This window comes from Burkholderia sp. AU33803 (assembly GCF_002223095.1).
Classification (GTDB): Bacteria; Pseudomonadota; Gammaproteobacteria; order Burkholderiales; family Burkholderiaceae; genus Burkholderia.
The window spans coordinates 508,810-735,864 of sequence record NZ_NKFJ01000006.1; the positions used below are offsets into that span (position 1 = coordinate 508,810).

205 protein-coding genes and 3 pseudogenes (2 of these 208 cut by a window edge) are annotated in these 227,055 nt (G+C 68.5%); 113 read left to right on the top strand and 95 right to left on the bottom strand.

What is annotated here, in order from left to right:
- A protein-coding gene (locus CFB41_RS19535) for a M23 family metallopeptidase (protein ID WP_089457577.1) crosses the window boundary here: on the bottom strand, nt 1–741 show its 5' portion. 465 nt of this gene lie to the left of the window's left edge; the window shows 741 of its 1,206 coding nt (coding positions 1–741); its start codon is at nt 739–741; its stop codon lies beyond the left edge, outside the window.
- Nucleotides 742–1,142: 401 nt separating this feature from the next.
- On the opposite strand from CFB41_RS19535, the gene CFB41_RS19540 reads away from it, so the two are divergent.
- Nucleotides 1,143–3,182: an SMI1/KNR4 family protein gene (locus CFB41_RS19540; protein WP_256941092.1), complete on the top strand. Its 2,040-nt coding sequence runs from the start codon at nt 1,143–1,145 to the stop codon at nt 3,180–3,182.
- 124 nt (nt 3,183–3,306) lie between these two features.
- Here the strand turns inward: CFB41_RS19540 and CFB41_RS19545 are convergent, their stop codons facing one another.
- Complete coding sequence (locus CFB41_RS19545; RefSeq protein ID WP_089457579.1) at nt 3,307–3,765, bottom strand: GNAT family N-acetyltransferase; 459 nt, start codon at nt 3,763–3,765, stop codon at nt 3,307–3,309.
- Nucleotides 3,766–3,978: 213 nt separating this feature from the next.
- On the opposite strand from CFB41_RS19545, the gene CFB41_RS19550 reads away from it, so the two are divergent.
- Together CFB41_RS19550 and CFB41_RS19555 are read left to right on the top strand one after the other, a co-directional pair.
- The gene (locus CFB41_RS19550) at nt 3,979–4,353 is read left to right on the top strand and encodes a VOC family protein (RefSeq protein ID WP_089457580.1); all 375 of its coding nucleotides are present in this window, start codon (nt 3,979–3,981) and stop codon (nt 4,351–4,353) included.
- 356 nt (nt 4,354–4,709) lie between these two features.
- Entirely contained in the window at nt 4,710–5,225 is a 516-nt protein-coding gene (locus tag CFB41_RS19555) for a hypothetical protein (protein WP_256941093.1), read from the top strand.
- 86 nt (nt 5,226–5,311) lie between these two features.
- Here CFB41_RS19555 and CFB41_RS19560 read toward each other — a convergent pair whose 3' ends face one another.
- Nucleotides 5,312–6,283: a LysR substrate-binding domain-containing protein gene (locus CFB41_RS19560; RefSeq protein WP_089457582.1), complete on the bottom strand. Its 972-nt coding sequence runs from the start codon at nt 6,281–6,283 to the stop codon at nt 5,312–5,314.
- A gap of 136 nt (nt 6,284–6,419) precedes the next feature.
- Here CFB41_RS19560 and CFB41_RS19565 point away from each other — a divergent pair, with 136 nt between their 5' ends.
- The 4 genes from CFB41_RS19565 (at nt 6,420) to CFB41_RS19580 (ending at nt 11,217) form a co-directional block, all read left to right on the top strand.
- Nucleotides 6,420–8,720, top strand: coding sequence for an NADP-dependent malic enzyme (locus CFB41_RS19565; protein ID WP_089457583.1), 2,301 nt, complete (start codon nt 6,420–6,422; stop codon nt 8,718–8,720).
- A gap of 401 nt (nt 8,721–9,121) precedes the next feature.
- Nucleotides 9,122–10,321: a PLP-dependent aminotransferase family protein gene (locus CFB41_RS19570; RefSeq protein ID WP_089443293.1), complete on the top strand. Its 1,200-nt coding sequence runs from the start codon at nt 9,122–9,124 to the stop codon at nt 10,319–10,321.
- Nucleotides 10,322–10,333: 12 nt separating this feature from the next.
- Nucleotides 10,334–10,525, top strand: coding sequence for a hypothetical protein (locus CFB41_RS19575; RefSeq protein ID WP_089443292.1), 192 nt, complete (start codon nt 10,334–10,336; stop codon nt 10,523–10,525).
- Nucleotides 10,526–10,620: 95 nt separating this feature from the next.
- Nucleotides 10,621–11,217: a pyridoxamine 5'-phosphate oxidase family protein gene (locus tag CFB41_RS19580; RefSeq protein ID WP_089457584.1), complete on the top strand. Its 597-nt coding sequence runs from the start codon at nt 10,621–10,623 to the stop codon at nt 11,215–11,217.
- A 16-nt stretch (nt 11,218–11,233) separates the two neighbouring features.
- Here CFB41_RS19580 and gcvA read toward each other — a convergent pair whose 3' ends face one another.
- Complete coding sequence (gene gcvA, locus CFB41_RS19585; protein ID WP_089457585.1) at nt 11,234–12,127, bottom strand: transcriptional regulator GcvA; 894 nt, start codon at nt 12,125–12,127, stop codon at nt 11,234–11,236.
- A gap of 134 nt (nt 12,128–12,261) precedes the next feature.
- Between gcvA and CFB41_RS19590 the strand changes: the two genes are divergently transcribed.
- Both CFB41_RS19590 and CFB41_RS19595 read left to right on the top strand, forming a co-directional pair.
- Nucleotides 12,262–12,966 (top strand): SDR family oxidoreductase, encoded by a 705-nt coding sequence (locus CFB41_RS19590; protein ID WP_089458926.1) that lies wholly within the window; start codon nt 12,262–12,264, stop codon nt 12,964–12,966.
- 200 nt (nt 12,967–13,166) lie between these two features.
- Entirely contained in the window at nt 13,167–14,453 is a 1,287-nt protein-coding gene (locus tag CFB41_RS19595; RefSeq protein WP_089457586.1) for an epoxide hydrolase family protein, read from the top strand.
- Between the two features lie 186 nt (nt 14,454–14,639).
- Here CFB41_RS19595 and CFB41_RS19600 read toward each other — a convergent pair whose 3' ends face one another.
- Entirely contained in the window at nt 14,640–15,080 is a 441-nt protein-coding gene (locus tag CFB41_RS19600) for an RICIN domain-containing protein (RefSeq protein WP_089443289.1), read from the bottom strand.
- Between the two features lie 201 nt (nt 15,081–15,281).
- On the opposite strand from CFB41_RS19600, the pseudogene CFB41_RS19605 reads away from it, so the two are divergent.
- The 17 genes and pseudogenes from CFB41_RS19605 to CFB41_RS19680 form a co-directional block, all read left to right on the top strand.
- A pseudogene (locus CFB41_RS19605) lies at nt 15,282–15,527 on the top strand (transposase); the annotation flags it as partial.
- Nucleotides 15,528–15,770: 243 nt separating this feature from the next.
- Nucleotides 15,771–16,580, top strand: coding sequence for an enoyl-ACP reductase FabI (gene fabI / locus CFB41_RS19610; protein WP_373558626.1), 810 nt, complete (start codon nt 15,771–15,773; stop codon nt 16,578–16,580).
- Between the two features lie 61 nt (nt 16,581–16,641).
- Nucleotides 16,642–18,990: a DUF3141 domain-containing protein gene (locus CFB41_RS19615; RefSeq protein WP_089457587.1), complete on the top strand. Its 2,349-nt coding sequence runs from the start codon at nt 16,642–16,644 to the stop codon at nt 18,988–18,990.
- A 19-nt stretch (nt 18,991–19,009) separates the two neighbouring features.
- Entirely contained in the window at nt 19,010–19,948 is a 939-nt protein-coding gene (locus CFB41_RS19620; protein ID WP_089457588.1) for a phosphate acetyltransferase, read from the top strand.
- A gap of 4 nt (nt 19,949–19,952) precedes the next feature.
- A complete protein-coding gene (locus CFB41_RS19625; protein WP_089457589.1) occupies nt 19,953–21,131 on the top strand; it encodes an acetate/propionate family kinase in 1,179 nt (392 codons plus the stop codon).
- Nucleotides 21,132–21,159: 28 nt separating this feature from the next.
- Nucleotides 21,160–21,414, top strand: coding sequence for a hypothetical protein (locus CFB41_RS19630; protein WP_089443285.1), 255 nt, complete (start codon nt 21,160–21,162; stop codon nt 21,412–21,414).
- Between the two features lie 268 nt (nt 21,415–21,682).
- Entirely contained in the window at nt 21,683–22,726 is a 1,044-nt protein-coding gene (locus tag CFB41_RS19635) for an alpha/beta fold hydrolase (protein WP_089457590.1), read from the top strand.
- Complete coding sequence (locus CFB41_RS19640) at nt 22,726–23,268, top strand: cytochrome P460 family protein (protein WP_089443283.1); 543 nt, start codon at nt 22,726–22,728, stop codon at nt 23,266–23,268. Before CFB41_RS19635 ends, CFB41_RS19640 begins: the two co-directional genes overlap by 1 nt.
- 37 nt (nt 23,269–23,305) lie before the next feature.
- A complete protein-coding gene (locus CFB41_RS37620) occupies nt 23,306–23,497 on the top strand; it encodes a hypothetical protein (RefSeq protein ID WP_144029955.1) in 192 nt (63 codons plus the stop codon).
- 54 nt (nt 23,498–23,551) lie between these two features.
- The gene (locus CFB41_RS19645) at nt 23,552–23,896 is read left to right on the top strand and encodes a DUF4148 domain-containing protein (RefSeq protein ID WP_089457591.1); all 345 of its coding nucleotides are present in this window, start codon (nt 23,552–23,554) and stop codon (nt 23,894–23,896) included.
- An 84-nt stretch (nt 23,897–23,980) separates the two neighbouring features.
- Nucleotides 23,981–24,772 carry an alpha/beta fold hydrolase gene (locus CFB41_RS19650; RefSeq protein ID WP_089458928.1) on the top strand — a complete coding sequence of 264 codons (792 nt, stop codon included), beginning with the start codon at nt 23,981–23,983 and terminating at the stop codon, nt 24,770–24,772.
- A gap of 75 nt (nt 24,773–24,847) precedes the next feature.
- Nucleotides 24,848–26,248, top strand: coding sequence for an amidase family protein (locus CFB41_RS19655; protein WP_089457592.1), 1,401 nt, complete (start codon nt 24,848–24,850; stop codon nt 26,246–26,248).
- Between the two features lie 422 nt (nt 26,249–26,670).
- On the top strand, nt 26,671–27,141 hold the full coding sequence (locus tag CFB41_RS19660) for a rhodanese-like domain-containing protein (protein WP_089457593.1): 471 nt from the start codon (nt 26,671–26,673) through the stop codon (nt 27,139–27,141).
- Between the two features lie 28 nt (nt 27,142–27,169).
- Nucleotides 27,170–28,108 carry a serine O-acetyltransferase EpsC gene (gene epsC, locus CFB41_RS19665; protein ID WP_089457594.1) on the top strand — a complete coding sequence of 313 codons (939 nt, stop codon included), beginning with the start codon at nt 27,170–27,172 and terminating at the stop codon, nt 28,106–28,108.
- Nucleotides 28,109–28,116: 8 nt separating this feature from the next.
- Nucleotides 28,117–28,338, top strand: a complete 222-nt coding sequence (locus CFB41_RS19670) for a helix-turn-helix domain-containing protein (RefSeq protein ID WP_089457595.1) — start codon at nt 28,117–28,119, stop codon at nt 28,336–28,338.
- A 138-nt stretch (nt 28,339–28,476) separates the two neighbouring features.
- Complete coding sequence (locus CFB41_RS19675; RefSeq protein ID WP_006479760.1) at nt 28,477–29,409, top strand: family 2A encapsulin nanocompartment shell protein; 933 nt, start codon at nt 28,477–28,479, stop codon at nt 29,407–29,409.
- Entirely contained in the window at nt 29,384–31,384 is a 2,001-nt protein-coding gene (locus tag CFB41_RS19680; protein ID WP_089457596.1) for a family 2A encapsulin nanocompartment cargo protein cysteine desulfurase, read from the top strand. The genes CFB41_RS19675 and CFB41_RS19680 overlap by 26 nt, the downstream gene beginning before the upstream one ends.
- Before the next feature lie 60 nt (nt 31,385–31,444).
- Here the strand turns inward: CFB41_RS19680 and CFB41_RS19685 are convergent, their stop codons facing one another.
- From CFB41_RS19685 to CFB41_RS19715, 6 genes are all read right to left on the bottom strand, one after another.
- On the bottom strand, nt 31,445–32,338 hold the full coding sequence (locus tag CFB41_RS19685) for an acetylglutamate kinase (RefSeq protein ID WP_089457597.1): 894 nt from the start codon (nt 32,336–32,338) through the stop codon (nt 31,445–31,447).
- A 59-nt stretch (nt 32,339–32,397) separates the two neighbouring features.
- Nucleotides 32,398–32,919 carry a PTS sugar transporter subunit IIA gene (locus tag CFB41_RS19690; protein ID WP_089457598.1) on the bottom strand — a complete coding sequence of 174 codons (522 nt, stop codon included), beginning with the start codon at nt 32,917–32,919 and terminating at the stop codon, nt 32,398–32,400.
- A 409-nt stretch (nt 32,920–33,328) separates the two neighbouring features.
- Complete coding sequence (locus tag CFB41_RS19700; RefSeq protein WP_039354345.1) at nt 33,329–33,700, bottom strand: DUF6697 family protein; 372 nt, start codon at nt 33,698–33,700, stop codon at nt 33,329–33,331.
- Between the two features lie 540 nt (nt 33,701–34,240).
- Nucleotides 34,241–35,881 carry a chaperonin GroEL gene (gene groL / locus CFB41_RS19705; protein ID WP_039354347.1) on the bottom strand — a complete coding sequence of 547 codons (1,641 nt, stop codon included), beginning with the start codon at nt 35,879–35,881 and terminating at the stop codon, nt 34,241–34,243.
- Nucleotides 35,882–35,893: 12 nt separating this feature from the next.
- Nucleotides 35,894–36,184, bottom strand: coding sequence for a co-chaperone GroES (locus CFB41_RS19710; protein ID WP_011694564.1), 291 nt, complete (start codon nt 36,182–36,184; stop codon nt 35,894–35,896).
- 143 nt (nt 36,185–36,327) lie between these two features.
- Nucleotides 36,328–37,611, bottom strand: a complete 1,284-nt coding sequence (locus CFB41_RS19715) for an alpha/beta fold hydrolase (protein ID WP_089457599.1) — start codon at nt 37,609–37,611, stop codon at nt 36,328–36,330.
- Nucleotides 37,612–38,001: 390 nt separating this feature from the next.
- Between CFB41_RS19715 and CFB41_RS19720 the strand changes: the two genes are divergently transcribed.
- Together CFB41_RS19720 and CFB41_RS19725 are read left to right on the top strand one after the other, a co-directional pair.
- Nucleotides 38,002–38,682, top strand: coding sequence for a class II aldolase/adducin family protein (locus CFB41_RS19720; protein ID WP_071333159.1), 681 nt, complete (start codon nt 38,002–38,004; stop codon nt 38,680–38,682).
- A 120-nt stretch (nt 38,683–38,802) separates the two neighbouring features.
- Nucleotides 38,803–39,939 carry a sigma-54-dependent Fis family transcriptional regulator gene (locus tag CFB41_RS19725; protein WP_089457600.1) on the top strand — a complete coding sequence of 379 codons (1,137 nt, stop codon included), beginning with the start codon at nt 38,803–38,805 and terminating at the stop codon, nt 39,937–39,939.
- Here the strand turns inward: CFB41_RS19725 and CFB41_RS19730 are convergent.
- Genes CFB41_RS19730 through CFB41_RS19745 form a run of 4 tightly spaced genes read right to left on the bottom strand, consistent with a single transcriptional unit; the run spans nt 39,930 to nt 43,764 of the window.
- Nucleotides 39,930–40,718, bottom strand: a complete 789-nt coding sequence (locus CFB41_RS19730; protein ID WP_089457601.1) for an ABC transporter permease — start codon at nt 40,716–40,718, stop codon at nt 39,930–39,932. The genes CFB41_RS19725 and CFB41_RS19730 overlap by 10 nt on opposite strands.
- A 16-nt stretch (nt 40,719–40,734) precedes the next feature.
- Entirely contained in the window at nt 40,735–41,550 is an 816-nt protein-coding gene (locus tag CFB41_RS19735) for an ABC transporter permease (RefSeq protein ID WP_089457602.1), read from the bottom strand.
- A complete protein-coding gene (locus CFB41_RS19740; protein WP_089457603.1) occupies nt 41,550–42,656 on the bottom strand; it encodes a PhnD/SsuA/transferrin family substrate-binding protein in 1,107 nt (368 codons plus the stop codon). Before CFB41_RS19740 ends, CFB41_RS19735 begins: the two co-directional genes overlap by 1 nt.
- A gap of 31 nt (nt 42,657–42,687) precedes the next feature.
- A complete protein-coding gene (locus tag CFB41_RS19745; protein WP_089457604.1) occupies nt 42,688–43,764 on the bottom strand; it encodes an ABC transporter substrate-binding protein in 1,077 nt (358 codons plus the stop codon).
- Between the two features lie 455 nt (nt 43,765–44,219).
- Between CFB41_RS19745 and CFB41_RS19750 the strand changes: the two genes are divergently transcribed.
- The 8 genes from CFB41_RS19750 (at nt 44,220) to CFB41_RS19785 (ending at nt 53,345) form a co-directional block, all read left to right on the top strand.
- Entirely contained in the window at nt 44,220–45,392 is a 1,173-nt protein-coding gene (locus CFB41_RS19750) for an LLM class flavin-dependent oxidoreductase (RefSeq protein WP_089457605.1), read from the top strand.
- A gap of 50 nt (nt 45,393–45,442) precedes the next feature.
- A complete protein-coding gene (locus CFB41_RS19755; protein ID WP_089457606.1) occupies nt 45,443–46,489 on the top strand; it encodes an ABC transporter substrate-binding protein in 1,047 nt (348 codons plus the stop codon).
- Between the two features lie 33 nt (nt 46,490–46,522).
- A complete protein-coding gene (locus CFB41_RS19760; protein WP_089457607.1) occupies nt 46,523–47,326 on the top strand; it encodes an energy transducer TonB in 804 nt (267 codons plus the stop codon).
- Nucleotides 47,327–47,367: 41 nt separating this feature from the next.
- On the top strand, nt 47,368–48,084 hold the full coding sequence (locus tag CFB41_RS19765; protein WP_089428299.1) for a MotA/TolQ/ExbB proton channel family protein: 717 nt from the start codon (nt 47,368–47,370) through the stop codon (nt 48,082–48,084).
- Nucleotides 48,084–48,494 (top strand): biopolymer transporter ExbD, encoded by a 411-nt coding sequence (locus CFB41_RS19770; protein WP_089443264.1) that lies wholly within the window; start codon nt 48,084–48,086, stop codon nt 48,492–48,494. Before CFB41_RS19765 ends, CFB41_RS19770 begins: the two co-directional genes overlap by 1 nt.
- 34 nt (nt 48,495–48,528) lie before the next feature.
- Complete coding sequence (locus CFB41_RS19775; protein WP_089457608.1) at nt 48,529–49,605, top strand: ABC transporter substrate-binding protein; 1,077 nt, start codon at nt 48,529–48,531, stop codon at nt 49,603–49,605.
- Nucleotides 49,602–50,819, top strand: coding sequence for an MFS transporter (locus CFB41_RS19780; RefSeq protein ID WP_089457609.1), 1,218 nt, complete (start codon nt 49,602–49,604; stop codon nt 50,817–50,819). Before CFB41_RS19775 ends, CFB41_RS19780 begins: the two co-directional genes overlap by 4 nt.
- Nucleotides 50,820–51,032: 213 nt before the next feature.
- Entirely contained in the window at nt 51,033–53,345 is a 2,313-nt protein-coding gene (locus tag CFB41_RS19785) for a TonB-dependent receptor (RefSeq protein ID WP_089457610.1), read from the top strand.
- 45 nt (nt 53,346–53,390) lie between these two features.
- Here CFB41_RS19785 and CFB41_RS19790 read toward each other — a convergent pair whose 3' ends face one another.
- The gene (locus CFB41_RS19790) at nt 53,391–54,350 is read right to left on the bottom strand and encodes a LysR substrate-binding domain-containing protein (protein WP_089457611.1); all 960 of its coding nucleotides are present in this window, start codon (nt 54,348–54,350) and stop codon (nt 53,391–53,393) included.
- A 184-nt stretch (nt 54,351–54,534) separates the two neighbouring features.
- Here CFB41_RS19790 and CFB41_RS19795 point away from each other — a divergent pair, with 184 nt between their 5' ends.
- The 3 genes from CFB41_RS19795 to CFB41_RS19805 are packed head-to-tail and all read left to right on the top strand — an operon-like array spanning nt 54,535 to nt 57,738.
- The gene (locus CFB41_RS19795) at nt 54,535–55,656 is read left to right on the top strand and encodes a M20 aminoacylase family protein (protein ID WP_089458929.1); all 1,122 of its coding nucleotides are present in this window, start codon (nt 54,535–54,537) and stop codon (nt 55,654–55,656) included.
- Nucleotides 55,657–55,706: 50 nt separating this feature from the next.
- A complete protein-coding gene (locus CFB41_RS19800) occupies nt 55,707–56,495 on the top strand; it encodes an ABC transporter substrate-binding protein (protein ID WP_089457612.1) in 789 nt (262 codons plus the stop codon).
- A gap of 52 nt (nt 56,496–56,547) precedes the next feature.
- Nucleotides 56,548–57,738, top strand: coding sequence for a porin (locus CFB41_RS19805; RefSeq protein ID WP_089457613.1), 1,191 nt, complete (start codon nt 56,548–56,550; stop codon nt 57,736–57,738).
- Between the two features lie 53 nt (nt 57,739–57,791).
- Here CFB41_RS19805 and CFB41_RS19810 read toward each other — a convergent pair whose 3' ends face one another.
- Nucleotides 57,792–58,811: an NAD(P)-dependent alcohol dehydrogenase gene (locus CFB41_RS19810; RefSeq protein ID WP_089457614.1), complete on the bottom strand. Its 1,020-nt coding sequence runs from the start codon at nt 58,809–58,811 to the stop codon at nt 57,792–57,794.
- 126 nt (nt 58,812–58,937) lie between these two features.
- Here CFB41_RS19810 and CFB41_RS19815 point away from each other — a divergent pair, with 126 nt between their 5' ends.
- The gene (locus CFB41_RS19815) at nt 58,938–59,849 is read left to right on the top strand and encodes a LysR family transcriptional regulator (RefSeq protein ID WP_089457615.1); all 912 of its coding nucleotides are present in this window, start codon (nt 58,938–58,940) and stop codon (nt 59,847–59,849) included.
- A gap of 45 nt (nt 59,850–59,894) precedes the next feature.
- Here the strand turns inward: CFB41_RS19815 and csgH are convergent, their stop codons facing one another.
- The 6 genes from csgH to CFB41_RS19845 form a co-directional block, all read right to left on the bottom strand.
- Entirely contained in the window at nt 59,895–60,215 is a 321-nt protein-coding gene (gene csgH / locus CFB41_RS19820) for a curli-like amyloid fiber formation chaperone CsgH (protein ID WP_089457616.1), read from the bottom strand.
- Between the two features lie 71 nt (nt 60,216–60,286).
- Complete coding sequence (locus tag CFB41_RS19825; protein ID WP_089457617.1) at nt 60,287–61,660, bottom strand: hypothetical protein; 1,374 nt, start codon at nt 61,658–61,660, stop codon at nt 60,287–60,289.
- Nucleotides 61,661–61,791: 131 nt separating this feature from the next.
- The gene (locus CFB41_RS19830; RefSeq protein ID WP_089443254.1) at nt 61,792–62,334 is read right to left on the bottom strand and encodes a hypothetical protein; all 543 of its coding nucleotides are present in this window, start codon (nt 62,332–62,334) and stop codon (nt 61,792–61,794) included.
- Nucleotides 62,335–62,362: 28 nt separating this feature from the next.
- Nucleotides 62,363–63,262, bottom strand: coding sequence for a CsgG/HfaB family protein (locus CFB41_RS19835; protein ID WP_089458930.1), 900 nt, complete (start codon nt 63,260–63,262; stop codon nt 62,363–62,365).
- Between the two features lie 62 nt (nt 63,263–63,324).
- Nucleotides 63,325–63,747 carry a curli assembly protein CsgF gene (locus tag CFB41_RS19840; protein WP_223274286.1) on the bottom strand — a complete coding sequence of 141 codons (423 nt, stop codon included), beginning with the start codon at nt 63,745–63,747 and terminating at the stop codon, nt 63,325–63,327.
- Between the two features lie 45 nt (nt 63,748–63,792).
- Entirely contained in the window at nt 63,793–64,398 is a 606-nt protein-coding gene (locus CFB41_RS19845; protein WP_089457618.1) for a CsgE family curli-type amyloid fiber assembly protein, read from the bottom strand.
- 589 nt (nt 64,399–64,987) lie between these two features.
- Here CFB41_RS19845 and CFB41_RS19850 point away from each other — a divergent pair.
- The 6 genes from CFB41_RS19850 to CFB41_RS19875 all read left to right on the top strand — a co-directional run bounded on the left by CFB41_RS19850 (nt 64,988) and on the right by CFB41_RS19875 (nt 72,122).
- Nucleotides 64,988–66,946, top strand: a complete 1,959-nt coding sequence (locus CFB41_RS19850) for an arylsulfatase (RefSeq protein WP_089457619.1) — start codon at nt 64,988–64,990, stop codon at nt 66,944–66,946.
- A gap of 16 nt (nt 66,947–66,962) precedes the next feature.
- Complete coding sequence (locus CFB41_RS19855) at nt 66,963–68,012, top strand: formylglycine-generating enzyme family protein (protein ID WP_089457620.1); 1,050 nt, start codon at nt 66,963–66,965, stop codon at nt 68,010–68,012.
- Nucleotides 68,009–68,818, top strand: coding sequence for a MetQ/NlpA family lipoprotein (locus CFB41_RS19860; protein ID WP_089457621.1), 810 nt, complete (start codon nt 68,009–68,011; stop codon nt 68,816–68,818). Before CFB41_RS19855 ends, CFB41_RS19860 begins: the two co-directional genes overlap by 4 nt.
- Nucleotides 68,812–69,798, top strand: coding sequence for a YkgJ family cysteine cluster protein (locus CFB41_RS19865; protein ID WP_089457622.1), 987 nt, complete (start codon nt 68,812–68,814; stop codon nt 69,796–69,798). Before CFB41_RS19860 ends, CFB41_RS19865 begins: the two co-directional genes overlap by 7 nt.
- Before the next feature lie 99 nt (nt 69,799–69,897).
- Nucleotides 69,898–70,224: an antibiotic biosynthesis monooxygenase gene (locus CFB41_RS19870; protein WP_089443247.1), complete on the top strand. Its 327-nt coding sequence runs from the start codon at nt 69,898–69,900 to the stop codon at nt 70,222–70,224.
- Nucleotides 70,225–70,421: 197 nt separating this feature from the next.
- On the top strand, nt 70,422–72,122 hold the full coding sequence (locus CFB41_RS19875; RefSeq protein ID WP_089457623.1) for a hypothetical protein: 1,701 nt from the start codon (nt 70,422–70,424) through the stop codon (nt 72,120–72,122).
- Between the two features lie 147 nt (nt 72,123–72,269).
- Here the strand turns inward: CFB41_RS19875 and CFB41_RS19880 are convergent, their stop codons facing one another.
- Entirely contained in the window at nt 72,270–73,202 is a 933-nt protein-coding gene (locus tag CFB41_RS19880; RefSeq protein ID WP_089457624.1) for a LysR family transcriptional regulator, read from the bottom strand.
- A gap of 204 nt (nt 73,203–73,406) precedes the next feature.
- Between CFB41_RS19880 and CFB41_RS19885 the strand changes: the two genes are divergently transcribed.
- From CFB41_RS19885 to pdeR, 4 genes are all read left to right on the top strand, one after another.
- Nucleotides 73,407–74,180 (top strand): putative hydro-lyase, encoded by a 774-nt coding sequence (locus CFB41_RS19885; RefSeq protein ID WP_089457625.1) that lies wholly within the window; start codon nt 73,407–73,409, stop codon nt 74,178–74,180.
- Nucleotides 74,181–74,271: 91 nt separating this feature from the next.
- A complete protein-coding gene (locus CFB41_RS19890) occupies nt 74,272–75,570 on the top strand; it encodes an MFS transporter (protein ID WP_089457626.1) in 1,299 nt (432 codons plus the stop codon).
- A 122-nt stretch (nt 75,571–75,692) separates the two neighbouring features.
- Nucleotides 75,693–79,343: a hydantoinase B/oxoprolinase family protein gene (locus CFB41_RS19895; protein ID WP_089457627.1), complete on the top strand. Its 3,651-nt coding sequence runs from the start codon at nt 75,693–75,695 to the stop codon at nt 79,341–79,343.
- A 563-nt stretch (nt 79,344–79,906) separates the two neighbouring features.
- Complete coding sequence (pdeR, locus tag CFB41_RS19900) at nt 79,907–81,910, top strand: cyclic di-GMP phosphodiesterase (protein WP_089443239.1); 2,004 nt, start codon at nt 79,907–79,909, stop codon at nt 81,908–81,910.
- Nucleotides 81,911–81,958: 48 nt separating this feature from the next.
- Here pdeR and CFB41_RS19905 read toward each other — a convergent pair whose 3' ends face one another.
- On the bottom strand, nt 81,959–82,822 hold the full coding sequence (locus CFB41_RS19905; RefSeq protein ID WP_089443238.1) for a crotonase/enoyl-CoA hydratase family protein: 864 nt from the start codon (nt 82,820–82,822) through the stop codon (nt 81,959–81,961).
- Nucleotides 82,823–83,311: 489 nt separating this feature from the next.
- Between CFB41_RS19905 and CFB41_RS19910 the strand changes: the two genes are divergently transcribed.
- From CFB41_RS19910 to CFB41_RS38230, 4 genes and pseudogenes are all read left to right on the top strand, one after another.
- Nucleotides 83,312–85,282: an APC family permease gene (locus CFB41_RS19910; protein WP_089457628.1), complete on the top strand. Its 1,971-nt coding sequence runs from the start codon at nt 83,312–83,314 to the stop codon at nt 85,280–85,282.
- Between the two features lie 6 nt (nt 85,283–85,288).
- Nucleotides 85,289–85,579 (top strand): annotated as a pseudogene (locus CFB41_RS19915) (DUF1840 family protein); the annotation flags it as partial.
- A gap of 150 nt (nt 85,580–85,729) precedes the next feature.
- Nucleotides 85,730–87,634 carry a DUF3857 domain-containing transglutaminase family protein gene (locus CFB41_RS19920; protein WP_373558627.1) on the top strand — a complete coding sequence of 635 codons (1,905 nt, stop codon included), beginning with the start codon at nt 85,730–85,732 and terminating at the stop codon, nt 87,632–87,634.
- 56 nt (nt 87,635–87,690) lie between these two features.
- The gene (locus CFB41_RS38230; RefSeq protein WP_179243703.1) at nt 87,691–87,858 is read left to right on the top strand and encodes a hypothetical protein; all 168 of its coding nucleotides are present in this window, start codon (nt 87,691–87,693) and stop codon (nt 87,856–87,858) included.
- Between the two features lie 93 nt (nt 87,859–87,951).
- Here CFB41_RS38230 and CFB41_RS19925 read toward each other — a convergent pair whose 3' ends face one another.
- Nucleotides 87,952–89,001, bottom strand: coding sequence for an AraC family transcriptional regulator (locus tag CFB41_RS19925; RefSeq protein WP_089457630.1), 1,050 nt, complete (start codon nt 88,999–89,001; stop codon nt 87,952–87,954).
- A gap of 70 nt (nt 89,002–89,071) precedes the next feature.
- On the opposite strand from CFB41_RS19925, the gene CFB41_RS19930 reads away from it, so the two are divergent.
- Nucleotides 89,072–90,283, top strand: coding sequence for an MFS transporter (locus tag CFB41_RS19930; protein ID WP_089457631.1), 1,212 nt, complete (start codon nt 89,072–89,074; stop codon nt 90,281–90,283).
- A gap of 31 nt (nt 90,284–90,314) precedes the next feature.
- On the opposite strand, the gene CFB41_RS19935 is transcribed toward CFB41_RS19930, so the two are convergent.
- The 4 genes from CFB41_RS19935 to CFB41_RS19950 all read right to left on the bottom strand — a co-directional run bounded on the left by CFB41_RS19935 (nt 90,315) and on the right by CFB41_RS19950 (nt 93,711).
- Nucleotides 90,315–91,160: a helix-turn-helix domain-containing protein gene (locus CFB41_RS19935; RefSeq protein WP_089457632.1), complete on the bottom strand. Its 846-nt coding sequence runs from the start codon at nt 91,158–91,160 to the stop codon at nt 90,315–90,317.
- Nucleotides 91,161–91,208: 48 nt separating this feature from the next.
- Nucleotides 91,209–91,766 carry a carboxymuconolactone decarboxylase family protein gene (locus tag CFB41_RS19940; RefSeq protein ID WP_089457633.1) on the bottom strand — a complete coding sequence of 186 codons (558 nt, stop codon included), beginning with the start codon at nt 91,764–91,766 and terminating at the stop codon, nt 91,209–91,211.
- Between the two features lie 134 nt (nt 91,767–91,900).
- Nucleotides 91,901–92,662: an isocitrate lyase/phosphoenolpyruvate mutase family protein gene (locus tag CFB41_RS19945; protein WP_089457634.1), complete on the bottom strand. Its 762-nt coding sequence runs from the start codon at nt 92,660–92,662 to the stop codon at nt 91,901–91,903.
- The gene (locus tag CFB41_RS19950) at nt 92,659–93,711 is read right to left on the bottom strand and encodes a trans-acting enoyl reductase family protein (RefSeq protein ID WP_089457635.1); all 1,053 of its coding nucleotides are present in this window, start codon (nt 93,709–93,711) and stop codon (nt 92,659–92,661) included. Before CFB41_RS19950 ends, CFB41_RS19945 begins: the two co-directional genes overlap by 4 nt.
- Before the next feature lie 118 nt (nt 93,712–93,829).
- Here CFB41_RS19950 and CFB41_RS19955 point away from each other — a divergent pair, with 118 nt between their 5' ends.
- Nucleotides 93,830–94,423, top strand: coding sequence for a TetR/AcrR family transcriptional regulator (locus CFB41_RS19955; protein WP_089443229.1), 594 nt, complete (start codon nt 93,830–93,832; stop codon nt 94,421–94,423).
- A 36-nt stretch (nt 94,424–94,459) separates the two neighbouring features.
- On the opposite strand, the gene CFB41_RS19960 is transcribed toward CFB41_RS19955, so the two are convergent.
- The gene (locus tag CFB41_RS19960) at nt 94,460–94,927 is read right to left on the bottom strand and encodes a MarR family winged helix-turn-helix transcriptional regulator (protein WP_089457636.1); all 468 of its coding nucleotides are present in this window, start codon (nt 94,925–94,927) and stop codon (nt 94,460–94,462) included.
- Between the two features lie 81 nt (nt 94,928–95,008).
- On the opposite strand from CFB41_RS19960, the gene CFB41_RS19965 reads away from it, so the two are divergent.
- Complete coding sequence (locus CFB41_RS19965) at nt 95,009–95,377, top strand: hypothetical protein (protein ID WP_089458932.1); 369 nt, start codon at nt 95,009–95,011, stop codon at nt 95,375–95,377.
- An 88-nt stretch (nt 95,378–95,465) separates the two neighbouring features.
- Nucleotides 95,466–96,083, top strand: coding sequence for a glutathione S-transferase family protein (locus tag CFB41_RS19970; RefSeq protein WP_089457637.1), 618 nt, complete (start codon nt 95,466–95,468; stop codon nt 96,081–96,083).
- A 128-nt stretch (nt 96,084–96,211) separates the two neighbouring features.
- Here the strand turns inward: CFB41_RS19970 and CFB41_RS19975 are convergent, their stop codons facing one another.
- The 5 genes from CFB41_RS19975 to CFB41_RS19995 form a co-directional block, all read right to left on the bottom strand.
- Nucleotides 96,212–96,934, bottom strand: coding sequence for an HAD family hydrolase (locus CFB41_RS19975; RefSeq protein ID WP_089457638.1), 723 nt, complete (start codon nt 96,932–96,934; stop codon nt 96,212–96,214).
- Nucleotides 96,935–96,956: 22 nt separating this feature from the next.
- Nucleotides 96,957–97,928: an ornithine cyclodeaminase family protein gene (locus CFB41_RS19980; protein WP_089457639.1), complete on the bottom strand. Its 972-nt coding sequence runs from the start codon at nt 97,926–97,928 to the stop codon at nt 96,957–96,959.
- A gap of 109 nt (nt 97,929–98,037) precedes the next feature.
- Nucleotides 98,038–99,168: a DSD1 family PLP-dependent enzyme gene (locus tag CFB41_RS19985; protein WP_089457640.1), complete on the bottom strand. Its 1,131-nt coding sequence runs from the start codon at nt 99,166–99,168 to the stop codon at nt 98,038–98,040.
- Between the two features lie 128 nt (nt 99,169–99,296).
- A complete protein-coding gene (locus CFB41_RS19990; RefSeq protein ID WP_089443222.1) occupies nt 99,297–100,223 on the bottom strand; it encodes a LysR substrate-binding domain-containing protein in 927 nt (308 codons plus the stop codon).
- A gap of 147 nt (nt 100,224–100,370) precedes the next feature.
- On the bottom strand, nt 100,371–101,285 hold the full coding sequence (locus CFB41_RS19995; protein ID WP_089457641.1) for an NAD(P)/FAD-dependent oxidoreductase: 915 nt from the start codon (nt 101,283–101,285) through the stop codon (nt 100,371–100,373).
- A 157-nt stretch (nt 101,286–101,442) separates the two neighbouring features.
- On the opposite strand from CFB41_RS19995, the gene CFB41_RS20000 reads away from it, so the two are divergent.
- The 4 genes from CFB41_RS20000 (at nt 101,443) to CFB41_RS20015 (ending at nt 107,317) form a co-directional block, all read left to right on the top strand.
- The gene (locus tag CFB41_RS20000) at nt 101,443–101,883 is read left to right on the top strand and encodes an Rrf2 family transcriptional regulator (protein ID WP_089457642.1); all 441 of its coding nucleotides are present in this window, start codon (nt 101,443–101,445) and stop codon (nt 101,881–101,883) included.
- A 252-nt stretch (nt 101,884–102,135) separates the two neighbouring features.
- On the top strand, nt 102,136–102,729 hold the full coding sequence (locus CFB41_RS20005) for a DUF2760 domain-containing protein (RefSeq protein WP_089457643.1): 594 nt from the start codon (nt 102,136–102,138) through the stop codon (nt 102,727–102,729).
- Nucleotides 102,726–104,567 (top strand): Hsp70 family protein, encoded by a 1,842-nt coding sequence (locus CFB41_RS20010; protein ID WP_089457644.1) that lies wholly within the window; start codon nt 102,726–102,728, stop codon nt 104,565–104,567. Before CFB41_RS20005 ends, CFB41_RS20010 begins: the two co-directional genes overlap by 4 nt.
- A 5-nt stretch (nt 104,568–104,572) precedes the next feature.
- Nucleotides 104,573–107,317, top strand: a complete 2,745-nt coding sequence (locus tag CFB41_RS20015) for an Hsp70 family protein (protein WP_089457645.1) — start codon at nt 104,573–104,575, stop codon at nt 107,315–107,317.
- Between the two features lie 153 nt (nt 107,318–107,470).
- On the opposite strand, the gene ctlX is transcribed toward CFB41_RS20015, so the two are convergent.
- Both ctlX and CFB41_RS20025 read right to left on the bottom strand, forming a co-directional pair.
- Complete coding sequence (ctlX, locus tag CFB41_RS20020) at nt 107,471–108,475, bottom strand: citrulline utilization hydrolase CtlX (protein ID WP_089457646.1); 1,005 nt, start codon at nt 108,473–108,475, stop codon at nt 107,471–107,473.
- Between the two features lie 59 nt (nt 108,476–108,534).
- Nucleotides 108,535–109,614, bottom strand: a complete 1,080-nt coding sequence (locus CFB41_RS20025) for an ornithine cyclodeaminase (RefSeq protein ID WP_089457647.1) — start codon at nt 109,612–109,614, stop codon at nt 108,535–108,537.
- 297 nt (nt 109,615–109,911) lie between these two features.
- Between CFB41_RS20025 and CFB41_RS20030 the strand changes: the two genes are divergently transcribed.
- Together CFB41_RS20030 and CFB41_RS20035 are read left to right on the top strand one after the other, a co-directional pair.
- A complete protein-coding gene (locus CFB41_RS20030) occupies nt 109,912–110,343 on the top strand; it encodes an Lrp/AsnC family transcriptional regulator (protein ID WP_039354504.1) in 432 nt (143 codons plus the stop codon).
- Between the two features lie 389 nt (nt 110,344–110,732).
- Complete coding sequence (locus CFB41_RS20035) at nt 110,733–111,431, top strand: isoprenylcysteine carboxylmethyltransferase family protein (protein WP_089457648.1); 699 nt, start codon at nt 110,733–110,735, stop codon at nt 111,429–111,431.
- A gap of 107 nt (nt 111,432–111,538) precedes the next feature.
- Here the strand turns inward: CFB41_RS20035 and CFB41_RS20040 are convergent, their stop codons facing one another.
- The 4 genes from CFB41_RS20040 to CFB41_RS20055 are packed head-to-tail and all read right to left on the bottom strand — an operon-like array spanning nt 111,539 to nt 115,148.
- A complete protein-coding gene (locus CFB41_RS20040) occupies nt 111,539–112,132 on the bottom strand; it encodes a peroxidase-related enzyme (protein ID WP_089457649.1) in 594 nt (197 codons plus the stop codon).
- Nucleotides 112,129–112,659, bottom strand: a complete 531-nt coding sequence (locus tag CFB41_RS20045) for a CMD domain-containing protein (RefSeq protein WP_089457650.1) — start codon at nt 112,657–112,659, stop codon at nt 112,129–112,131. Before CFB41_RS20045 ends, CFB41_RS20040 begins: the two co-directional genes overlap by 4 nt.
- Nucleotides 112,660–112,704: 45 nt before the next feature.
- Entirely contained in the window at nt 112,705–114,135 is a 1,431-nt protein-coding gene (locus tag CFB41_RS20050; RefSeq protein WP_089457651.1) for an NAD(P)-binding domain-containing protein, read from the bottom strand.
- Nucleotides 114,132–115,148: a LysR family transcriptional regulator gene (locus CFB41_RS20055; RefSeq protein ID WP_089457652.1), complete on the bottom strand. Its 1,017-nt coding sequence runs from the start codon at nt 115,146–115,148 to the stop codon at nt 114,132–114,134. The genes CFB41_RS20050 and CFB41_RS20055 overlap by 4 nt, the downstream gene beginning before the upstream one ends.
- Before the next feature lie 355 nt (nt 115,149–115,503).
- On the opposite strand from CFB41_RS20055, the gene CFB41_RS20060 reads away from it, so the two are divergent.
- From CFB41_RS20060 to CFB41_RS20080, 5 genes are all read left to right on the top strand, one after another.
- Nucleotides 115,504–116,697 carry an ABC transporter substrate-binding protein gene (locus tag CFB41_RS20060; RefSeq protein WP_089443208.1) on the top strand — a complete coding sequence of 398 codons (1,194 nt, stop codon included), beginning with the start codon at nt 115,504–115,506 and terminating at the stop codon, nt 116,695–116,697.
- A 40-nt stretch (nt 116,698–116,737) separates the two neighbouring features.
- Nucleotides 116,738–118,549 (top strand): ABC transporter permease, encoded by a 1,812-nt coding sequence (locus CFB41_RS20065; protein ID WP_089457653.1) that lies wholly within the window; start codon nt 116,738–116,740, stop codon nt 118,547–118,549.
- A gap of 11 nt (nt 118,550–118,560) precedes the next feature.
- Nucleotides 118,561–119,418: an ABC transporter ATP-binding protein gene (locus CFB41_RS20070; protein WP_089457654.1), complete on the top strand. Its 858-nt coding sequence runs from the start codon at nt 118,561–118,563 to the stop codon at nt 119,416–119,418.
- Nucleotides 119,415–120,179, top strand: coding sequence for an ABC transporter ATP-binding protein (locus tag CFB41_RS20075; protein ID WP_089457655.1), 765 nt, complete (start codon nt 119,415–119,417; stop codon nt 120,177–120,179). The genes CFB41_RS20070 and CFB41_RS20075 overlap by 4 nt, the downstream gene beginning before the upstream one ends.
- Before the next feature lie 95 nt (nt 120,180–120,274).
- Nucleotides 120,275–120,721: a hypothetical protein gene (locus CFB41_RS20080; RefSeq protein WP_089457656.1), complete on the top strand. Its 447-nt coding sequence runs from the start codon at nt 120,275–120,277 to the stop codon at nt 120,719–120,721.
- Between the two features lie 43 nt (nt 120,722–120,764).
- Here the strand turns inward: CFB41_RS20080 and CFB41_RS20085 are convergent, their stop codons facing one another.
- Entirely contained in the window at nt 120,765–122,186 is a 1,422-nt protein-coding gene (locus tag CFB41_RS20085; RefSeq protein WP_089457657.1) for a sensor histidine kinase, read from the bottom strand.
- On the bottom strand, nt 122,173–122,838 hold the full coding sequence (locus tag CFB41_RS20090; RefSeq protein ID WP_069250848.1) for a response regulator transcription factor: 666 nt from the start codon (nt 122,836–122,838) through the stop codon (nt 122,173–122,175). The genes CFB41_RS20085 and CFB41_RS20090 overlap by 14 nt, the downstream gene beginning before the upstream one ends.
- 271 nt (nt 122,839–123,109) lie before the next feature.
- On the opposite strand from CFB41_RS20090, the gene CFB41_RS20095 reads away from it, so the two are divergent.
- Both CFB41_RS20095 and CFB41_RS20100 read left to right on the top strand, forming a co-directional pair.
- On the top strand, nt 123,110–124,126 hold the full coding sequence (locus CFB41_RS20095; RefSeq protein WP_089457658.1) for an ABC transporter substrate-binding protein: 1,017 nt from the start codon (nt 123,110–123,112) through the stop codon (nt 124,124–124,126).
- A 111-nt stretch (nt 124,127–124,237) separates the two neighbouring features.
- Nucleotides 124,238–125,548 (top strand): MFS transporter, encoded by a 1,311-nt coding sequence (locus tag CFB41_RS20100; protein ID WP_089457659.1) that lies wholly within the window; start codon nt 124,238–124,240, stop codon nt 125,546–125,548.
- Nucleotides 125,549–125,614: 66 nt separating this feature from the next.
- On the opposite strand, the gene CFB41_RS20105 is transcribed toward CFB41_RS20100, so the two are convergent.
- Both CFB41_RS20105 and CFB41_RS20110 read right to left on the bottom strand, forming a co-directional pair.
- Nucleotides 125,615–127,423 (bottom strand): sensor histidine kinase, encoded by a 1,809-nt coding sequence (locus CFB41_RS20105; RefSeq protein ID WP_089457660.1) that lies wholly within the window; start codon nt 127,421–127,423, stop codon nt 125,615–125,617.
- Nucleotides 127,420–128,064, bottom strand: coding sequence for a response regulator transcription factor (locus CFB41_RS20110; protein WP_089443200.1), 645 nt, complete (start codon nt 128,062–128,064; stop codon nt 127,420–127,422). Before CFB41_RS20110 ends, CFB41_RS20105 begins: the two co-directional genes overlap by 4 nt.
- A gap of 322 nt (nt 128,065–128,386) precedes the next feature.
- Here CFB41_RS20110 and CFB41_RS20120 point away from each other — a divergent pair, with 322 nt between their 5' ends.
- Both CFB41_RS20120 and CFB41_RS20125 read left to right on the top strand, forming a co-directional pair.
- Complete coding sequence (locus CFB41_RS20120) at nt 128,387–128,839, top strand: hypothetical protein (RefSeq protein WP_089457661.1); 453 nt, start codon at nt 128,387–128,389, stop codon at nt 128,837–128,839.
- Between the two features lie 101 nt (nt 128,840–128,940).
- Nucleotides 128,941–130,959 (top strand): LssY C-terminal domain-containing protein, encoded by a 2,019-nt coding sequence (locus CFB41_RS20125; protein WP_089457662.1) that lies wholly within the window; start codon nt 128,941–128,943, stop codon nt 130,957–130,959.
- Between the two features lie 16 nt (nt 130,960–130,975).
- On the opposite strand, the gene CFB41_RS20130 is transcribed toward CFB41_RS20125, so the two are convergent.
- The 6 genes from CFB41_RS20130 to CFB41_RS38235 form a co-directional block, all read right to left on the bottom strand.
- Nucleotides 130,976–131,305, bottom strand: coding sequence for a DNA-binding protein (locus CFB41_RS20130; protein WP_039354565.1), 330 nt, complete (start codon nt 131,303–131,305; stop codon nt 130,976–130,978).
- Nucleotides 131,302–131,634 (bottom strand): type II toxin-antitoxin system RelE/ParE family toxin, encoded by a 333-nt coding sequence (locus CFB41_RS20135; protein ID WP_089457663.1) that lies wholly within the window; start codon nt 131,632–131,634, stop codon nt 131,302–131,304. Before CFB41_RS20135 ends, CFB41_RS20130 begins: the two co-directional genes overlap by 4 nt.
- A 354-nt stretch (nt 131,635–131,988) precedes the next feature.
- Complete coding sequence (locus CFB41_RS20140) at nt 131,989–132,543, bottom strand: protein tyrosine phosphatase (protein WP_089457664.1); 555 nt, start codon at nt 132,541–132,543, stop codon at nt 131,989–131,991.
- A 212-nt stretch (nt 132,544–132,755) separates the two neighbouring features.
- On the bottom strand, nt 132,756–135,206 hold the full coding sequence (locus tag CFB41_RS20145; RefSeq protein WP_089457665.1) for an alpha/beta hydrolase fold domain-containing protein: 2,451 nt from the start codon (nt 135,204–135,206) through the stop codon (nt 132,756–132,758).
- Complete coding sequence (locus CFB41_RS20150) at nt 135,193–136,908, bottom strand: GMC family oxidoreductase (RefSeq protein ID WP_089443194.1); 1,716 nt, start codon at nt 136,906–136,908, stop codon at nt 135,193–135,195. The genes CFB41_RS20145 and CFB41_RS20150 overlap by 14 nt, the downstream gene beginning before the upstream one ends.
- Nucleotides 136,909–136,934: 26 nt before the next feature.
- Entirely contained in the window at nt 136,935–137,099 is a 165-nt protein-coding gene (locus CFB41_RS38235) for a hypothetical protein (protein ID WP_179243704.1), read from the bottom strand.
- A 145-nt stretch (nt 137,100–137,244) separates the two neighbouring features.
- On the opposite strand from CFB41_RS38235, the gene CFB41_RS20155 reads away from it, so the two are divergent.
- A complete protein-coding gene (locus CFB41_RS20155) occupies nt 137,245–138,276 on the top strand; it encodes an AraC family transcriptional regulator (RefSeq protein WP_089443193.1) in 1,032 nt (343 codons plus the stop codon).
- A 55-nt stretch (nt 138,277–138,331) separates the two neighbouring features.
- Nucleotides 138,332–138,841 (top strand): GNAT family N-acetyltransferase, encoded by a 510-nt coding sequence (locus tag CFB41_RS20160; protein ID WP_089457666.1) that lies wholly within the window; start codon nt 138,332–138,334, stop codon nt 138,839–138,841.
- Between the two features lie 16 nt (nt 138,842–138,857).
- Here the strand turns inward: CFB41_RS20160 and CFB41_RS20165 are convergent, their stop codons facing one another.
- The 3 genes from CFB41_RS20165 to CFB41_RS20170 all read right to left on the bottom strand — a co-directional run bounded on the left by CFB41_RS20165 (nt 138,858) and on the right by CFB41_RS20170 (nt 140,813).
- Nucleotides 138,858–139,811 (bottom strand): leucyl aminopeptidase, encoded by a 954-nt coding sequence (locus CFB41_RS20165; protein ID WP_089457667.1) that lies wholly within the window; start codon nt 139,809–139,811, stop codon nt 138,858–138,860.
- Nucleotides 139,812–139,869: 58 nt separating this feature from the next.
- Nucleotides 139,870–139,992 (bottom strand): hypothetical protein, encoded by a 123-nt coding sequence (locus CFB41_RS38705; protein ID WP_006766865.1) that lies wholly within the window; start codon nt 139,990–139,992, stop codon nt 139,870–139,872.
- A gap of 365 nt (nt 139,993–140,357) precedes the next feature.
- Nucleotides 140,358–140,813 carry an Lrp/AsnC family transcriptional regulator gene (locus CFB41_RS20170; RefSeq protein ID WP_011356102.1) on the bottom strand — a complete coding sequence of 152 codons (456 nt, stop codon included), beginning with the start codon at nt 140,811–140,813 and terminating at the stop codon, nt 140,358–140,360.
- Between the two features lie 117 nt (nt 140,814–140,930).
- Between CFB41_RS20170 and CFB41_RS20175 the strand changes: the two genes are divergently transcribed.
- Both CFB41_RS20175 and CFB41_RS20180 read left to right on the top strand, forming a co-directional pair.
- Nucleotides 140,931–141,476 (top strand): alpha/beta hydrolase, encoded by a 546-nt coding sequence (locus CFB41_RS20175; protein WP_089457668.1) that lies wholly within the window; start codon nt 140,931–140,933, stop codon nt 141,474–141,476.
- Between the two features lie 226 nt (nt 141,477–141,702).
- A complete protein-coding gene (locus tag CFB41_RS20180) occupies nt 141,703–142,971 on the top strand; it encodes a YbfB/YjiJ family MFS transporter (RefSeq protein WP_089457669.1) in 1,269 nt (422 codons plus the stop codon).
- 20 nt (nt 142,972–142,991) lie between these two features.
- Here CFB41_RS20180 and hpaC read toward each other — a convergent pair whose 3' ends face one another.
- Nucleotides 142,992–143,537 (bottom strand): 4-hydroxyphenylacetate 3-monooxygenase, reductase component, encoded by a 546-nt coding sequence (gene hpaC, locus CFB41_RS20185; RefSeq protein WP_069252858.1) that lies wholly within the window; start codon nt 143,535–143,537, stop codon nt 142,992–142,994.
- 353 nt (nt 143,538–143,890) lie between these two features.
- On the opposite strand from hpaC, the gene CFB41_RS20190 reads away from it, so the two are divergent.
- A complete protein-coding gene (locus CFB41_RS20190; RefSeq protein ID WP_089457670.1) occupies nt 143,891–144,523 on the top strand; it encodes a response regulator transcription factor in 633 nt (210 codons plus the stop codon).
- 46 nt (nt 144,524–144,569) lie between these two features.
- Here the strand turns inward: CFB41_RS20190 and CFB41_RS20195 are convergent, their stop codons facing one another.
- From CFB41_RS20195 to CFB41_RS20215, 5 genes are all read right to left on the bottom strand, one after another.
- Nucleotides 144,570–145,313 carry an SDR family NAD(P)-dependent oxidoreductase gene (locus CFB41_RS20195; RefSeq protein WP_089458933.1) on the bottom strand — a complete coding sequence of 248 codons (744 nt, stop codon included), beginning with the start codon at nt 145,311–145,313 and terminating at the stop codon, nt 144,570–144,572.
- Between the two features lie 59 nt (nt 145,314–145,372).
- Nucleotides 145,373–146,497, bottom strand: coding sequence for an amidase (locus tag CFB41_RS20200; RefSeq protein WP_089443185.1), 1,125 nt, complete (start codon nt 146,495–146,497; stop codon nt 145,373–145,375).
- Nucleotides 146,498–146,535: 38 nt separating this feature from the next.
- Nucleotides 146,536–147,057: a nuclear transport factor 2 family protein gene (locus tag CFB41_RS20205; RefSeq protein WP_089443184.1), complete on the bottom strand. Its 522-nt coding sequence runs from the start codon at nt 147,055–147,057 to the stop codon at nt 146,536–146,538.
- An 8-nt stretch (nt 147,058–147,065) separates the two neighbouring features.
- A complete protein-coding gene (locus CFB41_RS20210) occupies nt 147,066–147,443 on the bottom strand; it encodes a hypothetical protein (protein WP_011356094.1) in 378 nt (125 codons plus the stop codon).
- A gap of 94 nt (nt 147,444–147,537) precedes the next feature.
- On the bottom strand, nt 147,538–148,731 hold the full coding sequence (locus CFB41_RS20215) for an acyl-CoA dehydrogenase family protein (protein ID WP_089457671.1): 1,194 nt from the start codon (nt 148,729–148,731) through the stop codon (nt 147,538–147,540).
- A gap of 144 nt (nt 148,732–148,875) precedes the next feature.
- On the opposite strand from CFB41_RS20215, the gene CFB41_RS20220 reads away from it, so the two are divergent.
- Entirely contained in the window at nt 148,876–150,444 is a 1,569-nt protein-coding gene (locus CFB41_RS20220; protein WP_089457672.1) for a sensor histidine kinase, read from the top strand.
- A gap of 74 nt (nt 150,445–150,518) precedes the next feature.
- Here CFB41_RS20220 and CFB41_RS20225 read toward each other — a convergent pair whose 3' ends face one another.
- The 3 genes from CFB41_RS20225 to CFB41_RS20235 form a co-directional block, all read right to left on the bottom strand.
- Complete coding sequence (locus CFB41_RS20225) at nt 150,519–150,905, bottom strand: tautomerase family protein (RefSeq protein WP_089443181.1); 387 nt, start codon at nt 150,903–150,905, stop codon at nt 150,519–150,521.
- A 179-nt stretch (nt 150,906–151,084) separates the two neighbouring features.
- Nucleotides 151,085–151,588 carry an aromatic-ring-hydroxylating dioxygenase subunit beta gene (locus tag CFB41_RS20230; RefSeq protein ID WP_089443385.1) on the bottom strand — a complete coding sequence of 168 codons (504 nt, stop codon included), beginning with the start codon at nt 151,586–151,588 and terminating at the stop codon, nt 151,085–151,087.
- Nucleotides 151,585–152,868, bottom strand: coding sequence for a Rieske 2Fe-2S domain-containing protein (locus CFB41_RS20235; protein WP_089457673.1), 1,284 nt, complete (start codon nt 152,866–152,868; stop codon nt 151,585–151,587). The genes CFB41_RS20230 and CFB41_RS20235 overlap by 4 nt, the downstream gene beginning before the upstream one ends.
- Before the next feature lie 139 nt (nt 152,869–153,007).
- On the opposite strand from CFB41_RS20235, the gene CFB41_RS20240 reads away from it, so the two are divergent.
- The gene (locus CFB41_RS20240; protein WP_089443179.1) at nt 153,008–153,928 is read left to right on the top strand and encodes a LysR family transcriptional regulator; all 921 of its coding nucleotides are present in this window, start codon (nt 153,008–153,010) and stop codon (nt 153,926–153,928) included.
- 256 nt (nt 153,929–154,184) lie between these two features.
- Here CFB41_RS20240 and CFB41_RS20245 read toward each other — a convergent pair whose 3' ends face one another.
- Nucleotides 154,185–155,177 carry a PDR/VanB family oxidoreductase gene (locus CFB41_RS20245; RefSeq protein WP_089457674.1) on the bottom strand — a complete coding sequence of 331 codons (993 nt, stop codon included), beginning with the start codon at nt 155,175–155,177 and terminating at the stop codon, nt 154,185–154,187.
- Between the two features lie 178 nt (nt 155,178–155,355).
- Complete coding sequence (locus CFB41_RS20250) at nt 155,356–156,750, bottom strand: MFS transporter (RefSeq protein WP_089457675.1); 1,395 nt, start codon at nt 156,748–156,750, stop codon at nt 155,356–155,358.
- A 409-nt stretch (nt 156,751–157,159) separates the two neighbouring features.
- Here CFB41_RS20250 and CFB41_RS20255 point away from each other — a divergent pair, with 409 nt between their 5' ends.
- A complete protein-coding gene (locus CFB41_RS20255; RefSeq protein ID WP_089458934.1) occupies nt 157,160–158,278 on the top strand; it encodes a porin in 1,119 nt (372 codons plus the stop codon).
- A gap of 44 nt (nt 158,279–158,322) precedes the next feature.
- On the opposite strand, the gene CFB41_RS20260 is transcribed toward CFB41_RS20255, so the two are convergent.
- Both CFB41_RS20260 and CFB41_RS20265 read right to left on the bottom strand, forming a co-directional pair.
- A complete protein-coding gene (locus CFB41_RS20260; protein ID WP_089457676.1) occupies nt 158,323–159,357 on the bottom strand; it encodes a LysR family transcriptional regulator in 1,035 nt (344 codons plus the stop codon).
- On the bottom strand, nt 159,354–160,328 hold the full coding sequence (locus CFB41_RS20265; protein ID WP_089457677.1) for an AraC family transcriptional regulator: 975 nt from the start codon (nt 160,326–160,328) through the stop codon (nt 159,354–159,356). The genes CFB41_RS20260 and CFB41_RS20265 overlap by 4 nt, the downstream gene beginning before the upstream one ends.
- 150 nt (nt 160,329–160,478) lie before the next feature.
- On the opposite strand from CFB41_RS20265, the gene CFB41_RS20270 reads away from it, so the two are divergent.
- A complete protein-coding gene (locus tag CFB41_RS20270; RefSeq protein WP_089457678.1) occupies nt 160,479–161,603 on the top strand; it encodes an NAD/NADP octopine/nopaline dehydrogenase family protein in 1,125 nt (374 codons plus the stop codon).
- Complete coding sequence (locus tag CFB41_RS20275; RefSeq protein ID WP_089457679.1) at nt 161,600–162,607, top strand: 3-hydroxybutyryl-CoA dehydrogenase; 1,008 nt, start codon at nt 161,600–161,602, stop codon at nt 162,605–162,607. Before CFB41_RS20270 ends, CFB41_RS20275 begins: the two co-directional genes overlap by 4 nt.
- Nucleotides 162,608–162,741: 134 nt before the next feature.
- Here CFB41_RS20275 and CFB41_RS20280 read toward each other — a convergent pair whose 3' ends face one another.
- Both CFB41_RS20280 and CFB41_RS20285 read right to left on the bottom strand, forming a co-directional pair.
- Nucleotides 162,742–164,079 (bottom strand): MFS transporter, encoded by a 1,338-nt coding sequence (locus CFB41_RS20280; RefSeq protein ID WP_089443171.1) that lies wholly within the window; start codon nt 164,077–164,079, stop codon nt 162,742–162,744.
- Between the two features lie 145 nt (nt 164,080–164,224).
- On the bottom strand, nt 164,225–165,115 hold the full coding sequence (locus CFB41_RS20285) for a LysR family transcriptional regulator (protein ID WP_089443170.1): 891 nt from the start codon (nt 165,113–165,115) through the stop codon (nt 164,225–164,227).
- A 101-nt stretch (nt 165,116–165,216) separates the two neighbouring features.
- Between CFB41_RS20285 and CFB41_RS20290 the strand changes: the two genes are divergently transcribed.
- The 11 genes from CFB41_RS20290 to CFB41_RS20340 all read left to right on the top strand — a co-directional run bounded on the left by CFB41_RS20290 (nt 165,217) and on the right by CFB41_RS20340 (nt 177,392).
- Nucleotides 165,217–166,770 carry an AMP-binding protein gene (locus CFB41_RS20290; RefSeq protein WP_089457680.1) on the top strand — a complete coding sequence of 518 codons (1,554 nt, stop codon included), beginning with the start codon at nt 165,217–165,219 and terminating at the stop codon, nt 166,768–166,770.
- 11 nt (nt 166,771–166,781) lie between these two features.
- Nucleotides 166,782–167,969 carry an acyl-CoA dehydrogenase family protein gene (locus tag CFB41_RS20295; RefSeq protein ID WP_089457681.1) on the top strand — a complete coding sequence of 396 codons (1,188 nt, stop codon included), beginning with the start codon at nt 166,782–166,784 and terminating at the stop codon, nt 167,967–167,969.
- On the top strand, nt 167,966–169,117 hold the full coding sequence (locus CFB41_RS20300; protein WP_089457682.1) for a CaiB/BaiF CoA-transferase family protein: 1,152 nt from the start codon (nt 167,966–167,968) through the stop codon (nt 169,115–169,117). The genes CFB41_RS20295 and CFB41_RS20300 overlap by 4 nt, the downstream gene beginning before the upstream one ends.
- A 44-nt stretch (nt 169,118–169,161) precedes the next feature.
- Entirely contained in the window at nt 169,162–170,460 is a 1,299-nt protein-coding gene (locus CFB41_RS20305) for an MFS transporter (protein ID WP_089443166.1), read from the top strand.
- Nucleotides 170,461–170,579: 119 nt separating this feature from the next.
- Nucleotides 170,580–171,641 carry a porin gene (locus tag CFB41_RS20310; RefSeq protein WP_089457683.1) on the top strand — a complete coding sequence of 354 codons (1,062 nt, stop codon included), beginning with the start codon at nt 170,580–170,582 and terminating at the stop codon, nt 171,639–171,641.
- Nucleotides 171,642–171,680: 39 nt separating this feature from the next.
- Nucleotides 171,681–172,064 (top strand): BON domain-containing protein, encoded by a 384-nt coding sequence (locus CFB41_RS20315; protein ID WP_089443164.1) that lies wholly within the window; start codon nt 171,681–171,683, stop codon nt 172,062–172,064.
- A gap of 386 nt (nt 172,065–172,450) precedes the next feature.
- A complete protein-coding gene (locus tag CFB41_RS20320; protein WP_143329527.1) occupies nt 172,451–173,578 on the top strand; it encodes a porin in 1,128 nt (375 codons plus the stop codon).
- 39 nt (nt 173,579–173,617) lie between these two features.
- Nucleotides 173,618–173,839: a DUF3311 domain-containing protein gene (locus CFB41_RS20325; RefSeq protein ID WP_089457684.1), complete on the top strand. Its 222-nt coding sequence runs from the start codon at nt 173,618–173,620 to the stop codon at nt 173,837–173,839.
- Complete coding sequence (locus CFB41_RS20330) at nt 173,836–175,314, top strand: sodium:solute symporter (RefSeq protein WP_089457685.1); 1,479 nt, start codon at nt 173,836–173,838, stop codon at nt 175,312–175,314. Before CFB41_RS20325 ends, CFB41_RS20330 begins: the two co-directional genes overlap by 4 nt.
- A 56-nt stretch (nt 175,315–175,370) precedes the next feature.
- Complete coding sequence (locus CFB41_RS20335; protein WP_089457686.1) at nt 175,371–176,843, top strand: amidohydrolase family protein; 1,473 nt, start codon at nt 175,371–175,373, stop codon at nt 176,841–176,843.
- 84 nt (nt 176,844–176,927) lie between these two features.
- Nucleotides 176,928–177,392, top strand: a complete 465-nt coding sequence (locus tag CFB41_RS20340; protein WP_089457687.1) for an Ivy family C-type lysozyme inhibitor — start codon at nt 176,928–176,930, stop codon at nt 177,390–177,392.
- Between the two features lie 145 nt (nt 177,393–177,537).
- Here the strand turns inward: CFB41_RS20340 and CFB41_RS20345 are convergent, their stop codons facing one another.
- Nucleotides 177,538–178,059 (bottom strand): GNAT family N-acetyltransferase, encoded by a 522-nt coding sequence (locus tag CFB41_RS20345; RefSeq protein WP_089443159.1) that lies wholly within the window; start codon nt 178,057–178,059, stop codon nt 177,538–177,540.
- A gap of 203 nt (nt 178,060–178,262) precedes the next feature.
- Between CFB41_RS20345 and CFB41_RS20350 the strand changes: the two genes are divergently transcribed.
- The gene (locus CFB41_RS20350) at nt 178,263–178,646 is read left to right on the top strand and encodes a hypothetical protein (RefSeq protein ID WP_089457688.1); all 384 of its coding nucleotides are present in this window, start codon (nt 178,263–178,265) and stop codon (nt 178,644–178,646) included.
- Between the two features lie 54 nt (nt 178,647–178,700).
- Here CFB41_RS20350 and CFB41_RS20355 read toward each other — a convergent pair whose 3' ends face one another.
- The 4 genes from CFB41_RS20355 to CFB41_RS20370 all read right to left on the bottom strand — a co-directional run bounded on the left by CFB41_RS20355 (nt 178,701) and on the right by CFB41_RS20370 (nt 182,690).
- Nucleotides 178,701–179,219, bottom strand: coding sequence for a RidA family protein (locus tag CFB41_RS20355; protein ID WP_089457689.1), 519 nt, complete (start codon nt 179,217–179,219; stop codon nt 178,701–178,703).
- Nucleotides 179,220–179,493: 274 nt separating this feature from the next.
- Nucleotides 179,494–180,264 carry an ABC transporter substrate-binding protein gene (locus CFB41_RS20360; protein WP_089443156.1) on the bottom strand — a complete coding sequence of 257 codons (771 nt, stop codon included), beginning with the start codon at nt 180,262–180,264 and terminating at the stop codon, nt 179,494–179,496.
- 142 nt (nt 180,265–180,406) lie between these two features.
- Nucleotides 180,407–181,636: a cyanate transporter gene (locus tag CFB41_RS20365; protein WP_089443155.1), complete on the bottom strand. Its 1,230-nt coding sequence runs from the start codon at nt 181,634–181,636 to the stop codon at nt 180,407–180,409.
- Between the two features lie 196 nt (nt 181,637–181,832).
- Nucleotides 181,833–182,690: a helix-turn-helix transcriptional regulator gene (locus tag CFB41_RS20370; protein WP_089457690.1), complete on the bottom strand. Its 858-nt coding sequence runs from the start codon at nt 182,688–182,690 to the stop codon at nt 181,833–181,835.
- Between the two features lie 95 nt (nt 182,691–182,785).
- On the opposite strand from CFB41_RS20370, the gene CFB41_RS20375 reads away from it, so the two are divergent.
- A complete protein-coding gene (locus tag CFB41_RS20375; protein ID WP_089443153.1) occupies nt 182,786–183,679 on the top strand; it encodes an SDR family oxidoreductase in 894 nt (297 codons plus the stop codon).
- A gap of 55 nt (nt 183,680–183,734) precedes the next feature.
- Here the strand turns inward: CFB41_RS20375 and CFB41_RS20380 are convergent.
- From CFB41_RS20380 to CFB41_RS20395, 4 genes and pseudogenes are all read right to left on the bottom strand, one after another.
- Nucleotides 183,735–183,854: pseudogene (locus CFB41_RS20380) on the bottom strand (zinc-binding dehydrogenase); the annotation flags it as partial.
- 10 nt (nt 183,855–183,864) lie between these two features.
- Nucleotides 183,865–185,250, bottom strand: a complete 1,386-nt coding sequence (locus CFB41_RS20385) for an FAD-containing oxidoreductase (protein ID WP_089457691.1) — start codon at nt 185,248–185,250, stop codon at nt 183,865–183,867.
- A gap of 208 nt (nt 185,251–185,458) precedes the next feature.
- Nucleotides 185,459–186,037, bottom strand: coding sequence for a hypothetical protein (locus tag CFB41_RS20390; RefSeq protein WP_089457692.1), 579 nt, complete (start codon nt 186,035–186,037; stop codon nt 185,459–185,461).
- Between the two features lie 49 nt (nt 186,038–186,086).
- Nucleotides 186,087–186,551 (bottom strand): GNAT family N-acetyltransferase, encoded by a 465-nt coding sequence (locus tag CFB41_RS20395; RefSeq protein WP_089457693.1) that lies wholly within the window; start codon nt 186,549–186,551, stop codon nt 186,087–186,089.
- 150 nt (nt 186,552–186,701) lie between these two features.
- Here CFB41_RS20395 and CFB41_RS20400 point away from each other — a divergent pair, with 150 nt between their 5' ends.
- The gene (locus CFB41_RS20400; RefSeq protein ID WP_089457694.1) at nt 186,702–187,340 is read left to right on the top strand and encodes a LysE family translocator; all 639 of its coding nucleotides are present in this window, start codon (nt 186,702–186,704) and stop codon (nt 187,338–187,340) included.
- 97 nt (nt 187,341–187,437) lie between these two features.
- Here the strand turns inward: CFB41_RS20400 and CFB41_RS20405 are convergent, their stop codons facing one another.
- Nucleotides 187,438–188,649 (bottom strand): hypothetical protein, encoded by a 1,212-nt coding sequence (locus CFB41_RS20405; RefSeq protein WP_089457695.1) that lies wholly within the window; start codon nt 188,647–188,649, stop codon nt 187,438–187,440.
- A gap of 494 nt (nt 188,650–189,143) precedes the next feature.
- On the opposite strand from CFB41_RS20405, the gene CFB41_RS20415 reads away from it, so the two are divergent.
- Genes CFB41_RS20415 through CFB41_RS20430 form a run of 4 tightly spaced genes read left to right on the top strand, consistent with a single transcriptional unit; the run spans nt 189,144 to nt 194,231 of the window.
- Nucleotides 189,144–189,914: a DUF3348 domain-containing protein gene (locus tag CFB41_RS20415; protein WP_089443148.1), complete on the top strand. Its 771-nt coding sequence runs from the start codon at nt 189,144–189,146 to the stop codon at nt 189,912–189,914.
- Nucleotides 189,915–189,924: 10 nt separating this feature from the next.
- On the top strand, nt 189,925–192,972 hold the full coding sequence (locus CFB41_RS20420; protein WP_089457696.1) for a DUF802 domain-containing protein: 3,048 nt from the start codon (nt 189,925–189,927) through the stop codon (nt 192,970–192,972).
- 3 nt (nt 192,973–192,975) lie between these two features.
- Nucleotides 192,976–193,620: an OmpA family protein gene (locus tag CFB41_RS20425; protein ID WP_060343323.1), complete on the top strand. Its 645-nt coding sequence runs from the start codon at nt 192,976–192,978 to the stop codon at nt 193,618–193,620.
- Nucleotides 193,617–194,231 (top strand): DUF2894 domain-containing protein, encoded by a 615-nt coding sequence (locus CFB41_RS20430; RefSeq protein ID WP_089443146.1) that lies wholly within the window; start codon nt 193,617–193,619, stop codon nt 194,229–194,231. The genes CFB41_RS20425 and CFB41_RS20430 overlap by 4 nt, the downstream gene beginning before the upstream one ends.
- A gap of 13 nt (nt 194,232–194,244) precedes the next feature.
- On the opposite strand, the gene CFB41_RS20435 is transcribed toward CFB41_RS20430, so the two are convergent.
- Nucleotides 194,245–194,817, bottom strand: coding sequence for an NADPH-dependent FMN reductase (locus tag CFB41_RS20435; protein WP_089443145.1), 573 nt, complete (start codon nt 194,815–194,817; stop codon nt 194,245–194,247).
- A 63-nt stretch (nt 194,818–194,880) separates the two neighbouring features.
- Nucleotides 194,881–195,471 carry a histone acetyltransferase gene (locus tag CFB41_RS20440; protein WP_089457697.1) on the bottom strand — a complete coding sequence of 197 codons (591 nt, stop codon included), beginning with the start codon at nt 195,469–195,471 and terminating at the stop codon, nt 194,881–194,883.
- A gap of 709 nt (nt 195,472–196,180) precedes the next feature.
- Between CFB41_RS20440 and cml the strand changes: the two genes are divergently transcribed.
- Nucleotides 196,181–197,413, top strand: coding sequence for a CmlA/FloR family chloramphenicol efflux MFS transporter (gene cml, locus CFB41_RS20445; protein ID WP_089443143.1), 1,233 nt, complete (start codon nt 196,181–196,183; stop codon nt 197,411–197,413).
- A gap of 87 nt (nt 197,414–197,500) precedes the next feature.
- Here the strand turns inward: cml and CFB41_RS20450 are convergent, their stop codons facing one another.
- Both CFB41_RS20450 and CFB41_RS38970 read right to left on the bottom strand, forming a co-directional pair.
- A complete protein-coding gene (locus tag CFB41_RS20450; RefSeq protein ID WP_089443142.1) occupies nt 197,501–198,784 on the bottom strand; it encodes an isoprenylcysteine carboxylmethyltransferase family protein in 1,284 nt (427 codons plus the stop codon).
- 120 nt (nt 198,785–198,904) lie between these two features.
- A complete protein-coding gene (locus CFB41_RS38970) occupies nt 198,905–201,379 on the bottom strand; it encodes a collagen-like triple helix repeat-containing protein (RefSeq protein WP_144029956.1) in 2,475 nt (824 codons plus the stop codon).
- 358 nt (nt 201,380–201,737) lie between these two features.
- Between CFB41_RS38970 and CFB41_RS20465 the strand changes: the two genes are divergently transcribed.
- Complete coding sequence (locus CFB41_RS20465) at nt 201,738–202,136, top strand: carboxymuconolactone decarboxylase family protein (RefSeq protein WP_089443140.1); 399 nt, start codon at nt 201,738–201,740, stop codon at nt 202,134–202,136.
- 57 nt (nt 202,137–202,193) lie between these two features.
- On the opposite strand, the gene CFB41_RS20470 is transcribed toward CFB41_RS20465, so the two are convergent.
- Genes CFB41_RS20470 through CFB41_RS20480 form a run of 3 tightly spaced genes read right to left on the bottom strand, consistent with a single transcriptional unit; the run spans nt 202,194 to nt 205,658 of the window.
- The gene (locus tag CFB41_RS20470; RefSeq protein ID WP_089457699.1) at nt 202,194–203,177 is read right to left on the bottom strand and encodes an alpha/beta fold hydrolase; all 984 of its coding nucleotides are present in this window, start codon (nt 203,175–203,177) and stop codon (nt 202,194–202,196) included.
- Between the two features lie 7 nt (nt 203,178–203,184).
- Nucleotides 203,185–204,759 (bottom strand): NAD(P)/FAD-dependent oxidoreductase, encoded by a 1,575-nt coding sequence (locus CFB41_RS20475; RefSeq protein ID WP_089457700.1) that lies wholly within the window; start codon nt 204,757–204,759, stop codon nt 203,185–203,187.
- Nucleotides 204,756–205,658 carry an SDR family oxidoreductase gene (locus CFB41_RS20480; protein ID WP_089457701.1) on the bottom strand — a complete coding sequence of 301 codons (903 nt, stop codon included), beginning with the start codon at nt 205,656–205,658 and terminating at the stop codon, nt 204,756–204,758. The genes CFB41_RS20475 and CFB41_RS20480 overlap by 4 nt, the downstream gene beginning before the upstream one ends.
- Nucleotides 205,659–205,761: 103 nt before the next feature.
- Here CFB41_RS20480 and CFB41_RS20485 point away from each other — a divergent pair, with 103 nt between their 5' ends.
- Both CFB41_RS20485 and CFB41_RS20490 read left to right on the top strand, forming a co-directional pair.
- Complete coding sequence (locus CFB41_RS20485) at nt 205,762–206,412, top strand: TetR/AcrR family transcriptional regulator (protein WP_242808529.1); 651 nt, start codon at nt 205,762–205,764, stop codon at nt 206,410–206,412.
- Nucleotides 206,413–206,470: 58 nt separating this feature from the next.
- Nucleotides 206,471–206,938 (top strand): hypothetical protein, encoded by a 468-nt coding sequence (locus CFB41_RS20490; protein ID WP_089443135.1) that lies wholly within the window; start codon nt 206,471–206,473, stop codon nt 206,936–206,938.
- A gap of 130 nt (nt 206,939–207,068) precedes the next feature.
- Here CFB41_RS20490 and CFB41_RS20495 read toward each other — a convergent pair whose 3' ends face one another.
- Nucleotides 207,069–208,010 carry a LysR family transcriptional regulator gene (locus tag CFB41_RS20495; RefSeq protein WP_089443134.1) on the bottom strand — a complete coding sequence of 314 codons (942 nt, stop codon included), beginning with the start codon at nt 208,008–208,010 and terminating at the stop codon, nt 207,069–207,071.
- A gap of 126 nt (nt 208,011–208,136) precedes the next feature.
- Between CFB41_RS20495 and CFB41_RS20500 the strand changes: the two genes are divergently transcribed.
- From CFB41_RS20500 to CFB41_RS20510, 3 genes are all read left to right on the top strand, one after another.
- Complete coding sequence (locus CFB41_RS20500; RefSeq protein WP_089443133.1) at nt 208,137–208,781, top strand: glutathione S-transferase family protein; 645 nt, start codon at nt 208,137–208,139, stop codon at nt 208,779–208,781.
- A 36-nt stretch (nt 208,782–208,817) separates the two neighbouring features.
- Nucleotides 208,818–210,920 (top strand): pyridoxamine 5'-phosphate oxidase family protein, encoded by a 2,103-nt coding sequence (locus CFB41_RS20505; RefSeq protein ID WP_089457702.1) that lies wholly within the window; start codon nt 208,818–208,820, stop codon nt 210,918–210,920.
- A 124-nt stretch (nt 210,921–211,044) separates the two neighbouring features.
- Nucleotides 211,045–211,248, top strand: a complete 204-nt coding sequence (locus tag CFB41_RS20510; protein ID WP_043178166.1) for a DUF2970 domain-containing protein — start codon at nt 211,045–211,047, stop codon at nt 211,246–211,248.
- Nucleotides 211,249–211,297: 49 nt separating this feature from the next.
- On the opposite strand, the gene CFB41_RS20515 is transcribed toward CFB41_RS20510, so the two are convergent.
- The 7 genes from CFB41_RS20515 to CFB41_RS20545 all read right to left on the bottom strand — a co-directional run bounded on the left by CFB41_RS20515 (nt 211,298) and on the right by CFB41_RS20545 (nt 220,643).
- The gene (locus CFB41_RS20515; RefSeq protein ID WP_089457703.1) at nt 211,298–212,437 is read right to left on the bottom strand and encodes a porin; all 1,140 of its coding nucleotides are present in this window, start codon (nt 212,435–212,437) and stop codon (nt 211,298–211,300) included.
- A gap of 325 nt (nt 212,438–212,762) precedes the next feature.
- Nucleotides 212,763–214,088 carry an NAD(P)/FAD-dependent oxidoreductase gene (locus CFB41_RS20520; protein ID WP_089457704.1) on the bottom strand — a complete coding sequence of 442 codons (1,326 nt, stop codon included), beginning with the start codon at nt 214,086–214,088 and terminating at the stop codon, nt 212,763–212,765.
- Nucleotides 214,085–214,777 (bottom strand): S8 family serine peptidase, encoded by a 693-nt coding sequence (locus CFB41_RS20525; protein WP_089457705.1) that lies wholly within the window; start codon nt 214,775–214,777, stop codon nt 214,085–214,087. Before CFB41_RS20525 ends, CFB41_RS20520 begins: the two co-directional genes overlap by 4 nt.
- Nucleotides 214,770–216,497, bottom strand: coding sequence for an ABC transporter ATP-binding protein (locus tag CFB41_RS20530; RefSeq protein ID WP_089457706.1), 1,728 nt, complete (start codon nt 216,495–216,497; stop codon nt 214,770–214,772). The genes CFB41_RS20525 and CFB41_RS20530 overlap by 8 nt, the downstream gene beginning before the upstream one ends.
- 49 nt (nt 216,498–216,546) lie before the next feature.
- A complete protein-coding gene (locus CFB41_RS20535) occupies nt 216,547–218,478 on the bottom strand; it encodes a sigma-54-dependent Fis family transcriptional regulator (protein WP_089457707.1) in 1,932 nt (643 codons plus the stop codon).
- A 232-nt stretch (nt 218,479–218,710) separates the two neighbouring features.
- Complete coding sequence (locus CFB41_RS20540; RefSeq protein WP_089457708.1) at nt 218,711–219,031, bottom strand: high-potential iron-sulfur protein; 321 nt, start codon at nt 219,029–219,031, stop codon at nt 218,711–218,713.
- A gap of 118 nt (nt 219,032–219,149) precedes the next feature.
- Entirely contained in the window at nt 219,150–220,643 is a 1,494-nt protein-coding gene (locus tag CFB41_RS20545; protein WP_089457709.1) for an aldehyde dehydrogenase, read from the bottom strand.
- 447 nt (nt 220,644–221,090) lie between these two features.
- Between CFB41_RS20545 and peaA the strand changes: the two genes are divergently transcribed.
- The 5 genes from peaA to CFB41_RS20570 all read left to right on the top strand — a co-directional run.
- Nucleotides 221,091–222,704, top strand: coding sequence for a quinohemoprotein amine dehydrogenase subunit alpha (gene peaA / locus CFB41_RS20550; RefSeq protein WP_179250115.1), 1,614 nt, complete (start codon nt 221,091–221,093; stop codon nt 222,702–222,704).
- Nucleotides 222,705–222,775: 71 nt separating this feature from the next.
- On the top strand, nt 222,776–224,206 hold the full coding sequence (peaB, locus tag CFB41_RS20555) for a quinohemoprotein amine dehydrogenase maturation protein (protein ID WP_089457710.1): 1,431 nt from the start codon (nt 222,776–222,778) through the stop codon (nt 224,204–224,206).
- 1 nt (nt 224,207) lies between these two features.
- On the top strand, nt 224,208–224,531 hold the full coding sequence (gene qhpC / locus CFB41_RS20560) for a quinohemoprotein amine dehydrogenase subunit gamma (RefSeq protein WP_014900223.1): 324 nt from the start codon (nt 224,208–224,210) through the stop codon (nt 224,529–224,531).
- Between the two features lie 28 nt (nt 224,532–224,559).
- Nucleotides 224,560–225,678, top strand: a complete 1,119-nt coding sequence (peaD, locus tag CFB41_RS20565) for a quinohemoprotein amine dehydrogenase subunit beta (protein ID WP_089457711.1) — start codon at nt 224,560–224,562, stop codon at nt 225,676–225,678.
- A 45-nt stretch (nt 225,679–225,723) separates the two neighbouring features.
- Nucleotides 225,724–227,055 carry the 5' portion of an AMP-binding protein gene (locus CFB41_RS20570; protein ID WP_089457712.1) on the top strand. Its footprint extends 387 nt past the window's final position, so the window shows 1,332 of its 1,719 coding nt (coding positions 1–1,332); it begins with the start codon at nt 225,724–225,726; its stop codon lies beyond the right edge, outside the window.

The following is a 227,055-nucleotide window of genomic DNA, read 5'->3' on the forward strand; positions in this document are numbered from 1 at the left end:
ATATTCCCCCTGACGGACACGCGTACCGCTGTTCAGCGACGTCAGCCGGACCATGTGGTAATAAGTCGTCGCATAGCCATTGTCGTGAACCACTTTCACGATGGCGCTGCCGTCGCGCTCGCAGCTCTTGTAAAGATAGCCGTCTCGCGCCGCCAGCACGCGGCCGTTGCCGCCCGAGAAATCGAGGGAGTTATACGGCCTGCTTTGTCCGGACCAGCCGTGTGCACCGCCCGTCCAGTACCACCCGGCATTCGGTTCCCACGGCAACGCAAGGCCCGGTTGCGGCAATGCAGCCGACCGTGGTGCAAGCGATGCGCGTCTCGACGCCAGATTTTTCCGTTCGTCGGCCGCGAGCAGCGTGGGTGGCGCCGCATCGAGCAACGCTCCAAACTCGCTGCTGCCCTCCACACCCGAGATCCATCGGCCATTCATGTTGCGCGCAATGAACAGCTTCGTGACGGGATCGCCGGATTCGTCGTCGCGCAGGATTTGTGTCGCAGTGCCAAATACCAATCCGGAAACGTCGTCGGTTTTGATTGCCTCGACCAGGCTGTCGTCCGACCGGGCCGGCAGCTTCAACGTCCCACCCGATCGGGATTGAAGCGCCTGCCCGATCGAGCGTTGCAACGACGTCTCGATTGGCGCCGCATGCGCGATTTCGGCAAGGTTGGCCGCAATCAGCAGGATTCCAATGGTGTATTGAATCGAATTCGAGGCATGGCGATCTAATAAGTTGCGCATGGTTAAATGCACCAAGGAGAAAGTTTTAAAGAATTTAATGCCATTGCTGGCAAGCCTGCATCATTCGCTAGTCATTGCAATTAAAATGAAATATATCGGGATGCGTTTTCGAATTTAATGCGTCAGACGAAATTGTCGATGCGATAGTTTCAAAGTGATTTGGCCACTCGCGCGACGCCGCATCGCGGTGGGCCAACCGGAGCGATTCCAAGGTGCAATGCATCGCGAAATTGGGCGCGATCATCGGTCATTGCACGTTCACCGGTGATCCGGATGAAACGCCGTCCGATTGCGACGAGTATCCGTTTGCGTCGACCGAGCAGCCTGCAGCAAACCGTTGAGACACGGGCGACGAAAGCCATATCGTTGCCGCGGTTCGCAGGCATCCTTCGAACCACGGCATGACAACACCCATCACCATGAACGATCATGAAAACTTCCCTTTCTGGCTCGACCAGCCCTACAAGCTCTGCCGACGCGCCGTGCCGGGCGCGATGCAATCCGAGACGATTCCGGTCGAGGATGCGCTGACGCGCGTGACGGCGGCGGACGTTTTCGCGCCCGAGAATGTTCCGCCCGTTCCGCTTGCTGCGGTCGAAGGCTATGCGATGCGCGCATCCGATACCGCGCATGCCGCGCAGGGCGCACCGGTCGAGCTCGAATTCCAGTTCAGCCGGCGCGCGCTTGCCTCGCCGGCCGGCAGTCCGGCGGCTCGCGCAATCGGCGCGCAGTGTGCTGTCGATGTCCCACCGTATTTCCCGCTGCCGGAAAATGCCGATGCCGTCGTCCCGAAAAGCGACCTCGAGGTTTCGTACCGGGGCGCTCGATCGTTTCTGCTGCTGCATGCGCCGCTATCCGCCGGCCAGCATGTGATCGCACCGGGCAGCGAATTTCGGCAAGGCAGCCTGCTCTTGCCCAGGGGCAGCCGGATAACGGCCGAACGGCAGATCGCGCTGACGGCCGCAGGCGTACGCGACATCGAGGTGACGAAACGGCCGCGCATCGGCGTGGTGATCGTCGGGTATGAGCAGTGCGCACCCCGCACCGTTCGCGAGCGCTGGCAGCGGCCCGACACGAGCGGACCGTACATCCGGGCGGTACTGCAGCGCTGGGGATACGAGGTGGGTTCGGTCGAGTACATCGAGCCGCCGGACATGGCACGGCCGCCGCTTGAGGTGCAGCAGAACGAATACGCGTTCAAGAAGAAACTGGCCGAGCTCGCGCAGCGTTACGACCTGATCGTCGGTGCCGGGCTGCCTGCCGTGCCGCTCTTTCGGAATCTGGGGCTGAATATGCCGTTGGTGTATGCCTACGACGAAACGACTGTCGACATCAAGCAAACGTCAGCCGATCGCTTCAACTTCGGACGCAGCGACAATCGCTCGCCGCCGAAGAAAACCATGCTGACGCTCACGCGCCCGGACGGCACGCAAGGCGGGACGACGCTCCTGACCAGCTACGATCAGGCCACGCTGATCAACCTGCCGGGCCACACGAGCGCAGTGGCGATGCTGATGCACGCGATCATGCCGCGTGTGCTCGATTCACTCGAGCACGCGTCAACACCGGGGCCTCATTGGGAGTCCGGGATCGTCGACCACGGCGTCGAGCGCGATGCCCGACTGAACGCGATGCGATGGGGCAATCTGCATCGCGGGGTCGACGGAAAGCCTGTCGTCCGCCTGTTGCCGTCCGAAGCCGACGGGCTGGTCGGCGGCGTCGTTCGTGCCGATGTGCTCGTCGCGATCCCCGCCGGGGAGTTTCCCCTGGCAGCAGGGTCGTCCGTGCTGTTCCTGCGTCTCGACCGCGACCTCGCCAGTGAACCGCCGCGCCCCGTGGCGGAGGCAGCCGTCGAGGCGGCCACACCGTCACCGGTGGTCGACGCCCGCGTGACGACCCGCGATATCGACGACGCGCGCAGCATCGATCTTCGCGAAACATGGCGGCAGCTCGAAGCGGCCTTCGTCGCCGACGCGTCACGTCTGCCGGGTGGCCTCAACGGGCCGGCGTCCGACGACGAGATCGCAGCCTTGCAGACTGCGCTGGGAACGCAACTGCCTGACGCATTCGTCGACAGCCTGCGCATTCACGATGGCCAGGCCGATTCAGGGAATGAATTTTCCGGAAGTGATGCGCTGCTGAGCGCGCACGAGATCCTCGCGCAATGGCGTATCTGGAAAGGTCTCGTCGATGGAGGCGATTTCGACGGTATGGAATCGGAGCCGGATCCGGGCATCAGGGACGACTGGTACAACCTGAAGTGGATTCCGTTCACGCATGACGGCAGCGGCAATCATCTGTGTATCGACCTCGATCCCGCGGAAGACGGTTTCTCGGGACAAGTGATTCGGGTCTGGCACGATGACGCGCGACGCGAGCGCATAGCGGGGGGCTTTTCGGAGTGGCTTGCCCGCATCGCCGACGAGGGACGATCAGGTTGAGCACGCGCCGAGCATGATAGCGGCGGGGTGTTGGCCGCTACGTTGATGAGCGTGCACCAAGGGCAATGCCGGTGGACCCTTGGACAAGCGCTTGGCTGCGCGGGACGGACAGGCGTTTCGTGCGCTACCGTGTCAAGCAGTACAAGACGTCGGGACACCCCTCCTCGTTTCGGCTTCCGTCGCTGTATGCAATCGCAACGAACCCGTGCCGCTCATAAAACGCAGCAGCATCGTGATTCATCTGGAACGTGTAGAGCTGGAGCCTGCCAACCGTCTGCGACTTCACCGATTCCAGGAGTGAAGAACCCATTCCTTGTCGCTTGAATTCGGGGCACACATACAACTGGTCAAGCCACACCACGCCGTCAGTGACAACGTGCGCGGCCATGCCGACGATGCGGTTGTCGTTCACGGCAACGGTAACGTTGCCGGACGGAACTAGCAGGTTGGCCACCCAATCGCGGACAGCGGCTTCAGAGTGTGCGAGCGGCGCATAGGATGCCAGCGTGTTGCGCGACCGTAGATAGACGTCAGCCACCTCTGCGGCATCAGCTGCAATCGCTCGACGCAAGATCAAGGGCATGAATCTCCCGCTCCGAAATCGTCAAAAGGTGCACAACGATAGCAGTGTGGAATCGAGCTTCCAATATCGCGCAGCATGCTGTTGAAACTGGCGAAATCGGAAGTTTTGTTCGGTCGCGAGCGGGGATGCCGGCGACGGCCATGTGTGGCAACATCGCGGTGATTTCCACATTCCATCCGGGTGCCGGCAGACCCATCTATCCGAGGGGGAGTCATGTTTGACCATGTCAAATTCGGCGTGACCGACTATGCAGCGAGCAAGGCGTTTTTCCTGAGCGCACTCGAGCCGCTTGGCGTTGTGGTGCAGGGCGAGGGCGAGCCGTCGTACGGCATCGAGATCTCTCCGCCGGGCAAGCCTTCGTTGTGCCTGTTCCAGACGACGGAGAAACCGGCCCATCTTCACATCGCGTTCGTGGCCGACAACCGGCAGCAAGTCGACGCGTTCTATCGCGCGGCGCTGGCTGCCGGCGGGAAGGACCATGGCGCGCCGGGGCTGCGGCCGCACTATCACGCGAATTACTACGCGGCGTTCGTCATCGGGCCGGATGGACACAATATCGAGGTGGTGTGCCATCAGGCGCAGGGGTGAGCTGCGCAAGCGTGTGGGACGCGGCGATCAATGGAGCGTCCCACCTCACGCATTGAAGGCCCCCGCGCTATCTCGCGAACCGCCCCGACGGGCGCCATTTCGGTAGATCGCCGGCCGCAACCGCTCATTCGACAGAACCGGCCGGATCATCGACAATTCGCGCCTATCAAAACATGAGAGAAGAGGGCAGGCGCATGCGCGGGTTCCGTAAAACGCTTGGGGTGATCCTGGGCCTTACCGTCGTTGGCGTCACCGGCGTTCAGGCCGCTTCCAGCGAACTCGCCTTCCCCCGTTTCGCCCAGGCGGAGGGTCGAACGGACACCGACGGCCTCCCGCTGTCCGGCGTGAAACTCTGCGTGCTTCCCGACCGTGCGCCATGCTTCCAGATGCCACCCGCGCCGCTTCCGAATTCGCCGAAAGAGCTTTACCAGTTCGGGCTGACACCAAGGTCCGAGCGGCTGCCGCTTGCGTCGGGCGGCTCGTGGGTGTTCTTCTCGGGAATGTTCTCGGGCGGCGGCAGCGGGATGCTGGAGCGCGTGGCGATCCTGCGTTACGGCGCGAACGGCAAGATCGAGAACCTGATGCCGGAAGTCACGCAGACCGAGCTGGCCGACCGCGCGATGTGGAAGGTGCCGGACGTGTCGCCTTATCCGGTGTTCGTTCGCGCCGATTATGTGTCGGGCAAGGACGAGAGTCATTTCGAGGCGCACCTGTTCGACGTCGATGCGTGGGTGTTCGATCCCGCTGCCAACCAGTACAAGAAGCGGTTTTCCTACCGGACGACCAAACGCTATGACCGCGGCGAGGGCTCGGACCATGTGCTGAGCGCCGAGCGTGCGGAAATCCTGCGGCGCCTCGCGGCCGGCAAGTAGCCCGGGGCCGGTGGCGCACCGGGAAGCCGTCGAGACGCACGACGGGTTTCGGCGGCCCGTTCAACACAGGCGTGGCACGTGGAACCCTACCGCTGCGCGTCCCCGTAAGTCTCCCTGCAAACCTCGCGCAACGCGTCGACGAGCAGATCCCGCGCCGGCGAGCGCGACTCGGCGGCTCGGGTAAACAGCGCGATGGGCGGGAGCGTCCACACCAGCGAGTAAGGCACGATCGCCACCCCGGCGATCCGCACCAGTTCTTCCGCGATATCGGCGGGCACGATCGAGACGGCCTCGTCGCTCGACGCGATCATCTCGCCGATCAGCTTGGATGAATAACTCTCGACGATCGGAACGGGCGGCGCGATGCCGGCCGACAGGAACAGGTCGGTGACCTGTTCGCGCATCGGCGTATGCGGCGCGCCGAGAATCCAGTCGAGCGCGTGCAGCTTGTGCCAGTCGAGCGCGGTGCGGGCCAGTTTCGCGGCAAGCCGCCGGCTCGCGATCATGCGCGGCTGCTGCTGGTACAGCACTTCGAAGGAGACCTGCCCCAGGTCGATCGCCGACGACGCCCGCCCGATCACGATGTCGACGCTGTGATCCCTGAGCTGCAGCAGCAACTGATCGCTGGTGCCTTCGTGAATCGTCACGGTCAGGCGCCGCTCCATGCGCGCTTGCAGCCGCTTGAGCGCCGCCGACAGCATCTGCCCGGAAATGAACGGAATCACGCCGATGTGCAGATGGGCCGCATGCCCGGCGGCAACGGCCTCCATCTCGCGGGCGAGGTGGTCGAGATCCTTGATCATCGCCTTCGCCCGCTCGAGCACGACCGCGCCGAGCGCGGTGGGCCGCATGCCGCGCGACGAGCGCTCGAACAGCGGCGTGCCGAACATGCTCTCCAGCTCGGACAGCGCATTGGTCACGGCCGGCTGGCTGCTGGCCATGTGCTCCGCGACGCGCGTCAGCGACCCGTGCTGCTGGATCTGCAGCAACAGCACCAGGTGCCGCATCTTCAGGCGGGCGCCGAGCCGCCTGACCACGTCGTTCGCGTCAAAATTCATTGACTGGTCATGCATCCATCATGAAAAAGTGATGGACCGATATTAAAACAGAATCAACACCTTATGGCAGATCCCTAGAATCCCCTTCATGGATCGCGCCGGGACTGGCCTGGCGCCCGAGCCCGGATCGAAAAACATGAAACAGACTGAGACGCAGCAGCAGGCAGCATTCGACTATCACGAATTTCCGACCCCGGGAAAGATCTCGGTCGTCGCCAGCAAGCCGCTCGTGACCCAGCGCGATCTCGCGCTGGCGTACACGCCGGGCGTGGCGGGCGTGTGCGAGGCCATCGCCGCCGATCCGCTGCAGGCGCACCGGTTCACGAGCCGCGGCAACCTGGTGGGCGTGATCACGAACGGCACGGCCGTGCTGGGCCTGGGCAACATCGGCCCGCTCGCGTCGAAGCCGGTCATGGAAGGCAAGGCCGTGCTGTTCAAGAAGTTCGCGGGGATCGACGTCTTCGACATCGAGATCAACGAAACCGACCCGGACAAGCTGGTCGACATCATCGCCGGCCTCGAGCCGACCTTCGGCGGCATCAACCTCGAGGACATCAAGGCGCCCGAGTGCTTCACGGTCGAGCAGAAGCTGCGTGACCGCATGAAGATTCCCGTCTTCCATGACGACCAGCACGGCACCGCCATCACCGTCTCCGCCGCGTTCATCAACGGGTTGAAGGTGGTCGGGAAGTCCATCAAGGAGGTGAAGGTCGTGACGTCGGGAGCCGGCGCCGCGGCGCTCGCCTGCCTGGACCTGCTGGTCGACCTCGGGCTGCCGGTCGAAAACGTGTGGGTGACCGACATCGAGGGCGTCGTCTATCGCGGCCGCACCACGCTGATGGACCCGGCGAAGTCGCGCTTCGCGCAGGAAACCGATGCGCGCAAGCTGGCCGACGTGATCGGCGGCGCGGACGTGTTCCTGGGCCTGTCGGTCGGCGGCATCCTGACCGCCGACATGCTGAAGGCGATGGCGCCGCGCCCGCTGATCCTCGCGCTGGCCAACCCCACGCCGGAAATCTTCCCGGAACTGGCGCATGCGACGCGCGACGACGTCGTCATCGCGACGGGCCGCTCGGATTACCCGAACCAGGTCAACAACGTCCTGTGCTTCCCGTACATCTTCCGCGGCGCGCTGGACGTGGGCGCGACGACGATCACCCGCGAAATGGAGATCGCCGCGGTTCACGCGATCGCGGGGCTGGCCGAGGAAGAGCAGAACGAAGTCGTCGCGGCGGCCTACGGCGCGTACGACGTGGCGTTCGGCGCGCAATACCTGATTCCGAAGCCGTTCGACCCGCGCCTGATCGTGCGGATCGCGCCGGCCGTGGCCAAGGCGGCGATGGATGGCGGCGTGGCGAAGCGCCCGCTGACCGATCTCGACGCGTACGTCGAGCAGCTGCAGCAATTCGTCTACCACTCCGGCGCGTTCATGAAGCCGCTGTTCGCGACGGCGCGCCGGCTGGTGCGCGACGGCGGCAAGGCGCGGATCGTCTTTACCGAAGGCGAGGACGAGCGGGTGCTGCGCGCGGTGCAGGTGATCGTCGACGAGAAGCTGGCGCGGCCGATCCTGGTCGGGCGTCCCGAGGTGCTGCTCGCGCGCATCGAGCGGTTCGGCCTGCGGATCCGGCTCGGTCAGGATGTCGAAGTAACCAATCCGGAATATGACGAGCGCTTCCCGCAGTACTGGACGAAGTACTGGGAGCTGCGCTGCCGGGACGGCATCTCGAAGGAGATGGCACGGGTCGAGATGCGCCGCCGCCTGACGCTGATCGGCGCGATGATGGTGCGGCTCGGCGATGCGGACGGGATGATCTGCGGGACGGTGGGCGAGTATCACAACCACCTGCGGTTCGTCGACGAGGTGATCGGCAAGAAGCCGGGGGCGTCGACCTATGCGGCGATGAACATCCTGTTGCTCGACCAGCGGACGGTCGCGCTGGTGGATACGCACGTCAACGACAATCCCGACGCGGAGCAGATCGCGGAATTCACGATCGCCGCGGCGCGCCAGATGGAATGGCTGAACCTGACGCCGAAAGCGGCGTTGCTGTCGCGGTCGAACTTCGGGTCGGGGAGCGCGGCGTCGGGCGTGAAGATGCGCCGGGCGCTGGAGATCGTCCGCGAGCAGGCGCCGGATATCGAGGCGGACGGCGAGATGCATGGCGACTGCGCGCTGGATGAAGGGCTGCGGGCGAAGCTGCTGCCGATGTCGCCGTTGAAGGGGGCGGCCAACCTGCTGGTTTGCCCGAACGTCGACGCCGGTAACATCGCGTACAACCTGCTGAAGACTGAAGCGGGCAGCAACGTGGCGGTGGGGCCGTTCCTGCTCGGTGTGAATGCGCCGGTGAACATCCTGACGTCTAGCGCGACCGTGCGGCGGATCGTGAACATGGCTGCGTTGACGGTGATCGAGGCCAACCGGAATGTGGCCGATTGATTGATGTTGGCGGGGCGGCTGTGGCCGCCCCGCGCGTTCACATATCGATACGCAGTACGTGATGCGGCCCGGAGCGGGTACGGACCAAGCGTTCGTCGTCGGCAAACCCGACGAACAACTGCAAGTACCGTGAGGCTGCCCGTTGTCGAAACAATCGCCCGGATTGAATGCCGCGCGACGGCGTGCACCCCAAACCACGCATCACCTTCCCCGTCGGCGGGCACGTCACCTCCCCCATGTGATGACCAAACCGCAAGACCTAGTGCATAGATATCGTTTGCCGCGGCCTTAATGACTATCGACAATCGTGGCTCGATTTCACCGCCGTGGCGCCAGAAGCGCCGCGGTGGCCGGTATCGGGCGGCTATCCCGGCCGTCCGCGCCATCCAGCCCACGACGACATGTACGCGTTCACTCCCTCATTCCAGAATCCCGCCGGCTCGCCGATCCGCGAACTGTTCAAGTACCTGTCCGAACCGGGCATGATTTCCTTCGCGGGCGGCTATCCGGCCAGCGACCTGTTCGACGTCGACGGCCTGAACGCGGCCGCCGAGCGCGCGTACGCGCAGCCCGTGCGCTGCCTGCAATACGGCCCGACCGACGGCCTCGCCGAACTGAAGCAGCAATTGATCGCACTGATGGGGCGGCGCGGCGTGACGTGCACGGCGGCCGAGCTGCTCGTCACGACCGGTTCGCAGCAAGGCCTCGACCTGCTGCTGCGCGTGATGGTGTCGCCCGGCGACGTCGTGCTGACCGAGCAACCGGCTTACCCGGCGACGCTGCAGGCGATGCGTCTGCAGCAGGCGCGCATCGTGACGATTCCGGTCGACGGCGCGGGCCTCGACGTCGATCGTCTCGGCGAACAGCTCGCGTCCGGCGCGATCGCGCAGCCGAAACTGCTCTACACGGTCCCGACCTTCGCGAACCCGACGGGCGCGACGCTCACGCGCGAGCGCCGGCTGAAGCTGCTGCGTCTCGCGGTGCAATACCGTTTCCTGATCGTCGAGGACGATCCGTACGGCGACCTGCGTTTCGCGGGCGAAGCCGTGCCGTCGATGCTGGCACTCGCCGACGAAGTGGACGGCGCGCGCGACTGGATCGTGCATTTCGCGAGCCTGTCGAAGATCGTCGCGCCCGGGCTGCGCGTGGGCTGGACGATCGCGCCGGCCGAGATCGCGCGGCGCTGCGTGATCGCGAAGCAGACGGTCGATCTGTGCAGCACGCCGTGGACCCAGGCGGCCGCCGCCGAGTATCTGGCCGACGGTGCGCTCGAACGCCATCTGCCGCGCATCACGGCCGCGTACCAGCGCAAATGCGACGCGATGTGCGACGCGCTGCGCGACGGCCTGGGCGATGCGATCGAATTCCATCGTCCCGAAGGCGGGATGTTCGTGTGGGCGCGGATCGGCGCGGTGTCGTCGGACGTGCTGCTGCAACAGGCGATCGCGAACAAGGTCGTGTTCGTGCCGGGCAAGGCGTTCTTCGCGGACAACGTCGACGCGGCGTCGCTGCGCCTGTCGTTCGCCGCGCCGGACGTCGACGCGATCCGGGAAGGCGTGGCGCGCCTCGTGCGCGCGTATGGTGCGGCGCTCGCCGCGTGAGGAGACATCAACGTGAACATCACCGTCAACGACACCGTATCGATGAGCATCGCGCCGGGCGCGGGCGATAACCGGCCGGTCGCACACCGGTCGTCGCAGATCAGCGCCGGGCCGCAGTATGTGGCCGACGTGCTCGGCCGCTTCGGCGCGGAGCCGGCGGCCGACCTCGGCGACGCGGCACCGGTCGTACTCGGCTACAACTGAGCCGCCCGGCGGCGGCCGGCGCGCCACACGCGTGCCGTCGCCGCAGCAAACGGTTAAGCTGGCGCGATCGCCACCCGCCCGATCGCCGCTTCGTCATGCCTGATGCCACTTCCGAATCACTCGCGCAAACCTACGAGCGCCTGTGGTCGTGCCTCGAATCCGGCGTGAGCGCGCAACGCTCGCCGTTCACGATGCTGCAGGCCGCGACGCTCGGCATCGACGGCGCGCCGAAGGTGCGCACGATCGTGTTGCGTCAGGTGAGCCGCGCCGATCGCATGCTGTCGTTTCATAGCGATGCGCGTTCGGAGAAGGTCGCGGAGCTGCGCCGCGATCCGCGCATCGCGCTCATCGCCAGCGATCTCGACGCGCTCGTGCAGATTCGCTTGGAAGGTGCGGCATCGATCTGCGACGACGAAGCGCAACGGCGCGCGATCTGGCAAGCGAGCCGTCCGCATACGCTGCTGCTGTATCGCGCACCGTTGCCGCCGGGTACGCCGGTCGCGTCGCCGGAAGACGCGCATGTCCCGGCGAGCCAGGGTGCCGCATCGACCGATGACGGCTACGACAATTTCTGCCTGCTTCACGTGACCGTGACGCGTATCGACTGGCTCGAACTCGCGCGCGCCGGCCATCGCCGCGCGGTGTTCGACCTGCACGAACGCGGCTACGAAGGCCGCTGGGTCGCGCCCTGATCCTGCCGAAGCCCGCTCAAGGGCGCCCGTCCGACACGGCCTGCGTGGCCATCCATTCGCGCATCACGACGATCGCATCGTCGTCGCGCCGCTCGGCCGGATACACGAGATAGAACCCCACCGACAGCGGAAACGCGAAATCGAACGGCTTGCACAGCCGGCCCGCGGCGATGTCGCGCTCGACCAGCGGATCGGTGGCGAGCGCGATGCCCTGGCCGGCGACGGCCGCATCGATCGCAAGCGACGTCTGGTTGAATCGCAACCCCTTGTGCGGATCGATGTCGACGGGCTCGGGCATCGCGGCGAGGAACTCGGGCCACAGGTCGTGCGCGTCGTGCAGCAGCACGTGGCCCGCGAGCGCGCGCGGCGACGCGGGCGCGGCCAGCAGCGCGGGGCTGCACACCGCGCACACGTCGAGCGGGAACAGCGCATGCGTGGCGAGATGCTTGCCGAACGGCGGCTTGCCGTAGCGGATCGCGAGATCCACGCCGTCGTGGCGGAACGTCGCCATTTGCGGATCGGCGATCACGCGCACGTCGTAGTCGGGATGCGCGTCGGTGAACTGCGCGAGCCGCGGGATCAGCCATTTCGACGCGAACGACGGCGTCGTGCTGATCGTCAGCGCGGCGCGGCGCTTCACGAGCTTGTCGGTCGCGTCGGCGATCGCATGCAGCGCGCGCTGCACGTCGGAGAAATACGCGGCGCCGTCGTGCGTCAGCGCGAGGCCGCGCGGCAGGCGCTCGAACAGCTTCAGGCCGAGCACGTCCTCGAGGTGGCGCACCTGCTGCGCCACGGCGCCCTGCGTGACACCGATCTCGTCGGCGGCGGCGCGGAAATTGAGGTGCCGCGCGGACACTTCGAACGCGCGAAGCGCATTCAGCGGCGGCAGGCGGGAGGGGCGAGGCGGCATCGTCAGGCTGTAGAAAAACTATCGGCTGGAGGCAGAAATACTGGTTCGACAGTCGTGATGGATGCGCCTACATTACCACCATGGCGGGCCGAACGGCGGCTGCGCGGCGGCAGGATTCGAACGAGGAGTACATCGTGACTGTAGAAAAAGTAGCGTTGATCACGGCGGCAGGCAAGGGCATGGGCGCGGCGATCGCGCGTGAGCTGGCGGCGACGGGCTATCGCGTCGCGCTGATGTCGCCGTCGGGCAGCGCGGTGGCGCTCGGCGAGGAACTGGGCGGCTTCGGCATCCAGGGCTCGGTGACGGAAGAAGCCGACATCGACCTGCTCGTGCAGGAAACGGTGGCGCGCTACGGTCGCATCGATGCGGTCGTGAACAACACCGGGCACCCGCCGAAGGGCGATCTGCTGGCGATCACCGACGACAACTGGCACGCGGGGCTCGACCTGATCCTGCTGAACGTGGTGCGCGTGATGCGCCGCGTGACGCCGATCTTCCAGAAGCAGGGCGGCGGCGCGGTGGTCAACATCTCGAGTTTCGCGGCGGATGCGCCCGAGCAGCCGATGCCGGTTTCGTCGGCGCTGCGCGCAGCGCTGAGCGCGTGGACGCGGCTTTACGCGGAACGCTATGCGGCCGAGAACATCCGGATGAACGCGGTGCTGCCGGGCTTCATCGACAGCTGGCCGGAAACGCCGGAGATCGTCGCGCGCATTCCGGCCGGCCGCTTCGGCAAGACCGGCGAGATCGCGAAGACGGTCGCGTTCCTGCTGTCGGACGGCGCGGGCTACATCACCGGCCAGAACATTCGCGTCGACGGCGCGATCGTCAAGGCGCTTTGAGCGGCGGGCGGGCGGCTGCAGAGGCCGGCCCGCTCGCCGCCCAGCCGCTACAAACGCGTACAAATCAGACAAATACGGGATACATCAGACCTTTCAAATGGGCGACGCCGCGTGACGCGGGCGCGCCGGATTGAAAGCGAAGGCGCGCTTCCCGCGCGCGGCATGTTCACTTTCCACTTCACGAAAGGAGATGCCGAACGATGTCTTCCACACCGTTTTCCCCGATGCGTCGCCACCTGCTGGCCACCTCCGTGGCCGCCGGGGTCTCGGCGATGCTGCCCACCGCGCTGCATGCGGCGACCGGCGCGACCGGCGCGACCGGCATACGCCCGTTCACCGCACACATTCCCGATGACGCCGTGGCCGACCTGCGTCGCCGCATTGCTGCGACGCGCTGGCCGGGCCGCGAGACCGTCGCCGACGAATCGCAAGGCGTGCGCCTCGCGCGCATGCAGGCGTTGCTGCGTTACTGGGGCACCGACTACGACTGGCGCAAGGGCGAGGCGCGCCTGAACGGTTTCCCGATGTTCATCACGGAAATCGACGGGCTCGACATTCATTTCATTCACGTGCGCTCGCGGCACGAGAACGCGATGCCGATGATCATGACGCACGGCTGGCCGGGCTCGATCTTCGAGTTGCTGAAGGCGATCGGCCCGCTGACCGATCCGACCGCGCACGGCGCGAGCGCGGACGATGCGTTTCACGTCGTCGTGCCGTCGTTGCCGGGCTTCGGCTTCTCGGGCCGTCCGACGCAGACCGGCTGGGGTTCCGACCACATCGCGCGCGCATGGGGCGAACTGATGGCGCGGCTGGGCTATACGCGCTTCGTGTCGCAGGGCGGCGATTGCGGCTCGGTGATCTCGCACCGGATGGCGATGCAGCGCGTGCAGGGCCTCGCCGGGATTCACGTGAACATGCCGGCGACGGTGCCGCCGGATATCGCGACGCTGCTCGCGACCGATGCGCCCGCGCCGGCTTCGCTGTCGCCGAAGGAGAAGGCCGCGTACGAGAAGCTCGCGACGTTCTATCGCGACAACTGCGGCTACTCGGCGATGATGGTCACGCGCCCGCAGACGGTCGGCTATGCGCTCGCCGATTCGCCTGCGGGGCAGGCGGCGTGGATGGTCGACAAGATCTCGCAGTGGACGTACAGCGGCGGCGTGCCCGAACGCTCGATTCCGCGCGACGAGATTCTCGACGACATTTCGTTGTACTGGCTGACGAACACAGCGACGTCCGCCGCGCAGATCTACTGGGAGGATCACTCGAACAACTTCAACGCGGTGGACATCTCGCTGCCGGCCGCGATCACGGTGTTTCCGGGCGAGATCTACCAGGCGCCGCGCAGCTGGGCCGAGCGCAGTTATCACAACCTGATCTACTTCAACGAAGTCGACAAGGGCGGGCATTTCGCGGCATGGGAGGAGCCGGAACTGTTTGCGCGTGAAGTGCGTGCCGGGTTCCGGCCGTTGCGGCGCGTGTAAGCGGGGACCGTATGGCGAACGCGGGCCGGCGCGGTCATGCGGCCTGCGTTTGTTTCTGTTTTGCGGTTCAGCACGCCCACGCGGATGGCAACCTCGGCTGCCTGAGATTCGACGTGTCGTGCCTACCTGCAGTGACGAGGGTGCGCCGAACAACTCAATCGGCGCACCACCGACGCGTGGCTCAGGTCACTTCTTGAACGAATCCTGCGGGACCGGAACCGGGCTCCAGATCTCCGCATCCGACGCGTTGGCCGCGTACGTCCAGATGTACGTGCCCTTCGCGACGTTTCTCCATTGGAGATCGAAGACCAGTTGCGAATTGCTCACGTTTTCGATGTAGCCCGATTGCGCGTCGTCCGACTGCGGGTCGAATTGCCATTGCTGAGAGGCCGACGCGTTGTTTTTCTTGTAGGTGTTCAGGGTAAGGTACTGCTCGGCGGATACCGTTCCGCAGTCGATGGCGAGCGTGGGGTCGCTGTGCAGCGTGATTGCGCCATCCGGTTGGAAGTCCCACTCGGTATACAGGTTGTCCGTACTGGTGGGAAGGAGCACCAACCGGTTGCCTTTGACGCGATCGGTGACGCCGATGAGCCAGCTGTTGTCGGCCGAGTAAAAGATTTTTGCCATTTTTCCCTCTGAGCGGTAATTGAATGAGTCGATAAATGAACGCTACTTTCCCGACAGCAGCCTCATGTGGAAATCATCCTTGCGCAGGACCCTCGATGTATCTGCATATAATCGACGAAAAATCGTCGGCGCTTGATTGGCAAGGTTTAATGATGGGCTTCTGCCTGGGATGAACATTAGGGCCGCCACAACGCTGAATCAATTACATGCAATTACACGAAGGCGCGCTACCGTGTCGGGAACGGCTCGACCTGCAACGCTGCTCTGATCAACCGACGGAACGTCACGAAGTGGATCGATGAAGCCGCCCTGGCGGGCATGCCGGAGGCCGAGCCAACGCGCGGGCGTCCGCGCCTGTCGAGCACCGCGCCGATCCAGGCGCTGGTGGGCATCAAGACCGTGTTGCGCCTGCCGCTGCGCGCGCTGCCAGGCTTGGCGCAAAGCCTGGGTCCGACTGCCGATTTGCGTCATCGCACACGATTGAATGACATAAAGATGAAAATCCATCCTTCCGGATCGAAACATTCCATCGTAATTATCTGATTTGAAAGCGATTTTGATAAAAATCAAAAATATATCGCGTGAATGATCGGGTAGTTTGAAACCCTCAATACAATGATTCGCGGCACCAAGGCAATTCGGCCCATTCGCAGTTTCGCCCGATGAAAAAATACGATCCGAGGTTTCGCGATGACGAATAATGACGTGCGCGAATCGCGCGCGCCCGGCAATGGCATGCGGCCGCTTGAAGGCAAAAGGGGCATCGTCGTCGGCCTGGCGAACGAGCAGAGTATCGCCTGGGGATGTGCGCGCGCTTTTCACGCAGCGGGGGCCGAGCTGGCCGTGACCTGGCAATCCGAGCGCGCGTTGCCGTACGTCGAGCCGCTGCTGGAGCAGCTGAAACCGGCGATCGCGATGCCGCTCGATGTCAGCCGGGCCGACCAGATGCGCGACGTGTTCGACACGATCGGCGAGCAGTGGGGCCGCCTCGATTTTCTGCTGCATGCCGTCGCCTATGCACCGAAGGCCGACCTGCACGGGCGGGTCGTCGACAGTTCGCCGGAAGGGTTCGCCCTCGCGATGGATACTTCCTGCCACTCGTTCATCAGGATGGCGAAACTTGCCGAGCCGTTGATGACGTCCGGCGGCAGCCTCCTGGCGATGACCTATATCGGCGCTGACCAGGTCATCGCCGAGTACGGCGTGATGGGGCCGGTCAAGGCGGCGCTGGAGGCCAGCGTTCGCTATCTGGCCGTCGAGCTGGGGCCGGCAGGCATCCGCGTGCATGCGGTGTCGCCCGGTGCGTTGCCCACGCGGGCGGCCTCCGGGCTGCCGAACTTCGATCACCTGCTCGACGACACCGCACGACGTGCGCCATTGCGCCGGCCGTTCGACACCGACGACGTCGGCGCGCTGTGCACCTTTCTTGCCAGCGATGCCGCACGCGCGATGACCGGCGGCGTTCACTACGTCGACGCGGGGATGCACGTGCTCGGCTGACGCGAGACGGCCGCTCCCGGAATGCGTCGGGATTCACCTTGCCCCTCTGGAGAACAGTGTTATGGATGCTGCCACGCAACTGGCGCGCAGTCATGAGATCGCCGCGGAGATTGTCCACGTGCTGCAAAAGCGCACGCAGCACGCGCTGGAGCAGTACGGGAAGCGGTTGAGCGAAGCATTCGACGGCAGCGACAGCCCCGGCCACGACCCGGGCGCCGCGCCCTTCGCCACCGCGCTCTCGCCGTTGAGCGCATGGCGTTACGCGGTCGACACCGTCCAGCGCGCGTTGCTGTTCTGGGACACGCTGCGCGAGCGCGGCACGCAATACGTCGAGCGCGCGGCCCAGGGGCTCAAGCCGGTGCTGCATTTCGACTACGACGTGGTGCTCGACGGCCGGCAGTTCGAGCGGCCCGTCAATTACGCACTCGTTCACATCCAGGCGCCGGACGGCGTGATCGTCGACGCCGCCAAGCGGCCCTACCTGATCATCGATCCGCGCGCGGGCCACGGCCCCGGTATCGGCGGCTTCAAGGACGATTCGCAGGTCGGCGTGGCGTTGCGCGCGGGGCATCCGGTGTACTTCGTCGTGTTCTTCCAGGAACCCGAGCCCGGCCAGACGCTGCTCGACGTGTGTGCGGCGGAACAGGCGTTCGTCCGCAAAGTGCGGGAGCTGCATCCGGACAGCCTCAAGCCGGCCATCGTCGGCAACTGCCAGGGCGGCTGGGCCGCGATGATGCTCGCGAGCTCGTCGGCGGACGATACGGGCCCGATCGTCATCAACGGCGCCCCGATGTCGTACTGGAGCGGCGCGTGGAGCGACGGGCCCGGCGACAATCCGATGCGCTATGCCGGCGGCCTGCTCGGCGGCACCTGGCTCGCGTCGTTCGCGTCGGACCTCGGCAACGGCAAGTTCGACGGCGCGCATCTCGTCCAGAACTTCGAGAACCTGAACCCGGCGAACACGTGGTGGGACAAGTATTACCACGTGTACGACCACATCGACACCGAGCCGCCGCGCTTCCTCGAGTTCGAGCGCTGGTGGGGCGGCTACTACCTGATGAACCGCGAGGAGATCGAATGGATCACGCGCAACCTGTTCATCGGCAACAAGCTCTGGTCCGGCGAGGTGCGGGACGGGGCGGGCAAGGCGTTCGACCTGCGCGAGATCCGCTCGCCGATCATCCTGTTCGCGTCGATGGGCGACAACATCACGCCGCCGCAGCAGGCGTTCAACTGGGTCGCGGACATCTACGGCAGCACGGAGGAAATCAAGTCGCGCGGGCAGGTGATCATCGGGTTGATGGAAGAGGATGTCGGGCATCTGGGCATCTTCGTGTCGGGCAAGGTCGCGAAGAAGGAGCACGCGCAGATCGTCAGCGTGCTGGATGCCGTCGAAACGCTGCCGCCCGGCCTCTATGCGATGTCGATCGAGGAAGTGAACGGCGCCGACGGCAAGGTCGCTTACGAGGTCACGTTCGCCGAGCACCGTCTCGAAGAGATCGCGCAACACTTCAACCGCTTCGGGCGCAAGGACGAACATGCGTTCGAGGCGGTCGCCGAGCTGTCCGAATTCACGCAGCGCGCGTATGAACTGTTCCTGCAGCCGTTCGTGCAGCAGGCCTCGAACGAAACCACGGCGCGCCTGCTGCGGGATTTTCATCCGCTGCGCGTTCAGCGCTGGGCGTTTTCGGATCTGAACCCGTGGCTTGGCTGGCTGAAGCCGGCTGCCGACACGGTCAACGCGCATCGCCAGCCGGCCGACGATATCGAACCGTGGCGCAAGCTCGAACGCCGTGGCTCGGACATCATCAGCGCATCGCTCGATTTTTTTCGCGCGATGCGCGATGCGAGCACCGAGTCGCTGTTCTTCACGCTGTACACGAAGCCTTTCATGCTTCATTTCGCGGAACAGTATCGCGACCATCATGCCACTTCGCCGGTCGCGACGGATCCTCGCGACCTGCCGTTCGTGAAGGACGCGCTCGCGTCGATCGATCGGGGCGGCTACACGGAAGCGTTTGCGCGCGCAGCGTTTCTGCTCGAACGCAGCGGCGAGCCGTTTCCGCTGGCGCAACTGGCGACCGAGCGTGAACTTGCCGAAACCTACGCCGAGTATCTGCCGGATCTGCCGCCCGACCAATGGCGGCGCATCTATGGCGAGCAGGAAATCATCGCGACCTACGCGCCGCAGCAGGCCGTTGCCACGCTGCCGGCGCTGCTGGCCCGCCCGGAGGATCGCCAGCGGCTGCTGACGTTGCTGGACAAGCTGCTGGGCGATCCGCGCGTGCAGAGCGCGTCGGTGAGCGAGCAACAGTGGGCAGCGCTGCAACGCATCCGCGCGGTGCTGGGTGCGCCGCCCGCGCAGCGGCCGGCCAAGGGGCCGGTAGCGGCCCTCGACCGTGTGCAGTGACGGACAGCCAGGAACCACGATGGAAAACAGACACGAGAAATATCTCCGCCTCATCGAACACTGCAGGACGCTCGCGCCGATGCCGACGGCCGTCGCGCACCCGTGCGATCGAAGCTCGCTCGAGGGGGCGCTGGAGGCGGCGCGCAAGGGGCTGATCGAGCCGATCCTGGTCGGCCCGCGGGCCCGTATCGAAGCGACCGCCGCGGCGTGCGGGCTGTCGATCATCGATCACGAGATCGTCGATGCGCCGTACAGCGAGGCGTCGGCAGCGGCGGCGGTGCGGCTCGTTCGCGACGGGCGGGCGGCCGCGCTGATGAAGGGCAGCCTGCATACCGACGAGCTCATGGCCGAAGTGGTGCGTCACGATGCCGGATTGCGCACCGGCCGGCGCATCAGCCATTGCTTCGTGATGGACGTGCCCGCGCATGCCGATCCGCTGATCGTGACCGACGCGGCGATCAATATCGCACCGACGCTCGAGGACAAGGTCGACATCCTGCAGAACGCGATCGATCTTGCGCATGCGCTGGACTTTCCGCAGGTGCGCGTGGCGATCCTGTCGGCGATGGAGACGGTCAACCCGAAAGTGCCGTCGACGCTCGAAGCCGCCGCGCTGTGCAAGATGGTGGACCGGCGGCAGATTACCGGCGCGCTCGTCGACGGCCCGCTCGCGCTCGACAACGCGATCGATCCCGAGGCCGCGCGCATCAAGCAGATCGATTCGCCGGTGGCCGGGCACGCGAACGTGCTGATGGTGCCCAACCTCGAAGCAGGCAACATGCTCGCCAAGAGCCTGTCGTTCCTGGCCGGCGCGGACGCCGCCGGGATCGTGCTCGGTGCGCGCGTGCCGATCATCCTGACGAGTCGTGCCGATTCGTTGATCACCCGGCTGGCTTCGTGCGCGGTCGCGATGCTCGTCGCGAACGGGCAGCGTGAAGCGGCCACGCACGCGGGGTGATGCCATGGCAGACGTGATTCTGGTGTTGAATGCCGGCTCGTCGAGCATCAAGTTTTCCGCGTTCGACGTGCAGGGCGACACGCTCGGGCTGATCGTGCACGGCCAGGTCGAGGGGCTTTACACGGCCACCGCGCACTTCAGCGCGGTCGACCATCATGGGGAACATCACGAGCAGCGATGGGCCAGCGGCGAGGCGTTCGGCCATCACGAAGGGCTCGAGCAGATCGCCGCGTTCCTGGCGGCTCACCAGGAAGGGCATCGTCTCGCGGCGGTGGGCCATCGCGTCGTGCATGGCGGGCAACGCTTCAGCGGCCCGGTGCGCGTTACGCCCGAGATCGTGGCCGAGCTGGAGAAGCTCACGCCGCTCGCGCCGTTGCATCAACCGCACAACCTCACGCCGATTCGCATCCTCGAAACGGTGCAGCCCGGCATCGAGCAGGTGGCCTGCTTCGATACGGCATTCCATCGCACGCAGCCTGCGGTCAACCAGGCGTTCGCGCTGCCCGAGTCGATCACCCGCCGGGGCGTGCGCCGCTACGGCTTCCACGGGCTCTCGTACGAGTACATCGCGAGCGTGCTGCCCGACGTCGCGCCACAGGCCGCGCGCGGGCGCACGGTCGTCGCCCACCTCGGCAACGGCGCGAGCATGTGCGCGCTCGTGGCGGGCAAGAGCGTCGCGAGCACGATGGGGTTCACCGCCGTCGACGGGCTGCCGATGGGCACGCGCTGCGGCAACCTGGACCCGGGCGTCGTGCTCTTCCTGATGGACGAACTCGGGATGGACGTGCGCGCCGTCGAGGATCTGATCTATCGGCGCTCCGGGTTGCTCGGGGTGTCCGGTATCTCGAGCGACATGCGCACGCTGCTCGCGAGCGACGATCCGCATGCGCGCTTCGCGATCGAGCTTTACATCACCCGCATCGCGCGCGAACTCGGGTCGCTCGCCGCCGCCATGGAAGGCATCGACGCGATTGTCTTCACGGCCGGGATCGGCGAGCACGCGGCGGCGATTCGCGAAGGCGTGATGCGCCGTGCGGCCTGGCTCGGCGTCGAGATCGACGTCGATGCGAACCATGCCGGCGGGCCGCTGCTCACGACGGCGTCGAGCCGCGTGTCGGCGTGGGTGATCCCGACCAACGAAGAACTGATGATCGCGCACCATACGCGCCGGCTGATCCGGTGACGGCGGTCGAATCGAGAAAGGAGCCGTCATGGCCGAACTGCTGCTGATCAATGTCGAAGAACACGCACGCGACGACGAGGTCGGCGCGTTCCTGACCCGGTATGGATTCCCGCTGTTCGATTCGATCGAGCGCGTGCCGGCCGGGATCGGCGACCCGATCGCGCTGCTCAGGTTCAGTACGCTGTCGTCGGTGGCGCTCTACACGCTGCGCGCCCGGATTGATCACCTGTCGTGGCGGGGACGGTCGATTCGTGCGCATATCCTGCCGGATCGGAAGGTGTGAGGGGCTTTTCGCATCCGCGCGGTTGAAGGGGGGATGCGGGCCGATTCCCCTGTAAACGCGCCTCTCCAGCACGATTTTTGAATCGCCGTGTGTCGTGTTCACGCACAGATACGTTGGGATACAAAGCCTCTGGATGGATCGGATATAAATCCGGTGAAGCGATTCACACGGCAGCGCAGCGCCAGCGCCGCCGCCGCGAACGCGGATTCCCGAGCGCCCCTGCGCGCCGCGGGCCCCTTCCTTAGCGATCGACACTGGAGAACGAGTCATGCCTGAAACCGTGAACACCCGCCGCCGCCTGATCCTTGGTACGACGCTCGCAAGCCTGAGCCTCGCCGACCTCGGCTTCAGCGCCCTCGCGCATGCGCAGTCGGCGCCCGATGCCGCGCCCGCCAAGCGCACGGCCGGCGTCGTGTCGCTGGGCACGATTCACCAGATCGACGCGGGTGTGCTCAACGTCGGGTATGCGGACCTCGGGCCGAAGAACGGCCCCGTCGTGTTCCTGCTGCACGGCTGGCCGTACGACATCCATAGCTACGCGGAAGTCGCGCCGCTGCTCGTCGCGGCCGGCTATCGCGTGATCGTGCCGTACCTGCGCGGCTACGGGTCGACGACGTTCCGTTCGGCCGACACGGTGCGCAACGGCCAGCAGGCCGTGACGGCCGTCGACATCGTCGCGCTGATGGATGCACTCAAGATCGACCGCGCGGTGTTCGGCGGCTACGACTGGGGTGCGCGTACGGCCGACATCATTGCGGCACTGTGGCCGCAGCGCGTGAAGGCGCTGGTATCGGTGAGCGGCTACCTGATCGGCAGCCAGGCGGCGAACGCTACGCCGCTGCCGCCGCAGGCCGAGTTCCAGTGGTGGTATCAGTTCTATTTCTCGACTGAGCGCGGCGAACTCGGTTACACGCAGAACCGCGATGCGTTCAACAAGCTGATCTGGCAGCTCGCGTCGCCGAAATGGCAGTTCTCCGACGAAACCTATGCGCGCACGGCCGCGTCGTTCCAGAATCCCGACCACGTCGCCGTCGTGATCCACAATTATCGCTGGCGCCTCGGGCTCGCGAAGGGCGAAGCGCAGTACGACGACATCGAGCGCCGCCTCGCGGCCGGGCCGGCGATCACCGTGCCGACGATCACGATGGAAGGCGACGCGAACGGCGCGCCGCATCCGGCGCCGGCCGCGTACGCGAAGAAGTTCACCGGCAAGTACCAGCACCGCACGATCACCGGCGGCATCGGCCACAACCTGCCGCAGGAAGCGCCGCAGGCGTTCGCGGATGCGATCCTGCAAGTGGAGCACCTGTGATGCGGGCGCGCGTGGGCGCAATGCGTCGCGGCATGCGACGCACGGTCGTCGCGGGCGTGCTGCTGGCCGGCGCGTGGTCGGCCAGCGGTCCGGCCGCATTCGCGGAGCAGCCGAAGCCGGCCGCCGCCGCTTCGCCGATCTATGGCGTGACGATCCCGCCCGGCTACCGGAAGTGGGAAATGGTCGCGCCGGCCGAGGAAGCCGCACCGCTCGATGAACTCCGTGTGGTGCTCGGCAACCCCGTCGCGATCCGCGCACTCGAGCAGGCGACGCTGCCGTTCCCGGACGGCACGATCCTCGTGAAGCTCGCGTACAAGCGCAAGCAGTCCGACGAGCTCCCGAGTGCCACGGTGCCGGGCCAGGCGACGACCGTGCAGGTGATGGTGAAGGACTCGCGCCGCTATGCGTCGACGGGCGGCTGGGGCTTCGGGCGCTTCATCAACGGCGTACCGGCCGATATCGGCCAGCATCAGACGTGCTTTGCGTGCCACCAGGCGCGCGTGAAGAACCACGACTACGTGTTCACGCGGCTTGCGCCGTGACGCGCGTGGTGTGACGGGTTCGACGGAAAGGCGTGCCATGCGTGGCGCGCCTTTTTTCATGGTGGGCGGGCTGGGGGACAGCGAACGATGCGACAGCCCGGTTTGTATCGCACTGTATCTGCGGCGGCTCCTGAAAAACTGGCATGCAGAAAGCACCCGTTTCGGAAACATCGCAGATACGTGCGCGGGTTCTACTGTCGACATGCAGGAAACGTTCGATGCCAGCTGAACTGGATCGGATGCCGAATGATCGACTGACCTACCTCTCTCAAGGAGAACCCTCATGAAAGCCGCTCGAATCCTCGCCGTTGCCGTCCTCGCCGCCATCCCCGCCCTGTCGTTCGCCGATACCGGCCACGGCCTCACGCGCGCCGACGTGCGCGCCGATCTCGTCCGCCTGGAGAAGGCCGGCTACCGCCCGGCAAGCAGCGAAGCGAACTATCCGAACGATATCGCGGCCGCGGAGAGCGCCGTCGCCGCGCAGCAAGTCGCGCGTTCCGACCAGAATGGCCCGTCGAAGTCGCAAGGCGACAACGTGGCCGATGCGTCGACGCCGGCCGGCCATCGCGACGCGGCCCAGTCGCGCTCCGCACGGAACGCTGCCGACGACCTGTACGCGCATTCGTGATGGTCTGCCGCGCTTGCCGCAGGCTGGCGCGGCCACCCCTGCAGCACCACATGTGAAAAACACAACAGAGCAAGGAGCATGACGATGGCCGGTTCGATGAAACGCGTTCTGGTATCCGCCGCGGTGATCGGCGGACTGTTCGGTGCGGTGGCGGCACAGGCCGCGCCGAAGGAAGATCTGAAGGGCACGAACGTCGTGCTCGTGCACGGCGCGTTCGCCGACGGGTCGAGCTGGAACCGCGTGATTCCGCTGCTCGAGGCGCGCGGGCTGCACGTGGTGTCGGTGCAGAATCCGCTGAGCTCGCTCGCCGACGATGCCGCCGCGACGAAGCGCACGGTGGACGCGCAGAAGGGGCCGGTCGTGCTGGTCGGCCATTCGTGGGCCGGCGTCGTGATCAGCGAGGCGGGCAACGACGACAAGGTGAAGTCGCTCGTGTACGTCGCCGCGTTCGCGCCCGACAACGGCCAGTCGATCGCCGACGTCACGCAGGGGCTGCCGGCGCCCGCGTGGGCCGGTGAGCTGCGCAAGGACGCGGGCGGGTTCGCGACGCTGTCGGACAAGGCGATCGCACGGGATTTCGCGCCGGACCTGCCGCCCGCGCAGCAGCGCCTCGTTGCGGCGACCCAGGGGCCGTGGTATAGCGGTTGCATCTCGGAGAAGGTTACGCAGGCCGCGTGGCATGCGAAGCCGTCGACGTTCGTCGTCGCGACGCAGGACAAGATGATCGACCCGACGCTGCAGGAAGCGATGGCGAAGCGGATCGGTGCTGCGGTCACGCGCGTGAACGGCAGCCATGTGTCGATGCTGAGCCAGCCAAAGGCCGTGGCCGACGCGATCATCGCGGCCGCCGAACGCGCGAAGCAGGATACGCAGTGAGTGAACGCGGCACCGCGCTTTCGTGGGGAAGCGCGGCGCATGAGCGAGTGTGATGTCCTTCCACCAGGAGAAGTCATGACGGAACTCTGGCAACTGCCCGCAACCGAACTCGCGAAGCGCGTGCGGCATCGTGACGTGTCCGCGCGAGAAGTAGCGGATGCGGTGCTCGATCGTCTCGAGGCGGTGAATCCGGCGATCAACGCGGTGGTCGAACATCGGCCCGACGATGTCCGGCGGCAAGCCGACGAAGTCGATCGCGCGATTGCGCGCGGCGACGATCCGGGGCCGCTCGCAGGCGTGCCCGTCACCGTGAAGATCAACGTCGACCAGGCGGAATTCGCGACGACCAACGGCACGCGCCTGCAGGAGAACCTGATCGCGCACGCCGACAGCCCGGTGGTCGGCAACATCAGAAAGGCCGGCGGGATCCTGCTCGGCCGCACCAATTCGCCGACGTTCGCGTTGCGCTGGTTCACGTCGAATCTCGTGCATGGCCACACGCGCAATCCGCGCAACCCGTCGCTGACGCCGGGCGGATCGAGCGGCGGCGCGGCGGCAGCCGTGGCCGCCGGGATCGGTCCGCTTGCCGTCGGCACCGACATCGGCGGTTCGGTGCGTTATCCGGCCTACGCGTGTGGCGTGCATGGCATTCGTCCGTCGCTCGGTCGCGTGCCGGCGTTCAATGCGTCGTCGCCCGAGCGTGCGATCGGCGCGCAGCTGATGTCGACGGCGGGGCCGATTGCACGCACGATCGACGATCTCTCGCTCGCGTTGCGTGCGTTCGCCGCACCGGACCCGCGCGATCCGTGGCACGTGGCGGTGCCGTTCGACGGGCGCGAGGTGCCGAAGCGCGCGGCGCTGTGCGTGCGGCCGGGTGGGTTGCAGGTCGTGCCCGAGGTCGAGGCCGCATTGCGCGATGCCGCGCGGCGGTTGGTCGATGCCGGCTGGACCGTCGACGAGATCGACGACACGCCGCCGATGCGCGAGGCGGCACTGTTGCAGGAGCAGCTCTGGCTCGGTGACGGCTTCGACGCATTGACGAGCGCGGTCGCGAACGACGGCGATCCGGGTGCGGCTGCCGTGGTCGAGGCGGTGCGCGGCAAGGTGCGCGACCTGCCGGCCGACGTGATCAGCCGCGCGCTCGTCCGGCGCACGACGCTGACGCGGCAGTGGCGGCTGTTTCTCGACGCGTATGCGGTGGTGCTGCTGCCGGTGTCGTCGGAACTGCCGTTCCCGGACGATCTCGACCGCCAGGGGCAGCACGGGTTCGATCGCGTATGGGAGGCACAGCTTACGTTGCGCGCGCTGCCGGCGATGGGGCTGCCCGGGCTGGCCGTGACGACGGCGCTCGTGAATGGCGTGCCGGTCGGCGTGCAGGTGGTTGCGGCGCATCATCGCGAGGATCTGTGCCTGCTCGCGGGGCGCGATATCGAAGCGCGCGGCGTGCCGGTCGCGCCGGTCGATCCGGTGGTGTGAGGCGTTGAAGCGCGAGTGCATCGGCGATGCCCATCCGGCATCGTGCCGATGCATTCCGGCAACCCGCCTGGTTTCCCGAGTCGTCCACGCATGCGCGCCCTTGCATGCATGCCATTTCGGATTCCGTTGCAACGCGCCGCACGCCGCGTTGATCGTCTTTCTCGAACCCTTTCAAATTCCTTCGATGCGTGACATCGAACGGTCACCCTTCTTCCCGTCCTGCTCGCCGATGAACCCGCCCCGATAGCGCACGTCTGCTATTGCATTCCCCGTGGCGCTGATTAGGAAATGAATTTTTATTGGTTCAGCTTGCCCGGCCGCAATCGCATAGTGGCGCTGACGGCTATAGACAGCACGCAAGCTGCAACGGCCGCATTCCCGGTGTCTTTGATCATACGAATCAACGAAAACAAGGAAGTGTCATGACGGTTGCATTGGAAGAACGAACTGCTGCGCAACAGGCGCTCGAAGACGCGCGCGAAGCGGCTACGGCGGCCGGCACCACCTATGCGGGCGGCGTCGCGCCGGAAGTGGCGTGGGCGTTGTTCTCCGCCGGCGATGCATTGCTGGTGGACGTACGCACTGCCGAGGAACGGAAATTCGTCGGCCACGTGCCGGAATCGCTGCACGTGCCGTGGGCGACGGGCACGAGCCTGACACGCAACCCGCGCTTCGTGCGCGAACTGGAAGCGAAGACCGGCAAGGAGGCCGTCGTGCTGTTGCTGTGCCGCAGCGGCAACCGTTCGGCGCAGGCGGCCGAGGCGGCGACGAAGGGCGGCTTTACGCAGGTATTCAACGTGCTCGAAGGGTTCGAGGGCGACCTCGACGAGCGGCAGCAGCGCGGCGGCAGCAATGGCTGGCGTTTCCGCGGCCTGCCGTGGGCGCAGGACTGATTCACGGCCGTTACGGGGAGAAAGTAGCATGGCCGCATTCGACATCGACGACATCGTTCAATCGCTGCAGACCGTGCGCCGCGCATGGCGCGAGAAGCAGCGGCGCTCGCTCGAACCGGGCGGGCGCGACCTGCCGGCGCGCGAGGCGCTCGCGCAGATCATCGGCGCGCTGAAAGGCGTGCTGTTCCCGATGCGGCTCGGGCCGCCCGACCTGCGCCAGGAGAGCGAGAACTTCCACGTGGCCCACGCGCTCGACGCCGCGCTGAATGCGCTGCTCGCGCAGGTGAAGCTGGAATTGCGCTACGCGGCGCGGCAGCGCAATGCCGACGGGCCGGTCGACAACGTCGATGAAGTGGCGTCGACGGCCGTGCAGGCCTTCGCCGCGCGCTTGCCCGAGATTCGCCGGCTGCTCGACAGCGACGTGCTGGCCGCGTTCCATGGCGATCCGGCGGCCGGCAGCGTCGACGAGGTGCTGCTGTGCTACCCGGGCATCCTCGCGATGATCCATCACCGGCTCGCGCACGAGCTGTACGGGCTCGGCCTGCCGCTGCTCGCGCGGATCATCGCCGAGCAGGCGCATGCGGAAACGGGCATCGACATTCATCCGGGCGCGCGCATCGGCGCGGGCTTCTTCATCGACCACGGCACGGGTGTCGTGATCGGCGAGACGGCGATCATCGGCGAGCGCGTACGCGTGTACCAGGCCGTCACGCTCGGCGCGAAGCGCTTTCCGCGCGATGCGGATGGCCATCTGGAGAAGGGGCACGCCCGCCATCCGATCGTCGAGGACGACGTGGTGATCTATGCGGGCGCAACGATCCTCGGCCGCGTGACGATCGGACGCGGCGCGGTGATCGGCGGCAATGTGTGGCTCACGCAGGACGTGTCGCCCGGCGAAAACGTCACGCAGGCCGTGCTGCGCAGCGAAGCGAACGCCGCGCCGCGCGCGGCGGCGCGCGTCGCCTAGGAGGCGCAATGAGCGACCTCATCCATCACTTCGGCGCCACCGTGCGCAAGCTGCGTGAAGCACGCACATGGTCGCAGGAGCAACTGGCCGAGCATGCGGGGCTGAACCGCTCGTATGTCGGCGAGATCGAGCGCGGCGAGGCGATCGCATCAATCGTCACCGCCGACAAGATCGCGCGCGCGTTCGACGTGTCGATCTCGACCCTGCTGCCGGGCGCGTGCGTCACCTGAGGCTGCCTCGTTTCATTTCCCTTTCGGTTGCACGCGACCTGACGGCTATAGCATGTTGAGCCGGCAGGTGCGTGCTTCCGATAATCACCGAGCGTCATAAGCAATCCCGTTTTTCATCTAAAGAACCCGGAGCCACACATGTCGACCGTTGCAAGCGGCACGGCTGCGCTGAGCGATCACGCCGCCCGCCAACTAGCGAACGCTACCAAGACCGTCCCCCAGCTTTCCACGATCACGCCGCGCTGGCTGACCCACCTGCTGCAATGGGTGCCGGTCGAGGCCGGCATCTATCGGCTGAACCAGGTGAAGAACCCGGAAGCCGTGCGCGCCGCGTGCACGCAGCTCGAGGACGAAAGCGTGCTGCCGCAGACCTTCGTGCCGTACGAGGAACAGCCGCGCGAGTATTTCCTGAACGCGGTGAGCACGGTGCTCGACGTGCATACGCGGATCTCCGATCTTTACAGCAGTCCTCACGACCAGATCAAGGAACAGCTGCGCCTGACGATCGAGACGATCAAGGAGCTGCAGGAAAGCCAGCTGATCAACAACCCCGACTACGGGCTGCTGGCCAACGTGACCGACGAGCAGCGGATCTTCCCGCTGACGGGCGCGCCGACGCCGGACGATCTCGACGAGCTGCTGACCAAGGTGTGGAAGGAACCCGCGTTCTTCCTCACGCACCCGCTCGCGATCGCCGCGTTCGGCCGCGAATGCACGCGGCGCGGCGTGCCGCCGCCGACGGTCAGCCTGTTCGGTTCGCAGTTCCTCACGTGGCGCGGCATTCCGCTGATTCCGTCGGACAAGGTGCCGGTCGCGGACGGCAAGACCAAGATCCTGCTGCTGCGCGTCGGCGACAAGCGCCAGGGTGTGGTCGGCCTCTACCAGCCGGGCGTCGCGGGCGAGCAGGGCCCGGGCCTGTCGGTGCGCTTCATGGGGATCAACAACCAGGCGATCGCGTCGTACCTGATCTCGCTGTATTGCTCGCTCGCGGTCCATTCGCCGGATGCGCTGGCTGTCCTCGATGACGTCGAAATCGCCAAGTTCCATGACTATCCCGACACCTACCGTTAATTCCGGCCTGGCCGGCGGCGACGCGCACGCGCTGCCGCACGCGCCGCTGCCGGCCGGCTTGCCCGACCCGGCGACGCTCGCGCGGCTCGCGTCCGAGTTCTTCGCGACGCCGCCCGGGCAGGCTACCGCGCCTGGGCTGTCGGCGGGCAGCGGTGCGGTGGGCGGCGTGCCGTCCGCCCTGCCGGCCGCCGCGCCGATCCTGGCATCGGTGAGCAACCCGGTACCGGGCGGCTCGCCGCTCGCGGGGCCGGGCGGTGCGGGCACCGGCGTGCCGGGTCTCGCGCTCCCGCAAGGGAAGGTGCCCGGTGCGAATCTCGCGCCGTCCGCCCCGACGCACGTGCTGTCGCTCGGCAACCGCGCACCCGCGCTCGCGCCGCATGCGGCCGCGCAGAACGGGCTGCCCGACAACGTTGTGTCGATCGCACCCGCGCTCGAACCGCGCGTCGGCGGCGCGGCGCTCGGCGTGCCGCAAGTGAATGCGCCGGTATCGGAAGGCGCGGCGAAGGCCTCGCCGTACTACTTCACCGACGGTTCGCTGCAGGGCTGGCAGGCGACGCCGCAGGACATCGTCGTGCCGTCGAACGGCCTTGCTTCGCCGGAAGCGTTCGGGTTGCCGGGCGACGACGCGCTGCGCGCACTGCTCGCCGTGCATCGCGACGTGCCGGTGTCGCGTGCATCGGGCGCCGACGTGCCGCGTTACTTCATCGACGATGCGCACGCAGCCGAGCCGCAAGGCCAGCTGTATCGCGGCGCGCATCCGCCGTTCGACGTGAACGCGATCCGCCGTGATTTCCCGATCCTGCAGGAGCGCGTGAACGGCAAGCAGCTCGTGTGGTTCGACAACGCAGCGACGACGCACAAGCCGCAGGCCGTGATCGACCGTCTCGCGTACTTCTATGCGCACGAGAACTCGAATATCCACCGCGCGGCCCATGCGTTGGCCGGCCGTGCGACGGACGCGTACGAGCATGCGCGGGAAACGGTGCAGCGCTTCATCGGCGCCTCGTCGCCCGACGAGATCGTGTTCGTGCGCGGCACGACCGAGGCGATCAACCTGATCGCGAAGTCGTGGGGCGTGCAGAACGTTGGCGAAGGCGACGAGATCATCGTGTCGAATCTCGAGCACCACGCGAACATCGTGCCGTGGCAGCAGCTTGCTGCGCTCAAGGGCGCGAAGCTGCGCGTGATTCCGGTCGACGATTCGGGGCAGGTGCTGCTCGACGAATACCGGAAGCTGCTCAACGACCGCACGAAGATCGTGTCCGTCACGCAGGTGTCGAACGCGCTCGGCACGGTCGTGCCGGTGAAGGAAATCGTCGAGCTCGCGCATCGTGCGGGCGCGAAGGCGCTCGTCGACGGCGCGCAGTCGATCTCGCACATGCGTGTTGACGTGCAGGCGCTCGATGCGGATTTCTTCGTGTTCTCCGGGCACAAGATCTACGGGCCGACCGGGATCGGCGTCGTGTACGGCAAGCGCGCGATCCTCGACGACATGCCGCCGTGGCAGGGTGGCGGCAACATGATCGCGGACGTGACGTTCGAGCGCACGGTGTTCCAGCCGCCGCCGAACCGGTTCGAGGCCGGCACCGGCAACATCGCGGATGCGGTGGGGCTGGGCGCCGCGCTCGACTACGTGAACCGGGTCGGCATCGAGAACATCGCGCGCTACGAGCACGACCTGCTTGCGTATGCAACGAGCGTGCTCGCGCCGGTGCCCGGCGTGCGGCTCATCGGCACGGCCCGCGACAAGGCGAGCGTGCTGTCGTTCGTGCTGAAGGGCTATGAGACCGAGGAAGTCGGGCAGGCGCTGAACGAAGAGGGCATCGCGGTGCGCTCGGGGCATCACTGCGCGCAGCCGATCCTGCGGCGCTTCGGGCTCGAGGCCACGGTGCGGCCGTCGCTCGCGTTCTACAACACGTGCGATGAAGTCGATGCGCTGGTGAGCGTCGTGCGGCGGCTTGCCGCGCGGCGCTGACGCCATTCGCTTGCGGCGGCCCGGGTGGGTCGCCGCAAGCGTTTTATCGCCACAAGAAAGTCAGAACCGCACGACCTGCTTCTGCTCGACGCTGAAGCCGTCGCGCAGCGCGCTGGCCGAATCCGCGAAGTAGCGGCGGGTTTCCGACAGCAGGTCGGTGTTGCCGCGATGGCAGAACACGACCCCCGATCCTTCTTCCGTCAACAGTTCGTCGATCAGCGATTCGGGTTGCCCGATATCGGCGAGATGGACATTCTGCACGCCGTGCGCAAGCGCATCGAGCGCGTCCCGCACGCAGGGCGCCGCCGTGGCGGCCGGGTGCTCGGCCAGCCAGTGCTCGAGCTCCGTGATGCCGTACAGCCCCGCGAGCTCGCCGAGTTCGCGCAGCAGCGCGCCGTCGACCATCATCACCAGCGTGACGGCGCCCGTGCGCTGCGCGAAGAGGCTGCCGAGCCGTTCCGCGCGCAGCAGGTGATCGTGGCCTGCGTCGTCCGGGGCGACCGGCATCACGACGGGCACCAGCCCGTTCTCGAGAAACGCGTTCAGTGCGGTGCCGTCGAACCGTGCGACCGCGCTCGCGTCGGTGCGGTCGGCATCGGCGCTCGCCACCAGCAGGCCGCCGTCGTGGCCGTCGATGCCGATCGCCTTGGCGCCGTGACTGCCGATCAGGCGCACCAGTTCATGATTGACGCCCGCCATCGCCGCGTGAACGGCGTGGATCGATTGCGTGCCGGCCGCGGCCGGCACGCCCTGGACGACGATCGGGCGAACGCCGGTGAGGGCGAGCAGCGCGACATCCTGCGCGAACGCCTGGCGGGCGCGTGTATCGCTCGCGGCGCCGCCATCGACGATGACGACGGTCTGCCCGTGCAGCGCCTGCATGAACGGCAGCGAGCGCGCCAGGCCGGCTACGCGGCGCGACGTCAGGGTGGGACTTTCAGGGTCTGGGAACATGGGAATCCGAATGGATGAAGGGAGTGCCTGTCGCCGCACGATGCGGCATCAAGACGGCATCAATACGTGCGTTGCATCAGCTGGTGAATCTCGTCGGGCGTCAGCGCGTCGCGCGATGCCTGCCGAAACGGGCGTTCGCTGAAACAGCGCGCCGCGTCGGCGAGCAGTTCGAGGTGTGCGCGGTTGTCTTCCTGCGGCAGGACCAGCACGATGAATTCGCGCACGGGCTTGCGGTCCGGTGCGTTGAAGCTGAACGGATACTGCGCGCGGACGAACAGCGCGATGGCCGAGCGGAGACCGGCGACACGCGCATGCGGAATCGCGACGCCCTGGCCGAGGCCGGTCGAGCCGAGTTGCTCGCGCTTCGTCAGTTCGGTCCGGATCTGCTCCGCGGATACGCCGCTGCTGCGCTCGATATAGCGCGCGACGAGGTCGAACAACTGGATCGCGCTTTCGACCGGTACGTCGAGCAGGATGTGGTCCGGCGGGCAGGCGTCGGCCAGCCGGGTCGCGAACGGTGTGCCGCCGCGTCGGTAGGGAAGGTCGGGTTGGCCGCCGGCGGCGGCCTGCTGCGTTTGCATGCGGATCTCTCCGTGTCGGGATGACAGGGAAATCCTAGACAAACCCGCGTAAAGACGGTGTTAGATACGAGCGGGCCCGACATTAAAATTGTGTATCGATTGGCGATGGAACCGGGCCCGGCTTATACCGCTTCAGGTACCCGACAGCACGAACGGCAGCGTCGTCAGCAGAAACACGGAAATGCCGACCACCGGCGCGCCGAACGCGATCGCCGCGAACGCCACCGCGGCGCTGGTGAGCACGAGTGTTCTCGACACCCGTCGGTGCCGGTCGTGTGCAGCCGCCCTGTCATCGCGGATTGCACCGGTCCGCGCACCGATCACGTGTTTCCAGAACGTCAGGCCAAGCATGATGGCTCCTGTATGAAAGTTGACCGGGACCGGGCGCGCGCTGCGCCCGTCAAGCGGGTCAGCAGCGCTTGAGCTTGAGCACGCGCGAGATCTGCCCGGGCGTGAAGCTGCTGTTGCGCACGTAAGGCGCGCAGTCGAGCGGTGCGGTGAGCGATTCGCTGACGACGTACTGGCCGACGAAGCGGTACGCATCTGTGGCCATGCGGATGAACACCGGAATCGCATCGCGTTGCGCGGCGAGCGTCCTGCCGGCTGCCCGCGCGGACGCGCTGCCGTCGCAGAGGATCACGTCGGGGGCGTGCGGGTTGAGGTCCGTGCGCAGGCAGGCGGCCACGACCTTGCCATTCTTCGTCGGCAGGAACGCCTGTTTGCTGCCGCCGCACGCGGTGTGGATGAATTCACGGGTGTACTGCTTGTCGATCTCGAACATGATCGGGCTCCGGTATCGGAAACTTCCGTTGGTTAAATCAGGTATGCAAAGTAATCAGGCTGGATCGACATGCGGGATGCGAGGCAGGCCAGTCGATCGTTGCCGCGGCGGCGGATCGATGGCGCGTCGTGAGGCGGGAATTTCCGCGCGCACACGCTTGCATCGCGCGATGCGCGGCTAACGCATCGACGTCGTGTTCAAGCGTGCACGGGAAGGACTACGGCGCGCACCGTCCGCCTGTTGGCAGGACGGTGGCTCGGGAACAAAGAGACGCAGGCGTCCTGCCGATCAGGCAGAAAAGCAACTCGGAGGGCGAGGACTTCGGATGCGCATGGGCGTACTCGTGGATGGATCGATTGCGAACACATTCTAGTGAACGCATGCGCGGGCGCAAGTAAAAAGGTCGTAAAGGTTGTGTGGCTCGTGCGGCCGGACGCACCAAGCAAAAAACGCGTGACGACTTTCGTCGCCACGCGCAATGGGAGTCTGCAAGGTCGCGCGCATGCCGGCGAACCGGCACACGGCACACGCACTACACCGTCAGAAATCGAACCCCGGCCCACCCGCACCCGGGCCGCCCGGCGCTGCCGCCGGTGCCGCATCCTTCGGCGCTTCGAACACGGTCGCATCGGTCGTCAGCAACAGCCCCGCAACCGACGCCGCGTTCTGCAGCGCCGTGCGCGTGACCTTGGTCGGATCGAGCACGCCCGACTCGACGAGGTCGCCGTATTCACCGGTCTGCGCGTTGTACCCGAAGTTGCCCGAGCCTTCGGCCACCTTCGCGACGACGACGCTCGCTTCCTCGCCCGCGTTCGTGACGATCTGGCGCAGCGGTTCCTCGAGCGCGCGCAGCACGATCTTGATGCCCGCGTTCTGGTCGGCGTTCACGCCCTGCAGCTCGCGGATCGCCTGCCGCACGCGGATCAGCGCGACGCCGCCGCCCGGCACGATGCCTTCCTCGACGGCCGCGCGCGTCGCGTGCAGCGCGTCGTCGACGCGGTCCTTCTTTTCCTTCACTTCGATTTCGGTGGCTCCGCCGACCTTGATCACCGCCACGCCGCCCGCGAGCTTCGCGACGCGTTCCTGCAGCTTTTCACGATCGTAGTCCGACGTCGCTTCGTCGATCTGCACGCGGATCTGCTTCACGCGCGCTTCGATGTTCTTCGCATCGCCCGCGCCGTCGATCACGGTCGTGTTTTCCTTGCCGACCTCGATGCGCTTCGCCTGGCCGAGTTCGGCGAGCGTCGCCTTCTCGAGCGTCAGGCCCGTTTCCTCGGCGATCACCTGCCCGCCGGTGAGGATCGCGATGTCCTCGAGCAGCGCCTTGCGGCGGTCGCCGAAGCCCGGCGCCTTCACGGCGACCGTCTTCAGGATCCCGCGGATGTTGTTCACGACCAGCGTCGCGAGCGCTTCGCCTTCGACGTCTTCCGCGATGATCAGCAGCGGCCGGCCCGACTTCGCGACCTGTTCGAGCACCGGCAGCAGGTCGCGGATGTTCGAGATCTTCTTGTCGTGCAGCAGGATGTACGGGCTTTCGATCTCGGCGATCTGCTTGTCCGGGTTGTTGATGAAGTACGGCGACAGGTAACCGCGATCGAACTGCAGCCCTTCGACGACGTCGAGCTCGTCCGCGAGCGACTTGCCGTCCTCGACGGTGATCACGCCTTCCTTGCCGACGCGGTCGATCGCTTCCGCGATGCGCTGGCCGATCGATTCCTCGCCGTTCGCGGAGATCGTCGCGACCTGCGCGATTTCCTTGCTCGTGGTGGTCGGGCGGCTGATCTTCTTCAGCTCGTCGACGGCCGCCGCGACGGCCTTGTCGATGCCGCGCTTCAGGTCGAGCGGGTTGAGCCCGGCCGCGACGTATTTCTGGCCTTCACGAACGATCGCCTGCGCGAGCACGGTGGCCGTCGTGGTGCCGTCGCCGGCCGCGTCGCTGGTGCGCGACGCGACTTCCTTCACGAGCTGCGCGCCGATGTTCTGCAGCTTGTCCGCGAGTTCGATTTCCTTCGCGACCGACACACCGTCCTTCGTGACGACCGGCGCGCCGAAGCTGCGTTCGAGCACGACGTTGCGGCCCTTCGGCCCGAGCGTGACCTTCACCGCGTTCGCGAGAATGTTCACGCCTTCCGTCAGCTTGGCCCGTGCGACGTCGCTGAAAATGATTTCCTTCGCTGCCATGATTGCGCTCCGTTATTGATTGACGACCGCGACGATGTCTTCTTCGCGCAGCACGAGAAACTCGTTGCCGTCCACCTTGACGGCTTGCCCCGCGTACTTGCCGAACAGCACGCGCTCGCCGACCTGCAGGTCGGGCACGATGCGCTGGCCGTCCGTGTCCTTGCGGCCGGGGCCGACGGCGATCACTTCACCCTGGTCGGGCTTTTCCGCCGCGCTGTCGGGGATCACGATGCCCGATGCGGTGGTGGTTTCCTGGTCGAGTCGTTTCACGATCACGCGGTCGTGCAAGGGGCGTAGGCTCATTGGTTCGTCCTGTGCTGATCTGTTGAGATGGGCTGGCACTCTTTAACAGAGAGTGCTGACGAGTATAAAAATGCGCGGCGGCGCAATCCAATAACGGATTCCGAAATGCATTCGCGCCGTCGTGCAAAAGCGCGTCGCCGCCGCTATTGCGACACGGCCGGCTGGGCGGCGGGTGTGCAGACCGGGCGGATCGTCTCGCCGGCGAGCACGCGCTTCACGAACGGAATCGAATCGGCGAGCGACGCGTTCACGGTGCCGTTGTGTTCGCGGCCCGCATACAGGTGCGCCTCGACCGTCGTGCCGGCCGCGCACGCATCCTTCGCGAGCGCGAGTTCGAGCGGCGCGAGCCCGTCGTCGGCCCCCGCACCGATGAAGACGGGCGTGGCAATCTTCAGCGTCGGGTATTTCAGGTATTCGTCCCACCATGCCTTCAGCCTTGCATCGCCGCCGGGCTTGACGGTGTTCGCGTGCGTGAGGTGCGCGAGCGCCGCGTCGTCCTCGAGTGACGCGAGGCAACTGATGCGCGCCTGTTCGAGGATCGGCAATGCCTGGTCGGTCAGCACCTCGTCCGCGCGCAGCGACGGGTCGATCTGCTGCGCGGAGAGCACCGAGTAGAACTGGTACGCGAGCGTCGGATCGACGCGCTCGGGATCGCGCCGGTACGCGCTCTCGAACTTCGGCAGCGACGCGAGCGTGGCGGGCGACGCGTTGTAGATGGTGCCGGTGGCAACGGTCGCGCGGATCGCGAGTTCGGGCGCATAGGCGGGTGCGTAGCCAGCCGCCGCGAACACGGCCGAGCCGCCCTGCGACTGGCCGACGAGCACGACCTCGTTCGCGAGGCCCGGCACGCCGCCGAGCACCGCGCGCGCGCTGTCGAGCAGCGTGTAGCTGTTCGAGCGGTTGTTGAGCTGCGGATTCGGGCCGGGCGTGCCGAGCCCCTGGTAGTCGGTCGCGACGACCGCGAACCCTTGCTGAAGCCACGCGTTCAGGTAGCGCACGTCGCGATACGAGCGGCCGAACCACGACGGCGCGCAGATGTCGGCCATCCCGAACGTGCCGTGCGCCCACGCGACGATCGGCCAGCCGCCGGCCGGCGGCGTGCCGCGCGGCACGAACAGCGCACCCGACACGGCGATCGGCGTGCGGCCGCCGACGCCGTCGGTCGATGCATACAGGATGCGCAACTGGCGGCCGGCACTCGCGAGCCCGAGCGTCGCCGGCAGCGGCTCGGTGCGCAGCAGCACGCCGGGCGTCGCCGGAATGTCGCGGTCCCATGTGTAGAACGCGGACACGCGGCCGTCGCCTTGCAACGGATCGGGCGCAGGCACGTGGCCGGGGGAAGCCGCATGCGAGAGGAGAGACGAGACGGCGAGCGCCGAAGCGAGCAGCGTGTGCGCGGCGTAGCCGCGCAGGGGGAGGAGCGTCATGGTCGGATGGGTATCGGTGAAGTCGGATCGGGCGCGCCGGACAGCACGCGGCGCGGGCCGACCACGACGCAAGTTTCGAACCAGCGCAGCCGTTCGGCGCGTGGCGCGAGGCACGACAGGCCGCTGCGCCGTGCGGCGAGCCGCGCATGCATTCAGCGGCTGCGCGTCGCGCAACAATCCGGGCCGGCAGGCTGTTGCTCCCGCAACAGAGGCGCACGCAGGGATCGCACGGTGCGCGTCGTGCAACAGGCGCACACGCACCGCGGCACGGGCCCGCGCCGCATGCATGCCCGGCTGGCACGATTGCTGCTGATCCGGTGGTCGTGCGTCGCGGTGTCACGGCATCGCGATGCGAGCCCATCCGTCCATCCGATCAAGGAAACCGTCCTCATGCCAGTCACCTCAACCATCGACAGCGGCGAACTCGTGGCATTCGTCGAGCGCGCCACGCGCGAATTCACGCAGGCCGAGCGCGTGCTGAAGGACACGCGCACGCTGTCCGCGACCAACACGTTCCAGGCGTTCCAGCGCGTGCCGGGCACGGAACTCATCGTCGCGCTGTCGGCGCCGAGCCCGTGGGCCGCGTCGCAGGAGATCCAGCCCGTCGTCGTGACGTTCGACGGCGACGTGCTGCACGGCGACGCGCGCGCGGGCGGCAACGGCCCGCGCTATGCGGACGTGTTCCGCGAGGCGCCGGAAGTCGGCGTCGTGATCCACGTGCACGGCCCGTACCTCGGCGCCTGGGCGAGCGCGCATCGCCCGCTGCCGATCCGTTATGCGCCGGCCGCGCGCTACACGCGGGCCCGCGAGATTCCGGTGTACGTCGATCGCCGTCCCGGCGAGCCGCGCTTCATCGTCGACACGATCCGCCGCGACCCCGAGGTGCCGGCGATCATCGAGGCGAACGGCGGCGCGACGTTCTGGGGTAAATCGATCCTCGACGTGTCGAAGTACATCCTGATCCTCGAGGAAGCCGCGTATTTCCAGGCGCTCGCGGAACCGCTCGGCGGCTCGCTCGAATTCGGGCCGGGTGCGCTCGAGCAGCAATGGAAGATGACCGGCCTCGCGTGACGCCGCGCGGCGGCCGGCGCAATCCGGCCGCCGTCATACCGATAGCTCGATGAATTGGTTCGTGGCCGGCGCGCGCCTTGCTATCGTCGAACCTTCCCCGTTCAACACGCCGGTCGTGCCATGGCCATCTTCAGCTTGCCGGACCCGACTTCGCATGCGATCACGATTCGTGCGAAGGCGCTGACGTTCGACGATCCCAAATCGCGGGTGCTGCTCGAGCGCATCCAGCTCGTCGCGCCCAGCGACGCGACCGTGCTCGTCACCGGCGAGAGCGGCACCGGCAAGGAGCTGATCGCGCGCCTCGTGCATTCGCTGAGCGAGCGCCACGACGGCCCGTTCGTCGCGGTCAACTGCGGCGCATTCTCCGAGACGCTGATCGAAAGCGAGCTGTTCGGCCACGAGCGCGGCGCGTTCACCGGCGCGATCAACAGCCAGCCCGGCTGGTTCGAATCCGCGAATCGCGGCACGCTGTTTCTCGACGAGGTGGGCGACCTGCCGCTGTCCGCGCAGGTGAAACTGCTGCGCGTGCTGCAGGAGCGCGAAGTGACGCCGGTCGGCTCGCGCAAGACCGTGAAGATCGACGTGCGGCTCGTCGCGGCCACCAACGTGAATCTCGAAGCCGCGGTGCGCGCGGGCAATTTCCGCGAGGATCTGTACTACCGGCTCAACGTCGTGAAGCTGAGCCTGCTGCCGCTGCGCGAGCGGCCCGGCGACATCGCGCCGCTGATCGAGCACTTCATCGACACCTACGCGAAGCGGCTGCGCGTGGCCGCGCCGACGCTGACGGACGCCGCGCGCGCCCGGCTGCACGCACACGCATGGCCCGGCAACATCCGCGAACTCGAGAACGTGATCCACCACGCGGTGCTGATCTGCGCGGGCGGCGCGATCGACGTGGGCGACCTGCAGTTTTCCGCGCTGTCGCTGTCGCCCGATGCCGGCGACCCGCGCACCGCGGCGGCGGCACAGCCGCGCCGGGCGCGTGACGTGGCCGAGGCCACCGATGCGCTGCGCCACGCGGTGATCGAGCTGCTGGATCTCGGCACGCCGGCGCTGTGGCAGCACATCGAGGACACCGTCTACCGCAGCGTGTTCGACTACAGCGACCACAACCAGCTGCGCATGTCGCGCCTGCTCGACCAGTCGCGCAACATCGTGCGCGCGCGGCTCGCGCAGCTCGGCATCCTGAAGCCGCGCGACGCGGGCGACGCGGGCGACGCGAGCGACGCCGACGCGCGGCTGCGCCGTCAGGCGTGATCGCGCCAGCGCAGCGCGCGCTGCGCGATCCGCTCGCATAGCGCACTCATGCCGACGGCGAGCGCCGTCACCCCCAGCACGCAGACCAGCAGTACGTCAGCGCGCGCGCCGGCCTGCGCGTTCTGCATCAGGCTGCCGACCCCCGCGCCCGCGTTGAACAGCAGCTCGCTGCTGGTCGCGGTGATCCACGCGAACGGCACGGCCTGCAACACGCCCGCGAACAGGTCGGGCAGCGCGCCCGGAATCAGCACGTCGCGCCACAGGCCGATGCGCGTCAGGCGATACGACTGCGCGAGTTCGACATAGCGCGGATCGACGCGGCGCAGCCCGTCGAAGCTGGCGGTGGTCATCGGGTAGAACGCGGCGAGCGCGATGATGAACACCTTCGCGAATTCGCCGGTGCCGGCCCACAGGCTCAGCAGCGGGATCAGTCCGAGCACCGGCACGTAGCGCAGCGCCTGGAACGCCGGCTCGCCGAGCTTGCGCGCGAGCGTCGAGCGCGCCATCGTTGCGCCGAACACGAGCCCGAACGCGACACCCGTCAGGAGGCCGACTGTCGTGCGGCGCAGGCTCGCACCGAGATCGGTCGCGAGTTCGCCGCTGCGTGCGAGTTCGACGAGCGCGGCGCCGACCTGCTGCAACGGCACGAACGCGTATTGATGGGCCGCGTCGCCGGACGACGCGTATTGCCAGGCGGCGACCAGCAGGGCCGGCACGACGAGGCCGCGCGCACGACGGCGCAGCGCCGCGAACGAGAATGGGGTGATGGCGACGGTCATTCGGATACCTGTCCGTTCAGCGCGCGGGCGTCTGCCAGCGCAATGCGTAGCGTTGCACGAGTGCGATCGACCGGTCGATCGCGAAGCCGATCAGCCCGATTACCGCGACGTCGATGAGTACGACGTCGAGGCGCAGCATCTGCCGCGCCAGTTCCATCATCTGGCCGATCCCGCTGTCGGCGCTGAGCAGCTCGACCGCGACGAGCGCGAGCCACGCGCGCGCGAGCGCGATGCGCACGCCGGTGAGCATTGGCGGCAACGCGGCCGGCAGCAGCACGTCGCGCAGCAGCGCGAAGCGGCCGAGCCCGTAGTGCTGCGCCATCTCGACGAGGTCGCGCGGCGCGTCGTGCACGCCCGTGTACGCGGCCAGCGCGACCGGAAAGAACACGGCCTTGCCGACGACGACGAGCTTCAGCGGCTCGTCAACGCCGATCAGCAGGATCAGCAGCGGAATCAGCGTGAGCGTCGGCACCTGCCGCAGCAGGTCGAACGTCGGCCGCAGGTAGTCGGCGAACTGCCGGCTGCGCGCAAGCAGGATGCCAAATGCCGCACCGCCGGTCGCGCCGATCACGAAACCGAGCGCGAGGCGATGCAGCGTGATCAGCAGGTTGTCGCGCAGTTCGCCGGTGTCGAGCAGCGTGCGCAGCGTTGCCGCGAGCCGATCCGGCGGCACGACGAGCTGCGGCGGAAACCAGCGCTGCGCGCTCGCGAGCCACCACAGTGCGACGAACGCGACGGGCGTGGCCCACCACAGCGCGAGCCCGCCAAGCCGGGCAATCCCGGGCAGGCGCAGCGCCCGTGTGCCGTTCGACGCGAGGGCTTGCATCGGCATCAACGGCTCGCGACGCGTGCCGCGTCGGCGCGCCAGTAGCCGTCGAGCCCGAGCTGCTTGAGCGCGGTCGACACGAACGTCGGCGCGAGCAGCGCGTTCACGTCGACCGGCGTGGACGTCAGGCCGGCCTGGCGGCTGTACGCGATGACGTCGCGGTAGTGGCCGGTCAGCGCGGGCGTGAAGAGCGGCGTCCATTGATCCTTCCACGGTGTCGCCTCATCCGCGTATTCGCGGCGCACGACGCTTTCCGGCTGGCCGGACGCGCTCAGGATCTTCACGTACGCGTCGCGGTTCTGCGGCTGCGAGATCCAGTGCGCGGCGCGCACGTAGGCCGTCGCGACGAGCTGCGTGATATCCGGGTAGCGCCGCACGAAATCGTCGGACGCCCACAGTTCCGCGCGCATTTTCCAGTCGTCGGGCGCGGTCTTGGTCGACCAGATGATCTTGCCGACGTTCTTGTCGACGAGCGAATACGCGTCGGACAGCGTGAAGAAGCCGTCGACGCGTCCGGCCGCGACGGCGGCCGCACCGGCCTGCGGGTCGAGGTTGTAGATCTTGAAGTCGGACAGCTTCAGCCCGTTCTCGGCGAGCAGCTTGCTGAACGTGACTTCCCACGGCCGGCCGCGATTGAGCGCGATGCGCTTGCCTTTCAGGTCGACGATCGACTTCGCGGTCGAGCCGGCCGGCACGACGAGATAGGTGTTGCTGCCGACACCGCCCGGCACGATCAGCCGCGTATGGGTGCCCGACGCGTTGACGACGACCGACGGCAGGTCGCCGTAGCCGGCGAAATCGATGCTGCCGTTCGTGAACGCTTCGTTCACGAGCGTGCCGACCGCCGCGGTCGACACCGGCACCCATTGCAGCTTCACGTGCCGCGCGGCAAGCGCCTTCTCGAGCGACTTGTCGGCGTCGATCAGTGCCGACGCGCCCGCGTACTGCGTCTTGCCGCCGCTCGAATAGGCGACGACGGCGATCCGCACGATCTTGGGCGCGTCGTCCGCATGCGCGGCCGGTGCGGCGAGCGATGCCGCGACGAACGGCAGCGCGGCGAACAGCGCGTGCAGCGGGCGGCGCAGCGCGGCGAGGGAGAGCGTGTGTTTCATGGTGGTCCGGAACGGTAGGCGGAAAAGGGGCTCACGCGCGCTTCTGCAGCGATGGCCGCAGCACGTCGGCGAGCGGGCGCGGGTCGATCCAGTCGGCGACGTCGAAGTCGGCCTCCAGAAAGCCGTGGTCGTGCAGGAACGTCTTGAAGTCGTCGAGCGCGGCGACCGATTCGTCGTCGAGGTTGACGCCGAGATGGCGGTGCAGCTGGTTGCCGTACGCGGCGCGGACCCAGTCGATCGACGACGCGGTTTCGCCGGCCACGTAGAGCGCGGTTTCGTCGGGATGCGTGCCGGCCCAGTCGCCGGCCGCGACCACGAGCTTCAGGAAGCCCGCGACGATGTCCGGATGATTCGCGAGCACGTCCGCGTTGACGGTCAGCGGGCGCGGCGTGCCGTTGTTGTTGCGGATCGCGCGCTCGGGATGAAAGCCGATGTCGATCACGACGTGCGCGCCGATCAGCTGCGCGATCTCGAGGCCGGTCGAGCCTTTCACGTAGATCGCGTCGACCTCGCCGCGCAGCAGCGCGCCGGCTTCGGCCGCGTACAGCGCGCGGCTCGAGAAGCCGTGCGGCGACGCGAACAGGTCCGCCGCGCGCGCCGGCCCGACGGCCTGCAGCGTGCGTGCCCGCACGTCGACGAGTTCGACGTCGCGCGTGGTCAGCCCGTCGAGGCTCAGCGCGTTGACGAAGCCGCGCAGCGCCGACGCGCGAAAGATGTCGATGCGGTCGTCGGGGCGGCTCGGGATCGCGATGCGGCGCCCGCGCAAGGCCTTCACCGAGCGGATGCCCGACTCGGGCCGCGCGAGGATCAACTGCGATTCGTCGACCCACGACAGCCCGATCACGCGCGTGTTCGCGCCGTTCGAGCGCGCCCACATCGCGGGGATGCTGCCGCCCTGGCGGAACGACTGCGCGAGCGTGTGATCGCTGATCGACGACACGTCGTGCCGCGTGGCGCCGCGCGGCGAGCGGATCGCGACACCGTCGGCCGACGTCTCGCCGTTGAGCCAGCCGAGATGCACGGCGATGCCGAGCGGGGTCGGCACGGGCGACCGGGCGTACCAGAACGTCTGTTGCTTGTCCGATGACGAATCGGGCCTGTCTGTCATGGGTGAGATTCCCTCTCTGCGTAAGCATGGTTGAAGCCCGGTCGTGCGTGGTGTCGGTGTCGCACGCGCGGGCCGGTCAATGTTGCAAGTTCCGGGCCAGTGAGCGGAAACGGCGCGACCGCACGCGGTGCGGGCATCGCGCGGGACGGGCGGTGCGCGTACTGATGCAGCGCCTGTTGCGCCAGCAACAGTCGCGTGGGCCGCTGTTGCGCGCGCAGCAGCAGTGGGGATGGTGCAACAGCGCGATACGCGCGTGCCGCGGCGGCATGGGCCACCGCGAGCGGGTGCGATCCGATTGCCGCTGATGCCCGGTGTGCAAGGCACTGCGCAGGTTCGCCGGCAGCCGCGCAGCTGCCGTGGCGAGCGCGTTGGCACACCGCGTGCTTTACAGCGCAGCACTCGCGCGGCACGCCGATGCCGCACGCAATCCGAATGGCCCGACCAGGAGAACTCCGATGGCTGTTGAATTTCTGTGGCGCCTGCCGATGCACGGCGACGGCCGGCGCGCACACGACCTGCATACGCGTGGCGAATGGAACCGCCAGCGCGCCTCGCGCGTCGCGCCGAAAGTCGACGACGACGATTTCGGCTACATCGACTATCTGTCGCAGGTCGCGCGCGCGGCCGATATCGCCGGCTTCCATGGCGCGCTGATTCCGATCTTTCGCTTCACCGAGGAACCGTGGGTCGTGGCGGCCGCGCTGGCGCGCGAGACGCGCCGGCTGCGGCTCCTGATCGCGCTGCAGCCGCATTTCGTGCATCCGGTCTATGCGGCGCAGATGGCCGCGAGCCTGCAGCGGATCAGCCGCGGGCGCGTCGAGTGGAACGTCGTCACGGGCGGCGGCGGCCCCGACCAGCGTGCGTACGGCGACTTCATCGATCACGACAGCCGCTATGCGCGCACCGACGAATTCCTCGATGTCGTGAAGGGCGTCGCGGCCGGCGAGCCGTTCACGTTCGACGGCCGCTTCTATCGCGTCGAAGCCGGCGGCCTGCTGCCGCCGTTGAGCGGCCAGAAGCCGCCGCGCATCTACCTGGCCGGCGCGAGCGACGCCGCGCTCGCGGTGGCCGCGAAGCATGGCGACGTGCACCTGAGCTGGGGCGAGCCGCTCGCGAAACAGAAGGAGGTGATCGATGCGGCGCGCCGCGCGCTCGACCGCCAGAACGCCGAGCGCGACCTGCGCTTCGGCATGCGCATCGACATCCTGGCGCGCGAGACCGAGGAGCAGGCGTGGGCCGAGTTGCGGCAGATGTTCGCGACGGTGGGCGACGCGACGCGCGGCGGCTTCGGCGGGCGCGGCGAATCGTCGGAGTCGGTCGGCGCGAAACGCCAGTTCGCGCTGCACCAGGGCCACACGCAGCACTTCGACGACCTGATCGTCGGCCCGAACCTGTGGGCCGGGATGTCGCAGATTCGCGGCGGCCCCGGCTGCGTGATCGTCGGCAGCCACGAGCAGGTGGCCGAGCGGCTCGCGGAATATGTCGACATCGGTGTGTCGACGTTCATTCTCGCGAGCAACCCGCATCTCGAGGAGGCGTACCGCGTGGGCGAGGAAGTGCTGCCGCTCGTCGACGGCGCGCTGAACGCGCGCGGCACGCAGGCGGCGCTGCGCGTGGCCGGCGCATGAGCGCGACGGCCTTTCCGCGCCATCCAACGACATCGACAAGGACATTCACCATGACGACACTCGCTGCGCAGGCCACGGCCTGCGACGCACTCTGGTACACGCGCTGCCCGGTGCCGACCGCGCTCGGCATCGCCGTGCATCGCGGCTGGTTCGACGAGGAGTTCGGGCCGGACGGCATCACGCTGAATTCGCTGCAGGAGACGGCGGACGCCGGCAAGCGCGAATCGCATTTCGATCACAGCCTGCCGCACTCGTTCCGGCAGGGCGGCAACATTCCGGCGCTGTGGGCGCGGGCCCGCGGCGCCGATACGCGCGTGATCGGCCTGTCGTGGACCAATGAATTCCAGGCGATCGTCACGTTGCCCGATCGCGGCATTCGCTCGGTGCGCGATCTGCGCGGCCGGCGGCTCGGGTTGCCGCGCCATCCGATCAGCATCGACTTCTGGCGGGCGGCCGCGCTGAAAGGCTTCCTGAGCGCGCTCGAACTCGAAGGGCTCGGGCACGGCGACGCCGAATGGGTCGACCTGCTCGACGAACGCGAACGTCGCACCGGCCCGGCGTCGTTCACGCGCGGCCCGCACGAGTACGGGATCGAGATCGCGGCGCTCGTACGCGGCGAGGTCGACGCGGTGTTCGTGAAAGGGGTCGAAGGGCTCGAGACCGTGCATCTGATCGACGCGCAGGTCGTCATCGATCTCGGCGCGCACCCCGATCCGCTCGTGCGGATCGGCAACGGCACGCCGCGCACGCTGACCGTCGACCGCGCGCTGATCGACGCGCGCCCCGATCTCGTGAGCCGCTTCCTGTCGGTGGTGGTGGGGGCGGGCGACTGGGCCGCGCGCCATCCGGCGGAGACGGTTGCGTATATCGGCCGCGAGACACGGGCATCCGACGAGTGGGTGCGCTATGCGTACGGCGCGGACGTGCACCGCCATCTGGAGACGGGGCTCGCGCAGACGTCGATCGACGGGCTGGTCGCGTTCAAGGATTTCCTCGTCGAATGGGGCTTTCTCGAACAGGATTTCGATGCGCGCGCGTGGATCGACCCGGCGCCGTTCACGCGCATCGACCGGCAGCGCCATGCGTGGGTCGCGTAGCGCGCCGCGGCGCGTCATTGCAAGGAGTCGAGCATGACAGGTCTGACGATCGAATACGGCGTGTCGCCTGCGCGCCGGCATGCGGCGCGTGCCGTGCCGCGTGCGGGTGCGAGCGGGGCGGCGGCGGTCGCGCGTCCGCCGTCCGCGTCGCCGTCGGCACGGCCGGGTGCGCCGAAGGCGAAGCCGGGCGCGTGGCGCGTCACGGGGGCGATTGCGCTCGCCGTCACGGCGCTGCATGCGGGTGTCGCGTTGCTGGCCGCGCGCACACCTGCCGCGCCGCCCGTGCAGCCGCCGCGGCCGCTGCCGATGACGGTCGAACTGACGCGGCCGCCCGAACCGTTGCCGCAGGCCGCGCATCCGCCGCCACCGGCAGTGCCCCCGAAGCCGCTGAAGCAGGCGCCGACCCCGCCGAAGCCGCGTGCGGCCGTCGCGCATCCGGCGCCCGCTGCCGCGCCGCAAGTCACCCGCGAGGCGGCCGCGGCGACGGCGGCACCGGCCGCCGCCGCGCCCGCCGCACCGGCTCCCGCGCCGGCCGCGCCTGCCGCACCCGTGCGCGAAACCGCACCGATCGGCGACGCGGCCTACCTGCGCAACCCGGCGCCCGACTATCCGGCGTTCGCGCAGGACCAGGGCTGGGAAGGGCGCGTCGTGCTGCGCGTGCACGTGCTCGCGAACGGCACACCCGATTCCGTCGAGGTCCGCACGAGCAGCGGCCGCCGCATGCTCGACACCGCGGCGGTGGCCGCCGTGAAGCGCTGGACGTTCGTGCCCGCGAAGCGCGGCGACGAAGCGGTCGACGGCTGGGTCAACGTGCCGATCGATTTCAAGCTGGGCTGACCCGCCGGGCGGCCCGCCAAATTTTTCAAGGAACTCACATCATGAACGGTATTCCGACCACCTTCATCGTCCAGGGCGCGCTCTGGCTGCTCGTCGTCTTCTCCGTCGTCACGTGGACGCTGATCGTCGTGAAGGCGATCCAGAGCCTGCGGGCGAGCGCGCGCAACCGGCGCTACGTCAGTGCGTTCTGGGCGGCGAACAGCTTCCACGAGGCCGCCGCGCTCGACGGCGCGAACAGCCCGGTGGGCGAACTCGCCGCGACGGGCTTCGACGCGCTGCGGCGCGCCGACGAGAGCAGCGCGCACGATCTCGAACACAGCTGGAGCCGCCACGACCTGCTCGAACGGCATCTGCGGCAGCAGATCCACAACGCGCGGCGGCGCGAGGAGGCGGGGCTGGCGGTGCTCGCGTCGATCGGCAGCACCGCGCCGTTCGTCGGCCTGTTCGGCACCGTGTTCGGCATCATCCATGCGCTGACCGCGATCACGCACAGCGCGTCGGCGAGCATCGACGTCGTGGCCGGGCCGATCGGCGAGGCGCTCGTCGCGACCGGGATCGGCATCGCGGTGGCCGTGCCGGCCGTGCTCGCGTACAACTTCTTCGTGCGCCGCGTGAAGGCCGCGTCGGCCGACCTCGACGCGTTCGCCACCGATTTCGTCACGCTCGCGCAGAAGGCCGGCTTCCGCGTGCCGGCCGCCGCCGCCGCGCCCGCACCGGCACGCCGTGCCGGCGACACCCGTCAGGAGGCCTTCGCATAATGGCTTTCTCCTCTTCCTCCGACAACGACGACGTGCTCAGCGAAATCAACATCACGCCGCTCGTCGACGTGATGCTCGTGCTGCTCGTCGCCTTCATCGTCACGGCGCCGCTGCTGAACAACGCGGTACACGTGAACCTGCCGAACACCGTCGCCACGGCGCCGGCCGATCGCAAGCCGAACGTCACCGTGAGCGTCGACGCCAAGGGCGTCGTGTATCTCGACAAGCGGGCGGTCGCACTGGCCGCCGTGCCGGCCGAGCTGGCCGCGCTGAAGGCCGGCCGGCCCGACGTCGCGCTCGACCTGCAGGCCGACGAGCACGTGCCGTACGGCACGGTCGCGAAGCTGATGGCCGCGATCGAGCATGCAGGCATCACGCGGCTGTCGGTGCTCACCGCGCCGCGCGGCTGACGCGCGGTTCACGACTCTGTCCACGAACGCATCCATGAGCATCACGGCTTCCTCCAATGTCCAGTCGATCTGGTACACACGCTGTCCGGTGCCGACGCCGCTCGGCATCGCCGCGCATCTCGGCTGGCTCGACAGCGAATTCGCCGGCGACGGCATCACCGTGCGCGCGCTGCAGGAGAGCCAGCACGCGGCACTGCATCACGCGCACGTCGATCATTCGCTTGACAACGCATTCCGGCAGGGCGGCAGCATTCCCGCGCTGTGGGCGCGCGCGGCCGGCGCCGACACGCGCGTGGTCGCGCTCACGTGGGTCGACGAGGCGCAGGCGATCGTCGCGCTGCCGGAAAGCGGGCTGACGCGGCCGAAGGACCTGCGCGGGCGCCGCATCGGCCTGCCGCGCCGCGACGGCGAGCGCATCGACATCTTTCGTGCGGCGGCGCTGCGCGGCTTCGTCAGTGCGCTGTCGCTCGACGGGCTCGGCCCCGCCGACGTCGAATGGGTCGACGTGCCCGCGTCGAACCTGCGCGCACCGGTGTCGACCCCGGCGACGCGCGACGCGGCCTTCAGCCATCCCGCGAGCCTGTCGAGCCGCCGGCTCTATGCGGCCGAAGCGGCCGCGCTCGTGCGAGGCGAAGTCGACGCGATCTACGTGAAGGGGTCGCTCGGGCTCGAAACCGCGCACCTGATCGGCGCGCAGGCGGTCGTCGACATCGGCTTTCATCCCGATCCGCAGATCCGTATCAACAATGGGTCGCCGCGGCCGCTGACCGTCAATGCGTCGACGCTCGAACGGCATCCCGACATCGTCAGCCGCTTCCTCGCGCGCGTGACCGATGTCGAAGGCTGGGCGCGCGAGCACGAGCAGGACGTGCTCGGCTATCTCGGCCGCGAGACGGGATCGGGCCATGACTGGCTGCGGCTCGCGTACGGCGCGGACGTGCACCGGCGGCTGCGCACCGATCTCGACGAAGTATCGATCGCCGCGCTCGACGATTTCAAGCGCTTCCTCGTCGAATGGCGCTTCCTGCCGGCCGACTTCGACGTGCATGCGTGGATCGACCGGCGTGCGCTCGACGGCATCGCGACGCGGTCTCGCGACACCGCGCGGTGAGCGCATCGGCACGCGTCGCCGACGCATGGCGGCGCGAGCGTTTCACCGGCGGCTTCATGCTGCTGGCGCTCGCGAGCGGCACGACGATCAGCATGGCGCAGCTCGCGACGACGCTTTACGCGCTCGCGCTCGGCGTCGACAGCGCACGGCTCGGCATCATCGCGGCGATGGAGCCGCTCGGCATCGCGCTGATGACGCTGCCGGCCGGGTTGCTCGTCGCGCGCTACGGCGCGCGGCGCGTGTACTTCGTCGCGAGCATGGGGCCGATGCTGCTCAATCTCGTCGTGCCGTTCACCGGCGCGTGGCCGCTGATCGCGCTCACGCAAGTGCTGATCGGGCTGTGCATCCCGTTCCGGATCGTGTCGATCAACGGCGTGTTCCTCGCGCGTCTCGCGCAGATCGGCCTCGCGCGCGCCGGCTGGTACCGCGCGGCGATGTCGGTCGGCACCGGCATGGTCGGGCCGTGGCTCGCGAGCGGGCTGATCGGCGCGCACGGTGCGGTCGCGACGTTCTGCGTGGCATCCGCGAGCTTCGCGGGCATGGCGCTGTTCAGCCGGACGCTGCTCGGCGATGCGGAGCCCGCGGCGCGCGGTGCGCCGCCTGAACCCGGCGGCCTGCGCGCGTTGCTGGCGCTCGCGTGGAATCACGACGTGCGCGAGCAGCTCGTGCTGGAAGCCGTGAACAGCGCGACCCGTTCGCTCGCCGGTGCATATACGGTAGTGCTGGCGATCCAGTCGCTCGGGCTGTCGCAGACGAAAGCCGTCGCGCTGCTGACGCTGCAGGGCGTCGTCGCGGTGATCGCCCTGTTCGGGCTCGGGCACGTCGCGCAACGGATGACCGCGCGCCGCTGCCAGGCACTCAGTCTTGCCGGTGGCGTGGCCGGCTTGCTCGCGCTGGGCCTGGCTCATGACGCATGGGTCGTCGGCGCGGGGCTCGCCGCGCTGTGCGCCGGCTCGTCGCTGCTGCATCTCGTCAACATGCAGCGTCTCGGCCGTCACCCGGCCGACAAGAGCCAGGTATCGAGCCTCTACAACCTCGCATCGATGACGGGCGCATTCTGCGGCCCGCTGGCCGGCAGCGCGCTCGTGCCGATCGTCGGGTTGCCGGGCGTGTTTCTGAGCTGGCTGCCCATCGTCGTGCTGGTCGGGCTCGCGCTGCGCGCGTCGACAGGGCGGCGCGAGGCATCGCGTGCTGCAACTGCGAAGCTGTCCTGACGACCATCGAATCGGGTGTGGCGGAATCCGCGCGGTGTTGCGTGACCAGCAGTTTGCTCCCCGTCACAGATGCGCATGCAGCAACACCTGCACCACGCGCAGGCTGGAAGCCCCGTGCGACGGGCTTCTCGATGCTGGCATCCGAATTGCAATAGATCACCCGTGCGTCGCGCACGCACGTGCGTTCAACCGATCAAACAGGATGACTCATCGATGTTCAGGAAAAAACTATTCGTCACCGCGCTGGGGGGACTGCTGACGGGCGCAGCCGTATCGTTGCCCGCGTGGGCTGAAGAGGGCGCGGTGACGGCGGCGCCGGACGCGAAACCGGCGCAACCGGGCGCGGACGATGCAGCCGCGGCGGCGCCGACGGCCGCCCGTGCGACCCGCGGCACGGCCACACGCGAAACGAATCTCGGCACGGTGACGGTGACCGCGCGCCGGCGCAAGGAGAGCATCCAGGACGTGCCGGTCGCGGTGAGTGCGCTGAGCGGCGACACGATCAAGAACAACGAACTGCGCGTGGTGAACGACGTCACGAAATATGTGCCGAACTTTACCGGGCAATCGACCGAAGGCCGCGAGCGGCCGCGCTGGTTCCTGCGCGGCGTCGGCAGCAACGATCCGTCGGACCTGTCGCTGAGCCCGATCGGCGTGTACTTCGACGACGTCTACATCAACAGCGTGTTCGGACAGGGCTTCCCGCTGTTCGACCTCGATCGCATCGAAGTGCTGCGCGGCCCGCAGGGCACGCTGTGGGGCAAGAACACCGTCGGCGGCGCGCTCAGCATCACGTCGCAGAAGCCGACCTTCGACGTGAGCGGCTACGGCAAGATCGGGCTCGGCCAGTACAACAGCCGGCTCGCGGAAGCCGCGATCGGCGGCCCGATCGGCAAGAACGACGTGCTGGCCGCGCGCGTGTCGGTGTATCACGAGAACGCCGACAGCTTCTACACGAATACGGTGCAGCAAGGTCGCTTCGGCGGCTTTCACGACAATGCGGTGCGCTTCCAGGTGCTCGCCGTGCCGACCTCGGATACCGACTTCCTGTTCAACATCCACGGCCGCAACTACACGGGCGGCGGCAATGCGTGGCACGCGCAGGGCGCGGGGCCGGGCGGCGCGAACCAGTTCGGCTTCGTCGGGTCGAGCGATCCGTACACGGTGTCGCTCAATGCGCCGTCGAGCGATCACATCTCGACCTGGGGCACGTCGCTCACCGCGCACTGGCGCATCAACCCGGCGGTGACGCTGACGTCGATCACCGCGTTCGAAGGGCTGCATCGCTGGTACCAGGACGACGAGGACTATTCCGCGTTCGATGCCGCACGCTCGCACGATCGTCTGTCGAGCCGCCAGTTCTCGCAGGAATTCCGGCTCGAATCGCCGCAGAACGACCGGTTCAGCTGGCTCGTCGGCACGCACCTGTTCACCGAGCAACTGGCCGAGCAGGGTGCCGGCGGCGGCCTGCCGGGCTCGCCGTCGCCCGCGTTCTACCACCTGACCGACCTCACGCAGCACACGCAGAGCGCGGCGATCTTCGGCAGCGTGAAGTACCGCTTCACCGACCGCTTCAACGTGACCGGCGGGCTGCGTTACACGATCGAGCGCAAGAACATCAACCTGACCGGGCTGCAGGGCACCGGCAACGTGACGTTCAGCAATCCGGGCAGCTGGTGGGATCCGTCGTCGGTGTCGTCGCCGCTGGCGGTCAGCGCGCGGCAGAACCAGACGAACACGTGGCGCGCGCCGACCTGGGACCTCACGCCCGAATATGCGCTCAGCAGCAACGTGCGTGCGTATTTCCGCTATGCGCGCGGCTTCCGCTCGGGCGGCTACAACGGCAACGCGTACACGCAGAGCACGGTGTCGACCGTGTCGCCGGAGTACCTGACCGACTACGAGGTCGGCATCAAGAGCGAGTGGTTCGACAAGCGGCTGATCGTCAATGCGAGCGTGTTCCACTACGACTATCGCGACATCCAGGTGTTCGCGCTGGCGCCGAACCCGTTCGGCGGGCCGCCGGTGTCGACGCTGTCGAATGCGGGGCAGGGGCGCGCGGACGGCTTCGAGCTGGAGCTGAAGGCGCAGCCGGTCAACAGCCTTTACCTGTTCGCGAACCTCGGGATGCTGAACACGCGCTACACGGAGTTCCGCTACGTACCGACCGCCGTCGGCAATTCGTTCGCGCGTTCGCCGCATACGACGATCAACGCGGGCTTCGACTATCGCGTGCCGGTGTCGTTCGGCACGCTGACGGCCGGCGGCGACGTGAATTACCGCAGCCTCGAGTACTTCAGCGCGACGCGGCAGACGATGCCGCAGCTCTGGCAGGGCGGCTACACGGTGCTGAACGCGCACGTGTCTTACACGACGCCGAACCAGAAGTACATCGTGACGGGCTACGTGACGAACCTGACCAACAAGGTCTACAAGAAGCTCGAGCTGCTGCCGTCGTATGGCGCGTATCCGGTGCTGTATGGCGATCCGCGCACGGTCGGGATCACGCTGACGGCGAAGATCTGACGGGCAACATGCGGCGGCGCGGCGGCGAGCCGCGCCTGCCGCGCGTCAGATCAGCAGCGACAGCGTCCTGAACAGCGCGAGATCCGCCTTGCGTGCCGAGCGCGCATGCCGGCGGATCACGTGCAGCAGGCAGTCGATGAAGCAGCGCGCGGCGTCGCTCAGCGTGCTGCTGCGCCGCGTGACGATCCCGAGGTCGCGCGGCTCGAAGGTCTCCTTCAACTGCAACGCGCGCATTCGTTCACCGAACGACGGCACGGCCGCGAGGATCGTCGGGCACCACGTGCACATGTCGGCCTGCTCGAGCATCGTCTGCAGCATCGCCACCGACTGCGCACGCACGATGCGTCGCTCGTCGATCTTGGCGCCGTGGCGCGTGAACAGGTAATCGACGAGCGCGGCCTGCCCGTCGGCCGCGAAATTCAGCACCCAGTCGTGGTCGAGCAGGTCATGGATCGACCGCGCGTGCTCGAGCGGATGGCCGGCGCGCACCATCACCGCGGTCTCGTAGCGCAGCATCGGCTCGAACGCGAATTCCTGCGTGCCGCCCGGTTGCACGTGCCCGAGCGCGAAGTCCATGCTGCCGTCGCGCAACAGCGGCTGCGCGACGGCCATCAGCGCCTCGTAGAGCTCGAGGCGCACGTCGGGCATCTGCTCCCGAAAACGCAGCACCGCTTCCGCGAGGAAGGTCATCGTCAGCCACGGCGTGACGCCGATGCTCAACCGGCCCTCGACGCGGCCGCGCATGCGCTCGAGATCGCTCTGCGCGTGTTCGAGCTGCTTCAGCACGAGCTTCGCGTGCGTGAGCAGCGTCTTCCCGTATTCGGTGAAGCCGATGCCCTCCGGCGCGCGGACCAGCAGCGGCAGGCGTTCGCTCGCCTCCAGCTCGCGCAGCGCGCGCGTGACGGCCGCCTGCGACAGCCCGAGCGTGCGCGCCGCGCCGCGGATGCTGCCGGCCTCCGCGCTCGCGACGAGCGCCTGCAACTGATGCAGCTTGATCGTGCTCATGGTGCGATACCCGACAACGAAAGGTTGTCATCATAACGAAACCGCGGCTGTTCGCCGGGATTTTCGCTGCCTACGATGCGGACACGATCGGTCATTCGGGCGATCGGCAACCGGAACGCATCGAGGAGAATCGGGGTTGGACCACACACACATCCAGCCGGAAATGGCGGCCATCGAGGCGGAAATGATCGCGCTGCGCCGCCGGCTGCACGCGCATCCGGAGCTTGGCTTCGAGGAACACGCGACGAGCGATCTCGTGGCCGGCCTGCTGACAACGTGGGGTTATCGGGTGACGCGCGGGCTCGGCGGCACGGGCGTGGTCGGCACGTTGACGCGCGGAGCCGGGAAGCGGCTCGGGTTGCGCGCGGACATGGACGCGCTGCCGATCCGCGAGACGACCGGGCTGCCGCACGCGAGCCGCTGCGACGGCGTGATGCACGCGTGCGGCCACGACGGCCACACGGCGATGCTGCTCGCGGCGGCGCGCTGCCTGGCCGAGCGGGAGCGCTTCACAGGCACGCTGAACCTGATTTTCCAGCCGGCCGAGGAAGGGCTCGGCGGCGCGAAGCGGATGATCGACGACGGACTGTTCGCGCAGTTTCCTTGCGATGCGGTGTTCGCGATGCACAACGTGCCGGGCCTGCCGGCCGGCGTGCTCGGTTTCTGCGACGGCCCCGCGATGGCCTCGGCCGACGAGGTGCAGGTGCGCGTGACTGGGCGCGGCGGCCATGGCGCGGCCCCGCATACGACGATCGATCCGGTGGTCGTGTGCGCGTCGATCGTGATGGCGCTGCAGACCGTCGTGTCGCGCAACGTGAACCCGCAGGAGATGGCGATCGTGACGGCCGGCTCGATCCATGCGGGCGCCGCATCGAACGTGATTCCGCCGTACGCGGATCTGGCGCTCAGCGTGCGTGCGCTGTCGCCGGACGTGCGGGCGCTCCTTGAACGGCGCATTCGCGAGATCGTGCACGGGCAGGCCGCGAGCTATGGCGCGACGGCCGAGATCGACTACCGGCACGCGTACCCGGTGCTCGTCAATCACGCGGCGGAAACCGCGTTTGCCCGCGACGTCGCCCGCGAATGGGGCGGCGACGGCGCGCTGATCCCGCACCTGCGGCCTATCGCGGCCAGCGAGGATTTCGCGTTCATGCTGGACGCGTGCCCCGGCAGCTACCTGTCGATCGGCAACGGCGACGGCGCCGCCGGATGCGGGCTGCACCACCCCGGCTACGACTTCAACGACGCGTGCCTCGCCACCGGCGCGAGCTACTGGATTGCACTGGCGGAGCGCTACCTCGCGTGATGGGCCCGCACGATTTTGACTGACGATTCACACAAGGAAGGAGACTGGCAATGAAGCAGTGGAAACGGATGGCGGCGCTCGCGGTGGCGCTGGCGGCAGGGGCGGCGCATGCGGGCGACTGGGCGGGCAAGGAGATCCGCCTCGCGGTCGATCCGACTTACCCGCCGCTCGAATACAAGCTGCCCGACGGCACGCTGACGGGTTTCGGGATCGACATCACGAACGCGTTGTGCGCGGAGCTGCATGCGCGCTGCGTGTGGGTCGAGTCGAGTTTCGACGGGATGATCCCGGGGCTGCTCGCGCGCAAGTTCGACGTGATCGCGTCGTCGATGACGATCACGCCGAAGCGGCAGCAGCAGATCGCGTTCACGAACCGGATCTCGAATGCGCCGGCGCGCCTCGTCGCGCGCAAGGGCTCGCCGCTGCTGCCGACGGCCGACGCGCTGAAGGGCAAGCGCGTGGGTGTCGAGCAGGGCTCCGCGCAGGCCGACTACGCGGTCGCGAACTGGCAGCCGGCCGGCGTGCAGGTCGTGTCGTACCAGAACCAGGACCAGGTCTATGCCGATCTCGTGACGGGCCGGCTCGACGCGGCGTTCCAGGCATCGATCGCGGCGAGCGACGGTTTCCTGAAGAAGCCGCAGGGCAAGGATTTCGCGTTCGTCGGCGCGGCGATCGACGACGTGAAGTACTTCGGGCAGGGCGACGGGCTCGGGCTGCGCAAGCAGGACAACGACCTGCGCGACGCCTTCAACCACGCGCTTGCGACGATCCTCGCGAACGGTACGTACCAGCGGATCAACAAGAAGTACTTCGACTTCGACATCTACGGCGCGAAGTAAGCGGCGACGCCCGGAAAACGGGCAGTCACGACACGATAAATAAGGAAAACGAATGAACTGGAGATTGGCTTTCGTCGCGGTTCCGGCGCTGTGTGCGGCGCCCGCGTTCGCGTTCGCGCAGGGCAGCGTCACGTTGTACGGGCTCGTCGACGCGGGTATCGACTACACGAACAACGTCGGCGGCCACGGTGCGTGGCAGATGGCGAGCGGCTTCGCGCAAGGCAGCCGCTGGGGGGTGAAGGGCACCGAGGATCTGGGCGGCGGCTACAGCGCGCTGTTCCAGCTCGAGAACGGCTTCAACGTGAACAACGGCACGCTCGCGCAGGGCGGCCGCATGTTCGGGCGGCAGGCGTACGTCGGGCTCGGCAGCGGGCGGTTCGGCACGCTGACGCTCGGCCGGCAATACGATGCGGTGGTCGACTATCTCGCGCCGACGACCGCGAACGGCAGTTGGGGCGTCTATCCGTTCTCGCATCCGCTCGACAACGACAACACCGGCAACACGTTTCGCGTGAACAACACGGTGAAGTATGCGAGCCCGGATTTCGCCGGCTTCTCGTTCGGCGGCACATACAGTTTCAGCAACGACACGGGCTTCGCGAACAACCGGCAATGGAGCGTCGGCGCGCAGTACGAGCAGGGCGGCTTGCTGGTCGGCGCGGCGTTCCTGAATGCGGACAACCCGGGCGCGACGGCGGGCGGTGCGATCGCGGGCGCGGGATCGGTCGGCGCCGATGCGAACTTTGCGTCGGCGCGGCTGCGGATCTTCGGTGCGGGCATCAACTACACGGCGGGGCCCGCGACGGTCGGGTTCGCGTACACGAACAGCAACGTCACGCGGCCGAGCGCGAACGTCGGCTACCTGTTCGGCGACGAAACGATCGAGCCGGTGACCGGCCCGCTCGCGGGCGGCACGGTGTCGTCGATCAAGTACCAGAACTTCGAGGTGAACGGCAAATACCAGTTCACGCCGGCGTTGTTCGTCGGCGCGCAGTACGTGTATACGACGGTGCGCTACGACGCGACGACGGGCAGCGCGAAGCCGAAGATCCATTCGCTCGGGCTGATGGCCGACTACAGCCTGTCGAAGCGCACGGACGTGTACCTGATGGGCGCGTACCAGCGGATCGCGGGCGACGCGACGGGCTCGTCGCTCGACCAGGCCTATGTTCCCGGCGCGGCGGACCTGTCGTCGACCTCGAAGCAGCTGATGGTTCACGCGGGGATCCGTCACAAGTTCTGATGGCGCGATGACGGAAGAGGCGGCGGGCCGAGCGACCCGCCGCCTCGATGCGCTTACTGCGCGACGCGGATCACGACCTTCCCGAAGTGCTGCCCCGACTGCAGATAGGCATACGCCTGCGGCGCTTCGTCGAAGCCGAACACGCGATCGACCACCGGCCGAATCTGCTTCGCGTCGACGAGCCGCACGACGTCGTCGAGCATCGCGCGGCTGCCGACCATGATCCCGTGCAGCTGCCGGATTCCGCCGATCAGCGACAGCAGCCCGAGTTCGGGGCCGGCGAAGCTGCTGAGGCCGCCGATTACCGACACGATGCCGCCCAGCTTCGTCGCGGCGACCGAGCGCGGCAGCGTGTCCTTGCCGCCGACTTCGACGACCAGATCCGCCCCCGCGCCGCCGGTGAGCCGCAGCACCTCGTTTTGCCACTCGGGCGTCGCGCGATAGTTGATGGTGGCGTCAGCCCCGAGTGCGCGGGCGCGCTCGAGCTTCGCATCGCTCGACGACGTGACGATCGTGCGCAGCCCCGCCGCATGCGCGAGTTGCAGCGCGACGATCGACACGCCGCCGGTGCCGAGCAGCACGACGGTCGCGCCGGGCGCGAGGCCGCCGTCGGCGAACAGCGCGTTCCACGCGGTAATCCCCGCGCACGACAGCGTCGCCGCCTCGTCGTAGTTCAGATGCGCGGGAATCGCGACCAGCGCGGCTTCGTCGGAGACGAAATGTTCGGCCAGCACGCCGTCGAACTGCGCGCCGGGCGACCCGGAGACTTTCTGCGGCGTGGGCGGCCCGTCGATCCAGTGCGGGAAGTACGTGTTGATCACGCGATCGCCCGGCTTGAAGCGCGTCACGTCGCGGCCGGTTTCGACGACTTCGCCGGCGCCGTCGGCCACCGGGATCAGCGCGTCCGTGCCGATGCCGAGATAGTCGCCGCGCGCGAACATCAGGTCGCGGTAGTTCAGCCCGGCCGAGTGGATCTTCACGACCACGTCGGTCGGCCCGACCGCGCGGCGTGTCGCGTCGATGCGCCGAAGGCCGGCCACGCCGTCGCCCGGTTTCACTTGCCATGCGTGCATGTCGACTCCTTTTCGAGATAGAGCGGACTATCATAGTGTTGCGCACGCGGACGCATTGGCGAGAATTCGGCCGATGACTGTCGCCTGTGCGGACACAACCCTGTGACCCAACCGGAGCGAAATGGCATGGACGAGCGGCTGAGAGGCGTGGCCGAATTTGTCGACGTGGTGGAGTCGGGCAGCTTCGCGGCGGCCGCGCTGCGGCTCGGCGTCACGCGCTCGGCCGTCGCGAAGGTCGTCGCACGGCTCGAACGCCGCCTCGGCGCGCGGCTCCTGCAACGCACGACCCGCCAGCTCGGCCTGACCGACGAAGGGCTCGTCTATTACGAGCAATGCCGGCGGCTGCTGGCAGAACTCGGCGAGACGGAGGCCGCGCTCGACGCGGGGCAGCGCGAGCCGGCAGGGCGGCTGCGCGTCAGCGTGCCGGTGCTGTTCGGGCGGCAGTGCGTGGCGCCCGTCATGCGGCGCCTCGTCGAGCGCCATCCGCGGCTCGAGATCGACGTATCGTTCAGCGACCGCGTGGCCGACCTGGTCAACGACGGCTTCGACATCGCGGTGCGCATCGGCGAGCTGGCCGATACGAGCGCGCTCGTCGGTCGCAAGCTCGGCGTGCAGCGCATGGGGATCTGCGCGTCGCCCGCGTATCTCGACCGTCATGGCCGACCGACGGGGCTCGACGCGCTCGCGTCGCACGTCGGCATCGCGTATTCGCGCGGCGGGCAACCGACGCCGTGGCGGGTTCTCGGCGCGGACGGCGCGGTGCACGACCATCGCCCGGCCGGCCGCCTGCGGCTCGACGACCTGCAGGCGATCGCCGATGCGGCCGCCGCCGGCGCGGGCCTCGCGTGGCTGCCGTGCTGGCTAATGGCGCCTTACCTGCGCGACGGCCGCCTCGCGCTCGTGATGGACAGCAACAGCGTGTCGGGCGCCGAAGTGTTCGCGGTGCGGCCGGCCTCCCGCCAGGTGCCGTCGAAGGTGCGCGTGGTCATCGATGCGCTCGTCGACGAGATACCGCGCATGCTGGCGTCGGATGAGTGAGGCGGGCGCGGTGCGGCATTCGCGCCGGGGCCGCGCCGCACCGGCTCAATTCGCGGTCCGATGCGGATTGCAGTCCACCGAATACTCCGCGTGCTCGCCATTGACGTGCAGGACCAGCGTCGCCATGCAGATGTCGCCCGAATCGACGCTCAGCCGCAGCGTCGCGAGCGGCCGGTCCTCGCCGCCGGCGAGTCGCGATTCGCCGGAGCGTGTGAGCGAGGCCGAGCCGGCGCCGCCGGTTTTGGTGATGCGCAGGCTGTACGACACGTCGACCGGCGCGGCCGCCCGCACGTGCGGCACGATGTTCACACCGCCTGCACTGGCGGCGATGTCGAAATAGGCGTTGAGATCGTGAATGCCGACCATGATCGTCCCCTGTGGAATGAAAAAAAGGCCGAACGGGCAACCGTCCGGCCTTTTCGTGACACCGGCGGTGCTCAGTGCTGCTTGATCGACGCGGTGTTGAAGGCGCCCGTCTGGTTGATGCTCGCGTAGTTGCCGTTGCCTTGCTGCAGCAGCGTGGCGTTGTTGCCGAAGCCGATCTGCGTCACGTAGCCCTGGTTGCCCGTGCCCGACACTTGCGACGCGTTGATGATGTTGAAAGCACCGGTTTGCGAGAGGCTCAACAGGTCATCCGCACCCGTCTGCGACGCATTGGCGTAGTTGCCGATGTCGCCCGACTGGCTCACCGTCGTCGACGAACCCGATGCCGATTGCGCCACCGACGCCACGTTGTCCGCCGAAGCCTGCGTGATGGATGCCGTCGAACCGTTCGAGCTGTTCTGCGAGATCGACGCCGTGTTGAACGCGGCCGTTTGCGTGATGGACGCGCTGTTGCCGTAACCGTACTGCTGCGTGATCGTTGCGTTGTTCGACGCGGCCGACTGGTTGATCGTCGCGCTGTCGCCGGATTCGAACCACTGGTTGACCGTGGCGTTGTTGCCGTCGGCGGTCTGCGTGATCGACGTCGCGTTGCCGGCCGCCGCGAGCTGGTGCACCGTGGCGTTGCTGCCGCTCACGCCGCCCGATTGCGAAATCGTCGTCGAGTTGCCGGCGCCGAACGACGAATTCACGGTGGCGGTTGCGGTGCCGCTCTGGGTCGTCGTGACCTGGTCGCCAATCTCGCCGAACTGCGTCACGCTGGCGTTGGTCGTGCCGCCCGTTTGCGTGATCGACGTCGCGTTCCCGCCGCCCCAGGTCGTCTGGACGTTCGCGGTGCCGTTGTTGCCGGTCTGCGTGATGCCGACGGTGTTGCCGATCGTATCCGTCTGCGTGACGTTCGCGGTGTTGACGATCGCCGACTGGCTCGGCGAGCCCTGGTTGATCGTCACGGAGTTCCAGCCGCCGCCCTGCTGCGTGATCGACGCGCTGTTGAGGTAGGTGTACTGGTTGATCGTGTTGGTGTCGTATTGCGGGCCGCCCGTGTAGACCGACGTCGTCTGCGTGATGGTCGCCGAGAAGTCGCCGCCACCGGACTGCGTCACGTAGTTCCGCTCATGCGACGTGCCCGTCTGCGACACGTTCACGCTCGAATACGGCTCCGCCCACCCGGAGGTCTGCTGGATCACGGTCGTGTCGCCGCTGCCGCCCGCGGTCGTCACGTTGGCGACGAACCCGTAATGGGGATCGTCGGCTGCTGCCCACTGGTTGATCGACACCGAATCACCGCTCGTCGCCGTCTGTTCGACGGTGGCCGAGTTGAAGCTGCCGATTTGACCGACGCTCACGTTGTTACCCGACGAATCGGCCTGTGCGGCAGCCGATGCGAGCATCAGCACTGCGATTGCGATTGCAGACTTGGTCACCTTCATTTCTTGCTCCTGATTCGAAAGAAAATTCGCCGGAAAAGTGGGTCTTCGCCGGCACCCCCGCCAATTGAGGACGCTCTCACGTCCCACACGTCACACCACTTGAAGCAAAGCACCTGCAAACTGCATGACCGTTACCGCGTCAGCACCGTCGCGCGTGCACCGTTGCCGGTCTGGATCACCTGGATGCCGGTGTTCGATCCGCCCTGCACGAGGTTCACCGCGTTGTTGCTGCCGTTCTGCGTGACGCGCGCCGACAGCGACGTGCCGACCTGTGTCGAGTCGACCGAATTGCCCGCGCCGTTCTGTTGCACCTGCAACGTGTTGCCGTTGCCGCGCTGCGTCGCATTCAGCTTGTTGCCGACGCCGGCCTGCGACGCCGCGATCCAGTTCTGCGCCCCGGCCTGCCGCGCGACGATCGCGTTGCCGTCGCCGGCCTGCCAGATCAGCGCGCCGTTGTGGCCCGCCTGGTCCAGCGACGCGGCATTGCCGACACCGCTCTGGCGGACCGCGACGATGTTGCCGCTGTAGTCGAATGCCGGTTCGGGCGGGCCGAGGTCGTTGAGCGGCACGGGGGCCGCTGCAGCCGCCTGCATCGTTGCCGCTGCCCACACGGTCGCGAGCACCCGCCACGCCGCGCGGGCGCGCCCGTTCCGATCACGCTGTCGATTCATCATGTGTTCTCCGCTGGCCGGCCTGCGCCGGTTAATGAGTGGACGCGCCCTGGCGATCGATCTTCTGCGGGTCGTACGCGGTGTTCGCGTCCTCCATGTCCTGCGCGTATTTCCGGTCTTCCTGCAGATACCGCTGCATCGTCGGGTCGTACCAGTCCTGGTCGTTCTTCAGCGCCCAGGTCTGGTTCGCGACCCCCTGGACGATCAGGTGCGTGAGCGCCGATTCGATCGCCTCGTTCACGCAGATCTGCGCGGGTTCGTTACGCGTCAGCCCGGCTTCCGCCTGCAGCAGGTCCTTGAAGCCGACGAAGCGATAGATGCCCGTGTCGACCTGGTAGGAGTAGACGGTCTTGGTCGTCGACACGCTGTTGAGCACCTGGCCCGTGCGGATGTCGATCGCGCGCAGGTTGACCGTGACCTGGTCGATCCGGTATTGCGTCGATCCGCTGATCCCGAGGTACGCGACGCCGGCCCCGCCGGTCCGGACGTTCGTGTCGTAGCCGACGATGCCGCCCTCGAGCACGATGTTCGCGGGCGTCAGCGGCGCCATCGCATCGTTCTGCGCCTTCTTCGCATCCGCGCCGTCGGTGGCGCGCATGATCTTGCGTTCGGTCAGCAGGTCCTGCAGGTTCTCGCGTTCCACCGGCGTGAACCAGCCGGAGTCGCGCATCGCCTTGACGAGGAACGACGCGCCGCCCTGCGTGACCTGCGACGAGAAGGAGCTGTCGGGCGACGCCTTGTACTGCCCGGTCAGATCGCGAAAGCCGTACACGGCCGCGACGATCTTGCCCTTCGGCGGCGGCAGGTGCGTGAGGTCGCGCGTGGTGCGCGTCGGCGGCGTCAGCGTCGCGTTGCTCAACGCCGGCATCGGCCGCGTGACGCAGCCGGCCAGCGCCAGCAGCAACACCGCGCCCATGGCGACCCGTGTCATCCCCGTGTTCAAGCGTGTGCGTTCAGCATTTTTTTTCATGATTCGCTCAGTCGTTTTTTGATTTATTGGCCGTTGCTGACGATGAACGTCGAGGTCGCACCCGTCGTCTTGTCGGTGGTCGTCACCTGCAGGTTGCCGTTGCCGGCCGCACTCACGACGATCGTGAAGTTGCCCGTGCTGATCGTCCCCGGCTTGAGCTCGCCGTTGGTGCCGACGATCGAGTTCGTCACCGAGCCGGCGACGCGCGACAGGATCGCCTGCTGCAGCTGCGCATTGAACTGGTCGAGCGATGACGTGGACGTCGGCGATGAAAAGGCCGACAGCGACGGATCCGTGTGCTTGTTCTGCGCGTTGGCCTCGTTGAGCAGATTGGGGCCGTTTGCCGGGTTGCCGCCGAAATTCGGGTTGTTCGGCTGATAAACCAGCGTCGACGACCACGCATACGGCGACACCGCCGTCATCGCGACCAGGGCGATCAAGCTCAATCTGATTCGATTCATTTTCCCCAACCCCCGTTTTTGATTAATCGATTAAATTTCGTCTTTGGCCAGATCCGAATCGGGAAACAGCAAATTCGACAGATCGTCCTGAATGACCGTCTGAAAGGAAATGCCGGCGGCGCTTTCGGCCACGGCCTTGACGTTTGCCCGTGCGATCGGCAGGAAAGTCTGGAATACGCGCTTTTGCTGGAATTCGACCCAGATCAGGCTGCCGTAACGCCCGGACGGGCGTTCGTGAATGGCGACCATGTAGCGCTCGCTCAGCGGGATTTCCGACCACGTCTGCGAGAAGTAGGTATAGAAATCGCGGCCGGCGAGCGTCACGGCATCGGTCGTGACCGTGCCGCCGAGCTGGTCCTCCGGGAGGGCGTGGCGGGTGGCGGCCCGGGCGCCCGCCGATGCGGCGCCGGCGGCCGGCTTCGCCGCGGCCGGGCCCGCGCCGGGCGCGGGCGTCGGTGCTTCAAGGACGCGTTCGGCGTTCAGCAGCGTCGAGGGCGGCGCAATCGGATGCCCGCCGTTTACCGCCGCGGACGGCGGTGCGTCGACGGTGTCTTGTGCCTGCGTGCGCGCCGTCGCGAATAGCGACAGGCACGTCACGGCCCCCCAGGCCAATCGCCTCCTTGCGCTCGATACCATTTCCCCGACCCCGGAATCATTTGTACGAAATAAGGCCCCGCCCGATTTTCGGGTTATTCGTTCCTGGTGGAACGCGGCACATGGTGGGGGGAGTCAGCAAGAGGCATGCCTGCCGTTGTTTTAAACGGTATATTTTGTTAAGTCGTTATTCGTCTAATTTTTGAGTTGCATATTTTCGTCACGTAAAACGTTTGCGAGTTCGATATTCATTAACAAGCTTTCTTTTATAAATAGATCATTACAGTTTAATCAGACGATATTTTCTAAAAATCGTGATTTAAAAATTCCTGACGATGCAGAGGCGGAGAAAACGTAACGTATTGCTACGGGTTCGGCCGTAACGACACGACGTAACGTCCCGTTACGCACGTGAAATCGTCCGACGAAAGCGCGGGTTCCGGTGCTCGCGACGATTCCCGCGCGCCGGTTTCGGCGCGCATCGCGCTCGCGCACATGTGTGTGCGCTGATGTCGGGCATTCTGTTTGCGCGCATATTCCGTCACCCCGTTAGCATGTGACGAATCGGACTTTGGTTGCCGCGTACGCGACGCTAAGATCGCCGATCCCGTAGATCGAGCGTTCCAGAACAATGAAAAAGTCCGCGTCGCCGTTGCATGCTTTTCGTTTCCGTGTCGTCTGCGCCGCGATTGCCGGCGCGATGTCGCTCGCGTCGTGCGGCGGCGTCGACAGCGATACGCCGTCGTCCCCGACGAACACCACGCCGCCGCTGGCCGCGAAACGCCCGAACATCCTGTACATCATGGCCGACGATCTCGGCTATTCCGACATCCATGCATTCGGCGGCGAGATCAACACGCCGAACCTCGACGCGCTCGTCGCGTCGGGCCGCATCCTGTCGAACCATCACACGGGCACCGTCTGCGCGATCACGCGCGCGATGCTGGTGTCCGGCACCGACCACCATCTCGTCGGCGAAGGCACGATGGGCGTGCCGACCGACGAACGGCGCGGGCTGCCAGGCTACGAGGGCTACCTGAATGACCGTGCGTTGTCGTTCGCACAACTATTGAAGGATGCCGGCTACCACACGTACATCGCGGGCAAGTGGCACATCGGCTCGGGGATCGTCGGCAGTGCGACGGGCAGCGGGCAGACGCCCGACCAGTGGGGCTTCGAGCGCAGCTACGTGCTGCTCGGCGGCGCGGCGACGAATCACTTCGCGCACGAGCCGGCCGGCTCGTCGAACTACACGGAAGACGGCCGCTACGTGCAGCCTGGCCAGCCCGGGCAGCCGGGCGGCACGGGCGGCAGCCCGGCCGTGTTCTATTCGACCGACTTCTATACGCAGAAGCTGATCTCGTACATCGATTCGAACCAGCGCGACGGCAAGCCGTTCTTCGCGTACGCGGCCTACACGTCGCCGCACTGGCCGCTGCAGGTGCCCGAGCCATGGCTGCACAAGTACGCGGGCGTGTATGACGCCGGCTACGATGCGATCCGCAACGCTCGGATCACGCGGCAGAAGGCGCTCGGCCTGATTCCCGCCGATTTCAAGCCGTTCGACGGCCTGCCTGAAACCACGGCGGCGTCGCCCGCGACCGCGAACAACGGCACGGCCGCCGCGAAATACATCAGCGCGGTGCATTCGGCCGCGGACGGCTACAGCGACTACGGCCCCGGCAAGGTCGACAAGCTGTGGTCGAGCCTGTCGCCGGCCGAGCGCAAGGCTCAGGCGCGCTACATGGAGATCTATGCGGGCATGGTCGAGAACCTCGACTACAACATCGGCCTGCTGATCCAGCACCTGAAGGACATCGGCGAATACGACAACACGTTCATCATGTTCCAGTCGGACAACGGCGCGGAAGGCTGGCCGATCGATTCGGGCGCCGATCCGACGGCGACCGATACCGCGAACGGGCAGGACCCGATCTATTCGACGCTCGGCACCGACAACGGCAAGCAGAACGCGCAGCGCCTGCAGTACGGGTTGCGCTGGGCCGAAGTGAGCGCGTCGCCGTTCCGGCTCACGAAGGGCTATTCGGCCGAAGGCGGCGTCTCGACGCCGACGATCGTGCGCCTGCCGGGCCAGACGCAGCAGTTGCCGACGCTGCGCGCGTTCACGCACGTGACCGACAACACGGCGACGTTCCTCGCGGTCGCGGGCGTCACGCCGCCGTCGCAGCCGGCGCCGCCGCTCGTCAACACGCTGACGGGCGTCGACCAGAACAAGGGCAAGGTCGTCTACAACAACCGCTACGTGTATCCGGTCACCGGCCAGTCGCTGCTGCCGGTGCTGACGGGCACGGCGACGGGCGAGGTGCATACCGCGCCGTTCGGCGACGAAGCGTACGGCCGCGCGTACCTGCGCAGCGCCGACGGCCGCTGGAAGGCGTTGTGGACCGAGCCGCCGCTCGGGCCGCTCGACGGTCACTGGCAGCTGTACGACCTCGCGGCGGATCGCGGCGAGACGACCGACGTGTCCGCGCAGAACCCGTCGGTGGTCAGCACGCTCGTCGACCAGTGGAAGACCTACATGAGCAACGTCGGCGGTGTCGAACCGCTGCGTCCGCGCGGCTACTACTGAAGCCGGGAGCGACACGATGCGGTTCCGGTTCTGGACCATCGGCGCGGCGCTGGCCGCCACGCTGTTCGCCGCCGCGTTCGCGGCCGGCTATGCGAATCCCGTCGCGCCGGCGGGCGGCGCCTTCGACGACGCGAATCGCGGCCGCGCGCTCGCGCCGCTCGGCTCGGAGCGACAGTGCGCGCGCTATTCGGGGTTGCCGGCCGGATGGCGCGACGACCCGAAAGCCGGGATGGTGCACCTGCGCGGCGGCGCGTTCGTGTTCGGCAGCACGCGCGGCTATGCGGACGAGCGCCCAGCGGGCGACGGCCGCACGCGTGTCGGCGGGTTCTGGATCGACCAGACCGACGTGACGATCGCGCAGTTCGCCGCGTTCGTGCAGGCGACCGGTTACGTGACCGAGGCCGAGCAGCAGGATGGGGCGGCCGTGTTCCATGTGCCGACGCGCGACGAGATGAACGCGCGCGATCTTGCCTGGTGGTCGTGGGTGAAGGGCGCGTCGTGGCGTCATCCGCACGGGCCGGGCAGCGGCATCGACGGGCTCGGCAACCTGCCCGTCACGCTCGTCACGCAGCGCGATGCGCTCGCGTATGCGCGCTGGCTCGGCCGCGACCTGCCGACCGAAGCCGAATGGGAATACGCGGGCAAGGCCGGCCGCGACGACGCAGCGCTCGACGCGGCGCCGCGCGATGCGCAGGGCAAGCCGGCCGCGAACTACTGGCAGGGCGTGTTCCCGGTGCTCGATACGGCCGAGGACGGCCATGCGGGGCTCGCGCCCGTCGGCTGCTACGCGGCGAACGGGTTCCGGCTCTACGACATGATCGGCAATGCGTGGGAATGGACCAAGGACGCATACACGGGCCCGCATCAGTCGCATACGAACGGCGACACGGCGGCCGTCGCGCCGCCGACGCGGAAGCACGATACGCCGATGGTCATCAAGGGCGGCTCGTTCCTGTGCTCGCGCGATTACTGCGTGCGCTATCGTGCGTCGTCGCGCGAACAGCAGGAAGCCGATCTCGGCGCGTCGCATATCGGGTTTCGCACGATTCTGAGGGATGCAACATGAGGCGGGTCGTGCATGACGTGGGCGCGTGGCTGCTGGCCGCGTGTGTAATCGTTCATTCGGGTTTGACCGTGGCCGCCGAATCGGCCGCACCGGCGGTACGTGTCGGCGTGACGCGCGGCGTGCATGCGCAGATCCTCGACGAAGTGAAGCGGGTCGCCGCATCGCGAGGATTCGGCATTGACGTCGTCGAATTCGACGATGCATCGCGCATCGACGCGGCGCTGGCCGACGGCCGGATCGACGCAGCCAGTTTCGAGGATGCACATCAGCTTGCGGCGACGCGCGCGCAGAAACGCTACGCGCTGGCCGAAGTCGCGCCGACCGTCACGCTGCCGATGGCGCTCTATTCACGCAAGCTGAAGAACCTGAACGAACTGCAGCCCGGTGCGACGGTCGCGATTCCCGCCGATCCGCGCGGGATGGCGCGCGCGCTCGTGCTGCTGCAGAACGACACGCTGGTGACGCTGCGCGAGCGGGCCGGCCTGCATGCGACGCTGCGCGACGTGACCGGCAACCGGCTCGGGCTGAAGCTCGTCGCGCTGCGGCGCGATCGCCTTTATGCTGCGCTCGACACGGCCGCGTTCGTCGCGATCGACAGCGACGATGCCGCGCGTGCCGGGCTGCAACCCGCACGCGACAGCATCAGCATCGAGGATGCGCGCTCGCCGTATGCGAACGTGCTGACGGTGCGCGAGGCCGATCGCGCGAAGCCGTGGGTCACGCAGCTCGTCGCCGCGTATCACTCGGACGACGTCGCGCGCTTCATCCTTACGCGCTACCAGGATTCGGTGCGGCGGCCGTGGTAGACACCTGGCTGCTCGCGTGCAACGCCTGCGGACGCTGCTGCAACAGCGCGCCGACGCTGTCGTTGCGCGAACTGTTCCGGCACGGGCACCGCTTCGTCGGTGCGCTGACGATCCGTCGCGTGCCGACGCGGCGAACCGGCGAGCGCTGGCGTGCGGGCGGCCGCGAGCACGCGCTCGATGCGGACGACGTCGCGGCTTCCGATGCGCTGTCGGCGCGGTTGTTTCATCGCAGCGGCGGCGCGGGGAGCGAATGGATCGCGCTGACGCTGCAGGGCTACGACTATCCGTCGCTCGGCCGTTGCGCGGCGCTGGCCGACGACGGGCGCTGCAGCGTGCATGCGGACAAGCCGTCGATCTGCCGCGCGGTGCCGCTCGATCCGATGCTGCCCGACCGCTTGCAGTCGCGCGTGCTGGCCGCGCGGCGCGACGATGCCGGATGGCTCGGCGCGAACTGCATCGTCGAAACGGCGAGCGCGCAATCTTCCGTTGAATCGTCATTCCCGATTCCGCTGGTGACGGCCGGAGAGGTCGCGGACCGCGCGGCGCTCGACGCGTATCGCGATGCGCTGGTATTCGAGCGCGCGGTGTGGCGAGATGCGGTGTTCGCATCGTTGACCGATGGCGGGCAGTATGTGCGGCATGCCCTGTCGCGGCTCGCGCCCGGCGGCTACCTGACCGTGTCGATCGTGCCGGTGCTGCTGGCCGTTGCGTCGATATCCGCGCATTGCCGCGTGCTGTGTCAGACCTTCATCGACGCGCAACTCGCATTGATCGGCATGAACATCGAAGCAGCCCTCGCGCGCCGTCACGCCGACGACCGCCCCGCGACGCGCGAGTTGCGCGGCTTCGCGCAGGCGCTTGAACGGGCACGGCACGCCCTGGCCGCGATGCCGGCGCCGGCGGCCGGCGTGCGGGAAGACGCCCCACGCATCGACGCGTGGCTCGCCGATCGGCCCGACTTCGATACGCTCGCTGCGTAACGACGGCGGCCTGCCGCACCTGCCTTACAATCGGCGCTCTTTCAATCGCTTTCGATGGAGCGGGCATGTACGCGTCGACCTTCATTTTCCGCGCCGGGCATGTACGCGTCGACCTTCATTTTCCGCGCCGGGCAATACGACGACGAATTCCACCGGCTCGACCGGCAGATCGCCGACATGGCGCGCGCGACGCCCGGCTATCTCGGCGAGGAGACGTGGGAGAACGCCGCATCGGGGCTGATCCAGAACGTCTATTACTGGGAGTCGGAGGCGGCGCTGCAGCAACTGATGCAGCACCCGGCGCACCTCGAGGCGAAGACGAAACAGGCGCGCTGGCTGGACGGCTATCGCGTCGTGATTTCGAAAGTGTTGCGCGAGTATGGCGACGGCAAGCTCGCGCAGCCGCATGCGGGGCAGTCCGCCTGAATGGCTGTCTGATTCATTTCTTTCGCATTACGGATCAATAACGCGGTATTGCACCGGGAAACCCGCATCCATACGCGGGTTTTCGCGACCTCGCGTGCAATCAATTCTTCATCAAGCATGGCTAAGGTGGCGGGGCTTCACGTCGTCAGTCTGTCCACCCACAACGTCCTCACTCGCTGTCGTACGGAGCCTTGTCCATGCCGAATCTCGCCTTGTCCGCGAAGCGCCGCCGCGCGCTGCGCGATCGTACCGTTCCCGTCTTTGCACTCACGCTGATCGCCGCGAGCATCGGCGCGCACGCAGCTCCGCACGACAACGACGGCGACAGCCGTTTCGAGCCGGGTTTCGTGCCGGGCTTCCTGGTTCTCAGCCGCAGCGTGTACGACAACGTGTCGAGCAACGTCCAGCCCGGCGCGATCCTGCCGCCGAACTGCGCGAAGACCACCGGCGGGTGCGGCGCGGCATCCGGCGCACCGAACGACGGCACCTATCCGACCGTGTGGAACAACGACCGCTACGACGGCAGCTTCGGCATCACGTCGCGCATCTTCCTCGACCAGATCACGCCGGCCGGCGGTGTCGTCAGCACGCTCGAAGTGCCGAACAGCCTGCAGAAAGGCTTCGCGCACGACCAGATGGTGACGAGCTTCAGCTCGAAGTCGGAACTCGGCCTGCACCTGTCGCTCGACGGCCGCTACCTGACGTTCATGGGTTACGTTGCGCCGGTCAATGCGATCGACGTGTCGAACTCGAACACGCCGCTCGCGGTCGACACGACCAACCCGGACGGGCAGAACTTCTATCGCGCGATCGCGCGCATCGATCGCCACGGGCATTTCCGCTTCACCGAGACGAACGCGTACAGCGGCAACAACGGCCGCGCGGCGATCCTGAACGATCGCGACGGCCGCGAGATCTACTACACGTCGGGCAACGCCGGCAACGGCGCGAACCCGCAGCCGGAGAACGTGATCCTCGGCGCGGGCGCGCAGCTCATCGACGGCGCGAAGCATCACGAAGCGCAGCAGGATCCGGGCGTGCCGACGCCGCTCGCGAGCTTTTCGGTCACGGAGCTCGGCGCGAAGGCCGACAAGATCGGCAAGGACGACAACTTCCGCGGCATCGCGGTGCACGACAACGTCGTGTACTACACGAAGGGCAGCGGCGGCAACGGCGTGAACACCGTGTACTTCGTCGATACGACCGGCACCGCGTGCCCGTCGGGCGTCGGCGTGCCGTCGCCGAAGGCCGTGCTGCCGACGGCGCCGCTTGCATACAACGCCGCCACTGTGCAAACGGCTGGCCTGCCGAACAACATGTGCGTGCTGGCCGGCTTCCCGAGCACGCCGAACAAGACCGCGACGACGCTTGCCTATCCGTTCGGGATCTGGTTCGCCGACGCGAACACGCTGTATGTCGCGGACGAAGGCGACGGCTACACGGGCGGCGCGGACCTGTACACGCACGCCGCCGCGCAGACGACGGCGGGCCTGCAGAAGTGGGTCTACGACGCGGGTGCGAAGCAGTGGAAGCTCGCGTACACGCTGCAGAACGGGTTGAACCTCGGCCAGCCGTATTCGGTTGCCGGCTACCCGGCGGGCAACAATTCGGCGACGGGCCTGCCGTGGGCACCGGCGACGGCCGGCCTGCGCAACCTGACGGGCCGAGTCGAGCGCGACGGCACGGTGACGATCTGGGCGATTACGTCGACCGTCAGCGGCAACGGCGACGTCGGTGCGGATCCGAACCGGTTGGTGGCCGTGCGTGACGTGTTGAAGAACACGAGTGCGGCCACGGCTGCGCATGAGCAATTCGCGGTGCTGCGGACTGCGAAGTTTGCGGAAGTGCTGCGGGGGATCGAGTTCGCGCCGGGGACGGATACGGGGCGGTGGCGCTGAAGCAGGAGACCCCCCCGGCTGATTGATGCCGGGTGACAGGGGCACGGCCGCGCGTTTGTGTGGCCGTGCCCTTCGACTTCGTCGTGGTACGGATTCAGCCGGCGCGTTGCGGGATGCCCGGCCTCGCCTCCACCGGCCCGCACCGCATCAAAGCGCCTCAACCAGCAACCGCTTGCTCTTCTCGCAATACTCGTGACACGCTGCCCGCGCCGCAATCGACGCGCCATGCACGAACCGCGGCGCATCGGCCCGCCGCGACATCGACACGACGATCGACGGCGGCGACGGCTGCAGCGGTAACTCGACGACTTCACCACTTTCGATCAACGCGTCGACGAACAGCACCGGAATCGCCGCCACGCCAAACCCGTCGCGCACGAGCTGCACGATCACCGAGATCGACGGCGACCCGGTGATGCGCGTGTCCGACAACGGCACGCCATGCGCATGCGCGAGCGTGCGGACGATATCTTCGAGCGCACGATGCGGCGCCGTACCGCGCCCGTAAGTGAGAATCGGCTGCCGCAGCACCTGCCTGGCGAGCCCCGTGCGCGTATTCGGCAGCAGCCCCGCGCGCGCGATCCAGCGCACCGGATAGTTCGCGAGCGCATCGCACACGACCGACGCCTCGTCGCTGCCTTCCACGCGGATGATCAGGTCGAGTTCGCCGGCCATCAGCCGGCGCTGCAGCACGACGCTGACGTCGACGGTCAGGTCGATCTCGAGCTGCGGATAGTCGGCCGCCAGCCGCCGCATGTAGTGCGGCAGCCAGCTGTGCACGACGGTCTCGATCACGCCGAGCCGCAGCTTGCCGCGCAGCGGGCGCTCGCCGGAGGCCGCGGCCTGCAGCTCCTGCGTCGCCTCGACCACCGCCTTCGCATAGCCGAGCAGGTATTCGCCGTTCGGCGTGAGCCGGAATTCGCGGCTGTCGCGGTCGACGAGTACCGTCTGCAGTTCGTCCTCGAGCGCCTTCAGGCGCTGCGAGATCGCGGCCGGCGTCGCGTGCAGCGCGGCGGCCGTCGTGCGGAAGTTGCGCAGCTTCGCGAGCGTGACGAAGGTTTCGAGAAAACGCGTGTTCATGGCGGTCGGACGGAGGGTGAGCGCGCACTTTGCCGGTGAGGAAAAGTGAACGGAGCCGGGGAAAACCCCGAGATCCGTTAAGAAATTCTATACACGAAGCGCAAAAAAACTCGTTGGCGACAAAATTTTTTCTTTTCTACTCTTCGCTGTACCGATGACACGCCACCGTCATCCCGACGACACACCGATCTGCGACAGAACCTCATGACCCCTTCCGAATTCCGCCAGTCCGTGCGCCACGGCGCGTTCCGCGGCCCGACCGCCGGCCACTGCGGCCCGTACGCGCAAGCGAACCTCGCGATCCTGCCCGAGGCGTATGCGCACGATTTTCTGCGCTTCTGTCAGGCGAACCCGAAAGCCTGCCCGCTGCTGGGCGTCGGCGAACCGGGCGCGTTCCGGGTCGACGTGCTCGGCGAGGATCTCGACATCCGCACCGACGTGCCGAGCTACAACGTCTACCGCGACGGCCGCCTGACCGAACGCGTCGAATCGCTGGAAGCGCTGTGGTGCGATGATTTCGTCGTGTTCGCGATCGGCTGCTCGTTCTCGTTCGAGGACATGCTGGCCCGCGAAGGCATCGGCCTGCGCCATGTGGAGGAGGGGCGCAACGTGCCGATGTACCGCACGTCGATTCCGAATCGCCGCGCGGGGATCTTCGGCGGCCAGCTCGTCGTGTCGATGCGGCCGATGCGCGGCGCCGACGCGATCCGCGCGGTGCAGATCACGAGCCGGTTTCCGGGCGTGCACGGCGCGCCGATCCATCTCGGCGATCCGCGCGAGCTGGGCATCGCCGACCTGAACGCCCCCGAATTCGGCGACGCGGTGACGATCCGCGACGGCGAGCTGCCGGTGTTCTGGGCGTGCGGCGTGACGCCGCAAACCGCGCTGATGGACGCGAAGCTGCCGATCGCGATCGCGCATACGCCCGGCCACATGCTGATGACCGACATCACGAACGCGTCGCTGGCCGTATTTTGAGCCGGGGCGATGACCCGCACGACGCACCCGCACGACACACCCCCGCACGCACGATCGCCATTCGACGGCGCATAACGACAGGAGCACCACCATGGAAAGCAAGACCCTCGCGGCGCACGCCGCGGAGCCCGCGAGCCCCGAGCGCAGCGGCCTGTTCTCGTGGTACGGGGACGCGCAGCCGCGCGAGCGCCGCGCGTTCTGGAGCTGCAAGGTCGGCTACATGCTCGACGGGATGGACACGCAGATGCTGTCGTTCGTGATCCCGACGCTCGTCGCGACCTGGGGCATCTCGCTCGCCGACGCGGGCTTCATCGGCACGATCACGCTGCTCGCATCGGCGGCCGGCGGCTGGATCGCCGGCATCCTGTCCGACCGGATCGGCCGCGTGCGCACGCTGCAGCTCACCGTGCTGTGGTTCGCCGTGTTCACCGCGCTGTGCGGGCTCGCGCAGAACTACCACCAGTTGCTCGCGGCGCGCGCGCTGATGGGCTTCGGCTTCGGCGGCGAATGGACGGCCGGTGCGGTGCTGATCGGCGAAGTGATCCGCGCGCGCGACCGCGGCAAGGCGGTCGGCCTCGTGCAGTCGGGCTGGGCGATCGGCTGGGGGCTGTGCGCGCTGCTGTATGCGCTGCTGTTCTCGGTGCTGCCGGCCGAGCAGGCGTGGCGCGCGCTGTTCCTCGTCGGCCTCGCGCCCGCGCTGCTGGTCGTCGCGATCCGCCGCTACGTGAAGGAGCCGGACGTTTACGAGAAGGAGAAGGCCGCGCAGGCGAAAGTGGCCGATGCGCCGCGCCTCACCGAGATCTTCGCGCCGAAGCTGATCACGACGACGCTGCGCGCGGCGCTGCTGACGACGGGCGCGCAGGGCGGCTACTACGCGATCACGACGTGGCTGCCGACCTTCCTGAAGACCGAGCGGCACCTCACGGTGATGGGCACCGGCGGCTATCTCGCGATGATCATCTTCGGCTCGTGGGTCGGCTACCTGACGAGCGCGTACCTGACCGACCGGCTGGGCCGCAAGCCGAACTTCATCCTGTTCGCGGTCGGCTCGATGGTGATCGCGTTCGCGTACACGTCGCTGAACCTGACCAACGCGTCGATGCTGTGGCTCGGCTTCCCGCTCGGCTTCTTCGCATCGGGCATCTTCTCGGGGATGGGCGCGTTCCTCACCGAACTGTTCCCGACCCGCGTGCGCGGCTCCGGCCAGGGCTTCTGCTACAACGTGGGCCGCGCGATCGGTGCGCTGTTCCCGTTCCTGATCGGCGCGCTGTCCAAGCAATACGGGCTCGGCACGAGCATCGGCCTGTTCGCGGTCGCCGCGTACGGCGTGGTGATCGTCGCCGCGCTGACGCTGCCCGAGACCCGCGGCCGCGAACTCGACGCCGCGTAAGCGGCAAGGGCGGCCCGCCCTTCGTTTTTTCTTCCCCTTTGACCGACCCCGTGACACGGTGCGCGACGCGCGCCGTGCGGCGGCGCTCGTCCCTCGACTCAACGACGCATCGACCCGACATCATGACTGACCGACACCTTTCCTCCGTTCCGTCCGACGCCGCACGCTGGCAATTCTGGATCGACCGCGGCGGCACCTTCACCGACATCGTCGCGCGCCGGCCCGACGGCACGCTCGTCACCCACAAGCTGCTGTCGGAGAACCCCGAGCAGTACCGCGACGCGGCCGTGGCCGGCATTCGCCACCTGCTCGGCCTCGCGGCCGGCGAGCCGATCACGCCCGAGCGCGTCGACATGGTGAAGATGGGCACGACGGTCGCGACCAACGCGCTGCTCGAACGCAAGGGCGAACGCACCGCGCTCGCGACGACGCGCGGCTTTCGCGACGTGCTGCGCATCGCGTACCAGAACCGGCCGCGCCTGTTCGACCTCGACATCGTGCTCCCCGATGCGCTGTACGAGACCGTCGTCGAGATCGACGAGCGCATCGGCGCGCACGGCGAGGTGGTCGTGCCGCTCGACGTTCAGGGTGCCGAAGCGTCGCTGCGCCGCGTGTTCGACTCGGGCGTGCGTGCGCTCGCGATCGTGCTGATCCATGGCTATCGCTACACCGCGCACGAACGCATGCTGGCCGAACTCGCGCGTCGTATCGGCTTCACGCAGGTGTCGGTGTCGCACGAGGTGTCGCCGCTGATGAAGATGGTGTCGCGCGGCGATACGACCGTCGTCGATGCCTACCTGTCGCCGATCCTGCGCCGCTACGTCGAGCAGGTCGCGCGCGAGATGCCGGGCGTGAACCTGCAGTTCATGCAGAGCAGCGGCGGGCTGACGCGCGCCGATGCGTTCCAGGGCAAGGACGCGATCCTGTCGGGCCCGGCCGGCGGGATCGTCGGGATGGTGCGCGCCGCGCAGGTGGCCGGCTTCGAGCGCGTGATCGGCTTCGACATGGGCGGCACGTCGACCGACGTGTCGCACTACCACGGCGAGTTCGAGCGCGTGTTCGAGACGCAGGTGGCCGGCGTGCGGATGCGCGCGCCGATGATGAGCATCCACACGGTGGCCGCGGGCGGCGGCTCGGTGCTCGGCTTCGACGGCGCACGGCTGCGCGTCGGGCCCGAGTCGGCCGGCGCGAACCCGGGGCCGGCCGCGTACCGGCGCGGCGGCCCGCTGACGGTGACCGACTGCAACGTGATGCTCGGCAAGATCCAGCCCGATCATTTCCCGCGCGTATTCGGCCCGCACGCGGACGAACCGCTCGACCGCGACGGCGTGGTCGCGAAGTTCGCGGCGCTCGCCGACGAGATTCACGCGGCGACCGGGCGACGTGAGACGCCCGAGGCGCTCGCCGAAGGCTTCCTGGAAATCGCGATCGGCAGCATGGCGAACGCGATCAAGAAGATTTCCGTGCAGCGCGGCCACGACGTGTCGCGCTACGTGCTGACGACGTTCGGCGGCGCGGGCGGCCAGCACGCGTGCGGCGTGGCCGATGCGCTCGGCATGACGCAGGTGTTCGCGCATCCGCTGGCGGGCGTGCTGTCCGCATACGGGATGGGCCTCGCCGACCAGACCGCGATGCGCGAGCGCGCGGTCGAGGCCGTGTTGTCCGACGATTCGCTGCCGGCGCTGAATGCCGCGCTCGACCGGCTGGCCGACGAGGCCGTCGGCGCGCTGCTCGAACAGGGCGTGCCGCCGGAGCGGATCGCGACCGAGCGGCGCGTGCACCTGCGCTACCAGGGCACCGATTCGGCGCTCGACGTGCCGGCCGGCAGCGTCGCCGAGATGCAGCACGCGTTCGAGGCCGCGTACCGGCAGCGCTACGCGTTCCTGATGCCCGGCACGCCGCTCGTCGCCGAGCTCGCGTCGGTCGAGGCGATCGGCCGCTCCGACGCGCCGGTGGAGATCGCACCGCTCGCGCCGCGCCACGCGGGCGACGGCGACGATGCCGTGCTGCGCGCCCATTCCGCAGTGCGCTTTCATTCCGGCGGCCAATGGCACGACGCGGCGCTCTACGTGCGCGACACGCTGCGGGCCGGCGACGCGATCGACGGCCCTGCGATCGTCGCGGAGCAGAACGGCACGACCGTCGTCGAGCCTGGCTGGCGTGCGCAGATGACCGCGCAGGGCAACCTCGTGCTGACGCGCACGACGCCGCTGCCGACGCGCCGCTCGCTCGGCACCGACGCCGACCCGGTGCGGCTCGAGATCTTCAACAACCTGTTCATGTCGATCGCCGAGCAGATGGGGCTGCGGCTGCAGAACACCGCGTACTCGGTGAACATCAAGGAACGCCTCGACTTCTCGTGCGCGATCTTCGACGGCGACGGCAACCTGATCGCGAACGCACCTCACATGCCCGTGCACCTCGGCTCGATGGGCGAGAGCATCCGCACGGTGATCGAGCGCAACCGCGGCCGCATGCGCGACGGCGACGTGTTCATGCTGAACGACCCGTATCACGGCGGCACGCACCTGCCGGACGTGACGGTCATCACGCCGGTGTTCGCGGACGGTTCGGACACGCCGCTGTTCTACGTCGGCTCGCGCGGCCACCACGCGGACATCGGCGGCACGACGCCGGGCTCGATGCCGCCCGATTCGACCCACATCGACGAGGAGGGCGTGCTGATCGACAACTGGCAGCTCGTGTCGGCCGGCACGCTGCGCGACGCGGACACCCGTGCGCTGCTCGCATCGGGCCGCTACCCGGCGCGCAACGTCGAGCAGAACATGGCCGACCTGCGCGCGCAGGTCGCCGCGAACCAGAAGGGTGTCGACGAGTTGCGCCGGATGGTCGCGCAGTTCGGCCGCGATGTCGTGCTCGCGTTCATGGGGCACGTGCAGGACAACGCGGAAGAAGCCGTGCGGCGCGTGATCGGCGCGCTGCAGGACGGCGCGTACCGCTACCCGCTCGACAACGGTGCGGAGATTCGCGTCGCGATCCGCGTCGACCGGGCGGCGCGGCGCGCGGAAATCGACTTCACGGGCACGTCCGCGCAGCTCGACAACAACTTCAACGCGCCGAAGGCCGTGTGCATGGCCGCCGTGCTGTACGTGTTCCGTACGCTGGTCGGCGACGACATCCCGCTGAACGCCGGCTGCCTGAAACCGCTCACGGTGATCGTGCCCGCGCGCTCGATGCTGAACCCCGAGTATCCGGCGGCGGTCGTGTCGGGCAACGTCGAGACGTCGTCGGCGATCACCAACGCGCTGTACGGCGCGCTCGGCTGCGTCGCGTCGAGCCAGGGAACGATGAACAACTTCACATTCGGCAACGATCAGTACCAGTACTACGAGACGATTGCGGGCGGCAGCGGCGCCGGTGACGGGTTCGCGGGCGTCGGCGCGGTGCAGACGCACATGACGAACTCGCGGCTCACCGATCCCGAGGTGCTCGAATGGCGCTACCCGGTGCGGCTCGACTCGCACCGGATCCGCGCCGGGTCGGGTGGCGCCGGGCGCTGGCGCGGCGGCGACGGCGCGGTGCGGCGGATCCGCTTCCTGGCGCCGATGACCGCGTCGATCCTGTCGAACAACCGGATCCACGCGCCGTTCGGCGCGGCGGGCGGCGAGGCCGGCGCGCTCGGCCGCAACACGATCGAGCGCGCGGACGGCACGGTCGAGGCGCTCGACCATATCGCCCGCGCGCAGATGGCGCCGGGCGATGTATTCGTCGTCGAAACCCCGGGCGGCGGCGGCTACGGCGCGGCGGGCTGAGCCGGGCAGCCGGTGCCGGCGCGCTGCGCCGGTGCTCGATCGACATTGCAACGGACTGTGGAATAAATCCGCGCATTAACGCACCCAAGGAATCAAATTCGACGGAAAGTCGGGTCGCCGGAGGGCGATCCGACCCTTTCGTTGCGGTCGCGTCATCGCGCACTCCCCGAATGGTGGAATCCGCCGCAAACGCCCGCCCGGCGGGGCACTCAGCCCAGCCGCCGGGCCCGCTTCGCGGCGCCGCCACGCTCATTGAGCCGGTTTCCCATCATGAAAAATCCGGCTTGCCAATCGAGTCCCAATTCCTTGACACTCTGCTCTAAATGTGAGTGCCAATCCTGATCGTCATTTGATAAGATGGCTCTCATCATTCGTTAGGCAGCACCTGCGCGCATGACGCGCGAACGCCGGGTCGCATTAGCGGGAAACAAGTACGGGACGAGGCCCATCATCACGGCACTTACGGCCGCCCTGCCGGGCGCGCATCACGCGCGGCCCGGCAGGGCGGCCGGCCGGCTCGCCTCCGTCTACACTGTGCGTTTTTTCTGGATCGGGGCGTCTCCATGGATGACGAAAACGATAGCGCGGTGCTCGAGGCGCACGTCGGTACGCGCAGCCCCTGCTGGCGTCTCGGCAGCGACAGCAATGCACTCGAACTGGCGGCCGTCCGCGGCCTGACCAACGTGGCCGTCGCGCTGACGGTCGAACAGGCCGCGTGCATCCGCGCGCTGACCGGGGTCACGTCGCACCTGGTGCTCGACATCACGCTGTTCGGCGAGCCGGTCAAGCTCCATCTCGTCGGCCGCAAGGTCGACACGACTAACTGGGCCGGCACGGCGTCCGCCTATTCCGATGCCGAGTCCGTCGCGGGCGATCTCGCGCACGGGCTCGCATTCGCCGAGCAGGTCGTGTCCGAAGTGAATTCGCTCGTGGTGATCCTCGACCGCAACGGGATGGTGCAGCGCTTCAACCGCCTGTGCGAGGAAGTGACGGGCAAGCGCGAGGTCGACGTGATCGGCCGCAGCGCGTTCGAGCTGTTCATGACCCCCGAGCAGGGCGCGCAGTCGCGCAGCAACATCACGGGATTTTTCGCGAGCAACCATTCGTTCGCGGTCGAGCGCTACATCAACACGGTCAACGGGCCGCGCCTGTTCCAGTTCCGCAACAAGTTCGTGCAGAGCGGCAGCGGCGTCGACGAGCAGTTCCTGATCTGCTCGGGCATCGACATCACCGAGGAGCGTAGCGCGCAGCAGCGGCTCATCGAGCTCGCGAACACCGACGTGCTGACCGGCCTGCCGAACCGCCATGCGATCAACGAGCGCATCCACGCGGCGATCGCCGCCGAGACCGCCGCGACGCGCGGGCAGGTCGGCATCCTGTTCCTCGATCTCGACAACTTCAAGCGCGTCAACGATCACTACGGGCACATCACCGGCGACCGGCTGCTGCAGGACGTGTCGGCGATCATCAGCGGCTGCCTGCCGTCCGGCGCGACGCTCGCGCGGCTCGGCGGCGACGAATTCCTCGTGCTGTTCGAGCACGGTACGCGGCCGCTGCTCGAAGCGACCGCGCAGATCATTCTCGAGCGGCTGCGCACGCCGATTCATCTCGGACTGATGGAGGTCTACACGAGCTGCTCGATCGGTATCGCGATGCATCCGCAGCACGGCGATTCGCTCGAGACGCTGATCCGCAGCGCCGATACCGCGATGTACGTCGCGAAGGAAGAGGGCAAGCATACGTATCGCGTGTTCTCGCTGGAGATGAACCAGAAGGTCGCGAAGTACATGTGGCTCGACACGAACCTGCGCAAGGCGCTCGAAGAGGAGCAGTTCGTGCTGCACTACCAGCCGGTCGTCGATATCGCGACCGGCGACGTGCACGGCGTCGAGGCGCTGATCCGCTGGCAGTCGCCCGATCGCGGGCTCGTCGCGCCGGTCGAGTTCATCCGCTTCGCGGAGGAGTCGGGCCTGATCGCGCCGCTCGGGCGCTGGGTGATGCGTACCGCGGCCGCGCAGGCCGCTGCGTGGAAGGCGAAGGGGCTCGGCATCCGGATCGCGGTGAACGTGTCCGCCCGGCAGTTGCAGGACATGAACATCGTGCACCAGCTCGCGTCGATCCTCGACGCCGCGGGGCTCAAGCCCGGCCTGCTCGACATCGAGCTGACCGAGAGCTGCTTCATCGAGGACGAGGATGCGGCCAACGGGCTGATGCGACAGTTCCGCCAGCTCGGCGCGCAGATCCATCTCGACGATTTCGGCACCGGCTATTCGTCGCTGTCGCAGTTGTCGCGCCTGCCGCTCGACGCGATCAAGCTCGACCGCACCTTCATCACGGGCATCGACCGCAATCCGCGCTCGCAGGCGCTGGTGCGCTCGGTCGTGTCGCTCGCGAAGGCGCTGAATTTCGCGGTGGTCGCCGAAGGCGTCGAAACGCATGCGGAAGCCGAATTCCTCAAGCAGCTCGACGTCGATCATGCGCAGGGCTACTACTACGCCCGCCCGATGCCGGCCCAGGCGTTCGAGGCGTGGCTCGCGGAGACGAGGAAGCTCAGGCTGATCGCCTGAGCCTCGTTCACGAACGGGCGCCGCCGCTCGCCAGCGGCGCCCGTCGCATTACACCGTGCGCAGCTTCGACACGCGCCGGTTCTGCAGCATCACGAGGCGTTCCATGTACGCGAGATCCTTCGGCTCGATCGTAAACGCCGCATGCACCCAGGCTTCCGTGATGTCCATCAGCTCGGAGCGCGTCAGCTGGAACACCCGCTCGCGCGCGCGCAGCATCGCGCGCACCCCGTTCAGCTTCGGCTTCGTCACGTCGATGAAGGTGCGCGTCGCGAGATACGCGTCGCCCGCGTCGAACGTCTGGTCGACCAGCCCGCGATCCTCGTACCACTCGGACGCGTGCGCTTCACCGGTCGAGATCAGTTGCTCCGCAATGCCCCGGTCGGCTTTGCGCGCGACCAGCGAATAGCCGCCCATGCCCGGGAACAGGTTGAACGCGATCTCGGGAAACCCGAGCTTCACGCCCTTCTGCGCGAGCACGTAGTGATGCGCGAGCGCGGCCTCGAAGCCACCGCCGAGCGCGCTGCCCTCGACCATCGCGATCGAGATCGCCCCGGTGCCGAAGCCCGTGTAGATCTCGTACACGCCGTCGATGCACGAGCGCGCGTAGGCCATCAGCAGGTCGCGCTTGCCGCTGCGGATCGCGTCGACGAAAAAGCTCAGGTCGCCGCCGACGTTGAACAGCTCGGGGACGAGCGAGCCCGTCACCCAGAAGTCGAACGGCAGGCCCGAATCGCGTGCGACGCGTGCGAGATGGATGATGTCGGTAACGAGTTGCTGGTTGAAGCACGGCCGCGGCTCCGATCGCAGCATCATCCACATGACATTGCGTCCCTCCTCATAAAAGGCAGTCAGTTGCGTGAGTTCGCCGGCTTCATAAAACGGGCGGCACGCGGGATGGGATTGGAGTTGCATGGTATGTCCTCGTGAGATGTGGTTTTTGAAAACCGTCGCGCCCGGTGCCGAGCGGGAGACGGGTTTCCCGCAGGGCGCCGGGCGCGAGGCATCGCCATTGTTGCGCGCGCACAAAAGTCGAATTGCGAGGAACCACGCACGACCGGGACGCGGGGGGCGGTCGCATCGGCATGGGCGGGGAAGGGGGCGGCGCGCACCGCCGGCCGCTTTCGGGCGAACCTGGGCGGCGCGTCGGCTGGTGCGCCGGACGGGGCCGGCAGGCATGCGAACGCGGCCGGAAAGGGAGCCGTGCAGGTTCGCCGCGTTGCGCGAATGCGTGTAAACAGCCGATCCGGCGCGTGGCCGCCGGCGTTGTCCGCTTACATGCTGAAAGCGCTGCCGGGCCGCCGTGCGGCCCCTATGGAAGATGCGGACTGGCGCCGCGCCCGTGCGTCGATTAGCTTTAAAGGATCACGCCGCGCGTCGCGCCAGGCGTGCCGGGAGGGGACCATGACCACGTTCCAGAAAGTGTGGCAGTTGCTCGTCGGAAAGCCGCTCGACCCGCTCGATCCGCGTACGCGGCATGCGATCGCCGTCACGCCGCTGCTGGCCTGGGTCGGGCTCGGCGCCGACGGGCTGTCGTCGTCGTGCTACGGCCCGGAGGAGGCGTTTCTCGCGCTCGGCCAGCACCATGCGCTCGCGCTGTTCCTCGCGCTCGCGACGGCGGCGACCGTGTTCATCATCGCGCTCGGCTACAACCAGGTGATCGAGCTGTTCCCGACCGGCGGCGGCGGCTACCGCGTCGCGACGTCGCTGCTCGGCTCGAAACCGGGGCTGGTATCCGGCGCGGCGCTGCTGGTCGACTACGTGCTGACCGTCGCGACGTCGCTCGCGAGCGGCGTCGACGCATTCTTCAGCCTGCTGCCGGTGAGCGCGCAGGCGTTCAAGCTCACGACCGAGATCGTGCTGATCCTGATGATGACGGGGCTCAACTTCCGCGGGATGCGCGAATCGATCATGGTGCTGCTGCCGATCTTCATCGGCTTCGTGATCCTGCACTTCGGGCTGATCGTGTACGGCGTCGCCGTGCACGGCAGCAGCCTCGCGATGGTGGTGCCCGACGCCGTGCACGAAGCGCACGGCATGTCGCAATCGCTCGGCCTGTTCGTGCTGCTCGCGCTGCTGATGCGCGCGTTCTCGCTCGGCGGCGGGACTTATACGGGCCTCGAGGCGGTGTCGAACAACGTGAACATGCTCGCCGATCCGCGCGTGCCGAACGGCAAGGTGACGATGTGGTACATGTCGACGTCGCTCGCGTTCACGGCCGGCGGCATCATCCTGCTGTACATGCTGTGGCACGCACGGCCCGTCGACGGCCAGACGCTCAACGCGGTCGTGTTCGGCAGCGTGATCGACCATCTGGGGCTCGGCTCGGCCTTCGCGCGCCACGCGTTGCTCGCGGCCGTGCTCGCGTTCGAGGCCGGGCTGCTGCTGGTCGGCGCGCAGACCGGCTTCCTCGACGGGCCGGCCGTGCTGTCGAACATGGCATCGGATTCGTGGGTGCCGCGCCATTTCCGCGACCTGTCGGGGCGCCTCGTGCGGCAGAACGGCATCATCGTCGTCGGGCTGTCGAGCCTGCTGATCCTCTTGTGGACGCACGGCAACGTCGACGTGCTCGTCGTGCTGTACAGCATCAACGTGTTCCTCACGTTCAGCCTGTCGCTGCTCGGGCTGTGCACGTACTGGTGGCGCCATCGCAGCCAGCAGGGCTGGTTCAAGCACTTCTTCCTGTCGGCGCTCGGGCTGAGCGTGACGGCGACCGTGCTCGTCATCACGCTGATCGAGAAGTTCACGGCGGGCGGCTGGCTCACGGTGCTCGTGACGAGCGCGGTGATCGCGCTGTGCTTCATGATCAACCGCCACTACGCCTATACGCGCGCGCAGCTCGCGAAGGAAGACGCGCTGTTCTCGGGCAAGCCGCCCGAAGTCGACGAGGCCACCGCGCCGGGCAAGCCCGACCCGTCGCAACCGACGGCCGTGCTGCTGGTCGGCAAGCATCGCGGCGCGAGCATGCACGCGCTGCTGTGGGTCAACCGGCTGTTTCCCGGGCATTTCCGCAACGTGATCTTCCTCGCGGTCGGCGAAGTCGACGCGAAGGCGTACGACGGTCACGAACACCTCGAACGGCTGCGGCACACGATCACCGAAGCGCTCGACTACTATGTCGCGCACTGCCGCCGCCACGGGATTGCCGCCGACTACCGGATCGCGTTCGGCACGAACCCCGTCGTCGAGTTCCTGAACCTGGCTTCGTCGACGCTCGACGAATACCCGAACGCCGTGTGCTTCGCGAGCAAGCTGATCTTCCGGCGCGTGAATTTCCTCACGGCCTGGCTGCACAACCAGACGCCCGTCGAGCTGCAGGCGCGCCTGCACGTCGAGGGCAAGCAGATGGTGTTGCTGCCGATGAACGTCGGGTAGGGGGGCATGTCGCCCGAGACTGCGGGCGACGCACACCTTACCGTTACGTGCCATTCAGGGGCCTCCGCCGCACCCGAGATCGCGATGCTGCTCGATCTGGCGCAGTATCTGTCGGGGCTGGGCGGCAAGGGGCCGGACGTTCGCGGCGTGATTTCCACCGATGCGCTGCCGGGTGCGATCGCGCGGCTCGAAGAGGCCGTCAGGGACGATGCGGCGCGCGAACGCGCACACGAGCATTCGACGCAGGCGCTGCGCGACGACCCGTCGCCGCATCGCGCGCAGGCTCGCCGCCGCGCGGCTTGACGGTCGCCGGCACGTCACCCACACTGGTTCGCACGACGGGCATGCGGCGTGTGAGCTGTCATGTGTGCGTCATGCGGATCGAACCATCCGCGCCGGCGCACCGCCCTGGCGCCCGGCAATGAACGCCCGGAGCGCTTCGACGTGATGCATTTTCCTTCCGGATGGACCGGCCGGCTGCTCGCCTGCGCGATCGCGCTCGGCGTTGGCGCGGCCATGGCCGATGTGCGCGACCACGGCAACACGATCGACACGGTCGGCGGCGCGCCCGTCACGATCGTCAGCGATGTCCACGAATTCGTGATCCAGCACGACGGCTCGCTCGACGAGCACGACGATTCGACGCTGCGCGCGAACGACGCGAACGGCATCGATGCCATCGCGCAGCGCTACGTGTGGTTCGACAAGAATCTCGAGAAGGTGGACCTGCTCGCGGCCGAGACGATCGACCGCGACGGCGTCGCGCATCCGGTCGGCGCGGACGGCATCCGCGACGTGCAGGAGCCGCGCTCGGCCGGCGCGCCGACGTTCCAGGACGGGCTGTTGCGCACCGTCGTGTTTCCCGGCGTCGAAGCCGGATCGAGCACGCGGGTGGCGTTCCGCAAGACCCGCACGAAGCCGGTCAACCGCGGCTACTTCGGCTATACCGTGGAGCCGTCGCGCGAGCCGGTCGACAACCAGCGGCTGATCTTCGACGTGCCGGCCGACATGCCGCTGTATGCGGATGCGCGCGGCTACGTCGCGCTGCCGCCGGTCACCGCGAACGGCCGCACGCGCTACGAATTCGACTACCGGCACGGCCCGTACGACCGCATCGAAAGCGGCGCGGTCGGCTACGCGACCTACGGCGACCGGCTCGTCGTGTCGACGTTGCCCGACTACGCGGCGTTCGCCGCGCGCTACCGCAACGCGGCCGTCGATCCGGGCGCGGACGATCCGGCCGTCGCGCAGCTGGCGCGCACGCTCACCGCGGGTGTCGCCGATCCGCACGACCAGGCGCGCATCCTGTACGACTGGGTACAGGCGAACATCCGCTACGTCGGTCTGTTTCTCGGCGAAACGGCCGCCGCGCCGCATCGCGTGACGGACATCCTGCGCAACCGCTACGGCGACTGCAAGGATCATGTCGCGCTGTTCGGCGCGCTGCTCGCGGCGGTCGGCATCCGCAGCGAGCCGGTGCTGCTCAATCTCGGGTCCGTCTACACGCTGCCGTCGGTGCCCGGCTACGGCGGCGGGGCGATCAATCACGCGATCACGTGGCTGCCCGATCTTGCGCGCTACGCGGACACGACGACGGCCGGCATCGCATTCGGCTATCTGCCGCCGATCGTGATGGACCGTCCCGCGCTGCTGGTCGATACGGGCGTGCTGTCGCGTACGCCGGCCACGCAACCGCGCGGCCGCGTCGCGCGGGTGGAGATCGATGCGGTGGGGCCGGGCGCCGCGCGTTTTCATGCGTTCGTCGAGGACGACGGCTGGACGGCCGAACTCGAACGCAACCTGTTTCGCCGCGCGACGCCCGACTCCGTCGCCCAGCTCGCGAACAACCGGCTGCGGCAAAGCGGCCTGCGCGGCCGCGCGCAGCTGTCGACCAGCGACCGGCGCGTGACCGACGGGCCATTCGACGTGACGATGTCGGGCACGCTCGATCATTTCGTGTGGCCTGACGGCACGACCGCGTTGCCCGCGCTGTCGAGCCTGACGGGCGGCATCGCGACGCAGGTCGAGAACTGGCTCGCCGAGCCCGTGCGCACGCAGCCGTGGGGCTGCATCGGCGGCACGTTCGACGAGACCGGCCAGATCGCGCTGCCGGCCGACGTCGCGGTGACCGACCTGCCGGCCGATACGGCCGTCCACGACCGCTTCGTCGACTTCACGTCGCATTACGTATTCGACGCGGCCGCGCGCGTCGTGCAGGTCACGCGGCGGATGACCGCGGATTTCGGCCGTCAGGTGTGTACGGCGGACGAATTCACGGCGCTGCGCGCGTCGCTCGAACGCATCGAACGCGACACGCAGGCACAGATCGTCGTGCGGGCGAAGGGGCGTTGAACGGGCAGGGAAGGTGACCGCATCGATGCGATCGGTCGACGCGCAGGAGGGACATCATGACGGAACGGGATCACGAGATCGCCGATCTCTCGAAGGAATTGCTGGGCCGGATCGTGCAAGGCACCGTGGCGAGCGGCGCGGTCGTGGACGTGGAGCAGTGCGCGGCGCTTGCCGTGCAGTGCGCGACGGCGTTGGTCGACAGGCTGGAAGCGCGCAGCGACTGAACGACGCTGCCATCACGTGTGAAGGCCATGGGAGCGACGCCCGGCGGCGCGGCCGGCATCAAGCGTGAAGCGTGAAGCGCGCCACGTCACGCATTACGCCTCGACCCGCACCTCGCCGTCCGCGCGCACCGCGCCCGGCGGCTTGCCCACCACGCGCTTGAACGCGCGGCTGAACGCGGCGAGCGAGCCGTAGCCGAGCCGGTACGCGACGGCCTCGATCGTCTCGTGGTCGCGCGTGATCCATTGCGCGGCGAGCCGCATCCGCAGCTCGGTCAGGTAGCGCACCGGCGTCATCCCGGTGGCCGCGAGAAAGCGTTCCGCGAACACCGAACGCGACACGCCCGCTTCGGTCGCGAGTTCCGCCACGCTCCAGTTGCGGCCCGGATCGCGATGCAGCGCGACGATCGCGCGGCCGAGCTTCGGTTCGCGCAGCGCCTGCACCCAGCCCGTCGCATCACCGCATCCGCATTCGACCCAGCCGCGCACGATGAACGCCGCGACCACATCCGCGAGCCGCGCGAGGATGCCCGCGAAACCCGCGCGTGCCGAGCACGCTTCGCGCTCCATCGCATCGAGCATCGGGCGGATTTCCGGGTAGCGCGCGAGCAGCGTGCCGACGTGCATGAACTCCGGCATCGTGCCGACCAGCGGCTGCATGCCGCCGAGATCGAGCTCCATGCACGCGCTGAAGATCAGCGCATCGCCGGCGCCCGGCTCGGTCGTCGCGCAGCCGGCGGGCGACACGCCGGCCGATGCCACCGATGCGACCGTGTCGCAGATCTTCGCGACCTCGAAGCCGTTGATCTCGCGGCACGGTGCATCCGGGTCCGACACCAGCGCGTGCATGCCGCCGTGCGGCAGCAGGATCGCGTCGCCGGCTTCGAGCCGCATCGTGGCGCCCGACGCGTCGCGCAGCAGCACGGGCCCGCGCCCGACGAAATGGAACTGCGCGCGGCCCGTCACGTGCCCGAAGTTCAGCCCGAACGGCCGCGCGACCTGGATGCGGCGGTACTGGACGCCGCTCAGGCGCATCCCCAGCAGCAGCTCGCTGACGAGGTCGTGCACATCGGGAATAGGGGGCAGAAGGGACTCGGACATAGCGAGATACGGACGATCGATCAACAAGAACGGATTGTATGTCATAGACCGTCCTGACGTGGTTCCTTACGATACGCCCTCATCAGTACTTTCCCTAACCGACACGGAACCACGCATGAATCCCGGAATCTCCACGGCCGCCTCGACGGCGGCCCCCCGCGAACCGGCCTGGGGCGCGGTATTCGCGATGACGCTCGGCGTGTTCGGGCTCGTCACGGCCGAATTCCTGCCGGCCAGCCTGCTGACGCCGATGGCCGACAGCCTCGGCGTGACCGAAGGCGTGGCCGGGCAGGCCGTCACGGCCACCGCGACGGTCGCGCTGGTCACGAGCCTGCTGATCTCGGCGCTGACGCGCACGATCGACCGGCGGCGCGTGCTGCTCGTGTTCTCGGTACTGCTCGTCGCGTCGAACCTGGCGGTCGCGTTCGCGCCGAACCTGGCAATGCTGCTGGTCGGCCGCGTCGTGCTCGGCATTGCGCTCGGCGGCTTCTGGACGATGGCCACCGCTACCGCGATGCGGCTCGTGCCGACGGCGATGGTGCCGCGTGCGCTGTCGATCATCTTCAGCGGCGTGGCGGTCGCGACGATCGCGTCCGCGCCGATGGGCAGTTACTTCGGCCACCTGATCGGCTGGCGCAACGTGTTCCTGATCGCGGCCGCGCTCGGCGGCATTGCGTTCGTGTCGCAGATCCTCACGCTGCCGTCGATGCCGCCGAGCGGCACGACGCGGCTGCGCACGTTGATCGACGTGCTGCGCCGGCCGACCGTCGGCCTCGGCATGTTCGCGACGATCCTCGTGTTCACCGGGCACTTCGCGTTCTTCACGTACCTGCGGCCGTTCCTCGAACAGGTCGCGGGCGTCGGCGTGAACGGGCTGTCGGCGATCCTGCTCGGCTACGGCATCGCGAACTTCGTCGGCACGTCGCTCGCGGGCCGCGTGCTCGAACACCGGTTGCGGCCGATGCTGATCGGGATGCCCGCGCTGATGGTCGTGCTCGGCGTCGCGCTCGTCGCACTCGGCCGTGCGCCGATGATCGACGCGGTGCTCGTCGCGTTGTGGGGGATGGCGTTCGGCGGCGTGCCCGTCGCGTGGTCGACGTGGGTCACGCGCACCGTGCCCGATGAATCCGAGAGTGCGGGCGGCCTGATCGTCGCGGCGATCCAGCTTGCGATCGCGACGGGCGCGGCAGCCGGCGGCGTCGTGTTCGACGCGAACGGGGCGGCCGGCGTGTTCGTTGCCGCGGCCGTCGTGCTGGCCGTTGCGGTCGCAACGATCGTGACCGGCGTACCGAAGCGCGTCGGCGTGGGGCCCGCGCTGGCGGAATGACGTTGTACCGGCGGGCCGCCCGGCCCGCCGCTCAGCGCACCGGTGCGTGCGTGTCGAGCAACTGCCGGTGGCGCGCTTCGGTCGCGTCGTCGGCGGGGAACATGCACTCCATGCGCAGTTCCTGCGCGGCCGCGCTTTGCGGCGTCCCCACCGTCGTGACCAGCGAGAAGTAACGCAGCACGATGCCTTCATGCACGAAGCCGATCGGGATGACCGGCAGCGACGGGGCGGCGGCCGGCGCCGGCGGCGTCTTCCAGTCGCGCGGCGCATCGGGGCTCGCGACCAGGTCCTCGAGCAGCCGCCGTGTGTCGTCGTCGATCACGCGGCCGACCGCTTCGCGCTGCACGCGTTGCAGCAGGCTGCGCGATACCGTCTCCCAGTCGGCCAGGAACGGCCGCATCCCGTGCGGATCGAACATCAGGCGCAGCAGGTTGCGCGGGCCGTCGCGTGCGGCCATGTCGATGAAGCAGCTAAAGAAGCGCGGCGCCGCGTCATTGGTCATCAGCACGTTCCAGTGGCGATCCATCACGATCGCCGGAAACGGATCGTGCTGGCGCACGACCCGTTCGAGTGCGCCGATCACGCCCTGCATCTCCTGCGCATCCCACGGGGCTTCCGAATACACCGGCGCATAACCGGCCGCGAGCAGCAGCGCGTTGCGCTCGCGCAGCGGTACGTCCAGCGTTTGCGCGAGCGTCAGCAGCGTGTCGCGGCCCGGCACGCTGCGTCCGCTTTCGATGAAACTGATCTGGCGTTGCGAGATGCCCGCGTCGAGCGACAGGTCGAGCTGGCTCACGCCGCGCACGTCGCGCCAGTAGCGCAGCAACTGGCCGAGTTCGTGCGGCGGCGCGCGCAGTTCGCGGCGGCTGGCGTTCATCGTGCCTCCCTGGGCGTTCCGTGAGCGACGCGATCGACTATATCGGACTCACGCGGCGTTCGCGTGCCACGCGAATGCGTCGAACGGCGCTTCGAGCGCGGGCTGCGTCACGCTGCCGACGTAGTTCGTGATCGTCGATGCGGCGACCACCGCGATCACTTCCAGCAACTGTTCGGCGCTGAAGCCGGCGTCGAGGAACGCCTGCCGGTCGGCATCGGGCAGGCGGCCGCGGGTCTCGATCAGCTTGCGTGCCGTGGCCGACAGCGCGGCCAGTGTCGCGTCGGCGGGCAGCGCGCCATGGCGGATCGCATCGACGTCGGCGTGGGTCACACCCTGTTTCAGCGCAAGCGCGGTGTGGAAGGCGACCGGCCATTCGCTCGCGTTCGTGACCGCGTTGGTGAGCAGGAGCGTCTGGATCTGCGGCTCGGTGAGGCTGCTCGCGTGTACGCGCTCGAACAGGCCGATGAAGCCGTTGATCAGCACCGGCGACGCGGCCATGGCCGCCGCGATGTTCGGGACGATGCCGAAGGTGTGCTGGAGCTGCTGGAGGACGGGCCTGGATGCGGCCGGCGCCGAGTCGATGGTGTGAAGCGGGTAGGCGGACATGATGTCTCCGGGGTGGTGAGCGCCGCCGGAATGGCGGCGCGACACCCGAAGCGTAGGAGCGGCCGTGTCGCGCGCCAATTACATGCGATGTAATCGTCCGATGCGCGCGTGACGTCGTCCGTCCTGCAAATCTCTCAGCCGCCTTGCCTGATCATCTCCGCCAGCGTTTTCATCGCCTGCAGGTACGGATACGGACCGTGGCTGATGCGGGCCACGCCGTAGTCGGCGAATTCGGCGAGCGTCGGCGTGGCCGTGACGCGCATCACGTTCACCGGCAGCGGCGACGCGGCCGTCAGCGCGCGAATGAGTGCCGGCGCGCGCAGCCCCGGCACGAACAGGCCATCGGCGCCGGCCGCGGCATACGCGCGTGCGCGGGCCAGCGTGGCGTCGAGCAGGCGCTCGTCGTGCGTGTCGGCCGGCGCCTTGAAGAACACGTCGGTACGCGCATTGATGAAATAGTCGGCACCCGCGCGATCCGCGGCCTGGCGTGCCGCTGCGAGACGGGCGGCGGCTGCGTCGACGTCACGCAATTCACCCGTCGCCGGGAAGCTGTCTTCGAGATTGCAGCCGATCGCGCCGGCCTTGATGCTGAGCGCGATCGTCTCGGCGACATCTTCCGGCCGCTCGCCGTACCCGCTTTCGAGATCGACGGTGACGGGCAGGTCGGTCGCGCGCGTGATTCGCTCGAGCACGTCCATCATCAGCGCGCGCGGCATCTGCTCGCCGTCGCCGAAACCGTTGGCCGCCGCGACCGACCAGCTGCCGGTCGCCAGCGCGACGGCGCCCGCGTCGGCCGCCGTGCGCGCGCTGCCGGCGTCCCATACGTTGAACAGCGCCAGCGGCTGGCCCGCACGGTGAAGCGAACGGAAATATGCACCCTTCTCATTGCTGCTCATGCTTGCGTCTCCTGGTTGAAAACCGGATCGGTTGTCGTGCCGAACGATACTGCCACCGTATCGAGCGCCGCGAGGAAGTCACGTGCGTCGAACAGCTCGCCGAGACTGCGCACGCCGCCCGACACCACGGTGTCGCCCGCGATCAGCCGCACGGCTGCCTCGACGATGATCGGTGCGCTGACTGCGTAGATGTCCTGCCCGGACGCCGTCGCGCGGTGCGTCGTGCCGCCCTGCACGACGATCGCGTCCATCGCGAACTGCTGCGCCGAGCGGCCCAGCGCGTCGGTCGGCTCGGGCGGCGGCGTGGCGGCATCGCGCACGTCGCGCAGCGCGACGGTGGCGAGCCACGATTCGATCGTATCGATGCGCAGGTGACGCGACAGTGTCATCACTTCCGAAAACGGCAGCAGCGTCACGTCGACGCGGCCGATCGGCGGCGGGAACGGCCACGCGCGTTCGCGTGCGGTCGACGGCACCGGCGTCGGCTTCCCGTCCTTCTGCACGAGCCGCACCGCGCGATTGCGCTCGCCCGTCACGCGCGTGCCGCGCGTCGGGTGCCAGCGGTCGAGGCCGGTCGCGACATCGACGCGTTCGATCGGTTGGTGCGGGTCCACGACGGCTGTGACGAGCAGGTCGGCCAGGCCGCCGTAGAACGCCGCGGCCGGCACGAGCGTCACGCCCGCGGCGCGCGCCCGCGCATCGCGGTGTTCGGCCAGCGCCAGCACCGACGGCTGCTCGGCCGTCAGGTCGAGATAGGGGATGCCGGCCCGCAGCGCCGCATCGGCCAGCGGCAGCGCAGTATCGAGGTACGGGCCCGCGCAGTTGATCACCGCTGCCGCGCCGTGCAACGCGGCGTCGAGCGCGGCCGGGTCGTCGATCGCGGCGACGCGTGCGAGCGCGAGCGCCGTATCGCCGCCGTGTTCTGCGAGCCGCGCGGCATCGCGCCCGATGCGGATCGCACGCAGGCCGCGCCGGGCCAGCTCCGCGACGACGAACCGCCCGGTATGACCCGTGGCGCCATAGACTGCAACCGTCATTCGATCATCCATGATCTACTCCGCTACAGAACGGTCTGTTTTATAGTACAGACCTGTAGCGTCGTCAAGCACGCGGTGCTATGATCGGTTCACTGTTGCGGGAGTGGGCGGCCAGCCAGGCCGGGTCGGGATGAAAAAGGAAACAGGCACACCAGGGAGCGCGCCCGATACGCGCGAACGCATTCTGCAGACGGCGAGCGAGCTGTTCTACCGGGAGGGTACGCGCGCGGTCGGCGTGGACCTGATCGTCGCGCAGGCGGGCGTCGCGAAGACGAGCCTCTATCGTCACTTCGCGACGAAGGACGACCTGATCGAAGCGTTCCTGCTGCGCGAGGACGCCGATTTCTGGGCGCATTGGGATGCGGTGGCCGCGCAGTACCGGCGCACGCCGCGCGAGGAACTGGATGCGCAGCTGCAATGGATCGGCGAGCGCATTGCGCGCCCCGGCTATCGCGGCTGCCCGCAGATCAACATCGCCGCCGAATACGCGGACGGCAACCATCCGGCCCGCAAGGTGGCCGTCGCGCACAAGCAGGAATTGCGGCGCCGGCTGGCCGAGCTGGCGGAGGCGATCGGTGTCGACGAGCCGGAAACCTTCGCGCTGCGGCTCGCGACCGTGATCGACGGCGCACTGAGCAGCGGGCAGGCGCTGCATGCGCATGGGCCCGTGGCCTTCCTGCAGGAATTCGCGCAACTGCTGTTGCCGAAGAAGGGCCGCAAGTAAGCCGCGTGGCCGCGGCGATCCGCGCGCCGGTTCGGTTCAATCGCGCGCGGCCGGATCGACCGACAGCGCGCGCAACTGGCCGCGCAACTGATCGACTTCCCCCGGCGAGAACGGCCGCTCGATCTCGGCATGCGTCTGCTGCCACAGCGGAAACGCCGCGGCCAGCAGGTCGTGGCCGGCCGGCGTCAGTTCGAGCAGGCGGCTGCGCCGGTCGTCCGGATCCTGGATGATCGTGACCAGGCCGCGCCGCTCGAGCGGCTTGAGCGCGGCCGTGAGCGTGGTGCGGTCCATCGCGAGCAGCGACGCGACCGATTTCATCGGCGCCGGCTGCGGCCGGTTCAGCGACATCAGCAGCGAAAACTGGCCGTTGGTGAGATCCAGCGGGCGCAGCACATCGTCGAAGATCCGCGCAAGATTGCGCGCCGCGCGCTGCATGTGCAGGCACAGGCAGCAATCGCGCACCATCAGCGTCGTTTCGAAAGGGAGCGGTTCTTTTCGTGCCATGTTGCAATTGTGTTGATATCAACCTATCTTGTCAAGGTCGAGGCGCGGCAGCCCGTCGCGTCCGTCACCGAAGGGGACAGCATGAGTGCGCAACAGCAGTTGTATCTCGCGGTATTTCTCGGGACCAAGGATAGCCCGGCGATGAAGGCGTGGATGGCGTTGCCGGACGAGGCGCGACGCACGCGCGAGCGTGACGGCATCGCCGCATGGCATGCGTGGGTCGACCGGCATCGCGACGCGATCGTCGAGATGGGCGGCCCGCTCGGCAAGACGAAGACGATCGATGCCGCCGGCGTCACGGACACGGCGAACGCGATGAGCGGCTTCACCGTCGTGCGGGCGGCCTCGCACGAAGCCGCGGCCGCGCTGTTCGAAGGCCATCCGCATTTCACGCTGTTCCCGGGCGTGGCGATCGACGTGATGCCGATACTGCCGATTCCCGGCGCGTGAACGACGCGCGAGGCCCGGCGCCGTGTATCGGCGATGCGCCGCGGCCGGCAGGGGGACGCTTTCCCGATATTCTGGATGGAGACTGGCGATGAAGCTTTACGGATTTGCCGGCACCCGCTCGCAACGCGCGCTGTGGGGGCTGAAGGAGCTGGATGCCGATTTCGAGTTCATCTCGGTGAACCTGCTTCAGGGCGAGCACAAGCGGCCCGAATTCCTGCGCCTCAATCCGGCCGGCAAGGTGCCCGTGCTGGTGGACGGCGACCTCGTGATTCCCGAATCGGCCGCGATCGTGCTGTATCTCGCGGACAAGTACCCGGAGAAGGCGCTGCTACCGGTCGATCCGGCGCTGCGGGCCGAGGCTTACCGGTGGGTCATGTTCGCGGTGACGGAGCTCGAGCAGCCGCTGTGGCGGATCACGCGGCACTCGTTCATCTATCCGCCGGAGAAGCGTTCGCCGGCCGATATCGAGCTGGCGCGCGAGGATTTCAGGACGATGGCGGCGATCCTCGACAAGCATCTCGAAGGGCGCGCGTTCATCGTCGGCGATTCGCTGACGGTGGCCGATTGCGTGACGGCTTACCTGATCGACTGGGCGGGCGAGTGCAACCTGATCGAATCGTTTCCGCAGTTGCGTGCGTATCTCGAACGGCTGTATGCGCGGCCGAAGGCACCGCAGCGGATCGCGGACGCGCGCAAGGCGGCGTGAATGGGCGCCGGCCGGTCATGCGTTGCACCGGCATGGCCGACCGTTACGCTGGTGCGCTCGGCGAGCGCCAGTCGGGCCGCGCTTCAGGATGGTGAACCGTGCGTCGCGAACGCGGCGCACGCAAGTGCTCACGCCACGTCGTCAGGCCCGCCAAGCATGCGACACAGCATCGACAGGTCGCTGAGCGTGACGTGCGGCGTCGCGGCCTGCTGCTGCACGCGCTCCGCTTCCCGGTGCGTATCGCGCACCACCCACGCCGCCTGCAGCCCCGCGTTCAATGCGCCGACGATATCGAGGTGGTAGTCATCGCCGACATGCAGCAATTCCGCCGGTGGCACGTCGAGCGCGTCCGCTGCCGCATGGAAGATCCCGGGCTCCGGCTTCGCGACGCCGAACGCCTGCCCACTGAGCGTCGCACGAAAGAATTCGCCGCCGCCGGTGAGCCGCAGATCCGCGTTGCCGTTGGTCACCGCGATCAACGGAAACCGCGCGCTCAACCACGCGAGCGCCGGCAACGCATCTTCATAGAATTCGACCCGGTTGCGTGCGGCATAGAAGGCCGCGTACGCACGGTCGGTGAGCGCGACATCTTCGTTCGCGCGCTCCAGCGCAAGCCGGATCGAGCCGATTCTCATCGCGCGGAAGTCGCCGGCGAGGTCGGGGCACAATCGTTCGTATTCCTCACGCAAGTCGCTCAGCGCCTGCTGCGTGGGCAGCACCCGCTCGGTACCGGGCGCGTGCTCGATCAGCCACGTGCGAAGCTCCCCTTCGGCCCGTACGACGGATGGCCCGAACGGCCACAGGGTGTCGTCCAGGTCGAACGAGAGCGCGGAAACTTGGGTGAGACGCATGGAGGTTGACGGGGCGTTTCGTTTACCAGGGCCACGGAATGGCGATTCCGGTGCCGTTTTCGAGGGCCTGCCGATACAGGAAGCGTGCGACGGTCAGGTCCTGCAGCGCGAGCCCGGTCATGTCGAAGACGGTGATCTCGTGCGGCGCGCGGTCGACCGTCGCGGTTCCCGCGAGGATGTCACCGATTTCCGTGCGTGGCAAATCCGGCGCCCACTGGCACTCGCCGATGCTGCGCGCCTGGTCGTGATCGTCCACGACAATCCGCGCGCGTTCCAGCACACTAGCCGGCAACTCGCGCTTGCCGGCGGTGTCGGCGCCCACGCAGGTCAGGTGGGTGCCCGGCTGCACCGCATCCGCATCGAACAGCGGGCCGCCGCCGGGCGTTGCCGTGATCACCACGTCGCTGTTGGCCACCGCGTCGTTCCGGTCGCGCGCCACGCCGATCGTGCATCGTTCCCGGAAGGCCGATTCGAACACCGGGTCGGGCTCGCCGCTGGCGCTCACGTACTGCACGGTGCACCGTTGCGGCAGCAGCCCGAGTGCATAGTCGAGCTGGACGCGCGCCTGCACGCCGGTGCCGAACACGCAGATTCGCGTGCTGTCGCGTCGCGCGAGCAGTTGCAGACCGAGGCCGCCGGCGGCGCCGGTTCGCGCGGTGGTGATCGCATTGCCGTCCATGATGCATAGCGGTCGGCCCGTGGCCGGGTCGAACAGCGCGACGGTGGCCTGATGCGGTTCGCCGCCGAGCCCGCGGTTGCCGGGCCAGAATCCGGCCGCCTTGAAACCGAGCAGGTCCTGATTCGCGACGTCGCCGGACTTGATGCCGAACACGCCGCCGGTGTGCAGCTTCTCGCGCACCACCGGGAACACGCGTCCGGCCCGTTGACTGTGCAGCACGAAGGCTTCGCGAACGGCCGCCGTCACTTGCGCGGCCTGAAGGGCGGGCGCGACGGTGTCGCGGTCGAGAAGCAGGAGTCGGGCGTCGGTCGGCATGTTCGGGCAAGCGCTCTCGGCGCCAGGCAAATCGGGTTGATTTAAAGTTTGTCCAGATTTGGACAAATAGTCAATTCGTCGAAGGGGCGTCGCGGGTGCGCGGTTGTGCTCACCACCCGTAGAAGCGTGGCCACGTCTGCGCGCCGCCTGTAGCGCCGATCGCCTGATACTCGGGATGTTGCGCCCCGGTGGCGCACGCGTGATTCGGCAGGATGCGCAGGCGGGTGCCGATCGGAAACCGCTGCGCGATGCCCGCGTCGGGCGTGCCTGCCCGCGACACGATTCCGTGCTCCTGGTTGGCGGCGCTCATCACGTAGTCGCCGAGCACGTTGCCTTGTTCGGTGCAAACCTGCCCGTAGCCGAAGTCGTGCGCCTGACGCTGCGTGCCGCGGTCGCGGCTCATCGCCATCCAGCCGGCGTCGACGATCGCCCAGCCTTTCTCTTCCTGGTGGCCGATGACGGTGGTCAGCACCGACAGCGCGATGTCGGACAGGTCGCACACGCCGATGTTGTGCATCACGAGGTCGAACATCACGTACACGCCGGCGCGCACTTCGGTCACGCCTTCGAGATGTTCCGCCGCGAGGGCGGTGGGGGTCGAGCCGATGCTCACGACCGGGCAAGGCAGGCCGGCAGCCCGAAGGCGCTCCGCCGCCTGCACGGTGCGGCTGCGTTCCTGCTCGGCGATCGCCGCCAGTGCGTCGGGCGTGTTGTATTCGTAGCTGGAGCCCGCGTGCGCGAGCACCCCGCCGAGCACCATCCCGCCGTCGACCAGTGCGCGGCCCACGTCGATCAGCAGGTCGGCGTCGGGCGGAATCCCCGAGCGGTGGCCGTCGACGTCGACTTCGATCCACACGTCGAAGCGCTCGTCGTGTGCCCGCCCGAATTCGGCGATCGCGTGCGCGGCCGGCAGGCTGTCGGCGACGAGCTTCAGGTCGCAACCCTGCCGGCGCAGCGCGAGCGCCTGGCCCAGTTTCGCGGGCACCATGCCGACGGCGTAGACGATGTCCCGGATCCCGTGCGCGAAAAACTGTTCGGCTTCCTTGAGTGTCGACACCGTGATGCCCTGCGCGCCGGCCGCGATCTGGGCATCGACGACCTGGGTGCATTTGGTGGTCTTGACGTGCGGCCGGAACCTGACGCCGAGCGCGTCCAGATGGGCCTGCATGCGGCCGATGTTGTGTTGCATGCGGCCGACGTCGATCAGGGCGGCCGGGGTGTTGAGGGTTTGAAGGTCCACGATGCGTTGCCTCGGAGGGTTGCCGATGCGAACACTGTAGGGCTGTGGATGAATTTCGGGTTTAACGGATCGCTAATCCGGCATTAAAGCTTGTTTAATCCAAAGGATCGCATGGATCGTGGCGCCGCTCACGCGTTGCCACGCCACGGCGGCGGGCTGAGAAACCGCGTTGCGGCTTCGAGGAACACCCGTTGCCGCGCGGAACGGCCGGTGCGCGACGGCAGCAGCGCCGTCACGGGGGCGGGCGGCAGGTGCCAGTCGGGCAGCAACCGCACGAGCTTGCCGTTCGCCAGCAGCGGCGCGACGTCCCACTCGGAGCGCTCGACGATCCCGAGCCCCGCCAGCGCCCATTCCGTGATGACGGTGCCGTCGTTCGACGACAGCGCGCCGCTGACGCGGATCACGGCGGACCGGCGCGGTTCGCCCTTCACGTCGCCGCCTTGCGAGAAGCGCCAGCGCGGGATGTCCTCGTCGTTCTCGCGCAGGCACAGGCAGTCGTAGCGGGCCAGGTCGGACGGATGGTTCAATTCCTTGATACGGCGCGCATAGGCGGGGCTCGCGCACAGAAAGCGGTCATTCGGCGCGAGCGGATACCCGATCCACGACGACGACTTGAGGCTGCCGACGTGAACGACCACGTCGGCGCCCGGCGCGCTGGTCAACGGGCTCTCCGACAGGTGGAGCGCGATGTCGAGCTTCGGATGCGCGCGCTGCACGTCGCGCACGATCCGCGCGACGTACTTGCGGCCAAAGCCGAGCGGGGCGACGACGCGCAGCGTGCCGCGCACGTCGCCGTGGTCGCCCGAGATGCTGACCGGCAGCGCCTCCACGCGCTCGAGGATGTCGACGGCTTCCTGGTACAGGCGCTGCCCTTCGTCGGTCAACGCGATCCCTTTCGGCTGCCGCACGGCGAGCCGGGCGTTCAGTCGCGCTTCCATCCGCTGCAGGCGAATCGTGACCGCGGGCGGCGTGAGATCGAGCAGCCGCGCGGCCGCGGCCAGCGAGCGTGATGTTCCGATCGCGCGGACGAGTCGAAGGTCGTCGAGGTCGAGCATTTCATGTCTCTTAATGCTGGGTGTGCCGAACATTAAACCGCACATCGCGACGCGAATCCATCGATGCGGCGGTGGATCGCGTCGGTCGCGCATCGAATCGGATTGCCCGGCCGCTTCGAATCACACGGCCCGCGACGCCATGCACCGTTACCGGCCGAGCCCGACAATCAGCGACCGGTGCGCGGCGACCCCGGCCATCACGCCCGACGCCGATGCGAACGTTGCGTTGGTCATCGGCGTCGACGCGTCGCCGGCCGCGAACACGCCGGCGACGCTCGTCTGCTTCATTGCATCGACGCGCACGACCGGGCCGAGCGGCCCGTCGTCGAACGCACAGCCGAGCTGCTGCGCGAGATCGCTCGCCATCGCCGTGTGTGCGCCGACGAACAGCGCATCGATCGGCACGACCTGCCCGTCGGCGAGCCGCAACGCATCGATTCGCGGCGCATCGCCGAGGATTTCCACGACCGGCGACCGTTCGATGCGCACGCCGCGCGCATCGAGCAACGCGGCTTCTTCTTCGTTCGCCTCGACTACACCCTGCGTGAACCACGTCGTCGGGCCCCAGTCCGGAATCAGGATCGCCTGATGCACCGACAGCGGATGCGTGGCGAGCACGCCGAGCCGCTGGCCGCTCACCTCGTATCCATGGCAGTACGGACAATGCAGCACGCTCACCCCCCAGCGTTCCGCAAGCCCCGGCAGCGCGGGCAGTTCGTCGCGGATACCGGTCGCGAGGATCAACCGGTCGGCGCTCGCACGGCTGCCGTCGGCGAGCGTCACGTGGAAGCGGCCGTCCGCATCGCGCTCGGCCTTGAGCACGTCGCCTGCGATCCGCTGCACGGTGGGGTACGCGGCGAGCTGCGCTGCGGCTTCCTCGACGATGTGCGCGGGCGGCTTGCCGTCCTGCCCGAAAAAACCGTGCGCGTGCGCGGCAAAGCGGTTGCGCGGCCGGCCGGCATCGATCACGAGCACGCGGCGGCGCGCCCGCGCAAGCTGCATCGCGGCCGACAGCCCCGCAAAGCTGCCGCCGATCACGATCACTTCATGATGGTCCTGCATGCACCGACTCCTTTCCTGAACCTGCGTGAATGACGGACGTGCTCCGACGGTGGTCGACTCAAACTCAACCCAACTCACGAAACACGAGAAGTTGCATGATAGGGCGATGGTATCATTCACGCAACTTCAAAAGTTTCGAGAGAGGGGAGCGCCGCCCGTGAGAACCGATAGCCGCTTGTCGCGGATGCTGCATGCGCTGATCCACATGGATCAGGCCGACGGCCCGATGACGTCCGAAGCGATCGCGACGATGCTGGGCACCAACCCGGTCGTCGTGCGGCGCCTGCTCAGCGGCTTGCGCGACTGCGGCTACGTGCAGTCGGAGAAGGGGCATGGCGGCGGCTGGGTGCTGAGCGTCGCGCTCGACGACATCACGCTGCTCGACGTCTATCGCGCGGTGGGCGAGCCGCCGCTGTTCTCCGATCTGGTGACCGACGACGAGGCCGAATGCCTGGTCGAGCAGGCCGTCAACGCGCACCTGTCGGCCACGCTGAAGGAGGCCGAGACGACGCTGCTCGCCCGCTTCGGCGAAGTCACGCTCGGCATGCTGTCGCGCGATTTCGAGGCGAAACACGCGAAGCGGCGCAAGCCGCGCTGACGCGCCGCAGCATCGCGGCCGGGCGTCGCGCAAAGCGCACGCCGACGCGGCCGAAAACGCTGCACCGCGATGTTCTGTCCCCCAACTTCTGCCCGGTTCGCCCGCCACAGGGCAAAATACGGGTTTTCCGCACCCGCGAGGGCGCGACCGAATCACGCGCCGGTCGGCGGCGGTGCGCCATCCGCACGCCGTCGCCCGGCGCCCAGGCAAGAAACGCTCGCCCTGTCGCGAGCCCACAGGAGTCCAGACCCCATGCCCGAATCCAACCTGTCCTTCTTCGGCCGGCTGTCGCTGGCCGTCGGCACGTTCTTCTCCGTGCTCGGTAACCGCGAGTTCGCGGCCGGCGTGCTGCGCGTGCGCGATGGCGCCCCGGCACCGGTCGCGCCGGCCCCCGCCGCGGCTCCCACGCCGGCCCCGGCGCCTGCCGCCGCGCCCGTGAAGGCGCCGGCGCCCGAGCTGCGCGAAGCGAGCCCGCAGGCTGCGCTGCAACTGCTCGGCCTGCTGCAGCGCGATGCGCGCTTCATCGACTTCGTCGAGGAAGACATCGCCGGCTACGCGGACGCCGACATCGGCGCGGCCGCACGCCTCGTGCACGACGGCTGCCGTGCCGCGCTGCGCGAACACTTCACGATCGTGCCGGTGCGCGACGAAGCCGAAGGCAGCCGCGTGACGCTGCCGGCCGGCTTCGACGCGACGGCCGTGCGCGTGACGGGCAACGTGGTCGGCGCCGCGCCGTTCACGGGCACCGTCAGCCATCGCGGCTGGCGCGTGGCCGACGTGCGCCTGCCGAAGCTGACGGGCAGCCATGACGCGTCGGTCATCGCACCGGCGGAGGTGGAACTGTGAGCGATCCGCGCTATTCGATCGGTATCGATCTCGGTACCACCCACTGCGCGCTGTCGTACGTCGACAGCGCCGCGAGCGACGGCGAAACCATCACGCAGCAGGTGCTGCCGATCGCGCAGCTCACCGCGCCCGGCGCGCTGGAGTCGCGCGACCTGCTGCCGTCGTTCCTCTACCTGCCGCATGAGAGCGAACTCACGCAGGGCGACCTGACGCTGCCGTGGACGGCCTCGCGCGGCTTCGCGGTCGGCGAAATGGCCCGCACGCGCGGCGCCGGCACGCCGATCCGCCTCGTGTCGAGCGCGAAGAGCTGGCTGTGCCATCCGGGCGTCGACCGCCGCGCGGCGATCCTGCCGAGCGATGCGCCGCCGGAAGTGGCGCGCGTGTCGCCGCTCGAAAGCTCGATCCGCTACCTGACGCACCTGCGCGAAGCGTGGGACCACGCGCATCCCGACGCGCCGTTCGCCGATCAGGACGTGACGGTCACGATCCCCGCATCGTTCGACCCGGCCGCGCGCGAGCTGACGGCCGAGGCCGCCCGCGCCGCCGGCTACTCGCGGATGACGCTGCTCGAGGAGCCGCAGGCCGCGCTGTACAGCTGGATCCAGAAGAGCCAGGGCGGCTGGCGCAAGCAGGTGCAGGTCGGCGACCTGATCCTGTGCGTCGACGTCGGCGGCGGCACGACCGACTTGTCGCTGATCGCGGTGGTCGAGCGCGACGGCAATCTCGAACTGCATCGCGTGGCGGTCGGCGAGCACATCCTGCTCGGCGGCGACAACATGGACCTCGCGCTCGCGCATGTCGTCGCGCGCAAGCTCGCGCAGCAGGGCACGCAGGCCGATCCGTGGCAACTGCGCGCGCTCACGTACGCATGCCGTTCCGCGAAGGAAACGCTGCTGTCCGACCCGACGACCGACGCGGTGCCGCTCGTCGTGCCGAGCCGCGGCTCGAAGCTGATCGGCGGCTCGATCCGCACGGAGCTGACGCGCGCGGAACTCACGCAGACGATCCTCGAAGGCTTCTTCCCGCAAGTCGACGCGGCCGCGCGCCCGGTGAGCCGCGCGCGCGTCGGCCTGACGCAGCTCGGCCTGCCGTATGCGCAGGACGCCGGCATCACGCGCCATCTCGCGGCGTTCCTCGGCCGCCAGGTCGCGGCGCTCGATTCGCTCGAAGGCGTGCAGCGCACGCTGCCGCAGGGCGCGACGTTCCTGCATCCGACCGCCGTGCTGTTCAACGGCGGCGTGTTCAAGTCGGCGCTGCTCACGCAGCGCGTGCTCGATACGCTCAATAGCTGGCTCGCCGCCGAAGGTGCGCCGCCCGCGCGCCTGCTCGAAGGCGCGGATCTCGATCTCGCGGTCGCGCGCGGCGCCGCGTACTACGGCTACGTGAAGCGCGGCCGAGGCGTGCGCATTCGCGGCGGCACGGCGCGTGCGTACTACGTCGCGATCGAATCGGCGATGCCGGCCGTGCCGGGGCTCGAACCGCCGGTGCAGGCGCTGTGCGTCGCGCCGTTCGGGATGGAGGAAGGCTCGGACGCGGCGCTGCCGCCGCAGGAGTTCGGCCTCGTCGTCGGCGAACCGGTGCAGTTCCGCTTCTTCGGTTCGTCGGTGCGGCGCCAGGACCAGGTCGGCACGCTGCTCGACTACTGGTCGCCGGAAGAGCTGCAGGAGCTGGAAGAAATCCAGGCGACGCTGCCCGCCGAAGGGCGCACCGTCGGCGAAGTCGTGCCCGTGAAGCTGCATGCGCGCGTGACCGAAGCCGGCACGCTCGAACTCGAGGCGATCCCGAGCGGTACGGACGAGCGCTGGAAGGTCGAGTTCGACGTGCGCGGCGCCGCCTGAGCGCGATGAAGCGCTATACGGTCGGGATCGACCTCGGCACGAGCAATACGGTCGTCGCGTACGTCGAGGCCGGTTCCGACGCGATCCGCGTGTTCGACGTCGAGCAGCTGGTCGGCCCCGGCGCGGTGGCGGCACAGCCGCTGCTGCCGTCGGTGCGCTATCACCCGGCGGCGGGCGAGCTGCCGCCGGATACGCTGCGGCTGCCGTGGGCGGCCCAGCAGAAAGCGAGCGCGACCGGTGCGACGCCGGCCGTGATCGGCCGCTACGCGCGCACGCTCGGCGCGCAGGTGCCGGGCCGGCTCGTGACGAGCGCGAAGAGCTGGCTGTCGCACGCGTCGGTCGACCGGCTCGCGGCGATCCTGCCGTGGGGCGCGGCCGACGGCGTCGACAAGGTGTCGCCGGTCGATGCGAGCGCGAGCTATCTCGCGCACGTGCGTGACGCATGGGATGCCCGTTTTCCCGATGCGCCGCTCGCGAAGCAGGACGTGATCCTGACGGTGCCCGCGTCGTTCGACGACGGCGCGCGTGCGCTGACGGTCGAGGCCGCGCGGCGTGCGAAGCTGCCCGCGCTGCGGCTGCTGGAAGAGCCGCAGGCCGCGTTCTACGACTGGCTGTACGGGCAGCGCGACACGCTGCGCGAGACGTTTGCCGCTGCGCGCCGCGTGCTGATCTGCGACGTCGGCGGCGGTACGACCGATCTCACGCTCGTCGATGTCGCGCCGGGCGGCGACGGCGAGCCGACGTTCACGCGCGTCGGCGTCGGCAACCACCTGATGCTCGGCGGCGACAACATGGACCTCGCGCTCGCGCGCCTGGTCGAGTCGCGGCTGACCGAGCCCGGCACGCGGCTGTCCGCCGCGAGCCTGTCGCAGCTCGTCGAGCGTTGCCGTGCCGCGAAGGAGCGGCTGCTCGGCGACGATGCCCCCGAATCCGTCAACGTCACGCTGCTCGGCGCGGGCAGCAAGCTTGTCGGTGGCGCGCGTTCGGCCGAGCTGACGCGGCAGGAAGTCGAGCAGATCGTCGTCGACGGTTTCTTTCCGCAGGTCGAAGCCGGTGAACTGCCGCGCCGTGCGCGTGCCGCGATCGTCGAATTCGGGCTGCCGTATGCGAGCGACGCGGCCGTCACGCGGCACGTCGCCGCGTTCCTGAACCGTCATGCGGAAGGCCCGCTGCCCGACACGCTGCTGCTCAACGGCGGCGTGTTCCGCGCGGGCGCGCTCGCCGGCCGTCTCGCGCAGACGCTCGGCGCGTGGCGCGGTGCGCCGCTCGACGTGCTGCACAACGCGCATCCGGACGTCGCGGTCGCGCGCGGCGCGGTGGCCTACGGGCTCGCGCGCGCCGGGCATGCGCCGCGCATCGGCGGCGGTTCCGCGCGCAGCTATTTCCTCGTGCTCGACGATGGCGTCGAAGGCGCGGCCGCGCGTGGCGTGTGCCTGCTGCCGCGCGGCACGGAGGAGGGCCACGAGATCCGGCTCGACGATCGCACGTTCGCGCTGCAACTCGGGCAGCCGGTGCGTTTCCACCTCGTATCCACGGTGGCCGACACCGCATACCGGCCCGGCGATCTCGTCGATCTCGACGGCGGCGATTTCGTGCGACTTCCGCCGATCGCGACGGTCGTCGACGCGAAAGCGGGCGGTGATGCGCGCGAAACCCCGGTGAAGCTCACCGCGTCGCTGACGGAAGTCGGCACGCTCGAAATGCACTGCATCGCGACCGACGATGCGGCGCGCCGCTGGCGGCTCGAATTCCAGTTGCGCGGCGATACGCCCGCGCAGGGCGACGACGCTGCGCTCGCGCGCCATCCGCGGCTCGACCAGGCGCTCGAACTCATCGAGCGCTCGTTCGGCAGCAAGGCCGCCGGTGTCACGCCGAAAGACACGCGCCGGCTGCGCGCGCAGCTCGAGCAGGTGCTCGGTGCGCGCGAAGAGTGGGACGTCGCGCTCGCGCGTGAATTGTTCGACGCGTTGCTTGCGCGCGCGCGGCGCCGCCGGCGCTCGGCCGATCACGAACGTGCGTGGCTGAACCTGGCCGGCTATTGCCTGCGTCCGGGCTTCGGGCATCCGCTCGATGCATGGCGCATCGAGCAGCTGTGGCCGCTGTTCGACGACGGGATTCAGTATGTGACCGACGCTCAGGTGTGGTCGGAGTGGTGGACGTTGTGGCGGCGCGTGGCCGGCGGCCTCGACGACGACGCGCAGACGCAGGTGCGCGACGCGATCGCGTTCCTCGAACCGACCGACGACAAGCGGCGCAAGCTGCCGTTCGATCCGGGCAAGGTCGGGCCGGCCGACATGACGCGATTGTCCGCGTCGCTCGAGCGGCTGCCCGTCGAACGCAAGGTCGAGCTGGCCGAGCGGTTGATCGCGCAATTGCAGAAGCCGGCCGAGCGCACGCTGTGCGCGTGGGCACTCGGACGCATCGGTGCGCGCCGGCCGTTCTACGGCAGCGCGCACAGCGTCGTGCCGGCGGAAGTCGCCACCGGCTGGCTCGATGCGCTGTTTGCGCTCGACTGGAAACAGGTCGAGCCGGCGGCGTTCGCGGCCGCGCAGATCGCGCGGATGACCGGAGACCGTTCGCGCGACCTGCCGGACGACACGCGCGAGGCCGTGATCAAGCGCCTGTCGGCCGCGAATGCATCGGCGGCGTGGATCGACATGGTGCGCGAGGCGATCGCGTTCGACGAAGCCGACACGGTGCGCGTGTTCGGCGAAACGCTGCCGGCGGGGTTGAAGCTGCTGGCGGGGTGAGCAGCCCGGTGTGCTCCGGCATCATTCGGATACCGGAGCATTGCGTGGCGTTGCCGATGCGGGCCGGCGCTCGCCGATTCAACGTTCTTCGAATACGCAAACGGCTGCCGTTGCATCGCATCGGCAGCCGTTTGTGCGTTGTGAGCCCGTCGGTCACATCCGTGGGATCGTCTCGCATGGCGATGCGGCCAATTCCGCGGCTATCACGTTCGGCGCCACCGCCCGCCGCGCCAGATGAATCCCCGCCAGCATGCAGCGCACCGAGCCACCGGCCAGTTCGATCGTCGGCACATCGAGCGGCAGCAGCCGTGCCGAACGCTCGATCGTCGCGCGCTGTACCGGCGTGAGGCAGTCGTACGCGCGCTGCGACAGTGCGAGCACACGCCCTTCCTTGCCCGACAATTCCAGCGTATTGCCCGCGAAATTCGCGATCTGCGAGGCATCGAGCGCGATCACCGTGCGGCCCGTTTCGGCCAGCCGTTGCGCGATCTCGTCACGACGACGGCGGTCGGGAATGAGTTCGAGGCCGACCATCGCGAACTCGGTCGCGACGCTCATCATCACGTTCGTGTGATAGATCGGCTTTCCGTTCGCATCGGCCGTATCGAAGCAGATCGGCTCGAAATTGAAGTTCGTGCAGAAGCGCTCGAGCGCGACCGGATCGGCGCGGCGCGAACGCGCGGTGTACGCGATCCGCGCGACGTGGTCGAGCACCATCGCGCCGGTGCCTTCGAGGAACACGTCGTCGTATTCGAGGCCCGAGTAGTCGATCACGTCCTGCACGCGGTACTCGGCCTTCAGCATCTCGATCACGTCCGCGCGCCGCTCACGGCGCCGGTTCGCGCTGAACATCGGATAGAGCGCGACGTGGCCGCCCGGATGCGTCGAGAACCAGTTGTTCGGGAACACGGAGTCGGGCGTGTCGCGCTCGCCGTGGTCGTCGAACACGTGCACGCGCACGCCTGCATCGGCGAGCGTCCGCGCGGCGGCCGTGACTTCGTCGCGCGCGGCGGCCGATACCGACGATGCGTCTGGTGTGCCACTGCCGGTCGCCGCGCGCTGGAACGCGTTGTCGGCCGCGGTCTGCGGGTTCGGCAGGAAGCGGTGCGGCCGGATCATCACGACGGCGGCCGGTGCCTGGATCGATACGAGATTCATGGAAGGCAGGAACGAAAGGCAACGGGCCGGGCGGCGCGCGGGCCGCCCGGGGATGACGGTCAGCGCGCGAACGCGGCGACGGCTTCGGTCACGTACGCCGCGTGACCCTGCGCGATCGCGGCCGGGTCGTCGATCAGCGCGAACAGGTTCTTCGGGTCGACGGCCGGCGGAATCAGCGCGATCTCGACGCCCGCGTTGTGCTGCTGCGCGAGCGCATACAGGTAGCGCAGCGCCGAGTAATCCTCGAGCGCGAAGCCGACCGAGTCGAACACCGTGACTTCATCCGCGCGTTCGCGGCCGGTCGTCTCGCCCTGCAGCACGCGCCACAGCTCGGTGACGGGGAAGTCGGCCGGCATCTGCTGGATCTCGCCCTCGATGCGCGACTGCGGCTCGAATTCGACGAACACGCGGCCCGCCTGCAGCACACCGGCCTCGAGTTCGGTCTTGCCCGGGCAATCGCCGCCCACGGCGTTCAGGTGCATGCCGGGTTCGATCATGTCGGCCGTGACGATCGTCGCGTAGGCCTTGTCGGCGGTGACGGTCGTCACGATGTCGGCGCTGCGCACGGCGTCGGCGGTCGACGCGGCGCGCACCACGCGCAGCGCTGGGTAGGCGGCGAGGTTCTGCACGAGCTTGTCGGTCGCGTGCGGATCGACGTCGAACACGCGGATTTCGTCGATGCCGAGCAGCGTGTGGAACGCGATCGCCTGGAATTCGCTCTGCGCGCCGTTGCCGATCAGCGCCATCGTCCGTGAATCGGGGCGGGCGAGGGCTTGCGCGGCGAGCACGGACGTCGCCGCCGTGCGCAGCGCGGTGGTCAGCGTGAGTTCGGCGAGCAGCAGCGGGTAGCCGGTATCGACTTCGGCGAGCGCGCCGAACGCCATCACCGTGTGCATCCCGCGCGCGGCGTTGACGGGGTGGCCGTTCACGTACTTGAACGCGAACAGCGATGCGTTCGCGACGGGCATCAGTTCGATCACGCCGTCGCGCGAGTGGCACGCGACGCGCGGCGACTTGTCGAAGTCGGCCCAGTGCAGGTAATCGGCGCGCAGCGTGTCGACGAGCTCGCGGAGGAACGTCGTGACGCCGGTCTGGGCGATCAGTCGGGCGGTGGCGGGAACGTCGAGGAAGCGGGTCATGCGTTTGTCTCCATATGCTCAGTGCCGGTACGGGTGTCCCTGGCGTTCTGGTCGACCGCGCGGTGCTTCGGCGCGCGTCCCGGCTTGCTGGAAGCGGCGGTGCGGCACATCTCGCCGGTCGATAGCGTCATTATTTCGGCGAGTCGAGCCAACAAAAAGACGGCAAAAGTGGCAGATTTATCGATAGACTTTGCAAATTGCTGGCCAGATATGGCAGTTTGACCAAGTTGCGCGGGTCGGTAGGCGAAGGCTCCGGCACGCTGGCGGCCGGTTCACGTTCAACAGGAAGGCTCGTTCATGATCACGCTCGACGACGTCGACCGGCAGCTCATCGCGCTGCTGCGCGACAACGCGCGACTGCCCGTCGTCGCGCTGGCGAAGGAATTGCGCGTCGCGCGCGCAACCGTGCAGAACCGGCTGACGCGGCTGGAGAAGCACGGCGTGATCGTCGGCTATACGGTGCGGCTCAAGCCGGCGGCCGAACGGCACCGGATCCGCGCGCTGATGTCGATCGCCGTGCAGGGCAATCGCGGCGCGGAAGTGGTGAAGGTGCTGCGCGGGCATCCGAACGTCGCGTCGATCCACAGCACCAACGGGCGCTGGGATCTCGTCGCCGAACTCCATGCCGATTCGCTCGAGCACTTCGATCGCGTGCTCGGCGCGATCCGGCTGATCGACGGGATCGCGAATACCGAGACGAGCATTTTGCTGTCGACGCACAAGGCGTGATGCGGGCGGGGCGAGCTGGCTGCATTGCCGCCAAAGCGCCCGGCCGCGGCTGGATCGGTCACGTAGCGGTGGCGAATCAAGGCGGTCGGCGCGGAATGTGCCGCGTCGCGCCGTTGTCCGATTTCGATTTCAATCACGACATCGCGAGCTGAAAGCGGGCCGGTGTTTCACCCGGCGTAACAGCCAATCGTTTGCGCACGACGGAGATGATCCTGTGCGCGCGGCGCGCTGTCTGGCTTCAGCATCCCGGTTTGACCCATGGCTCGGGAAATACGCTAATTAATGTCAGAAAGTCAAAACTTTGCCACTCGGTAGTCGATCGGGCGTGCTAGTCTGAAACGGTAATGCGAGGTAATGCAAAAGTCCTTAATAAATTACAAATCAATAACATGGCACAAGCGATACGGGATGCAAGGGGACGGGGAACGTGCGCGCCAGGTACGCCGGCAGGGCACGTGACGGCCAGCGACGAATCGGAGCGGATCAATCTGATCGAGCTCGGCGCTCGCGTGTGTTCGGTGACGGTGCTGGGCCTGTTTGCCTATGCGATCTATCTGCAGTGGCGAGTGAACCCGGGCCGGATCACGCTGATCCTGCTGCTGGTTTCCGCCGTACTGACCGTCGGATTCTCGGCTTTTGCAAAATTGCCCAGACGACGCGACTGGCATCCCGTCTCGGTGTGTTCTGCGATCGGCGGTTCGTTCTATTGCCTCGCCTATCAACTGACCGCCAGTACCCACCTGATTCCGGAGTGGGCCGGGGGCGGCTTTCAAATTATCGGGATTGTGTGGCAATTGTTCGCCAAGCTGTCGCTGGGGCGCTCGTTCGGTCTGCTGCCGGCCAACCGCGGGGTCGTGTCGTCCGGTGCGTACCGCTTCGTGCGTCATCCGATCTATGCCGGTTACCTGCTGTCTGAAATCGGTTTCCTGCTCAGCAATTTCAGTATCCGAAACCTGGTCACGATCGGCGCCTGGATGCTGTTGCAGATCGGGAGAATCGTGCTGGAGGAACGTGTGCTGTCAGAAGACGAAGCTTATCGTGCGTACAAGTCGCAGGTTCGATATCGACTGATTCCGGGCGTGTTCTGACGGGCATGCCGAAAGCTCGCCATGCCCGACCCTAGGCGACGCGCCTGGGCGTGAGACCCGGCGCAGCCTTGCACGCCGGTTCACGTCAGGTCAGCGCCCCGGAAGGGTCAGGCGCCGGCCGCCGATTCCGCAAACACCGGCTCGCCCAGCGTCAGCATCAACCGGTTCGCCCACGCGAAGATCGCGACCGCGTGCGACAGGTCGAGAATCTCCTCATGCGTCAGCCCTTCGGCTTCCAGCGCGGCGATATCGCCCGCGTCGACCGTGTCGGGCCGCTCCGTCAGCGCAATCGCGTAGCGAATGATCGCGCGTTCGCGCGCCGTCGTGCCGGCCGTCGCCGGATCGTCGAACACCTGCTCGATCGCATCGGTGCGCTTCGCGAGCTGGGTAAAGCGCTGCGCATGCACGGACGCGCAGTACACGCAGCCGTTCACGCGCGACACGGCCGTGCTCGCCAGTTCGCGCTCCGCGCGCGACAGTCCGCCGGGGCCGTACATGATCGCGTTGAAGACGCCCGAGCGTTGCCGCAGGATCTCGGGAAGATGGACGAGCAGCAGGTAATAGTCGGACGTCTTCGCTTGCGAGTGGCTCGCTTCGAGCACGGCCAGCTGATCGGGCGTCGCGGCATCGAGCGACACGGTGTCGAGCCATGCCCGCCAGCCGAGCGTGTCGGACGTGAAGCCGTGAGTGGTCGTCGTCATGTGGCCTCCGTTGCAGCACGTGCCTGAAGCGCCTGCGCGGCCACCGCGACGCGCAACTGATACGCGACGAACGCCACGAGCTGCGACAGCGCGACGATCGCGGGCGTCGTGAGCCCGGCCGACTTCAGCGCGTCGAGATCGGATGGCCGTGCATCGACCGGCGAGTGCGTCAGCAGGCGTGCATGCGACAGGATCGCGCCGAGGCGGCGGGGCAAGGTGTCGAATGCATCGGCGTTTGCGCGGGCGATATCGTCGAGCGTGCCGCCTGCATCGAGCAGTCGTGCGCGATAGGTGTCGGCCAGCACGCGAGCGTTTGATTTTTCTGCAACATACCGCGCCGCGTGCAGTCGTTCGATCAACGAAAGATCGGGCAACGCGGGATCGAGCAGCGCCGCTTCGCTCAGCCGCGTATGGCGCAGCACCTTGTCGCGTGCGCGACGCAGCGCGGCGACGGCGTCGCCATCGCGCAGGCCGGCCACCGCGTCGATCGTGTCCGGCGCATCGGCCGGCGTGATGGATTCAGTCATCGTTTCGGGTTCCCTTCGTCGTCAATGTGATCGATGGACGCGCGCTCATGCGTCGGCGTCGTGCCATTCGTCGCCCTGCAGTTCGGCGTTCGCGTACGCGACGAGCGCGTCGTAGTGGCGATCGCGGTCCGCGTCGAACAGCCGGCTCGCGATCCCGCGCGCGAGCCGCCTGGCGCCCGCGCTGATGGCCGGGATATCGCCGGACAGCTTGCCGTGGCTCAGGCTCGCCGCATGGTTGAAGCAGTGAATTCGCGTGATGGCCGCGCATGCGCCGGGCTCGCGCTCCTGGAACGCGAACGCGGGGCCGAGATCGGGCGACTCGGCGAGCTCGTCGATCCACGTGCCCGGCTCCGGTCGATAGCGGTCCTTCCAGCGCCGCACCTGCGCGCCGAACGACGCGAATTCCGCGCGCGTCGTCCAGTCCGAATGAAAGCCGGTCGCGAAGATCAGGAAGTCGACCGTGTAGCGGCCGCGCGGCGTCGTCACGTCGAGGCCGTCCGCATGTTCCGCGAGCGTCTCGATCGGGCTGCCCGCATGAAAATGCGCATGTGCGTGACGCGACACGCGCAGCACGCTGTCGCGCGGCGGCGGCGTCTGCGACGTCAGCGCGTAGTGCATGAAGCGCCACTTCGTCGCGTCGTCGAGATCGGCGTAGCCGTGCACGAGGCCCGGGCTGCCGATGCCGGTCAGCTTGTTGATGCGCGGAATGTCCGTGCGGCGGAAGAACAGGTCGACGCGTGCGGCGCCGGCTTCGAGCGCGGTGCCCGCATTGTCGAATGCGGATGCGCCGGCGCCGACCACGCCGATGCGCTTGCCCGCGAGCGCCGCGAAATCGATCGGCTCGGACGAATGGGCCCAGCGCGTGCGCGGCGCGCGTTGCGCGACGGGCGGTACGTACGGGCCGCCGAGCCCGTCGCGGCCGGTGGCGAGCACCACGTGCCGCGCGAGCAGCGTCTGCGCTTCGCCGTTGCCGCGCACGTCGAGTGCGAGCAAGCCGTCGTCGCGCGGGCGCAGCGCGACGAGCGTGGTGTCGTTGCGCACCTGCAGGTCGAGCACGCGCCGGTACCAGCGCAGGTAGTCCATCCATTGCGTGCGCGGAATCTTGTAGAGCGCGTCCCACGCGTCGCGGCCGTATTGCGCTTCGAACCACGCGCGGAACGTCAGCGCGGGCAGGCCGAGCGCGGGCCCCGCGAGCTGCTTCGGCGAGCGCAGCGTGTCCATCCGCGCGAAGGTGACCCACGGGCCTTCGTAGCCGGCCGGCGCGCGGTCGATCACGCACTGGTTGTCGATGCCGAGCAGGCGCAGTTCGGCGGACGCCGCGAGCCCGGCCATGCCGCCGCCGACGATCGCGACGTCGAGCACGCGTGTGCCGTCGGCCTCGCGCGGCGGCACCCACGACGGCGCGGGCAGGTCGAGCCAGCGCAGGTCTTGCGCGAGCCGGGCTTCGAGTGCGTGCAATTGATCGGTCGTTGTCATGCCGCCTCCGGGCGGGTCCGGCGTGCACGCGTCGTGCGGGTTGCCGCACGCGGCGCACGCTCGGCGCGCAGCCGGTCGCCGCGCAGCAGCGCGTCGTGCGCGGCGGCGTCGTGGAAGATCACGTCGTCGAGCAGCGCGCGCGTCGTACGGTGCAGCGCGTCGAGCAACGCATCGACGGCGGACGTGCGTGCCTTGCCGGCCGGCGTCGCGACGCCGAACGCGAACGGGATGTCGACGTCGAGCGGGCGCGCGACGACGCCCTCCACCGGCAGTGCGACGCCCGTGGCCGGATCGACGATGCCGATCCCGATGCCTGCACGCGCGGCCATGACCGCATTCAGCGACGCATTGGTTTCGATGAACACGCGTGCATCGACCCGCGCGGCCGCGAATGCCGCATCGATCCGCTGGCGCAGCCGGTGGCGGTTCGCGACCGTCACGATGCGGCGGCGCGCGAGGTCGCGCAGCGCGATGCGCGGCTGCGCCGCGAGCGGATCGCCGGCGGGCAGCACGGCCACGCACGGCGTCTGCGCGATCCAGTGCACGTCGAGCCCCGCGTGCGCCATCGGCAGCGTGACGACGCCGACATCGGCCGTGCCGGCCAGCACCTCGTGCACGACATGCTCGGCCGATTCGCTGCGCAACTGGTAGTGGGGCGCCTGCGCATCGTCAGGCAGCGCGGCGAGCGCGGCCGGCACGAGCGTGGCCGCGAGCGAAGGGGTTGCCGCGATGCGCACGGGCTCGGCGCTTTCATCGCCGAGCGCCCGGGCGCGCGCCTCGATCGCACGCAGGCCGACCAGCGAGCGTTCGACTTCCTCGTAGAGCAGGAATGCGCGCCGCGTCGGCGTGACGCGCGGGCCGTGCCGGTCGAACAGCGCGTAGCCGAGATCGGCTTCGAGCTCCTGGATCTGCCGCGTGACGGCCGGCTGCGACCGGCCGAGCAGCTCGCCCGCGCCGGTCACGCTACCTGCCGACATGACCGCGGAAAAGGCTTCGAGTTGATGCAGCTCCATGACACCTTCCGATGATGCGATTTGCGCATTGTAGGAGTGTGAGCATGCGTGATTCATATAATGATTTTTGCTATCGACAGCGCGAAAGCTGCGAAGCGCCCGATCGTTGCGATAGACGATCGCGCGTGCTTGAACGCGGGTTGCGATCGGCGCCGTGAACGAAACACCAATCGAATCAAAGCGATGCGATGCATGCCTTCACATCGCGCGACGCAGGGTGTGCAGACGAGCGTTCGCGAGCAGCAACCCCTTCGCGCCGCGCACGATATCGATATGCGCAAAACTTCGTTGGATCGTCCTGAACCGGGTGGTTACATGCCCTCACTCTTTTCGACTGACTGAAGCTGGGGGACGCATGAACGTTTCGGGGAACGACGCACGCGGCGCATGGCGGCGCGTGCTGGGCACGGTGGCGGCGCTCGCTGCCGCATGGGGCTTGTCGACGGGCGGTGCGCTCGCGGCAGGCGTGTCGGGCGAGCCGGTGGTGATCGGCGTGAGCGGTCCGCTCACGGGCCAGGACGCGCAGTACGGCGAACAATGGAAGCGCGGCTTCGATCTCGCGCTCGACGAGATCAACGGCAGCGGCGGCATTCACGGCCGGCCGCTCGCGGTCGACTTCCAGGACAGCCGCAGCGATCCGCGCCAGGCGGTGGCGATCGCGCAGAAGTTCGTCGCCGATCCGCGCATCGCGATCGAGCTGGGCGATTTCTCCAGTGCGACGTCGATGGCCGCATCGCCGATCTACCAGCGCGGGCAGCTGATCCAGTTCGGCTTCACCAACTCGCATCCGGATTTCACGAAGGGCGGTGACTATCTGTGGAGCACCGCGCTGAGCCAGGCCGAGGAGCAGCCGCTGCTCGCGCGCTACGCGGTGAAGGAACTCGGCTTCAAGCGGATCGCGGTGCTGTACCTGAACACCGACTGGGGCCGCACCAGCAAGGACATCTTCGCGAAGGCCGTGACGGGGCTCGGCGCGCAGGTCGTCGCGGCCGAAGGCTATCAGCCGGCGGAGAAGGATTTCCGCTCGACGCTCGTGCGCATCGGCGAATCGAAGCCCGATTCGATCGTGCTGATCTCGTACTACGCGGACGGTGCGCAGATCGTGCGCCAGGCGCGTACATCGGGGCTCACGCTGCCGATCGCGGCGGTCGGTTCGGTGTACTCGCCGAAGTTCCTCGAACTGGGCGGCACGGCCGTCGAAGGCGTCTATACGGAATCGAACTTCTTCCCGGCCGAACCGCGCCCCGAAGTGCAGGCATTCGTGCAGCGCTATCGCGCGAAATTCCACGCCGATCCCGATTCGTTCGTTGCGCGTGCATACGATGCGCTGATCCTGTCGGCGGAAGTGCTGCGCCGCTACGGCACGACGCGCCAGGCCGCGCACGACGGCTTCGCAAAAATCAGCGACGTGCCGAGCGTAATCTTCGGCAAGGTGCGCTTCGATCCGCAGACGCGTCGCGTCGCGGGCGCACGCACCGTGTATCTGGTCGTGAAGCAAGGGCAGTGGGCGCTGTGGGACGGCGCGAAACCGCAGCTCGCCGCGCGTTGAGCCCGGCCCTGAACAGCATGCATGTAACGGACGCATCGTGATGGCTTCCTGGCTCGACTACACGCTCAACGGCCTCATCGTCGGCAACATCTACGCGCTGCTCGCGGTCGGACTCGCGCTGATCTTCGGCGTGTCGCACCTGATCAACTTCGCGCACGGCTCGGTCTACATGGTCGGCGCGTTCATCGGCTGGCTGTGCCTGACGCGCTTCGGGCTGCCGCTGCCGGCGGCGCTCGCGGCGGTCGTCGTCGGCTGCGGTGCGCTCGGCATCGCGATCGAACGGATCGGGCTGCGGCCGCTGCGCCATGCGGCACGCATCGCGCCGCTGCTCGCGACGATCGGCATCAGCTTCATCCTCGACCAGCTCGCGCAGCTCGCGTTCGGCGCCGACCCGCGCGCGGTGCCGACGCCGCTGCCCGACTGGCACGTGCGGATCGCCGGCGCGACGCTCGGCTCGCTCGACCTGTTGATCGCGGGCATCGGCATCGCGGCGGCCGCGCTGCTGTACGGCTTCCTGCGCTTCACGCGGCTCGGCTGGGCCGTGCGCGCGACCGCGCAGGATCGCGACGCGGCGCTGCAGATGGGCGTCGACGTCGACCGGGTGAACCAGACCGTGTTCGCGATCGCGTGCGCGCTCGGCGGCGTGAGCGGGCTGCTGGTCGGCATGTACTACAACAGCATCGATCCGGCGATGGGCTTCCAGGCCACGCTGAAGGGCGTGGTCGCGCTGCTGATCGGCGGACTCGGCAACGTGCCGGGCGCGATCGCGGGCAGCCTGCTGCTCGGTCTCGTCGAAAGCTACGGCGTCGCGCTGTTCGGCACCAGCTATCGCGACCTGTTCGCGTTCGGGCTGTTGATCGTGTTCCTCGTGTGGCGGCCGAACGGGCTGTTCAGCGCGAACCGCGCGCTGCCGCCTGAGCCGATGACGGGCACTTTCCTCGCGGCCGCGAAGGCCGTGCGCGTGCCGCGCCCGGTACTCGTCGCGCTGGTCGTGCTCGCGGCCGCGCTGCCGTGGCTCGGCGCGTCGCCATACGTGCTGCAGACACTGACCAACGCGTGGCTGTACGGGCTGCTTGCGCTGAGCCTCACGCTGGTGGCGGGCACGGTCGGGCAGATCTCGCTCGGCCACGCGGCGCTGCTCGTGATCGGCGCGTATGCGTCGGCGCTGCTGTCGTCGGATCTCGGCTGGTCGCCGGCCGTGACGATTCCGTGCGCGGGCGTGATCACCGCCGTGCTCGGCACGCTGCTCGTGTATCCGGCGTTCCGGCTGCGCGGGCACTACGTGTCGATCGCGACGCTCGGCATCGGCGAAGTGGTGAGCCTCGTGATCCTGAACTGGGACGGCCTCACGCGCGGCCCGCTCGGCATCACCGGCATCGCGCCGCTGCCGTGGGCGACGACCGCGCGTGCCGCGTACTGGTTCACGTTCGCGGTGCTCGTCGGGTTCGCGCTCGTGCAGGTGCGGCTGCTGCGCTCGCATCTCGGCCGCACGCTGCGCGCGGTGCGCGAGGACGACGTCGCCGCGCGTGCGCACGGCATCGCACCGAACCGCTACAAGGCGATCGCGTTCGCGGTCGGCGGCGTCGCGGCCGGCGTGAGCGGCGGGATCGCCGCGCACCTGTACAGCTATATCAACCACCAGACCTTCGATTCGCAGGTGTCGATCCTCGCATTGACGATGGTGATTCTCGGCGGGCTCGGCAACGTGCTCGGCGGCATCGTCGGTGCGATCGCGCTGATCGGGCTGCCCGAGCTGTTCCGCTGGGCGGCCGACTACCGGATGCTGATCTACGGCCTCGTGCTGTTGCTGCTGGTCCGGTTCCGGCCGCAGGGCCTGCTCGGCACGGTGTGAGGAGGAATGCGATGACCACCAACCGAACCTTGCTCGACGTGCAGGGCCTGACGCGTCGCTTCGACGGCGTGACCGCACTCGACGGCGCGAGCCTGTCACTCGCAGAAGGCGAACTGCTGAGCGTGATCGGCCCGAACGGCGCGGGCAAATCGACGCTGTTCAACCTGATCGCGGGCGCCGACCGGCCCGATGCCGGCCGCGTGACGTTCGACGGCCGCGACATCACCGGCACCGCGCCCGAGCGCCTCGCGACGCTCGGCATCGCGCGCACGTTCCAGCACGGCCGTGTGTTCGGCAATCTGAGCGTGCTCGACAACGTGCTGATCGGCGCGCATGCGCGCCTGCGCGCGGCGCGGCCGGGCTGGCCCGCGCTGGGTGCGGCGGCCGAGGTGCTGCGCGCGCTCGTGCGGCCCGCGGCGGTGCGGCGCGAGGAAGCCGCGCTGCGCGACGAGGCGCGCGCGATCGTCGCCGGGTTCGGCGAGCGGCTGACGCCGCGCATCGATCATCCGGCGCACAGCCTGTCGTATGCGAACCGGCGGCGTGTGGAGATCGGCCGCGCGCTCGCGCTGCATCCGCGCCTGCTGCTGCTCGACGAGCCGACGGCCGGGATGAACGAGACGGAGACGGCCGAGATGCTGCAGCTGATCCAGTCGTTGAAGGCGCGCGGCCTGACGATCCTGCTGATCGAGCACAAGCTCGAACTCGTGATGCGCGTGTCCGACCGCGTGATGGTGCTCGACAACGGCGTGAAGATCGCCGAAGGCGCGCCGCGCGACGTGCGGCACGATCCGCGCGTGATCGAGGCGTACCTCGGCCGCCGGCATGCGGGCGGCGCGCCGGCCGACCGCACGGCAAAGGCGGCCGCATGACGGCACTTTCTTCCGGACCCGACACGACCATGACCGACGCGCTGCTGAAACTCGAACACCTGGACACGTTCTACGGGCCGGTGCAGGTGCATTTCGACGTGAACTTCGAAGTCGGCCGCGGGCAGATCGTCAGCCTGCTCGGCGGCAACGCGAGCGGCAAGTCGACGACGATGAAGCTGATCCTCGGGCTGATGCGGCCACGCCGCGGCGTCGTGCGTTTCGACGGCGACGACGTGACGGCGCTCGCGACGCCGCAGCGCGTGCGGCGCGGGATCGCGGCCGTGCCCGAGGCGCGGCGGCTGTTCGGCGACATGAGCGTGCGCGAGAACCTGCTGATGGGCGCGTACACGCGTGGCGACCGTGCGGCGGTGGCGGAGGACTACGAGCGTGTGCTCAACCTGTTTCCGCGCGTGCGCGAGCGGCTGACGCAGCGCGCGGGCACGCTGTCGGGCGGCGAGCAGCAGATGCTCGCGATGGCGCGGGCGCTGATGGCGCGGCCGAAGCTGATCTGCATGGACGAGCCGACGATGGGGCTGTCGCCGCTCTACGTCGACAAGGTGCTCGAACTGATCGACGCGATCAACCGGCAGGGCGTGACCGTGTTCATGGTCGAGCAGAACGCGAGCCTCGCGCTGGAGATCGCGCATTACGGGTACGTGCTGCAGACGGGACGCGTCGTGCTCGAAGGGCCCGCGAAGGCGCTGCTCGACGACGAGCGTGTGCGCGATGCGTATCTCGGCGGGGAGGCGGTGGCGGCGTAGCGGGTGGGGCGGTGGGGCAAAAAACGGTGATAGACGCCGGATTGTCAGGTAGATTGGCGCTCAGTCGCCATCACCGCCACCGGGAGCGCCGCACCATGTTGACCTATTCCGTTCAGAAAGTCGGCTACGATTTCAAGCAACTGGATCCGCAGGGCGCGACGGATTACGCGTCGTTCATGCAGGCGTTCGATGCGTTTCCGTGGGCGGCGCAGCATGCCGAATGGGACACCACGCAGGACGGCCCGTTGCCGGCCCTCGTGCTGCAGCATGCCGACGATCAGCGGGAGTTGTGGGTGACCGCGCTGCGCGATGCGCATGCGGACGGCTTCCAGCTGAATGCCGTCTCGATGCGGATGAAGAAGGGGCTGTTCGGGATCGGCAAAGGCAAGCTGGAGCAGCATGTCGATACGATCGACGTCGACACGCGCGCGGATGTCGATACGTTGTGCCGGCTGTTCTGCGATCGTCAGTATGACGAGCTGGATCGGGCGGTGGCGCGGCATGCGGAGCGCACCCGCTTCGATGACGACAGCAACGATTGAGTGCCTGCCGTGCACGTGCATGAACCGGCCCGGGCCCGTCGGTTCATGCCTTCTCCTCGTCGCTCCCCGCCGCGCGCGGAAACGTCAACACCACCGCAAACCCGCCCGCGTCGGGAAACGCAAACCCGACGCGCCCGCCGTGCGCCTTCATCACTTCCTGCACGATCGCGAGCCCGAGGCCCGACCCCGTGCGCCGCTCGCTGCCGTCCGGTGCGATCCGCACGAACGGTTGCAGCGCCGCGTCCCAGTGCTCGCGTGGAATCCCGCGACCGTTGTCGGTGACGGTCAGCGTCACAGTATCGCCGGCGTTGCCCTGCGTCGCGACCGACACGACGATGTCGTCCGCATGACCATGCAGCAGCGCGTTGTGCAGCACGTTCGACAGCGCTTCCTGCAGGCTGATCGCGTCGCCGTCGATCCACGCGAGCGGCGCATCGCTCGCGAACGCGACGGCCACGTCGCGCTCGCCAGCGAGCGGAATCGCGCGGCCGAGCACGTCCTTAGCAAGCGCGACGAGTTCGACGGGCTGCAGCGGCACGGCCTCGGTGCGATGAATCACCATCGCATGATTGAGCAGCTGGCCGGTGAGCCGGCCGACGTCCGAAGAGGTCGCGCGCAGCGCATCGAGCCGTGCCGCGTGGCGCGCGGGATCGGCTTCGCCGTCGAGCAGCTCGATCTGCGCGTCGAGCCGCGCGAGCGGCGTGCGCATCTGGTGTGCGGCATCGGCGATGAAGCGCTGCATTGCGTTGATCCGCTCGGCGAGGCGGTGCATCAGCCCGTTGATCGACCCGATGATCGCGTCGATCTCGCTCGGCGTATCGACGGCCACCGGCCGCAGGTCGGCCGGGTCGCGCGCGGCGATGATCGTGCCGATCTGCGCGAGCGGGCGCAGGCCGCGCCGGATCGCGAGGCCGCTCGCGCCGATCGCGAGCACGCTCATCAGCAGGATCAGCGTCCACACCTTGAAACTCATGTCGTTCGTCAACTGCTGGCGCGCGTTGGTGGTTTGCGCGACCGTCACGAGCGCCCAGCCCGGCGTGCTTTCCTCGGGCATGTAGCGCGCGATGGTCGCGGTGCGGATCCGGTGCCCCTGGTACAGGCCGTTCGCGAACGCGGGGCCCTGTTTCGCGGCGGCGAGCGTCGCGGGGCTCGCGAGATCGTTGTAGCCGGCCACGACGATGCCGCGCGAATCGACGACCTTGTAGTAGACGAGGTCGTAGCGCGACAGCGTCGACAGCGCGGCCACCGGCGGATTCAGCGCGAGCACGCCGCCCTGCACGTAGAGGTTTTCCGCGACCTGGATCGATGCGCCCGCAAGCAACTGGTCGTACGCGCGTTCGGCCGCGACGCCCGCGTAGTAGCGGGCGATCGCCGCGAGCGCGAGCGCGCCGGTCGCGACGACGAGCGCGATGAAGAGCAGCGTGCGCCCGAACAGCGTCTTCGGGAACCAGTCAGTGCGCCGCAATCTGATACCCCATCCCGCGCGCGGTGCGGATCTCGACCGAGCTGCCCTGCAGCTTCTTGCGCACGCGGGTCACGTACTGCTCGACCGCGTTCGTGGTCGGCTCGTTGCCGAAGCTGAACAGCTGGTTCAGCAGTTCGTCCTTCGAGAAGATCCGCTGCGGGCGGCTCGCGAGGATCTCGAGCAGCGCGAATTCCTGGCGCGACAGCGACAGCGGCTGGCCGTCGAGTTCCGCGAGGCGGCTACTGCGGTCGATCACGAGGCCGCCGAGCGTGAGCACGTCGTTCGCGTGGCCGCTGTTGCGGCGCAGGAGCGCCTGCACGCGCGCATCGAGCTCGCGGTAGTCGAACGGCTTCACGAGGTAGTCGTCGGCGCCGAGGCCGAGGCCGCTCACGCGGTCGTCGATCGCCGAGCGCGCGGTGACGAGCAGCACGGGCGTCGTGCTGCCCGATGCGCGCAGGTGGCGCAGCACCGTGAAGCCGTCCATGCCGGGCAGGTTCGCGTCGAGCACGACGAGGTCGAAGCGCTCGACGCGCAACAGGCCGTGCGCGGTCGCGCCGTCGGTTTCGAGATCGACGGCATGGCCGAGCCGCGCCAGCCGGCTGCGGATCGCCGCGCCGATTTCGGCATCGTCCTCCACGACGAGAATGCGCATGGTGCCGTTTCGCAGGTGGGTGGGTTAGGGGTTTTCCCGGGGCCGGGATGTCAGCATTTTCTCAGACTCGGTCGATAACCTGTGTCGAGCCGGACGATGCAAGGACGGCCATTAATACCAGAACCACAGGAGACGGCAACATGCAGCAGCAAACGGGTGCGACGAACGCGCGGTGCAGCGCGTCGCCGGCCGGCGCTCGCCGGTGCGGCGACGCGGGCCCCGGCCGCCTGGCGCTTGCCGCTCGTGCCGCGCGTGCAGGGAAGGCCGGCGCATGACGACGTCGCCGCGCCGCCGCGCGTTGATCGCCGCCGGCCTCGGCGTGCTCGCCGCGCCTGCGCTCGTGCGCGCGAAGCCGCGCACAGTGCGGATTTCCAAAGGCTATGGGGTGCTGTACCTGCCGCTGCTCGTAATGGAGAAGCAGCGGCTGTTCGAGCGGCACGCGGCGCGCCACGGCGTGCGCGACGTCGCGGTCGACTGGGTGCTGCTCGACGGCGGCAATTCCGTCAACGACGCGATGATGGCCGGCACGCTCGATTTCGCCGGCGCCGGCGCGCCGGGTTTCATCGAGCTGTGGGCACGAGCGCGCGGCATTCCGAACGTCGAGGTGATCGGCATCAGCGGGCTGTCGACCACGTCGCTGTCGCTGAACGCGAACCGGCCGGGCCTCGTGTCGCTGCGCGACTTCACGCCGTCCGACCGGATCGCGGTGCCGGGCATCCGCACGTCGCTGTCGGCGGTGGTGCTGCAGATGGTCGCGAGCCGGCAGCTCGGCCCGAAGCATTTCGCGCAGCTCGATTCGATCACCGTGAACCTGCCGCATCCGCAGGCGATGCAGGCGCTGATCCGCCGCGAGAACGGCGTCACCGCGCACTTCACGTCGCCGCCGTTCTCGACGCTCGAGCTGCGGCAGCCGGGCATCCACCGCGTCGTGAGTTCGGTCGACGTGCTCGGCACGCTGACGCTCGATGTCGTGTTCGCGCCGAAGCGGCTCGTCGATACGGAGCCGGCGCTGGCCAGCGCGTTTCTCGGCGCGCTCGACGACGCGAACCGCCTGATCGCGCAGGACCCGCGCGCGGCGGCCGCGCTCTATGCGGCGTCGTCCGGCGTCGGCGTGTCGCACGACGACGTGATGCGGATGCTCGCCGCACCGGACACGCGCTTCTCGGTGCTGCCGAACCAGCTGATGGACTACGTCGAATTCCTGTACCTGGCCGGCACGATCAAGGCGAAGCCGCGGGCGTGGCACGAGATGTTCGCGCCGATGCTCGACGACTATCGATCGGGTTGATGCCGCCGCGCCCTTTCATCGAAACACCTCGTGCCCGTGCGCTTGTCGCGCGCAGCGCCGATTCAACCGATACGCAACCGCTATGCAACCGTTTCACGCAAGGAGCCTCAAGTGAACGCCACTGAAACCCTGGACCCCGCGTCCGCCGAAGAGCAGCGCATCATGTCGAAGATGGCGCGGCGCCTGCTGCCCATTCTCGTCGTGATGTTCCTGATCGCGTTCATCGACCGGCAGAACGTCGGCTTCGCGAAGCTGCAGATGGTGCACAGCCTCGGGATGACGGAGGCCGCGTTCGGGCTCGCGTCGTCGCTGTTCTTCATCGGCTACCTGCTGTTCGAGGTGCCGAGCACGCTCGCGCTGCATCGCTACGGCGCACGCGTGTGGCTCGCGCGGATCATGCTGACGTGGGGGCTCATCACCGTGCTGATGGGCTTCACGACGTCGATGCCCGCGTTCTGCGCGCTGCGCTTCGTGCTCGGCATCGCCGAGGCTGGTTTCTATCCGGGCGTGATCTACTACCTGACGCTGTGGTTCCCGCAGAGCTACCGCGCGAAGGTGCTCGGCATCTTCACGCTCGGCAGCGCGCTCGCGAACATGCTCGGCTCGCTGGTCGGCGGCGTGTTGCTGAGCCTGAACGGCGTGTGGGGGCTGGCGGGCTGGCAGTGGGTGTTCGTGGCGACGGGCATCCCGGCGGTGATCGTCGCGATCGTCGTGTTCCGCGTGCTGCCCGCGTCGGTGCGCGACGCTCGATTCCTCGACGACCGCGAGAAGCAGATCGTCGAGGCCGCGCTCGAACGCGAGAAGCCCGCGCGGGCCGAGCACGGGCAGCCGTGGAAGGCGCTGCTCGATCCGCGCGTGATGCTGTTCGCGGCCACCTACATGCTGATGTCGACGTCGCTGTACGGCGTGACGTACTGGTTGCCGACGCTCGTGAAATCGTTCGGCGTGTCGAGCAGCATGAACGGCTTCCTGAGCATGCTGCCGTGGGCGCTCGCGGTGTTGCTGCTGCTGTGGCTGCCGGCGAAACTGCGTCGCGCGAAGAGCATCCTGCGCACGATCGCGATCGTTGCCGCGCTTGGCGCGCTGGGCTTCCTGCTGAGCCTCGTGTTGCCGTCGACGCCGCTGCGCTTCATCGCACTGGTGCTCGGTGGCGCATGCATCCCGCTGCTGTACCCGTGCTTCTGGTCGATGCCGCCGCGCTACTTCACCGGTGCGCGGGCGGCGGCGAGCGTCGCGGCGATCAACTCGATCGGCAACCTCGGCGGCTTCTTCAGCCAGAACCTGATGCCGTTTGCCGGCAAGGTGACGGGCACGGCGTTCGGCCCGATGATCGTGCCGATCGTGTGTCTCGCGCTGCTCGGGATCGGCGCGCTGGTCGCGTGGACGCGCTCGGAACGGGGGATGGTGGCGGCGCGCGCGTGAGGGGGCGTGGTGTTATCGCCTCATCGACGAGTTTCCGACGAACGCACCACCGCCTTCGCCGGGAACCTACCCGCGCGGCGCCCCATCCCCACCATGCGCGACCGTCACCTGCGCAGGCGCCAGCGGAATCTCGACCTCGACCGTCGTCCCTTCGCCGAGCGTCGTCGCGATCCGCAGCGTGCCGCCGACGAGATACGCGCGCTCGCGTAACCCGACCAGCCCGAACGATCCCGACTTGCGCGGCACGCCGGGATCGAAACCCGCGCCGTCGTCGCGAATCGTCAGCTCGAGCGCATTGCTCGCATGCACGAGTTCGACGGTCGCATGCGACGCGGCTGCGTGCCGCGCGACGTTCGCGAGCGCTTCCTGCGCGATGCGGAACACCGCCGTCGCGTAAGGCTCGTCGAGCTGCAGCTCGGGCGGCTCGACGTGCAGCGTGCATGCGATGCCATGACGGTGCCGGAAATCCTCCACGAGCCACTGCATCGCCGCGGCGAAGCCGAGATCGTCGAGCATCAGCGGGCGCAGGTCCGACGCGATGCGGCGTGTCGCGGCCACCGCGCCGCGCGCCAGCGCGTGCATCGCCGCGATCTTGCGCGCCAGCAGCGCATCGTCCTGCGGCACGCGGTCGAGCAGCCATTCGAGATCGTTCTTCAGCGTCGCGAGCGTCTGCGCGAGCTCGTCGTGCAGCTCGCGTGCGATGCGGCGCTGCTCGGCTTCGCGTGCGCTCGCGCTGATCGCGGCAATCTCGCGCAGCTCCTCGCGCGACGTCTGCAGTGCCCGCTCGGCACGCACGCGGTCCTCGACTTCGCGCCGCAGGTCGCGGTTCGACGCGCTCAGTTGCGCGGTGCGCGCGGCGACGCGTTGTTCGAGCCGTTCGTTCGCGTCGTTCAGCTGCGCGCTCTTCTGCACGACGAGCAGATGCTGGTAGCGCGCGCCGGCCAGCGCGCGCACCGTCTGCGCATGCAGCCGGCCGTTCTCGAACAGCATCGCGAACAGCACGACACCGGACGCGACGAGGCCGTACGCGCGCCCCGCGTAGAAGCCGAGGTCGTAGCGCCCGTGATTCAGCATCGACGACAGCGCGATGTCGAACAGCCACGCGACGAGCACCGTCATCACCCACAGGTCGAGCACGGAATGGCGCCGCCGCCGCTGCCACATCAGCATCAGCGCGACCAGGTTCAGCCCCCAGACGACCGTGATCGCGTACGTCATCGTCGCGGCCATCCGGTTCCCGTTCATGATGCGCGGCAGCAGGTCGTGGCCGGCCGTCGCGAGCAGCGCGAGCGCGACCGTCGCGCCGATCGCGGCCGCGATGCACAGCCCGACGGGAATCGCCGCGCGGCGCTGCGGGGCCGGGATCGGCCCCGGCGCACGCGACTTCGCGCGCAGCAGCGCGTACGCGGCGACCGCCAGCGGAAAGCCGCCGTGCCAGAACAGGTACAGCCAGGCGGTGGTCTGGTCGCCGCCGCCGAGCAGGCCGTTCGGTGCGAACAGCCCGGGAAAGGTCAGCATGTGGGTGCCGGCCATGAAACCCGTGAACAGGTAGCCGCCCGCGAGCACGAGCAGCGGCCGCTGGCGCAGGATCGCGTACTGGCCGAGCAGCAGGCCGGCCGTCACCATGTCGTTGACGACGATCGCCGACTGGTACACGGGGATGAACGCCCACCCCGGCGCAAGCGGCCTGCCGGCGAACGGTGCAAGCGCGGCGAAGATCACGGCGGAGACGAGCACGGTCGCGAGCGCGAGCCGCCGTTCGCGCCGGCCCGGCGGCAGCGACGACATGAACAGGCGCGACGCGTCCGGGTCGTCGTCGTCCGCGGGTGAGTGCGAGGGCGGCGATGAGGGCGGGACGCGGAAGGCGGCGGTCATGCGTCGCCGCCGGGGTCGAGTTCGTGGCGCACCGCGTAGCGGACCAGCGCGGCTTCGTGCGGTAGATCCATCTTCTCGAGGATCCGCGTCTTGTAGGTGCTGACCGTTTTCGCGCTGAGCGCGAGTTCGGTCGCGATCTGCGTGACGGTCTGGCCCGCGACGATGCGGCGCATCACGTCGAACTCGCGCGCGGACAGCCGCTCGTGCGGCAGCGCGGCGGCCGGCGTGCGCAGCGTGAGCGCGAGACTCTCGGCCGCCGACGGGCTCACGTAGACGCCGCCCGCGGCCACCTTGCCGACCGCCTCGACAAGCTCGGCGGTCGCGCTGTCCTTCGTCAGGTAGCCGGTCGCGCCGGCCTTGAACGCGCGCGCCGCGTACTGCGCCTCCGCATGCATCGTCAGCACGAGCGTGCGCAGCGACGGCGCGTGGTGTTTCACCAGCCGGATCAGCTCGATGCCGGTCGGCGCGGGCATCGACAGGTCGAGCAGCAGCACGTCCGCGGCGCCGCGCTCGACCAGCGCAAGCGTGGCCGAGCCGTCGCTCGCCTCGCCGACGATTTCGAAACCGCCGGCCGTTTCCAGGATGTGACGCAGTCCGTCCCGCATGACTGCGTGATCGTCAGCCAGAATTACCCTGATCATCTAGCGATCCTCTTCGGGATGACGCCGCGCCCTGCTGTCCGGGAGTCGCCGCGGCTGTTCTTCTGACCAATATATTCCGCAGAATCCGAAAACGGTACACATCCGGGAAATTTTCGAGATAGTCGAGCGTGGAATGTGTACTGAAACGAAATAATCTCAGGGAGCAAGTACGAGGGAGAGCAGGCAGGAGTCAGGGTATTCCCTGAATAATTTTGAGGCCGGGGAGGGGCGACGCGTCGCGTCGCGAGCCACCCCGCGAGCCGTTGCGATTCGGGACTAAACTGGTGCCCGATGCCACTACAACCCCCAGAGGAGCCCCGCGATGATCGATCTTGCCGATATCCTGCCGTCCGCACTGCCCGCTGCCGTTGCATGGGCGGAAGCCGAGGCGGCGCGCGGGATCGCGCAGGGGGCGCCGCTGACGCCCGAGCAGGCCGACGACGCGCGCACGGTGGGCGTCGCACAGCCGGAGCGGATCCGCGTGGTGATCGTTGACCGCATGCCGTTCCCCGAGGTGCCGTCGCTGGCCGCGATCGCCCGCGACACGGGGCTCCTGGCGCCGGGGACGATCGGGCTCACGCTCGGCCATGCGGTGTATGTGCTGCGCGGGCAGGACACGCGCCGCCTGCTGACCCACGAATTCCGCCACGTGCATCAGTACGAGGCTGCCGGGTCGATCGGAGCGTTTCTCGCGCGCTATCTGCAGGAGATCGCGACGGTCGGCTACCACGACGCGCCGCTCGAGGCCGACGCGCGGCAGCACGAGTTCGATTGACCGCCCCGCCGGCGCGACCGCGCGCACCGCCCGATGAACCTTCCCCATGCCATCACCGGCCCGGTGTTCGCACACCGGGGCGCTCCGCCGAGGCGCGTGCGATGAGCGACACGATCCACGCATGGATCGGTGCGATCGGCGCACATCCGCTGCTCGTGCTCGCGATCGTGTTCATGGCGGCCTGCGCCGAGGCGATCGCGCTGATCGGCACGGTCGTGCCGGCCGGCGCCGTGATGTTCGCGGCCGGTGCGCTGATCGGCGCGGGCGCGCTCGACGCCTGGACGACCATCGGTGTCGCGGCGGCCGGCGCCGTGATCGGCGACGGGATCAGCTATGAACTCGGGCGGCACTATCGCGGCGTGATCCGCAACGCATGGGCGCGCTTCGGCTATGCGGCCGCCTTCGCGCGCGGCGAGGAGTTCGTGCTGCGCCATGGTATGAAGAGCATCGTGCTCGCGCGTTTTCTTGCGCCGGTGCGCGCGGTCGTGCCGGTCGTGGTCGGCTGCGCGACGCTGCCACGCCGGTCGTTCTATCCGGTCAACGTCGTCTCGGCGCTCATCTGGGCGCCCGTGCACGTCGCGCCGGGCATCCTGTTCGGCGCGTCGGCCGCGCTGGCCGCGGCGATCAGCGTGCGGGTCGCCGTGATCCTGCTGGTCGTCGCGGCGCTGGTCGCGCTCGTGTGGATCGGCGTGCGGGTCGCGTTGCGGCGCGGCTGGCCGCTGTTGCGCCGTGCGCTCGTCGAAGGCGTGCACGCCTGCGCGCGCCGCTGGCCGCGGTTCGGTGCGCGGCTGCACGACGCGATCGCTTACGTGCGCGGCCTGCCCGGCGCGGTGCCCGTACTCGCGCTGCTGTTCATCGGCTGCGTGTGGCTGTTCGCGGGCCTCGTACAGGATGTCGTCGCGAACGATCCGCTGATCCACGCGGACATCGCGCTGTATGCGTTCCTGCAGAACCTGCGCACGCCGCCGGTGGACGCCACGATGCGCGCGCTGGCCGTGCTGCACGGGCACGACACGGGGCTGATCGTCGCGGCCGCGTTTCTCGTCTGGCTGATGATCCATCGCTGCTGGCTGACGGCCGCGTGGTGGCTCGCGACGGTCGGCGTCGCCGTCGTGCTCGGGCCGGTGTTCGGCGCGGGCATACCCGGCGCGACGCCCGCGAGCCTGCCGCCCGGTGCGCCGCACGTGCCGCTGCCCGATGCCGAAGCGGCGTTCGCGATTCTCGCGAGCAGCGGCCTCGGCTGGGTGCTCGCGCGTGACCGGCCCGCGCGGTGGCAAATCCCGGTCGTGACGGCGGTGGTGTTGTGGATCGTGCTCGGCGGCTTCGCGCGGCTGTATGTGGGCGACACGTGGCTGTCGGGCCTGCTGGGCGGCTGGAGTCTCGGGCTCGCCTGGTTCGCGTTGCTGGCCGGCGCGTATGCGTACTGGCGCGTGCGCGAGCACGTGCAGCCGAGGGGCGCGCTCGTCGCGGTGACGGTGGTGCTCGCGACGGCCGGCGTCTGGACGGTTCCCGCGCAATGGCAGCTCGACCGCGCGGCGCGCCCGCATGTCGGCGACGTGGTCGCGATGACCGTCGACCAGTGGCTGCGCGGTGGGTGGCAGCGCGTGCCGGTGCGGCGCACCGAAATCGGCGGCGACCGCGAGGAATATCTGCCGCTGCAATGGAGCGCGACGTCGGACACGCTCGACCGGCATCTCGCGCAGGCGGGCTGGCAGCGCGCGACGCCGTGGTCGCCGGCCACCGCGCTGCGCTGGCTGCTGCCGCAGGCGCCGGCCGATGCGCTGCCGGTGCTGCCGCGCTACACGCACGGCGAAAGTACGCGCCGCGTGTTCGTGCGCGTCGATCCGGGGCAGCCGGCCAGCCGCCTCGTGCTGCGGCTGTGGCGTTATCCGTACGTGCTGCAGGACGCGCTCGGCACGCGGCCGCTGTGGTACGGCGCGCTGTATCGCGAGACGCTGCATCGGCCGGCGCGACTGATGACGATCGTGCGCACGACGACGATCGACGATGCGGCGACGATGGCGAAGGCGCTGGCGGTCGAGCCGGCGATCGAGCATCCGCCGGCGGGGATGGCGAACGCGCCGGCGGAGATGCTGCTGGTGTGGATGGTGCGGCCGTGAGCGGGCGGTGTGCCGCTTACGCGTGCACCGGCTGTGCAGGGACGACGGACAGGCGCAGGCCGACGGTCTTGAGCACCGCGAGCAGGGTTTTCAGTGTCGGGTTGCCGTTGGGCGAGAGCGTGCGATACAGCGATTCGCGGCTGATGCCGGCTTCGGCCGCGACGGCGCCGAGGCCGCCATACGCTTCCGCGACCGTACGCAGCGCGAGCAGGCCGGCCGCGCGGTTGTCGGGATCGTCGAGAGATTCCATCGCGACGCGCAGATAGGCCACCGCGAGTTCGCGGTCGGCGCCGAGTTCGGCGACTTCCGCGTCGTGGTGCGATACCGCACCTTTGAGCTTGGTCATGTTTGCCTCCGTTTCCAGTTCGACCAGTGTTCCTTGGCGCGCCTGATGTCGTCGGGTTGACTGCTTTTGTCGCCACCTGAAAGCAACAGCACCAGTGCGCCGCCGTACCGCCCGAAATACACGCGATATCCGGCGCCGACGTGGACGCGCAGTTCGATCACGCCTTCGCCGACCGACTCGCAATCGCCGAAATTGCCGGTCTGCACGCGGCGCAGGCGTTCGCGAATCCGTGCCTGCGCAAGCTTGTCGCGCATGGCGTTCAACCATTCGGTGAAGAGCTCGCGACCATCGTCGCGCTGATAGCGAAGAAGTTCGAACTTGGAGAGCATTGTAACTTATAAGCTACAAAAAGAAGAGGATTAAATGGAGTGGTCGTGCGAGCGGCCGGGTGATGTGCGCGGGGCGTGCGCGCATTGCCGAGTCGGGGCAACACACGACACCGCACGCGCGTTGCTGCGCATACGGTGCCTTCGAAGTGCGGGATGTCAGGCCGCGAAGCCGGCTTCCCGGACGAAGATCATTCTTTCATCCGGTGCGCAGGGTGACGATTCGGCCGGATGGCCAACGTCAACGGCCCGGTGACGGGCACGCGCGGTGGGTGGGGTGTAAGGGGGGCAACGTGAACAGCAAACCTGTCGGCACCGGCGCATCGCGCGCCTGACGAGCCGACAGGCCTCCTGACATTACTGCTTCGCCGGCACGGCCGTCGCGATCTTGTCGAGCGCCGCCGGGATGTACGTGTCGAGCTGCGCCGTGACCGATTCGTAGAAATCGATCGGCTTGCCCCACGCATCGGGCACGTCGACGTGCTTCCCGGACGCATACTCGGCAAGCGTGAACACCTTGCCGGCGGCCGACGGATAGAGCGCCAGCACCTTCTCCTTGTGTTTGTCGGTCATCGTCAGGATCACGTCGGAATGCTTGATGTCGTTGGCGTTCAACTGCACCGAACGATGCGCGGACGTGTCGATGCCACGGCGCTTCATCAGGATCACGCCGTTTTCTTCGGGCTTTTCGTCATACGGATCTTCGTCGACCGCCCGTGAAATCACCGCGATGTGCGCGTGGCGCTGCGCGATCAACTGGCCGGCGATCGCTTCGGCCATCACGCTGCGCCCGGTGTTGCCGGTGTCGACGAACGCCACCTTCTTCGGCTCGTCGGCGAATGCAGACGTCGCGCACTGGATGCCGACGCAACAAAGCAGTGCCAGCGTGTTGAGGGTGTGCCTTCTTTTCATGATGTCTCCGCGAGGGTGGGGAAACCCCGGCGGCGCGCCGGGGCTTGCGGGAGATCATGACGGCCGCCTGCGACGGAAAAAAATAAACGGCCGGTTTTTGCAAGACGACGTCGCTTCGTGGCAAACGGGTCCGGTGACGGCGCATGCACCGCGCACCCGACCGGGGCGGCCGCCAACTACGGCCGCGATCGCGGCGCGTGACTGCTTCGTCGTCACGCCGTTATCGCCACCCGTTGCGCCGCAAACCCCGCCAGCGTCCGCAACGCATCCCGCGCCGACCGCAGGTAAAACGCCTGCAGATGAAACACATGCCAGCGCGCCGCATGAATCTCCAGCCGGCACGGCACGCCGCAGGCCCGCGCATGACGGGCCAGCCGCTGCGCATCCGACAGCAGCACCTCCTGGTCGCCGGCCTGGACGAGCATCGGCGGCAGGCCGCACAGGTCGGTGTCGAGCGGGCCGCGGGCGGTGACCGAACCGGCGCCGTGATACCAGCGCAACCCTTGTTCGAGCCAGCCGCGACGGATCATCGGATCGTCATGACGGCGCGACGCCAGTGTCGCGCCGCCGAGCGCGGGATCGGTCACGGGCGAGATCAGCAGCAGCGCGGCGGCGGCCGGCTCGCCGCGCTCGCGCAGCGCGATGGCCAGCGCGAGCGCCAGCGCACCGCCGGCCGAATCGCCGGCGATCACGATCCGGTGCGGCGCGTGGCCCTGCGCGCGCATCGCGTCGTAGACGGCCAGCACATCGTCGAGCGCGGCCGGGCTCGGATGCTCGGGGGCCAGCCGGTAGTCGGGCACCCACACCGGCAGGGCGGCCTCGTTCGCCAGCCGCGTCGTCACGCCGCGATGCGTATGCGGCCCGCCGAGACAGAACGCACCGCCGTGTAGATAGAGGATCGCGCCGCCGGTGTCGCCGCGTTTCGGCGCCACGACTTCGACCGGCACGCGATGCGCGGACGTGCGGTAGCGCAGTGTGCCGCGCGTGCCCGGCATCAGCGGCGACAGCAGCGCGACCACGCACCGCTGCATGCGCGCGCCGAACGGCGGCCCGATCAGCGGCCGGAAGGCTACCCGCAGGAAGCCGCGCAGCGATGCGGCGGTCAGCGCCTCCAGCCTGTCGGCGGGCGGCGCGACCACCACGTCGCGCGCCGGTGCGATCGACTCGGGCAGCGGATGCGTGAAGCGATAAGCGCCCATCCCGGTGAAGCGCGTGATCCACCGGTAGGTCAGCGTGAAGCCCGGCCAGTTCGTGCTGTTGTGGCCCGACGCATCGACGTACCAGCTCTTGCAGCTGTTCCACACCGAGCCTTCGAGCCGCTGCTGCACATGCACGTTGAAGAGCCGGTAGCGGCGCGCATCGACGTCGATCTCGCGCGCGCCATCGCGGCGCATCGTGCGCAGGCAGCGCATCACGTGCGCGATCTGGCTTTCGAGCATATAGACGATCGAGTTGTGGCCGAGGTTGGTGTTCGGGCCGTACAGCATGAAGAAGTTCGGAAAGCCGGGCACGGTGAGCCCGAGATACGCCTGCGCGCCGCGTCGCCACGCGTCGTTCAGGTCGAGCCCGTCGCGGCCCGTGATGCGCATCGGCGACAGGAACGCGGTCGCCGCGAACCCCGTGCCGTACACGATCGCGTCGACCGGATGCTGGACGCCGTCGACGGTCTCGATGCCGTCCTCCGTCACGCGCCGGATCCGCTGCGTGACGAGCTCGACGTTGTCGCGGCTCATCGCGGCAAGGTAGTCGCTCGACAGCAGGATGCGCTTGCAGCCGATCGGATAGTCGGGCGTGAGTTGTGCGCGCAGCGCGGGGTCCGGCACGTCGCGTGCAAGCAGCGTGTGGAACGGCCGGCCGACCGCGACCTTCATCAGCTTGTGCAGCCGCGTGAACGCGATCGCGCGCGATTCGTAGCGCAGGTAGATCGACGCGCGATGCAGCTTCATCGCCCACGGCAACCGGCGGAACAGCGCCTGCTCCCACGGGCGGTACGCGCGGTCGGGGCGCGGCATCACATAGGCCGGCGAACGCTGGAATACGACCAGCTGCTTCACATCGCCCGCGATCGCCGGGACGAACTGGATCGCCGACGCGCCCGTGCCGACCACCGCCACGCGTTTGCCGGCGAGCGAATAGTCGTGATCCCAGTGCGCGGAGTGGAATGCGCGGCCGCGAAACGTGTCGATGCCGGGCAGGTCGGGCAGCGCGGGGCGGCTCAGCTGCCCGGTGCCGCTGACGAGCACGGCGGCGCTGAGCGTCGTGCCGTCGGCGAGCGTGACGCGCCACAGCGCCGCGGCTTCGTCGTAGCGGGCGTGTGTGACCTCGGCGCCGAAGCGCAGGTAGCGTGCGAGGCCGTACTTGCGCGCGCAATGCTGCAGGTACGCATGGATTTCGGGCTGCGGCGCGAACACGCGCGACCACGCCGGATTGGGCTCGAACGAGAACGAGTACAGGTGCGAGGGCACGTCGCAGGCGGCGCCCGGGTAGCGGTTGTCGCGCCACACGCCGCCGACGTCGTGCGAGCGTTCGACGATCGCGAAATCGTGGATGCCGGCGCGTTGCAGTGCGATCGCCATGCCGATGCCGGCGAAACCGGCGCCGATGATGATCGCCGCAAGCGGGGCGGCGGAGTCGGCGGTGCGAGCGGTATCAGGCGACAACATGGCGGGTTTCCTCTGGCTGGATGGCATCGTGCGCGGTACACGCGGCAGGAACGGTGTCGCGATCCGTCGTTGTCCTGACAGTTCCGCGTTGCGGCTGTACCGATGTGCGGCACACGCCGCGAATCAGGTCGACGGCCTTCTCGGCGATCATGATCGTCGGCGCATTGGTGTTGCCGCCGATGAGTGTCGGCATTACCGACGCATCGACGATGCGCAGCCCCTGCAGGCCGCGCACGCGCAGTTGCGGATCGACGACGGCGAGCGCGTCGTGCCCCATCCGGCACGTGCCGACCGGGTGATACACGGTGTCGGTGCGCCGCCGAAGCACGTCGCGGATTTCATCGTCGGTGTCGACGTTCGCGGTGAACAGGTCGCGCGTGGTCCAGTTGGCGAGTGCCGGCGCTTCCATCAGCCGTCGGGTGAGGCGGAAGCCCGCGACCATGTCGTCGAGGTCGCGTGGATCGTCGAAGAACGCGGGATCGATGCGCGGCGCCGCGAGCGGATCGGCGCTGTTCAGCGTGACCGAGCCGCGGCTGCGCGGCCGCAGCAGGCACACGTGGCACGACAGCCCGTGGCCGGCGTGCAGCTTGCGCGCATGATCGTCGACGAGCGCGACGACGAAGTGCAGCTGGATGTCCGGCGCGTCGAGCCCGGCGCGCGTCTTCAGGAAGCCGCCGCCTTCCGCGAAATTCGACGTCAGCATCCCGCGCCGTTCGCGGCGAAAACGCGCCAGCTCGCGCAGCATGCGCAGGCCGCCGCCCGCGGACACGCCCATCGTGTCGACGCTGCGCGTGCGGTAGCCGAAGATGAAATCCGGATGATCCTGCAAGTTGCGGCCGACGCCGGGCAGGTCGGCGTGCACGGCGATGCCCTGTTGCTGGAGTTCGCGGCCCGGGCCGACGCCCGACAGCATCAGCAACTGCGGCGTTTGCAGCGCGCCGGCCGCGAGCACGACTTCACGCCGCGCGCGCAGCGTGCGGACCTCGCCATGCTGCCGCACCTCGACGCCGATCGCGCGCGTGCCGTCGAACAGGATGCGCAGCACCTGCGCGTGCGTCTCGACCTGCAGGTTGTCGCGGCGGCCGACGTGCGGCAGCAGGTATGCGCGCGCCGCGCTCCACCGTTCGCCGTGCTTCTGCGTGACCTGGTAGAGGCCGATGCCTTCCTGCTGCGCGCCGTTGAAATCGTCGGTGAGCGGCAGGCCGGCCTGCCGAGCGGCTTCCAGGTAGCGCGCATGGAACGGGTTGCCGGTGCGCAGGTCGCTCACCCACAGCGGGCCGTCGCGGCCGTGCCACGCATCGTCGAAGTGCTCGTTGTGCTCGCTCAGGCGGAAGTATGGCAGCACGTCGTCGTAGCTCCAGCCTTCGTTGCCGAGCGCGGCCCAGCCGTCGTAGTCGACGCGATGGCCGCGGATATAGACCATCGCGTTGATGGCCGACGACCCGCCCAGCACCTTGCCGCGCGGCTGGTAGCCGATGCGCCCGCCGAGGCCCGGCTGCGGCACCGTGTCGAAGGCCCAGTTGTTGATGCGGGTCGGCATCATCGCGACCGCGCCGGTCGGCACGTTGACGAGCGTGCCGTCGCCGCGGCCGCCGGCCTCGAGCACGCAGACGGTCACGGCCGGGTCCTCGGTCAGCCGACCGGCGACGACGCTGCCGCCCGACCCGCCGCCCACGACGATGTAGTCGAAAGTCTTGCTCATGGATTCGTCCTCCGAGGGTCGATGGATCAAGCGAGGCGCGGCAGCGTGCCCGGGCGGCCGGCGTGCGGCAGGCGGGGCGCGAGCGGCGGCGCGGGGCGGCTGGCAAACGCGGCAAACGCGGCAAACGCGACGAAGGCGTCGCGCCGGTATGCGAAGCGAGCTGCGGGATCGGTCGGGCGATTCGGTCGCATGGTGTCTCCTCCGGGGGGCGATGGCGTCGTTCGGATGACGACTGGATGACGCCGATGGTGCTGGCCGCATGGGAAAACACCAATGCTGCTTCGGGACAATTGTTTTAGTATTTGGGCCAAATCGGCGCTTCGAGGGTTTCTCCGCATGAGCTTCTGGGATTTCACCCGGAGTCCGGCCAGCGCCCGGCTGCTGGTCGATTTCGGCGACGAACGCGGCGTGCCGCACACGACGCTCCTGGCCGGCACCGGGCTCGCCAACGCGCAGCTCGACGATCCGAAGGTCGAGGTGACGGCCGCGCAGGAACTGCGGCTGACCGGCAACCTGCTGCGCGCGCTCGGGCGTGCGCCGGGCCTCGGGTTCGAGGTCGGCCAGCGCTATCACTTCTCCGCGTACGGCGTGTGGGGCTATGGGCTGATCGCCAGCGCGAGCGCACGCGACGCGCTCGCGCTGGCGCTGCGCTTCCTGCCGCTCACTTATGCGTTCACGGTGATCACGTATCGCGAGGAAGGCGGCACGTGCATGCTCAATTTCGGCGCGCCGGAACTCGATGGCACGCTGAGCCGGTTTCTCGTCGAGCGCGACATGACGGCCGCGGCGGTGCTGCTGCAGGAAATCGGCGACGACACATTCGCGTTGTCGCGCTTCACCGTGCAGGCGGCGCGCACGCCTGCCATGCCGGTGCCGCGCATCGCCGGCGTCGAACCCGCGTTCTCGGCGCGCGCGAACAGCCTCGCTTTCGACCGCGCGTTTCTCGACCGGCTGCTGCCGCACGCGAATCCACTGACGGTGTCGATGTGCGAGCAGATGTGCGGCCAGCTGCTCGAAGCGCGGCGTGCGCGCGTGGGCACGTCGGAGATGGTGCGCCAGTATTTGAGCGCGACGCCCGGCCCCGCGCCGTTCTCGCTCGAGGACATGGCGCGGCTGATGAACACGAGCCCGCGCACGCTCAAGCGCCGGTTGCAGGAGGAGGGTACGACGTTCCGCGCACTGCTCGCGCAGGCGCGTGGCGCGATGGCCGAGACGCTGCTCGGCGACGCGCGGCTGTCGCTCGCGGAAGTCGCGGAGCGGCTCGGCTTCAGCGACCTGTCGAGCTTCTCGCAGGCGTTCAAGCGCTGGTACGGCGTGCCGCCGGGCGCGTATCGCAGCGCGGCGCAACGGGACGGCAGCCGTTCCTGAATCACGGTACGATCGCTGGCATGCCTGCCGACATTCCCATCACGAGAGACTCCGCATGATCACGATTCGCCCGATGACCGACGACGATTTCCCGCGCTTCTGGCCGACTTATCGCGCGATCGTCGCCGCTCAGGAAACCTATGCATTCGATGCGACGCCGACACAGGAAGCGGCGCGCGCACTGTGGCTCGATGCGCCGCTGTGCACGTGGATCGCCGAAGAGGACGGCGTGCTCCTGGGCTCGTACTACCTGAAGGCGAACGCGGGCGGCCCCGGCAATCACGTGAGCAACTGCGGCTACATGGTGAGCGAGGCCGCGCGCGGCCGCGGCGTCGCGCGCCTGATGTGCGAGCACTCGCAGCAGGTCGCACGCGAGCGCGGTTTCCTCGCGATGCAGTTCAACTCGGTGGTGTCGACCAACGAAGTGGCGGTCGCGCTGTGGCAGAAGCTGGGGTTCGAAATCGTCGGCCGCCTGCCGCGTGCGTATCGCCACGCGCGGCTCGGTTTCGTCGACAGCCTCGTGATGTACAAGTGGCTCGGCGACCCGGCGGCCGCCGAAGCCTGAGCACGCAGCCGTATCGTCAGACGGCGAACGCGCCGTCGAACACGATCCGCTCGTCGAGCGCGAGCGTGCCGCGCGCGAAGATCAGGTCGAGATGGTGGCTGCCGTTTTCGCCGCCGCCGAGCCCGAGGTGCAGGCCCGGATGGCGTTCCTCGAACCCCGCGTTGCGGCCGTACAGCCCGCGAATCCCGAGGTTCGTGCCGATGCCGAATTCCTCGATCCGCCGGTGATTCGGATGCCGGTCGAGATAGGTCGAGAAGTCGCGCCGAAAACCTTCGTTATCCGTATCGAACCCGACGATCGTACTGTTCTCGACGCGCAGCGTGGCCAGTTGCTCGGCCACCTTGTACTTGATCGCGAACGGCACGGTGCCGAGAAACGTGCCGCTGAAGACGACCGTGCCGTTGAGGTCGGTGACGTGCGTCGCGATCTCGCCGGGCACGACGTCGAGGTTGCCCATGCCGTCTACGCTCGTCCATTTCTGGTCCGGCGCGAGCGAGCCCGTCAGCGTGTTGCCGGCTTCATCGATGAAGCGGATCTGTGATGCGCGTGCGGCTGCGTCGATCAGCCGGCCGTTGCGTGCGGCGATGTCGTCGAGCGATTCGGCGAACGCCTCGTCGAGATGCGGGCCGTAATCCTTGAACAGCACCGACTTGCTCCAGTGCTCGACGATCGCGGGGCGGATCGCGGCGAGGAACGGCGGCCCGCTCGGCGACGGCGTCGGCAGGCACGACGAGTCGTACAGCAGCACGAACAGATCGGCGCGATCGAGCGCGGCGGCGATATCGGCGGGTGGGGTGCTTTCGAGGCAGAGCGTGGTCGCGTCGAGCGAATCGGGCAGGGCGGAAAACGCGCGCAACGCGATGTCGCGGTTGCGGGTGTCATGGCCGACCAGCAGTTTTCCCGACTCGCCGCGCGCCAGCTTGTCGCGCAGCGCAGGGTGGAAGCCCAGCGCGCGATGCAGGTTCAGCATGCGTGTCTCCGGAAGCGGCGGAAGGGCCGTGGCCCTTCCGCAAGAACGGGTGGCCCGCTCAGACCGGCCAGAGCGCGGTGCCGAACGGCACTACGGCGTCCTCGACCATCATGTCGACGGCCTCGGGGTGCGTGTCTTCCTGCATCCAGTCAAGCAATTCGATCTGCTGAGTGTCCTGCATGTCAATTCTCCTGTGGTGAACATGAGTGATTCAACATGAAAGCGCGGCAAAAAAGTTGCCACTCCTCATCACGCATTTCGTGAATGCGCGACGAGTGGCGTTGATATTAGTCTGACGAATTTGCGAATGCAATGCGTTGCAAGGTTTTTAGCCGAAGCGTGCTAAACACGGGGGATTGGCGGGGCGCGTGACGTAAAACACGGATAAAGCGAATGACGGATTCGATGTCATTTTTTCAATGACGGGAATTCCGAGCGTTGTATTGCATTCGGCGATTTTTCATTGGGAATTCAATCGCCGCAACCCTGCGTGCGCGCGAACGCGTCGCCGGTCATCGGCGGCGCGTCAGCGGCCCGCTGCCCGTGTCAACCGAGCAGCGCCTTGCCGAGCGGCTTGGCCGGCTCGGAGCGCAGCACCAGCGACGTCGTGACCGCGCCGAAGCGGGCAATCGCATCGATGATGGTTTCGAGTTGTCCCGGTGTCGGTACCAGGACCTTCAGCAGGAAGCAATCCTCGCCGGTCATCCGGTGGACCTCGATGACGTGCGGCATTTCCGCGAATGCGCGCAGCGCGGGCTTGATGTGTTCGTGCGTCGTCTTCAACCGGATGATGGCCATCATCCCCAACCCGAGCGCAGCCGGATCGATCCGCGCGCCGTAGCCCGCGATGATGCCGCGCTCTTCCAGCCGCTTGACGCGCTCCGACGTGGCCGGCTGCGACAGGCCGATGCGGCGGCCCACTTCCGACAGCGGCATCCGTGCATTTTCCTGCAGCGCCTCGAGGATCGACAGATCCAGGCGATCGAGCTCTCCGTTCGACATGTCCGCTTTCCCGCTCCGTTAATTCATCGGCATATTGTCTCAATATCCGATGATTTGCCATTCCCGGCCGGTTTCCGGCAGGCCAGACTGCGAGCTCGCTTATTCGTGGAGACGGAGATGGACCAGACGATCGTGATCGTGCCGGGGATCGGCAACTCGGGACCGGATCATTGGCAGAGCCACTGGGAGGCCGCGCTGCCGGGCGCCGTGCGCATCGCGCCGGCGTCATGGGATGCGCCGGACCTGCGCGACTGGATGGCGGCGCTCGATGAAGCCGTTGCGCAAGCCGCGTCGCCGCCGGTGGTGATCTGTCATTCGCTGGGGTGCCTGCTGTTCGCGCACTGGCGGGCGGCGTCGGCGCGCGTCGTGCGCGGTGCGTGGCTCGTGGCGGTGCCCGATCCGGGCGGCCCGCGTTTTCCGGCTGCGGCCCGTGCGTTCGCGGATGTGCCGGACGGCGATTTCGGCGGCTTGCCGGTGCTGGCGATCGCCAGTTCGGACGATGGGTACGACCCGTCCGGGCGCGGCATGGCGTGGGCGAAAGCGCGCGGCGCGACGCCGTTGCTGCTCGGCCCGCGCGGCCATCTGAATACGGAAGCGGGATTGGCGGAATGGCCCGAGGGACGCGCGTTGTTCACGGCTTTCATGGCGGGATTGCGGGGGTAGCGCGGGCAGGCGGCCGACGTACTTTCGCGACGGCTTGCGGCGGGCAATGCGTGGACGATCCGGCTGCGGTGGCCGGGTTCCTGCCGCCAACGCATGCCGGCCCGCGACGGCTCAAGTATGATCTTCCGACAGAATCGGAAGCCTCGACAGTCGGGATGGGCGCGTGCGGAACACCGGTGCCGCCGTCACGACTGGCCGCGGCTTCGAACGACCAAGGAGACACGCGATGCGCGCAGCGCCGCAACCGGAGCAGGCCGGCCCGTCACGGCCTGGCACCGGCGCGACCAGCACCTTCCCGGAACGTGACCCCGATCGCATCGCCGCGTGGCGGCTCGCGATCTGCCTGTCGCTCGGCAGCGCGATCGCGCTCGGCCTCGCGCGCTTTTCGTATGCGCTGCTGCTGCCGCCGATGAAGGCCGATCTCGGCTGGACGTTCGCGCAGGCCGGCGCGCTGAACACGGCGAACGCGGCCGGCTACCTGGTCGGCGCACTCGCGTTTCCGTGGCTGTCGCGGCGCTGGAGATCTGGCTCGCTGCTGGCGGCCGGATGCGTGCTGACTGCGCTGTTGATGGCCGCATGTGGGCTCACGTCCGGCATGCATGCGCTGCTCGTGCAGCGGCTCGCGACCGGCGTCGGCAGCGCGCTGATCTTCATCAGCGGCGGCGTGCTGGCCGCGCGGCTCGCATCGGCATCGCCGCGCGATGCGGGCTTGCTGCTTGGCCTCTACTACGGTGGCACGGGATGGGGCATCGTCGCAGCGTCACTGCTCGTGCCGGCGACGCTTTCACACGGCGTACACGGCTGGCAACCCGCGTGGTTCGCGCTCGCGTTCGCGTGCGCGCTGTTCTCGGCGGTGGCCGTGTCGGCTGCGCGCCGCATTGAGCGCATGCACGCGGCGCCGAGCGTACCGGGTGACGGTGCAGCGCCGGCCGCGACCGCGAGCCCCGCGCGCTTCGCGCTCGCGCTGGCCGGCTATGGCCTGTTCGGTGTCGGTTACATCGGCTACATGACCTTCATCGTCGCGCTGCTGCGCGGCGCGGGGATGAGCGGCACGGTGGTTGCCGCGTTCTACGTGATGCTCGGCGTGGCGACCGTCGTATCGGCGCGGCTGTGGTCGGGGCTGCTCGACCGGATGCGCGGCGGCCAGGCGCTCGCCGTGCTCAACGCGCTGCTCGGCATCGCGACGCTGATGCCGGCGATGCTCGTGCATCCGGTGGCCGCGTTCGCGTCGGGCGTGCTGTTCGGCGCGACGTTCCTGTCGGCCGTCGCATCGACGACCGCCTTCGTGCGCCACAACCTGCCGCCGCACGGCTGGGCGAAGGGGATCAGCGCGTTCACGACGGTCTTCGCGTTCGGGCAGATCGCCGGGCCGGTCGCGATCGGCTGGGTGTCGGATAGCGCGGGGCTCGCGCGCGGGCTCGTGTATTCGGCGCTGACGCTGTTCGCGGGCGCCGCACTCGCGGCCGGGCAGCGCGCGTTGCGCGCCGCCGCGTAATCATCCGCTGAACGTGCCATTCACCGCACGCACGCCGTGCGCGACACGCGATGAAACGCACGGCTGAAGTAGATCAGGCTGTCGCCGTCGTCGCGCACGCGGATCGACGTCGCCTCGATGAACATCACCGAATGCGAGCCGACTTCCTTCATGTCGGCGATCGTGCCCTGCAGGCTCGCGAGCGCGTCGCGCAGCACGGGCACGTCCTGCTCGCCGCGATCCCACACAGGCAGGTCGAAGCGCCGTTCCATCGGCAGGTCGGTGAGTCCCGCGAAATGCCGGGCGAGCTGCTCGTGTTCGGCCGGCAGCACGTTGATGCAGACGTGGCGGTTGCGTTCGAACGTCGCCCGCATCGCGCTCGACCGGTTGAGGCACACGAGCAGCGTCGGCGGTGTGTCGGTGACGGAGCACACGGCGCTCGCGGTGATGCCGCAGCGGCCGTGCGGCCCGGCCGTGGTGATCACGTTGACGGCCGCGCCGAGGTGGGCCATCGCTTGCCGGAAGGCCTTCTGCGCGTCGCTCGGCTCGACGCGTGCCGGTCGCTGGATATCGGTCGTGGAAGACATGGGCGCTCCTGGTTGGACGAAAGCGGCGATCGCGTGGCGCTGCCGGTGCAGCGCCGGATCACCGACGATGACCCAAGCGTACGACGCGAAAATGCCGGCGACCATTCGCACGATTGACGATGGAGATGGCGTTCTCGCCAACGCGTCTAAAGGTTCTACCTAGATGCGCGGCACCCCGCGCGAAAAAAAGCGCGAATGTGCGTTCGTGCGGCCCGTGAAGGGGTTTTCAGCGGGTTTTCGGCTCGTTATGATGTGCCGCACACCCCCAGCGAACGACGCGCGCGACGCGCCGGCACCCGGCCCCGTATGCGGCGCGTGCGATACCGATACCGATACTCAGTGAGACACCCGCGATGACGTCACCCGCACCGATCGTATACATCGTCGACGACGACAACGGCATGCGGACGTCGCTCGCGTGGCTGCTCGAATCGGTCGGCATCGCGTCCGAAGGGTTCGCGAACGCCGCCGATTTTCTCGCGCGCTTCGACGTGAACCTCCCTGCATGCCTGGTGCTCGACGTGCGGATGCCGGAGAAGAGCGGCTTCGACGTGCAGGCGGAACTGAACGCGCGCGGCGCGACGCTGCCGGTGATCTTCGTCAGCGGGCACGGCGATATCCCGATGTCCGTGCGCGCGCTGCAGAACGGCGCGATCGATTTCGTCGAGAAACCGTACAACTCGCAACAGATGCTCGAGCGCGTGCAACGCGCGCTGCGGCTCGCGCAGCAGCGGCATGCGGTGAGCCAGCGTCACCGCGAGCTGCGCCAGCGGCTCGATGCGTTGACCGCGCGCGAGAAGGAAGTGCTGCGCGGCGTGGTGGACGGCAAGGGCAGCAAGCAGATCGCGTCGGACCTGTCGATCAGCGTGAAGACCGTTGACGTGCATCGCGCGAGCATCAAGGAGAAGCTCGGCGCGACGTCGATCGCCGCGCTCGTGCGCGACGTGATGGTCGTGTGGGGCGACGACGGGGACGCGTCGCGATAGGGGCTCGCCGCGGCTTCGGCGAGGCGCCGCACGCAATGCGCGCCGCTCAGCGCATGTACAACCCGCCGTTGATGTCCCAGCACGCGCCGTTCGCGAAATGCGCGTCGCCCGACGCGAGCAGCACGGCGGCATCCGCCACGAAACCGGCCGAGCCGAGCTTGCCGCCCGGCAGGCTCGCGAGCACCTGGCGCAGCTTATCCGGCGCGACGCTTTCATACACGATCGGCAAATCGAGCGGGCCGGGCGAGACCGCGTTGACGGTCACGCCCTGCGCGGCGAGATCGCGCGCGAACACCTTGGTCAGCGTCAGCGTGCCGCCCTTCGCGGCCGCGTAGTGCGCGCCCGTCGCCGAGCCGCCGTTCTGCCCGGCAAGCGACGCGATGTTGACGATACGGCCCGCGCCGCGTTCCGCGAAGTACTGGCCGAACACCTGGCAGCCGAACAGCACGCTGCGCAGGTTCACGTCGATCACCTGGTCGAACTGCTCGGCCGTGATCTCCATCGCGGGCACGACTTTCGATGCGCCCGCGTTGTTCACGAGCACGTCGATCGTGCCCCAGCGTGCGACGAGCGCATCGCGCGCGGCTTCGAAATCGCGTTTCGACGTGACGTCGAGCGGCAGCGCGATCGCGCGTTCGCCGCTCGGGTCGAGTTCGCGTGCGTGTGCCTGGATCGCGTCGGCGGCAATATCGGCCAGCGCGACGCGGTAGCCGGCCGCATGAAAACGTTCGGCGATGACGGCGCCGAGCCCGCGCGCGGCGCCGGTGACGAGGACGACTCGGTCTGACATGGTGCGTGTTTCCCTGGTTCGCGAGCGCGCATCCGTCGATGTCGCGCCCGCATCGTGGTTCATGCGGCGAGTGCCGTTTCGAAGTGTGCCGCGATCGCGCAGACGTGTTCGTCCGCGCCCTTGCGCCCGACGATCTGCAGGCCGGCCTTCAGCGGCGAACCGGCGAGTGGCAGCGGCAGGCTGAGCGCCGGATGGCCGCTCAGGTTGAACGGCCGGATCAGCGACGACATCGCGATCACCGATACGCCATCGCGCGCCTGCTGCAGCGTGATCGGCAGCGCGGGCAGCGTCGGCAGCACGAGCACGTCCGCGTGTTCGAGCGCGGCGTCGACCTGTGCGGTGAAGCGTGCACGTACGGCTTCGGCTTCTTGCAATGCCGCGGACGTGGTCGTTGCGGCCGCACGCAATCGGGCATCGAGATCGGCGCCGAGCTTGCCGGTTTCGACGAGATGGCCGAACGCACGCGACGTTTCCGCGTTGATCACCGTGAGCCCGGCGGCAAACGACGCCGGCATGTCGTCGAGCACGACCGCGTGCGCGTGCAGGCCCGATGCGCGTACGGCCGCGTCGAGCGCGGCGGCGATGGCCGGATCGGCGTCGACCGTGACGTGCGCGACCGTGCAGCCTGCCACGGAGGCCGCGGCTTGCGCATGATCGAAGCCCGGTGCGATCGCGGCCATCACCGCAACCAACGTTCGGATGTCGCGTGCGAACGGCCCGACGCAATCGAGTGTGGTGTCGACGGGCGCGACGCCGCGCCGCGATACGCGGCCGAACGTCGGCTTCAGCCCGGCCACGCCGCAGCAGGCCGCCGGCCCGCGAATCGAGCCGCCGGTGTCGGTACCGAGCGCCGCATTGACCGTGCCGAGCCCGACGAGCGAAGCGGAACCGCTCGACGAGCCGCCCGGAATGCGCGCCGCGTCCTGCGGATTGACGGGCGTGCCCGTGTAGTCGTTGATGCCGGTCATGCCGAACGCAAGCTCGTGCATGTTCGCCTTGCCGGCAATCTGCCAGCCCGCGTCGAGCAGCAGGCGGACGACGTCCGCGTGTTGTGTGGCCGGCGGTGCGTCGGCGAGCGCACGGCTCGCCGCGCGGGTCGGATAGCCTGCGATGTCGATCGTGTCCTTGATCGCGATCGTGGGGCCGGGGCCGCCGAGCGTGAAGGTGTCGATGAAGCCTGTCATGGTCGGTATCGTGAGCAAGCGGTGGAAAGGAGCAGGAATCAGGACCGCGGCGCGGCGGCGAGCGGCCACGGGCCGTCGAGTACGCGTTCGGTGCGGAAATGGCGAATCAGCCACGCAGCGCCGTCAGCGGCCGGCGCGAAATCGACGGTCAGCCGCGCGGCGATCAGTTCGGCCGAGCCGTCCGCGTAGCGCGACGCCTGCAGCATGATCCAGCGGCCACGCGCGCTTGCGTTGCCGACGCCGATTTCGATCGACTCCGACGTGAGGAAGTGCAGGTTCGCCGAGAAGTGCGGATTGGGCGGCAGGTAGCGGCCCAGCATCGCGACGATCGCGGCCGTGCCTTCGAGGCGGCCGAACTTTTGCGCGTACTGCGGGCCGATGCCTTCCCACACGGCATCGGGCGTGAACAGCGCGGCGAGCGACGGGCCGTCGCCGGCATCCTCGGGCACGTCGCACAGCGCCATGTAGCGCGTGATCGTCGCGCGTACCGCGCGTTCGGCGTCGAGCGCCGCCACGCGCTGCGCGAGCGTATCGATCAGGCCGGGGGACAGGTCGGTCATCGCGCGCCTCACGCCGCGGGCTTCGCGGCCGGCGGCACCGTCAGCGCACGGCCGACGCGCGCTTCGATCTTGCCGTAGCGCCACAGGTTGTATTCGCCGACCGGCGTCGTGCGATACAGGTTGCACACGGCGACGGTCGTGTCGAAGTCGGCGACGTCGGCCATGATGTAGAAGGTCCACGGCGCGCCGTCGGCCTGGCCGACCACGAGGCGATCGTCGTCCATCACGCCGAGCACGCGCACGCCGGGCATCGCTTCGACGGCGGCGAGCATCGCGCCGTACGCCTGCCACACTTCGCCGATTTTCTCGCGCGGCAGGTCGAAGAAGTTTTGCGACACGCCGCAGCAGAACAGGACGCGCAGCGGCAGCGGATTCGAATCGGACATATCAGGTTCTCCAGAGGAATCGGTGGGGCGCATGAACCGGCCGGCGACGGTGCGTCGGCTTCATGCGCGTTCAAAACAATTCGGTCGATGCAGGTTACAGATAGCCGGGGAACGGCGTGACGCCGGTGAACACCGCGCCGGCGCCGTCGAAGTTGCCTTCGCCGAGAAACGCGTGCTGCGTGACGACCATCGCATCGCGCAGCAGCCGCTGCAGCGGATGCGTGCGATAGATCGCCGCCGTGCCGCCGAGCCGGTACGCGCGTTCGACGACGCTCGCGCCTTCGCGTGCGATCTGCGTGGCCGCGAGCCGCAGCAGGCTGACCTGGTCGGGCGTCACCGGGTTGCCGGCGAGGATCGATTGCCACACGCCGTCGGTTGCGTCGTAGAAGAACGCGCGCGCCGAGCGCAGTTGCGCCTCGGCCTTCGCGAGCTCGATGCGGTAGTACGCGCGATCGGCGAGGCGCGGTGCGCCGGTCGTCGTCTGCCGGCCGCCCGACATCCGGTTCACGACGTCGAGCGCCGCGCGCGCGAGGCCGAGGTTCACGACGGCCAGCACCTGCGCCGCGTACGCGACGGTCGGATAGCGGTACAGCGGCTCGTCGACGGTCGGCTCGCCGCCGCGCACGAAGGTCCACGCTTCAGGCACGAAGCGGTCGTCCACGCGCAGGTCGTGGCTGCCGGTGCCCTGCATGCCGACCACGCTCCAGTTCTCGACGATCTCGACGTCGGCCGCCCGGAACACGGCCGTGCGCGGCTTGTTCGGCGCGGCGTCCTGCGCGCCCGGCACGGCGATGCCGACGCCGAGCCAGTCGGCTCCCTTGCAGCCGCTCGCGAATTTCCACGTGCCGTTCACGCGCCAGCCGCCCGGCGCGGGCTGGGCCGGCTGCACCGGGAACAGGCCGCCCGCGAACACCTGGTCGGGGCCGCTCGCGTACAACTCGGCCTGGGTGTCGAGCGGCAGCGCGGCGAGATACACGTTCGCGGAGCCGAAGCTCGCGACCCACGCGGCCGAGCCGTCGGCGGTCGCGATCCGCTCGATCATGTCGAGGAACGCGGTCGGCGCGAGCGCATCGCCGCCGAACCGGCGCGGCGTGCCCGCGCGATAGATGCCGGCCTGCTTGAACAGCGCGATCACGTCACGCGGCACGTGCGACAGGCGGTCGAATTCTTCGCGGCGCGCGGCGACGGTCTCGATCACGACGTGGAGCGGCGACAGCCGGGCGGCCGGTTCGCTGGCCGCGTGGCGAGCGCCCGGGGCGGTATCGAGGGCAAGGGCGGCGTGGGGCATGGCTGTCTCCTGGGGTGGATGGGGGTTCGAATGCGGGGTGGTCACGACGATGCAAGCAGTCTAGAAACGCCGAAAGCGCGCAGCAATTGGGACGAAAAGCCGCGCGACTGGTGACGTTCCGTGCCGCACTAAAGAAATCTTCAGATGCGGGCGGCGCGCGCCGGTGCTATGTTGGGTTTCCGGCCGCGCGATGCCGCACGGCCTCATCCGAAGCCGATCATGAGTTTTCCCGACGAAGACGATTTCCACCGGCTGCTCGACGCGCTGACGACCTGCGTGCTGCTGCACGACGCGCACACCAAGGCGATCGTGTGGGCGAACCGTGCCGCGTGCATCGCGCTCGGTTTTTCCGTCGAGGAGCTGCTGCCGCTGAAGGCGCCGGACATGACGCGCCCCGAGCCGAAATACCAGCGCGAGATTGCCGTGAGCGCGTGGGATCGCGCGCTCGTCCACGGGCCGCAGGTGTACGAGTGGTGCTACCGGTCGCGCACGGGCGTCGACATGCTGTCCGAGGCGACCGCCACCTACGTGCCGCTGCGCGGGCGCGACGTCGTGATGGTGCAGTTCCGCGACATCAGCGCGGAAGAGGCGGTGCGCCAGCAACTGCGCCGCTACGAGGCGCGGCTGCGCGAATTCATGCAGGACCTCGACGAAGGCATCGCGGTCGTTACGCCGCACGGCGGCGTGCAGTTCATCAGCGAGTCGGGCCGCCGCGTGCTCGGCCTCGCACCCGACGAAGCGCTCGGCGAGGTGCTCGACTACTGCTCCGCGGCCGACCGCGACCGGCTCGTCGCGCAGCTGCGCGATGCGCCGTCCGCGTATCCGTCCGCGCCGCAGCGCTACCGGATCGTGCGGCGCGATGGCTCGTCGTGCTGGCTGCGCATCCTGTGCCGGCAGGTCGAGATCGAGGACGATCTCGACGGCCTGCTCGTGCAGTTCCGCGACGTGAGCGACGAAGTCGCGATCGAGGATGCCCGCCGCGCCGAAGCCCGCATGCTCGAACACGCGGGCCGTTACAACGCGATGGGCGAGATGGCGAGCGTGATCGCGCACGAGCTGAGCCAGCCGCTCGCGGCCGTGCGCAATTTCATCGAAGGCGCGGTGCAGCGGCTGAACGCGCGCGGCGCGATCGACGACGCGATCTGGGGGCTGCGCAGCGCGGACCGGCAGGCCGAGCATGCGGCGCTGATCATCAAGAGCGTGCGCGAGTTCATCGTGAAGCGCGAGCCGGTCGTCGCGCTCGCCGACCTGCGCGACATTCTCGCGGACGTCGCGTATTTCATCGAGCTGCGCGCGAAGGAGGCCGGCGTGACGGTCACGATCGTGCAGGCCGACGCGCCGCTGCCGATCCGCTGCGAGCGCGTGCTGATCGGGCAGGTGATCCTGAATCTCGCGTTCAACGCGATCGAGGCGTTCGCCGGTTGCGAGCGTGTGCCGCGCACGCTGACGCTCGGTACCGCGAACGTCGGCGGAGATGCGGAGTTGCGCGCGATCGACAACGGCCCGGGTATCGCGGCCGATGCGCACGACCGGCTGTTCGACGGCTTCTCGTCGTCGAAGGCCGGTGGGAACGGAATCGGGCTGTCGCTGTGCAAGAGCATCGTCACGCGCCACGGCGGCCGGATCGCTGCGAGCCCGGCCGCTGGCGGCGGGCTCGACTGCCGCGTGACGCTGCCGCTTGTCGCGACGAAGGCTCGGGCGGACGCAACTTAGCAAGGGAATGCTTGATGCCGCGGCCGCCCGGCGGCCGCGGTGCATGAGCGGGCAGGCACGCGCGCAACGCATGATCAGCGCCCGAGCGCCCGTGCGGTTTGCCCGCCGATGCCGAAATCGGTGTTCGGGATGTCCTTGATCATCACGCGGGTGGCTTGCAGCGGTGCGTCGAGCACGCTGGCGCTCGTCTCCGACAGCGCGGCGATTAGTGCACGCTTCTGTTCGTCGGTGCGGCCGGCGATCAGGATCGCGACGATCACGGGCAGCAATGGTGGTGCGCCGTCGGCGGCGCTGCGGCCGCCGAGGCCGATGTGCGTCGCCGGCAATTCGGTCAGCAACACGCGCACCGAATCGATCGGTGCGCCGATCGATTCGACGGTCGCACCGGTCAGCCGCGCGATCAGTTCGGCCTTGCGGGCGTCGTCATGGCCGGCCGGCAGGAAAACTTCGAGTGTGGGCATGGTCGTCGGGAAAGGTGAAGGTGACCGGCTCACCGTTGCGCTGGCGGCGGCAAACCGGTGGTCGCTCAAAGGTGAAGGTGACCGGCTCACCGTTGCGTTGGCGACGGCAAACCGGTGATCGCTCAAAGGTGAAGGTGACCGGCTCACCGTTGCGCCGGCGACGGCGAACCGGCGGCCGCTTACAGCAGGAAGCCGATCGCGCTGAGCGCTTCGGTCGAATCGATCAGGCGCACGACCTTCTCGGCGATCCGCATCTCGCCTTCCGCATCGACGTGCAGCTTGTGCGTGACGTCGGCCGCGAACAGCGTCGCGACGCCGCGCTTGTACGCGACGACGACCTGCGCCGATTTCAGTTCCACGGTGTCGGCGCTGCCGCTTTCCAGCGTGAAGCGCGACACGGTGCGCACCGTGCGCGCCGCGTCGGTCGCCGACGCCGAATAGCCGGACACCATCCGCTGCACGCGCTTCTCGCGCATGTCGTGGTCGTCGAACACGTAGTTCAGCGTGGCGGCGAAGTCGGTCGTATCGGGATCGATCGGCACCACGTAGTGGCCGGCCGGGTCCCACATGTCGAGCCACGCGCGATAGTCGCGGCGGTCGAGCATCTCGGCTTCGCGCCACACGAATTCGACCGCGCGGGCGAAGGTCTGCTCGGAAAAGAGGGCGTTGCGGTCGTCCATTATTGTTGCTCCATCATCTTGCGCCATTGCTGGTAGGCCTCGCGCATGCCGGTCTCGTCGGTCGCATGCGCGGTCTTTTCGCCGTTCGCGGCGGTCGTTTCGCGGTTCAGCCCGCGATTCACGAGGATCGGCACGTCGGGGCCCGCATGCGCGCCGCGTTGCACGCGCTCCCACGCTTCCGCGTCGTCGGGGCTGCCGAAACCGAACGGGCCCTGGAAGTGTTCGTGGATGCGCAGCCGCTCGCGGTTCGCTTCGTCCGGGCCGCCGTCCATCGCGAGCGCGACGTGGCGGATCTCGGTTTCGTTCGCGGAGATCGGCCGCAGCACGCGGAAGAACGCCATCGACAGCGCGAGGTTCGGGAACAGGTTCAGGTTGAAGCCGACGCCCATCAGCGAGCGCACGATGCGGCGCACTTCCTCCGGCGTGTGGCGCTCGGCGAGCGCCGCCGCGAGCGGCGCGAAGCGCTCGGGCAGCGGCGCGCCGTCGTCTTCGTCGAGGTCGATCAGCTCGGGCATCAGCACCGCGAGGCTGTGACCGTTGCCGAGCCCGCGGCAGAACGCGTCCTCGCTCGTCATGAAGCTCGTGATCGCGGCGGCCGTCTCGTCGTCGATCGACTTCATCCACGACTTGTGCACGACCGGGAAGTGATAGAGGTCGGTCGTGTTCTCGAGCTGGATCTTCCAGTTGCCCTTGAACTTGAACTTGTGCTCGCCGTTCGCCTTGATCGGGTAGCCGGCGCCCTGTTTCATGAACAGGTCGATCCACGGCTTCGCGCCGCCGAGGAAATCCTCGAGCGGTTCGATCGCATCGTTGAAGCTCGCGAAGATCAGCCCCTGGTACACGCCGACGCGCAGTTTCACGAGCGGCAGGTCGCCTTTCTCGCACACGCCTTCGTAGCCGTCGCCGTACGGCAGCGCGCGCAGCGTGCCGTCGAGCGCGTACGACCAGCTGTGATACGGGCACGTGAAGCCCTTCGCGTTGCCCTTGTGCGATTCGCACACGGTCGCACCGCGATGGCGGCAGCGGTTCTGCAGCACGTTGATCTCGCCGGTCTTGTCGCGCACGACGATCACCGGCTGGCGGCCGATCGTCGTCGTGATGAAGTCGCCCGGGTTCGGCAGCTCGCTTTCGTGCGCGACCCAGATCCAGGTGCGGTAGAAGATGCGGTCGAGCTCGGCTTCGAACAGCGCGGGATCGTGATACATCGCGGGCGCGATGCGGTCGGGTTGCGCGAGGCCATGCAACGCGCTGGTGTCGATCGTCTGGTAGGAAATGTCGCTCATCGTCGTGTGGGGGAAAGAGTCGCGAAATCGGGCCGCGCAGCGCGCGGTGTCGAGTACCCAGTCTCGTCTCCCACTACATATCCGTCAAATTGATCTAAAATTGGCGGATCAATAAATGCGGCAAATAATGGAGGCGGTCATGACATCGGTCGATCATCTCGATCTGAATCTGTTGCGCGTATTCCAGGCGATCGTCGAGGAACGCAGCCTGACGAAGGCCGGCGAGCGGCTCGCGCTGTCGCAGCCGGCCGTCAGCTATTCGCTCGGCCGGCTACGCACGCTGTTCGACGATCCGCTGTTCGTGCGCACGCGCGCGGGTATGCAGCCGACCCCGGTCGCGCTCGAACTCGCGGGCATCGTCGGCAAGGCGCTCGACATGGTGCGCGTGGCGCTGCGCTACGCGGAGCGCTTCGATCCGGCCACCAGCACGCGCACGTTCCGGCTGTCGCTGTCGGACGCGGGCGAGATGGCGTACCTGCCGGCGATCTGCCAGGCGCTGCGCGAGCGCGCGCCGCGCGTGACGCTGAGCGTGCAGCCGCTGCCGGTGGAGGAGATCGAGGAAGCGCTGCGCGCGAGCCGGCTGGATTTCGCGATCGGCAACCTGCCGGAGCTGATGCCGCGCACGCGCCACCAGACGCTGTTCGAGGAAACCTACGTGTGCATGACGGGCCGCCGGCGCGGGGTGCCGAGCGGCGCCGCGCTGAGCCTCGAGCAATTCGTGCGCGCCGCGCACATCAACGTGAAATCGGTCGAGCACAGCCACCACGCGCTCGACGATGCGTTGCGCGCGCAGGGCGTGGGCCGCAACATCGCGCTCGAAGTGCCGCATTTCGTCGCGCTGCCGAGCGTGCTGTCGGTCACCGATCTGTATGCGACGCTGCCGAAGCGGCTCGCGCAGATCCTGAACCGCGACAATGCGTTCCGGCTTTATGACCTGCCCGTCACGCTGCCGCCCGCGCCGGTGACGATGCATTGGCACGAACATTTTCATGAAGACGAAGGCAATGCGTGGATGCGCACGTTGCTGGCCGAGCTCGTCGAGCGGTTCGATGACGTGTGATCGATGAGCGCGCCAGCAACGCCCAGTTGCACGCGTTGCTTGCCGAGCGGATCGGATCGCGCGACGACGCGTGACGCATGAGGACAAGGGCAGCGCGCGGATGCGCACGCGGCTGGTCAAGCTCGTCGAGCGTGTCGACGACGTGAGATCCATGAGAGCGCGGGCAGCGCGTTGGAGGTGCGCGTAGCTGGCCGAATGCATCGAGCCGTTCGAGCGCGCGCGACGTCCTTGACAGACGTCGCCCGAACCTCGCGCATCAGAGATCGAGCACGAGCACCGCGGAGCGCGCACGCGACACGCAGCAGCAGATCACCGTGTTGCTCGCGCGCTCGGCCTTGCTGAGGCAATGGTCGCGATGATCGGGCTCGCCGTCGATCACGGGCACCATGCAGGTGCCGCATACGCCTTCGCCGCATGACGTGTCGACTTCGATGCCGATGCGTGCGAGTGCGTCGACGATCGACGTGTCGGCCGTGACGCGTACCGATTGCCCGCTGCGCTGCAGGCGCACTTCGAAACCGTCGGCGGCCGGGCCGGCGCCGGCATCGGCATTGCCCGCATCGGTGGCGGCAGGCTCCGCCGCGAAGCGTTCGAGATGGATCGAATCTTCAGGCAAGTGTGTCGCGGCTGCCGCAACGACCGCATCCATGAACGGCCCCGGCCCGCACGTATAAACATGGGCACGCGCGTCGACCGATTCGACGCAGCGGCCCAGCTCAGCCGCGAGCGCGACGGGCTCGACGCCGTAGTGGAACGTCACGTGCGACGCGAACGGCTCGGCCGCGAGTTCGTCGACGAAGGCCGCATGCTCGCGACTGCGCGCGAAGTAGTGCAACCGGTAGCGTGCGCCGCGCCGGTGCAGCGCATACGCCATCGACAGCAGCGGCGTGATGCCGATGCCGGCCGCGATCAGCACGTGCTCGCTCGCGTCATCCGTCAGACGAAACAGGTTGCGCGGCGCGCTGATCGACAGCTCGGCGCCGACCTGCACGTCGTCGTGCAGCGAACGCGAGCCGCCGCGCGACTGCGCTTCCTTCTTCACCGCGAACAGGTAGCTGCCGCGCTCGTCGGGGTTGCCGCACAGCGAGTACTGCCGCGTGATACCGGACGGTGCGGTCACATCGATATGGGCGCCTGGTTCGTACGCGTCGAACGGCTGGCCGTCGACGCGCGACACCCGGAAACAGCGGATGTCCTGCGCCGCGTCGATCAGCGCGTCGATCCGGACTTGGTGGCGGTTCGCTTGCATGGGTCAATCCGTGGGGTAGGGGGAACGCGGCGCGGCAGACACCGCGCCGTCATGCGATCGAGAATAGGGATGGGCATCGCATAAATCAAATCGATTAAAAAGCGATGCATGAATCAGTGAGATGGATGATGGTCGGGCGGCACGATTGCGCCTGATTGCGCCCGATCTCGTCCGGTGTTCAGCGCGCGGCGATCGCGTTGCCCGTCTCGGCCGCGTGCGGCGCGGCGGCGGACGCCAGGCCGCGTTCGCGGTCGAGGCTGCGGCGATAGTGCCGGCACCCGGCGGCGAGCAGCAGTGCGGCGAGCGTGGCCGCCGCGACGTTGACGATCGACATCGAATGACCGACCGCCGCCGGCGCGCCGAACACGCGATCGGTGAACAGCGCGACGACGGTCGTCCCGATCCCGAGCGCGATCAGGTTCGACACGAGCAGAAAGAGCGCGGAGATCTGCGCGCGCATCTGGTTCGGCGCGAGCGTCTGCATCGCGGCGGTGGACGTCGGCATCGGGAACGACGCGAAGAACATCGCGACGACGAGCATCGCGAGCGATGCGGGCAGCGAGTCGAGCTGCGTGAACAGCGTCGCGGGGATCACCATGCACGCGGCGCCGATCGCACCGGCGCGCATCGGCGCATCCTCGCGGCCGCGCCGCAGCAGCCAGTCGTTGAGCCAGCCGCCGCAGAACACACCGGCCGTGTTCGCGACCAGCAGCACGATGCCGAGCGTGTAGCCGGCTTCGACGGCCGTCATCCCGAAGCGGCGGATATAGAACGCGGGCGTCCAGCTCAGCAGGCAGTACAGCGTCATCGCGTAGAACGAGAAGCCGAGGTAGTGGCACGAAAAAGTCGCGCGATGCGTGCCGACGAAGCGCAGCGAATCGCGCATCGACACGCGCCGCACGGCGCCCGAGCGATCCTGCGCGAGCCCCTTGCGCTGCGGGTCGCGCACGGTCGCGGCGAATAGCAGTGCCACGAGGATCCCCGGCAGCCCGACGATCAGGAACGTGACCTGCCACGCATGCACCTGCCCGACCACCGGCAGCGTGAACGCGCTCGCATGCTTGAGCAGCGCGATCACGTAGCCGCCGATCAGGAACGCGACGCCGCCGCCGATGAACGAGCCGAGCGAATACACGGCGATCGCGCGCCCGAGCTTCTCCTTCGGGAAGTAGTCGGCGAGCATCGAATACGCGCCGGGCGACAGCGCGGCTTCGCCGACACCCACGCCCATCCGCGCGATGAACATCTGCACGAAATGCTGGCTGAGCCCGCACGCGGCGGTTGCGACGCTCCACAGCGCGATGCCGAGCGAGATGATCCGCGGCCGCGCATAGCGGTCGGCGAGATACGCGACGGGCAGCCCCATCACCGCATAGAACAGCGAGAACGCGAAGCCGTTCAGCAGGCTGAACTGCGTGTCGGACAGGTGCAGGTCGCGCTTGATCGGCTCGATCATCAGCACGAGGACCTGGCGGTCGACGAACGAGAAGACGTACGCGAGCATGCAGATGACGACGACATACCATTCGTACGTATAGCGCTTGCCGGCAGCGCGGGCCGTGGATGCGGACATGCGGATTCTCCAGGAGCGGGCGGTGAAAAGCGCGGCAGCGGCCTGGCGGGCCGGGCGCCGTCGCGGCGCGAAAGCGTGCTGGGGCACGTATCGGAGACGCAGCGTAGTCGGCCAAATTCAGCCGCCATAGCCGGAGTGACAGCCGCGCCACACGGGCATTTACCGACCCGGATAAAGAAAACACCAGGGTCCCGCGCGCCGGCCGCCGCGCAGCACGCGTGCGGCGGGGCGCACGTGCCTCATGCGGCGCATCTATAAGCGTTATAGAGCGCATTGCGTCGACGTCCGAAATTGTCGTTCCTAGACTCGGCCCGTTTTTGATCGGCAGCGTTGGCCCTTCTTGGCGAACGCGCTTCATACCACGCGGCGCGGCGCCGAACTGCGCCGCACACTCTCCGGGACGACGACGATGAACCAACCGAACGGGCGGGCCGACCGGCTTGCCGTACCGCTTGCCGCGCTGCTTGCCTGCGCGGCGTTGCCCGCCTTCGCACAATCGAACGTGACGCTCTACGGCCGCGTCGACACCGCGATCGAATACGCGAACGCCGGGCCGAACCACGTGACGCGCATGGGCAGCGGCAACCTGTTCGCGTCGCAGTGGGGGCTGAAGGGCGTCGAGGATCTCGGCGGCGGCTACGCGACGATCTTCAAGCTGGAAGATGGCTTCAACGCGGCGAGCGGCGCACTGTCGAACAGCAACGCACTGTTCGGCCGCGAGGCGTGGGTCGGCATCACGGGGCCGTTCGGCGGCGTGCAGTTCGGCGAGCTGTACACGATCCTGCACACGACGCTCGTCACGTACAGCCTGCCGGGCCTCGGCGCGGGGCTCGCGTGGGGCAATGCGACGAACAACTTCGTCGGGCCCGCGTTCCTGCGCGTGCGCAACTCGATGCGCTACACGTCGCCGCGCCATGCGGGCTTGATGCTGCGCGCGATGGCCGCGCGCGGCACCAACGGCGCGGCCGGGCAGCCGGCGACGCTTGGCGATACGTACGGCGCGGGACTCAACTACGTGCGCGGCGGCCTGTCGGTCGACGTCGACTATATGCAGCAGAAATTCAGCCCGGTGGCGGCATCCGCGCTCGGCGACACGAGCCCGGCCGCGAACGGCAACTACACGCTCGGCGCGATTTCGTACGACTTCAGCGTCGTGAAGGTGGCCGCGCTGTACATGCGCCATCGCGGCGGCCCCGACGTCGCGACCGCGATCGACAGCCAGAGCGCGTATCCGCACAGCGACATCATGGAGCTGAGCGCGACGGTGCCGATCGGGCGTGCGTCGCTGTTGCTGAGCGTGGGTCACTACCGCAAGGTCGCGGACAGCGACGGCAATGCCGATTCGTACGGCATCCGCTTCGAATATCCGCTGTCGAAGCGCACGGTGCTGTACACGGGCGCCGCGATGGTGCGCAACGGCGCGCATGCGCGCTTCGTCGTGAACGGCGCGGCGGGTGGTGGTGTCGCGGTCGCGAAGCCGGGCGCGACCGCGAGTTCGATCGTCGCGGGCATCCTTACGTCGTTCTGAGCGCTTCGGTCGCTCCGGGGCCGCGCGCCTTCCCGCTTGCGCCGCTATGCGCAGGCGGGCGGCTGCGGCGCGAGCCATGCCTCGAACGGCGCCAGCTCGCCGATGTTGAACAGTTCGAGCAGCAGCGCGCGCAGCCAGCGATGGCCGGGGTCGGCGTCGAAGCGCCGGTGCCAGTACGCGTTGACGGCCCATTCGCCCGCACCGGCAATCTCGTACAGCGCGCACGGCTGTCGCGCCGCGAACGTGATCGCGATCGTCTCCGGCAGGATCAGCGCATAGTCGCGGTCCTGCAGCAGCGCGGGCACCACCATGAAATCGGGGAGCGCTGCGCGCACGCGCGGCATCAGCCCGTGCCGTTCCAGCAACTGCATCGATTGCGGATGCGACGTGACCGCGACGAAGCGCAGCGTGTCGGGCGCGTCGCCGTCGAGCACGTAATCGTCGGGCAGCGCGACGCGCTGCGCGGTGCGGCGCGGCAGCAGCAGCACGCAGCGCTCGTGCAGCAGCGCGGTGCGCTGGAAGTGGCTCGACGCATCGGCGAAATGCCCGAGCGCGAAGTCGATGCGCCCCGATTCGAGTGCGACATTGAGCTGGCATTCGTCGACGTGCAGCGTCTCGATCACCGCGCCCGGCGCGCGGCGGTCGAACGCGGCGAGCAGCGTCGGCAGGAACGCGCTCGCCGCGAAATCGCTCATGTGCAGGCGGAACACGCGCTGCGTGCTGTCGGGCGTGAAGCGCGAGCCTTCGTCGAGCACGTCCTGCAGGATCGCGAGCGCCTTGTCGACCGACAGCGCGAGCCGCTGCGCGCGCGGCGTCGGCTCGACGCCGGTGCCGGTGCGCACGAACAGCGCGTCGCGGAACATCAGCCGCAGCCGGCCGAGCGCGTAGCTGACGGACGGCTGCGTGACGCCGAGCCGCAGCGCCGCGCGGCCGACGTGCCGCTCCTCGTACACGGCGCGAAACGTCTTCAGCAAGTTGAGATCGAGATCCTGCACGCGCAACTCGGACGGGTCGTTGTCGTGCGGCGCGGATTCGGTGCGGGCCGGGGCCGCCGGGCGGCCGGGTGCGGAGTGCGTCATCGGGGTTGCCTCGCGGTGACCGAAGGCGCGTGGCCATAACGCCGCGCATACGCCTTCGCGAAATGGCCGAAGCCTTGGATGCCGTGCGCGATCAGCACGTCGGTCACGCTGCGCGCGTCGCCGCGTTGCAGCGCCGCGTGCACGGCGGCGAGCCGGCATTCGCGCACGTAGGCGGCCGGTGTGGTGTTCAGGAACGCGCGGAACGCGTGCTGCAGCGTGCGCGGCGCGACGCCCGCGACGGCCGCCAGCGCGGCGAGTGCGAGCGGTTCGCCGAGGTGCGCATTGACGTGATCGCACGCGCGCCGCACGTGCGCCGGCACCGGCGGCGTGCCGCGCGTGAGCGCGTCGCTGTACGAATGCGGCAGGTGCGTGAGCAGCAGCGACATCAGCCACGTGGTGAGGTCGGCGCCGAAGGTCGTCGCGGCCGTACCGATGCCCGGTTGCGCGCCGAGCCGGCACAGGTATTCGAAGGTCGGCAGCAGCAGCGCGGCGCCCGCGCCGGTGCCACCGGCCGCGAGATCGAACTGCAGCGGCCGCGTGAGCGTGGCCTGCAGCATGTCCTGCAACTTGCGTTCGAGCGCGCCGCGTTCGAGCCGCAGCACGAGGTTGCGGCAATCGGGGCTCGTGCTCAGGCGGCTCGCGAGCGCGGGCGACGACACGGTCAGCTCGCCGGGGCCGGCGCGCGCGACGACGCTGCCGGCCTGCAGCTCGCATGCGCCGGCGAGCGTCAGCCTGAACAGGACGTGGTCGGCGTCGTCGCCGAAATCGATGCGCGTTTCGCGGCCGTAGCAGAGTTCGAGCAGCGCGCCGTGATGCAGCGGCACTTCGTACAACTCCGCATGAAACGGATCGCGGCCGCGCGCGGCCATCCGGTGCGGCCCGAGGCGGTGCGCGACCGCGCGTTCGACTTCGTCGGGGGCGTGCAGCGTGCCGAGCCGGTTCGGCGCATGGCGTGACAGGGCGATATCCATTCACGGACCTCGTAGCGGATGCGGCGGGCGCGGCGGCATGCGCATCGCCGCGATTGCGTTGCGCGAACAGGCGCGCCGTTGCGCGTTTTGAAGCGACGCGGCGAAAGCGGCCGCGTAGTCTCGGAAACACTCAATCACCGGGAGAAGACGATGAAGGTATGTGTTCTGGGCGGCGGCCACGGCTGCCATGCGGCGGCGATCGACCTGCTCGAGAAGGGCCATGACGTGACGTGGTGGCGGCGCGACCGCGAGCCGCATGCGCGGCTGCGCGAGCTTGGCGTGCTGAACGTGACCGACTATCGCGGCACGCGCGCGGTACCGCTCGGCGATGCGCCGGGTGCGATTCGCCTGACCGGCGATCTTGCGGCCGCGCTGCGCGGTGCGCAACTCGTCGTGGTGCCGCTGCCGGCTACGTCGCACGACGCGCTCGCCGCGCAGGTCGCGCCGCTGCTGGAGGACGGCCAGGTCGTGTTCCTGCCGCCCGGCACGTTCGGCAGCTTCGTGTTCGCGCAGGCGGCGGCCGATGCCGGCAGCCGTTCGCGCGTCGCATTCGCCGAGACGGGCACGCTGCCGTACCTCGTGCGCAAGCATGGCGACAACGACGTCGTGATCAGCGCCTATGCGACACGCCTGCCGACCGGTGTATTTCCCGCGAATGCGGCCGGCTGGGCGTTCGACGTGCTGCGCGCGGGCTATCCGTCGGTCGAGCCGGTCGAGGATGCGTTGTCCGGTGCGCTGATGAACGCGGGGCCGGTGATCCATCCGCCGCTGATCCTGATGAACGCCGGGCCGCTCGAACACTTCGACGCATGGGACATCCACAACGAAGGCACGCAGCCGTCGATCCGCCGCGTGACGAATGCGCTGGATGCCGAACGCATCGCGGTGCGCGAAGCGCTCGGTTACCGCGCGCCGCATTTCCCGCTCGCGGATCACTATGCGGCCGATGGCGACGAATGGATGTATGGGCGCGGCGCGCACGGCAAGCTGACCGATAGCGGCGACTGGCGCGAGAAGATCGATCTGCGTGCCCATCGCTACATGCTCGAGGACACCCGGCTCGGGCTGTCGTTCATCGTGTCGTGCGGGCGCTGGGCCGGCGTGCCGACGCCGGTCGCGCAGGGGCTGCTGAGCATCGCGAGCGCGGTCGCGGTGCGCGACCTGTATGCGCAAGGGCGCACGCTGGAGCGGCTCGGGATCGCGGCGCTGTCGAAGGACGCGATGCGTGCGCTGCTCGACAAGGGCCTCTCGGGCATCGCGGGAGTTTCAGCATGAGCGCCGTCAAATTGACGCGCGTGCACGTGCTCGGCGCGGGGCGCATGGGGCAGGGGATCGCGCTCGTGTTCGCGTTCGCGGGGCTCGACGTGACGCTGATCGACTTCAAGCGGCGCGATGCGGCCGGCCGAAGCGCCTTCGACGAGCGCACGCGCGACGAGATCGCGAGGCCGCTGCACGCGCAGGTTGCGCTCGGCCGCATCGATGCCGCGCGGGCCGAGGCGGTCGTCGCGCGCATCGCGATCGTTTCCCGGGATGGCGCCGCGGAAGCCGTGCGTGATGCAGACGTCGTGTTCGAGGCGCTGCCCGAAGTGCTCGACGCGAAGGCCGACGCGCTGCGCTGGCTCGGCGAGCATGTCGATGCGCGCGCAACGATTGCGTCGACCACGTCGACGTTCGTCGTCACCGACTTGCAGCGCCATGTCGTGCACCCCGAACGGATGCTGAACGCGCACTGGCTGAACCCGGCATTGCTGATGCCGCTCGTCGAGATCAGCCGCAGCGATCTGACGGATCAGCCGGTGGTCGACGCGCTCGCCGCGCTGCTCGAGCGCGTCGGCAAGAAGCCGGTGATCTGCGGGCCGGCGCCCGGCTACATCGTGCCGCGCATCCAGGCGCTCGCGATGAACGAGGCCGCGCGGATGGTGGAGGAGGGCGTCGCGAGCGCGGAGGATATCGATACGGCCATCCGCACGGGCTTCGGCCCGCGCTTCGCGGTGCTCGGGCTGCTCGAATTCATCGACTGGGGCGGCTGCGACATCCTGTACTACGCGTCGCAGTACCTGGCGGGCGAGATCGGCCCGCGCTTCGCGCCGGCCGCGAGCGTCGTGCGCAACATGGAAACCGGGCGCGACGGTGTGCGCACGGGGGCCGGCTTCCACGACTATGCGGACGTGGATGTGCCCGCGTACGTGCGGCAGCGGCTCGGCGAATTCGCGCGGCTGCTCGATCACCTGGGACTGGCGCCGGTGTTCGACGGCGGGCGGCGCGACCCGCGCGAGTAGCGCGACTGGCGCGAACGACCCGGCCGCGCGCGCTCGCGGTGCCGCGAATGCGCGTACGCGGCACCGCGAGCGGGTAAGCTGCTCACCCGCCGCAAACGTCGAAGGCACGGATGCGGCCGACGCGTGCAGCACGCTCACGCCGTATCGCCGCGCGTGGCGGCGTCAGGCGCGACGTGCGTCTCGCGCATCACGCACAGCGTCGCGACGGTCACGAGGCCGAGCGCAACGAGAAACAGCGACACCGGCCACGACGCGTGATAGCGCGCGAGCAGCGCGGTCGCGATCAGCGGCGACATCCCGCCCGCGAAGATCGACGCGACTTCATGCCCGAGCGCGACGCCCGAGTACCGCACCTCGGTGCTGAACAGCTCGCCGACGAGTGCGGGCAGCGTGCCGATCATCGCGCCGTGACTCACGGCGGTGCCGACCGTGAGCGCGAGCCACACGAGCGGCGTCACGCGCGTGTCGAGCAACCAGAAGAACGGGAACGCGCACGCGACGAGGCTCAGCGCGCCGATCAGGTACACGGGCTTGCGGCCGATCCGGTCGGATAGTTTGCCCCATGCGAGCATCGCGCCCATCTCGACGATCATCGCGATCATCACGCCGGTCAGCATCACGCCGTTCGGGATGCCGACGTATTTGCCGTAGACGAGCGAGAACGCCAGGAAGATGTACGCGCCGCCGTTCTCGGCCACGCGCAAGCCCATCGCGAGCAGGATTTCCTTCGGATGGCGACGAATGCATTCGACGATCGGCAGGTGCGTGTGCGCGCCGCGCTTGCCGGCCTGCTCGAAGTCGCGGCTTTCCGGCAGATGGCGGCGGATGTAGATGCCGATCGCGAAGATCACGACGCTCGCGAGGAACGGCAGCCGCCAGCCCCAGGTGCGGAACGCGTCGTCGGGCAGCGCCTGCGCGGCGAGAAACGCGGCCGACGACAGCACGAAGCCGCCGCCCACGCCGAGTTGGCTCCACGCGGCGTAGTAGCCGCGCTGTTCCGGCGGCGCGTTCTCGCTGATCATCAGCACGCCGCCGCCCCATTCGCCGCCGGACGCGATGCCTTGCAGCAGACGCAGCACGACGAGCGCGGCCGGCGCCCACACGCCGATCTGCGCATAGGTCGGCAGCAGGCCGATCGCGAAGGTCGATGCGCCCATGATCAGCAGCGTCCACACGAGCGACGCCTTGCGCCCGTAGCGATCGCCGACGTGGCCGAACACGATCCCGCCGAGCGGCCGCGCGACGAAGCCGAGCGCGAAGGCCGCGAACGCGGCGAGGCTGCCCGTGAGCGCCGATGCGCCGGGCGGGAAGAACACATGGCCGAACACGAGCGCCGCGGCCGTGCCGTACACGAAGAAGTCGTACCACTCCATCGCGTTGCCGGCGACGGAGGCGATGACGATCCGGCGCAGTTGCCGGTCGGCGAGCGGCCGGGCGGCGCTCGGGGATTGCACGGTGTCGGTTGGATACATGGCGGACTCTGAAGGGGAAGGCAGGCGCGTGCCGTCTGTGCAGCACTGCGGGCTAGTGTTGTCGGCACCGTGCCCCCGGTCAAATCCGCAGAAAAAGGGGAGGGTCATCACTCCCGCAAATGATGGTCGCGGCGCGTCCCCGCGCCTACCCCACGCTTTCCCGCAGCAGCGCGATCATCCGCTGCGCCAGCGGCGGCACGTACGCGCCTGCCCGGTGCATCGCGCCGATGCGGCGGTCGAGGTCGAGCTCGCCGGCCCGCAGGTCGAGCGCGCGCAACCCGGTCACCTGGTCGAGCGCATCCGCGCCGCCGACACACAGCAGCGGCGTACCGCGCAACAACTGCAGCAGCGACGTATTGCCGAAGTCCGTCTCGATGCGCAGGCGCGGCGCGGGCAGGCCGCGTGCGCGGAACGCGTCGTCGATCCGGTGCCGCACGGGAATCGTCGCTTCCGGCAGCAGCCATTCCTGGTCGGCGAGATCCGCGAGCGTGAGCCCGCGCTTGCGCTGCAGCGGGTGCGCGGCGTCGGCGAGCACCGCCAGCCGGTCGTCGAACAGCGCGATGGTGTCGAGGCCGGCGTCCTGCTGCTGCGGTTCGGGCGCGACGACGAGATCGAGCTCGCCGGCCGCCAGCAAGTCGAGCAGTTCGCGCGCGAGCCGGCAGCGCAACCGCAGCCGCGCGGCCGGCCGCTCGCGGATCAGTTGCCGGCACGCGCCGAGCACGAACGCATTGGGCACGGTCGGCGAGTAGCCGATCCGCACCACGCCCTGCTCGCCGCCGCGGATCGCGCGCATCTCCTGCAGCGCGTCATCGAACTCGAGCGCGATCCGCTGCGCCCGCGCGACGAAGCGTGCGCCGGCCGGCGTCGGCGTCATCCCGTTCGCGGTGCGCTCGAACAGCGTCACGCCGACTTGCCCTTCCAGCCGCTGCACGGCTTTCGTGAGCGCCGGCTGCGACAGCCCCAGCGCCTCGGCGGCCTTGCCGATGCTGCCGTGCCGCTCGACGGCCAGCAGGTACTCCAGATCGCGCGTATCCATCGGGGGATTCCTGTCGGTTATGACTTTATATCCGGTGATGCATTGTGGTGATGCCTGGGCATCTTACAGACTGGCGGCACTGTTCGACCAGGAGAATCGTTTTGAGCTTCGCCTACTTCCTGCGGCGCGCGGCCCGCTACTGGGGCAGCCAGCCCGCCGTGATCCACCGCGACCGCGCCGTCACGTACCGCCAGCTCGACGACCGCTCGACACGGCTCGCGAATGCGCTGCGCGGCCTCGGCTTCGCCCCCGGCACCCGCATCGCCGTGCAGGCGCGCAACTGCATCGAGCTCGTCGAGATCGAATGCGCGCTCTACAAGGCCGGCCTCGTGAAAGCCGCGCTGAATCCGCGCTTCACGGCAGCCGAGGCGGCCGACGTCGTCGGCAACTGCGCGCCCGCCGCGTTCATCGGCGGGCGCGGCTACACGGATTACACGCCCGATTCGCCGGGCTTTTCGTCGGTCGAGCGGTTCGTGTCGATCGGCGGCGCGACGACCGGCTATCTCGACTACGACACGCTGGTCGCACAGGGCAGCGATATGCCGTCCGACTACCAGCCGGCGCCGGACGACCTCGCCGTGCTGCATTTCTCGTCCGGCTCGACGGGGCGCATCAAGGCCGCGATGCAGAGCTACGGCAACCGCCTCGCGTCGCTGCGCAAGATCGTGCTGGGGATGGACCGCCCCGCGCAGCCCGGCGACCGGCTCGCGCTGATCGGCCCGATCACGCATGCGTCCGGGATGCTGATGCAGCCCTACCTGTTCTGCGGCGCGACGCTCGTGCTGTTCGACGTGTTCGAGCCCGCGCATTTCCTCGCCGAGGTCGCGCGCCAGCGCATCACGCACACGTTCATGGTGCCGGCGATGGTCAACATGCTGCTGAACGCGCCGGAGCTCGCGCAGGCCGACCTGCGCAGCCTGAAGGTGCTCGGCTACGGCGCGGCGCCGATGGCGCCGGCGCGCATCGAGGAAGCGTGGGCGCGCATCGGCCCCGTGCTGTCGCAAGGCTACGGCGCGAGCGAATCGACGTCGGGGGTCACGCGGCTCGGCATCGCCGACCATGCGCACGCGCTGCTGCACGATCGCGAGCGGCTTGGATCGTGCGGCCGGCCGCTCGGCGAAACCGAGGTGCGGGTGGTCGATGCCGACGGGCGCGAAGTCGAGGGCGACGCGATCGGCGAGATCGTGATTCGCGGCGCGGACGTGTTCCAGGGCTACTGGAATGCGCCGGAGCTGACGCGCGAGGTGCTGGTCGACGGATGGCTGCATACGGGCGACCTCGCGCGCACCGATCGCGACGGCTTCATCTATCTGGTCGACCGCAAGCACGACATGATCATCTCGGGCGGCTTCAACGTGTATCCGACCGAAGTCGAAGCGGCGCTGTACCGGCACGAAGGCGTGCTCGAGGCCTGCGTGGTCGGCGTGCCCGACGACAAGTGGGGCGAGGCCGTGAAGGCCGTGGTCGTGCTGCGCGCCGGCCGTGATGCGCAGGCGGACGATCTCGTCGCGCACTGCCGCGCGCAGCTGGCCGACTACAAGCTGCCGCGCTCCATCGATTTCGTCGCCGAGCTGCCGAAGAACGCGAACGGCAAGATCGCCCGCAAGCTCGTGCGCGAGCCGTACTGGCGCGGTGTCACGCGCCGCGTCAACTGAAGGAATCCGCCATGTTCGATCATCTGCAACGCCCTGAATTCGTCGCGCTGCGTGCGGCCGTGCTGCGCTTCGTCGACGACGAACTGCGCCCGATCGAGCGCGAACTGCGGCTCGACTCGGAAGACGTGTGGCCGCGCGACGTGCTGCGCCGCGTCTGGCAACGCTCGGCCGCGCTCGGCTTCTATACGGCGAGCCTGCCCGTCGAGATCGGCGGGCAGGGGCTGTCGATCGCCGAGGTGTGCGCGCTGAAGGCCGACCTCGCCGCGAGCGGCGCGGCGCTCGCGCCGCACGTGCTCGGCGAACTCGGCGGGCCGCCGCGCGTCGGCAACATGCTGAAGTACGCGACGCCCGCGCAGCTCGATCGTTATTTCAAGCCGGTGATGCGCGGCGAGAAATCGACGTGCTTCGCGCTGACCGAACCGCACTCGGGCTCGGACGCGATGAGCATCCGCACCACGGCGGTCGAGGACGGCGATGCGCTCGTGATCAACGGCACGAAGCACTACATCAGCGGCGCGCCGTTCGCCGATTTCGCGATCGTGATGTGCGTGACCGATGCGTCCGCGACGCCGCCGCAGATCACGGCCGTGCTGGTCGATCTCGACCTGCCCGGCGTGAGCGTCGAGCACGAATACGTGCCGATGTCCGGCCAGCACATCGATGCGGACCTCCGCTTCGTCGACGTGCGCGTGCCGCGCGAGAACGTGTTCGGCGGGCTCGGCAACGGCTTCCGGCTCGGCATGTCGCGTATCAACGTGAACCGGCTGCTGCATTGCCCGACGATGCTTGGCCTCGCGATGTCGGCGTACCGGGCATCGCTCGATTACGCGCGCACGCGCCGGCAGTTCGGCGGCCCGATCGCGCGGTTCCAGGCGATCCAGCACATGCTCGCCGACATGGCCGCCGCGCTGTGGGCATGCGAAAGCATGATCGCGCATACGGCCGCGCTCGCCGATGCAGGCGCCGACCTGCGGATGACGGCCGCCGCCTGCAAGCTCTACGTGTCGGAGCGCTGTTTCGAGGTCGCGGACAAGGCCGTGCAGATCCACGGCAACGTCGGCGTCACGCGCGGCCACCCGGTCGAGCAGACGTTCCGCAAGCTGCGGATGTTCCGGATCCTGACGGGCACCAGCGAGATCCAGCGCAACACGATCGCGAAGGCGATTCTCGAGCCGGCCGGCGCGGGAGGCGCTGCATGACGGCCCGCGACGACGCACGTGGCGCGTGGCCTGCCGCCGATGGTGACGGCGACGCGCCGGCCTGGTCGTGCCTGCGCGGCGTGCGGATCGTCGATGCCGGCCAGTTGCTGCCCGGGCCGCATGCGTGCGCGTTGCTGCGCCAGCTCGGCGCGGACGTGATCAAGGTCGAGCCGCCGGGCGGCGATGCGTTGCGGCAGTTCGGCGCCGACACGTTCGCGCAGTTCAACCGCGGTAAGCGCTCGATCGTGCTCGACCTGAAGACGCCCGCCGGCCGCGCACGCTTTCTCGATCTCGTGCGCGACGCCGATGCGGTGGTCGAAGGCAACCGGCCCGGCGTGATGGCGCGACTCGGGCTCGGCTACGACGTGCTGGCGCACGCGAACCCGCGCGTCGTGCTGTGCTCGATCACCGGCTATGGGCAGCACGGCCCGTATGCGAACCGTCCCGGCCACGACCTGAACTTCCTGGCCGATGCCGGTTACTGGTCGGTGCCCGCGCAGCTGCATGACACCGTCGCGCGGCCGCGCGTGCGGCTGGCCGACCATGCGGCCGCGTTGCACGCCGCGCTCGCGCTGGCGGTGGCCGTGATGAGCGCCCGCACGAGCGGGCGCGGCCAGCATCTCGACGTGTCGATCCACGACGCGATCTTCGCGTGGACCGCACCGGCCGCGTGGGCGCTGCGCACCGGCCGCGATACGCCCGACACGGCGCGCTGGGTGATGCCCGACAACGACCTGTTCGAGACCGCCGACGGCCGGCACATCGTGCTCGCGACGCTCGAGGACAAGTTCTGGGCCGTGTTCGCCGATGCGCTCGGCGACGCGTATCCGGCGCTGCGCGAACCGCGCTTCGCGCAACGCGCGGGCCGGCAGCAGCATCGGCACGCGCTGGGTGCGCTGCTGTGCGCGACCTTCGCCACCCGCACGCAGGACGACTGGATGCGCGCGCTCGGCGCACTCGGGCTGCCGGTGTCGCGCGTGCCCGACGCGGGCGCGGTGTTCGACGATCCGCACGTGCGCGAGCGCGGTGTCGCCCGCGAGGTGGCGGCCGACCGGTCGCTCGCGGTGCGCTTCCCGGTGAAGTTTTCGCTCGGCCTGCCGGACCGTGACGACCGGGTGCCGGCGCCCGGCGAGCACGGCGGCGGCTAGCGCGACGCCACGCGCCGCCCACGACAAATAGACAGGAGACAGCCATGACGAATGGTGCGCAGTACCGCCCCGGACGGGCGTGGTCCATCGCGACGATGCTCGCGCTGATGATGCTGGTGAATTTTCTCGACAAGGTCGTGCTCGGCCTCGTGTCGGTGCCGATGATGCGCGACCTGCATCTGAGCCCGACGCAGTTCGGCGTGATCGGCGGCAGCCTCAACTGGCTGTTCGCGGTCGCGGCGGTCGCGGGCGGTATCGCCGCGAACCGCTGGCCCGCGAAATGGCTGCTGTTCGCGATGGCGGCCGCATGGGCGCTGCTGCAACTGCCGATGCTCGCCGCGAGCTCGATCTGGGTCGTCATCGCGTGCCGCGTGCTGCTCGGCATCGGCGAAGGGCCCGCATCGCCGGTCGCGACGCACGCGATCTACAAATGGTTTCCCGATACACGGCGCAATCTCCCGGTCGCGCTGCTGCACCAGGGCAGCGCGCTCGGCCTGCTGATCGCGGGGCTCGCGATTCCGGTCGTCACGTCGCACTGGGGCTGGCGCGCGAACTTCGCGGTGCTGGCGGTGCTCGGGGCCGTGTGGTGCATCGCGTGGGCGGTGCTCGGCGAGGAGGGCACGCTGTCGCGCGGCCCGCGCGCGGCCGGCGGCGAACGCGTGCCGTACGGGCGGCTGCTCACCGACCGAACGGTGCTCGGCAACTTCCTCGGCCACTTCGCGGCGAACTGGATTCTCGCGATGACGCTCACGTGGATGCCGACCTACCTGCAGCTCGGGCTCGGCTTCGGGCCGCACGAGGCGGGGCGCATGTTCGCGCTGTTCGTCGCGGTCACGTCGCCGCTCAGTCTCGCGCTGGCCTGGCTGTCGCAAACCTTGCTCGCGCGCGGCATGCCGTCACGCCACGGGCGCGGCACGTTCATCGCGGTCACGCTCGCGATCGCCGGCGCGATGCTGGCCATGCTGCCGGTGCCGGAGCTGCCGCGCGCGGCGAAGCTCGTGCTGCTGACGCTCGGCAGCGGCCTCACGCTGACGATGTACTCGATCGGCCCCGCGATGCTCGCCGAGGTGACGCCGGATGCCCAGCGCGGCGGCGTGCTCGCGCTCAGCAACGGCTTCGCATCGCTCGCGGGCCTCGGCGCGCCGGTCGTCACCGGGATGCTGATCGAAGCGAGCGGCGCGTCGGTCGCGCGCGGCTTCGAACAGGCGAGCGTCGTGTGCGGCGTCGTGCTGATCGCCTGCGGCGTGTTCGCCGCCTGGTGCCTCGATCCGCAGCGGTCGCTGCGGCGCCTCGCGGGCGACACGGAGCGTGCCGCGCCGACGGTCGGCGCGTGCGGCCGCTAGCGCTTGCCGCGCACATCGCATTGCATCGCATTCGGCGTACGGCCTGCCAGTCGGGCCGCGGCGCCTTTCGACGGGAGCAGTACCACGACACGCCGCGCGATGACGCGGCAGGAGGAGACATGAAGAAGATGGTCGCGGCGGCGCTGATCGGCGCGCTGTGGGGGAGCGCGCATGCGCAGTCGAGCGTGACGCTGTTCGGCCAGGTCGGCGGCGGCGTGCGATGGGTCAACGGGCAACAGGGCGGCAGCCAGGTCGGCTTCAACGGCACCAACATCATTGCCGGCAACGAGTTCGGGATACGCGGCAAGGAGGATCTGGGCGGCGGCACGACCGCGCTGTTCGTGCTCGACGGTGCGTACAACACCGGCACCGGCGCGTTGAAGACGCCGGGCACGCTGTTCTCGCAGGCCGCCTATGTCGGCGTGTCGGGCGCGTTCGGGCGATTCACGTTCGGCCGCCAGTTCAATGCGGCCGAGGATCTCGGCATCGCGCTCGATCCGCTCGGCGGGCGCGGGCAATCGCTGACGGTGGAGCCGGGCGTGCAGTTCGTGGGCAATTTCTTCACGCTCGACTCGCGCTTCAACAACACGATCAAGTATCTCGGCCAGGCGGGCGGCCTGCGGTTCGGCGCGAGCTATTCGCCGGGCGGCGTCGCGGGCAACACGCGTGCCGGCACGAATTTCTCGGCGGCGGCAATGTACTCGTTCGCGAACGTGATGGGCGGCGCGTCCTATTCGAAGACGTACAGCGCCGACGGCACGCAATCCGCGCAGACGATCCAGACGGGCGGCACGCTGCAGTTCGGGCCCGCGCGCCTGTATGCCAGCTACGTGTCGCTGGCCGTGACCGCACAACGCGCCGGCGCGCCGACGCGACACGATGATATCCCGTCGCTCGCGCTGCTCGTGCAGCCGACGCCGCGCCTGCAGTTTTCCGCAGCCGGCTTCTACGACATCGCACGCCGCATCGGCAACGTCCCGGGCGCGGACGGCAACAAGCTGACGGTCTACGCGGTTGCCGAGTACTTTCTGTCGAAGCGCACAGAGCTGTATGTCGAACTCGATCGCAACGGCATGACGGGCGCTTATATGCGCGACCCCGTGACGCGCGCCGCGTTGGGTTTGCGGCCAGGTGCGAGCGCAACGACCGGCGTGACGCTCGGGATGATGACGCGCTTCTGAACGCCGCGTCTTTCTCATTCTACGAAAAGAGGAATCCTCATGAACATCCTGAAGAAGTCCGTTGCGTACAACATGCTGGCGATCGCAGCGTGTTGTACCGCCCTGACGCCGGCGTTGGCGCAATCGGACGCGCCAGCCGGGCCGTCATCCGCGCCGGTTGCCGCTGCCGCGCCGGCGGCATCGGTCGTCAAGCAGCGCAAGGCGGCCGACCGCAAGCTGATGCGGCGCGTGAGCGCGGCACTGGCCCGCACGCAGGGGCTGAATGCGACGCGCGTGCTCGTGCGCGTGCGAGACGGTGTCGTGACGCTCGCCGGGTCGGTGTCCGACACGGGCCAGGCTGCGCTGGCGGCCGAGGCGGCGCGGGGCGTCGACGGCGTCGTGTCGGTCGTGAACCAGTTACGGATCGACAGCCAGCCGTTGTGACGCGTACGGCTCGGGCTCACGGCCCGAGCGGTCGGTGCCCGAGCGCATGCCGTTGCGCGCATCGCACGGGCTATCCGGGAAAACCGCATAGGCGCATCACGCGTCGCCGTTTCGTCAGCTTGCTTACGCAAGCCATTCATGTCTGAGTAAAGCGCGCCATGTCCAGCGGACACGCGCGCCTTCGTTTGTCTTGCAGCGGCGCGCCGTCCCCGCTCGTTTCCTCGTCATTCGATTTTCAACTGCCGCTCAGTTGAACATTTCATTTCTTGATGTGATTGCGGCTGGATACCATCCAGCGACTGTCTATACAACCCGATCGGCGCGTATGGGCGGGCTCAAAAAAACACAACACATCGATGAACAGGTTTGGAGCGGAGAAGACGGAGATGGTGAGAATCAAAGGTGGGAAGGCGGGCGCCGCAGGCGTGGGCGCAGCGGTGGTCATGCTGTTTGCCGGCGCCGCGCACGCGCAGTCGACGGTGACGCTGTACGGGATCGTCGACGCGGGCGTGACCTACACGAACAACGCGAAGGGCCACGCATTGTGGCAATTCACCGGCGGCAACGAATCGGGCCCGCGCTGGGGCTTGATCGGCACCGAGGATCTCGGCGGCGGCCTGAAGGCGAACTTCCGTCTCGAAAACGGCTTCAACGTCGCGAACGGCGCGCTCGGGCAGGGCGGCCGGATGTTCGGGCGGTCTGCGTGGGTCGGCCTGAGCGGCGCGAACTGGGGCGCGGTGACGCTCGGCCGCCAGTACAACTCGACGCAGGACATCCTCGGCTCGCTGCAGATGAGCAGCTTCCTCGCGCAGTACTCGACGCACCCGTTCGACAACGACGACATCAACAACACGTTCCGCACCAACAACGCGGTGAAGTATGTGTCGCCGACGATCGCAGGCCTGCAGGCGAACCTCGTGTACGGCTTCTCCAACTCGACCGGCTTCGCGAACGACAACAGCTGGAGCGCGGGCGTCACGTACGTGGACGGGCCGCTCAACGCGGGCGCCGCGTATGCGCGCGTGAACCATCCGGCGGTCAGCACGAGCGGCGCCGTTGCTTCGGACAACTACTATCCGGCGTCGGCATCGGTGTTCGGCGCGAGCCTCGGGAACGCGATCCGCCAGCAGATCTGGGGCGCGGGCGGCAGCTACGCGATCGGGCCGGCCACGCTCGGCCTGCTGTACACGGGCTCGAACTTCGGGCAGGCGACGGGCGGTGCGCTGCGCTTCAACAACTACGAAGGCAGCCTGCGCTACCTGATCACGCCGGCGCTGATGGCCGCGGCCGGCTACACCTATACGCAGGTCGCGCGCGCCAGCGACAGCGGCCACTATCACCAGGTATCGGCCGGCATGCAGTACCTGCTGTCCAAGCGCACCGACGTGTACGTGAACGGCTTCTACCAGAAGGCGTCGTCGGGTATCGGCCGGGCGTGGATCGACGGCACCGACAGCGCGTCGTCGACGACGTCGCAGGTGGCGGTGGTGGTCGGCATCCGCCAGAAGTTCTGATGTTCTGACGCCCACGCGCGTCTTCCGGAGGAGGCACTCATGAAACTCAAACTGTTGCTGGCGGCGTTGCCGTTCGTCGGAATGTATGCGGGCGGCTCGCTCGCCGAGGTGCGGCCGCTGCTGTTCGGGCTGCCGTTCCTGCTCGTCTGGAACCTGGTCTGGATGGCGGCCACCGCCGCGATCCTCGCGATCCTGTTCCATCTCGATGAACGCGATGAACGCGCCGCGGCCCGCGCCGGCCGCCCGGGAGACGTGCGATGAACGCTTCGATCCTCATCATCGCGGCGTTCGCCGTGTTCGCGCTCGCGATCGGCGTGATGGCGCGCCGCGGCCGCAAGCTTACGCTCGAGCAGTGGGCGGTCGGCGGGCGCGGCTTCGGCTCGCTGCTCACGTTCCTGCTGATGGCCGGCGAGGCATTCTCGACGTTCTCGTTCCTCGGCGCGAGCGGCTGGACCTACAGCAAGGGCGTGCCCGCGTTCTACATCCTGTCGTACGGCTGCCTCGCGTTCGTGATCGGCTACTGGATGCTGCCGGCGATCTGGCGTTACGCGAAGGCGCGCGGGCTCGTGTCGTTCGCCGACTACTTCGCGGCGAAGTACGACAGCCGCGCGATCGGCGTGCTGGTGTCGGTCGTCGCGGTGTTCTCGATGGTGTCGCTGCTGATGATCCAGTTGCGCGGGCTCGGCGTGATCGTGTCGGAGATGTCGTACGGGCTGATTCCGCAAGCGGCCGCGATCTGGATCGCCGCGACGCTGATGGCCGTGTACATGGTCGTGTCGGGCATCCACGGCTCGGCGAGCATCGCGATCTTCAAGGACGTGCTGATCCTCGCGATCGCGATCTTCCTCGGGCTGTACCTGCCGATGCATTACTACGGCGGCCTCGGCGCGATGTTCGCGAAGCTCGATGCCGCGCATCCCGAACTGCTGCGCATGCCCGAGCACGGCTTCAACCTGAGCTGGTACAACTCGACGATCCTGCTCACGTCGCTCGGCTACTACCTGTATCCGCACGGCTTCACCGCGATCTACGTCGCGAAGGACGAGCGCGCGCTGCGCCGCAACGTGATCCTGATGCCGCTGTACCAGGTGCTGATCGCGTTCCTGTTCCTCGTCGGCTTCGCGGCCGTGATGACCGTGCACGGGCTCGAAGGCGCGCAGGCCGATCTCGCGCTGCTGCGGCTCGTGAAGCAGACGTTTCCTGCATGGTTCGTCGGCATCGTCGGCGGCACGGGCCTGCTGACCGCGCTGGTGCCGGGTTCGCTGATCATGCTGAACGCGTCGACAACGATCGCGCGCAACATCTACCGCGAAGGTTTCGCGCCGAACGCGACCGACCGCGAGGTGACGCGCGTCGCGCGGATCGCGCTGCCGATCTTCACGCTGGTGGTCGTCTACTTCGTGCTGCGCGGCGGCGCGACGTTCGTCACGCTCGCGATCTTCTCGTCGAGCCTGCTCACGCAACTCGTGCCGATGCTCGCATCGAGCTTCCTGAAGCGGCCGTTCGGCACGCGCGAAGGCGCGTTCGCGGGGATCGCCGCCGGCGCGATCGTGATCGCGATGACGAACACCTATGGCGTGACGCTCGCGTCGCTGTTCCCGCGCGCGCCGAACACGCTGACGTCGATCAACCCCGGGCTCGTCGCGCTCGCGGTGAATGCGGTGGTGTTCGTCGTGATCAGCGCTGGGCAGCGCAGGCTGAAGGCGCGGGTTGCTGCGCCGGTCGGTTCCGCGTGACGACTGGACGGCTGGGCGGCAATGACATCAATCGAACGACAACAGGACACTATGCGATGACGACCGAGGACAACCGAGCGGACAACCGCGAAGCGATCGACACGCTGATCGCGAACGGCTGCGTGATCACGATGGACCCGCAGCGGCGCGTGATCGAGCATGGCGCGGTCGCCGTGAAGGGCGATCGGATCGTCGCCGTGGGCGGCACCGACGAACTGCAGGCGCGCTACCGCGCCGCACGCACGATCGACGCGCGCCGCAAGGCCGTGCTGCCGGGCCTGATCGATGCGCATGCGCATGCGGGCCACGCGATGCTGCGCACGATCGGCGGCGCGGACGGCGATGCATGGTCGGCCGCGGCCGAGACGATCTACACGCGTGCGTCCGACGAGGCGTTCTGGGAGACCGAATCGCACCTGGCCGCGCTCGAGCGGCTGAAGGCCGGGGTGACGACGGGCGTGTCGCTGCTCGGCGGCGGCAACTCGATCATGCGCGTCGACGATCCGGTCTATGCACGGCGCCATTGCGATGCGGTCGTGCGCACCGGTACGCGCTCGATCGTCGCGGTCGGCCCGTCGCGGCCGCCCGCGCCGCGTGCTTACACGCGCCACACGCCGGACGGCAGCGACACGCGCGACATCGACTTCGACACGATGTACGCGGTGTGCCAAAGCATCATCGACGAATGCCACGGCGATGCCGACGGCCGGATCCGCATCGCGCTCACGCTGCCCGTGTACGGGCCCGAGCACGACCCCGAACTCGCGCGGTACGAACGCGACTTCCGCGACCAGGCCGCGCGTTACGGCGCGCTGGCGCGCGAGCGCGGGCTGACGTTCACGCAGGACGGCCACCGCGCGGGCACGCTCGCGTTCGCGCACCGCGAGCTGGGCTTGCTCGGCCCGACGTCGTTCATGTCGCACAGCATCGACCTGACCGACGACGACATCGCGGCATGCGTCGAGACGGGCACCGCGATCGTCCACAACCCGAGCGCGATCATGTCGATCATCGGTCGCTGCCCGGTGCCCGAGCTGATCGATGCGGGCGTGACGGTGGCGATCGCGTCGGACGGCGCGGCGCCCGATCGCGGCTACGACATGTTCCGCCACATGTGGCAGTGCATGCATTACCACCGCCGGCATTTCCGCGACCCGGACGTGTTGCCGCACGGCAAGGTGCTGGAGATGGTGACGATCGACGCGGCGAAGGCGCTGTCGGTCGATCACGAAGTCGGTTCGCTCGAAGCGGGCAAGCTTGCCGACGTCATCCTCGTCGACCTGTTCCGGCCGCACATGATGCCGATGAACATGCCGGTGTATCGCGTGACGTGCTTCGCGAACGCGGCCGACGTGTGCATGACGATGGTCGGCGGAAGGGTGCTGATGGAGGATCGGCGCGTGTTGTCGGTCGATGAGCAGGCGATTCTCGAACGGGTGAACGAAGTCGCGGCACTCACGATCAAGCGCAGCGGGTTGCGTCACCTGCTCGACGAGCCGAAGACGCTGTGGGGGCGCAGCCGCTATTGACTGACAAAAATTGACACGACGGGACGAACTCTTGTCGGTTTTGTGGCGACTAAGGAATCGTCACATCGATAGGAGTATGGATAAATGAACGTCAGGATGCCGCTTGCCGCTGCCGCGCTGATCCTCACCCAGGCCGCATGGGCCGCGGGCCCCACGCCGACGAAAACCTGGACGATGAGCGCGATCCCCGGCGATCGCGCGGCGAGCGATGCATTCGCCGCGATGAAGAAAGGCCACGCGGTGCCGGCATGGGTGACGAACGGCACCGAATCGCCGGCGACCACCGTCGTGTTCGGCGGGCACGACGTTTACGTGATGACGGCCTGCAAGCCGCACAACTGCGGGACGGAGCGCGTCGCGGTGCTGTACGACCCGCAGAAGAAGGTGATGTACGGTGTGCTGTCCGTCGCAAGCCCGAAGGAGGGCGCCGAGAAGCTGACATGGCTCAATATCGGCGGCGGTAGCGAATCGATCGACGGACGGACGATTCTGTATGCGGCGCTGACGGGCAGCCTCGAGAACCACCCGGACGCGTTCAATTACAAGTGATGCCGGCCGATTGACGGTCAGTCATGCATCAATCGCCGTCGCTGCCCGAACGGGGCGACCGAAGTGAAGCAGGGGCGTCGCGCGATCCTACGCGACGCCCTTTTTCTTTTGCCAGCGCGCCTCGGTCGGCATGCCGCTACGAAGGTCAGCGACGGTAGATGAACTCCAGGTCGGTCGCTTCCCCGACCTTGAAATCGTACGTGCCGACGCGCTTGAACCCGGCTTTCTCGTAGAAGGCGATGGCCTTCGCGTTGCCGGACCACACGCCCAGCCACACCGGGCCGGGGCGTTCCGTGGCCAGATAGTCCAGTGCGGAATCGAACAATGCGCGCCCGGCACCGGTCCCTTGCGTGCCGCGCCGAAGGTAGATCTGATGGATCTCCCCGGCACCGTCGGTAACCTCCGGGTGCGGGAGCTTGCATGGCCCTGCGTGCGCATACCCTACCAGCCGGCCGTCGTCGCTTTCGGCGACCCACGTGCGGCACTGGGGATCGTTGAGCTGGCCCGTGACCGTTTCCACCGAGTAGGTCTGGGTTTCGTACGCAGCCAGATCGTGCGGCGGGTAGTCGATATTGAATCCGTCATGCAGAAAGGTTTCGCGAAACGTGTCGCGCTTCAGTTCGGCGAGCGGGATGGCATCGGACGGCATGGCAACGCGGATCAACATGGAGGATGGCTGGGTTCGTGGATCGGGCCGACAGTTTATCCCGGCTGACGAACGGCTTGCGAGCGCCGGGTCGACCTGCGTGTAAGCCGTATCAAGGGCGTATGAGCCCGCACCTGATCAACCGCAAGGCAATCCCGCCGATGCCGGTGGTTGACCGCCGACGGACATGCTAGGATTTCCGACAAACAACTTCGGAGACTGCCATGCCGTTCATCTGCGAAAACGTTGCATGCCGCGCCGTGCTGGCTCGCGGGCAGGTCAGGCCCCATCAAGAGGACGCGGGGTGGTGCTTCCACTGCCCGGACTGCAACACCCGGAACGAGTTGATGTACGTCGACGTGGCCGGCGGCGCCGTCGAACTGGTTCAGCCGGAGCGAGCCAGCCCGCCGCACAAGGTGGTGGCGACGGCCCGGCCGTTGCAGGACGGCAAATACGCCGCGCAGTTGAGCGTGCAGCGGGCGCTCGCCGTGAAGGGAACGTACGCGGCCGAAGAACACTGGGATGAACTCGGTGTGTTCGGCGACGCGCAGGAAGCCGTCGCGCACGCGAAGTCGTTCGCCACCGACCTGTTGCAGCGAGCGGCGTAGTCGCTCCGTACGACGCTGGCGGGTCGTGCCTGTCGCGATCGCTCGCGACAGGCGTCATGGCTTGTCGAGCACGGCGATACAGTCGATTTCGACGAGAAAGTCGGGATTCGGCAATGACGCCACGATGGCGGTACTTCGGGTCGGGAATTTCCCGGCCTGGAAGTATCCCGCGTAAATGCTCCCGGCCTGGAAGTATCCCGCGTAAATGCGGTTCATCTCCTTGAAGTCTTCCCGGCGCACCAGCATCACATCCACCTTCACCACGCGGTCCCATCCTGTGCCTGCGGCCTTGAGGATGCCCGTGACGTTCTCCATCGCCTGGGTCATCTGCCTGGTGAAATCGCCGACGGCGAGCTTGCCGTTTCGGTCATAAGCGGGAATCCCCGAAACGAACACAAGATTGCCGGCTTTGATGGCCGGGGCGAGTGGTACGGGGATCACGTACTGATCGGGGGGCTGCACATATTCCAGCGGTGTCCGAGCGGAAGCGGCTTGCTGACCCATCGGTGTCGCACAGCCGTCCAGAAGGAGGCCGGATCCGACGAGTCCGGCAACAAGGAAGGGCGTTCGCATCGTGTTCTCTCCCGGGATCGGTCCAGTGCGCGATCCGGCAGTGGGCACGCTGCGAGACAGCGGATCGTGAACTCCTCCAGACAGTTTAGGAAATCGAAGTACAAAGGGTTAGGTTTCCCGCGCGGGAGGGTGCCGTACCGGGAGAAGGGGGCGGCCGGTGCTCCGTTTGTCCTACGAAAGGCGGCTGGCGATCGGTATCGACGGGTCGAGGAAATTATGCAGGGGCGTCGTGCATTCGTGTACGACACCCCTTCGCGTTGCCTCGTTCGTCCCGTCAGTTGTAGATGTCGAACGAAAAATACTTCTTCGCGATCCGCTGGTACGTCCCGTCCTGGATCAGGCTCGCCAGCGCCTGGTTGATCTGCGTGCGCAGCGCGTCGTCATCCTTGCGCACGCCGATCGCCGAACCCACACCGAGTGTCTTCGGGTCATGCAGCGGCGGCCCCGCGAATTCGAAGTTCGCGCCCTTCGCGGTTTTCAGGAAACCGAGGTCGGCCTGCACCGACGATTGCAGCGACGCGTCGAGCCGCCCCGACAGCAGGTCCTGGTAGACGAGATCCTGCGTCTGGTACGTGCGGACGATCACGCCCTTCGGCTCCCAGTACGTGCGCGCATAGGTTTCCTGCGTCGAACCCTGCTCGACGCCGACGCTCTTGCCCTGCAGCGATTCGGGCGTCGGCTGCAGGTTCGAGCCGCGCCGCGCGACGAGCCGGGGCGGCACGTTGTCGATCTTGTCCGTGAATGCGATCTGCGCGAGGCGCTTCTCGGTCACGCTCATCGACGACAGCACGCCGTCGAACTTGCGCGCCTTCAGCGCGGGGATCATCCCGTCGAACGCGTTCTCGACCCACACGCAGCGCACCTTCATCCGTTCGCAGATCGCATTGCCGAGATCGATGTCGAAGCCGACGAGCTTGCCGTCGGGCGCGAGCGATTCGAACGGCGCATAGCTGGGGTCGACGCCGAGGCGCAGCACCGCCGGGTCTTTCGCGGCGGCGGCGCCGGCCGTCAGCGCGAGCGCGACGGCCAGAACGAGCTTTTTCATGTCTGTCTCCAATACCGATTGATGTTGTTTGTCGTGAAGCGAACCAGCGGCCGTCGGGCGTGACTGCCCGCGCCCGGCCATGCGCGGGCGGCTGGACGTTGCGCCGGCAGCGGCCGGCGAAACGTCCGGATTCGAAGGGGCGTTAGCGGGCGGCGCCGGTGATGCGCAGCATGCTGTGCCGGTAGCCGGCGGGCGCGAACGCGGCGTTCAGCGCGGCCATCGCGGCGATCACGCCGAGATGCATCCACCACGCGATCGCGAAGCCGCCGCCCGCGTCGCGCAGCCAGCCGATCAGCCAGGGGCTGGCCGCGACGGTCAGGAAGCCGATGCCCTGCACGAACGCGGCGAGCGCGCCGGCGAGCCGGGCATCGGGCAGGTGGTCGAGGGTGACGATCAGGCTCATCGAGAAGAAGCCGCCGAGACCGAGGCCGACGCTCGCGACCCAGAGCCATGGCGCGAGCGCGGGCAGCGTCGCGAACCCGATGAAGCCGGCCGCCTGCAGCGCGAGCGTGAGCCACAGCACGGCGCGGCGGTCGGGCGAGCGTTTTGCGAGCATCGGCATCGCGAGCGCGCCGGTCGCCTGGAACAGCGCCATCCACGCGAGCAGGTTGCCGCTCGCTTGCGGGCTCATGCCGATGCCGCGGTAGAACGCGGGCAGCCACGCGACGAGGCTGGCGTAGCCGCTGTTGCTGAGCCCGAAGAACAGCGCGAGCTGCCACGCGCGCGGAATGCGGATGAACGCGGTGAGCGGAGCCGATACGGCCGTCGCGCGCACGGCGTCGCGCGGCGCCTTCGCCCGCCACAGCGCGAGCGTGACGAGCGCGGGTACGGCCCACACGGCGAGCGCGAGATGCCAGCCGCCGTGCGCGGCGAGCCACGGGCTCGCGACCGCGCCGAACGCGCCGCCGCCGACCAGCGCGGCCGAGTAGAGGCCCATCGCGAGCGGCAGCCGGTCGACGAACCAGCGTTTCGCGAGGCCGGGCACGAGCGCCTGGATCACGGCGACGCCGGCGCCCGCGACGATCGCGGTGCCGATCAGGCCGGCGCTGCCGTCGGTCCACAGGCGCACCGTGCAGCCTGCCGCGATCAGCGCCAGCGCGACGCTCAGCGCGCGCTGCTCGCCCACGCGCCGCGCGAGCCCGACGCCGACTCCGGCGACGACACCCATCAGCACGAACGGCAGCGTGGTCAGCAGCGCGGCCGCGCGAAAGCCGAGGCCCGTGTCGGCGCGCACGACGTCGAGCACCGGGCCGAACGCGGTCAGGAACGGACGCAGGTTGAGGCCGGCCAGCACCAGCAGCGCGAGCGCGCCATAGGACACGGAAGCCGCATGCGGGCGGGGGACGGCTTGCGCGGTGCCGGGGTCGGACATCGGAATGCTCCAGGGAGGGGCCGGTGGCCCTGTGATGCGATGCCGAAAGGGTAAGCGCGCGCTACGCCAGGTGAAAATTAAATATTCGACTGGGAATCAGTGCGGAATGCGATGGGGCGTCACGGGGCGACGGGGGCGGATGGCCGTGGCCGGCGAGACGGTTCGACGGCGCGTTCATCAGATGAAACGCGCGCCGTCATGCCACGGGCATCTGCTCGGCCAGCGCTTGTGCGCGCGCGGCCACCAGCGACCGGACGAGCGCGCGATCGGCCGCCGTTTCCGGCGTAAAGATCACGAGCGTCTGGTCGGGCCGGCCGTTCACCGCGAACGCCGAATATTCGAGCGCGATGCGCCCGACCGCAGGATGGTGGATCTCCTTGGTGCCTTCCTCGTGCGAGCGGACATCGTGGTCGCGCCACAGCGCGTCGAACTCCGCGCTCGCCGCGCGCATCTCGTCGACGAAGGCCTGAACGGCCTGCGTCGCACCGCCGCGCGCAACGTCGGCGCGAAACGCGCCCACCGCGAACCGCGCGACGCGTTCCCAGTTCGCCTGCACGCCGCGCACGTGCGGATCGACGAAGATGAGCCGCAGGATGTTGCGCCGTTGCGGCGACAGCGTCGTGTAGTCGGTCAGCGTCGCGGCTGCCGCGTCGTTCCACGCGACGACGTCCCACGTCGCCGAGCGCACGATCGCGGGGCTCGCATCGAGCGAATCGAGCACGTGCTGCACGCGCGGCGACACATGGTCGGCCGCGTGATAGCGCACTTCCGGCAGGTGGCCCACGCCGATCAGGAACAGGTGCTCGCGCTCGGCGTCGTTCAGCAGCAGCGCGCGGGCGAGCCGGTCGAGCATGTCGGCCGACGGCGCACCGCCGCGCCCCTGCTCGAGCCACGTGTACCACGCGGTGCTCACGTGCGCACGCTGGGCGACTTCCTCGCGCCGCAGGCCCGGCGTGCGGCGGCGCGTGGCCGGCAGGCCGAGCGCGGCCGGGTCGAGTTTCTCGCGGCGGGCCCGAAGGTATGCGCCGAGCAGGTTGTCGGGGGCGTCAGCCATAGCCTGTTAGTTCGTTTACCGGTAAACCGTCACGACTTCACCGTGCACGGCGATCGACAGATAGTAAGCCTCCCTGCCATCCGGAGGTGTTGAACATGCGTGTCTTTGTTACTGGAGCGTCGGGCTTCGTCGGCGCGGCCGTCGTGGCCGAACTCATTGCTGCCGGGCACTCGGTGCTCGGCCTCGCGCGGTCCGATGCGGCCGCGTCGTCGGTCGCGGCGGCCGGCGCCGAGGTCCATCGCGGCTCGCTGGAGGATCTCGACAGCCTCACGCGCGGCGCCGAAGCCGCCGATGCGGTGATCCACACGGGATTCAATCACGACTTCTCGCGCTTCGCGCAGAACTGCGAGCTCGATCGCCGCGCGATCGAGACGATCGGTGCGGCGCTCGCGGGCTCGGCGCGGCCGCTGGTCGTCACGTCGGGCCTCGCGCTCGTCGCACCCGGGCGCGCGGCAACCGAGGACGATCCGCCCGTGCCGGTGTCGTCGACCTACCCGCGGGCGTCCGAAGCGACCGCGGCCGCGCTGGAGGCGCGCGGCGTGCATGCGTCGGTCGTGCGCCTGCCGCCGTCCGTGCACGGCGACGGTGATCACGCTTTCGTGCCGCGCCTGATCGCGTTCGCGCGGGAGAAGGGCGCGTCGGCGTACATCGGCGAAGGCGACAACCGCTGGCCGGCCGTGCACCGGCTCGACGCGGCGCGTGTGTACCGGCTCGCGATCGAGCGAGGTGCGGCCGGTGCGCGCTATCACGCGGTCGACGATACCGGCGTGCGGTTCAGGGACATCGCGGAAGTGATCGGCCGGCGGCTGAACGTGCCCGTCGTCGCGAAAACGGCGGCGGAAGCCGGCGAACACTTCGGCTGGTTCGCGATGTTCGCGGGGATGGATGCGCCGGCCACGAGCGAGCGTACGCGGGTGTCGCTCGACTGGGCGCCGACGCAGCCGGGGTTGCTGGCCGATATCGACCGGCCGCGGTATTTCGAAAGCTGAACGGCGGCGGGCATGCTGCTGTTGACAGACGAGTGGCCCGCCCGCCTCGCAACGTTCAGACCGTGGCGACGATCTTCCCGACCTGCGCGCCGGCTTCCATGTAGCGATGCGCTTCGACGATGTCGTCGAACGCGAACGTGCGATCGATCAGCGGCTTCAGCGCGCCGGCCGCCACCCGCCACCCGTCATTCGACCGGATGCAGATCCTGCAGCAACGTCGGCACGAGCTCCGACACGGTCGGGTGGATATGCATCGCACGGCTGATCGTCGTGTACGGCGCGCCGGCGGCCATCACGTCGAGCATCCCGTGCACGACTTCGTCGCCCGTCACGCCGAGGATCGACGCGCCAAGGATCGCGTGGCTGTCCGCGTCGACGATCACCTTCATGAAACCCAGGCTCTCGCCTTTTTCCACCGCGCGGCCCACGCGCGTCATCGGACGCGTGCCGACGAGCAGCCGGCGGCCGGCCTGCTTCGCTTGCGCGAGCGTCATGCCGACGCGGCCGAGCGGCGGATCGATGTACAGCGCGTACGCCGCGATGCGATCGGACACCTTGCGCGGATCGTTGTCGAGCAGGTTCGCCGCGACGATCTCGTAGTCGTTGTACGCGGTGTGCGTGAACGCGCCGCGCCCGTTGCAGTCGCCGAGCGCCCAGATGCCGGGCACGTTCGTGCGCAGCTGTTCGTCGACCTCGATGTAGCCGCGCGCGTCGGTCGCGACGCCCGCGCGGTCGAGCCCGAGATCGTCGGTGTTCGGCACGCGTCCGACCGCGAGCAGCAGGTGCGAGCCCGCGACCTCGCGGCCGCCGCCCGCGCAGTCGAGGCCGACCGCGATGCCGTTGCCGTCGCCGTTGCGCCGCGCGCTCAGGCAGGTCGCGTCGAGCTGCACGTCGATCCCTTCGTTTTCGAGAATCTCGCGCACCGCCTGCGACACGTCCTCGTCCTCGCGCCGGATCAGGCGCGAACCCTGCTCGACGATCGTGACCTTCGACCCGAAGCGGCGATACATCTGGCCGAACTCGAGGCCGATGTAGCTGCCGCCGACGATCACGAGATGCTCGGGCAGGAAGTCGACGTCCATCATCGTCGAGTTGGTCAGGTACGGCACCGTGTCGAGGCCCGGCATGGTCGGCACCTGCGCGCGCCCGCCGACGTTGATGAAGATGCGTTCCGCTTCGAGCAGGTCGTCGCCCACGCGCACCGTGTTGGCCTGCTCGAAGCGGGCGTGACCCTGAAACACGGTGGTGTTCGCGAGGCCGCGCACCCATTGCTCGACGCCCTGGTTCGAGCGGCCGGAGATCTGGTCCTTGCGCGCCTTCACGGCTTGCATGTCGACGGTGATGGGGCCGCCGACCGACACGCCGTATTCGCCGGCGCGCCGCGCGAGGTGCGCGGCGTACGCGCTCGCGATCAGCGTCTTGGTGGGGATGCAGCCGGTGTTCACGCAGGTGCCGCCGAAGCGGCCGCGCTCGATGATCGCGACCTTCATCCCGGCGGCGGACAGCCGCGCGGCGAGTGGCGGCCCGGCTTGACCGGTGCCGATGACGATCGCGTCGAAGTGTTGCGTCATGACGTCCTCCAGTGCGGGTGCAGCGAGGGAGCGTAGGCGGGCGAGCCGCGTGCGAGGCCGGCGCGCGGTCGCGCGACGGCGAGCGCCTATGGTAGTCCTGTTGGCGTGCGCTCGCGAGCGCGGGAGAAGCGGGATGTGACTGCGTCCGGCCGTGCCCGCGCCGGCCGGCGTGCGATGCAACCGGTTGCGGCGCGTGGCACCGGCCGCGTCAGTCCTTGCGTTTCCATTGGCCGAACGACACCGGCCGATGCGCATCGGCGCGCGTGACGGTGACGTGGTCGGGCTGGTCGTCGAGCGGGAACGATTCGGTGACGATCTGGTTCGAGAACAGCCACCCGTGCGTGCGCGGGTCGTAGCGGAACGTCACGTAGTCGCTCCAGTGCTGCCCGCACGCGACGAAGTTCTGCACGGTGAAATAGTGGCCCTTGATCGCGAAGCCGTTGTCGGCGGCATCTTCGGGATCGAACGGATCGCACTGGCCGCCTTCGTTCGCGCGCAGCACGACCTGATCGTTGCGCGCGACGAGCCGGAATGCGTGATCCGGTTGTTCCTCGAAGATCAGCAGCGGACGCGGCGACGGCTGCTCGCGCGTATCGACCGCCCGATGCACCACGACGAGCCAGCTGTGCCGCCCGTTGTCGAGATCGGGCCCGGCGTGCGCGACGAGCGGCTGGAAGCCGGCGGGTAGCTGCGCGGCGACCGATTTCGGCAGTTCGCCGGCGCGGGCGTTGAACGAGAGCGCGGCGAGCAGCGGAACGAGCACGAACGGCAGGCGGGAAGCGCGCATCACGGGGTGTCCGGTCGAAAGGAAAAAAGAGGTGCCGATGGCGTGGATATTACAAGTCCCGCCCGAGAAACTCGGTGCCCGGCACCGGGTTGAACGCGACGGGCGGCGCGGGTGTGAAGCCGAGCGACGCATACAGCTTCCTGGCCGCGACGAATTCGGGCAGCACGTCGAGGCACATCCGTGCATAGCCGGCCGCCTTCGCGTCGTGGAGCAGCCGTTCGACGAGTTGGCGGCCGACGTTCAGCCCGCGCGCGTCGGGGCGCACGTAGACGCGCTTCATCTCGCACGTCGTCGCGTCGATCTCGCGGAACGCCGCACAGCCCACCGCGCGCTCGCCTTGCCACGCGAGCAGCAGCCGCCCGCGCGGCGCCGCGTACTTGCCGGGCAGCGCGGCGATCTCGGGCTCGTAGTCCTGGAAGTCGAGGCTGACGGTCGGGCTCGCGATGTACTCGCGGAAGATCGACTCGACGGCACGGGCGTCGTCGGGATAGCGGGCGGCGCGAATCTCGATCATGGGGGGCGGCGCGAATCACGGGAAAGGGGCCAGCATAGCAGCGCAAAGTTGCTTTCGGCCATGCGCGAAGCGTGCCAGAATCAGCGGCTAGACCCTCGGAAACGACACGCAGGCGCTGGCGATTCGGCGTCGCTCACCAAGGAGACTTCGATGACTGCATCGGCTGCCGTACTCGCCATCCTGGCCGCGCTGTTTCTCGGCGCGATGATTCCGGGCCCGAGCTTCGTGCTGGTTGCCCGCAATTCGATCGGGCTGTCGCGCCGCGACGGGCTCGCGACCGCGCTCGGCATGGGCATCGGCGGCATCGTGTTCGGCGGCGTCGCGCTGGCCGGGCTCTATACGCTGCTGCAGGCCGTCGAATGGCTGTACGTGGGCCTGAAGGTGGCGGGCGGCGCGTACCTGATCTACATGGCGTCGAAGATCTGGCGCGGCGCCGACCGGCCGATCGCGATGGACGATCCGCAGGCGCTGGCCGGCGGCAGCGCGCGCAAGTCGTTCTGGACGGGCCTCACGACCCAGCTCAGCAACCCGAAGACGGCGATCTGGTACGGCAGCATCTTCGCGGCGCTGCTTCCGCAGCATCCGCCGCTGTGGTGCTATCTGGCGCTGCCGCCGCTCGTGTTCGGCGTCGAGTTCGGCTGGTACACGATCGTCGCGCTGTGCTTCTCCACGCGCCGGCCGCGCGAGCTTTACCTGCGCGCGAAGAAGTGGGTCGACCGCATCGCCGCCGGCGCGATCACGCTGCTCGGGCTGCGACTGATCCTGAATGCGCCGAAAGCGGGCATCTGACCGCATCTGACCGCTTCCATTCCCGATCCGCATCGCACGGCGGCCGGCCATTCCCGTGGCCGTCCGCCGGCGCGCGCCGCGCGAACGCGCATCGGCATCAGGCTTCGCTGAACCGCGCCAGCATCGCCGTGAAGCGCGCGTCGTCCGGAAATGCCTTCACTTCATACCGCACCGGGCGATGCCCGGTGGCCGTCATCAGGTCGCCGCACGTGCGCAGCAGCTCGGCCATCGGCACGTAGGCGGATTGCCCCGTCGAGCCGCGATGGAGCGCGACGATATCCGTTTCGGGCAGCAGGGAAGGCACGCCGTCGCTCCATACGCCGACGCTGAACAGGCTGCCGTCCTGGCGCTTGTACACCGAGTAAGCCGCCACGAAGAGGTCGGTGCCGTTGCGCTCATGCACGTCGTTGAGCAGCATCCGCTGATCCTGGTAGTCGCCCGCGAGCTCGCCGATGCGCAGCGCATGCAGCTTCGCTTCGAGCCCGGCCGGCACGAAGCGCCGCCAGGCGGCGCCGTCCCAGCGCAGCATCAGCGGCGGCAGCGGGCGCGGCTGCGCCTGCGCCTGTTCGGCGAGGTCGACCATGGCGGCGAGCCCGGCCGGGTTGCGGTCGCCGGTGAGCAGCAGCACCGCGCGGTTCGGCGCCATCACGACCGGCGCGCCGGCGATCGGCTGCCGGTGGAGCAGGTCGGTCAGCAGTAGCCGCGCCGCGTCGTACGCGTCGTCGAATTGCGACAGGAATACCCCGTTCGGCAGCGCGGCCCACGGCGTCGATGATGCGGCCCGCAGGTTGTCGATCGCGATGGCGCAGGCTTCGTCGAACGAGACGCCCCATTGGTCGAGCGTCGCGGTCGGCAGGCGCGCGATGTTGAACTCGCCGTCGTACGCGATGCCGATTTCGAGGTTCTCGCACAGCGGCCGGAACGCCAGCGCCGTGATGCCGGGCTGCCCGGCCAGTTGCAGCGCGGCCACGCAGCGCTCGGTCGCGCTGCGGATCACGGGCCGCAGCTTCGCGCGCGCGACGGCGAAATCCGTCGGGATCTCGTGCTGCATCATCGCGTTCGCCTGGCGCTTCAGCACGGTGTCCCGCTCGGACGGCTTCGCGGCCGCGTAGTCGCGAAACAGGTTGTTCAGGTTGATGATGTTCGACGGCGCATCCGACTGGACGAGGCAGCCCTTCTCGTCCTCGTGGCGCCAGGTGCGCGTGTCGCCCGACGCGCGCAGCGTGGCGATCAGGCGTTCCGCGAAGGCCTGCGGGGTCGGCGGTTTGCCGAAACGGTCGCGCAGGCGCGTGACGAGATTGGCAAGCATCGTGTGCGGTCGGGCCGGGCCCGTCTGTTGTCGTCGTGGGTCGGTGGCGCCCGGTCTCGGCGGCGCCGCCCGCGGCCGGCTCGCATGGCTCGACGGGTGCTTTGATGGTAGTGCAACGCGGCCGGTATCGTCGGACGATATTCGTAACCGGCGGGGGGCGCGGTGGTGGGCGGCGGCGAGGCGGGGGCGGGAGGGGGAGCAGGAGTCGGGGCACGAGCAATGCCAAGGGCAGCGGCAACGGCAACGGCAACGGCAACGGCAACGGCAACGGCAACGGCAACGGCAACGGCAACGGCAACGGCAACGGCAACGGCAACGGCAAGGGCAATTGCCCGGCAGGACCGCCGCAGCAGCAGCCTCCAGTCGCCCGCCAAGCCTTGCGCGGCGGGCGTTCGCGTGTGTCGCCCGCCGCGCCGATCGGCGCCGCTTCCCCGATTCTGGCGGCCGACCGCCCGGCGACGTGTAAACTGCTGCCTTTTTTGACGGTTTGCAGCATGGTGCAAGCACCTCCGCGCCCGGCGCTGAGCGGCCCGGCGCTCGTCCGGTTGCTCGCGCGCCTGGCCGATGCCGACGTCGCGGAATCCCGGCAGACGCTGTCCGATCGACTGAGCCAGTGGCTCGGCTGGACCGACGCGATCACGCTGTCGTCCGCACTGAACGCGAGCCCGCCGGGCGTCGCGGCCGGCGTGCGCGGCTACGACGCGGAGCGCGACTGCGCACGCGTGCGCCACGAGCTCGCGCAGGCGATCACGGCCACCAACCGGCCGCGTGCGCGGCGCCGGCCCGGCGATCCGCCGCCGCCGGCCGCCGACACGGCCGATTTCGCGGACTTCCGCCAGCGTTATCTGACCCTGCAGCAGGACATGGAAACGGCGATCGGCCAGTTGCGCGGCCGCCTGCGGGTCGCGGTCGCCGCGCGTTCGTCCGGGATGGCGCGGCTCGCGACGCTCGACGCGATCATGGAGCGTGTGCTCGGCGCGCGCGAGCGCAGCCTGCTGTCGGCCATCCCCGCGTTGCTCGCCACCCGTTTCGGGCGGCTGCGCGACGCGGAGCGGCAGGCGCTGGCCGATGCCGAATCCGCAGCCGCAGCCGATCCGGCCGATGACGACGGCGCGGTGGTGGCCGACGCCACGGCCGTCGCGGCAATCGTGCCCGGCGCATGGCTCGATACGTTTCGCGACGAGATGCAAAGCATCCTGCTTGCCGAACTCGAAGTCCGGTTTCAAACGGTAGACGGGCTGCTCGCGGCCCTTCGCACCAGCTAATCAACACGCTATGTCCAGAATTCGCCTTGATCTCGTTGTCTTCGTCGCCGGTCTGCTCGCTGTGGGCTGGATCGGCGTCGGCTATGTCGCGTCGAACCCGCTGGCGGCGGCCGTCACGCTGCTGATCGCCGCGTGCTACGTCGCCGGCGCATGGGAATTGCTGCGCTACCGGCAGGCCACCGCCACGCTGTCGCGCGCGGTCGCCGGCCTGACCGAGCCGCCCGCGAAGCTCGACACGTGGCTCGACACGCTGCACCCGGGCCTGCGCGGTGCCGTGCGTGCGCGGGTCGAGGGCGCGCGCGTCGCGCTGCCGGGCCCGTCGCTCACGCCTTACCTCGTCGGCCTGCTCGTGCTGCTCGGCATGCTCGGCACGCTGCTCGGGATGGTCGTCACGCTGAAGGGCACCGGCGCCGCGCTCGAAAGCGCGACCGATCTCGACGCGATCCGCGCGTCGCTGATCGCGCCGGTGAAGGGCCTCGGGTTCGCGTTCGGCACGTCGATTGCCGGCGTCGCGACGTCCGCGATGCTCGGGCTGCTGTCCGCGCTCGTGCGCCGCGAGCGGATCGACGCGGCCCAGCAGCTCGACGCGAAGATCGCGACGACGTTGCGCGTGCATTCGTCCGCGCATCAGCGCGACGAATCGTTCCGGCTGTTGCAGCGCCAGGCCGACGTGATGCCGGCGCTGGTCGACCGGCTGCAGACGATGATGACGACGCTCGAGGCGCGCAGCGTCGCGCTGCACGATCGCCAGATCGAAAGCCAGCAGGCGTTTTTCGACCGGACCGAGCGCGCGTATGCGGGCCTCGCGTCGAATGTCGGCGACGCGCTGAAGGAAAGCGCCGCCGAGAGCGCGCGCGTGGCCGGTGCCGCGCTGCAGCCGGTCGTCGCCGCGACGATGACGGGGCTCGCGCAGGAGATGGCCGCGCTGCGCGACACAGTGACGGGCGCCGTGCAGCGTCAGCTCGACGGGCTGACGGACGGCTTCGAGAAGACCACCGGCAACGTGACGGCCGTCTGGAACCGCGCGCTCGACGAGCAGCGCCGCGCGGGCGATGCCGTCGCGCAGCAGCTGCAGACGACGCTCGGCCAGTTCACCGACACGTTCTCGCAGCGTTCGACGGCGCTGCTCGACGGCGTGGCGACGCGCCTCGAATCGACTGAAAGCCGCCTGTCGGAAGCATGGCGCGATGCGCTGTCGCGCCAGGAGCAGGTCGGCGAGACGCTGGCCGGCCAGCATGCGCGCGCGCTGGGCGAGGCCGCCGCGACGTTCGAACGCCATTCGGGCGCGACGCTTGCCGCGATGCGCGAGTCGCACGCGGGGCTGCAGGCCGACCTGGCGGCACGCGACGAGCAGCGCGTCGCTGCATGGAACGATTCGCTGGCCGCGCTGGCCGCGAAGCTCGGCGACGAATGGCAACGCGCAGGTGAGCACAGCGCGGGCCGTCAGCAGGAAATCTGCGACGCACTGGCGCAAACGACGCGCGATCTCGCGGCGCAGGCTTCGACGTTCGAGCAACGTTCGAACGAATTGCTGTCGACGATCCGCGATTCGCACACAGGCTTGCAGACGCAACTGGCCGCACGCGACGAAGAACGCCTCGCCGCATGGAACGACTCGCTGGCCGCGATGGCCACGAAGCTCGGTGACGAATGGCAGCGCGCAGGCGTGCACAGTGCGGGCCGTCAGCAGGAAATCTGCGACGCACTGGCGCAAACGACGCGCGATCTCACCACGCAGGCTTCGACGTTCGAGCAACGCTCGAACGCGTTGCTGTCGACGATCCGCGATTCGCATACGGGCCTGCAGACGCAACTGGCTGCACGTGACGAAGAACGCCTCGCTGCATGGAACGATTCGCTGGCCGCGATGGCCACGAAGCTCGGCGACGAATGGCAGCGCGCAGGTGTACACAGTGCGGGCCGTCAGCAGGAAATCTGCGACGCACTGGCACAAACGACGCGCGACCTGACCGCACAGGCGTCGACGTTCGAACAACGCTCGAACGAACTGCTGTCGACGATCCGCGATTCGCATACGGGCCTGCAGACGCAACTGGCTGCACGCGACGAAGAACGCCTCGCTGCATGGAACGACTCGCTGGCCGCGATGGCCGCGAAGCTCGGCGACGAATGGCAGCGCGCAGGCGTGCACAGTGCGGGCCGTCAGCAGGAAATCTGCGATGCACTGGCACAAACGACGCGCGACCTGACCGCACAGGCTTCGACGTTCGAACAACGCTCGAACGAACTGCTGTCGACGATCCGCGATTCGCATGCCGGCCTGCAGACGCAACTGGCCGCGCGCGACGAACAGCGCCTGGCGGCATGGAACGACTCGCTCGCCGCGATGGCCGCCGCGCTGCGCGACGAATGGGCACAGACAAGCGCGCAGGCCGCGTCGCGCCAGCAGGACATCTGCGACACGCTGGCCCGCACCGCGAACGACATCACCGCGCAGGCGCAGGTGCACGCGAGCGACACGATCAACGAGATCGCGCGTCTCGTGCAGGCTGCCTCGGAGGCGCCGAAAGCCGCGGCCGACGTCGTCGCCGAGCTGCGCCAGCGCCTGTCCGACAGCCTGGTGCACGACACCGCGATGCTCGAGGAACGCAGCCGTCTGCTCGCGACGCTCGAAACGCTGCTCGGCGCGGTCAACCACGCGTCGACCGAACAGCGCACCGCGATCGATGCGCTCGTCAGCACGTCGGCCGACCTGCTCGATCGCGTCGGCGCGCGCTTCAACGACACCGTCGATGCCGAAACGCGCAAGCTCGACTCGGTGGCCGCGCAAGTCACGGCAGGCGCCGTCGAGGTCGCGAGCCTCGGCGACGCGTTCGGGATGGCCGTGCAGGTATTCGGCGAGTCGAACGACAAGCTGCTGACCCATCTGCAACGCATCGAGGCCGCGCTCGAGAAGTCGCTCGCGCGCAGCGACGAGCAGCTCGAGTACTACGTCGCGCAGGCGCGCGAGGTGATCGACCTGAGCATGATGTCGCAGAAGCAGATCGTCGAAGACCTGCAGCAGCTCGCCGGCCGGCGGGCGAGCGTCGGAGCGTAACGCATGCATGACGAAATCGACGGCGGCGCGTCTTCCGCGCCGGTATGGCCCGCGTTCGCCGACCTGATGTCGGTGCTGCTCGGCGCGTTCGTGCTGATCCTCGTCGGCGTGATCGGCATGCAGCTTCAGCTCACGTCGAAGCTCGAGGAGGCCGTGCGTGCGCGCCAGCAGGAAGCGCAGCAGCGCAAGTCGCTCGAGCAGGCGCTTGCCGGGCCGCTCGCGGCCGGCCGCGTGACGCTCGTGAACGGCCGCATCGGCATCAGCGGCAACGTGCTGTTCGCATTGAATTCCGACCAGTTGCAGCCCGCGGGCCGTGACCTGCTGAAGACGCTGGCCGCGCCGCTCGGCGCCTACCTGAAGACGCGCGACGAGATCCTGATGATCAGCGGCTTCGCCGACGACCAGCAGGTGCATGCCGGCAACCGCCTGTTCGCGGACAACTGGGAACTGTCGGCCAAGCGCGCGTTGACGGTCACGCGCGCGCTGATCGACGCCGGTGTGCCGGCGTCGTCGGTGTTCGCGGCCGCGTTCGGCTCCGAGCAGCCGGTCAGCTCGAACGCGGACGATGAAGGTCGCGCGAAGAACCGCCGCGTGGAGATCGCGCCGGTGCCGCGCAAGTCCGCTTCGAACGGAGGGAAGGCGAAGTGACCGGCGACGCGACGCACGTTCGCGCGACGCTCGACGCATGGCGCGAGCAGGGTGCCGACCGGCTCGATCCGGTGCGCTTTCACCGGATCGACGCGCTCGAACGGCGCGCGGCCGCGGTCGAAGGCGATGCGCGCGCGTTGCTCGACGCACGGCTGGCGACATTGCTCGCAGGCTTCGAGGAGATCGTTGCGCGCGCCGGTGACACGGCAACCGCAAGCGGCGCGGCCGGTGTGCCCGTGCGCGGCGCGCTGGCGGCACTCGTCGAGCGGCTCGCGCGCGATGCGCAGGCCGACCGGCGCGGGCTCGATCCCGAACTGGTCGACTACTTCCGTACGATGTGGTCGAAGGTCCGCACGGAGCAGCAGTACCGCCAGTCGCTCGACCAGGTGCCGCGCAACGCGGGGCCGCTCAATTCGAACAGTCTCGTGCACCGGTCGCTCGCGACGATGCGCGAGTTGTCGCCAGCTTATCTGCAGCAGTTCCTGTCGTATGTCGACGCGCTCGCGTGGCTCGAGGATCTCGCCGGCGGCGGCGCGCAGCCCGAGAAGGAAGCGCCGCGCGCGAAGGCGACCAAGCCGGCGAAGAAGGTGACGCGCACGAAGGCGCGGTAACGAACGCGGGTGGCTACCGGCCCGGCTCGGCCTCCTGGATAGCCGCGCGCAGCGCGTGCAACGCATCGGCCAGCGCCGCTGCGAACGGCGGATGCGCGGCGATGCCCGCCGCGTCGAGCTGGCTCCCGAGGATCGGCAGCGTGATCGACGCGCGCTCGACGATGTTCGCCGACATCACCGACAGCGTCTCCCGCAGCGCGGCGTCCGCATGCGTCGCGCGCGGCGACGCATTCAGCACCGCGACCGGCTTGTACACGACGGCCTCGCATCCCACGATCCAGTCCAGCGCGTTCTTCATCACGCCCGTTACGCCGTGCGCGTATTCCGGGCTGGCGATCAGCAGGCCGTCGGCGGCATTCACGCGGTCGATCAGGTCGCGCACCGCGGCGGGCGACGGATATTCGGTATCGGGATTGAACAGCGGGAATTCGCCGAGACGATCGAAGCGCACGATGCGCATGTCGCGCGGCGCGATGAGCGCGGCCGCATCGAGCAACGCGGCGTTGTACGACTGCGCGCGCAGGCTGCCGCACAGCGCGACGATGTCGAGGTGGCGGTCGGCGTGGGGGCGGAGATCGGTGGTCATCGATGGGCGTGTCGGTTGGCGCGTCGCGTCGCGGAGCGCGTCGCGTCGCGCAGGTCGCACGGATTATCGCACCGGGGTTCGGGCGGCGCCGGCCATCCCCGTCACGCGCGCGAATTCCTCGATCTCCCATCCATGACCGAGCATCAGCCGCCGCGTATGCAGCGCGCCGTGCACGTCGTCGGCGACGGTTTCGCCGAGATAACGCAGCGCACGCCCGTCGATATCGACGAAGCCGTGCCGGTAATCCTGCGCGAGCGCCGTCCACAACTGCGCGGCGCCCACCGACTGGCGCGCGCCGCTGATCAGGCACAGGCCCGCGTCGAGCCCCCAGCGATACAACGTCGTCGCGAGCCCCTTGCGCTGCGCGGACCCGCGCAGCCGCGTATGCGGCGCGCGCAGGTAGCGGTCGGCGCGGCGCGGGATTTCGGGCAGGCGGTTGAACACCGTATAGCCGGCGAGCTGGCGCGCGGCCGGATCTTCGACATACAGGAAGTACTCGCCGTCCGCCTCGCGGTGGCGGACGATCAGGCCGGAGCGGCCGAGCGCGACCGCCGGCAGGCCGTGCAGGCGATGGCCGGGCTGGTGGAGACGCGCGTAGAGCGTGTCGAGTTCATCGTCGATGTCGTGCTGGGAATGCTGTACGTCGATACGCATGGCAAAGGTCGCCCGTCCCGGGCGGTCCGAGAAAGTGGTTCATCGCAAACGGGGAAAGGAATGGCTGCGGCCCCCGGGCTCGGCGAAGCGAGCCGGGGCCGCGAATCAGCTGGGGATGTGCTGGAAACCGGCGGCGATCGCGGCGAGGCCCGCGATGCAGAGTGCGAACAGGATCAGGACTTTGTGGATCACGTCTCTCTCCTCATGAATGCGCGGCGCCGAAGGGCGGCATCGCGGAGACGGTGAGCGGCGGGCACGGCCCGCGCGGCCGTCGTGCGGGACGACGGTCGAAGGTCCGGGCGACACGCGCGCAGGTCGGGCGCCGTATCGCACGCGGACGGGCAGCACCATACGCGACGTGATTCGGGTGGGCAATCGGACAGGAGATGAAAAGCGACGAAAGGCGGAGAATCGCGTCGTTTCGCGACAATTGGCCGCATGGGGGCGTGCCGTCGCCCGAGCGGAGGGCGACGCGGGGCGGCCCGACAGCCTCCGCTGGCCGTGCGCACGCGGCTGGTGCCGCCCGGTCGAACCGACTACACTGCGCAGTCAACGCACACCGCAAGGATTTCTCCATGGGAGCCGGCCCGTCCACGGATCGCTAAGCCGCAACGACCTTCGTCAACCGGTCGTTGCGGCGATCTCCCGTTGTCCCTCGCTGACCAGGCAGATCGCCGCCAGATTCCCTTTTCTGAGCGGATGCCTCGTCATGCCTGAACAATCCACGCCCGTCTGGGCTTATTCGTTGCCGTCGGCGCTGCTGCTGATGGCGCCTTTCGATCTTCTCGCGTCGCTGGCGATGGACGTGTACCTGCCGGTGATCCCGGAGATGCCGTCTGCGCTGGGCACGACACCGGCCATCGTCCAGTTGACGCTGAGCGTCTACATGGTCGTCCTCGGCCTGGGGCAGATGCTCTTCGGCCCGATATCGGACCGCGTCGGCAGACGGCCGGTGGTGCTGGGCGGCGCACTGTGTTTTGCGGCGGCTTCGCTGGCGCTTGCAATCGCGACCGGCGGCGGCCTGTTCGTTGCACTGCGCGTGCTGCAGGCACTGGGCGCGTCGGCCGCGCTCGTCGCCACGTTCGCGACCGTGCGCGATGTCTACGCCGATCGCCCGGAAGGCCGCACGATCTACAGTCAGTTCGGCGCGATGCTGGCGTTCGTGCCCGCGTTGGGCCCGCTGCTCGGCGCGGCCATCGCGGCCGCCTGCGGATGGCGCGCGATCTTCGCGACGCTCGGCCTGCTGGGTCTGCTCGCGTGCGGCCGTGCGTGGCCACGCTGGCACGAAACGCGGCCGCGGCCGGCGAACCGGCAGGGGCCGTCCGTCGCATCGATTCTCGGCAGCCGGCCCTTTCAGGTTCACACACTCGCGTTTGCCGCCGCGATGGGGGCGTTCTTCGTGTTCTTCTCCACCGCGCCGCGCGTGCTGGTCGGCGGGGCGGGCTACTCCCGCGTGGCGTTCAGCGTGGCCTTTGCCACCGTCGCGATCGTGATGGTCGTCGCGTCGCGCTTCGCAGGGACGGTCGTGTCGAGGTGGGGCGAGGCCGGCTGCGTTGCGCGAGGGGCGCTCACGATGATGACGGGTGCGATCGTGCTGGCCGTCTGTACGGTCCTGGCGAAGCCGTCGTTCGCGACGTTCGTGATGCCGATGTGGCTTATCGCGGTCGGTATCGTGCTGATGTCGTCGGTGTCCGCGAACGGCGCGCTGCGCGATTTCGGCGATGCCGCCGGCAAGGCGGTTGCGCTTTACTACGCGGTGCAGGGCGTGATCGTCACCGGCGTGGGCACGCTCACGACGCTGGTCTTCGACGGTGCCACCGCGTGGCCGCTGGCGGCCTGCTGCTTCGGTATGGGCCTCGCGAGCTTCGTCGCGATCAAGGGGCTGACGCGTGCGACCGGTCGCGCGCGTGACGGGCGTGACCGCAGCGTCTCGTTCGACTGAGCATGCGCGCGGCGACGCGCCGTGGTGTGGGGCCGCGCGGCGCTTCGATGAAGTGGCGGGGCAGCGAGCCCCGCCATTGGCCCAGCGTCAAGCCGGCGCGCGCTGCCCGAATGCCTGCCTGATCCGCGCGAACAGCCCGTGCTGCTCGATCCATTCGGCATACGCGCGATAGTCGGGATCGCGCATCAGGTGGCGCTCTTCCGTCTTCGCCCGCGTGTAGTAGATCAGGTTGATCGCGACGAGCCCCGCGCAGTGCATGAGCCCGACCTGCCAGCCGAGCGGCTCGACGAACGGCACCGACACCATCCAGTACGACAGGTTCTTCGTGATGTACGCCGGATGCTTCGTGAAGCGGTACGGGCCCGACGTGATGATCCCGCGGTTCGTCAGGTTCGAGAACCGCAGCCCGAACGAGATCGTGCACAGCGCGTAGGTCAACAGCAGCAGGATGATCACCGCGCCCCAGATCACGCGCAGCGTCGGGGCCGACATCAGCCAGTTGTCCCAGAACATCGAGCCTTCGTAGCGGATGTAGTTGTTCGAGAACAGCGACCAGAACGGCTGGTAGCACATCAGCGCGGCCACCCAGCCGAGCGTCGTCGGCTCGACGGTGCGCACGTGGCTGTCGAGGATGCGGAACGTGCACAGATAGCCGACCGTGCCGAACATCAGGTCCATCGTGAACGACAGGTCGTACATGAACACGAAGGTTGCGATCGTCATCGGCGCATGCATCGCGTTCGCGAGCGACGCGGTCAGGTGATCGGCGTCCTTCGACAGGTAGACGGTCATCAGCGGCAGGAAGAACGCCTTCACGCCCCAGCCAGCCAGCATCTCGCGCACCGGCTTCCAGCTTGCGGGTTGCTCGCGGCGGAACAGGAAGCGGCCCCACAGCAGGTACGCGTCGTCGGTCTCGCGCTGGTGGCGATCCATCCACGCGAAGTAGAACGGCGCGGCGACGATCACGTACGGCGCGAGCGAGCGCAGCAGCGACCAGAACGGTAGGTAGAACTTGCCGTGGTATTCGGGCAGCAGCCAGTAGATCACGCCGATGCCGGCATAGATCGACGTCAGCGCGCCGAGCCGCGTCGCGACGCGCGCGATGCCGAGCGGCCGGACGGCCTGCCGCGACAGGCCCGCGCTCGGGCGCAGGTAGACGCGCGAGATGAAGATTTCGTGCAGCGCGATCGTGCCGATGATCGCGAGGCTGGCGATGACCGCGCGCGTGGCTGCGTCGAGGGTCGGCTGGTCGCGCGTGATCCACAGCGCGAAGAGGCCGGCGGCGATGCCGATCAGGCCGGCGCGCAGCGGCGTGGCGGAACGGGGTGGGCGGTCCTGGACCGCGGCGATGCCGTCAAGCGTGGAATTCATGATCGGATCCTCGTACGGATGAGGGCCGGCGCCCCCGCTTGGCGGGTGACGCCGGCCGTCGGCCGGGCTTTGTATGGATGCGCGCCCGGCCATTGGCCTGTGGTTCTGATAGGTAAAGCGTTACTTCTTGTTGCCGCCGCCCAGCAGACCGCCCAGGAGGTTCGTCACCGGCGACAGCAGGTTGCCGGCGCCGCCCGCGGCACCACCGCTCGAGCCGCCGGTCAGGCCGCCCACCACGGAGCCGCCACCCGCCGGCGTCGTGACCGTGCCGGCCGCACCGCCGGGGCTGGCCGTGCCGGTGGCGCCCGCGCCGCCTGCCGGCGTCGTCAGCGCTCCCGTCACCGTGCCGACCGGGCCGCTCGACAACAGGCCGCCGAGCGTGCCCGTCACGTTGCCGCCCGGCGTCGTGACCGTGCCGGTGAGGCTGGCGCCGAGCGGCGTCAGCGAGTTGACGAGGTTGGTGACCGGCGCGAGCAGGCCGCCGATACCCGCGCCACCGGTGCCGCTGGTGCCGCCCGTTCCGCTCGTTCCGCCGGTACCGCTCGTGCCGCCCGAACCGAGGCCGCCGAGCGCACCCGTCAGCGAACCGAGCAGGCCCGTGACCGGTCCGAGCGGGCCGCCGCTGCTCGTGCCGCTGGTGCCGCTGGTGCCGCCCGAACCGCTCGAACTGCCGCCGCCCAGGCCGCCCGTCAGCGTGCCGAGCAGGCCCGTGATCGGGGCGAGCGGGTTGCTGCCGCCCGTGCCGCTGCTGGAGCTGCCCGCGTTGTTGTCGTGGACGAGGCCGCCGGTGGACGTCACCGTGTTGCCGAGCTGTGCCACGACACCGCCGAGCGCGCCGCCGACCGGGTTGTCGGTTGCGCCGCCGACCTTCGTGCCGGCGCTGGCGAGGCCGTTGCCGAGTGCGCTCAGCAGGCCGTTGAGCGGCGTGCCGAGCAGCGTGACGCCGCCGAGCGTCTGCGTGGCGCCCGGCGTCGTGACTCCGCCGGTCAGCGTGTTCGTGATCGGGTTGATCACCTTGCCGACCTGCGTCTCGAGCTGCTGGACCGGCGAGCTGTTCAGCGCCGTGTTGAGGCCCGACGCGGTCGAGTTGACGGCGCCGCCGACGGTGTTGACGAGATCGCCGACGAGCGTCGTGACCGGCGACAGCGGCGACAGCGGGCCGGAGCCGAGGCTCTTCACCGCGTTGCCGAGGTTGTTGACCGCGCCGCCGGCGCCGGTCAGCAGGCCGGTGGTCGACGTCAGCGTCGGTCCGAGCGGGTTGGCCGACACGCCGATCGAGCCGAGGCCGGCCGCGACGCCGTTGCCGAGCGCCTGCACGCCGTTGCCGAGGCTCGTGACCGCGTTGCCGATGCTGGTGGCCGTCGTCGGGTTCGTGCCGGGGATCTGCACGCCGCCGATCTGCGCGCCGCCGGTTGCGACCGTCGTGCCGAGTGCCGTCACGAGGTTGCCGGATTTCTGGAGAACATTGCCAAGGGGGGTGACGCCGGTGCCGGAGGTGCCCGACGTACCGGAGGTACCCGACGTACCGGAAGTGCCGGAGGTACCGGAAGTGCCCGAAGTGCCCGAAGTGCCCGAGGTGCCCGAGGTGCCGGAAGTGCCCGACGTGCCGGAGGTGCCCGAGGTACCGGAGGTGCCCGACGTGCCGGAGGTGCCCGACGTGCCGGAGGTGCCCGAGGTACCGGAAGTGCCCGAGGTACCGGAAGTGCCCGACGTGCCGGAGGTGCCCGACGTGCCGGAGGTGCCCGACGTGCCGGAGGTGCCCGACGTGCCGGAGGTGCCCGAGGTACCGGAAGTGCCCGACGTGCCGGAAGTGCCCGAGGTACCGGAAGTACCCGACGTGCCGGAGGTGCCGGAGGTGCCGGAGGTGCCGGAGGTGCCGGAGGTGCCGGAAGTGCCGGAAGTGCCCGACGTGCCGGAAGTACCCGACGTACCGGAAGTACCCGATGTACCAGAGGTGCCCGAGGTACCGGAAGTACCCGAGGTGCCGGAGGTGCCCGAGGTGCCCGAGGTACCGGAAGTGCCCGAAGTGCCGGAGGTACCCGAGGTACCGGAAGTGCCCGACGTACCGGAAGTGCCCGAGGTGCCGGAAGTGCCCGACGTGCCGGAAGTACCCGACGTGCCCGAAGTGCCGGAGGTGCCCGACGTGCCGGAGGTACCCGAGGTACCGGAAGTACCCGAGGTGCCGGAAGTGCCCGAGGTGCCGGAAGTACCCGACGTGCCGGAAGTGCCCGAGGTGCCGGAGGTGCCCGAAGTGCCGGAAGTACCCGACGTGCCCGACGTGCCCGAAGTGCCGGAGGTACCCGACGTACCGGAAGTACCCGAAGTGCCCGAGGTACCGGAAGTACCCGACGTACCCGAAGTGCCGGAAGTACCCGAAGTAGTACCCGACGTCCCGGACGAGCCCGACGTACCAGAGGACCCCGAAGTACCAGAAGACCCCGACGTTCCCGACGTCCCCGAGCTGCCGCCCGTCCCTGACGTGCTCGGCTTGATCGTCGGCGGCGTGGTCGGTCCATCGACCGAGCCGCAACCATAGAGTGCGAGTAGCGACGAGACGGCCATCGTTACCGTCGTCTTCTTGAAGAGTTTGTGCATGTTGGCCTCGACATTGGAAGTGTGTCCAAGCCACCACTGCAAATTTCGCGCCACGACAATATTCCCGAAACGGTGTCGCGCTTTATTGCAGGAATCGGGAATATACGTGCGATTTAAACGGAGTAGCGGGGCTTTCGCGCGACGGGCACGCAGGGTGCGCCGGCGCGGCAGTTGCGATGTTCCCGCACGCGGCCGTAACGCGCGGCGCGATGTTACGTAGCGTTCGACATCGCGTGACGCGGGCGCCGCGAACCGAGGCCCGCATCTTTGACGAAACGCGCAGGCCCGATGAACATGGCGCGACATCCCCGGCTCGCGGCGACGCCGCAACACCCACGACTCCACACAGGACACGGACATGAGCGAACAGGACAGGGAATACGGCAAGGCGCGACGCATCGACGTGATGGGCGAGGCGTTCGTCGAGCGTGCGATGCGCGACCTCGACGGTTTTTCGCGGCCGCTGCAGAACTGGCTGAACGAGCACGCGTGGGGCAGCACGTGGCAGCGGGGCGGGATCGACCTGAAGACGCGCAGCCTGTGCACCTGCGCGATGCTGGCGGTGCTTGGCCGCAGCACGGAACTGAAGGGTCACATTCGCGGCGCGCTCAACAACGGCGCGAGCCTCGTCGAGATCCGCGAGGTGTTGCTGCACAGCGCGCTGTACGCGGGCGCGCCGGCCGCGGTCGAGGCATTCCGCAGCGCGCGGGAGGTGATATCGGATCTCGGGCTGTCGCTGCCCGACGACGAAACCTGATTCCGCCGCAGCGCCGGCGGCACGGCACGGAATCAGGGTCTGCTACACGGTGCCGGCTTACGCGATGCGTGCCGACGGCGCGGCCACCTCGGCCGGCGCGGCGGCGACTTCGAGCAGCCAGTCGGCGGTGGCTTCGGGAATCGTGACCGGCAGCATGTGCCCGCCCTCGACGACCTTCAACCGCACGCGCGCCGATTTCTTCGCGAGCGCTTCGCCGTGCTCGCGCCAGTTCAGAATCGGATCGGCACGGCCGTACAGCACGTCGACCGGCAGTGTGAGCTCCGGGTAGCGGCGTTCCATCGCGGGCAGGTCGACCGGTGCCGACAGCAGGTCGGTCGCCGTCGCGTAAAACACGTGCGGGCGCATCCCGAGCAGGCCACCGCCCTTGACCGGGAAGTCGCGCGGCACGTCTTCCGGCGCGAACACCTGGCGCACGGCCTTGCGGCCGGTCAGGATCGTCAGCGGAATCGCGAAGGTCCACGACACGAAGCGGCGCACCAGCGGCGACGGCAGCATCAGCGGCTTGAACGGCGCCGGCGGCTCGCTCTGCTCGTGCGACAGCGGCGCGATCAGCGCGAGGCGGCTCACGCGATCCGCATGATTGAGCCCGACCGCGAGCGCGATCGCGCCGCCGAGCGAGTGGCCGACCAGCACCGGCTTGTCGAGCTTCAGCGCGTCGATGAACGCGGCGACCGTGCGGGCCTGCGCGAACACGTTCGCCTGCGAACCCGCGCCGCGGAGCGAGCGGCCGGCGCCCGGCCGGTCGATCAGGATCACGCGATGCTGCTGCGCGAGCCGCGCGAGCGGCAGGTACGCGAAATTGCGCAGCTGCCCCGCGAGCCCGTGGACGAACACGATCGGCGGGCCGTTGCCGTATTCGACGTAGTGGATGCGGTCGCCGCCGACGTCGACGAAGCGCCCTTCGGGCGGAAACGCGCGCGTCACGCGGCGGGCCACGTAACCGGTAAACAGCGCGAGCACGGCGAGCACCGCGACGACGCCGAGCAGCACGTTCTGGATCAGATGGAGCGTAGGGGTCATGTCGGCCTCAGCGGGTTTCGAGTGCGGGTTCGGCAACCGGCGCCGTGGCGGTCGGGCCGGCTTTTGCGCGGCGTTCGAACTGCATCGCCGAATCGGCGAGTCCGCTGAACTTCAGCGATGCGAGATCGAGCACGTAGTTCTGGTGGAATTTCCACGGCTTGCCGTGCCCCTGCTTCGGCAGGATGCCGGCCGCGCGCTGGATGTAGCCCGAGCTCAGGTTGACGGCCGGCACGTTGCCGAGGTCGCCGGTGCCGAGCCGCGGCACGCACGTGTCGTAGCCGTTCGCGCGCATGTGGTTGAGCAGCCGGCACACGTAGCGCGCGATCAGCTCGGCCTTCAGCGTCCACGACGCATTCGTGTAGCCGAACGACGATGCGAGGTTCGGCACGTCGCTGTACATCATGCCCTTGTACGACACGGTGTCCGGCAGGTTGACCGCTCGCCCGTCGACGGTCACGCGCGCGCCGCCGAGCATCTTAACCTTCAGCCCGGTCGCGGTGACGATCACGTCGGCGTCGAGTTGCTGCCCGCTCTTCAGCTTGAGGCCGGTCGGCGTGAAGCGCTCGATCTCGTCGGTGACGATCGACGCGCGGCCCGAGCGGATCGCCTTGAACAGGTCGCCGTTCGGCACCAGGCACACGCGCTGGTCCCACGGCATGTAGCGCGGCGTCAGGTGTTTCGCGACGTCGAAGCCGGGGCCGACCTGCTTGCTGGCCGCGCGGATGATGAACTGCTTGGTCCGGTCGGGCTTGCGGCGCGACACGTTGTACAGGTACATCGTCAGCAGCACGTTCTTCACGCGCACGAGCCGGTGCGCGAGCCGCGACGGCAGCACGCGGCGCAGCGCGTTCGCGATCTTGTCGCGCGCGGGCAGCGACACGATATAGGTCGGCGAGCGCTGCAGCATCGTCACGTGCTGCGCATCGGCCGCCATCGACGGCACGAGCGTGACGGCCGTCGCGCCGCTGCCGATCACGACCACGCGCCGGTTCGCGTACGACAGGTCCTTCGGCCAGTGCTGCGGATGCACGAGCTTGCCTTCGAACGTGTCCATCCCGGCCCAGTCGGGCAGGTAGCCGGCGTCGTAGTCGTAGTAACCGCTGCACATGAACAGGAAGCGGCAGGTGTAGACGAGCGAGTCGGTCGCACCGTTCCGCGTGCGCTCGATGCGGACCGTCCAGCGCGCGCGGTTCGAGTCCCAGTCGGCTGCCACCACCTTCTGGCCGTAGCGGATCGTCTTGTCGATGCCGTATGCGCGCGCGGTGTCGCGGATGTAGTCGAGGATCGTCTGGCCGTCCGAGATCGCCTTGTCGCTGTGCCACGGGCGGAAGCTGTAGCCGAGCGTGAACATGTCGGAATCCGAACGGACGCCCGGATAGCGGAACAGGTCCCAGGTGCCGCCGATCGCGTCGCGCGCCTCGACGATCGCCACGCTGGCATACGGGCAGCGCTGCTTCAGGTGATACGCCGCGCCGATGCCGGACAGGCCGGCGCCGACGATCAGCACGTCGAGGTCGTCACTGTCGCCACGGGCGTCGCGGGCGGGCGGCGCGTCGCGCCGGTCGGTCGTCGTCGAGGTCATGAGGGGTCCTGGGTCGGCGTAGTCGGGTGCGCGGCCGGGGCGTGCGCGCGTTCAAGGTTGCGGGCACGGGCGCGGCGCACGTGGCGCAGCATCAGCCACTGGTAGCCGGCGCCGAGCAGGCGCGCGATCCGGTCGAGCCGGCGCGCGTCGGCGCCGACGAGCACGCGGCGCGCATTGCGCTCGACCCCCGCGAGGATCTGCCGCGCGGCGTCGTCGGCTGTCGTCGCGTTGATCAGGCGGTTGGCCTGGCGGCGATGGGTCGCTTCGTCCTGGCCCGTGAGCGCATGGATGCTGGTATCGACGCGGCCTGCGTCGACGATATTCGTCGCGACGCCGCCCGGATGCACGCAGGTCGCGCTCACCGGCGCACCGTCGAGTTCGAGCTCCATCCGCAGCGCCTCGGTAAAGCCGCGCACCGCGAACTTGGTCGCGTTGTACGCGCTTTGGGTGGGCATCGCGACGAGGCCGAACAGGCTCGACGTGTTGACGATGTGCCCGTCGCCCGACGCGCGCAGATGCGGCAGGAACGCCTGCGTGCCGTGCACGACGCCCCAGAAATTGATGCCGACGATCCATTCGAGATCGGCGATGCGCGCGGTCTCGGCGCTGGCGGCCAGCGACACGCCCGCGTTGTTGAAGACCAGGTTGACCTTGCCGTGCTCGGTGCGCACGAAATCGGCCCACGCGAACACCGCATCGCGGTCGGCGACGTCGAGCCGCCGCGTGCTCACACGCACGCCGTGCTGCGCGCAGGCAGCCGCCGTGCCGGCGAGCCCGACGTCGTTGACGTCGGCGAGTGCGACCTCGCAGCCGCGCCGCGCGAGCTCGACCGCGAGGCTGCGGCCCATGCCCGAACCGGCGCCCGTGATCGCGGCGACCTTGCCGGAAAACCCGTTCATCCGTTGCTCCTCCCGTTCCGCTTGCACTGCGCCGGCGGCGCGTCTAATGTGGTGTTGTTCGTCACCACTTTAGTTTTAGGGTGTCCTGATGTCAAATAGCGGAATGGAGAAAGCACTCGAAACGGAAAAGACGGAAAAAAGGGGCCGGTCGTACGGTGGCGTGGCGCCCGAGGTGCGGGCCGCGGAGCGGCGCGACGCACTGATTCGCGCGGCGACGCGCGTGTTCGGCACGGTCGGATTCCGCAAGGCGACCGTGCGGTCGATCTGCCAGGAAGCGAAGCTGAACGATCGCTATTTTTATGCGGCGTTCGAGAGCACCGAGGATTTGCTGCGCTGCACCTACCTGCATCATGCGCAGCAGCTGCACGAAGCGGTCGCGCGGGCGGTGGCCGAGCGCGGCGGCGATCTGCGCGAGAGCGTCGATGCGGGGCTCGCCGCGTTCTTCGCGTTCCTGCGCGACCCGTGCGCGGCGCGCGTGCTGCTGCTCGAGGTGATGGGCGTGAGCGCGGACACCGACATGACCTACCAGCGCATGCTGATCGACTTCGGCAAGCTGATCATGGCGATCGGCGCGCCGCGCGAAGCGGCAACGCCGGCGGAGCGCACCGAGCAGCGGCTGATCGGGCTCGCGCTCGTCGGCGCGATGACGAACGTCGGCGCGGCGTGGCTGCTCACCGACTATCGCGATCCGGAGGCGCAGATGGTCGCGAGTTGCAGGAAGGTGCTGCTGGGGACGTTGCGGGAGGTGGGGTAGCGGGGACGGGGCCGTTACCCGCGACCATGTATGGCCGACAATCAATAACAAGGAACCTATGCAAGCACGAAACCGATGGTTGCGTCGCATGTCGTCGGCGGGGATGGCTGTGTCTGTCCTGGGGCTGACGGGCTGCGGCTGCTGGCCGTTCAGCGAGTCCACGACTTCTGAAACCGTGTGGAAGTCGCAGACTTTCGCGGCGAAATTCAAGAACCTGGATCAGGAAGGGGATCGATGCCGCGACGCGGTCTACACGCGACACCTCAAGGAAGCCATTGCAGCCTGCAAGGGCGGGGAATATGAAAAAATCCGCAACGTCATCACCGGGGAACCCGTGAAGCTCAGCTTGGCCAAGGCGACCTGCGAAGAGGCGCAGGACGAACTGAATCATGGCCTGCCCACCGCGATCGACCAGCGGATCTTCAATCTGAAGCCGCTGCCCGACGAGTACGAGGCATGCATGGCCGAGAGCGGATTCAAGCGCGAACAGGTCGAGAAGAAGTCGTGCTACGTCAAGTTCATGTGACGGGCTGGCTACCTGGCGAGACTGACGTCGGACCATGGCAGCGGCGACGCGGAACCTGCCGTCGTGGCGGTCGGATCATGCGACGCGCATGACGAGATGCTTCCTCGCCCCGTCGCGCCGTATTCTTCGGCTAAGCCGGGCTTGAGCGCTTCGTCACCCGCGTCCCCGCCGTCTCCCCGATCCTCGCCTTCATCGCGGCGACGAACGCCCGCACTTTCGGCGAAGGCAGCCGCGTCGACGGATACACCGCATGAATCCCGGCCGGCGCCGAGCGCCACGTGGGCAACAACCGCACGAGCCTGCCCGCCGCAACGTCGTCGGCGGTCGAGAAATCCGTCAGCAGCCCGAAGCCGCCGCCTGCGAGCACGATCGCGCGGCACGCGGTGGCGGTGTTCGACACGACCTGCGCGACGCAGCGCACGGAAGCGGTGTTGCCGTTCGCGTCTTCCAGTTTGACCGTATGCGCGTGCGGCAGCGACGACAGCATCACGAACGGCAGCGCGGCGAGCGCATCCGGTTCTTGTGGCCGCCCATGGCGGGCGACAAACGCGGGGCTCGCCACCAGCCATTTCTCGTACGTGCCGAGCTGCACTGCCCGATAGTTCGAATCGGCGAGGCGGCCGATGCGGATCGCGACGTCGAGGTTGTCCGCGACGAGATCGACCACGCGGTCGTTCGCGACGAGTTCGACGTCGAGCCCCGGATGCCGGTCGCGCAACGCGACGACGGCAGGCGCGACGACCAGCGCGCCGTAGTCGATCGGCACGCTCACGCGCAGCGTGCCCCGAAGCGGCCCCGCATCGGACGACACCGCGTCGAGCGCGCTTTCGGCGGCGCGCACGATGTCGCGGCACGCGTCGTAGAACGCCCGCCCCGCATCGGTCACGCTCAGCCGCCGCGTCGTGCGCACCAGCAGGTTCGCGCCGACCTCGGATTCGAGGCGCTGCATGTGCGTGCTGACGACCGTCTTCGCCAGGCCGAGGCGCTCGGCCGCGGCTGTCAGCGAGCCGGCGTCGACCACCGCGACGAAGATCGCCAGCCGGTTCAGGTTCACATCGCGCAGATCGGCCATCGTCGATTGTCCTATGAAAAAGGATGATATTTAAAAGATTATCCGTCTTCTGGTGACGAACGGCGAGCGCTACGCTGCGGTTGTGCGTCGCCGATCCCCGGCGGCGCGAGAGCCCGGAGCGTTTCCATGTCTGCCGCCAACAAGCCTGCTTCACCGATCCGTGTCTATTCGTTCCTGCTGTCCGGGCACGCTCATCGCGTGCGGTTGTTCCTGTCGCTGCTCGGCCTGCCGTCCGAGACCGTCGACGTCGATCTGGCCGCCGGCGCGCAACGCGAACCGGCGTTTCTCGCGCTCAATCCGCTCGGGCAGGTGCCCGTGATCGACGATGGCGGCACGGTGATCGCCGATTCGAACGCGATCCTCGTGTACCTCGCGAAGCGCTACGGCGACGCGCACTGGCTGCCCGACGATCCGGCCGGCGCGGCGGTCGTGCAGCGCTGGCTGTCGTATGCGGCCGGGCCGATCGCATCGGGGCCGGCCGCCGCGCGGCTCGTGACCGTGTTCGGCGCGCAGCTCGACCACGAGGCCGCCAAGCGCACGGCCGCCAAAGTGCTCGACGTGATCGACCGCGAGCTGGCCGGCAAGCCGTTTGCCGCCGGCGCTCAACCGACGATCGCCGATGTCGCCGCGTATTCGTACATCGCGCACGCGCCGGAGGGCGGCGTGTCGCTCGAACCGTATCCGCACGTGCGTGCGTGGCTGGCGCGCATCGAGGCGCTGCCGGGCTTCGTCGCGATGCCGACGACGCGCGCGGGCCTGCTCGCCGCGTAACACCCACCGAAGCCGAGCCTGCTCAGGGAGAACGCGATGAATGCCCCGACTGTTCCGACCGCCGTCGTACCGGGCTGGGAACTCGATACCGCGCCGTTTCACGCGGGCGAGCTCGCCGTGCAGCAGCGCGCGGGCGTGACGGACGCCGCGGGTTCGGCCGGACGGCGCGGGATCCGGCGCTTCATGCCGGACCAGCACCGGGCGTTTTTCGCGCAACTGCCGTTCTTCGTGCTCGGCGGCGTCGACGCGCACGGCCAGCCGTGGGCGACGCTGCGGGCCGGCGCGCCGGGGTTCGTGACGTCGCCCGATGCGCGCACGCTGCGCATCGCGTCGCGCGCACTGCCGGGCGATCCGCTGGCCGGCGCGTGGCAGCCGGGCGCGCCGCTCGGCGGGCTCGGGATCGAATTCGATACGCGGCGGCGCAATCGCGTCAACGGCGTCGTGCGTGCGGCCGACGGCGATGCGCTGACGATCGCGGTCGAGCAGAGCTTTGGCAACTGCGCGAAGTACATCCAGGGGCGCAAGCCGACGTTCGTCGCACGGGAAGTCGATGCGTTCGCGCGGCCGGACGTGTCGGACGCGTTGAACGACGCCGATCGCGCGCTGCTCGCGCAGGCCGATACGTTCTTCGTCGCGAGCGCGAACACGTCGGCGGACGCGGGCGCCGCGCGCGGCGCGGACGTGTCGCATCGCGGCGGGATGCCGGGTTTCGTGCGCGTCGACGATGCGCGCACGCTGACGTCGCCGGATTTCAGCGGCAACCGCTTCTTCAATACGCTCGGGAACCTGCAGCACGATCCGCGCGCGGGGCTGCTGTTCATCGATTTCGACCACGGCGACCTGCTGTATGTGGCAGCGCGCGCCGAGATCGTGTGGGACGGGCCGCTCGTCGCGTCGTTCGACGGCGCGCGGCGGGTCGTGCGGTTCCATGTGCGGGAAGTGCGGCGCATGCGCGCGGTGCTGCCGTTCCGGTGGTCGGCGGTCGAGCGTGCGCCGCAGTTCGCGGCGATGGCGGCGGGTGTGGGCGCAAACGCAGGGGCAGGGGCAGGCGTGGTGGTATTGTCCGCATCCGCATCCGCATCCGCATTGCCGACCGCATCGGCGTCGGCACCCGCATGGCGCCCACTGCGAATCGCAAAGATCGTCGACGAAGCGCGCGCGATCCGCTCCTTCCATTTCGAACCGGTGGACGGCGGCCCGTTGCCCGCCTACGAAGCGGGGCAGCACCTGACGCTGCGCATCCCGCTGCCCGCCAGCGATGCGCCGGCGATCCGCAGCTACACGCTCTCCGATGCACCGGGCGGCGCGCACTATCGAATCACCGTGAAGCGCGAAGGGCGCGTGTCGGCGTGGCTGCACGATCACGCGCACGTGGGCATGACGCTCGACGCGCAGATGCCGCGCGGCCGCTTCTCGTTCGATCTCGCGAGCCCGCGCCCGGCCGTGCTCGTGTCGGCCGGTATCGGCATCACGCCGATGATCGCGATGCTGCGCCGTGCGCTGGCCGACGCTCAACCGCCGCGCCGCGTGGTGTTCGTACACGGTGCGCGTGAAGCGGCTGATCGACCGTTCGCCGAGGAACTGGCACGCGTCGCCGCCACCGACGCGCGCTTGTCGCTCCACTGGTTCGACAGTCATCCTCACGAAGGCTCGGCAGCGCATGCGGGCCGCATCGATATCGCGCAGCTGAAGCGGATCCTTTCGTTCGACGATCACGATTTCTACCTCTGCGGGCCGTCGGCGTTCATGCGCGATTTGTACGACGGATTGCGCGCACTGAACGTGCCGGACGAACGCATCCGTTTCGAGGCATTCGGGCCGTCGAGCGTGGCACGTAGCGCGACCCGCGCGACCGCAATGCCGGCGGCGGTAGCGAGCGTGCCGGTCGTCTTCCGGCGCACCGGCCGGGAAGCCGCGTGGACGCCCGCCGACGGCACCTTGCTCGAATTCGCGGAGGGGCAGCGCGTGGACGTGCCGTCCGAATGCCGCTCCGGCTCATGCGGCACGTGCGCGACGCGCGTGCTGTCCGGCGCGGTCGACTACGAGCAGGCGCCCGATGCCACGGTCGAACCCGGTTGCGCGCTGCTGTGCGTCGCGCGGCCCGCGAAGGGGACGGAACCGCTCGTGCTCGACCGCTGACGCACCCCATGCGACATGCCGCCGCAGACAGCCTGCTGCGCGAAAAGCGCACGCAACTGCTTCTTTTTTCAGATGCCGGTCGGATCGACGATAGCGTCAACCGATAGATGAAAGGAGCGCAATCATGAAACTGCTCGGCATGATCAAACTGGTCCTGTGGAGTTTCTTCGGCGTACGCAACAGCAAGGCGCACGCAACCGATCTCGCGAATGCCAACTTCACGATGCTGCCGTTCGTGGCGATCATCCTCGCGGTGCTCGTCGGCGCAGTCATCTACGGCGTCGTGCACCTGGTCGTCGATCCGACCGTGACGATGCAGGGGTTCTGAGCGTCGCGCGTGCCGCACGCGTTCCCGTGGCGGCACGCGGCGCACCCGTTCAGAACGTGTGATTCATCGCGACGCGCGCGACGAGCTGGTGCCCGTTTGACGACGCGCCGGGTGAACCGGGCACGAGCCCGCCGTCGAGCGGCGTGCCGGTCGCGCTACCGCCCACCAGTTGATACGCGACCTGCGTATAGACCGAGGTGCGCTTCGACAGCAGGTACTGCGCCATCGCGCCGAACTGGTTCCAGTGCAGCGAGGACTTCGCGCCGGCCCGATCGAGTCCGCCGCGCGTGTACGTGTACATGCCGCCGACGAGGAAGGCCGGCGTCACGTTGTACTTCGCATTGACTTCGACATTGTCGAACGTGAGTCGCGCATTCGCGAGGCCCAGGCTGCCCGCATAGATCGACGCGTCGGGCTGGCCGACGTTCACGTGCGAATAGACCGCGCCCAGCGTCGCAGGCCCGATCCCGTAGTTCACGCCGATCCCGTAGATCTTCTGGTTGCCTGCGACGAAATCCGTGTCGTCCGGCGTCAGCGCGCCGCCCGCCGTGGTGCCGGGATTCGACATGTTTTCGTAGACAGCGGCGACCGACAACGTCTGGTAGGCGTAATTCAGCCCGACGCCGAGCATCCGGTTCTGCGCGAAGCCGCCGGCCAGGTTGCTTAGTCCGACCATGACCGTGCCGGAAAAGCCGCCCCATGTGGGGCTCGTGTACTTCACCGCGTTGTTCGCGTGGAATGACGCATCGGTGTTGTCGTTGTCGAGTGGATGCGAGAACAGGAAGCCCGCCCAGCTGCCGTTGGCGGTCAGCGGCCCGATCGTGTCGGCGACGGTATCGAACTGGCGGCCGAGCGTCAGCGTGCCGAGCCGGTCCGACTGCAGCCCGACATACGACTGGTAGCCGAACAAACGGCCGCCATAGCCGAGCTGGCCGCTTTCGACCAGGAAGCCGCTTTCGAGGGCGAAGATCGCGCGCAGCCCGCCGCCGAGATCCTCGTTGCCCTTGATGCCCCAGCGGCTCGTCGCGAGATCGCCGCTCGCCATCTGCCAGGACGACTTGCCGCCGACATTGCTCGTGTAGTTGATGCCTTCGTCGAGGATGCCGAACATCAGGACGGAGCTCTGCGCATGCGCGGTCGAGAAACCGATCAGGAATCCTGCTGAAAGGATAAGGCGTGATTTTTTCATGTGGGGTGTGGGCTAGAAAGGTGAAACGGTCGATGGTCCTGCGCGCGGCGTGAGCGGCGCGTGACCTTCGACAAGCAGATGGCGTGCCATCACGCGTTTCAAGACCGCGATGCGCGGGCTGCGTTCCGTTTCATCGTGACGTGATCGTCGAACGGGCTTGATCGCGCGCAAATCGCGTAGCAATTCGCATCGCGTGTCGCATGTTGCGTCTCAGATTGAGACGGTCGGCGAGGCGCAATCGTGCGGGCGCAAAAGCGCGTGCCACGATGCGTGAGTCGCGGCATGACGGAGCGGGAGAAGTGAACGAAGCAGAAGCAGCAGCGCGTCACGCGTGCACGAACGGATATCCCTGCGTTTCGAGCCAGTGCCGCACCAGCGCGGCCTGCGGCGGCGCGAACGCTGCCAGCACCTGCGCCACCGGCTGCTCGCGCAGCGCCGCGACGATCGGCGCGAGCGGGATGCCTTGCAGATGCCAGCTGCCGAGCGGCTGATCGGGGCTCGTGACGACGTCGGCCTCGACGATCGTGTCGCCGTCGATCACGGGCGCACGCTCGATCGCGAGCGCGCCGAAATCGGGCGCGCGATGCGACGGCGTATCGTCCGGCCACGCGCGGCGCGCATGCCAGAACGGCCGGTCGGCCCATTGCGTGTCGAGCGCGTAGAAGTCGCGGCCGATCCGCGCGAAACGCATGAACAGCGCGGTGATGCGTCGCGCGTGAAAGCGCAGCGCGAGTGCCGCGCGTTCGGGATGCTTGAGCAGCGTATGGATGACGGCCGGCGCCTGCAGTGCCGACGACAGCGACTGGAAGATGCCGTTGCCGGACAATGGGTCGACAGCCATCGCCGCGTCGCCGACACGCAGCCAGTTCGTGCCACCGGTGTCGCCGCACAGCGTCGCGCTGCTGGTGCGCGCGAACACCCGCGCAGCGGCGCCGGTATCCCGCCCCCCCGCACCGAAGAAGTCATGCGCGAGCGGCGTCTGCCGCAGCGTTGCGCACCATGCGGGCAGCGCGTCGCGTGGCGGTAGCGCCGCGGTCGCGACGTCGAGCGTCGCCTGCCAGTAGCAGCGGCCGTCAGGCAGGCGCGCCATCCACGCCCAGCCGTCCGGCAAGCTCTCGATCGCGCAAGCCGCGTCGCCGGGCGTGCCTTGCCACACGTTCAGCAGGCTCAGCGTCTGCGGGCCGCGCATCGCATCGCGTGCAAGCGGCGCGAGCCGGCCGCGCGCCTCGACGACGAACGCCGCATGCAGCGTGACGTCACCGGCCGGTGTGTCGATGCGGATCGCATGCCCGTCGCCGTCGGCTTGCACCGCGCGGACGGTCGCTTCGCGCACCGCCATGCCGGCATCGGCCAGATCGTGGCGCAGCGCCGCGTCGAAACGGCGGCGGTCGATCAGGTGTTCGCGATTGAGCGTACGCGTGTCGCCGTTCCAGCGGGTCGTGCGTGCACAGGGCGGCAGCGCGCAGGCGGCCGCGTGCGTGAGGCCGGCATGACGCAGCCCCTGCAGCACGCGCTCGGACACGCCTTCGACCGCGTCGAAGCGCCGCCATTCGCTGACGACCGTGACCGGATAGCCGAGCCGCGCGAGCCCGAGTGCGGTGGCGGCGCCCGCCGGCCCCGCGCCGAGTACGACGACCGATGCGCGGTTCATGATGCGTGCGTACGTCGCTCGACGCCGATGTAGGTGGCGTCCGTGCGCAGGTGATCGAGCAGGGCAGCCGTATCGGCATCCGGATGACGCGCGAACCAGTCCGCCGCATGGCCGCTGAGCGCGGCGCACGCGATGCTCGCGCCGGCCGGCGCGCGCGGTGCGCCGCTCGACACGACCGCGCCGAAATCGGCCTGCGCACTGTCGAGCCACGACCATTGGCCCGACACGCAGCGCGCATCGCCCGTGACGCGCACGATGCCCGGATAGCTTGCCGGAAACACTGGCGTGCCTTGCGCGGGGCTCGACGCGAAGACGGTCACGCGTTGCGCGACGGCTGTCGCGCATGCGTCGCGCAGCGTGTCGCGATCGGCGCGCACGCCGAGGCTCAGGTTGATCACGCGAACGCGTTGCATGAGCAGCCAGTCGATTGCGTCGGCGATCTGTGCGGCACTCGTCACGCCGCGTGCCTCGAACACCTGCGCGACGCACAACGCCGCCTCGGGTGCGGCGGCCGCGATCGTCGTGCAGATCGCGCTGCCGTGACCGATCCGGTCGGGCTCGACGGCACCGGCCTGCACCACGGAAGCCGCGTCGAACGAGAAGCGCCGCGCGGCGGCGACGCGTGCGTCCAGCGCAGGCGGATAGCCGCTGTCGACGACGCCCACGCGCACGGCCCGATCGTCACGCATGCGCGAAATCCCGGTGCGTGCGCCGCGCGAGTCGTCCGTCCGCGAGTTCGAAATGCAGGTCGACGCCGGCGAGCGTCGATGCGCGGTGACTGACGAGGATGCGCGTGCGGTCGCCGAACAGCGTGTCGATCTGCGCGATGACCTGCCGCTCGGTCGCTTCGTCGACCGCCGACGTCGCTTCGTCGAGCACCAGGATCGCCGGTGCCTGAAGCAGTGCGCGCGCGATCGCGATCCGCTGCTTCTGGCCGCCGGACAGTTGCTGTCCGCGTTCGCCGACCGGCCCGTCGAGCCCGCCCGGCAGCGTCGCGATCAGTTCGTCGAGCTGCGCGGCGCGGGCGGCATGCACGATGTCGTCATGGGTCGCGAGCGGCGCCGCGTAGCGGATGTTGTCGGCGAGGCTGCCGCGAAACAGCACGATGTCCTGGCTGACGACCGCGACGTGGCGGCGCAGCGCGTCGAGATCGACGTCGCGCAAATCGATGCCGTCGATCCGCACGCTGCCGCGCTGCGGGTCGTAGAAGCGCTGCAGCAGGTCGATCAGCGTCGACTTCCCGCTGCCCGACAGCCCGGACAGCGCAACCTTGCTGCCGGCCGGCACGCATGCACCGGCGCCGCGCAGCACCGGTTGCGCGCGCTCGTCGTGCGCGAACCACACGTCGACGAATTCGAGATCGCCGCGCGCGGGCAGCGCACGTGCGTCGGCCGGCGGCTGCACGGTGACCGGCGCGCGCTGCAGCTCCATCACGCGCCCGAGGCTGACCGTCATCCGCTGCAGCGCGACGTAGAGGCCGAGCAGGCTTTTCACGGGGCCGATCGCCATCCCGAGATAGCTCGAGAACGCGATCAGCGAACCGAGCGGCCAGTCGCCGCGAATCACCCAGTAGCCCCCGACGATGAATGCACCCGCGCGCGACAGCGACGTTAGCGTGCCGGGCACCGATTGCGTGATGAACTCGGTGACCTGCAGCTTCAGCAGGCGTTCCATGTAGCGATCGCCGAGCCCGTCGAGCCGCGCCTGTTCCGCGCGCTGGCGGCCGGCGGCCTGGATGAACTTCATCGCGGGCAGCGTCTCGACGAGAAACGACGACACGTCGGCCGCGCCTTCGCGCACCGACCGCGCATCGCGCTCGACCTTGCGGCGCATCGTTCGCAGCCACAGGATCTCGAACGGAATCAGCAGCAGCGCGAGCAGCGACAGCTTCCACGACAGCGTGACGAGCAGCACCAGCGTGCCGACCAGCCCGATCACGTTCGAGACGGCGGAGAACAGCGCGTCGAGCGCGAAGCGCTGGATTTCGGCGACGTCGCCGTCGAGGCGCGACAGCAGGTCGCCGAGGCGGCGCTGGCCGTAGAACGACGGCGACAGCCGCTGCAGGTGCGCGTAGACGGCGCTGCGCAGCGAGAACAGCACGCGGCCGGACAGCCGCGTATGCAGGTAGCGGTTGATGCCGCCGAGCAGCGTGCCGACGAAGCCCGCGAACACCATCGCGAACGCGATCGCGACGAGCATCCGGACATCCTTGCCGATCAGCCCGCGATCGATCAGCTCCTTCGTGAGCCACGGTTGCGCGAGCGCGAGCAGCGACGCGCAGGCCGACAGCGCGAGCAGCCCGGCGATCGCGAGCCGGTGCGGCCGCACGAAACCGTACAGCCAGCCGAGCGCGTGCGCGAGCTGCGCGCGGTCGTCGGTCTTCACGAAACGCAGGATGAGTTTCAGCATCGGCGCGACCGGCCCGTCACGAACGCAGCGGACGAACGCGCGCGCAGCCTCATGACTGCAGCCGCTTGAGGCGACGGTACAGCGTCGCGCGGCTGATGCCGAGCGTCTGCGCCGCGGCCGCGACGTTGCCGTCGTGGCGCGCGAGCGATTCGCGGATCAGGTCGTCCTCGTGGCGGCGGATCAGCCCGAACGACGCGTCCGGTGCCGGGCACACGCCGTCGATGAAGCCGTCGCACAGATGATCGAGACCGAGCACGGCGTCGTGCTCGTCGCGCACGGCGAGCGCGGTGCGCAGCACCATCTCGAGCTGGCGGATGTTGCCGGGCCAGCGATGCTGGCGGAACACGTCGGCGAGTTCGGCGTTCACGCTCACGTGCGGCGCACCGAGCCGCGTGAGCAGCGCCGTGACGATCAGGTCGACGTCGTCGCGTTCGCGCAGCGCGGGCAGCAGGACGTTCACGCCGTGAATCCGGTAGTAGAGGTCTTCGCGGAAGGACTTGTCACGCACCATCGTCTGCAGGTCGCGGTGCGTCGCGCAGATCACCGCGATGTCGATCGCCTGTTCGTCGCCCGCGCCGAGCGGCGCGACCTTGCGTTCCTGCAGCACGCGCAGCAGGCGAGCCTGAAGGTGCAGCGGCATGTCGCCGATCTCGTCGAGAAACAGCGTGCCGCCGTGCGCCTGCATCAGCCGGCCCGTCATCCCGCCCTTGCGCGCGCCCGTGAACGCGCCGTCGCGATAGCCGAACAGCTCCGACTCGATCAGCCCTTCCGGAATCGACGCGCAGTTCACCGCGACGAACGGCTTGCCGGCGCGCGCGCTCGCATCGTGCAGCGCGCGTGCGACGACTTCCTTGCCGGTGCCCGTCTCACCCTGTACGAGCACGGGCAGCCCGTTGTTGAGACCTTGCCGCGCCATCGTCAGCGCGCGCAGCAGGCGCGGCTGGCGGCCGGCGAGGGCCGCGAGTGCTTGCGCGCCGGCATCGTGGCGAGCGGCGGCGGCCGGGGCCGGCTCGCGTGCGCGCAACTTCGGCACCGCGGTCGCCCGCGGCAGGCGCAGCGCCTTGCAATGGAACGTGGCGTCGACGCCTTCGACGTGCAGCATTCCGCCTTGCTCGGCGAACGCGACGAACGACGGCGTGCGCGTGAGCGCCGCGCTTTCGCAGCGGCGGCCGACGAGCGCGTCGCGTGCCGTGCCGAGCAGGTTGCACGCATGCGGGCTCGCGGCGACGATGCGGCCGTCTTCCGACACGGCAAGCACGCCGCTCCAGCTCGAACCGAGATACGCATGGCGCGGGTGGAACACGAGCACGACGTGCTCGGGGAAATAGGCATCGAACAGGCGCGTCTCGATGTGCGTGGCCGCCGCGCTCATCAGCATCGACATGTCGTCGAGCGTGAGCGGCAGTTCGCCTTCGCGGGTGAGGTCGAGCACGCCGATCGGCTTGCCGTGCGGGTCGCACAGCGGCAGCGAGCGGCATGAGAAGCGGCTCAGTCGGCCGAGGAAATGCTCGCCGCTGTCGATCGCGACCGCACGGCCTTCGACGAGCGCGGTGCCGAGCGCGTTCGTGCCGCGCAGCGATTCGCACCAGCTCGCGCCGGCGCGGATATCGCCGATGCCGAGCGCGGCGAGCTGGCTCGCGTCGCCGTCGACCGACAGGATCGTTGCGTGCGCATCGGCCAGCAGGATCATCCCGTCGCGTCCGCAGCGCTCGGCGAGGAATTCGAGCTCGGGGGCGGCCGCGGCGAGCAGCAGGCGGTTCGCGTCGTGCAACTCGTCGAGGTTGCAGAATTCATGCAGGTTCAGCCGCGCGTCGTCGTCCCAGCGCACGCCGTGATCGAGGCTGCGCCGCCACGACTGGTCGATTTCGATGCGCAGGCAACCCTGCGGCAGCACGCCATCGGAACTGAGGCGCTCGCGAATCAGGCGGGTTGCCTGCAGCCGGTCCGGAAGTCGTTGGCCGGAAGGGAAGTAGTCTTGCACGTCGCCCCTCCTCAGGAGAATGTCGGGCCGTCCGATCCGGCGCGGCCTCACGCAAAAAGGCCCGCCGAGTCTGTCATAAGCCCGCGCATAAATCCATCGGGTCAAAAACCTAAGGCCCAGGCGGGGCGCGGCAGTGCGGGCGATTCGTGCGGGCGGGCGGACCGCGATCGACGTGCGTGACGGGGCGGCGTGCATGGCTCGAGGGTGGGCGGAATGCTTGCGACGGCGACGCTTACGTCCGCGGGTTGTACGCGTTGCACCAGCCGCCGTTCGCGACCCGTTTTCCGGCGAACAGCGGGCACGGTGCGTCCGGATCCGAGGCCTTGCCCTGGTACAAGCTGCAGCGGCCGCAGTCCTGGCCAGGGGTATAGCGCGCGAACGCGGCGCGGTTCACGTGAGCGGCGTCGGTGCGATAGCCGAGCGCTTTCGCGGCCGGATCGGTTTCGTCGAGCAGCGCCGGCGCGGCGGAGGCGGCACGCGGCAGCGCGGCGGCCGACAGCAGGCCGGCCGCGGCGATCATGAAGGTACGGCGGGAAGCGGGGAGGCGGGGCATCGGGTGTCTCGGTGTCGTTGGAGTGGGGGAAAGGCGCGGCGGAATGCGGGCACGGGCGGACCGGCACGCCGCGCGACCGTGTCGCGCGGCGCGGGTGTCGCTCAGCGCGGCGACGCGATCACACGTTCATCAGCACCGATTTCAACTCGGTGTAATGCTCGATCGCGGCCGCGCCCATTTCGCGGCCAAAGCCCGACATCCGGTAGCCGCCGAACGGCAGCGCCGGATCGAGCGCGCTGTGGCAATTGACCCAGACCGAGCCCGAGCGGATCTTCGGGATCATCCGGTGCGCGGCCGACAGGTTGTTGGTCCAGATGCTTGCGCCGAGGCCGTAGCGCGTGTCGTTCGCGAGGCGGATCGCATCGTCGATCGTGTCGAACGGCATCGCGACCAGCACCGGCCCGAAGATTTCCTCCTGCACGAGCGGCCCTTTCTGGTCGACGTCGACGAGCACGGTCGGTTTCACGAAGAAGCCGGGGCCGTACGCTTCGCCGCCGCACGCGAGCTGCGCGCCCAATTCGCGGCCGCGCTCGATGTAACCGGCCACGCGCTGTTGCTGCTTTGCCGAAATCAGCGGGCCCATGTCGACCGACGGGTCGAGCGCGTTGCCGAGCTTCATGTTGCTCGCGATGCCCGCGATGTCGCCGACCACACGATCGAAGTGCTTGCGCTGCACGTACAGGCGCGAGCCCGCGCAACATACCTGGCCGTGGTTGAAGAAGATCGCGGTGGCCGCGCCCGCGGCCGCGACGGCCGGGTCCGCATCGTCGAACACGATCGTCGGCGACTTGCCGCCGAGTTCGAGCGTCACGCGCGTCATCGATTCCATCGCGGCCTTGCCGATCAGCTTGCCGACTTCGGTCGAGCCCGTGAACGTCAGCTTGTCGACGTCGGGGTGGTGCGCGAGCGCGGCGCCCGCTTCCACGCCGGTGCCGGTGACGACGTTGAACACGCCGGCCGGATAACCGGCTTCCTGCACGAGTTCCGCGAGCCGCAGTGCGGTGAGCGGCGTTTCGTCGGCGGGTTTCAGCACCATCGTGCAGCCCGTTGCAAGCGCCGGGCCGAGCTTCCAGCACGCGAGCAGCAGCGGGAAATTCCACGCGACGATCGCGCCGACCACGCCGACGGCCTCGCGCCGGATGAAACCGTGGAACTGGCTGTCGGGCATCAGCGGCATCGACACGTCGACGGTCGCACCTTCGATCTTGGTCGCCCAGCCGGCCATGTAGCGCAGGAAGTCGATCGACAGCTGCACGTCCATCGCGCGCGCGATCTGCGCGCTCTTGCCGTTGTTCATGCATTCGAGTTCGGCAAGTTGCTGTGCGTCGCGTTCGAGCAGATCCGCGAGACGCCACAGCAGGTTCTGCCGTTCGCGCGGCCGCATGCGGCTCCATGCGGAATCGTCGAACGCGTGGCGGGCGGCGCGAACCGCGCGGTCGACGTCGGCCGCGCCAGAGGCCGGCACGCGGCACAGCTCGTCGCCGGTCGCGGGGTTGTGGACGGCCAGGGTGGCGCCGCTTTCGGCGGCGCGCCACGTCTCGCCGATCAGCATCGACGGCGTACGTGCGATGAACGACTGGGTTTGCGGAAGTAACGACAACGTTGCCTGCATGGAAGCTCCTCGCTCATCGGGGTTCGGGTGTCGAGGCGAAAAGCAGCTTCCATACCAACGTCGACGCGGCCGCCTGCGTGCGCGCCGCGCCCGCCATGCGGCGCGGGGCGCGCGGCGTGACGGCCCGCGATCGCGCACACGTTCGGCGTCGCGCCGCGTTGGCCGAGTGGCGTCTCAATTTGAGAATCCGGATGCAACGTGAGACGCGACATGCGGCACGCATGCTGCCGGCCGTCATGGCCGCACCGCCGCAAAGGCGCGCGAATGCCGGTTTGGCGCGCCGGTTTGAATCGGGATTTTCCCGAGCGTTCGGCGGTAAAAGCGCGTGTTTTCCTTGTGGCAAACCCGACGTCGGCAATTGGCACGGCCTGTGCTTGAAGAGCATGAGACAAGCGCCGCAGCGCTGCAGGCCGGACGATTCGAGACCCCACGTAAAGGAGCAGAGCCTTGTTCAAGACTTTCATTCGACGCAGCCGGCGGCCCCGTGCGGCCGCGGCCGTCGTGGCCGCCGGTGCGCTCGCACTGGCCTCGGGCGCCGTGCCGGCGCAGACCCAGGCCCAGGCACCACGCGACGCTCACGCGATCCTCAGCCAGACTTGCGCGGCGTGTCACGCGGCCGAGTCGAAGGATTCGTGGAGCCGCATCAGCCATCAGCGCAAGACGCCGGAAGGCTGGCTGATGACGATCGCGCGGATGCAGACGATGCACGGCCTCACGATCAGCGACGACGAACGGCGCATTCTGGTGAAGTACCTGTCGGATACGCAGGGGCTTGCGCCGTCGGAGTCGAAGGATTTCCGGTACGCGCCCGAGCGCCGCCTGAACACGCAGGAGACCGTCGGCAACGAGGAATTCAAGCAGATGTGCGCGCGTTGCCACTCGGCCGCGCGCCCGCTGCTGCAGCGCCGCCCGGTCGCCGAATGGGACAAGCTCGTGAACTTCCATCTCGGGCAGTGGCCGTCGATCGAGTATTCGGCGATGGGCCGCGACCGCGACTGGCTGAAGATCGCGCTCACCGACATCGCGCCGATGCTTGCGAAGGACTACCCGTACGACAGCAACGCATGGACCGCGTGGAAGCAGCACCATCCGCCCGCGACCGCGCTGGCCGGCACGTGGAGCTTCGGCGGCCACATGCCGGGCAAGGGCGATGCGTACGGCACGATGACGGTGAAGGGTGGCGCGGGCGACCGCTTCGACGTCGAGCTGAAGGGCCGCTTCGCGGACGGCAGCCCGCTCGTCGGCACCGGCACCGCGACGCTTTACACCGGCTACGAATGGCGCGCGAGCGTGAAGATCGGCGACACGACCATGCGCCAGGTGCTGATGGCGAGCGACGGTACGTTGCGCGGCCGGATGTTCGACGATGCCCATGACGAACGCGGCCTCGACTTCAACGCGGCGAAGCTCGGCAACGCGCAGATCGTGGCGGTGCAGCCGGCTTACGTGAAGGCAGGCGAGGAGACCGACGTGACGATCGTCGGCGCGAACCTGCGGGGCACGCCCGCGTTCGGCACGGGCGTGACGGTTGCATCGGTGCTCGAGCGCACGCCGCAGTACGTGCGGGTGCGCGTGAAGGCCGCCGACGGCAGCGCGGCCGGCGCGCGCCGGGTGAGCGTCGGCGCCGCGCATGCGGACGGCTTCGCGGTCTATCGCGAGATCCACGACGTGAAGGTCGAACCCGACTACGCGGTTGCGCGCATCGGCGGCAACGGCGGCTCGACGCCGAAGGTCGAAGGGCGTTTCGACGCGGTGGCCTGGGGTGTCGACGGCGCGGGCAAGCCGTTCCGCATCGGCGTCGTGCCCGCGCAATGGTCGGTCACCCCGTTCGACGATCAGTCGAAGGGCGATCGCGACACGCAGTTCGCCGGCACGATGCAGGCGTCGACCGGCATCTTCACGCCGGGTAACGCGGGCCCGAACCCCGCGCGCCGGATGGGCACCAACAACACGGGCAACCTGAACGTCGTCGCGACGGTGACGGACGGGGCACGCACGGTGACGGGCACCGGGCACATGATCGTCGGCGTGCAGCGCTGGAACAACCCGCCGCTGCCCTGAACGGTCCGCATGTCCGCGCGCCGGGCCGCAACGCGGCCCGGTCCGAATCCGACGAACGCAAGGAGAATCCGATGAGCGCCCTGTTGAACGTGGTTGAACGCAACGTGCACGAAGTGCGCGTCGACGACGAGCGCCTGATGTTTCATGTGCCGAGCAGCTCGCTGTTCGCGGCCGATCGTGTGACGGCCGACATCATCGACGCGCTGCGTGCGAGCAGCTGTACGGCCGACGAGCTGTTCGCGCGGCTGGCCGGCCGCTCGCCGCACGGCGAACTCGCCGAGACGCTTGGCGAGCTGATGGCCCTCGAGGTCGTCAGCGACGGCTCGCCGCTCACGCCAGAGATTGCGGTGAAGCGCGTCGAGCGCACCGCGATCGACACGGTCGTGCTGAACGTGAACACCGGCTGCAACCTGAGCTGCACGTATTGTTACAAGGAAGACCTCGACACGCCGTCCGCCGGGCGGCGGATGGACATCGACACCGCGAAGGCGTCGGTCGAGATGCTGCTGAAGGAATCGCCCGACCTGCCGCGCTACACGGTCGTGTTCTTCGGCGGCGAGCCGCTCAGCAACCGCAAGCTGATCGAATGCATGGTCGAGTATTGCGAACTGCGCTTCGGCGCGCTCGGCAAGCAGGTCGAGTTCGTGATGACGACCAACGCGACGCTGCTGACCGAGGAGATCATCGACTGGCTCGATGCGCATCGCTTCGGGCTGTCGGTCAGCATCGACGGGCCGCGTTCGATCCACGACCTGAACCGCCGCACGGTCGGCGGCGCGGGCACCTACGACGTCGTGCGCCGCAAGGTCGAGATGCTGCTCAAGCGCTACCGTAGCCGCCCGGTCGGCGCGCGCGTGACGCTGACGAGCGGCGTGACCGACATCGAAGGCATCTGGGATCACCTGTTCAACGAGCTCGGCTTCGCGGAAGTCGGCTTCGCGCCGGTCACGTCGGGACAGCTCGAAACGTTCAACCTGCAGACCGATGAACTCGCGCAGGTGTTCGCGAACATGAAGGCGCTCGGCCGGCGCTACCTGGCCGCCGCGCTCGAGAACCGCAACATCGGCTTCTCGAACCTGCACCAGCTGATCACCGATCTGCACGAAGGGCACAAGAAGTCGCTGCCGTGCGGCGCCGGGCTCAAGATGCTCGCGGTCGATCACAAGGGCGATCTGAACCTGTGCCACCGCTTCACCGGCTCGGCGCTGCCGACTTTTGGCAACGTGCATGAGGGCGTCGCGCAGGCGGAGCTCAACGACTTCCTGTCGCAACGCCTCGAGCGCAGCGGCACCGGCTGCGAAACGTGCCGGATCCGCAACCTGTGCTCGGGCGGCTGCTATCACGAGAGCTACGCGCGTTACGGCGACCCCGCGCATCCGACCTACCACTACTGCGAGCTGATGCGCGACTGGATCGATTTCGGCATCGAGGTCTACAGCCGGATCATCGCCGGCAACCCGGCGTTCATCGACAACCACATCACTCCGCGCAAGGCGAACTGACATGAAACATCTGAAGCCGCTCAACAACAAGGCGAAAAAGCTCGAGGAGGCCGTGCAGCAGGATCGCCTCGAGGAAGTCGTCGCGATGACGTCCGTCGCGGGCTGCACGTCGACGACCGACCCCGGCTGGGAAACGGACGTGTTCGGCGGGGTCGCGTCGCTGTGCCAGCCGATGGAGGCCGACCTCTACGGTTGCTCCGACCCGTGCTGGTGGCCCGCGCAGGTGCCCGACATGATGAGCACCTATCCCGACTGGAACAAGCACGCGACCGATTCGGGCGCGGACTGGCGCCAGCTCGGCAGCGTGTTCCCCAAAGACAAGTGATCCACCCGGCACCGATCAAGGATTCTCCATGCGATTCACGACACCCCTGAGCCGCGCGCTCCTCGCCGCCGCGCTTGCCTCGGCCGCGTCGCTGTCGGCCGCCGCCGACGGCCCGCTGCAGGCCGGCCACGAGTACCTCGCCGTCACGAACTATCCGAACAACCTGACGGTGATCGACACGGCCACCGACAGCGTCGTCAAGACCTGCTCGCTGCCCGACGCGTTCGGCCCCGGCACGATCCAGATCAGCCCGGACCGTACGCGCGCATACGTGCTGAACAACCATTACGGCGACCTGTACGGTGTCGATCTCGATTCGTGCCGGACCGTGTTCCATGCGGAGCTCGCGGAAGCGGGCAACGAGCGGGCGCGCGCGATGTTCTCGGTCGGATTGAGCCCCGACGGCAAGGAGATCTACAGCGTCGTCAACCCGACGAAGCTGAACCGCGACAGCTATGAAGTACAGTCGCCGCGCCTGCAGGTGTACCGCACCGATGGCGGACTCGACGCGAAGCCGGTGCGCACCTTCGCCGCACCGCGCCAGACGACGATGCTGCAGGCCGCCGACGACGGATCGTTGTTCATCGTCGGCGCGGACATCTACCGGATGAACGCGCAGACCGGCAAGTACGACGTCGCGGTGCCGCTGCGCAACTGGAAGCAGCCGCTGCACGGCCAGCCCGACGTGCTGTACGTGTGGCCGCAGCAGCGTCCGCAGCATACGTTGAACCTGCTCTATACGGCCGACCGCTTCAAGGACGAGAAGAAGGACCCGGCCTCCGCGCAGACGATGTACGGCTATGTCGACATCGATCTGAAGACGGGCAACGCGACGGTCAAGGATTTCACGCCGGTGACCGAGGTGTATTTCACGGGCGGGCTGTCGCCGAAGGATCCGAACGCGATGTATGGCGTGCTGAACCGGCTCGCGAAGTACGACGTGAAGAACGAGAAGCTGGTCGAGGCCGCGCCGCTCGATCATTCGTATTACTGCCTGTCGTTCAATCGAGAGGGCAGCAAGCTCTACCTCGCGGGCACCTTCAACACGGTTGCCGTGTACGACGCCGATACGCTGAAGAAGCTGAAGGACATTCGCGTGCCGGGCGGCGACATGGCGATCACGACCGCGCAGATGTTTACACGATGATGCACGCGCCGGCCCGCGGGCCGGCGCCGCCGATCAGGAGACACCATGACCACCGCCATCGCCACCGGCGTGCCGCTCGACGGCGTGTCGATCGTGCGGGGCCGCACCGACGTGCCGCTGTCGGATGCGACCGTCGCCGCGCTGCTGCACGACACCGCGTCGTGCTTTCCGGCGCGGCCGGCCGTCGTGTTCCGCGAGCAGGGCATTCGCTGGGACTGGCACACGTTCGCGCACGAGATCGACGTACTCGCGGCCGGCCTCGTCGCGCTCGGGATCGAGCCGGGTGACCGCGTCGGCATCTGGTCGCCGAATCGCGTCGAATGGCTGCTCACCCAGTTTGCGACCGCGCGCATCGGCGCGATCCTCGTCAACATCAACCCGGCCTACCGGCTCGCGGAACTCGACTACGCGCTGAACAAGGCAGGCTGCCGCGCGCTGATCGCGGCCGAGCAGTTCAAGTCGTCGAAGTACCTGGAGATGTTGCAGGCGCTCGCGCCGGAACTCGCGCACTGCGCGCCGGGCGAACTGCATGCGGCGCGGCTGCCGGCACTGCGCATCGTGATCCGGATGGGTGACGGCCGCACGCCGGGCATGCTGCGCTATCCGGACGTCGTCGCGCGCGGCCGCGACACGCTCGATGTCGCGCGGCTCGATGCGATCGGCGCAACGCTCTCGGCCAACGAGCCGATCAACATCCAGTTCACGAGCGGCACGACCGGCAGCCCGAAGGGCGCGACGCTCACGCACCGCAACGTCGTCAACAACGCGCGCTTCATCGCGATGGCGATGCGGTTCAGCGAGCATGACACGCTGTGCATCCCGGTGCCGCTGTATCACTGCTTCGGGATGGTGCTGGCCGTGCTCGCCTGCGTGTCGACGGGTGCGGCGATGGTGTTCCCCGGCGAGGCGTTCGACCCGGTCGCGACGCTCGCGGCGGTGGCCGACGAGCGCTGCACCGCGCTGCACGGCGTGCCGACGATGTTCATCGCCGAGCTCGATCACCCCGAGTTCGCGAAATTCGACCTGTCGACGCTGCGCACCGGGATCATGGCCGGCTCGCCGTGCCCGATCGAGACGATGAAGCGCGTCGTGTCGCAGATGCACCTGTCGGAGATCACGATCGCGTACGGGATGACGGAGACGAGCCCCGTGTCGTTCCAGAGCTCGACCGACGATCCGCTCGAGAAGCGCACGACGACGGTCGGGCGCATCCAGCCGCACCTGGAAGTGAAGATCGTCGATCCGGGCGGCGCCATCGTGCCGGTCGGCACGACGGGCGAGCTGTGCACGAAGGGCTATTCGGTGATGCTCGGCTACTGGGACGACGAAGAAAAAACGCAGGAGACGATCGTCGACGGCTGGATGCATACGGGCGAC

Excerpts from the sequence above, each read along its gene's own strand:
- CFB41_RS19540 (WP_256941092.1), top strand. The coding sequence starts at position 1,143 with ATGACAACACCCATCACCATGAACGATCATGAAAACTTCCCTTTCTGG.
- CFB41_RS19545 (WP_089457579.1), bottom strand. The coding sequence starts at position 3,765 with ATGCCCTTGATCTTGCGTCGAGCGATTGCAGCTGATGCCGCAGAGGTG.
- CFB41_RS19550 (WP_089457580.1), top strand. The coding sequence starts at position 3,979 with ATGTTTGACCATGTCAAATTCGGCGTGACCGACTATGCAGCGAGCAAG.
- CFB41_RS19560 (WP_089457582.1), bottom strand. The coding sequence starts at position 6,283 with ATGAATTTTGACGCGAACGACGTGGTCAGGCGGCTCGGCGCCCGCCTG.
- CFB41_RS19565 (WP_089457583.1), top strand. The coding sequence starts at position 6,420 with ATGAAACAGACTGAGACGCAGCAGCAGGCAGCATTCGACTATCACGAA.
- CFB41_RS19570 (WP_089443293.1), top strand. The coding sequence starts at position 9,122 with ATGTACGCGTTCACTCCCTCATTCCAGAATCCCGCCGGCTCGCCGATC.
- CFB41_RS19580 (WP_089457584.1), top strand. The coding sequence starts at position 10,621 with ATGCCTGATGCCACTTCCGAATCACTCGCGCAAACCTACGAGCGCCTG.
- gcvA (WP_089457585.1), bottom strand. The coding sequence starts at position 12,127 with ATGCCGCCTCGCCCCTCCCGCCTGCCGCCGCTGAATGCGCTTCGCGCG.
- CFB41_RS19595 (WP_089457586.1), top strand. The coding sequence starts at position 13,167 with ATGTCTTCCACACCGTTTTCCCCGATGCGTCGCCACCTGCTGGCCACC.
- CFB41_RS19600 (WP_089443289.1), bottom strand. The coding sequence starts at position 15,080 with ATGGCAAAAATCTTTTACTCGGCCGACAACAGCTGGCTCATCGGCGTC.
- fabI (WP_373558626.1), top strand. The coding sequence starts at position 15,771 with ATGACGAATAATGACGTGCGCGAATCGCGCGCGCCCGGCAATGGCATG.
- CFB41_RS19615 (WP_089457587.1), top strand. The coding sequence starts at position 16,642 with ATGGATGCTGCCACGCAACTGGCGCGCAGTCATGAGATCGCCGCGGAG.
- CFB41_RS19620 (WP_089457588.1), top strand. The coding sequence starts at position 19,010 with ATGGAAAACAGACACGAGAAATATCTCCGCCTCATCGAACACTGCAGG.
- CFB41_RS19625 (WP_089457589.1), top strand. The coding sequence starts at position 19,953 with ATGGCAGACGTGATTCTGGTGTTGAATGCCGGCTCGTCGAGCATCAAG.
- CFB41_RS19630 (WP_089443285.1), top strand. The coding sequence starts at position 21,160 with ATGGCCGAACTGCTGCTGATCAATGTCGAAGAACACGCACGCGACGAC.
- CFB41_RS19635 (WP_089457590.1), top strand. The coding sequence starts at position 21,683 with ATGCCTGAAACCGTGAACACCCGCCGCCGCCTGATCCTTGGTACGACG.
- CFB41_RS19640 (WP_089443283.1), top strand. The coding sequence starts at position 22,726 with ATGCGGGCGCGCGTGGGCGCAATGCGTCGCGGCATGCGACGCACGGTC.
- CFB41_RS37620 (WP_144029955.1), top strand. The coding sequence starts at position 23,306 with ATGCGTGGCGCGCCTTTTTTCATGGTGGGCGGGCTGGGGGACAGCGAA.
- CFB41_RS19645 (WP_089457591.1), top strand. The coding sequence starts at position 23,552 with ATGAAAGCCGCTCGAATCCTCGCCGTTGCCGTCCTCGCCGCCATCCCC.
- CFB41_RS19650 (WP_089458928.1), top strand. The coding sequence starts at position 23,981 with ATGGCCGGTTCGATGAAACGCGTTCTGGTATCCGCCGCGGTGATCGGC.
- CFB41_RS19655 (WP_089457592.1), top strand. The coding sequence starts at position 24,848 with ATGACGGAACTCTGGCAACTGCCCGCAACCGAACTCGCGAAGCGCGTG.
- CFB41_RS19660 (WP_089457593.1), top strand. The coding sequence starts at position 26,671 with ATGACGGTTGCATTGGAAGAACGAACTGCTGCGCAACAGGCGCTCGAA.
- epsC (WP_089457594.1), top strand. The coding sequence starts at position 27,170 with ATGGCCGCATTCGACATCGACGACATCGTTCAATCGCTGCAGACCGTG.
- CFB41_RS19670 (WP_089457595.1), top strand. The coding sequence starts at position 28,117 with ATGAGCGACCTCATCCATCACTTCGGCGCCACCGTGCGCAAGCTGCGT.
- CFB41_RS19675 (WP_006479760.1), top strand. The coding sequence starts at position 28,477 with ATGTCGACCGTTGCAAGCGGCACGGCTGCGCTGAGCGATCACGCCGCC.
- CFB41_RS19680 (WP_089457596.1), top strand. The coding sequence starts at position 29,384 with ATGACTATCCCGACACCTACCGTTAATTCCGGCCTGGCCGGCGGCGAC.
- CFB41_RS19685 (WP_089457597.1), bottom strand. The coding sequence starts at position 32,338 with ATGTTCCCAGACCCTGAAAGTCCCACCCTGACGTCGCGCCGCGTAGCC.
- CFB41_RS19690 (WP_089457598.1), bottom strand. The coding sequence starts at position 32,919 with ATGCAAACGCAGCAGGCCGCCGCCGGCGGCCAACCCGACCTTCCCTAC.
- CFB41_RS19700 (WP_039354345.1), bottom strand. The coding sequence starts at position 33,700 with ATGTTCGAGATCGACAAGCAGTACACCCGTGAATTCATCCACACCGCG.
- groL (WP_039354347.1), bottom strand. The coding sequence starts at position 35,881 with ATGGCAGCGAAGGAAATCATTTTCAGCGACGTCGCACGGGCCAAGCTG.
- CFB41_RS19710 (WP_011694564.1), bottom strand. The coding sequence starts at position 36,184 with ATGAGCCTACGCCCCTTGCACGACCGCGTGATCGTGAAACGACTCGAC.
- CFB41_RS19715 (WP_089457599.1), bottom strand. The coding sequence starts at position 37,611 with ATGACGCTCCTCCCCCTGCGCGGCTACGCCGCGCACACGCTGCTCGCT.
- CFB41_RS19720 (WP_071333159.1), top strand. The coding sequence starts at position 38,002 with ATGCCAGTCACCTCAACCATCGACAGCGGCGAACTCGTGGCATTCGTC.
- CFB41_RS19725 (WP_089457600.1), top strand. The coding sequence starts at position 38,803 with ATGGCCATCTTCAGCTTGCCGGACCCGACTTCGCATGCGATCACGATT.
- CFB41_RS19730 (WP_089457601.1), bottom strand. The coding sequence starts at position 40,718 with ATGACCGTCGCCATCACCCCATTCTCGTTCGCGGCGCTGCGCCGTCGT.
- CFB41_RS19735 (WP_089457602.1), bottom strand. The coding sequence starts at position 41,550 with ATGCCGATGCAAGCCCTCGCGTCGAACGGCACACGGGCGCTGCGCCTG.
- CFB41_RS19740 (WP_089457603.1), bottom strand. The coding sequence starts at position 42,656 with ATGAAACACACGCTCTCCCTCGCCGCGCTGCGCCGCCCGCTGCACGCG.
- CFB41_RS19745 (WP_089457604.1), bottom strand. The coding sequence starts at position 43,764 with ATGACAGACAGGCCCGATTCGTCATCGGACAAGCAACAGACGTTCTGG.
- CFB41_RS19750 (WP_089457605.1), top strand. The coding sequence starts at position 44,220 with ATGGCTGTTGAATTTCTGTGGCGCCTGCCGATGCACGGCGACGGCCGG.
- CFB41_RS19755 (WP_089457606.1), top strand. The coding sequence starts at position 45,443 with ATGACGACACTCGCTGCGCAGGCCACGGCCTGCGACGCACTCTGGTAC.
- CFB41_RS19760 (WP_089457607.1), top strand. The coding sequence starts at position 46,523 with ATGACAGGTCTGACGATCGAATACGGCGTGTCGCCTGCGCGCCGGCAT.
- CFB41_RS19765 (WP_089428299.1), top strand. The coding sequence starts at position 47,368 with ATGAACGGTATTCCGACCACCTTCATCGTCCAGGGCGCGCTCTGGCTG.
- CFB41_RS19770 (WP_089443264.1), top strand. The coding sequence starts at position 48,084 with ATGGCTTTCTCCTCTTCCTCCGACAACGACGACGTGCTCAGCGAAATC.
- CFB41_RS19775 (WP_089457608.1), top strand. The coding sequence starts at position 48,529 with ATGAGCATCACGGCTTCCTCCAATGTCCAGTCGATCTGGTACACACGC.
- CFB41_RS19785 (WP_089457610.1), top strand. The coding sequence starts at position 51,033 with ATGTTCAGGAAAAAACTATTCGTCACCGCGCTGGGGGGACTGCTGACG.
- CFB41_RS19790 (WP_089457611.1), bottom strand. The coding sequence starts at position 54,350 with ATGAGCACGATCAAGCTGCATCAGTTGCAGGCGCTCGTCGCGAGCGCG.
- CFB41_RS19795 (WP_089458929.1), top strand. The coding sequence starts at position 54,535 with ATGATCGCGCTGCGCCGCCGGCTGCACGCGCATCCGGAGCTTGGCTTC.
- CFB41_RS19800 (WP_089457612.1), top strand. The coding sequence starts at position 55,707 with ATGAAGCAGTGGAAACGGATGGCGGCGCTCGCGGTGGCGCTGGCGGCA.
- CFB41_RS19805 (WP_089457613.1), top strand. The coding sequence starts at position 56,548 with ATGAACTGGAGATTGGCTTTCGTCGCGGTTCCGGCGCTGTGTGCGGCG.
- CFB41_RS19810 (WP_089457614.1), bottom strand. The coding sequence starts at position 58,811 with ATGCACGCATGGCAAGTGAAACCGGGCGACGGCGTGGCCGGCCTTCGG.
- CFB41_RS19815 (WP_089457615.1), top strand. The coding sequence starts at position 58,938 with ATGGACGAGCGGCTGAGAGGCGTGGCCGAATTTGTCGACGTGGTGGAG.
- csgH (WP_089457616.1), bottom strand. The coding sequence starts at position 60,215 with ATGGTCGGCATTCACGATCTCAACGCCTATTTCGACATCGCCGCCAGT.
- CFB41_RS19825 (WP_089457617.1), bottom strand. The coding sequence starts at position 61,660 with ATGAAGGTGACCAAGTCTGCAATCGCAATCGCAGTGCTGATGCTCGCA.
- CFB41_RS19830 (WP_089443254.1), bottom strand. The coding sequence starts at position 62,334 with ATGATGAATCGACAGCGTGATCGGAACGGGCGCGCCCGCGCGGCGTGG.
- CFB41_RS19835 (WP_089458930.1), bottom strand. The coding sequence starts at position 63,262 with ATGACACGGGTCGCCATGGGCGCGGTGTTGCTGCTGGCGCTGGCCGGC.
- CFB41_RS19845 (WP_089457618.1), bottom strand. The coding sequence starts at position 64,398 with ATGGTATCGAGCGCAAGGAGGCGATTGGCCTGGGGGGCCGTGACGTGC.
- CFB41_RS19850 (WP_089457619.1), top strand. The coding sequence starts at position 64,988 with ATGAAAAAGTCCGCGTCGCCGTTGCATGCTTTTCGTTTCCGTGTCGTC.
- CFB41_RS19855 (WP_089457620.1), top strand. The coding sequence starts at position 66,963 with ATGCGGTTCCGGTTCTGGACCATCGGCGCGGCGCTGGCCGCCACGCTG.
- CFB41_RS19860 (WP_089457621.1), top strand. The coding sequence starts at position 68,009 with ATGAGGCGGGTCGTGCATGACGTGGGCGCGTGGCTGCTGGCCGCGTGT.
- CFB41_RS19870 (WP_089443247.1), top strand. The coding sequence starts at position 69,898 with ATGTACGCGTCGACCTTCATTTTCCGCGCCGGGCAATACGACGACGAA.
- CFB41_RS19875 (WP_089457623.1), top strand. The coding sequence starts at position 70,422 with ATGCCGAATCTCGCCTTGTCCGCGAAGCGCCGCCGCGCGCTGCGCGAT.
- CFB41_RS19880 (WP_089457624.1), bottom strand. The coding sequence starts at position 73,202 with ATGAACACGCGTTTTCTCGAAACCTTCGTCACGCTCGCGAAGCTGCGC.
- CFB41_RS19885 (WP_089457625.1), top strand. The coding sequence starts at position 73,407 with ATGACCCCTTCCGAATTCCGCCAGTCCGTGCGCCACGGCGCGTTCCGC.
- CFB41_RS19890 (WP_089457626.1), top strand. The coding sequence starts at position 74,272 with ATGGAAAGCAAGACCCTCGCGGCGCACGCCGCGGAGCCCGCGAGCCCC.
- CFB41_RS19895 (WP_089457627.1), top strand. The coding sequence starts at position 75,693 with ATGACTGACCGACACCTTTCCTCCGTTCCGTCCGACGCCGCACGCTGG.
- pdeR (WP_089443239.1), top strand. The coding sequence starts at position 79,907 with ATGGATGACGAAAACGATAGCGCGGTGCTCGAGGCGCACGTCGGTACG.
- CFB41_RS19905 (WP_089443238.1), bottom strand. The coding sequence starts at position 82,822 with ATGCAACTCCAATCCCATCCCGCGTGCCGCCCGTTTTATGAAGCCGGC.
- CFB41_RS19910 (WP_089457628.1), top strand. The coding sequence starts at position 83,312 with ATGACCACGTTCCAGAAAGTGTGGCAGTTGCTCGTCGGAAAGCCGCTC.
- CFB41_RS19920 (WP_373558627.1), top strand. The coding sequence starts at position 85,730 with ATGCATTTTCCTTCCGGATGGACCGGCCGGCTGCTCGCCTGCGCGATC.
- CFB41_RS38230 (WP_179243703.1), top strand. The coding sequence starts at position 87,691 with ATGACGGAACGGGATCACGAGATCGCCGATCTCTCGAAGGAATTGCTG.
- CFB41_RS19925 (WP_089457630.1), bottom strand. The coding sequence starts at position 89,001 with ATGACATACAATCCGTTCTTGTTGATCGATCGTCCGTATCTCGCTATG.
- CFB41_RS19930 (WP_089457631.1), top strand. The coding sequence starts at position 89,072 with ATGAATCCCGGAATCTCCACGGCCGCCTCGACGGCGGCCCCCCGCGAA.
- CFB41_RS19935 (WP_089457632.1), bottom strand. The coding sequence starts at position 91,160 with ATGAACGCCAGCCGCCGCGAACTGCGCGCGCCGCCGCACGAACTCGGC.
- CFB41_RS19940 (WP_089457633.1), bottom strand. The coding sequence starts at position 91,766 with ATGTCCGCCTACCCGCTTCACACCATCGACTCGGCGCCGGCCGCATCC.
- CFB41_RS19945 (WP_089457634.1), bottom strand. The coding sequence starts at position 92,662 with ATGAGCAGCAATGAGAAGGGTGCATATTTCCGTTCGCTTCACCGTGCG.
- CFB41_RS19950 (WP_089457635.1), bottom strand. The coding sequence starts at position 93,711 with ATGGATGATCGAATGACGGTTGCAGTCTATGGCGCCACGGGTCATACC.
- CFB41_RS19955 (WP_089443229.1), top strand. The coding sequence starts at position 93,830 with ATGAAAAAGGAAACAGGCACACCAGGGAGCGCGCCCGATACGCGCGAA.
- CFB41_RS19960 (WP_089457636.1), bottom strand. The coding sequence starts at position 94,927 with ATGGCACGAAAAGAACCGCTCCCTTTCGAAACGACGCTGATGGTGCGC.
- CFB41_RS19965 (WP_089458932.1), top strand. The coding sequence starts at position 95,009 with ATGAGTGCGCAACAGCAGTTGTATCTCGCGGTATTTCTCGGGACCAAG.
- CFB41_RS19970 (WP_089457637.1), top strand. The coding sequence starts at position 95,466 with ATGAAGCTTTACGGATTTGCCGGCACCCGCTCGCAACGCGCGCTGTGG.
- CFB41_RS19975 (WP_089457638.1), bottom strand. The coding sequence starts at position 96,934 with ATGCGTCTCACCCAAGTTTCCGCGCTCTCGTTCGACCTGGACGACACC.
- CFB41_RS19980 (WP_089457639.1), bottom strand. The coding sequence starts at position 97,928 with ATGCCGACCGACGCCCGACTCCTGCTTCTCGACCGCGACACCGTCGCG.
- CFB41_RS19990 (WP_089443222.1), bottom strand. The coding sequence starts at position 100,223 with ATGCTCGACCTCGACGACCTTCGACTCGTCCGCGCGATCGGAACATCA.
- CFB41_RS19995 (WP_089457641.1), bottom strand. The coding sequence starts at position 101,285 with ATGCAGGACCATCATGAAGTGATCGTGATCGGCGGCAGCTTTGCGGGG.
- CFB41_RS20005 (WP_089457643.1), top strand. The coding sequence starts at position 102,136 with ATGCCCGAATCCAACCTGTCCTTCTTCGGCCGGCTGTCGCTGGCCGTC.
- CFB41_RS20015 (WP_089457645.1), top strand. The coding sequence starts at position 104,573 with ATGAAGCGCTATACGGTCGGGATCGACCTCGGCACGAGCAATACGGTC.
- ctlX (WP_089457646.1), bottom strand. The coding sequence starts at position 108,475 with ATGAATCTCGTATCGATCCAGGCACCGGCCGCCGTCGTGATGATCCGG.
- CFB41_RS20025 (WP_089457647.1), bottom strand. The coding sequence starts at position 109,614 with ATGACCCGCTTCCTCGACGTTCCCGCCACCGCCCGACTGATCGCCCAG.
- CFB41_RS20030 (WP_039354504.1), top strand. The coding sequence starts at position 109,912 with ATGATCACGCTCGACGACGTCGACCGGCAGCTCATCGCGCTGCTGCGC.
- CFB41_RS20035 (WP_089457648.1), top strand. The coding sequence starts at position 110,733 with ATGGCACAAGCGATACGGGATGCAAGGGGACGGGGAACGTGCGCGCCA.
- CFB41_RS20040 (WP_089457649.1), bottom strand. The coding sequence starts at position 112,132 with ATGACGACGACCACTCACGGCTTCACGTCCGACACGCTCGGCTGGCGG.
- CFB41_RS20045 (WP_089457650.1), bottom strand. The coding sequence starts at position 112,659 with ATGACTGAATCCATCACGCCGGCCGATGCGCCGGACACGATCGACGCG.
- CFB41_RS20050 (WP_089457651.1), bottom strand. The coding sequence starts at position 114,135 with ATGACAACGACCGATCAATTGCACGCACTCGAAGCCCGGCTCGCGCAA.
- CFB41_RS20055 (WP_089457652.1), bottom strand. The coding sequence starts at position 115,148 with ATGGAGCTGCATCAACTCGAAGCCTTTTCCGCGGTCATGTCGGCAGGT.
- CFB41_RS20060 (WP_089443208.1), top strand. The coding sequence starts at position 115,504 with ATGAACGTTTCGGGGAACGACGCACGCGGCGCATGGCGGCGCGTGCTG.
- CFB41_RS20065 (WP_089457653.1), top strand. The coding sequence starts at position 116,738 with ATGGCTTCCTGGCTCGACTACACGCTCAACGGCCTCATCGTCGGCAAC.
- CFB41_RS20070 (WP_089457654.1), top strand. The coding sequence starts at position 118,561 with ATGACCACCAACCGAACCTTGCTCGACGTGCAGGGCCTGACGCGTCGC.
- CFB41_RS20075 (WP_089457655.1), top strand. The coding sequence starts at position 119,415 with ATGACGGCACTTTCTTCCGGACCCGACACGACCATGACCGACGCGCTG.
- CFB41_RS20080 (WP_089457656.1), top strand. The coding sequence starts at position 120,275 with ATGTTGACCTATTCCGTTCAGAAAGTCGGCTACGATTTCAAGCAACTG.
- CFB41_RS20090 (WP_069250848.1), bottom strand. The coding sequence starts at position 122,838 with ATGCGCATTCTCGTCGTGGAGGACGATGCCGAAATCGGCGCGGCGATC.
- CFB41_RS20095 (WP_089457658.1), top strand. The coding sequence starts at position 123,110 with ATGACGACGTCGCCGCGCCGCCGCGCGTTGATCGCCGCCGGCCTCGGC.
- CFB41_RS20105 (WP_089457660.1), bottom strand. The coding sequence starts at position 127,423 with ATGACCGCCGCCTTCCGCGTCCCGCCCTCATCGCCGCCCTCGCACTCA.
- CFB41_RS20110 (WP_089443200.1), bottom strand. The coding sequence starts at position 128,064 with ATGATCAGGGTAATTCTGGCTGACGATCACGCAGTCATGCGGGACGGA.
- CFB41_RS20120 (WP_089457661.1), top strand. The coding sequence starts at position 128,387 with ATGATCGATCTTGCCGATATCCTGCCGTCCGCACTGCCCGCTGCCGTT.
- CFB41_RS20125 (WP_089457662.1), top strand. The coding sequence starts at position 128,941 with ATGAGCGACACGATCCACGCATGGATCGGTGCGATCGGCGCACATCCG.
- CFB41_RS20130 (WP_039354565.1), bottom strand. The coding sequence starts at position 131,305 with ATGACCAAGCTCAAAGGTGCGGTATCGCACCACGACGCGGAAGTCGCC.
- CFB41_RS20135 (WP_089457663.1), bottom strand. The coding sequence starts at position 131,634 with ATGCTCTCCAAGTTCGAACTTCTTCGCTATCAGCGCGACGATGGTCGC.
- CFB41_RS20140 (WP_089457664.1), bottom strand. The coding sequence starts at position 132,543 with ATGAAAAGAAGGCACACCCTCAACACGCTGGCACTGCTTTGTTGCGTC.
- CFB41_RS20145 (WP_089457665.1), bottom strand. The coding sequence starts at position 135,206 with ATGTTGTCGCCTGATACCGCTCGCACCGCCGACTCCGCCGCCCCGCTT.
- CFB41_RS20150 (WP_089443194.1), bottom strand. The coding sequence starts at position 136,908 with ATGAGCAAGACTTTCGACTACATCGTCGTGGGCGGCGGGTCGGGCGGC.
- CFB41_RS38235 (WP_179243704.1), bottom strand. The coding sequence starts at position 137,099 with ATGCGACCGAATCGCCCGACCGATCCCGCAGCTCGCTTCGCATACCGG.
- CFB41_RS20155 (WP_089443193.1), top strand. The coding sequence starts at position 137,245 with ATGAGCTTCTGGGATTTCACCCGGAGTCCGGCCAGCGCCCGGCTGCTG.
- CFB41_RS20160 (WP_089457666.1), top strand. The coding sequence starts at position 138,332 with ATGATCACGATTCGCCCGATGACCGACGACGATTTCCCGCGCTTCTGG.
- CFB41_RS20165 (WP_089457667.1), bottom strand. The coding sequence starts at position 139,811 with ATGCTGAACCTGCATCGCGCGCTGGGCTTCCACCCTGCGCTGCGCGAC.
- CFB41_RS38705 (WP_006766865.1), bottom strand. The coding sequence starts at position 139,992 with ATGCAGGACACTCAGCAGATCGAATTGCTTGACTGGATGCAGGAAGAC.
- CFB41_RS20170 (WP_011356102.1), bottom strand. The coding sequence starts at position 140,813 with ATGTCGAACGGAGAGCTCGATCGCCTGGATCTGTCGATCCTCGAGGCG.
- CFB41_RS20175 (WP_089457668.1), top strand. The coding sequence starts at position 140,931 with ATGGACCAGACGATCGTGATCGTGCCGGGGATCGGCAACTCGGGACCG.
- CFB41_RS20180 (WP_089457669.1), top strand. The coding sequence starts at position 141,703 with ATGCGCGCAGCGCCGCAACCGGAGCAGGCCGGCCCGTCACGGCCTGGC.
- hpaC (WP_069252858.1), bottom strand. The coding sequence starts at position 143,537 with ATGTCTTCCACGACCGATATCCAGCGACCGGCACGCGTCGAGCCGAGC.
- CFB41_RS20190 (WP_089457670.1), top strand. The coding sequence starts at position 143,891 with ATGACGTCACCCGCACCGATCGTATACATCGTCGACGACGACAACGGC.
- CFB41_RS20195 (WP_089458933.1), bottom strand. The coding sequence starts at position 145,313 with ATGTCAGACCGAGTCGTCCTCGTCACCGGCGCCGCGCGCGGGCTCGGC.
- CFB41_RS20200 (WP_089443185.1), bottom strand. The coding sequence starts at position 146,497 with ATGACAGGCTTCATCGACACCTTCACGCTCGGCGGCCCCGGCCCCACG.
- CFB41_RS20205 (WP_089443184.1), bottom strand. The coding sequence starts at position 147,057 with ATGACCGACCTGTCCCCCGGCCTGATCGATACGCTCGCGCAGCGCGTG.
- CFB41_RS20210 (WP_011356094.1), bottom strand. The coding sequence starts at position 147,443 with ATGTCCGATTCGAATCCGCTGCCGCTGCGCGTCCTGTTCTGCTGCGGC.
- CFB41_RS20215 (WP_089457671.1), bottom strand. The coding sequence starts at position 148,731 with ATGCCCCACGCCGCCCTTGCCCTCGATACCGCCCCGGGCGCTCGCCAC.
- CFB41_RS20220 (WP_089457672.1), top strand. The coding sequence starts at position 148,876 with ATGCGGGCGGCGCGCGCCGGTGCTATGTTGGGTTTCCGGCCGCGCGAT.
- CFB41_RS20225 (WP_089443181.1), bottom strand. The coding sequence starts at position 150,905 with ATGCCCACACTCGAAGTTTTCCTGCCGGCCGGCCATGACGACGCCCGC.
- CFB41_RS20235 (WP_089457673.1), bottom strand. The coding sequence starts at position 152,868 with ATGAGCGACATTTCCTACCAGACGATCGACACCAGCGCGTTGCATGGC.
- CFB41_RS20240 (WP_089443179.1), top strand. The coding sequence starts at position 153,008 with ATGACATCGGTCGATCATCTCGATCTGAATCTGTTGCGCGTATTCCAG.
- CFB41_RS20245 (WP_089457674.1), bottom strand. The coding sequence starts at position 155,177 with ATGCAAGCGAACCGCCACCAAGTCCGGATCGACGCGCTGATCGACGCG.
- CFB41_RS20250 (WP_089457675.1), bottom strand. The coding sequence starts at position 156,750 with ATGTCCGCATCCACGGCCCGCGCTGCCGGCAAGCGCTATACGTACGAA.
- CFB41_RS20255 (WP_089458934.1), top strand. The coding sequence starts at position 157,160 with ATGAACCAACCGAACGGGCGGGCCGACCGGCTTGCCGTACCGCTTGCC.
- CFB41_RS20260 (WP_089457676.1), bottom strand. The coding sequence starts at position 159,357 with ATGACGCACTCCGCACCCGGCCGCCCGGCGGCCCCGGCCCGCACCGAA.
- CFB41_RS20265 (WP_089457677.1), bottom strand. The coding sequence starts at position 160,328 with ATGGATATCGCCCTGTCACGCCATGCGCCGAACCGGCTCGGCACGCTG.
- CFB41_RS20270 (WP_089457678.1), top strand. The coding sequence starts at position 160,479 with ATGAAGGTATGTGTTCTGGGCGGCGGCCACGGCTGCCATGCGGCGGCG.
- CFB41_RS20275 (WP_089457679.1), top strand. The coding sequence starts at position 161,600 with ATGAGCGCCGTCAAATTGACGCGCGTGCACGTGCTCGGCGCGGGGCGC.
- CFB41_RS20280 (WP_089443171.1), bottom strand. The coding sequence starts at position 164,079 with ATGTATCCAACCGACACCGTGCAATCCCCGAGCGCCGCCCGGCCGCTC.
- CFB41_RS20285 (WP_089443170.1), bottom strand. The coding sequence starts at position 165,115 with ATGGATACGCGCGATCTGGAGTACCTGCTGGCCGTCGAGCGGCACGGC.
- CFB41_RS20295 (WP_089457681.1), top strand. The coding sequence starts at position 166,782 with ATGTTCGATCATCTGCAACGCCCTGAATTCGTCGCGCTGCGTGCGGCC.
- CFB41_RS20300 (WP_089457682.1), top strand. The coding sequence starts at position 167,966 with ATGACGGCCCGCGACGACGCACGTGGCGCGTGGCCTGCCGCCGATGGT.
- CFB41_RS20305 (WP_089443166.1), top strand. The coding sequence starts at position 169,162 with ATGACGAATGGTGCGCAGTACCGCCCCGGACGGGCGTGGTCCATCGCG.
- CFB41_RS20310 (WP_089457683.1), top strand. The coding sequence starts at position 170,580 with ATGAAGAAGATGGTCGCGGCGGCGCTGATCGGCGCGCTGTGGGGGAGC.
- CFB41_RS20315 (WP_089443164.1), top strand. The coding sequence starts at position 171,681 with ATGAACATCCTGAAGAAGTCCGTTGCGTACAACATGCTGGCGATCGCA.
- CFB41_RS20320 (WP_143329527.1), top strand. The coding sequence starts at position 172,451 with ATGGTGAGAATCAAAGGTGGGAAGGCGGGCGCCGCAGGCGTGGGCGCA.
- CFB41_RS20325 (WP_089457684.1), top strand. The coding sequence starts at position 173,618 with ATGAAACTCAAACTGTTGCTGGCGGCGTTGCCGTTCGTCGGAATGTAT.
- CFB41_RS20330 (WP_089457685.1), top strand. The coding sequence starts at position 173,836 with ATGAACGCTTCGATCCTCATCATCGCGGCGTTCGCCGTGTTCGCGCTC.
- CFB41_RS20335 (WP_089457686.1), top strand. The coding sequence starts at position 175,371 with ATGACGACCGAGGACAACCGAGCGGACAACCGCGAAGCGATCGACACG.
- CFB41_RS20340 (WP_089457687.1), top strand. The coding sequence starts at position 176,928 with ATGAACGTCAGGATGCCGCTTGCCGCTGCCGCGCTGATCCTCACCCAG.
- CFB41_RS20345 (WP_089443159.1), bottom strand. The coding sequence starts at position 178,059 with ATGTTGATCCGCGTTGCCATGCCGTCCGATGCCATCCCGCTCGCCGAA.
- CFB41_RS20350 (WP_089457688.1), top strand. The coding sequence starts at position 178,263 with ATGCCGTTCATCTGCGAAAACGTTGCATGCCGCGCCGTGCTGGCTCGC.
- CFB41_RS20355 (WP_089457689.1), bottom strand. The coding sequence starts at position 179,219 with ATGCGAACGCCCTTCCTTGTTGCCGGACTCGTCGGATCCGGCCTCCTT.
- CFB41_RS20360 (WP_089443156.1), bottom strand. The coding sequence starts at position 180,264 with ATGAAAAAGCTCGTTCTGGCCGTCGCGCTCGCGCTGACGGCCGGCGCC.
- CFB41_RS20365 (WP_089443155.1), bottom strand. The coding sequence starts at position 181,636 with ATGTCCGACCCCGGCACCGCGCAAGCCGTCCCCCGCCCGCATGCGGCT.
- CFB41_RS20370 (WP_089457690.1), bottom strand. The coding sequence starts at position 182,690 with ATGGCTGACGCCCCCGACAACCTGCTCGGCGCATACCTTCGGGCCCGC.
- CFB41_RS20375 (WP_089443153.1), top strand. The coding sequence starts at position 182,786 with ATGCGTGTCTTTGTTACTGGAGCGTCGGGCTTCGTCGGCGCGGCCGTC.
- CFB41_RS20385 (WP_089457691.1), bottom strand. The coding sequence starts at position 185,250 with ATGACGCAACACTTCGACGCGATCGTCATCGGCACCGGTCAAGCCGGG.
- CFB41_RS20390 (WP_089457692.1), bottom strand. The coding sequence starts at position 186,037 with ATGCGCGCTTCCCGCCTGCCGTTCGTGCTCGTTCCGCTGCTCGCCGCG.
- CFB41_RS20395 (WP_089457693.1), bottom strand. The coding sequence starts at position 186,551 with ATGATCGAGATTCGCGCCGCCCGCTATCCCGACGACGCCCGTGCCGTC.
- CFB41_RS20400 (WP_089457694.1), top strand. The coding sequence starts at position 186,702 with ATGACTGCATCGGCTGCCGTACTCGCCATCCTGGCCGCGCTGTTTCTC.
- CFB41_RS20405 (WP_089457695.1), bottom strand. The coding sequence starts at position 188,649 with ATGCTTGCCAATCTCGTCACGCGCCTGCGCGACCGTTTCGGCAAACCG.
- CFB41_RS20415 (WP_089443148.1), top strand. The coding sequence starts at position 189,144 with ATGGTGCAAGCACCTCCGCGCCCGGCGCTGAGCGGCCCGGCGCTCGTC.
- CFB41_RS20420 (WP_089457696.1), top strand. The coding sequence starts at position 189,925 with ATGTCCAGAATTCGCCTTGATCTCGTTGTCTTCGTCGCCGGTCTGCTC.
- CFB41_RS20425 (WP_060343323.1), top strand. The coding sequence starts at position 192,976 with ATGCATGACGAAATCGACGGCGGCGCGTCTTCCGCGCCGGTATGGCCC.
- CFB41_RS20435 (WP_089443145.1), bottom strand. The coding sequence starts at position 194,817 with ATGACCACCGATCTCCGCCCCCACGCCGACCGCCACCTCGACATCGTC.
- CFB41_RS20440 (WP_089457697.1), bottom strand. The coding sequence starts at position 195,471 with ATGCGTATCGACGTACAGCATTCCCAGCACGACATCGACGATGAACTC.
- cml (WP_089443143.1), top strand. The coding sequence starts at position 196,181 with ATGCCTGAACAATCCACGCCCGTCTGGGCTTATTCGTTGCCGTCGGCG.
- CFB41_RS20450 (WP_089443142.1), bottom strand. The coding sequence starts at position 198,784 with ATGAATTCCACGCTTGACGGCATCGCCGCGGTCCAGGACCGCCCACCC.
- CFB41_RS38970 (WP_144029956.1), bottom strand. The coding sequence starts at position 201,379 with ATGCACAAACTCTTCAAGAAGACGACGGTAACGATGGCCGTCTCGTCG.
- CFB41_RS20465 (WP_089443140.1), top strand. The coding sequence starts at position 201,738 with ATGAGCGAACAGGACAGGGAATACGGCAAGGCGCGACGCATCGACGTG.
- CFB41_RS20470 (WP_089457699.1), bottom strand. The coding sequence starts at position 203,177 with ATGACCCCTACGCTCCATCTGATCCAGAACGTGCTGCTCGGCGTCGTC.
- CFB41_RS20475 (WP_089457700.1), bottom strand. The coding sequence starts at position 204,759 with ATGACCTCGACGACGACCGACCGGCGCGACGCGCCGCCCGCCCGCGAC.
- CFB41_RS20480 (WP_089457701.1), bottom strand. The coding sequence starts at position 205,658 with ATGAACGGGTTTTCCGGCAAGGTCGCCGCGATCACGGGCGCCGGTTCG.
- CFB41_RS20485 (WP_242808529.1), top strand. The coding sequence starts at position 205,762 with ATGGAGAAAGCACTCGAAACGGAAAAGACGGAAAAAAGGGGCCGGTCG.
- CFB41_RS20490 (WP_089443135.1), top strand. The coding sequence starts at position 206,471 with ATGCAAGCACGAAACCGATGGTTGCGTCGCATGTCGTCGGCGGGGATG.
- CFB41_RS20495 (WP_089443134.1), bottom strand. The coding sequence starts at position 208,010 with ATGGCCGATCTGCGCGATGTGAACCTGAACCGGCTGGCGATCTTCGTC.
- CFB41_RS20500 (WP_089443133.1), top strand. The coding sequence starts at position 208,137 with ATGTCTGCCGCCAACAAGCCTGCTTCACCGATCCGTGTCTATTCGTTC.
- CFB41_RS20505 (WP_089457702.1), top strand. The coding sequence starts at position 208,818 with ATGAATGCCCCGACTGTTCCGACCGCCGTCGTACCGGGCTGGGAACTC.
- CFB41_RS20510 (WP_043178166.1), top strand. The coding sequence starts at position 211,045 with ATGAAACTGCTCGGCATGATCAAACTGGTCCTGTGGAGTTTCTTCGGC.
- CFB41_RS20515 (WP_089457703.1), bottom strand. The coding sequence starts at position 212,437 with ATGAAAAAATCACGCCTTATCCTTTCAGCAGGATTCCTGATCGGTTTC.
- CFB41_RS20520 (WP_089457704.1), bottom strand. The coding sequence starts at position 214,088 with ATGAACCGCGCATCGGTCGTCGTACTCGGCGCGGGGCCGGCGGGCGCC.
- CFB41_RS20525 (WP_089457705.1), bottom strand. The coding sequence starts at position 214,777 with ATGCGTGACGATCGGGCCGTGCGCGTGGGCGTCGTCGACAGCGGCTAT.
- CFB41_RS20530 (WP_089457706.1), bottom strand. The coding sequence starts at position 216,497 with ATGCTGAAACTCATCCTGCGTTTCGTGAAGACCGACGACCGCGCGCAG.
- CFB41_RS20540 (WP_089457708.1), bottom strand. The coding sequence starts at position 219,031 with ATGCCCCGCCTCCCCGCTTCCCGCCGTACCTTCATGATCGCCGCGGCC.
- CFB41_RS20545 (WP_089457709.1), bottom strand. The coding sequence starts at position 220,643 with ATGCAGGCAACGTTGTCGTTACTTCCGCAAACCCAGTCGTTCATCGCA.
- peaB (WP_089457710.1), top strand. The coding sequence starts at position 222,776 with ATGAGCGCCCTGTTGAACGTGGTTGAACGCAACGTGCACGAAGTGCGC.
- qhpC (WP_014900223.1), top strand. The coding sequence starts at position 224,208 with ATGAAACATCTGAAGCCGCTCAACAACAAGGCGAAAAAGCTCGAGGAG.
- peaD (WP_089457711.1), top strand. The coding sequence starts at position 224,560 with ATGCGATTCACGACACCCCTGAGCCGCGCGCTCCTCGCCGCCGCGCTT.